At 45.6% G+C, this 230,686-nt stretch carries 184 protein-coding genes, 1 tRNA gene, 1 other RNA gene, 2 pseudogenes and 1 other annotated feature (2 of these 189 running past the window's edge); of the genes and pseudogenes, 67 read left to right on the forward strand and 121 right to left on the reverse strand.

Annotation, left to right across the window (positions count from 1 at the left end; all coding sequences use genetic code 11):
- On the forward strand, positions 1-182 hold the end of the coding sequence (gene apaH, locus BMZ28_RS01070; RefSeq protein WP_047780090.1) for a bis(5'-nucleosyl)-tetraphosphatase (symmetrical) ApaH. Its footprint begins 652 nt before the window's first position; only the last 182 of its 834 coding nucleotides appear in the window; its start codon lies beyond the left edge, outside the window; the stop codon is at positions 180-182.
- 52 nt (positions 183-234) lie between these two features.
- Here the strand turns inward: apaH and folA are convergent, their stop codons facing one another.
- The 10 genes from folA to ribF all read right to left on the reverse strand — a co-directional run bounded on the left by folA (position 235) and on the right by ribF (position 13,479).
- Positions 235-717, reverse strand: a complete 483-nt coding sequence (gene folA, locus BMZ28_RS01075; protein WP_074820147.1) for a type 3 dihydrofolate reductase — start codon at positions 715-717, stop codon at positions 235-237.
- 25 nt (positions 718-742) lie between these two features.
- A complete protein-coding gene (locus BMZ28_RS01080; RefSeq protein WP_047780088.1) occupies positions 743-1,207 on the reverse strand; it encodes a threonine/serine exporter family protein in 465 nt (154 codons plus the stop codon).
- Positions 1,204-1,983: a threonine/serine exporter family protein gene (locus BMZ28_RS01085; RefSeq protein WP_114986259.1), complete on the reverse strand. Its 780-nt coding sequence runs from the start codon at positions 1,981-1,983 to the stop codon at positions 1,204-1,206. The genes BMZ28_RS01080 and BMZ28_RS01085 overlap by 4 nt, the downstream gene beginning before the upstream one ends.
- A gap of 219 nt (positions 1,984-2,202) precedes the next feature.
- Positions 2,203-5,424, reverse strand: coding sequence for a carbamoyl-phosphate synthase large subunit (gene carB, locus BMZ28_RS01090; RefSeq protein WP_074820149.1), 3,222 nt, complete (start codon positions 5,422-5,424; stop codon positions 2,203-2,205).
- Between the two features lie 18 nt (positions 5,425-5,442).
- On the reverse strand, positions 5,443-6,591 hold the full coding sequence (gene carA / locus BMZ28_RS01095) for a glutamine-hydrolyzing carbamoyl-phosphate synthase small subunit (protein WP_047780085.1): 1,149 nt from the start codon (positions 6,589-6,591) through the stop codon (positions 5,443-5,445).
- A gap of 485 nt (positions 6,592-7,076) precedes the next feature.
- A complete protein-coding gene (dapB, locus tag BMZ28_RS01100; RefSeq protein ID WP_074820151.1) occupies positions 7,077-7,895 on the reverse strand; it encodes a 4-hydroxy-tetrahydrodipicolinate reductase in 819 nt (272 codons plus the stop codon).
- Between the two features lie 288 nt (positions 7,896-8,183).
- A complete protein-coding gene (gene ispH, locus BMZ28_RS01105; RefSeq protein ID WP_047780083.1) occupies positions 8,184-9,128 on the reverse strand; it encodes a 4-hydroxy-3-methylbut-2-enyl diphosphate reductase in 945 nt (314 codons plus the stop codon).
- Positions 9,129-9,201: 73 nt separating this feature from the next.
- Positions 9,202-9,693, reverse strand: a complete 492-nt coding sequence (gene lspA / locus BMZ28_RS01110) for a signal peptidase II (RefSeq protein WP_074820600.1) — start codon at positions 9,691-9,693, stop codon at positions 9,202-9,204.
- Positions 9,693-12,509 (reverse strand): isoleucine--tRNA ligase, encoded by a 2,817-nt coding sequence (gene ileS, locus BMZ28_RS01115; protein WP_074820153.1) that lies wholly within the window; start codon positions 12,507-12,509, stop codon positions 9,693-9,695. Before ileS ends, lspA begins: the two co-directional genes overlap by 1 nt.
- 31 nt (positions 12,510-12,540) lie before the next feature.
- Entirely contained in the window at positions 12,541-13,479 is a 939-nt protein-coding gene (gene ribF / locus BMZ28_RS01120; protein ID WP_047780081.1) for a bifunctional riboflavin kinase/FAD synthetase, read from the reverse strand.
- A 386-nt stretch (positions 13,480-13,865) separates the two neighbouring features.
- Here ribF and rpsT point away from each other — a divergent pair, with 386 nt between their 5' ends.
- Complete coding sequence (rpsT, locus tag BMZ28_RS01125; protein WP_047780080.1) at positions 13,866-14,129, forward strand: 30S ribosomal protein S20; 264 nt, start codon at positions 13,866-13,868, stop codon at positions 14,127-14,129.
- Positions 14,130-14,290: 161 nt separating this feature from the next.
- On the opposite strand, the gene nhaA is transcribed toward rpsT, so the two are convergent.
- The 3 genes from nhaA to dnaK form a co-directional block, all read right to left on the reverse strand.
- Entirely contained in the window at positions 14,291-15,475 is a 1,185-nt protein-coding gene (gene nhaA, locus BMZ28_RS01130) for a Na+/H+ antiporter NhaA (RefSeq protein ID WP_074820154.1), read from the reverse strand.
- A gap of 355 nt (positions 15,476-15,830) precedes the next feature.
- Positions 15,831-16,961 (reverse strand): molecular chaperone DnaJ, encoded by a 1,131-nt coding sequence (dnaJ, locus tag BMZ28_RS01135; protein WP_047780078.1) that lies wholly within the window; start codon positions 16,959-16,961, stop codon positions 15,831-15,833.
- Between the two features lie 116 nt (positions 16,962-17,077).
- A complete protein-coding gene (dnaK, locus tag BMZ28_RS01140; RefSeq protein WP_047780077.1) occupies positions 17,078-18,988 on the reverse strand; it encodes a molecular chaperone DnaK in 1,911 nt (636 codons plus the stop codon).
- A 336-nt stretch (positions 18,989-19,324) separates the two neighbouring features.
- On the opposite strand from dnaK, the gene satP reads away from it, so the two are divergent.
- Positions 19,325-19,897 (forward strand): acetate uptake transporter, encoded by a 573-nt coding sequence (gene satP, locus BMZ28_RS01145; RefSeq protein WP_047780076.1) that lies wholly within the window; start codon positions 19,325-19,327, stop codon positions 19,895-19,897.
- Positions 19,898-20,212: 315 nt separating this feature from the next.
- Here the strand turns inward: satP and BMZ28_RS01150 are convergent, their stop codons facing one another.
- The 3 genes from BMZ28_RS01150 to tal all read right to left on the reverse strand — a co-directional run bounded on the left by BMZ28_RS01150 (position 20,213) and on the right by tal (position 23,617).
- Positions 20,213-21,535, reverse strand: coding sequence for an MFS transporter (locus BMZ28_RS01150; protein ID WP_074820155.1), 1,323 nt, complete (start codon positions 21,533-21,535; stop codon positions 20,213-20,215).
- Positions 21,536-21,894: 359 nt separating this feature from the next.
- On the reverse strand, positions 21,895-22,482 hold the full coding sequence (gene mog, locus BMZ28_RS01155) for a molybdopterin adenylyltransferase (RefSeq protein WP_047780074.1): 588 nt from the start codon (positions 22,480-22,482) through the stop codon (positions 21,895-21,897).
- A gap of 181 nt (positions 22,483-22,663) precedes the next feature.
- The gene (tal, locus tag BMZ28_RS01160; RefSeq protein ID WP_074820157.1) at positions 22,664-23,617 is read right to left on the reverse strand and encodes a transaldolase; all 954 of its coding nucleotides are present in this window, start codon (positions 23,615-23,617) and stop codon (positions 22,664-22,666) included.
- Positions 23,618-23,885: 268 nt separating this feature from the next.
- On the opposite strand from tal, the gene yaaA reads away from it, so the two are divergent.
- Entirely contained in the window at positions 23,886-24,662 is a 777-nt protein-coding gene (yaaA, locus tag BMZ28_RS01165; RefSeq protein WP_074820160.1) for a peroxide stress protein YaaA, read from the forward strand.
- 316 nt (positions 24,663-24,978) lie between these two features.
- On the opposite strand, the gene thrC is transcribed toward yaaA, so the two are convergent.
- Genes thrC through thrA form a run of 3 tightly spaced genes read right to left on the reverse strand, consistent with a single transcriptional unit; the run spans position 24,979 to position 29,676 of the window.
- Positions 24,979-26,268, reverse strand: coding sequence for a threonine synthase (gene thrC, locus BMZ28_RS01170; RefSeq protein WP_047780069.1), 1,290 nt, complete (start codon positions 26,266-26,268; stop codon positions 24,979-24,981).
- A 17-nt stretch (positions 26,269-26,285) separates the two neighbouring features.
- Positions 26,286-27,215: a homoserine kinase gene (gene thrB, locus BMZ28_RS01175; protein WP_047780068.1), complete on the reverse strand. Its 930-nt coding sequence runs from the start codon at positions 27,213-27,215 to the stop codon at positions 26,286-26,288.
- 1 nt (position 27,216) lies between these two features.
- Positions 27,217-29,676, reverse strand: a complete 2,460-nt coding sequence (gene thrA / locus BMZ28_RS01180; RefSeq protein ID WP_074820162.1) for a bifunctional aspartate kinase/homoserine dehydrogenase I — start codon at positions 29,674-29,676, stop codon at positions 27,217-27,219.
- 47 nt (positions 29,677-29,723) lie between these two features.
- Positions 29,724-29,844: a sequence feature (Thr leader region), on the reverse strand.
- Between the two features lie 874 nt (positions 29,845-30,718).
- On the opposite strand from thrA, the gene arcA reads away from it, so the two are divergent.
- On the forward strand, positions 30,719-31,438 hold the full coding sequence (gene arcA / locus BMZ28_RS01185) for a two-component system response regulator ArcA (RefSeq protein ID WP_074820163.1): 720 nt from the start codon (positions 30,719-30,721) through the stop codon (positions 31,436-31,438).
- Positions 31,439-31,509: 71 nt separating this feature from the next.
- Here the strand turns inward: arcA and creA are convergent, their stop codons facing one another.
- On the reverse strand, positions 31,510-31,998 hold the full coding sequence (gene creA / locus BMZ28_RS01190) for a protein CreA (RefSeq protein ID WP_074820165.1): 489 nt from the start codon (positions 31,996-31,998) through the stop codon (positions 31,510-31,512).
- Between the two features lie 322 nt (positions 31,999-32,320).
- On the opposite strand from creA, the gene robA reads away from it, so the two are divergent.
- Positions 32,321-33,190 carry an MDR efflux pump AcrAB transcriptional activator RobA gene (gene robA, locus BMZ28_RS01200; protein WP_074820169.1) on the forward strand — a complete coding sequence of 290 codons (870 nt, stop codon included), beginning with the start codon at positions 32,321-32,323 and terminating at the stop codon, positions 33,188-33,190.
- Here robA and gpmB read toward each other — a convergent pair.
- Entirely contained in the window at positions 33,187-33,834 is a 648-nt protein-coding gene (gene gpmB, locus BMZ28_RS01205; RefSeq protein ID WP_074820173.1) for a 2,3-diphosphoglycerate-dependent phosphoglycerate mutase GpmB, read from the reverse strand. The two genes, robA and gpmB, sit on opposite strands and share 4 nt — an antisense overlap.
- 53 nt (positions 33,835-33,887) lie before the next feature.
- Here gpmB and yjjX point away from each other — a divergent pair, with 53 nt between their 5' ends.
- Entirely contained in the window at positions 33,888-34,415 is a 528-nt protein-coding gene (gene yjjX, locus BMZ28_RS01210) for an inosine/xanthosine triphosphatase (protein ID WP_047780061.1), read from the forward strand.
- A gap of 53 nt (positions 34,416-34,468) precedes the next feature.
- On the opposite strand, the gene trpR is transcribed toward yjjX, so the two are convergent.
- Together trpR and sltY are read right to left on the reverse strand one after the other, a co-directional pair.
- Complete coding sequence (trpR, locus tag BMZ28_RS01215; RefSeq protein ID WP_047780060.1) at positions 34,469-34,771, reverse strand: trp operon repressor; 303 nt, start codon at positions 34,769-34,771, stop codon at positions 34,469-34,471.
- A gap of 79 nt (positions 34,772-34,850) precedes the next feature.
- Positions 34,851-36,749 (reverse strand): murein transglycosylase, encoded by a 1,899-nt coding sequence (gene sltY / locus BMZ28_RS01220; protein WP_074820601.1) that lies wholly within the window; start codon positions 36,747-36,749, stop codon positions 34,851-34,853.
- Positions 36,750-37,060: 311 nt separating this feature from the next.
- Between sltY and ettA the strand changes: the two genes are divergently transcribed.
- Both ettA and BMZ28_RS01230 read left to right on the forward strand, forming a co-directional pair.
- Positions 37,061-38,728, forward strand: a complete 1,668-nt coding sequence (gene ettA / locus BMZ28_RS01225) for an energy-dependent translational throttle protein EttA (RefSeq protein WP_074820175.1) — start codon at positions 37,061-37,063, stop codon at positions 38,726-38,728.
- A gap of 220 nt (positions 38,729-38,948) precedes the next feature.
- Positions 38,949-39,596 carry an NAD(P)H-binding protein gene (locus tag BMZ28_RS01230; RefSeq protein WP_074820178.1) on the forward strand — a complete coding sequence of 216 codons (648 nt, stop codon included), beginning with the start codon at positions 38,949-38,951 and terminating at the stop codon, positions 39,594-39,596.
- Between the two features lie 356 nt (positions 39,597-39,952).
- On the opposite strand, the gene BMZ28_RS01235 is transcribed toward BMZ28_RS01230, so the two are convergent.
- Positions 39,953-40,864, reverse strand: coding sequence for a LysR family transcriptional regulator (locus BMZ28_RS01235; protein WP_074820180.1), 912 nt, complete (start codon positions 40,862-40,864; stop codon positions 39,953-39,955).
- A 105-nt stretch (positions 40,865-40,969) separates the two neighbouring features.
- Between BMZ28_RS01235 and BMZ28_RS01240 the strand changes: the two genes are divergently transcribed.
- Positions 40,970-41,971, forward strand: coding sequence for a zinc-binding alcohol dehydrogenase family protein (locus BMZ28_RS01240; protein ID WP_074820182.1), 1,002 nt, complete (start codon positions 40,970-40,972; stop codon positions 41,969-41,971).
- A 39-nt stretch (positions 41,972-42,010) separates the two neighbouring features.
- Here the strand turns inward: BMZ28_RS01240 and radA are convergent, their stop codons facing one another.
- Together radA and serB are read right to left on the reverse strand one after the other, a co-directional pair.
- The gene (gene radA / locus BMZ28_RS01245; RefSeq protein ID WP_047780055.1) at positions 42,011-43,390 is read right to left on the reverse strand and encodes a DNA repair protein RadA; all 1,380 of its coding nucleotides are present in this window, start codon (positions 43,388-43,390) and stop codon (positions 42,011-42,013) included.
- A 111-nt stretch (positions 43,391-43,501) separates the two neighbouring features.
- Complete coding sequence (gene serB, locus BMZ28_RS01250) at positions 43,502-44,479, reverse strand: phosphoserine phosphatase (RefSeq protein WP_047780054.1); 978 nt, start codon at positions 44,477-44,479, stop codon at positions 43,502-43,504.
- 127 nt (positions 44,480-44,606) lie between these two features.
- On the opposite strand from serB, the gene BMZ28_RS01255 reads away from it, so the two are divergent.
- A complete protein-coding gene (locus BMZ28_RS01255; protein WP_074820184.1) occupies positions 44,607-45,308 on the forward strand; it encodes a YtjB family periplasmic protein in 702 nt (233 codons plus the stop codon).
- Here the strand turns inward: BMZ28_RS01255 and BMZ28_RS01260 are convergent, their stop codons facing one another.
- The 12 genes and pseudogenes from BMZ28_RS01260 to BMZ28_RS01315 all read right to left on the reverse strand — a co-directional run bounded on the left by BMZ28_RS01260 (position 45,309) and on the right by BMZ28_RS01315 (position 57,218).
- The gene (locus tag BMZ28_RS01260; protein ID WP_074820186.1) at positions 45,309-46,085 is read right to left on the reverse strand and encodes a TatD family hydrolase; all 777 of its coding nucleotides are present in this window, start codon (positions 46,083-46,085) and stop codon (positions 45,309-45,311) included.
- Between the two features lie 111 nt (positions 46,086-46,196).
- Positions 46,197-47,114: pseudogene (locus BMZ28_RS01265) on the reverse strand (patatin-like phospholipase family protein); the annotation flags it as partial.
- Positions 47,115-47,124: 10 nt separating this feature from the next.
- Positions 47,125-47,313, reverse strand: a complete 189-nt coding sequence (locus BMZ28_RS01270; protein WP_047780051.1) for a CsbD family protein — start codon at positions 47,311-47,313, stop codon at positions 47,125-47,127.
- Positions 47,314-47,351: 38 nt separating this feature from the next.
- Positions 47,352-47,999: a molecular chaperone OsmY gene (gene osmY, locus BMZ28_RS01275; protein ID WP_074820187.1), complete on the reverse strand. Its 648-nt coding sequence runs from the start codon at positions 47,997-47,999 to the stop codon at positions 47,352-47,354.
- 548 nt (positions 48,000-48,547) lie between these two features.
- Positions 48,548-49,513 carry an MrpH family fimbial adhesin gene (locus tag BMZ28_RS01280; RefSeq protein WP_136655859.1) on the reverse strand — a complete coding sequence of 322 codons (966 nt, stop codon included), beginning with the start codon at positions 49,511-49,513 and terminating at the stop codon, positions 48,548-48,550.
- 1,165 nt (positions 49,514-50,678) lie between these two features.
- Positions 50,679-50,963 (reverse strand): IS1/IS1595 family N-terminal zinc-binding domain-containing protein, encoded by a 285-nt coding sequence (locus BMZ28_RS01285; RefSeq protein WP_136655858.1) that lies wholly within the window; start codon positions 50,961-50,963, stop codon positions 50,679-50,681.
- Positions 50,964-51,068: 105 nt separating this feature from the next.
- On the reverse strand, positions 51,069-52,052 hold the full coding sequence (locus BMZ28_RS01290) for an MrpH family fimbial adhesin (RefSeq protein WP_074820193.1): 984 nt from the start codon (positions 52,050-52,052) through the stop codon (positions 51,069-51,071).
- A 47-nt stretch (positions 52,053-52,099) separates the two neighbouring features.
- Positions 52,100-52,606 (reverse strand): fimbrial protein, encoded by a 507-nt coding sequence (locus BMZ28_RS01295; RefSeq protein WP_074820194.1) that lies wholly within the window; start codon positions 52,604-52,606, stop codon positions 52,100-52,102.
- A 9-nt stretch (positions 52,607-52,615) separates the two neighbouring features.
- Complete coding sequence (locus BMZ28_RS01300; protein WP_074820196.1) at positions 52,616-53,146, reverse strand: fimbrial protein; 531 nt, start codon at positions 53,144-53,146, stop codon at positions 52,616-52,618.
- A 17-nt stretch (positions 53,147-53,163) separates the two neighbouring features.
- Positions 53,164-53,886 carry a fimbrial biogenesis chaperone gene (locus BMZ28_RS01305; RefSeq protein WP_074820198.1) on the reverse strand — a complete coding sequence of 241 codons (723 nt, stop codon included), beginning with the start codon at positions 53,884-53,886 and terminating at the stop codon, positions 53,164-53,166.
- A gap of 25 nt (positions 53,887-53,911) precedes the next feature.
- The gene (locus BMZ28_RS01310) at positions 53,912-56,419 is read right to left on the reverse strand and encodes a fimbria/pilus outer membrane usher protein (RefSeq protein ID WP_074820200.1); all 2,508 of its coding nucleotides are present in this window, start codon (positions 56,417-56,419) and stop codon (positions 53,912-53,914) included.
- A 286-nt stretch (positions 56,420-56,705) separates the two neighbouring features.
- A complete protein-coding gene (locus BMZ28_RS01315) occupies positions 56,706-57,218 on the reverse strand; it encodes a fimbrial protein (protein ID WP_074820202.1) in 513 nt (170 codons plus the stop codon).
- 1,547 nt (positions 57,219-58,765) lie between these two features.
- On the opposite strand from BMZ28_RS01315, the gene BMZ28_RS17415 reads away from it, so the two are divergent.
- Positions 58,766-58,936, forward strand: coding sequence for a hypothetical protein (locus BMZ28_RS17415; protein ID WP_169052202.1), 171 nt, complete (start codon positions 58,766-58,768; stop codon positions 58,934-58,936).
- A gap of 284 nt (positions 58,937-59,220) precedes the next feature.
- On the opposite strand, the gene BMZ28_RS01320 is transcribed toward BMZ28_RS17415, so the two are convergent.
- The 25 genes and pseudogenes from BMZ28_RS01320 to BMZ28_RS01435 all read right to left on the reverse strand — a co-directional run bounded on the left by BMZ28_RS01320 (position 59,221) and on the right by BMZ28_RS01435 (position 85,848).
- Positions 59,221-60,186, reverse strand: a complete 966-nt coding sequence (locus BMZ28_RS01320) for an MrpH family fimbial adhesin (protein WP_126467035.1) — start codon at positions 60,184-60,186, stop codon at positions 59,221-59,223.
- Between the two features lie 1,061 nt (positions 60,187-61,247).
- Positions 61,248-61,532: an IS1/IS1595 family N-terminal zinc-binding domain-containing protein gene (locus BMZ28_RS01325; RefSeq protein WP_158487416.1), complete on the reverse strand. Its 285-nt coding sequence runs from the start codon at positions 61,530-61,532 to the stop codon at positions 61,248-61,250.
- A gap of 110 nt (positions 61,533-61,642) precedes the next feature.
- Complete coding sequence (locus tag BMZ28_RS01330; RefSeq protein ID WP_047780042.1) at positions 61,643-62,632, reverse strand: MrpH family fimbial adhesin; 990 nt, start codon at positions 62,630-62,632, stop codon at positions 61,643-61,645.
- A 49-nt stretch (positions 62,633-62,681) separates the two neighbouring features.
- The gene (locus tag BMZ28_RS01335; RefSeq protein ID WP_074820206.1) at positions 62,682-63,179 is read right to left on the reverse strand and encodes a fimbrial protein; all 498 of its coding nucleotides are present in this window, start codon (positions 63,177-63,179) and stop codon (positions 62,682-62,684) included.
- Positions 63,180-63,188: 9 nt separating this feature from the next.
- Positions 63,189-63,719, reverse strand: coding sequence for a fimbrial protein (locus BMZ28_RS01340; protein ID WP_047780041.1), 531 nt, complete (start codon positions 63,717-63,719; stop codon positions 63,189-63,191).
- 16 nt (positions 63,720-63,735) lie between these two features.
- Positions 63,736-64,452, reverse strand: a complete 717-nt coding sequence (locus BMZ28_RS01345; RefSeq protein ID WP_047780040.1) for a fimbrial biogenesis chaperone — start codon at positions 64,450-64,452, stop codon at positions 63,736-63,738.
- Between the two features lie 24 nt (positions 64,453-64,476).
- Positions 64,477-66,918 (reverse strand): fimbria/pilus outer membrane usher protein, encoded by a 2,442-nt coding sequence (locus tag BMZ28_RS01350; RefSeq protein ID WP_282569590.1) that lies wholly within the window; start codon positions 66,916-66,918, stop codon positions 64,477-64,479.
- 347 nt (positions 66,919-67,265) lie between these two features.
- Positions 67,266-67,772, reverse strand: a complete 507-nt coding sequence (locus BMZ28_RS01355) for a fimbrial protein (RefSeq protein WP_047780038.1) — start codon at positions 67,770-67,772, stop codon at positions 67,266-67,268.
- 1,091 nt (positions 67,773-68,863) lie between these two features.
- Entirely contained in the window at positions 68,864-69,085 is a 222-nt protein-coding gene (locus BMZ28_RS01360; protein ID WP_074820210.1) for a hypothetical protein, read from the reverse strand.
- A 370-nt stretch (positions 69,086-69,455) separates the two neighbouring features.
- A complete protein-coding gene (locus tag BMZ28_RS01365) occupies positions 69,456-69,899 on the reverse strand; it encodes an MrpH family fimbial adhesin (protein WP_074820212.1) in 444 nt (147 codons plus the stop codon).
- 802 nt (positions 69,900-70,701) lie between these two features.
- A complete protein-coding gene (locus tag BMZ28_RS01370) occupies positions 70,702-70,986 on the reverse strand; it encodes an IS1/IS1595 family N-terminal zinc-binding domain-containing protein (protein WP_053007506.1) in 285 nt (94 codons plus the stop codon).
- A gap of 122 nt (positions 70,987-71,108) precedes the next feature.
- On the reverse strand, positions 71,109-72,074 hold the full coding sequence (locus BMZ28_RS01375; RefSeq protein WP_175474927.1) for an MrpH family fimbial adhesin: 966 nt from the start codon (positions 72,072-72,074) through the stop codon (positions 71,109-71,111).
- Positions 72,075-72,121: 47 nt separating this feature from the next.
- Complete coding sequence (locus tag BMZ28_RS01380) at positions 72,122-72,625, reverse strand: fimbrial protein (RefSeq protein ID WP_074820218.1); 504 nt, start codon at positions 72,623-72,625, stop codon at positions 72,122-72,124.
- Positions 72,626-72,634: 9 nt separating this feature from the next.
- On the reverse strand, positions 72,635-73,162 hold the full coding sequence (locus tag BMZ28_RS01385) for a fimbrial protein (protein ID WP_248296081.1): 528 nt from the start codon (positions 73,160-73,162) through the stop codon (positions 72,635-72,637).
- Between the two features lie 17 nt (positions 73,163-73,179).
- The gene (locus BMZ28_RS01390) at positions 73,180-73,902 is read right to left on the reverse strand and encodes a fimbrial biogenesis chaperone (protein WP_047782494.1); all 723 of its coding nucleotides are present in this window, start codon (positions 73,900-73,902) and stop codon (positions 73,180-73,182) included.
- 25 nt (positions 73,903-73,927) lie between these two features.
- The gene (locus BMZ28_RS01395) at positions 73,928-76,435 is read right to left on the reverse strand and encodes a fimbria/pilus outer membrane usher protein (protein WP_074820222.1); all 2,508 of its coding nucleotides are present in this window, start codon (positions 76,433-76,435) and stop codon (positions 73,928-73,930) included.
- Between the two features lie 287 nt (positions 76,436-76,722).
- Entirely contained in the window at positions 76,723-77,229 is a 507-nt protein-coding gene (locus BMZ28_RS01400) for a fimbrial protein (protein ID WP_074820224.1), read from the reverse strand.
- A 1,576-nt stretch (positions 77,230-78,805) separates the two neighbouring features.
- Positions 78,806-78,913, reverse strand: a pseudogene (locus BMZ28_RS17705) (peptide chain release factor 3); the annotation flags it as partial.
- Between the two features lie 400 nt (positions 78,914-79,313).
- Positions 79,314-79,598: an IS1/IS1595 family N-terminal zinc-binding domain-containing protein gene (locus BMZ28_RS01405; RefSeq protein ID WP_126467031.1), complete on the reverse strand. Its 285-nt coding sequence runs from the start codon at positions 79,596-79,598 to the stop codon at positions 79,314-79,316.
- Between the two features lie 108 nt (positions 79,599-79,706).
- Positions 79,707-80,693 carry an MrpH family fimbial adhesin gene (locus BMZ28_RS01410; RefSeq protein WP_074820226.1) on the reverse strand — a complete coding sequence of 329 codons (987 nt, stop codon included), beginning with the start codon at positions 80,691-80,693 and terminating at the stop codon, positions 79,707-79,709.
- 26 nt (positions 80,694-80,719) lie between these two features.
- Positions 80,720-81,232 (reverse strand): fimbrial protein, encoded by a 513-nt coding sequence (locus tag BMZ28_RS01415; RefSeq protein ID WP_053007502.1) that lies wholly within the window; start codon positions 81,230-81,232, stop codon positions 80,720-80,722.
- A 9-nt stretch (positions 81,233-81,241) separates the two neighbouring features.
- Positions 81,242-81,769, reverse strand: a complete 528-nt coding sequence (locus tag BMZ28_RS01420) for a fimbrial protein (protein ID WP_047780032.1) — start codon at positions 81,767-81,769, stop codon at positions 81,242-81,244.
- A 17-nt stretch (positions 81,770-81,786) separates the two neighbouring features.
- Complete coding sequence (locus BMZ28_RS01425) at positions 81,787-82,506, reverse strand: fimbrial biogenesis chaperone (RefSeq protein WP_047782491.1); 720 nt, start codon at positions 82,504-82,506, stop codon at positions 81,787-81,789.
- A 36-nt stretch (positions 82,507-82,542) separates the two neighbouring features.
- Entirely contained in the window at positions 82,543-85,056 is a 2,514-nt protein-coding gene (locus BMZ28_RS01430) for a fimbria/pilus outer membrane usher protein (protein WP_074820228.1), read from the reverse strand.
- Between the two features lie 285 nt (positions 85,057-85,341).
- The gene (locus BMZ28_RS01435) at positions 85,342-85,848 is read right to left on the reverse strand and encodes a fimbrial protein (RefSeq protein WP_047780030.1); all 507 of its coding nucleotides are present in this window, start codon (positions 85,846-85,848) and stop codon (positions 85,342-85,344) included.
- A gap of 668 nt (positions 85,849-86,516) precedes the next feature.
- On the opposite strand from BMZ28_RS01435, the gene BMZ28_RS01440 reads away from it, so the two are divergent.
- Positions 86,517-86,771, forward strand: coding sequence for a hypothetical protein (locus BMZ28_RS01440; protein WP_074820230.1), 255 nt, complete (start codon positions 86,517-86,519; stop codon positions 86,769-86,771).
- 602 nt (positions 86,772-87,373) lie between these two features.
- Here BMZ28_RS01440 and prfC read toward each other — a convergent pair.
- Positions 87,374-88,963, reverse strand: coding sequence for a peptide chain release factor 3 (prfC, locus tag BMZ28_RS01445; RefSeq protein ID WP_047780028.1), 1,590 nt, complete (start codon positions 88,961-88,963; stop codon positions 87,374-87,376).
- Between the two features lie 156 nt (positions 88,964-89,119).
- On the reverse strand, positions 89,120-89,620 hold the full coding sequence (locus BMZ28_RS01450) for a DUF2938 domain-containing protein (RefSeq protein WP_074820602.1): 501 nt from the start codon (positions 89,618-89,620) through the stop codon (positions 89,120-89,122).
- A gap of 113 nt (positions 89,621-89,733) precedes the next feature.
- Between BMZ28_RS01450 and BMZ28_RS01455 the strand changes: the two genes are divergently transcribed.
- Complete coding sequence (locus BMZ28_RS01455; RefSeq protein ID WP_074820233.1) at positions 89,734-90,135, forward strand: helix-turn-helix domain-containing protein; 402 nt, start codon at positions 89,734-89,736, stop codon at positions 90,133-90,135.
- Between the two features lie 455 nt (positions 90,136-90,590).
- A complete protein-coding gene (locus tag BMZ28_RS01460) occupies positions 90,591-90,905 on the forward strand; it encodes a BON domain-containing protein (RefSeq protein WP_047780026.1) in 315 nt (104 codons plus the stop codon).
- A gap of 352 nt (positions 90,906-91,257) precedes the next feature.
- On the opposite strand, the gene rimI is transcribed toward BMZ28_RS01460, so the two are convergent.
- The gene (gene rimI / locus BMZ28_RS01465; protein ID WP_047780024.1) at positions 91,258-91,698 is read right to left on the reverse strand and encodes a ribosomal protein S18-alanine N-acetyltransferase; all 441 of its coding nucleotides are present in this window, start codon (positions 91,696-91,698) and stop codon (positions 91,258-91,260) included.
- Positions 91,667-92,098 carry a DNA polymerase III subunit psi gene (locus tag BMZ28_RS01470; RefSeq protein WP_074820235.1) on the reverse strand — a complete coding sequence of 144 codons (432 nt, stop codon included), beginning with the start codon at positions 92,096-92,098 and terminating at the stop codon, positions 91,667-91,669. The genes rimI and BMZ28_RS01470 overlap by 32 nt, the downstream gene beginning before the upstream one ends.
- A gap of 158 nt (positions 92,099-92,256) precedes the next feature.
- On the opposite strand from BMZ28_RS01470, the gene rsmC reads away from it, so the two are divergent.
- Together rsmC and BMZ28_RS01480 are read left to right on the forward strand one after the other, a co-directional pair.
- Positions 92,257-93,312, forward strand: coding sequence for a 16S rRNA (guanine(1207)-N(2))-methyltransferase RsmC (rsmC, locus tag BMZ28_RS01475; RefSeq protein WP_074820237.1), 1,056 nt, complete (start codon positions 92,257-92,259; stop codon positions 93,310-93,312).
- Positions 93,313-93,451: 139 nt separating this feature from the next.
- Positions 93,452-94,447 (forward strand): Gfo/Idh/MocA family protein, encoded by a 996-nt coding sequence (locus tag BMZ28_RS01480; RefSeq protein WP_074820239.1) that lies wholly within the window; start codon positions 93,452-93,454, stop codon positions 94,445-94,447.
- A gap of 78 nt (positions 94,448-94,525) precedes the next feature.
- On the opposite strand, the gene ridA is transcribed toward BMZ28_RS01480, so the two are convergent.
- The gene (gene ridA / locus BMZ28_RS01485; RefSeq protein WP_047780020.1) at positions 94,526-94,912 is read right to left on the reverse strand and encodes a 2-iminobutanoate/2-iminopropanoate deaminase; all 387 of its coding nucleotides are present in this window, start codon (positions 94,910-94,912) and stop codon (positions 94,526-94,528) included.
- A 255-nt stretch (positions 94,913-95,167) separates the two neighbouring features.
- Between ridA and BMZ28_RS01490 the strand changes: the two genes are divergently transcribed.
- A complete protein-coding gene (locus BMZ28_RS01490; RefSeq protein ID WP_047780019.1) occupies positions 95,168-95,638 on the forward strand; it encodes a NanQ anomerase/TabA/YiaL family protein in 471 nt (156 codons plus the stop codon).
- Between the two features lie 68 nt (positions 95,639-95,706).
- On the opposite strand, the gene argF is transcribed toward BMZ28_RS01490, so the two are convergent.
- Positions 95,707-96,714 (reverse strand): ornithine carbamoyltransferase, encoded by a 1,008-nt coding sequence (argF, locus tag BMZ28_RS01495; protein WP_074820242.1) that lies wholly within the window; start codon positions 96,712-96,714, stop codon positions 95,707-95,709.
- 179 nt (positions 96,715-96,893) lie between these two features.
- On the opposite strand from argF, the gene rraB reads away from it, so the two are divergent.
- From rraB to BMZ28_RS01510, 3 genes are all read left to right on the forward strand, one after another.
- A complete protein-coding gene (rraB, locus tag BMZ28_RS01500; RefSeq protein WP_047780017.1) occupies positions 96,894-97,328 on the forward strand; it encodes a ribonuclease E inhibitor RraB in 435 nt (144 codons plus the stop codon).
- Positions 97,329-97,353: 25 nt separating this feature from the next.
- Positions 97,354-98,202 carry an aldo/keto reductase gene (locus BMZ28_RS01505; protein ID WP_074820245.1) on the forward strand — a complete coding sequence of 283 codons (849 nt, stop codon included), beginning with the start codon at positions 97,354-97,356 and terminating at the stop codon, positions 98,200-98,202.
- An 82-nt stretch (positions 98,203-98,284) separates the two neighbouring features.
- On the forward strand, positions 98,285-98,764 hold the full coding sequence (locus BMZ28_RS01510; RefSeq protein ID WP_074820604.1) for a phosphatidylglycerophosphatase A family protein: 480 nt from the start codon (positions 98,285-98,287) through the stop codon (positions 98,762-98,764).
- An 81-nt stretch (positions 98,765-98,845) separates the two neighbouring features.
- Here the strand turns inward: BMZ28_RS01510 and BMZ28_RS01515 are convergent, their stop codons facing one another.
- The 3 genes from BMZ28_RS01515 to pepA all read right to left on the reverse strand — a co-directional run bounded on the left by BMZ28_RS01515 (position 98,846) and on the right by pepA (position 103,818).
- Entirely contained in the window at positions 98,846-101,701 is a 2,856-nt protein-coding gene (locus BMZ28_RS01515; protein WP_074820247.1) for a valine--tRNA ligase, read from the reverse strand.
- A 16-nt stretch (positions 101,702-101,717) separates the two neighbouring features.
- Positions 101,718-102,167: a DNA polymerase III subunit chi gene (locus BMZ28_RS01520; RefSeq protein ID WP_074820607.1), complete on the reverse strand. Its 450-nt coding sequence runs from the start codon at positions 102,165-102,167 to the stop codon at positions 101,718-101,720.
- A 139-nt stretch (positions 102,168-102,306) separates the two neighbouring features.
- A complete protein-coding gene (pepA, locus tag BMZ28_RS01525; RefSeq protein WP_047780014.1) occupies positions 102,307-103,818 on the reverse strand; it encodes a leucyl aminopeptidase in 1,512 nt (503 codons plus the stop codon).
- A gap of 238 nt (positions 103,819-104,056) precedes the next feature.
- Between pepA and lptF the strand changes: the two genes are divergently transcribed.
- The 16 genes from lptF (at position 104,057) to BMZ28_RS01605 (ending at position 121,144) form a co-directional block, all read left to right on the forward strand.
- Positions 104,057-105,151, forward strand: coding sequence for an LPS export ABC transporter permease LptF (lptF, locus tag BMZ28_RS01530; RefSeq protein ID WP_074820248.1), 1,095 nt, complete (start codon positions 104,057-104,059; stop codon positions 105,149-105,151).
- A gap of 2 nt (positions 105,152-105,153) precedes the next feature.
- Positions 105,154-106,230, forward strand: a complete 1,077-nt coding sequence (lptG, locus tag BMZ28_RS01535) for an LPS export ABC transporter permease LptG (RefSeq protein ID WP_047780012.1) — start codon at positions 105,154-105,156, stop codon at positions 106,228-106,230.
- A 227-nt stretch (positions 106,231-106,457) separates the two neighbouring features.
- Positions 106,458-106,733: a hypothetical protein gene (locus BMZ28_RS01540; RefSeq protein WP_136655857.1), complete on the forward strand. Its 276-nt coding sequence runs from the start codon at positions 106,458-106,460 to the stop codon at positions 106,731-106,733.
- A gap of 154 nt (positions 106,734-106,887) precedes the next feature.
- Positions 106,888-108,405, forward strand: coding sequence for a multicopper oxidase family protein (locus BMZ28_RS01545; RefSeq protein ID WP_074820252.1), 1,518 nt, complete (start codon positions 106,888-106,890; stop codon positions 108,403-108,405).
- Between the two features lie 321 nt (positions 108,406-108,726).
- On the forward strand, positions 108,727-109,764 hold the full coding sequence (locus tag BMZ28_RS01550; RefSeq protein ID WP_074820253.1) for a TRAP transporter substrate-binding protein: 1,038 nt from the start codon (positions 108,727-108,729) through the stop codon (positions 109,762-109,764).
- Between the two features lie 106 nt (positions 109,765-109,870).
- Positions 109,871-111,793, forward strand: a complete 1,923-nt coding sequence (locus BMZ28_RS01555; protein WP_232036586.1) for a TRAP transporter large permease — start codon at positions 109,871-109,873, stop codon at positions 111,791-111,793.
- Between the two features lie 71 nt (positions 111,794-111,864).
- Complete coding sequence (locus BMZ28_RS01560; RefSeq protein WP_074820254.1) at positions 111,865-112,638, forward strand: SDR family NAD(P)-dependent oxidoreductase; 774 nt, start codon at positions 111,865-111,867, stop codon at positions 112,636-112,638.
- A gap of 116 nt (positions 112,639-112,754) precedes the next feature.
- Positions 112,755-113,804, forward strand: coding sequence for a LacI family DNA-binding transcriptional regulator (locus tag BMZ28_RS01565; protein WP_074820610.1), 1,050 nt, complete (start codon positions 112,755-112,757; stop codon positions 113,802-113,804).
- A gap of 138 nt (positions 113,805-113,942) precedes the next feature.
- Positions 113,943-114,359, forward strand: a complete 417-nt coding sequence (locus BMZ28_RS01570) for an HIT family protein (RefSeq protein ID WP_047780008.1) — start codon at positions 113,943-113,945, stop codon at positions 114,357-114,359.
- A 328-nt stretch (positions 114,360-114,687) separates the two neighbouring features.
- Positions 114,688-114,772 (forward strand) — tRNA-Leu (locus BMZ28_RS01575).
- Between the two features lie 158 nt (positions 114,773-114,930).
- Entirely contained in the window at positions 114,931-115,332 is a 402-nt protein-coding gene (locus BMZ28_RS01580) for a tyrosine-type recombinase/integrase (RefSeq protein WP_074820256.1), read from the forward strand.
- A gap of 151 nt (positions 115,333-115,483) precedes the next feature.
- Positions 115,484-116,884, forward strand: a complete 1,401-nt coding sequence (locus BMZ28_RS01585) for a LysM peptidoglycan-binding domain-containing protein (protein ID WP_074820258.1) — start codon at positions 115,484-115,486, stop codon at positions 116,882-116,884.
- 84 nt (positions 116,885-116,968) lie between these two features.
- Positions 116,969-117,844: a DNA adenine methylase gene (locus tag BMZ28_RS01590; RefSeq protein WP_074820261.1), complete on the forward strand. Its 876-nt coding sequence runs from the start codon at positions 116,969-116,971 to the stop codon at positions 117,842-117,844.
- A gap of 147 nt (positions 117,845-117,991) precedes the next feature.
- Complete coding sequence (locus BMZ28_RS01595; protein ID WP_169052201.1) at positions 117,992-119,071, forward strand: HD domain-containing protein; 1,080 nt, start codon at positions 117,992-117,994, stop codon at positions 119,069-119,071.
- Positions 119,072-119,075: 4 nt separating this feature from the next.
- Positions 119,076-120,095 carry a nucleotidyltransferase domain-containing protein gene (locus BMZ28_RS01600; RefSeq protein ID WP_074820266.1) on the forward strand — a complete coding sequence of 340 codons (1,020 nt, stop codon included), beginning with the start codon at positions 119,076-119,078 and terminating at the stop codon, positions 120,093-120,095.
- 329 nt (positions 120,096-120,424) lie between these two features.
- Positions 120,425-121,144: a hypothetical protein gene (locus BMZ28_RS01605; RefSeq protein WP_074820268.1), complete on the forward strand. Its 720-nt coding sequence runs from the start codon at positions 120,425-120,427 to the stop codon at positions 121,142-121,144.
- A 362-nt stretch (positions 121,145-121,506) separates the two neighbouring features.
- Here BMZ28_RS01605 and BMZ28_RS01610 read toward each other — a convergent pair whose 3' ends face one another.
- The 8 genes from BMZ28_RS01610 to hutC form a co-directional block, all read right to left on the reverse strand.
- Entirely contained in the window at positions 121,507-131,268 is a 9,762-nt protein-coding gene (locus BMZ28_RS01610) for an autotransporter outer membrane beta-barrel domain-containing protein (protein ID WP_074820270.1), read from the reverse strand.
- 671 nt (positions 131,269-131,939) lie between these two features.
- Positions 131,940-133,637 carry an electron transfer flavoprotein-ubiquinone oxidoreductase gene (locus tag BMZ28_RS01615; protein WP_074820272.1) on the reverse strand — a complete coding sequence of 566 codons (1,698 nt, stop codon included), beginning with the start codon at positions 133,635-133,637 and terminating at the stop codon, positions 131,940-131,942.
- A 49-nt stretch (positions 133,638-133,686) separates the two neighbouring features.
- Complete coding sequence (locus tag BMZ28_RS01620; protein WP_074820274.1) at positions 133,687-134,640, reverse strand: electron transfer flavoprotein subunit alpha/FixB family protein; 954 nt, start codon at positions 134,638-134,640, stop codon at positions 133,687-133,689.
- Between the two features lie 18 nt (positions 134,641-134,658).
- Positions 134,659-135,417: an electron transfer flavoprotein subunit beta/FixA family protein gene (locus tag BMZ28_RS01625; protein ID WP_047779997.1), complete on the reverse strand. Its 759-nt coding sequence runs from the start codon at positions 135,415-135,417 to the stop codon at positions 134,659-134,661.
- Positions 135,418-135,485: 68 nt separating this feature from the next.
- The gene (locus BMZ28_RS01630; RefSeq protein ID WP_074820278.1) at positions 135,486-136,925 is read right to left on the reverse strand and encodes a purine-cytosine permease family protein; all 1,440 of its coding nucleotides are present in this window, start codon (positions 136,923-136,925) and stop codon (positions 135,486-135,488) included.
- Between the two features lie 131 nt (positions 136,926-137,056).
- Positions 137,057-138,196 (reverse strand): acyl-CoA dehydrogenase family protein, encoded by a 1,140-nt coding sequence (locus tag BMZ28_RS01635; RefSeq protein ID WP_074820280.1) that lies wholly within the window; start codon positions 138,194-138,196, stop codon positions 137,057-137,059.
- A complete protein-coding gene (locus BMZ28_RS01640; protein WP_047779994.1) occupies positions 138,186-139,376 on the reverse strand; it encodes a CaiB/BaiF CoA transferase family protein in 1,191 nt (396 codons plus the stop codon). Before BMZ28_RS01640 ends, BMZ28_RS01635 begins: the two co-directional genes overlap by 11 nt.
- Positions 139,377-140,175: 799 nt before the next feature.
- Positions 140,176-140,916 carry a histidine utilization transcriptional repressor HutC gene (gene hutC / locus BMZ28_RS01645; RefSeq protein ID WP_047782483.1) on the reverse strand — a complete coding sequence of 247 codons (741 nt, stop codon included), beginning with the start codon at positions 140,914-140,916 and terminating at the stop codon, positions 140,176-140,178.
- Positions 140,917-141,384: 468 nt separating this feature from the next.
- Here hutC and BMZ28_RS01650 point away from each other — a divergent pair, with 468 nt between their 5' ends.
- From BMZ28_RS01650 to BMZ28_RS01685, 8 genes are all read left to right on the forward strand, one after another.
- Positions 141,385-141,867, forward strand: a complete 483-nt coding sequence (locus BMZ28_RS01650) for an ureidoglycolate lyase (protein ID WP_047779993.1) — start codon at positions 141,385-141,387, stop codon at positions 141,865-141,867.
- A gap of 121 nt (positions 141,868-141,988) precedes the next feature.
- Positions 141,989-142,801: an IclR family transcriptional regulator domain-containing protein gene (locus tag BMZ28_RS01655; RefSeq protein ID WP_074820282.1), complete on the forward strand. Its 813-nt coding sequence runs from the start codon at positions 141,989-141,991 to the stop codon at positions 142,799-142,801.
- Between the two features lie 166 nt (positions 142,802-142,967).
- On the forward strand, positions 142,968-144,749 hold the full coding sequence (gcl, locus tag BMZ28_RS01660; protein WP_047779991.1) for a glyoxylate carboligase: 1,782 nt from the start codon (positions 142,968-142,970) through the stop codon (positions 144,747-144,749).
- Between the two features lie 13 nt (positions 144,750-144,762).
- On the forward strand, positions 144,763-145,542 hold the full coding sequence (gene hyi, locus BMZ28_RS01665) for a hydroxypyruvate isomerase (protein WP_047779990.1): 780 nt from the start codon (positions 144,763-144,765) through the stop codon (positions 145,540-145,542).
- A gap of 129 nt (positions 145,543-145,671) precedes the next feature.
- Positions 145,672-146,559 (forward strand): 2-hydroxy-3-oxopropionate reductase, encoded by an 888-nt coding sequence (glxR, locus tag BMZ28_RS01670; RefSeq protein ID WP_047779989.1) that lies wholly within the window; start codon positions 145,672-145,674, stop codon positions 146,557-146,559.
- A 99-nt stretch (positions 146,560-146,658) separates the two neighbouring features.
- Positions 146,659-148,011 (forward strand): MFS transporter, encoded by a 1,353-nt coding sequence (locus BMZ28_RS01675; protein ID WP_047779988.1) that lies wholly within the window; start codon positions 146,659-146,661, stop codon positions 148,009-148,011.
- 187 nt (positions 148,012-148,198) lie between these two features.
- Complete coding sequence (locus BMZ28_RS01680; RefSeq protein ID WP_074820284.1) at positions 148,199-149,368, forward strand: glycerate kinase; 1,170 nt, start codon at positions 148,199-148,201, stop codon at positions 149,366-149,368.
- Between the two features lie 611 nt (positions 149,369-149,979).
- Positions 149,980-152,427: an autotransporter outer membrane beta-barrel domain-containing protein gene (locus BMZ28_RS01685; RefSeq protein ID WP_074820286.1), complete on the forward strand. Its 2,448-nt coding sequence runs from the start codon at positions 149,980-149,982 to the stop codon at positions 152,425-152,427.
- A 57-nt stretch (positions 152,428-152,484) separates the two neighbouring features.
- On the opposite strand, the gene BMZ28_RS01690 is transcribed toward BMZ28_RS01685, so the two are convergent.
- Positions 152,485-152,958, reverse strand: coding sequence for a FidL-like protein (locus tag BMZ28_RS01690; protein WP_047779985.1), 474 nt, complete (start codon positions 152,956-152,958; stop codon positions 152,485-152,487).
- On the reverse strand, positions 152,951-153,733 hold the full coding sequence (locus tag BMZ28_RS01695; RefSeq protein ID WP_074820287.1) for a winged helix-turn-helix domain-containing protein: 783 nt from the start codon (positions 153,731-153,733) through the stop codon (positions 152,951-152,953). The genes BMZ28_RS01690 and BMZ28_RS01695 overlap by 8 nt, the downstream gene beginning before the upstream one ends.
- 817 nt (positions 153,734-154,550) lie before the next feature.
- Between BMZ28_RS01695 and BMZ28_RS17290 the strand changes: the two genes are divergently transcribed.
- On the forward strand, positions 154,551-154,742 hold the full coding sequence (locus BMZ28_RS17290) for a hypothetical protein (protein ID WP_126466981.1): 192 nt from the start codon (positions 154,551-154,553) through the stop codon (positions 154,740-154,742).
- 633 nt (positions 154,743-155,375) lie between these two features.
- On the opposite strand, the gene BMZ28_RS01700 is transcribed toward BMZ28_RS17290, so the two are convergent.
- The 11 genes from BMZ28_RS01700 to BMZ28_RS01750 form a co-directional block, all read right to left on the reverse strand.
- Positions 155,376-156,566: a fimbrial protein gene (locus tag BMZ28_RS01700; protein WP_047779983.1), complete on the reverse strand. Its 1,191-nt coding sequence runs from the start codon at positions 156,564-156,566 to the stop codon at positions 155,376-155,378.
- A 98-nt stretch (positions 156,567-156,664) separates the two neighbouring features.
- Positions 156,665-159,217 carry a fimbria/pilus outer membrane usher protein gene (locus tag BMZ28_RS01705; protein ID WP_136655856.1) on the reverse strand — a complete coding sequence of 851 codons (2,553 nt, stop codon included), beginning with the start codon at positions 159,215-159,217 and terminating at the stop codon, positions 156,665-156,667.
- Between the two features lie 86 nt (positions 159,218-159,303).
- Entirely contained in the window at positions 159,304-160,008 is a 705-nt protein-coding gene (locus tag BMZ28_RS01710; protein WP_074820289.1) for a fimbrial biogenesis chaperone, read from the reverse strand.
- A gap of 80 nt (positions 160,009-160,088) precedes the next feature.
- Complete coding sequence (locus BMZ28_RS01715) at positions 160,089-160,646, reverse strand: fimbrial protein (protein ID WP_083399611.1); 558 nt, start codon at positions 160,644-160,646, stop codon at positions 160,089-160,091.
- An 847-nt stretch (positions 160,647-161,493) separates the two neighbouring features.
- Positions 161,494-161,763 carry a transposase-like zinc-binding domain-containing protein gene (locus BMZ28_RS01720; protein ID WP_047779981.1) on the reverse strand — a complete coding sequence of 90 codons (270 nt, stop codon included), beginning with the start codon at positions 161,761-161,763 and terminating at the stop codon, positions 161,494-161,496.
- 878 nt (positions 161,764-162,641) lie between these two features.
- Complete coding sequence (locus BMZ28_RS01725) at positions 162,642-163,475, reverse strand: AraC family transcriptional regulator (protein ID WP_074820290.1); 834 nt, start codon at positions 163,473-163,475, stop codon at positions 162,642-162,644.
- Between the two features lie 9 nt (positions 163,476-163,484).
- Positions 163,485-163,826: a DUF6506 family protein gene (locus BMZ28_RS01730; protein WP_047779979.1), complete on the reverse strand. Its 342-nt coding sequence runs from the start codon at positions 163,824-163,826 to the stop codon at positions 163,485-163,487.
- Between the two features lie 157 nt (positions 163,827-163,983).
- The gene (locus BMZ28_RS01735) at positions 163,984-166,296 is read right to left on the reverse strand and encodes an autotransporter domain-containing protein (RefSeq protein ID WP_074820292.1); all 2,313 of its coding nucleotides are present in this window, start codon (positions 166,294-166,296) and stop codon (positions 163,984-163,986) included.
- Positions 166,297-166,647: 351 nt separating this feature from the next.
- A complete protein-coding gene (locus BMZ28_RS01740; protein ID WP_074820294.1) occupies positions 166,648-168,981 on the reverse strand; it encodes an autotransporter domain-containing protein in 2,334 nt (777 codons plus the stop codon).
- A gap of 587 nt (positions 168,982-169,568) precedes the next feature.
- A complete protein-coding gene (locus tag BMZ28_RS01745; RefSeq protein ID WP_232036584.1) occupies positions 169,569-170,339 on the reverse strand; it encodes a C40 family peptidase in 771 nt (256 codons plus the stop codon).
- Between the two features lie 295 nt (positions 170,340-170,634).
- Positions 170,635-171,990, reverse strand: a complete 1,356-nt coding sequence (locus BMZ28_RS01750; RefSeq protein ID WP_047779978.1) for an MFS transporter — start codon at positions 171,988-171,990, stop codon at positions 170,635-170,637.
- A gap of 700 nt (positions 171,991-172,690) precedes the next feature.
- Here BMZ28_RS01750 and BMZ28_RS01755 point away from each other — a divergent pair.
- Complete coding sequence (locus BMZ28_RS01755; protein ID WP_053007485.1) at positions 172,691-173,020, forward strand: hypothetical protein; 330 nt, start codon at positions 172,691-172,693, stop codon at positions 173,018-173,020.
- A 248-nt stretch (positions 173,021-173,268) separates the two neighbouring features.
- Here BMZ28_RS01755 and bafA read toward each other — a convergent pair whose 3' ends face one another.
- The 3 genes from bafA to BMZ28_RS01770 all read right to left on the reverse strand — a co-directional run bounded on the left by bafA (position 173,269) and on the right by BMZ28_RS01770 (position 178,229).
- A complete protein-coding gene (bafA, locus tag BMZ28_RS01760; RefSeq protein ID WP_074820297.1) occupies positions 173,269-175,929 on the reverse strand; it encodes a BafA family autotransporter in 2,661 nt (886 codons plus the stop codon).
- Positions 175,930-176,556: 627 nt separating this feature from the next.
- Positions 176,557-177,195 (reverse strand): TetR/AcrR family transcriptional regulator, encoded by a 639-nt coding sequence (locus BMZ28_RS01765; protein ID WP_074820299.1) that lies wholly within the window; start codon positions 177,193-177,195, stop codon positions 176,557-176,559.
- Between the two features lie 236 nt (positions 177,196-177,431).
- A complete protein-coding gene (locus tag BMZ28_RS01770; RefSeq protein WP_047779975.1) occupies positions 177,432-178,229 on the reverse strand; it encodes a protein bax in 798 nt (265 codons plus the stop codon).
- 437 nt (positions 178,230-178,666) lie between these two features.
- On the opposite strand from BMZ28_RS01770, the gene BMZ28_RS01775 reads away from it, so the two are divergent.
- The 3 genes from BMZ28_RS01775 to BMZ28_RS01785 all read left to right on the forward strand — a co-directional run bounded on the left by BMZ28_RS01775 (position 178,667) and on the right by BMZ28_RS01785 (position 181,999).
- Positions 178,667-179,938, forward strand: a complete 1,272-nt coding sequence (locus tag BMZ28_RS01775) for a nucleoside permease (RefSeq protein WP_114986214.1) — start codon at positions 178,667-178,669, stop codon at positions 179,936-179,938.
- A 74-nt stretch (positions 179,939-180,012) separates the two neighbouring features.
- Positions 180,013-181,032 carry an ADP-ribosylglycohydrolase family protein gene (locus BMZ28_RS01780; RefSeq protein ID WP_047779974.1) on the forward strand — a complete coding sequence of 340 codons (1,020 nt, stop codon included), beginning with the start codon at positions 180,013-180,015 and terminating at the stop codon, positions 181,030-181,032.
- Positions 181,019-181,999 (forward strand): PfkB family carbohydrate kinase, encoded by a 981-nt coding sequence (locus BMZ28_RS01785; RefSeq protein WP_074820301.1) that lies wholly within the window; start codon positions 181,019-181,021, stop codon positions 181,997-181,999. Before BMZ28_RS01780 ends, BMZ28_RS01785 begins: the two co-directional genes overlap by 14 nt.
- Before the next feature lie 425 nt (positions 182,000-182,424).
- On the opposite strand, the gene creD is transcribed toward BMZ28_RS01785, so the two are convergent.
- From creD to sdhE, 5 genes are all read right to left on the reverse strand, one after another.
- Complete coding sequence (gene creD / locus BMZ28_RS01790) at positions 182,425-183,960, reverse strand: cell envelope integrity protein CreD (RefSeq protein WP_074820303.1); 1,536 nt, start codon at positions 183,958-183,960, stop codon at positions 182,425-182,427.
- 117 nt (positions 183,961-184,077) lie between these two features.
- Positions 184,078-185,508 carry a two-component system sensor histidine kinase CreC gene (creC, locus tag BMZ28_RS01795; RefSeq protein WP_074820305.1) on the reverse strand — a complete coding sequence of 477 codons (1,431 nt, stop codon included), beginning with the start codon at positions 185,506-185,508 and terminating at the stop codon, positions 184,078-184,080.
- A complete protein-coding gene (creB, locus tag BMZ28_RS01800) occupies positions 185,505-186,185 on the reverse strand; it encodes a two-component system response regulator CreB (RefSeq protein WP_047779970.1) in 681 nt (226 codons plus the stop codon). Before creB ends, creC begins: the two co-directional genes overlap by 4 nt.
- A gap of 44 nt (positions 186,186-186,229) precedes the next feature.
- Positions 186,230-186,658: a protein YgfX gene (locus tag BMZ28_RS01805; RefSeq protein ID WP_047779969.1), complete on the reverse strand. Its 429-nt coding sequence runs from the start codon at positions 186,656-186,658 to the stop codon at positions 186,230-186,232.
- Complete coding sequence (sdhE, locus tag BMZ28_RS01810; protein WP_047779968.1) at positions 186,633-186,896, reverse strand: FAD assembly factor SdhE; 264 nt, start codon at positions 186,894-186,896, stop codon at positions 186,633-186,635. The genes BMZ28_RS01805 and sdhE overlap by 26 nt, the downstream gene beginning before the upstream one ends.
- A 336-nt stretch (positions 186,897-187,232) precedes the next feature.
- Here sdhE and ygfZ point away from each other — a divergent pair, with 336 nt between their 5' ends.
- Positions 187,233-188,231, forward strand: a complete 999-nt coding sequence (gene ygfZ, locus BMZ28_RS01815; RefSeq protein WP_074820306.1) for a tRNA-modifying protein YgfZ — start codon at positions 187,233-187,235, stop codon at positions 188,229-188,231.
- A 57-nt stretch (positions 188,232-188,288) separates the two neighbouring features.
- Here the strand turns inward: ygfZ and trhA are convergent, their stop codons facing one another.
- From trhA to BMZ28_RS01860, 9 genes are all read right to left on the reverse strand, one after another.
- A complete protein-coding gene (trhA, locus tag BMZ28_RS01820; protein WP_047779966.1) occupies positions 188,289-188,936 on the reverse strand; it encodes a PAQR family membrane homeostasis protein TrhA in 648 nt (215 codons plus the stop codon).
- A gap of 473 nt (positions 188,937-189,409) precedes the next feature.
- Positions 189,410-190,828 carry an alanine/glycine:cation symporter family protein gene (locus BMZ28_RS01825; protein WP_047779965.1) on the reverse strand — a complete coding sequence of 473 codons (1,419 nt, stop codon included), beginning with the start codon at positions 190,826-190,828 and terminating at the stop codon, positions 189,410-189,412.
- A gap of 450 nt (positions 190,829-191,278) precedes the next feature.
- Positions 191,279-194,158 (reverse strand): aminomethyl-transferring glycine dehydrogenase, encoded by a 2,880-nt coding sequence (gene gcvP / locus BMZ28_RS01830; RefSeq protein ID WP_047779964.1) that lies wholly within the window; start codon positions 194,156-194,158, stop codon positions 191,279-191,281.
- 142 nt (positions 194,159-194,300) lie between these two features.
- Positions 194,301-194,687, reverse strand: coding sequence for a glycine cleavage system protein GcvH (gcvH, locus tag BMZ28_RS01835; RefSeq protein WP_047779963.1), 387 nt, complete (start codon positions 194,685-194,687; stop codon positions 194,301-194,303).
- 89 nt (positions 194,688-194,776) lie between these two features.
- Complete coding sequence (gene gcvT, locus BMZ28_RS01840) at positions 194,777-195,871, reverse strand: glycine cleavage system aminomethyltransferase GcvT (RefSeq protein WP_074820308.1); 1,095 nt, start codon at positions 195,869-195,871, stop codon at positions 194,777-194,779.
- A gap of 656 nt (positions 195,872-196,527) precedes the next feature.
- Positions 196,528-197,736, reverse strand: a complete 1,209-nt coding sequence (ubiI, locus tag BMZ28_RS01845; RefSeq protein WP_047779961.1) for an FAD-dependent 2-octaprenylphenol hydroxylase — start codon at positions 197,734-197,736, stop codon at positions 196,528-196,530.
- Positions 197,737-197,747: 11 nt separating this feature from the next.
- A complete protein-coding gene (gene ubiH, locus BMZ28_RS01850) occupies positions 197,748-198,929 on the reverse strand; it encodes a 2-octaprenyl-6-methoxyphenyl hydroxylase (RefSeq protein ID WP_074820310.1) in 1,182 nt (393 codons plus the stop codon).
- Positions 198,917-200,245, reverse strand: coding sequence for a Xaa-Pro aminopeptidase (pepP, locus tag BMZ28_RS01855; RefSeq protein ID WP_074820312.1), 1,329 nt, complete (start codon positions 200,243-200,245; stop codon positions 198,917-198,919). Before pepP ends, ubiH begins: the two co-directional genes overlap by 13 nt.
- 104 nt (positions 200,246-200,349) lie before the next feature.
- A complete protein-coding gene (locus BMZ28_RS01860) occupies positions 200,350-200,925 on the reverse strand; it encodes a YecA/YgfB family protein (RefSeq protein WP_047779958.1) in 576 nt (191 codons plus the stop codon).
- A gap of 221 nt (positions 200,926-201,146) precedes the next feature.
- Here BMZ28_RS01860 and zapA point away from each other — a divergent pair, with 221 nt between their 5' ends.
- The 3 genes from zapA to BMZ28_RS01875 all read left to right on the forward strand — a co-directional run bounded on the left by zapA (position 201,147) and on the right by BMZ28_RS01875 (position 202,390).
- Positions 201,147-201,476 (forward strand): cell division protein ZapA, encoded by a 330-nt coding sequence (gene zapA, locus BMZ28_RS01865; RefSeq protein ID WP_047779957.1) that lies wholly within the window; start codon positions 201,147-201,149, stop codon positions 201,474-201,476.
- 104 nt (positions 201,477-201,580) lie between these two features.
- A non-coding RNA gene (ssrS, locus tag BMZ28_RS01870) (6S RNA) lies at positions 201,581-201,764 on the forward strand.
- Positions 201,765-201,802: 38 nt separating this feature from the next.
- A complete protein-coding gene (locus BMZ28_RS01875) occupies positions 201,803-202,390 on the forward strand; it encodes a 5-formyltetrahydrofolate cyclo-ligase (protein ID WP_074820315.1) in 588 nt (195 codons plus the stop codon).
- A gap of 3 nt (positions 202,391-202,393) precedes the next feature.
- Here BMZ28_RS01875 and BMZ28_RS01880 read toward each other — a convergent pair whose 3' ends face one another.
- A complete protein-coding gene (locus tag BMZ28_RS01880) occupies positions 202,394-203,986 on the reverse strand; it encodes a phosphoethanolamine transferase family protein (RefSeq protein ID WP_074820318.1) in 1,593 nt (530 codons plus the stop codon).
- 281 nt (positions 203,987-204,267) lie between these two features.
- On the opposite strand from BMZ28_RS01880, the gene BMZ28_RS01885 reads away from it, so the two are divergent.
- A complete protein-coding gene (locus BMZ28_RS01885; protein ID WP_074820320.1) occupies positions 204,268-204,954 on the forward strand; it encodes a hypothetical protein in 687 nt (228 codons plus the stop codon).
- A gap of 213 nt (positions 204,955-205,167) precedes the next feature.
- Here the strand turns inward: BMZ28_RS01885 and serA are convergent, their stop codons facing one another.
- Together serA and rpiA are read right to left on the reverse strand one after the other, a co-directional pair.
- A complete protein-coding gene (gene serA, locus BMZ28_RS01890) occupies positions 205,168-206,400 on the reverse strand; it encodes a phosphoglycerate dehydrogenase (protein ID WP_074820322.1) in 1,233 nt (410 codons plus the stop codon).
- Positions 206,401-206,696: 296 nt separating this feature from the next.
- Positions 206,697-207,353 (reverse strand): ribose-5-phosphate isomerase RpiA, encoded by a 657-nt coding sequence (gene rpiA, locus BMZ28_RS01895; protein WP_074820325.1) that lies wholly within the window; start codon positions 207,351-207,353, stop codon positions 206,697-206,699.
- A gap of 146 nt (positions 207,354-207,499) precedes the next feature.
- Here rpiA and BMZ28_RS01900 point away from each other — a divergent pair, with 146 nt between their 5' ends.
- Positions 207,500-208,393, forward strand: coding sequence for a LysR family transcriptional regulator ArgP (locus BMZ28_RS01900; RefSeq protein WP_047779951.1), 894 nt, complete (start codon positions 207,500-207,502; stop codon positions 208,391-208,393).
- A gap of 6 nt (positions 208,394-208,399) precedes the next feature.
- On the opposite strand, the gene BMZ28_RS01905 is transcribed toward BMZ28_RS01900, so the two are convergent.
- From BMZ28_RS01905 to mscS, 3 genes are all read right to left on the reverse strand, one after another.
- Entirely contained in the window at positions 208,400-209,122 is a 723-nt protein-coding gene (locus tag BMZ28_RS01905) for an oxidative stress defense protein (protein ID WP_047779950.1), read from the reverse strand.
- A 139-nt stretch (positions 209,123-209,261) separates the two neighbouring features.
- Positions 209,262-209,888 carry an arginine exporter ArgO gene (gene argO / locus BMZ28_RS01910; RefSeq protein WP_074820327.1) on the reverse strand — a complete coding sequence of 209 codons (627 nt, stop codon included), beginning with the start codon at positions 209,886-209,888 and terminating at the stop codon, positions 209,262-209,264.
- Positions 209,889-210,066: 178 nt separating this feature from the next.
- Positions 210,067-210,933, reverse strand: coding sequence for a small-conductance mechanosensitive channel MscS (gene mscS / locus BMZ28_RS01915; RefSeq protein WP_074820328.1), 867 nt, complete (start codon positions 210,931-210,933; stop codon positions 210,067-210,069).
- Positions 210,934-211,353: 420 nt separating this feature from the next.
- On the opposite strand from mscS, the gene BMZ28_RS01920 reads away from it, so the two are divergent.
- From BMZ28_RS01920 to BMZ28_RS01930, 3 genes are read left to right on the forward strand one after another with little or no spacing between them, the layout of a single operon-like run.
- Positions 211,354-212,580, forward strand: a complete 1,227-nt coding sequence (locus BMZ28_RS01920) for a hypothetical protein (RefSeq protein WP_047779948.1) — start codon at positions 211,354-211,356, stop codon at positions 212,578-212,580.
- A gap of 3 nt (positions 212,581-212,583) precedes the next feature.
- The gene (locus BMZ28_RS01925) at positions 212,584-213,831 is read left to right on the forward strand and encodes a Zn-dependent hydrolase (RefSeq protein WP_047779947.1); all 1,248 of its coding nucleotides are present in this window, start codon (positions 212,584-212,586) and stop codon (positions 213,829-213,831) included.
- Positions 213,824-215,008, forward strand: coding sequence for a M20 family metallopeptidase (locus BMZ28_RS01930; RefSeq protein WP_047779946.1), 1,185 nt, complete (start codon positions 213,824-213,826; stop codon positions 215,006-215,008). The genes BMZ28_RS01925 and BMZ28_RS01930 overlap by 8 nt, the downstream gene beginning before the upstream one ends.
- Positions 215,009-215,096: 88 nt before the next feature.
- Here the strand turns inward: BMZ28_RS01930 and fbaA are convergent, their stop codons facing one another.
- The 3 genes from fbaA to tkt all read right to left on the reverse strand — a co-directional run bounded on the left by fbaA (position 215,097) and on the right by tkt (position 220,163).
- Positions 215,097-216,173, reverse strand: coding sequence for a class II fructose-bisphosphate aldolase (fbaA, locus tag BMZ28_RS01935; RefSeq protein ID WP_047779945.1), 1,077 nt, complete (start codon positions 216,171-216,173; stop codon positions 215,097-215,099).
- A 100-nt stretch (positions 216,174-216,273) separates the two neighbouring features.
- Entirely contained in the window at positions 216,274-217,437 is a 1,164-nt protein-coding gene (gene pgk, locus BMZ28_RS01940) for a phosphoglycerate kinase (protein WP_047779944.1), read from the reverse strand.
- Between the two features lie 731 nt (positions 217,438-218,168).
- Positions 218,169-220,163, reverse strand: a complete 1,995-nt coding sequence (gene tkt / locus BMZ28_RS01945; RefSeq protein ID WP_047779943.1) for a transketolase — start codon at positions 220,161-220,163, stop codon at positions 218,169-218,171.
- 268 nt (positions 220,164-220,431) lie between these two features.
- Between tkt and BMZ28_RS01950 the strand changes: the two genes are divergently transcribed.
- Together BMZ28_RS01950 and BMZ28_RS01955 are read left to right on the forward strand one after the other, a co-directional pair.
- On the forward strand, positions 220,432-221,181 hold the full coding sequence (locus BMZ28_RS01950; RefSeq protein WP_074820330.1) for a M48 family metalloprotease: 750 nt from the start codon (positions 220,432-220,434) through the stop codon (positions 221,179-221,181).
- Positions 221,182-221,548: 367 nt separating this feature from the next.
- The gene (locus tag BMZ28_RS01955; protein WP_047779941.1) at positions 221,549-222,115 is read left to right on the forward strand and encodes an NADPH-dependent FMN reductase; all 567 of its coding nucleotides are present in this window, start codon (positions 221,549-221,551) and stop codon (positions 222,113-222,115) included.
- A gap of 63 nt (positions 222,116-222,178) precedes the next feature.
- Here BMZ28_RS01955 and speB read toward each other — a convergent pair whose 3' ends face one another.
- A complete protein-coding gene (gene speB, locus BMZ28_RS01960; RefSeq protein ID WP_074820332.1) occupies positions 222,179-223,096 on the reverse strand; it encodes an agmatinase in 918 nt (305 codons plus the stop codon).
- A gap of 356 nt (positions 223,097-223,452) precedes the next feature.
- Here speB and BMZ28_RS01965 point away from each other — a divergent pair, with 356 nt between their 5' ends.
- Positions 223,453-224,049, forward strand: a complete 597-nt coding sequence (locus BMZ28_RS01965) for a YhgN family NAAT transporter (RefSeq protein ID WP_047779939.1) — start codon at positions 223,453-223,455, stop codon at positions 224,047-224,049.
- Between the two features lie 63 nt (positions 224,050-224,112).
- On the opposite strand, the gene speA is transcribed toward BMZ28_RS01965, so the two are convergent.
- Complete coding sequence (gene speA / locus BMZ28_RS01970; protein ID WP_047779938.1) at positions 224,113-226,011, reverse strand: biosynthetic arginine decarboxylase; 1,899 nt, start codon at positions 226,009-226,011, stop codon at positions 224,113-224,115.
- A gap of 765 nt (positions 226,012-226,776) precedes the next feature.
- Here speA and metK point away from each other — a divergent pair.
- From metK to gshB, 5 genes are all read left to right on the forward strand, one after another.
- Positions 226,777-227,931 (forward strand): methionine adenosyltransferase, encoded by a 1,155-nt coding sequence (gene metK / locus BMZ28_RS01975; protein ID WP_047779937.1) that lies wholly within the window; start codon positions 226,777-226,779, stop codon positions 227,929-227,931.
- A gap of 89 nt (positions 227,932-228,020) precedes the next feature.
- Positions 228,021-228,527 (forward strand): SprT family zinc-dependent metalloprotease, encoded by a 507-nt coding sequence (locus BMZ28_RS01980; RefSeq protein ID WP_074820333.1) that lies wholly within the window; start codon positions 228,021-228,023, stop codon positions 228,525-228,527.
- 296 nt (positions 228,528-228,823) lie between these two features.
- A complete protein-coding gene (locus BMZ28_RS01985) occupies positions 228,824-229,297 on the forward strand; it encodes a WbuC family cupin fold metalloprotein (protein ID WP_074820335.1) in 474 nt (157 codons plus the stop codon).
- A 214-nt stretch (positions 229,298-229,511) separates the two neighbouring features.
- Positions 229,512-230,243: a 16S rRNA (uracil(1498)-N(3))-methyltransferase gene (rsmE, locus tag BMZ28_RS01990; RefSeq protein WP_047779934.1), complete on the forward strand. Its 732-nt coding sequence runs from the start codon at positions 229,512-229,514 to the stop codon at positions 230,241-230,243.
- An 11-nt stretch (positions 230,244-230,254) separates the two neighbouring features.
- A protein-coding gene (gshB, locus tag BMZ28_RS01995; RefSeq protein ID WP_074820337.1) for a glutathione synthase crosses the window boundary here: on the forward strand, positions 230,255-230,686 show its 5' portion. The gene runs 519 nt beyond the window's last position; 432 of the gene's 951 nt are visible here — the first part of the coding sequence; its start codon is at positions 230,255-230,257; its stop codon lies beyond the right edge, outside the window.

The following is a 230,686-nucleotide window of genomic DNA, read 5'->3' on the forward strand; positions in this document are numbered from 1 at the left end:
CAGAGCACTATTCCATTGCCTTCGGTCACTGGGCGTCACTGGAAGGCCAAGGAACTCCAGAAGGTATTTATGCATTGGATACCGGATGCTGCTGGGGAGGTAAACTGACTATGCTGAGATGGGAAGATAAGCGCTACTTTCAGCAAGATTCATTAGCTCAAATAGCCGAACTGGATAACTAACTGCCGATGCGACCCGGTATCTATCCATGATAAATACCGGATTTATTGGCTCTTACGAACGCTGCAAAATCTCAAACCGATAATCATACTGATTACGTTCATCGGCAGGATGTTGCTGAGAAAATGTTTGACGCCATGCGTATTGCTGATAGTCAGGAAAATGGGTATCCCCCTGCAATTCGGCATCAATGTGGGTTAGATACAGTCGGTCAGCACAAGATAAAGCCTGCTGATAAACCCGTCCACCGCCAATAATCATCACTTCATCAACCTGACCAGCGGCTTCAATCGCCTGTTCTAACGAAGTCACCCAAGTAACCCGCTCATCGGTTTGCGGCTGACGGCTAATCACAATATTCAATCTGCCGGGTAACGGCCGCCCTATCGATTCATAGGTATTGCGTCCCATAATAATCGGCTTATTTAAAGTATTTTGCTTAAACCAAGCCAGATCGGCGGGAAGATGCCATGGCATAGCGTTATCAGCACCAATCACCCGGTTGGCCGCCATGGCGGCAATTAAACTAATTATCATCAAATTATCCTGCTAAACGTTGCCATTACACGCTGGGTCTGCGGCGATAGAGCCAAAGTGCGGGCAAAGACAGCCCAATCGATAAAGCACCAACAATAAACGATGCCCGAAGAAAATAGGTAATCAGGGTTTCCAACAGTTCCGGAGAGTAACCCTTATGCGAAATCTCAACCAGCGCGATCATTGCCTTATAGGCAAAAACGCCGGGAAACATCGGAATAACGGCGGCAACGGTAAACACTTTAGGGTGTGCCAAAAAACGACGCGACCAGCTAATACCAATGCTGCCAATCAAAATAGTGGTGAGTAATGTACTCCATTCCAGAGGAAACTGGTAATACATCAGAATGGTTCTTGTGCCGTAACCAATTGCCCCCAGCAAAGCACAATACTTTAAGGCCTTAACCGGTACATTAAATACCAACGCAAAGCCAACTGCCGGTATTGCAGCCAGACACATCTTGCCGACTAGCATCATGATAAAACTCATAGCCAGCTCCTGAAACCCCAAATGGCCATCGCCACCACTACACCAATACAGGTCGATAGCGTTAACAGGCTGGCCATCACCCAGCGGGCAATCCCCATATTTATATGGCCTTTAAACATATCCGAGACGGAATTAATTAGCGGGAAACCGGGAACTAACAGTAGTACGCTGGAGGCCATTGCAACGGAGGCGCTCGGAATATTCATCCAGTTCACCAGCCAGCCGGCGACCGTGGTCGCCACAAACGCGGTGGCAAAAAAGTTAATTAATGGATTCATCTGTAGTGAGGTTAGAATCTGGCGGACGTACATTGCCAGACCGCTGGCCAATAAGGTTACCAGCACCGCATCCCAGTCACCACCAGCCAGTTTACAGAAACTGGCACAGGATAACCCGACCATCAGTACCATTAACCAACGCGGATAGCGCAACGGCTTAATATTATTGAGTCGTTTCTGAACGTCATCGATGTCTAATAAACGGTGCTCGGTCAGAATAACAATACGCTGAACTTCCGTCACAACATGCATATTTATGCCGCGATCGATATTTTTACGGGTAGAGGTAACGCAGTGGCCTTTATAGATAGTGCTCAACACAATTGCATTAGCCGACAGCGAACTTTCCACCTCATCCACCCCGAGCGCTTTACCGAGCCGTTGAGCGAGTTGCTCCACCAACATGCTCTCTGCTCCGTGCTGTAACAGTAGCAAAGCACATTGGATACACAAGCGAGTAATTTCTCGCTGGCGCTGATGAATTTTATCAGATTCCACGTTATTTTTACCTGAGCGAATCAGAGAAAGGGGACAACGGTCAGAACCCTACCGTCAACCACGATATTACAAAACGCCGACTAGAATAACACTTAATTTTAACCCGCTTCAAATGCCCGCTATTGAGGATTAGGGTTTTATTGATGCTGGTCAGGAAAAGGAAAAACCCACAAATAAAAAACCATTTGTGGGTTTAAGCAGTGACAACACCAATCCTTATCACTTCAACATTTGATGCATTTCCTGTACTGAAATCACCTTCTCTGTGGCATCCGCGTTCATTGCCATGGTGGTGGCAAAGCCGCCGTTCAAGGTGGTGTCATAGTGCACTTTGTACTGTAGCGCACTGCGGCGAATCAGTTTGGAGTCTTCAATCGCTTGACGGCCTTCAGTGGTATTAACGATATAGTTATACTCACCGTTTTTAATGCGATCCTGAATATGCGGACGACCTTCATGCACCTTGTTAACCAAGCGTGGATTAATACCCGCCTCCCCCAGCACAATCGCTGTACCGTGGGTAGCATCCAGTTCGAAACCCTGCTTCAGCAGTTTAGCCGCCAGATCCACCACTCTGGATTTATCGCCTTCACGCACCGACAGTAATGCGCGTCCACGGGGAATACGATTCGGGCTGCTGCCTAACATCGCTTTGGCAAAGGCTTCAGCGAAACTACGACCCACTCCCATCACTTCACCGGTGGAGCGCATTTCTGGCCCCAGAATCGGGTCTACTCCCTGAAATTTATTAAACGGTAGCACCACTTCTTTTACCGAGTAGTAAGGCGGGATCACTTCTTTAGTTATTCCCTGCTCCGCCAGAGATTTACCGGCCATCACCCGTGCGGCGACTTTCGCCAACTGCACTCCGGTGGCTTTAGAGACGAAAGGCACGGTACGCGCTGCTCTCGGGTTAACCTCAATCAGATAAACGTCATTCTGTTTTACTGCAAACTGGACGTTCATTAATCCTCTAACGCACAGCTCAAAAGCCAGCTTCTCAACCTGGCGGCGCATTTCATCCTGAATCTCTTGACTCAGAGTATAAGCAGGCAGAGAACAAGCGGAGTCACCGGAATGCACGCCAGCTTGTTCGATATGCTCCATAATGCCGCCAATCAGAACTCTTTCACCATCACAGATGGCGTCAACGTCCACTTCAATGGCATCATCCAGAAAATGGTCCAACAATACCGGTGCATCGTTAGACACGCTTACCGCGTTTTGGAAGTAACGGCGCAAATCCATCTCATCATAGACAATTTCCATCGCCCTGCCCCCTAACACGTAGGAAGGGCGTACCACCAGCGGATAACCGATACCAACCGCTTTATCCACCGCCATTTCAATGGTTGATACCGTGGCGTTAGCCGGTTGTTTTAGTCCTAGTCGGTGCACCGCCTGCTGGAAACGTTCACGGTCTTCAGCCCGGTCAATCGCGTCCGGAGAGGTGCCAATAATCGGTACACCAGCCGCTTCCAATGCGCGAGCCAGCTTCAGTGGCGTCTGCCCGCCGTATTGCACGATAACGCCGGTAGGCTGTTCTAATCGCACAATCTCCAGCACATCTTCCAGAGTCACCGGTTCAAAGTAGAGACGGTCGGAGGTGTCATAGTCGGTGGAAACCGTTTCAGGGTTACAGTTCACCATAATGGTTTGGTAGCCATCTTCACGCAGCGCCAGCGAAGCATGTACGCAGCAGTAGTCAAACTCAATCCCTTGACCAATACGGTTCGGGCCTCCGCCCAGCACCATAATTTTTGGCCGATCGTTGGTCGGGTTAGCCTCACACTCATCTTCATACGTTGAGTACATGTAGGCGGTATCCGTAGCAAATTCAGCCGCACAGGTATCCACTCGCTTATACACCGGATGCAGATTGTACTTATGACGCAGTTTACGCACTTCCGCTTCAGAGAAGCCAACCAGCTCAGCCAGCCGGGCATCGGCAAACCCTTTACGTTTTAGCAAGCGCATAAAATCAGCATCCAGACCGGTAATGCCGCGTTCGGCCACCTTTTCTTCCAGGCGTACCAGTTCCTCAATCTGTACCAGAAACCAGCGATCAACGTTAGTCAGATTAAACACACCGTCAACGGACATGCCAGCCCGAAAAGCATCGGCAATGTACCAAATACGCTCAGCGCCGGCTTCTTTCAGTTCACGGCGAATGCGGGTCAGTGCATCCGGATCGTCCAGATTCACTTTAGGATCGAAGCCATTCGCGCCAACCTCCAGACCGCGTAACGCTTTTTGCAACGATTCCTGCTGAGTGCGACCAATGGCCATCACTTCCCCCACCGACTTCATTTGCGTGGTTAAGCGGTCGTTGGCTCCGGCAAACTTCTCAAAATTAAAGCGCGGAATTTTAGTCACAACATAGTCAATGGAAGGTTCAAACGAGGCCGGCGTTCTACCACCGGTAATATCATTCATCAGTTCATCGAGGGTGTAGCCTACCGCTAGTTTGGCGGCTATTTTGGCTATCGGGAAACCTGTCGCCTTCGATGCCAGCGCCGAAGATCGGGACACCCGAGGGTTCATCTCGATAACAATCAGGCGGCCATTTTTCGGATTGACAGAAAACTGCACGTTAGAACCACCGGTTTCCACCCCAATTTCACGCAGTACCGCCATCGAGGCATTACGCATGATTTGATACTCTTTATCGGTCAGGGTTTGTGCCGGAGCGACCGTAATCGAGTCGCCGGTATGAATTCCCATGGCATCGAAGTTTTCAATCGAACAAACGATAATGCAGTTATCATTTTTGTCCCGCACCACTTCCATTTCATACTCTTTCCAACCGATGAGCGACTCATCAATCAGCAATTCTTTGGTGGGTGACAGATCCAAGCCGCGCTCACAGATTTCTTCAAACTCTTCGCGGTTATAGGCGATCCCGCCGCCGGTTCCGCCCATGGTGAATGAAGGTCGGATAATACAGGGGAAGCCAACGTCCGCCGCAACGGCGTAAGCTTCCTCCATATTATGGGCGATACCGGAACGTGCAGTATCCAGCCCAATCTTTTTCATTGCCTTGTCAAAACGCTGGCGGTCTTCTGCTTTATCAATCGCATCCGCGGTGGCTCCAATCATGGTCACGCCAAATTCAGCCAGCACGCCCTGACGTTCCAGTTCAAGGGCACAGTTAAGGGCAGTTTGTCCGCCCATGGTTGGCAGCACCGCATCCGGACGCTCTTTTTCGATAATCTTGCGCACCACTTCCCAGTGAATGGGCTCAATATAGGTGGCATCGGCCATTTCAGGGTCAGTCATGATGGTGGCCGGATTGGAGTTAACCAGAATCACTCGGTACCCTTCTTCCCGCAGCGCTTTACACGCCTGAGCACCGGAATAGTCAAACTCACAGGCCTGGCCGATCACAATAGGGCCAGCACCAAGAATCAGGATGCTTTTAATATCAGTACGTTTTGGCATGGTTTATGGGCTCCTGATTTATTTAGCGGTAGAACGATAAGATTCAATCAGTTCGATAAAATGATCGAACAGCGGTGCCGCATCATGCGGGCCAGGGCTAGCTTCCGGGTGCCCTTGAAAACTGAATGCTGCTTTATCGGTGCGATGAATACCCTGTAAAGAGCCGTCAAACAATGATTTATGCGTAGGACGTAGATTCGCTGGCAGCGTGGTTTCATCCACGGCGAAACCATGATTTTGTGCGGTGATCATCACACAGTTACCATCCAGGTCTTTCACCGGATGGTTACCGCCGTGGTGGCCAAACTTCATCTTGATGGTTTGTGCACCAGAGGCCAGCGCCAATAGTTGGTGCCCCAGACAGATACCGAACACCGGAATATTCGTGTCTAAAAGCTGTTTAATGGCCTGAATAGCATAGTCGCAAGGTGCCGGATCTCCCGGGCCGTTTGACAGAAAAACACCGTCAGGATTGAGCTTCAATACGTCTTCAGCCGGCGTCTGCGCCGGAACAACCGTTAAGCGACAGCCGCGATCCACCAGCATTCTTAAAATATTACGCTTCACTCCATAGTCATAGGCCACCACATGATAAGGTAGCTCGCTATTATCGGTTACTGCGGGTAGATCACCCTCTAGTGTCCAGCTTCCCTGAGCCCAGTGATATGCTTCTTTTGTTGTGACTTCTTTTGCCAGATCCATTCCCTTTAAACCCGGGAAAGCGCGGGCTTTCTCCAGCGCCAGTTGGGCATCAACCACATCACCAACGATGATGCAGCCATTCTGAGCCCCCTTTTCGCGTAATAAACGGGTCAGCTTACGCGTATCGATATCAGCGATAGCGACAATATTATGACGTTTAAGGTATTCGGACAGTCCTTCCTGATTGCGGAAGTTGCTGGCAATTAACGGAAGATCGCGGATAACCAACCCCTGAGCGTGAACCATGGTGGATTCTTCGTCTGAAGTATTGGTGCCGACATTGCCGATATGAGGGTAGGTAAGCGTTACGATTTGGCGGGAATAAGATGGGTCAGTGAGGATTTCTTGATAACCGGTCATTGAGGTATTAAAAACAACTTCCCCAATTGCCGTTCCGTTGGCCCCAATGGCCCGACCGTGAAATTGGGTTCCGTCTTCAAGAACCAGTAGCGCTGTCTTACTCAAAACGCCCTCCTAGAATAAAAAGTCACATTACATGCATATTAATTCACAACTATACCTTGATAAAAAGCACAAAAAAAGTCTTATTGACATATTTTGGGCAAATTGGGCGCATTTTAATGATCGAATAGTCCGTTGTCTATAAAAATACACATTTTTATTACAATTTTAACCATCCAGCATGAAAATTGAGACTTAACACCCAAAAAGACAAGTAAAACTCAATTAGAAAACGATTACTAAGAGACATAATAGAAATTTATGCTATATAGGGCAAAAAGGAGAGAGGTGGAGATGAAAATGAGACTAAAAGACAAAAAAAACGATTAAAAACCAAAAAAACACCAATAAAATTCAAAAAATAAACCGAAGTAATTAAAACAAATAAATCCAACAACAAATTCATTTAAAATCAAATGAATAATTAAATAAAAATAAAGGCTAACTCAATTAGAAAATCAAGTTAACCTTAAGATAACTAAAATTAATTAATCATTCAGCGATAAAACATCTCGCATACTATATAAACCTGAGTTATGTTGAACTATCCATCCGGACGCCCTTACTGCACCATTGGCAAAGGTCATTCTACTGGAGGCCTTATGGGTAATTTCCACACGCTCACCAATATCGGCAAACATGGCGGTATGTTCACCCACAATATCTCCCGCTCTTAGGGTAGCAAACCCAATAGTTTCACGAGCACGCTCACCTGTATGTCCCTCTCGGCCATATACTGCGCAGGTTTTTAAATCCCTGCCGAGGGTGTCGGCAATAACTTCGCCCATGGCCAGTGCGGTACCTGATGGAGCATCAACTTTATGCCGATGATGAGCTTCGATAATCTCAATATCAGTATAGTCGCCCATCACTTTAGCCGCCTGTTCCAGTAGCTTAAGCACCAGATTTACCCCTACGCTAAAGTTGGCAGCAAAGACGATAGCAATCTCTTTAGAAGCCTGCTGGATAACGGCTTTACCCGCCTCATCAAAACCGGTGGTGCCAATCACCATCGCTTTATGATGCTGACGACAGAATGCAATATGTTCCAGCGTGCCTTCCGGACGGGTGAAATCAATAAATACATCAAAGTCATTAGCGATCGCCTGCAAATTATCGCTTACAAGAATCCCTACCTGACCAATAGCCGCCAGTTCTCCGGCATCAACACCAACCAGCGAAGACCCCGGACGTTCCAAAGCGACCCCCAGCGTTACGCCATCCGCTTGATGAACGGCCTGAATCAACTGACGCCCCATACGCCCACCAGCGCCAGCAATGGCAATCCTAACCTGCTTATTGGTCATAATTTTCCTCTGAATTTTTATTCTATTGTGCAAAGCTACCTTTTACGTATCAGGGTAGCGTTCACCTTCAATTCTGACAAATTTATTTACTTATAATCATTCATGATAAAACAGCAAAGCTAATCAAAATCCGCCAATGTATTTGCTACTGCAATATCTGTAACAATGCTCTGAACCAGACAGGAACAGATAAAAAGAGCAGTCGCTAAGATAGAGTTTTATCACCAAAATATAATGGGCCGAATAAATCGGCCCATTAAAAAGAATTGGATATAAGGTCGCTGAATATCAGTCAATCTGCTTAACGCGTAATTCCTTGGGAACTTCGAACACAATGCTCTCTTCACGGCCATGCATTTCTACCGCAGGCAAGCCACCCAATGAAATTAAACGAGCGATCACCGCCTGAACCAGCACATCGGGAGCAGAAGCACCGGCTGTGACACCAACAGAGTTAAGACCTTTAACCCACTCTTCCTGAATATCTTCAGCAGTATCGATTAGATAAGCCGGCTTACCGATTCGCTGCGCTAATTCAGCTAGCCGATTAGAGTTGGAGGAGTTTTTGGAACCAACCACTAATACTAAATCCGCTTCTAAAGCCAGATTACGTACGGCTTCCTGACGATTGGTAGTGGCATAGCAGATATCATCTTTGCGAGGGCCGATAATATCCGGGAAACGCTTACGCAGCGCATCAATAACATCGGAGGTATCATCAACGGATAAGGTTGTCTGAGTCATAAAGCACAGGTTTTTTTCATTCTTAACCTGTAGATCCCAGACGTCTTCCGGTGACTCGACCAGATACATACCGCCTTCCTGATTACTGTACTGCCCCATTGTCCCTTCAACTTCAGGATGTCCGGCATGACCGATCAGAATAGCCTCACGGCCTTTACGGCTGGCGCGAGCCACTTCCATATGCACTTTAGTCACTAGCGGGCAGGTTGCATCAAATACCGTTAGATCGCGGGCTTTAGCCTCGGCTCGAACCGCTTGTGAAACACCGTGAGCGGAGAAAATCAGTATCGCGCCATCCGGCACTTCCGTTAGCTGCTCAATAAATACTGCCCCACGCTCACGTAGGCTATCCACCACATAGCGGTTATGAACCACTTCATGACGCACATAAATTGGCGCACCATAAATTTCCAGCGCTCGCTCAACAATGCTGATGGCCCGGTCTACCCCGGCGCAAAAACCGCGTGGATTGGCCAACAATATCTGCATGTTTACTCTCCAAATGGTACTCATGTCTGTTCGGGCTCATGCCGAACAGACTGATAAAGCGTTTACGTGACGATTAGGATTCAGGCTTCTCTTTCTTTTTCGAGAAGATAAAGCCTTCCAATACCACCATCACCGCACCGATACAAATAGCGCAATCAGCAACGTTGAAGGTTGGGTAGTGCCAGTCACCAATGAAAAAATCAAAAAAGTCGACGACAAATCCATGATAAAGGCGATCGAACAGGTTACCCAATGCGCCACCAATAATTAACGCAAAAGCAATATTACTCCATCTGTCCTTAGCCACAGTTCGATACATCATTACCATTAGCACAATGCTAATGGTAATTGCCACCGCGGCCAACGCCCAGCGCTGTCCCATAAAAGAGCTAAATGCCGCACCGTAATTTCGCGCATAGTAAAAATTAAAGAAAGGCAGTAAATCTACCGATTCACCCAATCTGAAATTCTTAATGACCCAAAACTTACTCAGCAAATCAATAACCAGAACAACAACCGCTAGCCAAAGCCAGCGGAGTCCTGTCGAACCAATAGATTTACTCATCATGCAAACTTACGCTCTTCGCCATGACCGGCAACGTTAGTCACACAACGACCACAGAGTTCAGGGTGTTCGGCGTTCTGACCAACGTCCTGAGTATAATGCCAGCAGCGTGGACACTTAGTCCCCTGAGCCTTCGCCAGACCAATTTTCAGGCCTTTAATCATTTCGCTCTGCTGTGCTTCTGCACTAGCCTGAGCAATTGGCTCAACCTTGGCACCAGACGTCAACAACACGAAACGCAACTCGTTTTGCAGCGCATTCAACTTATCGGAAAGTCCCTGATCGGCATACAGCGTAACAGCCGCTTCTAATGCACCGCCCAGTAGTTTGTCATTACGCGCCTGCTCCAACACCTTATTAACTTCACCGCGCACTTTCAGCAGTTCATCCCAATAGGCATCATTCATGCTTTCGCCTTCGGCCAGACCAAACAGCCCCTGATACCATTCTCCGGTAAACACGAACTGATCACGCTCTCCCGGTAAATAGTTCCAGATTTCATCGGCGGTAAACGACATCACCGGTGCCATCCAACGAACCAAAGCCTCGGCAATATGATAAAGCGCTGTCTGACAGCTGCGACGCGCCAGGCTATCGCCTTTAGCGGTGTATTGACGGTCTTTGATGATATCCAGATAGAAGGAACCCATCTCAACGGAGCAGAACTGCATCAGACGCTGGGTGACCAAATGGAAGTCATAGTTATCATAGCTGGCAGCAATTTCGTTTTGCGCCGCTAAAGCACGACCTACCGCCCAACGATCCAGCAGCACCATCTCTTCCGGCTTCACCATATCCTTAAGCGGATCGAAACCGTTTAAGTTAGCCAGTAAGAAGCGAGCGGTGTTACGAATACGACGATAAGCATCGGCGGAACGCTTCAGAATTTCGTCAGATACCGCGATTTCACCGGTATAATCCGTTGAAGCCACCCACAAACGCAGGATGTCACCCCCCAGTTTGTTCATCACATCCTGAGGGCTGATGGTATTACCGATCGACTTAGACATCTTACGTCCTTGACCATCAACGGTGAAACCGTGGGTCAGAACTTGACGATAAGGCGCTTTACCTTTCATCGCCGTTGAAATCATCAACGATGACATAAACCAGCCGCGATGCTGATCGGAACCTTCCAAATACATATCCGCGCTGTGACCGTGGAATTCAGGGCGTACATCAACCACTGAGGCATGAGTTGAACCCGAGTCAAACCACACATCCAGCGTATCAGGCACTTTAACGTAGTCGGCAGCTTCTTCACCCAACACATCTTTAGGATCCAAATCCCACCATGCCTGAATACCGTGTTGCTCAACACGTTGCGCCACCTGCTCCATAATCTCTAATGCGCGAGGATGCAGCTCATCGGTATCTTTATGCACAAACAGAGACATTGGCATACCCCAGGTACGCTGACGGGAAATACACCAGTCAGGGCGATTCGCTACCATGGTCTCAATACGTGCCTGACCCCAGTCAGGGATCCAGCGAACATCTTTAATTTCTTCCAGCGATTTTTTACGCAGGCCATTTTGATCCATGCTGATAAACCACTGCGGTGTCGCACGGAAAATAATCGGTGACTTGTGACGCCAGCAGCACGGATAGCTATGCTGCATTTTTTCCACATGCAATAAAGCACCGTGGTCACGTAAAATCTCGACAATCACGTCATTGGCTTTAAATACGTTTAAGCCATCAAGACCGGCACCGGTTCCCGGCAGATAGCAGCCGTCTGGGCCAACCGGGTTAGCCACTTCTAACTGATACTTCTGACCGATCACATAGTCATCAGGACCATGACCTGGCGCGGTGTGTACTGCACCAGTACCGGCATCCAGAGTCACGTGCTCACCCAGAATAATCGGCACATCAAAATTCAGGAACGGATGTTTAAAACGCATCAGTTCAAGATCGCTACCTTTGGCACTGCCCAATACGCTCCAGCTTTCAACGCCGGCACGCTTCATCACGCTATCAACCAAATCGGCAGCCAGAATCAGCGACTCATTGCCAACCTGAACTAATTGGTATTCAAATTCAGGATGCAAAGAAATCGCGCGGTTTGCTGGTAAAGTCCACGGAGTGGTGGTCCAGATAACTGAATAAACCGGCCCCTTGATATCACTCACGCCAAATTTGGCCGCTACCGCAGCCGGATCAACGGCCGCAAAGCGCACATCAATCGATGGTGACGTTTTATCGTAATATTCCACCTCGGCCTCAGCCAGAGAAGAACGACAGTCAATACACCAGTGAACCGGCTTAGCGCCTTTATGCAAATGACCGTTACCGATAATTTTTGCCAGAGAACGAATGATATTGGCTTCAGTTTTAAACTCCATCGTCAGATAAGGATGATCCCAGTCACCCAATACCCCTAAACGGATAAAATCTTTTTTCTGACCTTCAACTTGCTCTGCCGCATAATCACGGCAAGCTTTGCGGAATTCCGCCGCACTGATTTTTTCGCCAGGTTTACCCACCAACTGCTCAACTTTCAGCTCAATCGGTAAACCATGACAGTCCCAACCAGGAATATAAGGCGCATCGTAGCCAGCCAAGGTTTTTGACTTAATGATAATGTCTTTGAGAATTTTATTAACCGCATGACCAATGTGAAGGCTGCCGTTGGCATATGGAGGGCCATCGTGAAGAATAAAGGTTTTCTTCCCGGTTTTAGCCTGACGAATCGCACCGTAAAGATCGGATTCGTACCAATGTTTCAACATATCCGGTTCGCGCTTGGCTAAATCGCCACGCATCGGAAACCCGGTTTCCGGCAAGTTCAACGTATTCTTATAGTCAGTCATTCGATTCTCTGTTCCATATCTCGGCTAGAAATTAAGTTCGTACCGTTTGTCCAAAATATTGGCGGGCGGACACGACATCATTTTCAATCTGCTGTTTTAAAGCGTCCAGCGATGTAAAACGCTGCTCACTACGTATTTTTTTTCTAATTACTACATCAATATGGCGACCATACAGGTCCATATCAACGTCTAATAAATGCACTTCAAGCTGTTGGCGAACCCCTGAAACCGTTGGGCGAGTTCCAATATTGGCTACGCCGGGCAATGGTTTATCGTTCAGTCCCAACACTTCAACGGCGTAAACCCCTTTAACCGGAGTCACTAAACGTTTCATCGGTATATTCGCCGTTGGAAAACCAATGGTTCGTCCCAACGCATCGCCATGAACGACGCGTCCACAAATACTGTATGGACGCCCCAATAAAGACTCGACCAATGTGAGTTCATCGTCGTGCAGAGCACGGCGAATCATAGTGCTGCTGATGCGTTTACCTGATTCACAGAAACTCTCGCTATCAGCAACGGAAAAACCATATTTTTCGCCGGCTTTTTGCAGCAGTGAAAAATCCCCCTGCCGCTTAGCGCCAAAGCGAAAGTCATCGCCGACCATCAAAAACTTAACACCCAACAAATCAACCAGCAACTGAGAAATAAAATCTTCTGCGCTGTTGGCCGCAAAATCAGCGTCAAAATTAACGCACAGCAGATAATCAATACCCGCCTGCGCCAGATATCTACATTTATCACGCAACCGGGTCAACCGCGCCGGCGCCTGCTCTGGTGCAAATAGCTCTAAAGGCTGAGGTTCAAAAATCATCACCATGGTAGGAAGCCCCAATCGCTTTCCTTCCCGTTTCAACTGACGTAGCAGCGCCTGATGACCAAGATGAACTCCATCAAAGTTACCGATTGTCAAAACGCATCCGTGATGACGAGGTCGGATATTGTGTATGCCGCGAATCAGCTCCATAACTCAGCTCTGGGATCTGTACTAGTGGAAGTCGCCGATTATAGCAACTGCGGCGGCTAAGGTTAACCAGCGATTACAAGATAAGCGAAAATCTTCCACTATTTTCTGATTCTCAGGCAAATTTGTTATGAATATTGCCGCTCAATAAGTGGTAACATAGCCCTCTTCAACGGATGCATTAAAGAAAACGCGTTAATTACTGTATTCCGTCAGGCAAAGCTGTTAGAATTCTGCGCCATCGATAACCGCGGTGTCGTCGCTTCTTTTTTGTAAAAAAATGGGAAATGGCGGCGCTAATTTGCACAAATCCGTTGACAAAAGAAGGTCGAAAGGGCATATTCCTTCGCCTTTAGAATGTCCTCAAGAAACTATTTGGGAGTTGGACCTTGGCTAATATCAAATCAGCTAAGAAACGCGCCATCCAGTCAGAAAAGCGCCGTAAGCATAATGCAAGCCGTCGCTCTATGATGCGTACCTTCATCAAGAAAGTACAAATGGCGATTGCAGCAGGTGACAAACCAGCCGCGCAAGCAGCATTTAATGACATGCAACCTATTGTTGACCGTCAGGCAGCAAAAGGCTTAATTCATAAGAATAAAGCTGCGCGTCATAAGTCAAACCTGGTTGCACAAATCAACGCTATGCAGTAATCGTTGAGCGTTTCTAAAAAAAACCGGCTATGCCGGTTTTTTTTATGCCTGCGATTTAGAACCTGTTTAGATATCAATTCCCTGCCACAATAAAAAACGCCTGACTAACCTTCACGTTAACCAGACGTATTGATGATACTTTTCGTTAAAACTTCGTGCTGTTACGCATCTTCTTCAACGATTCGGCGATTGCCTAACGATAGCTTTAACAAGAAGTAGCCCAAAATAGCCGCTACTGTTGAACCGATCAAAATACCTAAGCGCGAGTAGGTAATATATTCATCCGACAACCCTTCAAACGCCAATGACGAAATAAATATCGACATGGTAAAACCAATACCACACAACACCGACACAGAAAAAATATGTTTCAGGTTGATAGATTCAGGCATACGAACCAAACCTGCTTTTAGCGCTAACCAGCAAAAACCGAAAATACCAATAGGTTTACCCACCACCAGACCCAGCATGATACCCAGCGGCAATATACCGCCCAGAGAGCTCAGCGTAACGCCGGTCAGAGCAACCCCTGCATTAGCAAAAGCAAACACCGGTAAAATAAAGTAGGTCACCCAGGGATGCAGTTGATGGATCAAACTATCCAGCGGTTTACTCTTTTCTGCTCCGTTTAATGGAATAAAGAACCCGGTAATCACTCCAGCCAGCGTTGCATGTATGCCAGACTTGAGCATAAATACCCATAGCACGGCACCAACGATGATATAAGCCAGTTTATTACCCACCCCACGCCAGTTCATCACTGCCATAACCACAATGGTCAGAGCGGCTCCTGCCAGCGCTACCATAGACAGCTCTTTGGTGTAAAACAGAGCGATAATAATAATGGCGCCTAAATCATCAATAATAGCTAACGCCATCAAGAAAGCTTTCAGGCTGGTCGGTACTCTGCTACCCAGCAATGCCATCACACCAAGGGCAAAAGCAATATCGGTCGCGGCCGGAATCGCCCATCCGGTACGAGTCACCTGATCATTGAAATTAAACATCAGGTAAACCGCAGCGGGTAAAATCATCCCACCGACGGCGGCAACTACAGGAAATAACGCCTTATCCTTTCCGGCCAGAGAGCCTTCTATTAGCTCTTTTTTAACCTCAAGCCCAATCACCAAGAAAAAAATCGCCATTAGGCCATCATTAATCCAATGGGCCAGCGAATTACTTAAATCCAGAGAAGCAAATTGAATCACCACCGGAAGATGCAAAAATCCTTCATAGGCGGTCTGTAAAGGCGAGTTAGCCATTCCCATGGCAATAAGTGCGGCAATGATTAATAAAATACCGCCCGAGGCTTCTAATTTAAGAAATTGGCGTAGATAGTGAGTCATAGTGATTACGGCTCCTTCAATACCTGAGATCAGGTACATGACTGTTATTGTTTGATATAGAATCACGCAATAATACTATAAAATCTCAGTTAATTTATTAAAGTAAAGTAAAAAACTAAAAACCAAGTAAAACTCAGCAGTAAATCGCCAATAGACAGCGTGAATTCATGAACGAAATTTAAATTTTTTCTTAATAATCAATTAGTCATTTCAATAACATCAAAAAACACCCAACCAAATAAAAAACGCCCTACAACTATAGAATAGCATTTGTTATCTATTGCGATCGCCAAGACAAAAAAATACCCAATCATTGATTGGGTATTTTTCAGTATATTGCGATTGCGTCTGGTCGTTAGCCTTTCAGGTCATCAAAGAATTTCTTCACGCCGTCCAGAAAGGATTTAGAACGCGGGCTATTCTTCGCGCCTTTATCTCCACCGAGAGATTCCTCAAGCTCACGCAGCAACTGTTTTTGCTTGTCGTTTAGCTTAACTGGGGTCTCAACCACTACACGGCATAGCAGATCGCCTTGGCTTCCACCACGCACCGACTTCACACCTTTACCGCGCATACGGAATAGTTTGCCAGTTTGGGTCTCCGCAGGGACTTTCAGGTTAACCCGACCATCTAAGGTTGGGACTTCAATTTCGCCACCTAACGCCGCCATAGCAAAGTTAATCGGTACTTCACAGTAAAGATTATTGCCATCGCGTTCAAAAATTGGGTGCTGTTTAACCTGAACCTGAACGTATAAATCGCCCGCTGGTGCGCCGTTCTCACCCGCTTCACCTTCGCCGGATAAACGTACACGATCGCCCGTATCAACTCCGGCAGGAATTTTAACCGATAGCGTTTTGGTCTTCTCTACCCGACCCTGACCATGACATTTGGTGCATGGATCTTTAATGATTTTGCCGCGTCCATGACAGGTAGGACAGGTTTGTTGAACCGCAAAGAACCCTTGGCGCATCTGCACTTGACCAGCACCATGACAGGTCGAACAGGTGGTTGAGGACGTTCCTGCCTTGGCACCGCTGCCATGACATACATCACACTCAGCCAGTGTCGGAATACGGATCTCTTTGGTTACGCCTCGGACAGCCTCTTCTAGCGTTAGCGCCATATTATATTGCAGGTCAGACCCTCTGCTTGCGCGCTGACGTCGACCGCCGAAAATGTCACCAAACACATCACCAAAGATATCGTTGAAATCACCGCCGCCGCCGCCGAAACCTCCGCCGCCACCCATGCCGCCTTGTTCAAAGGCTGCGTGACCATATTGGTCATAGGCTGCTTTTTTATTCGCATCGGTCAGAATTTCATAGGCTTCTTTGATTTCCTTGAATTTCTCTTCAGACTCTTTATCACCCTGATTTCTATCCGGGTGATGTTTCATCGCTAAACGCTTATACGCTTTTTTAATTTCACGCTCATCCGCGTCACGGCTTACGCCTAAAATTTCGTAATAGTCTTTCTTCGCCATCTGTGGACTTTACCCTATATATGCGTACACGGGCGTAGAGTTTCCTCAACGCCCGTGCCAAGTTCCGTTAACAATACCATATTTTCAGTATCATTACCGTGCCCGCTCAAGGGCGATTACTTTTTGTCTTTAACTTCTTCGAACTCTGCATCAACAACATCGTCGTCTTTGCTCTGGCCAGCGTCGGCGCCTGCGGAAGCACTTTCAGCGTGCTGCTGTTGTGCCATTTCCATCAGCTTACCGGATACTTCAACCAGTGCCTGAATCTTCGCTTCGATATCGGCTTTATCTTCACCTTTCAGCGAAGTTTCCAGCGCGCTTAATGCAGACTCAATAGCCGTTTTATCATCAGCTGGTAATTGGTCACCTGCTTCGGTCACTTGTTTACGCGTGCTGTGTAACAGGTGGTCACCTTGGTTACGAGTTTGTACTAACTCTTCAAACTTACGGTCAGCATCGGCGTTGGCTTCTGCTTCACGCACCATTTTTTGGATTTCTTCTTCATTCAGACCAGAAGATGCCTTAATGGTGATGTTTTGCTCACGACCACTGTTCTTATCTTTCGCTGACACATGCAGAATACCATCCGCATCGATATCGAAAGTTACTTCGATTTGCGGCATACCGCGTGGTGCAGATTGGATACCGTCCAGATTGAACTGACCCAGTGACTTGTTATCCGCCGCACGTTTACGCTCACCCTGCAGAACATGAATTGTTACCGCAGACTGGTTATCTTCCGCCGTTGAGAACACTTGGCTATGTTTAGTTGGGATAGTGGTGTTCTTAGAAATTAATGAAGTCATTACGCCACCCATGGTCTCGATACCCAGAGACAGTGGAGTTACGTCTAACAACAATACATCAGTCACATCACCAGCCAACACGCCGCCCTGAACCGCAGCACCGATAGCTACTGCTTCATCCGGGTTAACGTCTTTACGCGGTTCTTTACCGAAGAAGTCTGATACTTTCTTCTGCACTAGTGGCATACGGATCTGACCACCAACCAAGATAACATCGTCAATATCAGTGACTGACAGACCTGCATCTTTCAGCGCAACTTTTAACGGCTCTAAAGAACGATTAACTAAATCTTCTACCAGTGACTCCAGTTTTGCACGCGTCACTTTGATGTTCATATGCTTAGGACCGGTTGCATCTGCAGTAATATACGGCAGGTTAACGTCGGTCTGCTGAGCAGAGGACAGCTCAATCTTCGCTTTTTCAGCCGCTTCTTTCAGGCGTTGCATTGCCAGCGGGTCATTGCGCAGATCAAAACCTTGCTCTTTCTTGAACTCATCAACCAGATAGTTGATTAAACGGTTATCGAAGTCTTCACCACCCAAATGTGTATCACCATTGGTTGCTAACACTTCGAAGGTTTTTTCACCGTCAACTTCATCAATTTCAATAATTGAGATATCGAATGTACCACCACCTAAGTCATAAACGGCGATAGTGCGGTTACCCATCTCTTTATCCAGACCGTAAGCCAGAGCGGCTGCGGTTGGTTCGTTGATAATACGTTTAACGTCTAAACCAGCGATACGACCAGCATCTTTCGTTGCCTGACGCTGTGAGTCGTTAAAGTAAGCTGGAACGGTAATAACCGCTTCAGTCACTGGCTCACCTAAGAAATCTTCCGCTGTTTTCTTCATTTTTTTCAAAACTTCAGCAGAAATTTGTGGTGGCGCAATTTTTTGACCTTTAACTTCAACCCATGCATCACCGTTATCAGCACCAACAATGCTGAAAGGCATGATGTCGCGGTCGCGCTGTACTTCTTCGTCGCCAAAACGACGACCAATCAGACGCTTAATTGCAAAAAGCGTATTCTGTGGGTTAGTCACTGCCTGACGTTTTGCAGGTTGACCAACCAGAATTTCGCCGTCCTGGGTATAGGCGATAATTGACGGAGTAGTACGATCCCCTTCCGCGTTCTCAATTACGCGAACCTGCGTGCCGTCCATAACAGCAACACATGAGTTCGTTGTACCCAAGTCAATACCAATAATTTTACCCATCAGATGTTCTCCCCTTAAAAACTATATTCGTTCACATACTCACCTATATGGGGATGTAAAATAACTTTTCAACTGCTGTTTTAAGTTATACATCCATAGGCCTGTTTTACCGTTGTACATAAGATGGGGGCGGCAAGTCTGGCATCAAGGGGGGAAATAAAAAAAATTTTACATTAATCCTGATCTAAACCATTGTCTCGGTGCCTCACCCTCATTATCATGCGCGGTCACTTGTAATACCAATAGACTATTTACAAGTGGTCATTGTCCGTGAAGATCGTTATTGGCGGATAAAATTTACTTATTAATCAAGCATCCCATGAGTACAGAGGATTTATGCACGCGAATAAATTAGCCAACCCAGGTCCGTTAGGATTAATGGGATTTGGAATGACCACTATCTTATTAAATATACATAACGCCGGTTTCTTCCCGGTCACTACCGCTATTGTCGCTATGGGTATTTTTTACGGCGGCCTGGCTCAGGTTATTGCAGGTATCTTAGAGTTCAAAAAAGGCAATACTTTTGGCGTCACCGCCTTTACTTCATACGGTTTCTTCTGGATGACGCTCGTTGGCATCTGGTTAATTCCATCAATTGGCCACGTTGAAGCCACGGATAGCACCTTCCTGGGCATCTATTTAGCCCTCTGGGGTATCTTCACCCTGTTTATGTTCTTCGGAACCCTACGTGCCAACCGCGGACTGCAGTTTGTCTTTGCCAGCCTGACCGTGCTGTTCTTTATGCTGTCGGTTGGTAATATCACCGGCAATAAAGCACTACTGAACGTTGCCGGTTTTGAAGGCATCGTTTGTGGCGCCAGCGCTATCTACTTGGCCATGGCCGAAGTACTGAACGAACAATTTGGCCGAACCGTTCTGCCAATTGGTGCGCCTAAAGCGAAGTAATTCGCCCGCCCGAAATAAAAAAGCCTGCATAATGCAGGCTTTTTTAATTGCTACAAAGTTCTTATCTTCTGCACTCAATCGGAGGGAAACCTTTCCGTTTGGGTCGTAGTAGCTTTAGCTACCGAAGTGCCCATAGGAAAGGTAGGCCCGACACACGTCATAGTCGAAAACCTACCTGTCCGGTCGCACTCGATGGTTATATTTTCTCTACATTAATGACGACCGGAATATCCACTGCACCTCATTTAAAAAAGGTTTATGAGCAGTCTATCTTTGTTATTAATACCTACTCCGAGCATTCACTTAATTCCCCATCTATACCGTCTGCTTCTGCAAATCGACAGGCTCCAATTCAGCCACATCTTCCGTTGCATCAATATCATTACGCAAATACAGACCCAAACATAAGCCAATGATCGACAGTATTAACACATAATACGCCGGAGCCATGGGAGTAAATTTCATCATATAGGTGACACAAATCGGCGTTAAACCGCCAAATATGGCGTAAGACACGTTATAAGAGAAAGAGAGCCCGGAAAATCGCACTTCAGCAGGGAAAGCTCTAACCATGACAAACGGCACCGCCCCCACCACGCCAACACTCAACCCAGCTAAACCATAAGTCACAAACAACAAATCGACGTTAGTGGCTGAATGATAAAAAGTCCAACTGGCTATTCCCAGCAAGATGCTACCGAAAATCAACGTCTTGCTGGCACCAAATCGGTCAGCAGATACCCCAGCGATAATGCAACCGGCGCAGAGGGCAATAATCGCAATACTGTTAGCCTTCAGCGCAATCACTCGCTCAATACCAAACTGAGTTTGCAGGTAATTTGGCGTCATCAGTATCACCACCACGATACCAGCGGACAACAACCAAGTCAGCAGCATAGAAACGCTGACTGCTTTAGTATGATTAAATACCACTGACTTTAACGGTAATTCACTTGCCAGCGCTTTACGCGCCTGCATTTCAATAAAGATTGGCGTTTCCTTTAACCAGCGGCGTAAATACATAGCGAATAGGCCAAAAATACCGCCCAGAAAGAAAGGTATTCTCCAGCCACCATTATGAATGGCCTCCAAACTCATCATCGAATTAATGACGGTAGCCACCAACGATCCCAACAGAATACCGATGGTTAAACCGGCGGTTAACACGCCACAGGCAAGACCAATGCGCTTTTTAGGTACGTGTTCTGCCACAAATACCCAGGCGCCAGGAACTTCACCACCAATTGCCGCGCCCTGAAAAATACGCATCAACAGCAGTAACAATGGAGCGGCAATCCCAATAGATTCATAGGTCGGCAACATTCCCATCGCTAATGTCGGTACCGCCATAAGTAATATGCTCAATGAGAACATCCGTTTACGCCCCACCAAGTCACCAAAGTGAGCCATAATAATGCCCCCCAGCGGACGAGCCAGATAACCTGCGGCAAAAATACCGTAGGTCTGCATCAATACCAGCCACTGAGGCATCCCCGGCGGGAAGAACAACTGACCGATAACCACGGCAAAGAACACAAAAATAATGAAATCATAAAACTCCAGCGCACCGCCTAATGCCGCCAGCGTTAACGTTTTATAGTCTTGTTTATTTAATTGGCGATTTTCTTGCTGAATCATAAAATTCCATCAATATCTAGAGGTGGATATAAAAAATTAAATCAGTCCTTGTAAACTAATTTTTACTATATCGTAATCCAGACAATACACAAATAGATGGGGATCTTAATTTGGTAAAAAGTTGGTATTTAACTTAGCCATAACGCCATCGGCTAAATTTAAAATGAGAGGTGAACCCTGCATGAATGAAAAAGTACATGCCATGCACCCGGCATCACACCGGGTTCAGCAATGTATTATTTTGATTAAACTAACGGAGTGGCCTGTGAACCATAAACGCCATCAACCATTCAGTTACTAGTCAATAACTTACGCACATCCTGTGCGGTTCACCGCGATATCTTGCTGACAGTAGTAAACTAAATATCGATATGACGAATGGCACTCTTGGGACGAAACGCAGCGACAACGTCCGAATGGGTTTCAACATACGGGCCATCCAGCAGTTGAATACAGTAAGGAACGCTGGCGAAAATACCGGCTACAACGGTTTTTCCATCCTGATCCTTTACCCCTTCCAGCGTTTCTTTAATAGATTTAGGCTGTCCCGGAAGATTAATAATCAGCGCCTGCTTGCGAATAACACCAACCTGACGAGACAGAATGGCGGTCGGCACATAATACAGGCTGATCTGGCGCATCTGCTCACCGAAACCGGGCATAATGCGGTCGGCAATGGCTAAGGTCGCATCGGGTGTCACATCGCGCCGCGCCGGGCCAGTACCACCGGTGGTCAATACTAAATGACATCCTCGTTCGTCCACCAGTTCACACAATGCTTCCTCTATCATCGCTTGCTCATCGGGAATCAGGCGAGCCTGGGTGACAAATTCAGTTTTTAGTGCGGTTTTTAACCATGATTCCAGCGCCGGAATACCTTGGTCCTGATAAACGCCGTTAGATGCACGATCGGATACCGATACCAAACCAATGCGTAATTTATTCATATCTTGTCCTCGCCTAAGCGCTGTTTTTTACTTTTATATTTAATCAGATAGCTTCCCAAACTGCGTTTAGCATAGGTTCAGGTCATGGTACGGTATTATACCAACTAATCTTTAGTCGAAGATAAAAAAATACCGGCCATTAGCCGGTATTTAAAACACATCAGTAAACTACAGCAGCAAATTACAGCAGGTCTGCAATCATTTTTTCCAGTTTTTCCTGATCGACAGCAAACTTACGGATACCGTCAGCCAGTTTATCTACCGCCATTGGATCCTGATTGTGCTGCCAGTAGAACTGAGCTTCAGTCAACGGCGCCGGACGAGCTTTCACTTCACCGCTGTAAGACAGTTTGCGCTCAACTTCACCCGAAGCTTCAGAAAGCTCTTTCAGCAATGCCGGAGCAATAGTCAGGCGATCGCAACCGGCCAATTCAATAATCTCACCAACGTTACGGAAGCTGGCACCCATGACAACCGTTTTAAAACCGTGCTGTTTATAGTATTCGTAAATACCGGTAACAGAAACCACGCCCGGATCTTCCTGCGGAGCAAACTCTTTTTTATCGCCGTTGGCTTTATACCAGTCAAGAATACGCCCTACGAACGGGGAAATCAGATAAACACCCGCTTCAGCACAGGCACGAGCCTGAGCGAAAGAGAACAGTAACGTCAGGTTACAGTTGATGCCTTCTTTTTCCAACTCAGCAGCGGCACGAATACCCTGCCAGGTTGAAGCTAACTTGATCAGAATACGATCGTTGCTGATACCTGCATCGTTATACAGTTTGATTAAACGCTTAGCTTTAACAATGCTAGCTTGAGTATCGTATGACAGGCGAGCATCAACCTCGGTAGAGATACGTCCTGGAATCAGTTTTAGAATTTCCAGACCAATATTCACCGCCAGCTTATCGGATGCATCCACGATTTGCTGAGCACGATCGGAACTCTGGCTTTTTGCCCAAGCTATCGCATCATCAATCAGCTTGCGGTATTCCGGTAGCTGTGCGGCGTTTAGAATCAGTGAAGGGTTAGTGGTTGCGTCCTGAGGTTGGTACAGCTTCATTGCTGCAATATCGCCGGTATCAGCCACAACGGTAGTTATTTTACGTAGAGAGGTCAGTTTATCTGTCATGGATAGGTCTCATTGTTAAGCGAGTTGGCATCATTATATTAAAGGGCTCAACTGATGATAACATGACTTAACAAGGGCGCAACGGTGTAACGTGGATTCAGAGTAAAAGCCGTGGTTTTTTATCACACCATTCATCAGTTATATATTGATAAATAAAAGAAAAAAACAGCAAACAATCCCTTGTGCTCTACCCCTATTAAATCCATCGCTTTTTCCTCTGTCACTTTCTGCTAAAGTAGCAAAAACATATTTATCACAGGATCTGATTATGCTGATTACTATCTCTCCGGCAAAAACTTTAGATTACACCAGCCCGTTGATCACCGAGCGCTACACCCAACCGGAGCTGCTGGATCAGTCAAAAATTTTAATAAAAACCTGCCGTAAATTAACGCCAGCTCAAATCGCTAGCCTGATGAGCATCAGTGATAAATTATCCGGTTTGAATGCAGCCCGCTTTGCCGAATGGCAGCCGGATTTCACCCCGGAAAATGCTCGCCAGGCCATTCTGGCCTTTAAAGGTGATGTTTATACCGGCCTGCATGTTGAAGATTTCAATGAGCAAGACTTTGATTTTGCTCAACAGCATCTGCGTATGCTATCAGGCTTATACGGCGTGTTACGCCCGCTCGATCTGATGCAGGCTTACCGCCTTGAAATGGGGACCAGACTGGAAAACGCCCGTGGAAAAGATCTGTATCAGTTTTGGGGGAAACGCATCACCGATAAGCTGAATCAAGCGTTGAAAGATCAGGGCGATGATATTTTGGTTAATCTGGCTTCCGATGAATATTTTAAATCGGTGCAGACTAAAAATTTAAACGCAACCATCATTAAACCGGTATTTTTAGATGAGAAAAACGGTAAGTATAAAATTATCAGTTTCTACGCCAAAAAAGCCCGAGGTTTAATGAGCCGCTTTATTATCAAAAACAGATTAACTCGCGCTGAACAGCTGGTTGATTTTGATTTGGAAGGTTATCAGTTCGAACAGTCCGCCTCTCAGGGCAATGAACTGGTATTTAAACGCGCCGAACAAGCCTAGTGATGGATTCTTTGCTCGAAAAAAATGGCTCCCGTGGGAGCCATTTTAGATTGGATGATAAAATTCTCATACACTCAATCGGAGGGAGAGACGGGCATGGAGGTCGTAGCAGCTTTAGCTGCCGGAGCGCCCGTAGTCCGGCTAAGCCCGACGCACGTTGAACTCCAAAACATCCCCTCTCGTCCGTAAGACGAAGTGAATATTTCAACGTTCTTTTTACGGACGAAATATTCACTGAGATCAAATTAAACGATCTTGTCAACAATCCCATATGGCCCTTTCTCGAGCCATATGATATGTCCTCTCCCCTAATCAACTACTTAGGTAATGCCATCAGGAATGCACGTAACGGGGCAAATCCATCAGGTAAATTGTGGGATAACAGCGGCAGATCCGCACGCTCAGCTAACGCTTGAGGCAATGCCAAGGTTGTGCCTAAGATTTCTTCCACGCTCTCTTTAAACTTCGCTGGATGCGCAGTACCAAGGAACAGACCATATTCCCCTTCTTGCAATTCATCACGCAACAGACGATAAGCAATGGCACCGTGTGGTTCTGAGGTATAGCCTAACTTAGCCATTTCACGCATGGTTTCACGGGTGGTTTCATCACTAACGGCACCATGGCCAAGCGACTTCAGTGACCACTCTTTACGACGATACAGTTCTTCAATGCGCGGCCAGTTATTTGGCTGACTCACGTCCATCGCATTAGATAAGGTTGCCACGGTTTTATTCGGCAGCCATTTCCCCTCATCCAAATAGCGCGGTACGGTATCATTCGCATTGGTCGCGGCGATAAAGCGTTTAATCGGTAAGCCCATGGATTTAGCCAGTAAACCAGCGGTTAAATCCCCGAAGTTACCGCTTGGAACTGAAATCACCAGTTGCTCACGCTGTGCTGGCGTTAGTTGCGCCACCGCCTCAAAGTAATAACAGATTTGCGCCAACAACCGACTGATATTGATTGAGTTGGCGGAGTTAAGACCCAACGCTACCTTCAGCTCTTCATCATCAAATGCCTGCTTAACCAGCGCCTGACAGGCATCAAAATCCCCATCAATCGCAACGGTATGAATATTACCGCCCAGCGTACAAAACAGTTTTTCCTGTAATGGACTGATTTTACCGTTCGGATAAAGAATAACGACTCGTACATTCTTCAGGCCATAGAATGCGTGGGCAACCGCCGCACCAGTATCGCCGGAAGTAGCGGTTAGAATGGTCACCGGCGTATCGCCAGCCACTTGCGTCAACATCTGCGCCATAATGCGCCCGCCGAAGTCTTTAAATGCCAACGTTGGGCCATGGAATAGCTCTAACGTGCCGATATCTTTTTCTACCGGCACCACGGGTGCCGGGAACTGAAATGCATTCGCAACGCGCTTAGCAACATCAGCAGCAGCAATCTCTTCACCAATATAAGCCGACAGAATACGAGCACTGCGGCTGACAAAATCCATAGCCAGCAGTTCATCAATTTCCGAGCTATCAAACGCCGGCAGATCCGCTGGGAAGAATAGCCCCTGCTGTTTACCTAATCCCTGACGTACCGCTTGGGCAAAATTAACCTGTTCATTATGATCTTTTAAGTTATACAGTTTCATTGTGTCGCTATTTTCCATTAATCCAATTTACGGGCACCGGCGGTATCCAGACGGCAAACGTGAACAAAGCCTTCATCATTTTGTACATAGTGTTTGGATAGCCAGTCAGCCAGACGGTGAGCGGTTTCCAAACAATCGCTGACGGCAAACAGCGTTGGGCCAGAACCAGAAATTCCACAGGCCAGTGCACCGATATCCTGAGCGGCTTTACGAGCTTCAGCAAAACCGGGTAATAAACGGGTACGATAGGGTTCAGCAATCACGTCCTGCATCAGCTTAGCGGCCAGTTCAGGCTGCTGCGTATGGCAGGCGTGAATAAAGCCAGCCAGATAACGACCGTGGCGAACACAATCCTGACGCAAATACTGTGCTGGTAGAATCGCCCGCGCTTCCGCGGTCGAGACTTTAATGCCCGGATAAGCCATCACCCAGTACCAGTCGTCAAAACCTGGCACTGACTGACTAATAATACCATTCTCTTCCAACATCAGTTGCATGCCACCCAAATAGCAGGGAGCAACATTATCATAATGGACGCTACCGGAAATTCGACCTTCCAGTTCTCCCATCATGGCAAGCAATTCTGTTTCATTAAATGGATTGTCACAATATTCATTCAACGCCATTAAACCGGCAACCACAGAACAAGCGCTGGATCCGAGTCCGGATCCAATCGGCATATTCTTTTCCAACACCATTGCAACGGGCAATTCACGCCCCAGACGCTGACAAAACAGCTCCCAGCATTGATAAACAATATTTTCTTTAGGCTCAGTCGGTAATTTACTGACAAAACGCCCTTTATTGCTCAGGCTAAACCGATCGGCAGACTGAATACTGACGCAGTCCCCTAGCAGGGTGCCATCCACCGGCGATACCGCCGCGCCCAGCACATCAAAACCCACGCTGACGTTACCAATTGAGGCAGGCGCATATATTCTTATCATTTTAAACTCCCAGCTTTCCTGACAGCGTACGTAACATATCGGCAAACACGCCAGCAGCAGTCACATCATTCCCTGCACCGTAACCGCGTAAGACTAACGGCAACGGCTGATAATAACGGGTATAAAACGCCAGCGCATTTTCCCCATTTTTTACTTTAAACAGCGGATCGTTACCATCCACCGCTTCAATTTTCACTCGGCATTGGCCATCTTCAATCAAACCAACGTAACGTAACACGTTACCCTGCTTAGCCGCCAGTTCAACCCGATGAGCAAACTCACTATCCAGTTGAGGCAAGCGCTGCATAAAGGTATCAACATCACCACTGGCATCAAACGAAGCAGGCAGGACGGACTCCACATTAATCTGGTCGAGCTCTAACGCATAACCCGCTTCACGCGCCAGAATTAACAGCTTACGAGCAACGTCCATACCGGATAAATCATCGCGAGGATCCGGCTCGGTATAGCCCTTCTCTTTCGCCAGTTTAGTCGCTTCAGATAAGCTTAAACCTTCATCCAGCATACCGAAAATAAACGATAATGAGCCGGAAAGAATACCGGAAAAACGCATTAATTCATCACCGGCATTCAATAAATTTTGCAAATTTTCGATAACCGGTAATCCAGCACCAACGTTAGTATCATAAAGAAACTTACGGTTACCCACGCTGGCAGCCTGACGTAGCTGATGATAATAGTTCATCGAACCGGTATTGGCTTTCTTGTTAGGCGTGATGACATGGAAACCATCGGCCAGAAAATCAGCATATTGTGATGCCACTTCCTGGCTGGAAGTACAATCCACAATAACCGGATTCAACAGATGATACTCTTTCACCAAACGAATCAAACGGCCCAGATTAAACGGCTCTTCTGCCGCGGCTAACGCTTCACGCCAGTTGGTTAAATCGATACCCAAAGTGTTGGTCACCATACCGCGAGAGTTAGCAATCCCACATACTCGCAGTTCAATATTTTTATGCTTTAACCACGGCTGCTGACGATAGATCTGATCCAACAACGCCCCACCGACACCACCAACGCCAATTAAGAATACGTCCAGCACCTGACTGGTACCAAAAAGTACCTGATGGCTGGCACGCACCGCCGTTGTTGCAGAATCATTGTTAACTACCGCAGAAATAGAGCGCTCTGACGAACCTTGAGCAATGGCGACAATATTAATGTTTGCCCGGGCTAGTGCACTAAAGAAACGCGCAGACATGCCGCGTAACGTACGCATGTTGTCACCAATCACCGAAATGATCGCCAGCTTCTCAACCACATCAAGTGGATCTAACAAACCATCTTTCAGTTCCAGATAGAATTCATCTTCCAGCGCTTTTCTGGCGCGGGACAATTCACTTTGTGGCACACAGAAACTGATGCTGTATTCTGAAGACGATTGGGTAATCAATACCACAGAAATCCCCGCCCGAGACATCACCGAGAACACCCGAGCCGCCATCCCCACCATCCCTTTCATGCCTGGGCCCGATACATTGATCATCGCCATATTATTCAGGTTGGTGATGCCTTTCACCGGATAACGATCGTCACCACTTTCACGGCTAATCAAGGTTCCGGGGGCTTGTGGGTTAGAGGTGTTTTTAATCAGGCAAGGAATCTGGAACTGGGCGATAGGAGCGATGGTGCGAGGATGGAGAACTTTAGCGCCAAAATAGGACAGCTCCATGGCCTCTTGATAAGACATCGACTTTAATAGCTTCGCGTCAGGCACCGAGCGCGGGTCACAAGTATAGACGCCATCAACATCCGTCCAGATTTCACAACTATCAGCACGTAAACAGGCGGCTAACACCGCTGCGGAGTAATCCGAGCCGTTACGCCCTAACACCACCAATTCACCTTTTTCGTTACCGGCAGTAAAGCCCGCCATCAGGATCACGTGATCTTTAGGAATACCCATTTCCACCAGTCGGCGAGTGGATTCAGTAATATCGACAGTCGATTCAAGGTAATGACCGTGAGCCAACAGCATAGCGACCGGATTAATCACGGTCACACCGTATCCTCTGGCCTGGAATACTGACTCCATAATCGCGATAGAGAGCTTTTCACCGCGACTGATAATCGACGCATTCACACTGTCAGGGCATTGGCCTAACAGCGAAATACCGTGGAGAACATGCTTAAGCTGGGCAAACTCCTGCTCAACTACACTTTTTAACCGGCTATATTCAAACCCTGGTTGGTCTTCTGCCAATCCCTTTAGCAGTTGGGCAAAAATCTGTTCTGCATCCATGATATTGGTCACCACGTCCTGACCCGCAACGGTTTTCTCAATCATGGCAACCAAATGGTTAGTAATTTTTGCCGGCGCAGACAGTATCGTAGCGACCTGACTCTGACGTGCATTATTTTCGATGATATCTGCTACGCGTAAAAAGCGTTCAGAATTCGCTACTGATGTACCGCCAAATTTCAGAACTCGCATTTCTTGGCCTCTCCTGCCTTAAGATTTAAATCATTATTAAAAATCAGCAAAAAAAAACCCGCACTCGATTTACGGTGCGGGCTTTTTTATTTTGTTTAAGCGTCAGCCCGCCCCGCTACCAATTGTACCGGTGATGGTGGTTGTAATAATCAGGCTGCCGATGCTTTTCATAATCTGTCTGTCTCAGAAATAAATAAAAATATTCAGTTAACGCTATATACGGTTAAAGCAATTATGATTAAGAGTCAATTTTTTTTTGTTTTTTATTGAAATTAATTAAGCACCGACCTCTGTACTCAACGTAAAAAATCAAAAAAATATTATTAATAATCAATTGGATAATAAATCATTCATTTAAAAAAGAATGAAGTACCTTCTCCCCAACCGCTTGCTGTACGTTTTTTCTACAAAATTAAAGCGTTATATAACAAAAGATATCGTGCAATGAATGATTACCCTAAATATCTTAGCATCTCCAGAGATGAATTTAGCCAGCATATCCCTCCATTATCCCCTATATTAATAGGGTTTAATAAAGGTTATAATTGAAAAATATTTGTTAAAAATTATTTTCTTTTCCAACAAAACAGGAGAAAATCCAGCCTTCATTGCTTATGTTTTAATAACATTAGAAAAAAACGTCATTTAGGCACCCAACTGAATGCGTGTTTATTGAGCTAAGATGTAAAAAAAACGTCAATAAATGGTAGCGGGAATGAGCTAATTTTGTAGATTTTTCTCACAAACCGGCTAATGTGCTATAACTATTATTGATATATATCAACAAGCAACAATTTTGTTGATCGGCAAAAGCGAGACTCCTGTTATATTACTGCTACAATAAACAGTAATAAACGATTGATTTTAACAAATCAGCGGTATGTTAAGTCGTTACCTTAGCCGAACCTACGATTATGTTGAAATTTGAAAAATTAATTGGGGATTCGTCCCTTATACTGCAGTCGCTTATTTTAACACTATAAAGTTAAATGCAGCCGCTGTAATATTAAATTTGATTTTGTTGGCAAATTAGGTAACAGACATGCAAACCCCGCATATCCTGATCGTTGAAGACGAACTAGTAACTCGTAACACATTAAAAAGCATTTTCGAGGCGGAAGGATACGTTGTCTTTGAAGCCAATGATGGTGCTGAGATGCATCGGATTTTATCCGACCATAATATTAATCTGGTCATCATGGATATCAATCTACCCGGTAAAAATGGCCTATTGCTGGCTCGTGAGCTTCGTGAGCAGGCAGCCGTTGCCTTAATGTTCTTAACCGGTAGAGATAACGAAGTTGATAAAATTCTTGGGCTGGAAATTGGTGCTGATGATTATATCACCAAGCCATTTAATCCTCGCGAACTGACTATCCGTGCGCGTAATCTGCTATCCCGTACCATGAATTTAAGTGCCGTCAGCGGCGAAGAACGCAAGCTGGTTGAAAACTATAAATTTAACGGTTGGACGTTGGATATCAACAGCCGCTCTTTGATCGATCCTGCTGGTGAAATGTTCAAGCTACCGCGCAGTGAATTCCGGGCGATGCTGCATTTTTGTGAGAATCCAGGCAAGATCCAGTCCCGCGAAGAGCTACTGAAAAAAATGACCGGCCGTGAATTAAAACCTCATGACCGTACGGTTGACGTCACTATCCGCCGTATCCGTAAGCACTTTGAATCTACGCCAGACACGCCGGAAATCATTGCCACCATTCATGGTGAAGGCTATCGTTTCTGTGGCGATCTTGAAGAGTAATTCAAACCATCCCGAATAAAAAAACCAGCTTTAAAGCTGGTTTTTTATTGTCTGATTTAATCCAACAATTCTTATTTGGCTAAAGCTTCCGTTCCCCATGGAATAATCGGCACGGTACTTAACGCATTTTTCGGTGAACCATCAATCACTTTATCGGAATAGACTAAGTACACCAGCGTATTACGCTTATCATCATAAAAACGCACCACCTGCATGGTTTTAAAAATGATGGATGTTCGCTTACGAAATACCGTCTCGCCATCTGCTTTACGGCTTTTCACCTTGTCACTAAGCGTAACAGGCCCAACCTGAATACAAGAAATAGCGCCATCAGCGGTATCTTCAGCTAACCCCAAGCCGCCTTTGATTCCACCGGTTTTCGCTCTACTCAAATAACAGGTCACATTGTCGACCTCAGGATCGTCAAACGCTTCAATGACAATTTTATGATCCGGCCCCAATAGCTTAAATACGGTATCGACCGACCCAATCTGTTCTGACCTCAATGTGGCAGAAAAGAACAGCGCCAAAGAGCAAACCACCAGCATAACCTTACTCATTAATTTTCTCCGGTAAACGGTATAACAATCAAAATATTAGCCTAATTATCGTTAAGTTATACGTTAAATCATCTCTTATCCAGACCATGTTGCTCACTTTGTTTATCAATAACAATAAACGTGAAACCACGTAAACAAAAATTAACCTTATGAAAAAATTGTCGTCATATCGGACAGTAATACCTTGTTTCAAGCTCAATATTACGCCAATATCATTAAATTGCTTAAAAGCATTTTCCATGATGTACTGGCAACCCGTGTTACAAGCCAACATAGCGGTACTCATTGTAGATAATGCGCCCCAATGATGAGGAAGTTTTTTATGGATCAAGCCAGTATTATCCACGATCTCCTTCACTGGCTAGAAAGTCATTTAGATCAACCATTATCGCTGGATAATGTTGCCGCCAAATCAGGCTATTCTAAGTGGCATCTGCAAAGGATGTTTAAAGACATTACCGGACAAGCGATTGGTTCTTATATTAGAGCTCGCCGATTATCAAAAGCCGCTGTTGCTCTGAGATTAACAGCCCGCCCTATATTGGATGTTGCATTACAATATCGTTTTGACTCCCAACAGACATTCACCCGAGCTTTTAAGAAACAGTTTGCCCAAACCCCCGCATTTTATCGTCGCGCCGATTCATGGAGTGCCATCGGCATGTGTCCACCCATTAAGTTGTCCGACAATAACTTAATCCCGGTTGAATACGTTATGCAGGAAGAGAAACAGCTTATCGGCGTAACCCAAAGCTACACCTGTCGACTGGAAGATATCTTTCAATCCAAAACGCAGATCCGCACTCAGTTTTGGAAACAATATCTGGGCACACTGCCGGTAGATATTCCGCCGATTCTGTATGGTCTGAATCACTCTCGTCCAAGTCAGGAAAAAGACGATGAGCAGGAAGTGTTCTATACCACCGCGCTAGAACCACAGCATGTTCCTCAAGGCGTAGAAGGTCACCCGATTACGCTACAGTCGGGAGAATATGCCCTGTTTCGCTATAATGGGCCGCCAGAAGACTTACAACACTTTGTCATGACCCTTTACGGAACCTGTCTGCCGTTACTGAAGCTGACGCGCCGTAAGGGTTATGATATTGAGATATTTCACCCCAAACAGGGGAAGGTCGGTGACGCGACCCCTGCGGTGATTAGCGGTGAATATATGATACCAATCCAGCGTTAACGCTGGATTTCATCAAGGGCATTTGCCGTCAGATGCTGTGTATCGCCGGCAAATTCCACCACCCAACCCGGAGCGAGCCAGGGACTATTCTGGCCCTCTACCAAAGAGAGTGAGCAGTTACGCAAACGTAAACGACGCTCTGCATAAGGCGGAAGCCCTAACACATTACCCAGCAAGCTTCCCAAAGCGATGCCGTGGCTAACCAGCACCGGGCGACTCCCCTGTGGAAGTTTCTTACAATCGTCCAATACCGCACGCATACGCGCGGTTAATTCGCTTAATGACTCCCCTTCAGGAATACGTCCATCAGGATTGCCGTTCAGAATCTGCAGGCGTAAGTGTTCTTCTTCTTCCGTCAGCGAATCAATACAGCGCTGTTCCAAAATACCCATATTAAGCTCACGCAAGCGGGCATCAAAGGTGGGTTCAATCTGGCAGTATTCAGCCAGAAGCTCAGCGGTACGACGCGTTCGACCTAAGTCGCTAGCGATAATATGAGTTATCCCCATATTTTGTAATCGCATCCCGGCTTGTCGAGCCTGACTCTCACCCATTTGGGTTAAATTACTGTCCGTTTGCCCTTGAATTTTGCGGGCTACGTTCCATTCTGTTTCACCATGTCGAATTAAGTATACCTGTGTCATGCCTGTTATCCGTTATACTGTGGGAATTGTCTTCTTACTATCTTGATTTAACTATGTATCACGTAATTGCTGCAACCACTAACCCTGCCAAAATAAACGCCATCCGTCTAGCCTTTGATGAGCTATTCGGTCCTGACAGCTGTCGTATCGAAAGCGTTGAAGTTAATAGCGGCGTTCCTAATCAACCTATGGGTGATAAAGAAACCAGAACCGGTGCCCGTCATCGTGTGATGTCTGCACGTCAGGTAAGACCGGAAGCTGATTTCTGGATCGGCATAGAAGCAGGTATTGATGATGATATGACTTTTGCCTGGATTGTCATTGAAAATAATCGCTGTCGTGGCGAAGCGCGTTCCGCCAGCCTGACGCTGCCCCCAGTTATTTTAAAAAATCTATACGAAGGAAAAGAGCTGGGTGACGAAATGGCTGAGCTGACCGGCGTCAGTAATATTAAACAGCAGGGTGGAGCCATCGGTTTGTTTACCGGCGGTAAACTTTCACGCACTAGCGTTTATCAACAGGCCCTACTGCTGGCATTTGTACCTTTCCATAACGAAATCTATCAGGTACATACCAAATAAAAACCAGCTTGAATAATGCGAGTTAACTCAAAACATTATTCAAGCTGAGCTGACTATTTTTTCTCATTAATCAACGCGTCTTCCAACCAGGCTCTAAATGCTGGCTCAGCGATTTTCAGACTGTTGGAACCGCGGGTGATAGTGGCAATACCTGCCCCTAATTCACTTTTCAATTCCCTCTGGCTCATATTGCCGCGCATTAGCTCTTCAACAATTCTTACCCGAGTACCAAATGATTCACGTTCATCCGGCGTCATTAAAAGCTGTAATAGCGCCTGCTGGTGACCATCGGTAAATGCTTGTTGTAATAGCATGACAAAGCTTTGCCAATCCTGCTGCTTATGTTGTTCTGACATTCTATAAACCCCGGCTAACGAACTATCTCACTAGTACAATATCATAAGCCGGGGAAAAAATGCAGAACTAAGCACATTATCAGTAACTGCGTTTCCATTCCGCATCGGTCATGACTACCGTTGGCTGACTCATAAAGCTGCGGTAAAACAAATCATATGCCAACACATTCTTCACATAACCCCGGGTTTCATTAAACGGAATGCTTTCCACAAAAGCCACCGCATCCAAGCGCCCGGCGCTATTATTTAACCAACTATTTACCCTACCCGGCCCCGCATTATAAGCCGCAGCGGCCAAGATACGGTTACGGTTAAACGTTTGATAAGTATGTTCCAAATAGCTGGTACCTAACCGAATATTGGTTTGTGGATCAAATAGCTGGCTAACGTTACTGTAATGGTTGATGTCATTTCTTTTTGCCGTTTGCTTAGCCGTTGCCGGCATCAATTGCATTAACCCTCGTGCGCCAACCGGTGATTGAGCCTGAGGATTCCAGGCGCTTTCCTGACGAGCGATGGCCATCGCAAACGAAACTGTAATTTCTTTATCATTGGTTGAGGTTTTAAACAACGTTGGATAAGCCAAAGGAAAACGCTCTTCAATATGATCCCACAGCTTCGCAACGATGGTGGCCTGTACGCTAAGGTCGGCCCAGTCTTGATCGTAAGCATAACGTGCCAGCGCTTCCTGATCCGGTTTGGATAAACTCTGGATCAGGTTACGCCACTCGGTTCGTGCCAGATTATCCTGACGCCAGTACATCAGTTCGCGCACGCGATTCACTTCAGAGCGCTGAGTCAATGCTTTAGTTGGTTTAACCGCAGTTTCCACTCTGACCGGATAATGAATCCCTAAACGTTGAGCGGCCACCATCGGATAAAAACCACGAGTGTTAATCAACTCACGCAAAATGGCTTGCCCTTCAGCACGCTGACCTCTTTCCAGTAACGCATCGGCCTTCCAATAACGCCACTCTTCTTTTGCCGCAGCGTCAGCGGGTAAGCGGCTAATCCATTGAGACACGCCCGATTTATCGGCATTACTTAGCGCCAAGCGAATCCGCCGCTCGATTAAATCGCCATTGCTACTGCGAGCAAGGGTGGCATCGCGCCATCTCGCCTGTTCATCAGTGGTATTATTGTTAATCAGTCGACCAGCAATCATATCTTCCAACGCCTGCCGTTCGGATTGACTCATTTTTTGCTGACGTACAATTTGCGGCAAAATAGAGCGCGCCTTCTCTACGTCTTTACGGACAACTTTTGCAAAAGCCAGGCGGGTTTCTTCACGGGTAAAATCGGTTGGTGACAGGTTCGCCGCAAAAGATTCAACCGTCATCGGATCCTTCTGCAGTTTGCCAACGCTTTCACCAATCGTTTGATAATTGGCTGGCAGTTGATTCACCAGCGATGTCACCAGAGACGTATTGTCGGCCTGACTGGCCATACGAATACGCTCCAGGGTAACCAGCGGAGTCTGATGACCGGCATTACGCCATTCACTAAATAATTTGTCACAGGAGGCTGGGAGAGACTGGCCGCTTAACCAAATAGTTTTCGCTTCATCATAGGCCTGCTGTTTATGGCCAGTAGCCCATTTGGCATAATAAAAGTTACAGCGAGATGCTACAGAAGACGGGGCTTCGGCAGAAAAATCAACAATACCTTGCCAATCCTGACGGTTAGCCAGCTCATTGATAAAATTATTTCTCAGATTACGCGTCAACGGTAAAGTCGGATAGTGCGCGGTAAATTTTTCCGCCTGTTCCACCGTCAATGCACTCAAATCCTGAGTCAATTGGCGATACTCCAAATAAGGATAGAGCGGGTAATCGGTTAACGTTGGCATCAAGCGAGCAACGTCATCCATCTGCTTATTATCCCACGCTTGCTTAACCTGCTGATAGCGATCGCGCTGGGCGTTGAGTGAGTCAGCCCATACACTCTGGGCTGTTACCGCCATGATTAGTCCAACCATTAGGGCACACTTATTAATTAAGTTACTTTTTCCCAAATTACGCTGATTATCCGTCACAAGCTTCCTCACTTTTCCTGTTGTTTTACGCTCTGCGCCTCAGGCTAAACCTGTTTAGCGTTACACACACATACTGACAATAGTATATCTCTATACCTAACGTTATGCTGGTTAAAACCTGAAAATCTACAATACCAATAAGACAACAAACTCTTCATTTTTATTCATAAAGGAGAAATTAGACTTCCCTCGGATAAACGATACAATAGGCGACTATTCTGTACTCTACCAATGTAATGGATACCTGTAAGACTATGGCACAATACGTCTATACTATGCATCGTGTCGGGAAAGTAGTTCCTCCGAAACGACATATTCTAAAAAATATCTCTCTCAGCTTCTTTCCCGGTGCCAAAATCGGCGTACTGGGGTTAAACGGCGCAGGTAAATCAACCTTACTACGCATTATGGCGGGTATTGATACCGATATTGAAGGGGAAGCACGCCCTCAGCCGGGTATCAAGATCGGCTATTTACCGCAAGAACCGAAACTCAACCCAGAACAAACCGTTAAAGAAGCGGTTGAAGAAGCAGTCAGCGAAGTGCAAAACGCGCTGACGCGTCTGGATGAAATTTATGCCGCCTATGCAGAACCGGATGCCGATTTTGATAAGCTGGCTAAGCAACAAGGCGAGATGGAAGCCATTATCCAGTCCCACGACGGGCATAACCTGGATAACCAGTTAGAGCGTGCCGCTGATGCCCTGCGCCTTCCACCTTGGGATGCCAAAATTGAGCACCTGTCCGGTGGTGAACGCCGCCGTGTCGCCCTGTGCCGCCTATTGCTGGAAAAACCAGACATGCTGCTGCTGGACGAACCAACCAACCACTTGGATGCCGAATCCGTCGCTTGGTTAGAACGCTTCCTGCACGACTACGAAGGCACCGTGGTGGCGATTACCCACGACCGTTACTTCCTGGATAACGTGGCCGGCTGGATTCTGGAACTTGACCGCGGCGAAGGTATTCCGTGGGAAGGCAACTACTCTTCATGGCTGGAACAGAAAGATAAGCGTCTGGAACAGGAAGCCTCTTCCGAAGCTGCCCGTCGTAAATCGATTGAGAAAGAGCTGGAATGGGTTCGTCAGAATCCTAAAGGCCGTCAGGCTAAGAGCAAGGCTCGTCTTGCCCGCTTTGATGAGCTTAACAGCGTTGAGTACCAAAAACGTAATGAAACCAGCGAGCTGTTTATTCCACCGGGTCCACGCCTTGGCGACAAAGTACTGGAAATCAGCAACCTGCAAAAATCCTACGGCGACCGCCTGCTGATTGAAGACTTGTCCTTCGCGATTCCTAAAGGTGCTATCGTCGGTATTATCGGCCCTAACGGCGCGGGTAAATCAACCCTATTCCGGATGATCTCCCAGCAAGAACAGCCGGATAGCGGCAGCATTGTGTTAGGTGACACGGTGAAAATCGCCTCCGTTGATCAGTTCCGTGACAGCATGGATAACAGTAAAACGGTATGGGAAGAAGTCTCCGGCGGTCAGGACATGATGAAGATCGGTAGCTTTGAACTGCCAAGCCGAGCTTACGTTGGTCGTTTTAACTTCAAAGGCACCGATCAGGGTAAACGCGTTGGAGAGCTTTCCGGTGGTGAGCGCGGTCGTCTGCATCTGGCGAAACTATTGCAGGTTGGCGGCAATATGTTACTGCTCGATGAACCAACCAACGACCTGGATATTGAAACCCTGCGCGCACTGGAAAACGCCCTCTTGGAATTCCCCGGCTGCGCCATGGTTATTTCCCATGACCGCTGGTTCCTTGACCGTATTGCCACCCATATTCTCGACTACGGCGATGAAGGCAAAGTGGAGTTCTTCGAAGGTAACTTTACCGAATACGAAGAGTGGAAAAAACGCACGCTAGGTGCCGAAGCCCTTGAACCACACCGCATCAAATATAAGAAGATTGCCAAATAATACTGGTCTATTCTTATAAACAGCAGTATCAGCGCCTCCTTAAATAAGGGGGCGCTGGTCAGTTAAGCGTTTACACTTTGTATGTGATGACTCATCAACTCCATCATCCCGGTGAAAACCGGAATGACGGGTTAAATGGAATGAAACGCTTAAGTAAACGGCACTCCCCCTAATATTCAGGGCACTTTATTCATTACCACCACAAACATGGGAGAAGATGATGCCAACCACAGCACTATTACTGGGCGCCAGCGGACTCATCGGCAGCCAGCTCTTAAACATGCTGCAATCCGATCCCCGTATTACCCATATTTATGCCCCTAGCCGCCACCCACTGGCCAACATCGGCGATAAAGTGATTAATCCGGTCGGCAGCGATGTACAAATTCTGCTTGATACTCTGACAGAGCCGGTTGATGTCGTCTTCTGTTGCTTGGGCACCACTCAAAAAACAGCCGGTAGCCGGGAAGCCTTCCGCTTTGCCGATATTACCTTGCCGGTACACGGTGGCAAAACCGCCCGACGCCTTGGCGCAAGCCACTATCTGGTGGTCAGTGCACTGGGAGCCAATGCCAAATCATGGGTGTTTTACAATAAAACCAAAGGCCAAATGGAACAGGCGCTTATCGCGCAAAACTGGCCGCACCTGACCATAGCCCGCCCTTCCATGCTAATCGGTAAGCGAGATACACCGCGTACCCCGGAGCTATTAGCCGCCCCGCTGTTTCACTTACTACCGGGAAAATGGAAAGCAATTCCCGCCAGAGATGTTGCCTATGTCCTGTGGCAAGAAGCGTTCTCCCCTAGCGCATCCAGCGTCGACATTATTGAGTCCGACCAACTGCGGAAAAAAGCCTCTTCCCTGTAGTAATACCTGTCAATTAAGCTTAATGACAGCGAAAGTTTCGTCCACTATCAGTGCAGAGTATCAATTAACGTTGGTACACGTGGCCGAGCAAAGGGCGTTAGGCGAACGCCCTCTGCACTCCCGCGCCTTCGCCCCCGAATCCAGGCCGCCTACGGCGGCTCCCCTCCGCCTTCGCTCGGGTTAACGCACCGGCGCTGATTCGTTCCCAACGAAGCAGCGCCTCGCCCATCATCCCTGATGGGCGTGCTCCCTCTCTCTGTTGTCGGCTGAATTCCAGCGCTCAATAGAGAGGTCAAAAGATAAAACTCACCGATCGCATTTTCTTAACTGACAAGCATTACTCTTCCCTGTAGCGTTTAACCAAACAGGGAAGGTTTAACCGAATAATCGGCAACCAGCGGATGGTTCATTACCGTTTCAATAAATCTTTCCTGCGCTGGCATATTTAACTGACGGCTGGGGTAGACCAAATACAGTTCATTGCCTTCCGCCTGCCAGTCAGGCAGCACCTGTTGTAGCTCACCCCGCTGAATCACCTCGGCGGTCAGAAAAGCCGGCAGAAACGTAATGCCACCACCGGCGATCGCACACTGGCGGGCATACAATAAATTATCTGTCACATGCTGCCCCGGCTGTAACCAGCGGAAAGTTTCATCACCTTTACGCAGCAGACATTCTGACCAAGCCCGATGAGTAATACAGCGATGTTGAAGCAGATGGCTTGGCTGAGTAATCAGTTCAAACTGAGCAAGATAGTCTGGTGCAGCCAATAAATAACGCGGATAGTGAGCAAGAAAACGACCAATCAGGCTTGAGTCCTGCGGTTTCCCAGTACGAATACCGAGATCGAATCCACTGGCAACCAAGTCTTTTACCGTATCGGAAACATAAACCTCAACGGATACTTCCGGATACCGCTGCTGAAAATCAGTCACTATCGGCGCCAATAACGCAATAGCCAATCCCCCCGGAGCCGTAATACGAATTCTTCCGCTCGGTGACGCTTTCAACATCTGTAATGATTGCCCGGCCTGTTCTGAAGCCTGAACCATTGCCTGACAATGCACCAGATAACGCTCCCCGGCAAAGGTTAAACTCAATTGACGAGTGGTTCGCATTAATAAACGCAATCCCAGTTGCTGTTCTAACTGACTAATACGCTGACTAACGCTCGACTTCGGTAATCCGGCACGCTTAGCGGCAGCGGTAAAACTTCCCGTCTCAACCACCAGCGCAAATAGCGCCATATCCTGTAATTGTCTAAACATGATTGTTCATCTTATATAAACAGTGTGTTTGTTAAAGGTTATCTTATCACTTTCTACCTCAACCACTAGACTGTCCGTATTCACTCTCCAGAAAGGAACGCCTTTATGTCTAAATATGCCATTGCTGTTGACCCTAAAAACCCGCAAAACTTTATCCAAATTGATGTACCCGAACAGGCCCCACAAGGTTTTGATCTGTTGGTTCAGGTTAAAGCGATTGCCATGAATCCGGTAGATACCAAAGTTCATGCCGGATTAAAGCAAAATGGCCTACAGGAGCCTCGGATATTGGGTTGGGATGCCGCAGGTATTGTCACCGCCGTTGGCCCAAAAGCCTCGGGATTCGCCATTGGTGATGAAGTTTGGTACGCAGGTGATATTACTCGCCAGGGCAGTAACACCACACATCAGTTGATAGACTCCAGAATCACTGCCCATAAACCTAAATCTTTAGCTTGGGCCGAAGCAGCGGCAATCCCACTAACGGCACTCACCGCTTGGGAAGGCCTGTTTGAACACCTGAAAATTCAGGACGCCGGCAGTGATAAAACGCTATTAATTATTGGTGGCGCTGGTGGCGTTGGTTCGCTGGCCATTTCTCTGGCAGCACTGCGCAGCAAAGTACGGGTGATTGCCACCGCATCTCGACCTGAATCAGCTAAATGGTGTTTGGATCGCGGTGCCGATCTCACCGTAGACTATCGAGATCTGAAGCAAAATCTGCTGAAGCACGATATCAAACAGGTGGACTATATCTTCTGTCTGAACGATACCGACGGTCACTGGCAAGCGATGGCTGAAGTGATCGCGCCATTTGGCCATATTTGTTCGATTGTTGAAAACAAGCAGCCGCTGGAACAGGCATTAATCCGTTCTAAAGGCGTCGCTTTACATTGGGAACTGATGTTTACCCGCAGCATGTACCAAACGCCAGACATTGCCGAACAAGGCGCGATTCTTCAGCGCGTTGCCGATATGATTGATAAGGGTGAACTGAAAGGAACCCTGAATGAAACGCTGCACGGTTTAAGTGTGGAAAACATCTCTCAAGCGCATAAAAAACAGCTCGAAGGCCATATGACCGGCAAGATAGCTATCGTTTACTGATTCTGATGCCAATCGCGTGCTGTAAAAATTCAGCACGCGTTAAAGATCTTCCAACACACTCAACGCATCAGACAGCTTTTTCACACCAAACACCTGCATATTTGGTAAGCTTTTTTTCGGTACATTAGCATGCGGCACGATAGCGCGTTTAAAGCCGTGCTTGGCTGCTTCAGAAATACGCTCCTGACCGCTGGGTACCGGGCGAATCTCACCGGCCAGCCCCACTTCGCCGAACACCACTAAATCTTCTGGCAGTGGCCTGTCACGTAAACTGGAGACCAGAGAAAGCAACAACGCCAAGTCAGCGCTGGTTTCCGTCACTTTAACGCCACCCACCACGTTAACAAACACGTCCTGATCGGCCATTTGTAAACCGCCATGACGGTGCAGCACCGCCAGCAGCAGCGCCAAACGATTCTGTTCCAGCCCTACCGCCACCCGGCGTGGGTTAGACAACATGGAGTGATCGACCAAAGCCTGAATTTCCACCAGCAACGGACGAGAACCTTCCCATACCACCATAACTGAACTACCGGAGGTAATTTCATCCCCTCGACTGAGGAAAATGGCGGAAGGATTACTGATCTCTTTTAGCCCTTGCTCCGTCATGGCAAAGACCCCCAGCTCATTCACGGCACCAAAGCGGTTTTTATGACTGCGCAATGTGCGAAAACGGGAGTCGGCATCCCCATCCAACAATACCGAGCAGTCGATACAGTGTTCCAATACCTTGGGGCCAGCCAAAGAACCATCTTTCGTTACGTGACCGACCATAATAATCGCTACGCCTTTGGTTTTGGCAAAACGGGTCAGATAGGCCGCCGTTTCCCGCACCTGTGCCACGCTACCGGGAGATGACTGAATATCGGCCATATGCATCACCTGAATAGAGTCAATCACCATCAGACGCGGCTGTTCTTGCTCAGCGATCAGGCAAATTTGCTCAATGCTGGTTTCAGACAGCATCTGTAAATGCTCGGTGGGTAAACCCAGACGGTGAGCGCGCATGGCAACTTGCTGTAAAGACTCCTCGCCGGTAACGTACAGCGTCTTCATTTGCCCGGCTAATTTACACATGGTTTGCAGCAATAAGGTACTTTTACCCGCACCCGGATTACCGCCAATCAGAATGGCGCTGCCCGGTACCACCCCGCCGCCCAAAACACGGTCAAACTCTTTAAAACCGGTAGAGAAGCGCGGTAGCTCATCCAGACTAATATCCGATAGCTTTTGTACTCGGCTGATGCCAGCATCTCCGGCATAGCCGGAGAAACGATCGACTCGGGAAGAGGAGGCCGCCGCCAGACGAATTTCAGTAATGCTATTCCACGCGTTGCAAGCGCTACACTGCCCCTGCCAACGCGGATAATCCGCACCACATTCATTACATACAAAAGCACGCTTTGCCGGCTTAGCCATGGTAACCTCAACCTATATCAACATCGTTAAAACGGTAACTATTAACAGCGAAACAGCAACAGGCTCGGCAAGGCTTCTGGCTTACACATCAGCCGAAAACCTGCCTCGTTGCTATTTACCTTCATGATTCAGACTTGCGGAAAGAATGCACAAGACACCCAGCAAATTAGCAAAACGGATCGCCACTTTCGATTTTGAATACACCTTCGGCTTAGCATGATAAGCGATTCCCAGATGAGCTACTTTAATCATTTTTAAATCGTTAGCACCGTCACCGATAGCCACCGTTTGCTCCATAGGAATCGACAGTTCTTCCGCCAACTGTTGTAACTTCACCGCTTTAAATTTGGCATCAACAATTTGGCCGGTCACTCTGCCGGTCAACTTACCCTGTTTAATCCCTAACTGGTTAGCAGAAATCGACACCAGATTCAGTTTTTCTTTCAGATAGTCAGCAAAATAGGTAAACCCACCGGACACGATGGCGACATGCCAGCCAGCCTGATGTAGTTTTTCTACCAGCGTAACTAACCCTGGCATCAGCGGTAAGTTTTCTCTGACTTGTTCAAGAATCGCCGCATCGGCATCTTTTAGCGTCGCGACCCGCTGACGCAAGCTAGCGGCAAAATCCAACTCACCACGCATGGCCCGCTCGGTCACTTCAGCAACCTGCTCGCCTACGCCGGCCAACTTGGCTATTTCATCAATACACTCAATTTCAATGGCGGTAGAATCCATATCCATTACCAGCAATCCCGGCGAACGCAAAGAAGGAAGGTTGCCCATCTGGGCGACGTCCAACTGATACTCTTCGGCAATTTTCTTGGCTTTGGTGGCAAGCACCCCGGCCAGGCGGATCACTTGATACTTATCCACCGTCCAGGCTGACACCACCACTAAAGGCTCATTCAATCGGCGCTGAAACGAAGACAAACGTTGCTTATCCAGCCCCTTGCCATAAAGTAACCAGCCCGTATGTCCAGCCCAATAGTCTAATGGCATGACCTCATCACCACTCAATGACAGTGGCAATCCTGGCCAGCCGTCTATTTCTGCGGGCAAATCGCTATAGGTCAGGCTAATCGGCATACTACAACTCCTTAAATACGAGGCTTATCGGCCAAAAAAGAGATTCAATGGCAAAACAGCGTTTCAAGCTATCCTAATGGATAGAGTTCTGGCAACATAAAACATCTTCAGCACATAAGGTAGTTGCATGACCAAACGGCTTAAATTCAAATTTAATCTGCACCGGATTGTTATCATCCTGTTTTGTCTGGCTTTATTAGTCGCTCTGATGCAGGGTGTCTCTTATTTCAGCTTAAACAATCAGGCAGTACAAGCAAAACAATCGCAGGATTTGGCTCGCACCTTGGCCAAGCAGGTGACGTTTACTTTATCTCCGTTGCTGGAAAGCGCGATTAATGGTACTGATGACCAACAAATTGAAGCCATTCTACAACATCTGACGCAACATAGCCGGATACTTGATGCCTCGGTTTATCGCGTAGATGGCTCACTGGTCGCTCAGGTTGGTGATAAAACCAGCGTTAGAGATCGGCTGGCGATCGACGGTCAACGACCGGGAAGCGATTTCAATCAGCAAGTCGTGGAAATGATAGCGGGGAAAGATGGGCCGCTTGGGTTTATTCGCCTCACGCTCGACACACATGTACTGGCTACTGAAACTGAGCAAGTGGATAATACCACCAATATGTTGCGGCTGATGTTACTGCTGGCAATGGTGATCGGCATTATTCTGGCCCGAACGCTGCTGACTCGGCAAAACACTGACGGGAAAAAGTCTCCTTATCCATTAACCGCAAGTGATAGCAAACATGCGACGGCAGACTCTGTTGAATCAACAAAAGCAGTACAGAAAAAGAAACGCCCGCACAAAAAGAAGCCTTATCGATAACTACAGCGAGAACAGCGCCACACTGTTGGCATAAAGCTGTCGGGCAATCTGTTCCGCTGGTTCAGATCTCAAGCGGCAGAGCTGTTCAAAAATCAGCGTCAATCGTTCCGGTCGATTAGGTTGCCCTTGAAATCCTGCCAACGGCATATCCGGCGCGTCAGTTTCTAACACCAACGCCTCCAAAGGTAGCGCCGCCATAACCTGTCGCGTTTTCTGTGCTCGCTCATAGGTAATCACTCCACCCACACCAATCGCATAACCCAAGCGCACAAAAGCCATCGCCTGCGCCAAGCTACCGGAAAAGCCATGAACCACCCCGGTACGCACTTGTTTGGTCTGGCGCAAAATTTTGGCTAACTTATCATGGGTTTGGCGGGAATGAAGAATCACCGGTAATTCAAATCGGTTAGCCAGTTTAAGCTGCTCCAACAGCAGCCAAACCTGCCGGTCGGATTGCGGTGTGTCCATATATTCATCCAGACCCACTTCCCCTACCGCCACCAGCTTGCCGTTATTTTGGCTTAACAACTGTTGTAGCCTATCCAGCCCTTCATCCTGATGAGAAGCAATATAAAGTGGATGCAGTCCGAGCGCGCCATAAATCATCGGGAAGCGCTGCGTCAGTTGCACAATCCCCTCAAACCTGTCACACGTGACCGCCGGCACAATAATACGATCAACCGCAGATTGCGCCGCCAGACTCAGGCTCTCTTCCTCATGCTCAACAAAAGGAGGGAAATCAAAATGGCAATGGGTATCGATAAACACCGGCTTCACACCACCTCCGCTATGCAAGGATAATCAAGGTTACGGCTGCTCAATCATATCAGGCTGAAAAACCTTAGACTGAACGTTAACCTTATTTCGCTGTTGCCGTTCATTATGATGCAGTAGAGAACGACCAATAGTTGCCATAAAGTAACGCCCACAGCGTTTACCTAAATGATAATCCTTATTTAGCGCCGCAACACGACTACCCAGCGCGTTACTGGTCAGGGGATTGGGTGGGAAAATTTCCAAAATCTGCACGCCATCCGGAGGATTCTCAATAAACTGCTGAGTACGCGTATAGGTCGCTTCATGTTGTTGCAGAATACGCAGCATCTGCGGGGTCGAGCTTTCCGAAAACCAGCGCTCCATCCGTTTCACCCATGCCGGGGTATAGTAAAACTGAGACGGAACGGTTCGGATCACCACAATGGTATCAGCCCCGCGCCGGTAGGCTTCCTCAACGGGAATCGCATCGCTGATGCCGCCATCCATATAGGTTACGCCATCGATATCAACGCCGGTGCGGTAAAACCCAGGAATCGCGCTGGATGCCTTAAGCGCCTGTAGCCAGTTCTCTTTTCGGGCAGGAAAATAGGTCGGCGTAAAATCATCGCTACGGCAAGCGCACATATAAAACTCTCGCTCACCTGCCATTTTCTGAATAGCATAGTCCATATCCAGCGGCATCTGGTCGGAAGCGGTATCAACCAACCAATCAATATCAATCAGATGGCCGCCTTTGGCAAAGCGCAAGGGATTAAAGAACTGAGGCGAAGTGCTATAACGCACAATAATGCGGCGCGCATAGCCCAGTTGACCACAAACATAAGCGGATAAGTTCTGGGCACCGGCAGAGGTGCCAAGCATGATATCAAATGGGTCAAATCCTACCCGCTGAAATTCATCTAAAACCCCCGCGGTAAAAATCCCTCGCTGACCACCGCCCTCGCACACCAGCGCAATTTTGCCCGGTGGCTCTGGCCGGTTGGTTAACGGTTCCAGACATCCCAACGTGACAGGTATTCTATTACCCAATTTTTTATCCTTAATGATGAACTCTGGATTCAGAGGATACTCTTTCCTGCTCTTTTCCGTAATCTTCTTGTAAGATTCCCGACAGCCAATCGCTGTTCCCAGCAAAGAACTCATCTTCGATACCAGCCAGTTCTGCCCACCACAATCTGACAGAACCCTTCCACTGTTTTAACCTGCCTAGAATAATATCACTATTCATAGTCACAGCCTCCGAGTCAGACCCGTTTATCTTACCGGTTATTGTTTGATGACCAGATCGTTTTTCACACTTTTCACCCCCTTAACCTGCTGGGCAATGCTTTCCGCTTGTGCTATCTGGGTCACTTTATCTACGGTTCCCGTTAACAGAACCACGCCTTGACTGGTGTCCACTTTAATTTTTCGCGCAGGGACTATTTTATCGGCTAAAAATTTAGTCTTAATTTCACTGGTAATCACCGAATCATTTACATAGTTTTCAACCGAGTGACGTTTGTCGGTTTGTACCTGAAGTTTATTACTCACCGATTTTACTCCCGCAACCTGCTTGGCAATCTCGCCTGCCTGAGTTGATTGCGCATCGCTACTGACAAAACCACTGAGGGTCACGGCACCCGCCGTTGTTTTCACAGAAATATCGGTACTCTGAATACTTTTCTGATCCAATAAGGCACTTTTTACTTTAGCGGTGATGGTGCTGTCATCCATGAAACCATCGATCTTTTTCATCGAGTGATCGATTGACTCACCGACTTTATCAACGGATTTATCAATAGATGTACCGACTTTTTCTGCAACATTCTCAGCTTTAGTGGCGATGGTCTCTTGAGCAAATGCGCTGCTACCCATCACCGCGGTGGAAAAAATGGCGGCAATACAACAACGTGTGAAGGATATATTTTTCATTCATAACCACCTTGAATCATTGTTAAGGATTAAGCAGAATTATTGCCTGCAAACCGCGATCGCTCCGCAACTTAGCGGGTGAAATACCGATAGAATCAGCGATTAAACTTCAATCATGCAATTGCCAGACCAATATTTTCATTAATATGAAAACCAATAAGTTACGCCCAAACCCTATGCAGTATTGACCTAAAACGTCGCCTTAAGACGACAAAACCTCATATATCAGTAACAATCTAATAACGTCGCGCAATAACTTATTGAGTTAGTTGAATACTTAATGTCATCTATTGGCAACACGGCAGAAAAAACATCGGGAAAAATAACAAAAAAAACGATTCACGCTTGGCTTAACTATAAAACAGCCAAAGTAAACTGCCGTCTAGCGCACAAAAACTTTGTAAGCATGTTTATATTTAGCAAAGGAAACTCAAGCGTATAAAAAAGATATGTGACCGGAGGGTCAGGTTTTCAAACGAGACTGGGGCAAAACGTGGAAAAAGAGAAACCACGTTTTGCCTGACGGTAGATCAATAGGAATAGCTAAATTAATCGTGTGTTGCGATTAGCCAAGCGCTACCGCTTATAGCACCATTGCCAGTAATCTGGGAAAGTTCGCTGCTGACCGTAAAGGTTTTCGATGTCTGAATCTCCGCATGAATACTTCTGGCTGAGGCTCCGGTTTGCGGATCGGTAATGGTTAGCTTAGACACCGCGCCGACTTTTCCTGATGTGTCTTTCAATGGCAGAGCCCCATTCCCATCGGCCTCATAGCTCAGCGTGAATGTCGCCTTGACTGGCGTCAAGCAGTCATAAGTAATAGGGGCAGACATGCGATGATAGGCCAGACCTCGAGACACCACTCCATGATTAATCGTCAGGGCTATGGGACTGACAGTACAGGTGGTGGATAACTCTATGTTTCCCCCCTTCAACACTATCGGAATAGCATAAGTCTTCCCTGTCTCCCCGATGTCTCCACCAAAACTGCGAATATAGCCGCCCAATGGCATAGAGGGAAAAGTAATTAAATTATCAATCGGCCGATGTTTGACATAAAAGAACAGGGTAATCGGAAAGGCATTCGCCAAATGCTGGGCCGGTGGATTTGCCGCTACCCCCCGATTAGAACAAACATCTGACTCTTTATGTGACCATGTGTGAATGGCACCGTTAGCCGCCGATGCAGCCATGGATAAGTTGTCGTTAATCCGAAAACGCCCATCAGAACCTCGCGGTAAATCAATCTGCACAAAATGCCCTACTGCACCAGGCGGCAGATTTTGGGGGCCACAATTGACCATACCGCTTACCGTACTAGCACTGACAGTGAATGTCGTTATCAGGCCGCTATCCTTATCAGTCTTACCGCTAATGGTTACCTCAGACTTCGCTGGGTATTTAGAATCTACCGTAACATTATAAGCAGCCACCGCTGGCCTGATAGCCAGCAAGCCGATCAATAACCCCAGCCCCCATGCAGCGCAGTATTTTATGTTGTTTGTTCTATTCATCTGTTTATGCCCCATATCCCTATTATCCAAAAGTCTTTCAGCACATTTATTGACATATCACTGTCATACGCTTTCCGCCAATGCTGGGACCTCTGTGACTCAACATTGGTATTCTCCCCTGATAATTTCCGGTTCATCCCCCCTTCGCTAGAGTGGTAACAATCAGACATCGCTGGTCAGCCTCAGCCCGATGTCACGCCAAAAATCAAACAGAAAGGGATTAATATCATTGTCCCCCGAGTCAGCATTGACTGCTGACTCAGCAAGAAGTAATACAAACAGTTCAGGTTAAATCTGCGCCTCCATATATAAAGATACCTCCTAAGATCTTTACGTTAAAAAACGACAAAACCACTTCAAATAAATCAAAAAACAACCCTTTAACCAATAAAAATGACAAATTAAACCGGTATTAAACCAGAAAAAAAATAATAAAATACAAATCTACACAGTATTTAAATATCATTCAATCGAAAGAAATCAGATAACAACCCGCTATTTTATCTACATTTATCATTATACATAAATAGCCAGAATAAAAAATCAATAAAAAACAACTACACGATCAAATGAACCAATAAAAATAATTTAAATGATAATTAAACCAAAAAATAGAATATTAGATATAAATGAATGAATAAAACAACAAAATATACCAATGGACTCAAAAATATTAATTAATGAAATCACTCAAAAAAATAAAAATGCATTAAATATCAATTAGATAAATAAATTTCAACAAGATTTATAACATAAAACAATTCGATATAAAAATAAATATCAAAAAATACCAACCATATGAAAAAATAAGTATTCAGTGTAATAACGAAGTAATAAGAATATACCTATCTCTACAAATAATTTCATTAAACCAACACATTCTCATACAAGACTCATTAAAAAAACCCCAAATAGCACCCAGCAGATATCGGCATTATGAAGAAAATCATCGAGAGATTAATGAAAAATAGCCCAGTGAAACATCACTGGGCTATCTTAATTTCAGGCAAAGTAAAAAATTAATATTATTGAACGTTACGATACGTAATATCCCGATAAAATTACTGAGTTAAATTGAGATTGATCTCGTTGGCATGACATAGTTTTGGTTATCATACCGCCCCTACCATCAGATCGTTATTAGCAATAGAACACAATATGCCAATTAACCTTTATCTAACTCAAGACTTAAAATAATTTTATTCACTCGGCGTATCGGCCAACCGGATTTTTTACTGATTTCATCGGTCGACAGTCCCTGACTTAAAAAACCAGCCATCATGGTTTTAACCTGATGCTCCCAACTAGTGTAAATATAATCATTCTGAAAGGTCTTGCTACAGGACGAACACCAAAAACGCTGCATACCTGATTTTGACTTACCGTGCTTCCGCACCGCGGTTCCTGAACCGCAATATTGACAAATAATATTTCTTCTTAAATTTAACATGTTAGCCATCACCCAATAAAAAATAAGTTTTAACCTGATAACATCCCATCGTCTTACTTCATTACGCAGGTCGCTAGCTAGCGCCCGCACAGCGCTCTCGTTTAATTAATCATGCGTCGCGATTAGCCAGGCGCTGCCGCTGACTAAACCGCTGCCGGTAATCTGGGAAAGTTCACTGCTGACCGTAAAGGTTTTTGCTGTCTGAATCTCCGCATGAATACTTCTGCCTGAAGCTCCGGTTTGCGGATCGGTAATGGTCAGCTTAGACACCGCACCGACTCCTCCTAAGGAGTCTTTCAACGGCAGCGCACCATTTCTATCAGCCTCATAGCTCAGCGTAAACGTCGCCTTAACAGGCGTCTTGCAGGCATAAGTAATCGGGGCTGCCATACGATGAGAGACCAGACCTCGAGGCACCGTTCCATGATTGATCGTCAGGGATTGGGGACTAACAGTACAAGCAGTATCTAGCGATATGGTTCCCCCAGTTAGCACAATGGGAATGGCATAAACCTTCTCACGCGAGCCAATTTGTGCCCCAAAAGCGCGAATATAGCCGCCCAATGGCATAGAAGGAAAAGTAATTAAATTATCAATCGGCCGATGTTTGACATAAAAATACAGAGTAATAGGATATGCATTCGCCAAAGCCTGAGCAGATTCATATTGATATAAACCCTTATTAGAACAAACCGCTGAATATATATCATCTGACCATGTATTCACTGCTGTACCATCCTTTGCCGACGCTGACATGGATAAGTTGTCGTTAATCCGAAAACGTCCGTTGCTCTCTCGCGGCAAATCAATCATAGTAAAGTGATATGCTGCGCCAGGCGGCAGGTTTCTGGGGCCACAATCTACCTGGCCACTTACCGTACCCGCCCTGACAATGAATGTCGTTATCAGCCCGGTATCCTCTTTCGTATCAGCGCTAATGATCACTTTGGAAATAGCTCGATTATATTTATATGGTATTACATTATAAGGAGGCTCATTAGCAGCCACCACCGACCTGATAGCCAGCAAGCCGATCAATAACCCGAGACCCCACACGGTGAAAAATTTTATTTTGCCTGTTTCGCTCATCTGTTTATTCTTCCCCATCTAATCAAGGATATATTTAGCGCATCTCACTACATATAACTGGCAAACAACGACGCACCGGCGCTAAACTCCCCGCCCTCCACCACTGTGATACCATCCGGAATAACCACTTGCCCGGTCAGCGTAAAAAAACCGGCCTGTATCGGTAGCCACTGGCCAATATTTAATGGGTTTTTGTTGTAGGTTAACGCGATGCCCACCTCAGTCATCGAAGTGCTCAACACATTTGACCCCATATTTCTCATCACCCCATAGGCCGTGGGCGTCAGATACATTTTTAAGCTCTTACCCGCCGGTGCTCCGGCAGTACAGTTAACCTTGATCCCGACCGACCGCTCGGCTTTCGCCGTACCGGCATGCTGTACCAGCACATCATCAAACCGCATTTCCAACTGCGACTGACCGTTTACACCGGTGACTTGACACACCGGTGCGACTATCACTGCGCTGACCGTCACTGGCACGTCCGCCTGTACAGCCGCACTCGCCAACATCAGGCTTAACAGACCTAAGCCATATCGCCATCCATTTCGCATCGTCTTCTCCTACTGATAGTCAACTTCGACCGTGACCGTCGCGCTATAGCGGTCTGCTTTCACCGCCCCCGGCGCCAGCGCATACGCACCAAACTGATAGCGGTTAACCCCTCCGGTGCCGATTTGAGTGAGGGTTCCGGCGCTCATCTCTCGCCCCAGAACAATGGCCTGACCGGCACCGTCTTCCAGGCCGATCACCAGACCGGTATTGCCGCTGGTAGCTAACATGGCTACCCCGTTAACCAGTTGGGTCTGCGTACTGCTAAAGGTCAGTTTTACCGTTTTCCCCAGCATGGTCGGCGTACACCCTTTCAAACCAAAGAAAAAGGGCGCGGTTTCCGTACGCTTATTACGATCGAAGAAATGTAACGTCTTAGTGGGTAAAATCACTTCCTGATGGCCGCCTTCCTGCTCAAGTTCACAGCTTTCCAACAGCAACGTCCCGTTAAACGTCACATCCAGATGATTAGCCGCCCTGCTCTCAAGAGATAACAACGCTAATAGCAGACAGACACTTCCCCCTATCCATCCTCTGTTCATCGTCTCTTCCACCTCGTTTAACGTGCCACGCACCGACTGCCGCTACAGCGAAACGCCAGCGTAGGACGGCCACCGTAATCATTGATATAGGTTAAGTAAGGCTTGCCATACGCCGCGCTTTTCACCCGAGCACTGCTGTTTGGCGACAGCATCACCGTCTCAAAATCCCCTTCCAGTGACTGTTTTTCACTGCCGCCCAAACCAATCACCGTGATGTAATACGGAGTGGGGTTCTCTATCCGATAGCCACCACCTTCAGCATGTAACACCAACTGATCCTGCCACACAGAATCGGGAGCACGCTTCAGCGCCTTCGGCCGATAAAACAGTTTGATTTTGGTTTGCAGGGCAATCTGTAACACATTCGGCTTGTCACTCACCGGTGGAATTTCCCGCAGGTTCAAATAAAACAGTGACTCTTTATCCTGTGGCAGTTGACTGGACGCCGCCGCAGTAATGCGGATCATACTTTTCGCCCCCGGCTCCAACCGCTGTACCGGCGGCGTGATCACCAGTGGACCGGTCATCAACTTATTCTGCTGCTCATCTTCCAGCCAGGCCTGCGCCAGATAGGGCTGTTGCTGATTATCATTGTTGATATTCAGGCTGACGGACTTGCCGCCGCCATCAAACACCACTCGGGTACGATCCAGCGTCACCGCTGCTTGACCGGATAAAGGTAACAACAGCAAGGTGATAAAAATCCCAATAATGCGGGCGGTAATTTGTTTGTTTTTCATATTGATTGACTCACTTATCATTCATTTAATTGGACACAGTCGTCTGGCAAGGTAATAACAGATTCGATTCACCTATCTCCGCCGGCAGGCTAACCTGACACTGGACTTTTCCAGCCCATTCCACCTTCAGCGTACTTTCTGGTGAAATACCGCTAAGCCAAGCCAGTCCTTGTTCTCCGACCAGACCCACTTCACGCCCTCGGCTGTCTCTGACGCTGGCACCAAACGGCGGGTAGCTGCTGTCCGCCAGTCTTAAGACCGCAAACACTTTGGCGCCCTGCAATACCGAAAACTTACGATAGCCAATCGCCCCTTCCGTCAGCGCAGCTTCTACTACCCCTTGAGTCGCTTCAACATCGTCCGGTAAGGTATCCAAATCAATTCTGGCGGTGGTGCGGTAATAACTGTTCACATCCCCCAGCACCCCGATCCCCCAAGCGTTACTCTTAACACCGCGACCGTCTAACGGTACGCCAGCGACCCCGTCGGTACTCAGCATCAGACGGGTGCTACCGTTATATCCCGCAGGATGCAGTGCCGCCCCTTGTCCGGTGACGGTAAAACCACCGCTGGCGCTCAGCCCCACGGAAGAACTGCCCCGCTCTTCAACAGCCACATTGCCGCTGACGCGGGACCAGTCACCGTTATGGGTGTACATGCCATTAAATTGACCATTGCTTCCCTCGTCCCCACCGCTATCAATACCGGCATTCAGGCTGTAACTGTCCTGCCCTACCGTGTCGTAATACCCCACCTGCTGGCTATAGCGTCCGCTGCGACGACTGCCGTTATAGCTCATCGTGCCACTGCCCAGCGGCACCGACACCATCACACTGAACATATTTTCCTGACGTCCCTGATATTGGCTACGGGTCACCGTGCCATTCACCGACAGGTTTCTTAAATCCAGCGACGGCAGGTTAAAATAGGTACCCACGCTGCCACCAAACTGTTCGGTATCACCCTGATCCCAGTAGGTCTGACGCTCATAGTTCAGCCCCAGTGAAAAATCATCAAAACGCTTATTAACGTTTACCTGATAGCGCTCTTTCTGCTGACCCCGGTCGCCGCCCCGATAACGTTTATCCAAATATTCCTGCATACTGAGGAAGTTTTTCTCCGAGAAGCGATAACCTGCAAACGTCACGTCCGCATCCATCTGGTCAAAAAACTTGGAGTAACTGAGCCGCCAGGATTTGCCTTTCTGATCCGCTTTATCCGGGAATCGCGCGGAGGTCTGAGTGACGTCCAGTGCCATGGTGCCCAGCAGGAACAGATCGCGCCCCACCCCCAACGCCGCTGCCTGATAGTCTTGCGAGACGGTGCCCCCCCCGTAGACTGACCAGGCATTACTGACCCCCCAACTGATTTCACCGGAGACGAACGTCTGCCCTTGCAGATCGTGCTCCCAGGTACTGGGCCGCCCGGTAATGAACTGATAACGTACCTGTCCCGGTCGGGTTAGGTAGGGCACCGATGCCGTGGATACGCTAAATGTGCGCTCTTCGCCATTTTGTTCGGTAATGGTGACGTCTAAGGTGCCACGAATGGCGCTGTCCAGACTCTGAATACGAAACGGACCCGCTGGCACAACACTGTCATACACTTTTCGCCCCTGTTGGGTGACCGTCACCCGGGCATTGGTATTGGCCACGCCGATAATTTCCGGCGCATAATCCCTTAAACGGGGTGCTAACATCTGATCATCGCTGGCCAGTTTCAGGCCGGTATAACGCCAGGAATCAAACAAAGAGGAGTTCACATAGTCTTCCCCCAACGTTAGCGTGGACTGCAAACTGGGCAAAGGGCGATACAAATAAGCCCGGGTCAGGTCAAAATTTCGTTGAGAATACTTCCGTTGCCCGGAGACCTGACTGTCGCTACCCTGATAGTCGGCCCGTAAACGCCAGGCACCGGCATTCAGCCCGGCGGTGCCGTTAAAGCTGATATCCCGCTGGCGCTGGCCGTCCTTATAACGGCTAAACGAAGTATTCACGTTATAATCCAGCAGTGCGCCAGCAATACCGTGATCCCAACGGGAAGGCGGTAGCCAGGTATCATCGCTGTACTCCAGCCAGGCCTGAGGTAAATTGATTTCCAGCGCGCCGGTACCCAGATTAGGCATCAGCGTCACCCCCGGCAGGGCACTAAAATCGATACATTGATTATCATGCCAGGTGGTCAGTTTCTTCAGGGCCTCTTCGGTTAAGCCCAGCTTTTCTGCCATCTCCGGTGCCAGACAGGCCTGCGGAAGTTCACCCTTTTCCGCTGCGGGATCCGTAGCAGACGGCAAAGGATAGAACGGTATCGTCATTTCATTACCCAGACTTTCTCCGTTCAATTTAACCTGTAATTGGTACTCACCGGGCATCACATAGCCGGTCTGAGAAAAATTCGAAAAATCAATATTCGCTTTATCTTCGGCATCGAGCATATCGATATTAAATTGGACGGCCTGTGCACTCCCAGTCATTAACATCAACAATATCGATAACGTAATACGATTTTTTATAAACCGAGGCTGAGTTGTCATCTTTTATTCAAAGTCCTTTTCACCAGCAGTACATCACGTTTTTTACATCTCGCGATAAATCCGATTACCTACGTGTTCCTTTTATTCTGTGAAGACTCAAAATCACTGAAGAGTCATAGCAAAAACCTACCCCGGCACCGCTAACAGGACGGGACAATCTTTTGCTATAGTTCTGCTGCAAGAAGCGTTTACACGTGGTGCTGATAAAATGGCAGGACAGTGTGATGCCCTGCCATACAGACGAGTTCTTCTGACCGAGAATATTTTCCTCGGTTAAAGGCGTCGCTTATTTATAGGCAATCACGAAGGTGGTGCTGGCTTTAAAGGTACCCGGAGTAACCGCTGATTGTTCTCCTTCATTGGCTTTCAGAACGTTCGCCGTGTAGGTCAGGGTGTTCTCATCATCAATCAGGCCATTCAGGTCTAACGCCGTACCAAAGGTAATCCCCTTCAGGGTGATACCTACACCATTCGCAGTACCGACGGTTGTCAGCATGTTTTTACCGGCCATCTGGTCAGTACTGGTGAAAGTAATAGCTGCTTTCTTACCATCCATGACACAGTTTTTTAACTTGATATCAAAGTTTTTGGTTGCCACTCGGCCACCGTTTAGTCCTGCCAGAGACAGCTGACCAAAGTCTACTTTAATGTCCGTACCGTCCTGACCCGCCGCCAGATCGCATGGTGAATCCACCACTTCACCGGTGAACGTTACAGTGCCCTTGTTACCGGCAGCCTGAGCGCCGAATGCAATACCGCTCGCCAGTAAAGTTGCCATGGCAATTTGAGACAGTTTCATAGTTTTTTCCTTTTCCTCTAGCTAACAACGGCACAGGTTCAATCTGCGCCTCCATATATAAAGATCCTTTTCAGAACCTTTACGTTAAAAAATAACTTAATCAGGCCAAACGCCTTATTCAAACCACCCTTTTTAAATCAGGGTGAGGAATGAATTTGGTCTCAATCTCGTCATAAAAACCAAGACGAAATTAAACCTCCATAAATCAAGACAGTATTTGAACATCATTTTTGGAAAGAAAATGAATAGTATCCTGCCGTTTTCTCCATGTTCGGCATTATACATAAAACATAAGAATAAAAAACCATCAATAGCCATTTTAACGATCGAATGATCTATTTGAGCTAAATTTAAGAGGCCATAAAACTATTAAAAACCAAAAATCAATGAGATAGCAGAGTTTTAGATCGAAATAAATTGAAAACACCAACTTAATATACTAAATATTTTAAATAAAATTAATTAATTTATTTATTTAAAAGATTAAAACCACATTAAAACAAATAAAAAAACATAATTAATTTATTTTTTAAAAAAAATAAATAATTATTAAAATAAATTTAACCTAAAGCAGAAAAACAAAATAATCATTAAATATCAATAAAATAAAAATGTAATAAATATGTAAAATAAAATGAAAAAGATAAATCTTGTTAAACTAAAACTGTTAACAACATTAACTCAGTAAAAAAACAACCCTTATGTAATAAAAAACAACAAATCAAAAAGGAAAATAAAAAAACAAAAACGAAAATAAAAACCATTAAAAACCACCCTTTTTCATAAAAACATAAGTAAAAAAACACATATAATCACGATTATAAAAATCAAAAAAAACCCAAAAAAAATTTCAAAAAGAGATAAAAAACAACTTTTATATAACCAATATAAAGTGGTATCAAAAAAATAACATATACTGTTTATCCCCCAAAAAAACCCGCCTAAACCCACGCATTTTCATATAAAAACCAATAAAAACAGGCTAAAAGAGCCCGGTAAAATCAGTGTAAATAACGATGGATATAACATCCGTCTATGGCATAGCCTCTTTCTATCGATTCAGCAAATCGCCTCAAGAATGAGTAGCTCATATAACGGTTTTGGTAACGGATTAAGGTATTCACGATGTCGGTTAACTCACCTTACCGATACGAAAATTAACTCAACCAATTGAATAAAAAGAGAAAGTTAAATTGAAAGGGTAACCATAGTGGCGCAACATAGATGATCACCACCATCCAATACCGCCCCAATGGGTGCTTGCCGTATAGGCTGGAGGCTGAGATAACAGCTATTCAGGGGTAAATCGGTAATGCTGTTTAACTCGTCATCACCAGTGCTTTTAACTTTTATTATTCCATTATCGGCATCTCACTATTCTGTACTCAGCTGAGTAATATGCCGTGGAATACGGCAATATCAGGTAACGTTGATGGCTGGAGACGAATTTATAACGGCTAAGCGGTCTCACAACGCGTGATCAAACCCGTTGTGAAACATCAGCCACAATAGAATATGATAAAAGGCAGGGGCTGAAGAAGGTTCAAATGAATGGATACTTCTGTCTTTATCGCCAGAAATGCCCGCTTGGCGATGTATTCTGGGGATATTCGGTCGTGGTAAAAGAAACTATGGATGAAGCAGATGAATATGAAAGAGATATCTATTTTACTCGCCAGCGCATCGCCAAAATTGGCTTACCCAGGCCACTGGATTAATAATCATGTGTAACCCACATATCCAAACATCGGTTACCTGCGCCGACAATACATACGCTTGTGCTTAATCACGTCTTTCTTTTCCCATCATGGCATTCAATCCAACGAGCGATAGGAACGTTAACGGGAGCACAAACGACTTAACGTTATATTTAACCAATTCAATGTACGGGTATTAAAAGAAGAACCTAACCTGATAAGGGACTTTCAAACGAGACTGGGGCAAAACGTGGAAAAAGAGAAACCACGTTTTGCCTGACGGTAGATCAATAGGAATAGCTAAATTAATCGTGTGTTGCGATTAGCCAAGCGCTACCGCTTATAGCACCATTGCCAGTAATCTGGGAAAGTTCGCTGCTGACCGTAAAGGTTTTGAATCTCTGAATTTCCGCATGAATACTTCTGCCTGAAGCTAGAGTATCCGGATCGGTAATGGTTAGCTTAGACACCGCGCCAACTGTTCCTGATGTGTCTTTCAATGGCAGAGCACCATTTCGGTCAGCCTCATAACTCAGCGTAAACCTCGCCTTGACTGGCGTATCGCAGGCATACGTAATAGGGGTAGACATACGATGAGCGGACAGACCTCGGGGCACCGTACCATGATCGATAGTTAGAGAGTTAGGAAAGGCACGACAGCTAGTCGGTAACGATATGGTCCCCCCCGCCAGTAATATAGGAATAGCATAGGCCTTCCCAGTGACTCCGATTTTTGCACCAAAAGCGCGAATATAGCCACCCAATGGCATAGCAGGAAAGGTAATCAAGTTATCAATCGGGCGATGTTTAACATAAAAACTCAGGGTAATCGGATAAGCATTCATCATATCACTGGCAGGTGGTTTATCCGTTCCCCCCCTATTAGAACAAACCACTGACGACTCGTATGACCAAGCATTCACTGGACTATTCTTACTCGTCGTCGTGGCAGACATGGATAAATTTTCATTAATCCGAAAACGATTGAGGTTATAATCCATTGGCAAATCAATATGCGTATAGTGATTTACTGTGTTAGGGGGCAGATTTTGGGCACCGCACTTTACATCACCACTTACCGTATTACTATTAATAACAAACGTCGTTATCAGTCCGGTATCCACCTTCGCGTTACCACTGATGGTCACCACAGACTTCGCCGTACCCGCGAGAACATTATAGGCAGCCGCTGCTGGCCTGCTTCCCATCAAGCCGATCAATAGCCCGAGCCCCCACACGATACAGTATTTTATGCTGTTTGTTCCATTCATCTGTTTATTCTCCATCTCCCTGTTATCAAGGATCCTTTCTGCATATATCACTGCCATACACTTTCCATTTCTGCCAAATCACCGTGCTCCAGACATTGGCATTCGTTATCCTGATAAATCAGGATAAATCTACGCATCGATATAAAGACGCACCCTAAAACCTTTGCATTAAAAATGGCAATGTCAGTTTAAATACCTTATTCAAACAACCCTTCATCAATAAATAAAAGAAATGAAATCAGTATTATCCCTGTAATAAAAAACCAATCAAGCACAAACCAAAGAGTATTTGAATATCATTTATTTCGAAAAGAAGCAGAGAGTATCCTGCCGTTTATTTACAATTAGCATTATACATAAAATGATAGGACAAAAAACCATTTTTATTTAGCTTGTCGATCTAATAGTCTGGAAAATGACGAAAAAATGACAGCAAAAGCCAAAAAAACCAACATGAAATAAAAAAACAGAATATTAGATCGAAATAAATAAGAAAAACCAACTTAATGTATCAATTCATTCAAAAATATTAATTAATCAAACTATTTAAATATATAATTCCATTATAAATCACAAAAAATAAAAAACATAAAAATCAATGAGATGAAATTAAATCACTAATCTAGATAATATATAGAACCGTGAAAAAAACCTCAGAATATACAAAAATATAGTTTTAATTAGCCCATAACAAAGCAGTATTATGAAAATAATGTAAACATTTTCATAACCACAAAACCTTTATTAAACTTATATAAATTTTAGTAAAAATCCAAATGACGATAAATAAACATCGGTATCAAAAAGAAAGCCACCGAAGGGAATTAATGAGAAGGATTAATGAAAAGAATTAATTAAGATAGCCCAGCCATACATCACTGAGCTATCTTAATTATAGGAGAAATAAAAAAATTAATATTGCTGAGCATTACGATAGGTAATATCCCGATAAAATTACTGAGTTAAATTCAGATTGACCCTAATTGGCATAATATATGCTTTAGTTATCATATCTGACCCTACTATCAGATCATTATTAGCAATAGGAAAAAATATGCCGATTAACCTTTATCTAACTCAAGACTTAAAATAATTTTATTTACCCGCCGTATCGGCCAACCGGATTTTTTACTGATTTCATCGGTCGACAGTCCCTGACTTAAAAAATCCACCATCATGGTTTTAACCTGATGCTCCCAACTAGTATAAATATAATCATTCTGAAAGGTCTTGCTACAGGATGAACACCAAAACCGCTGCATGCCTGATTTTGACTTACCATGCTTTCTAACTGATTCGCCTGAAGCGCAATACTGACAAATAATATTTCTTCTTAACTTTAACATTTTAACCATCATCCAATAAAAAATAAGTTTTAACCTGATAACATCTCATCGCCTTACGTCATCACGCCTGTCACTAGTTGGCGCCCGTACGGCGCTATCGTTTAATTAAATTAATCATGTGTCGCGATTAGCCAGGCATTGCCGCTGACTAAACCGCTGCCGGTAATCTGGGAAAGTTCACTGCTGACCGTAAAGGTTTTTGATGTCTGAATCTCCGCATGAATACTTCGGGCTGAAGCTCCGGTTTGCGGATCGGTAATGGTCAGCTTAGACACCGCACCAACCCTTCCTGAGGAGTCTTTCAACGGCAGTGCACCATTCCCGTCAGCCTCATAGCTCAGCGTAAACGTCGCCTTAACTGGCGTATCGCAGGTATAAGTAATAGGGGCAGACATACGATGAGAGGTCAGACCTCGAGGCACCCCTCCATGATCGATCGTCAGGGATTGGGGACTGACAGTACAGGCAGTATCTAGCGATATGGTTCCCCCCGTTAGCACAATGGGAATGGCATATACCTTACCAGTCTCGCCTATTTGTGCACCAAAAGCGCGAATATAACCGCCCAATGGCATGGAAGGAAAGGTAACCAAATTATCAATCGGGCGATGTTTAACATAAAAGAACAGCTTAATAGGATAAGCATTCGTCAATTTCTCAGCGGGTTCATTTGCCTTTGAATTCTGATTAGAACAAACCGTTGAAGATATTGTATCTGTCCATGTATTCACTGCACCAAATTTCGACGACGCGGACATGGATAAATTTTCATTGATACGAAAACGCCCATTACTTTCTCGCGGCAAATCAATCATTGTATAGTGATATGCTGCGCCAGGCGGCTGATTGCGGGGGCCACAATTTACCAAACCACTTACCGTACTCGCAAGGATAGTAAAAGTCGCTATAAGATCCTTATCCGCCGTCGCCTGACCGCTAATGCGCACATTGGAAATAGCGGGAGATCCCTCAATCCCATAATATGGTCTAACATTATAAGGAGGCACATAATCAGCCACCGCCGACCTGATAGCCAGCAAGCCGATCAATAACCCCAGCCCCCACACGGTGCAGTATTTAATTTTGTCTGTTCTGCTCATCTGCTTATTCTCCACATCCCTTTATCAAGGATCCTTTTAGCGCATATCGCTACATATAGGTGGCAAACAACGACACGCTGGCGCTAAATTCCCCGCCCTCTAACTGAATCCCATCCTGAATAACCAACTGACCAGTAAGCACAAACAGCCCGGTCTGTATCGGCAGCCATTGGCCAACATTTAACGGTGTTTGATTGTCAGTTAACGCAATACCCACACCGATCATCGAGGTGCCTAACACATTCTGTCCCATACTGCGTATCACTCCATGGGCGGTAGGCGTCAGATACATTTTTAAGCTCTTACCCACCGGAGCCCCTGCAGTACAGAAAACCCTGATAACCGCTGATGCTTTGGCGGTATTTGCTTTCTCCACCAGCACATCACCAAACGACGCCTCCAACTCCGATTGACCGTTCATACCAGTGACCTGACACGCCGGCTCCACTATCACCGCTCTAACCGTAACGGGCACATCCGCCTGTACCGTGCCACTCGTTAGTATCAGGCTTAACAGCCCTAACACATATCGCCATCCATTTCGCATCGTCTTCTCCTACTGGTAATCCATCTCAACCGTGACCGTTGCACTATAGGAACCCGCCTTCACCGCCCCCGGTGCCAGCGCATAAACACCAAACCGGTATCGGTTAAGGCCGGTAGGACCGACCTGACTGATGGTTCCCGCCCTCACCGCTTGACCCAGCGTTATTGCTTGATCGAAACGATCTTCCAGCCCCATCACCAGACCAGTCTTGCCGCTGGTAGCTAACATCCTCACCCCATCCACCAGTTTGGTCTTCGTACTGGTAAAGGTCAGCTTCACCATCTTTCCTATCATGGTCGGCGTACACCCTTTCACACCAAAGTAAAAGTGCGTGCTTTCTGTACGCTTGTTGTTCTCAAAAAAATGTAACCTACTATTGGGTAAAGGGACTTCCTGAATGCTGCCCTCATGCTCAAGCTTGCAGCTTTCCATAATCAGCACCCCTTTAAACGTCACATCCAGATGCTTGGCCGCCCTGCTCTCAAGAGAGAGCAGCGCTAATAGCAGACAGACACTTCCCCCTATCCATCCTCTGTTCATAAGCCCCTCACTCTGTTTAGCGCGCCACGCACCGACTGCCGCTGCAACGAAACGTCAGCGTAGGACGACCACCGTAATCATTGATATAAGTTAAATAGGGCTTGCCATACGCTGCGCTTTTCACCCGAGCACTGCTGTTTGGCGCCAGCATCACCGTCTCAAAATCCCCTTCCAGTGACTGTTTTTCACTGCCAGCCAGCCCGATCACCGTGATGTAATACGGTGTTGGATTTTCTATCCGATAACCGCCACCTTCAGCATGCAATACCAGTTGATCCTGCCACACCGAGTCGGGATCACGCTTCAGCGCCTTCGGCCGGTAAAACAGCTTGATTTTGGTTTGCAGGGCTATCTGCAGCACATTCGGCTTGTCGCTGACCGGCGGAATTTCCCGCAGGTTAAGATAGAATAGTGACTCTTTATCCTGTGGCAGTTGACCAGACGCGGCGGTAATGCGGATCATACTTTTCGCCCCCGGCTCCAACCGTTGTACCGGCGGCGTGATCACTAATGGACCGCTGAGCAATTTATTCTGCTGCTCATCTTCCAGCCAGGCCTGCGCCAGATAGGGTTGTTGCTGATTCTCATTGCTGATATTCAGGCTGACGGACTTACTCCCCCCATCAAATACCACCCGAGTACGATCCAGCGTTACCGCCGCGTGTCCAATCAGCGGCGCTGACAACAACATTATTGACAGCCATAACCCACCGGCCTTAATAGATTTATTCATTATTTTCACTCACTTATCATTAAATTAATTGGCCGTCTGGCAAGGTAATAACAGATTCGATTCCCCTATCTCCGCCGGCAAGCTAACCTGACACTGGACTTTTCCAGCCCACTCCACCTTCAGCATACTTTCTGGTGAAATACCGCTAAGCCATGCCAGTCCCTGCTCTCCCACCAGACCGACTTCACGTCCCCGGTGATCTCTGACGCTGGCACCAAACGGCGGGTAGCTGCTGTCCGCCAACCTCAGTACCGCAAACACCTTGGCCCCTTGCAATACTGAAAACTTACGATAGCCAATCGCCCCTTCCGTCAGCGAGGTTTCCACCACTCCCTGCATCGCTTCAATATCATCCGGTAAAGTATTCAGATCGATTCTGGCGGTGGTGCGGTAATAACTGTTCACATCCCCCAACACCCCGATCCCCCAGGCGTTGCTCTTAACGCCCCGACCATCTAACGGCACGCCCGCAACCCCGTCGGTACTCAACATCAGTCGGGTGCCACCGTTATATCCCGCTGGATGCAGCGCCGCCCCTTGTCCGGTCACGGTCAAGCCACCGCTGGCACTCAGTCCCACGGATGAACTGCCCTGCCCGGCCACCGCCACATTAGCGCTGACTCGGGACAAGTCACCGTTATGGGTGTACATGCCGTTAAATTGACCATTACTCGACCCTTCCCCACCGCTGTCAATACCGGCATTCAGGCTGTAGCTGTCTTGACCCACTGTGTTGTAATACCCCACCTGCTGGCTATAGCGCCCGCTATAACGACTGCCGTTATAGCTCACCGTTCCACTGCCCAGCGGCACTGACACCATCAGACTGAACATAGTGTCCTGACGCCCCTGATACTGGCTGCGGGTCACCGTGCCATTCACCGACAGGTTTCTTAAATCTAGCGACGGCAGGCTAAAATAGGTACCGATGCTGCCACCAAACTGTTCGGTCTCGCCCTGATCCCAGTAAGTCTGTTTTTCATAGTTCAACCCTACTGAGAAGTCATCAAAACGCTTATTCACGTTGACCTGATAGCGCTCTTTCTGCTGACCCCGATCGCCGCCCTGATAACGTTTATCCAAATATTCCTGCATACTGAGGAAATCTTTCTCCGAGAAGCGATAACCGGCAAACGTGACATCGGTATCCAACTTGTCAAAAAACTTAGAGTAACTAAGCCGCCAGGATTTGCCTTTCTGATCTGACTTATCGGGGAACCGAGCAGAGGTCTGGGTGACATCCAGTGCCATGGTACCCAACAGGAATAAATCGCGTCCTATCCCCAGCGCCGCCGCCTGATAGTCTTGTGATACGGTGCCACCACCGTATACCGACCAGGCATTGCTGACCCCCCAACTGATTTCACCGGCGACGAACGTCTGCCCTTGCAGATCATGCTCCCAGGTACTGGGCCTACCGCCGATCAGCTGATAGCGCACCTGTCCCGGTCGGGTCAAGTAAGGCACCGATGCGGTAGACACGCTAAACGTACGCTCTTCACCGTTCTGTTCAGTAATCTTGACGTCTAAGGTGCCGCGAATGGCGCTGTCCAGACTCTGAATACGGAACGGGCCTGCTGGTACGATACTGTCATACACTTTTCGTCCCTGCTGGGTCACTACCACCCGAGCATTGCTATTGGCCACGCCAATAATTTCCGGCGCATAATCCCTTAAACGCGGAGCTAACATTCGCTCATCGCTGGCCAGTTTCATCCCGGTATAACGCCAGGAATCAAACAAGGAGGAGTTCACATAGTCTTCCCCCAACGTCAGCGTGGACTGCAGACTGGGCAAAGGGCGATACAGATAGGCTCGAGTCAGGTCAAAGTTTCGTTGAGAAGTATTCTGTCGTCCGGAAGCCTGACTATCATTCCCCTGATAGTCGGCCCGTAACCGCCAGGCTCCGGCATTCAAACCAGCGGTGCCGTTAAAGCTGATATCCCGCTGTCGCTGACCGTCCTCGCTGCGCCTGATCGAGGTATTCAGGTTATAATCCAGCAATGCACCAGCAATACCGTTCTCCCAGCGGGAAGGCGGCAGCCAGGTCGCATCGCTGTACTCCAGCCAGGCCTGAGGTAAATTGATTTCCAGCGCGCCAGTACCCAGATTAGGCACCAGCATCACCCCCGGCAGGGCGCTAAAATCTATACATTGCTTATCATGCCAGGTGGTCAGTTTCTTGAGAGCATCTTCGGTCAGCCCCAGCTTTTCCGCCATCTCTGGCGCCAGACAAGCCTGCGGAAGCTCATTCGTTTCCGCAGCTGAATCAGAGGTGGATGGGAAAGGATAGAACGGTATCGTCATTTCATTACCCAGACTTTCTCCGTTCAATTTGATCTGCAATTGGTACTCACCGGGCATTACGTAGCCGGTCTGGGAAAAATTTGAAAAATCAATATTCGCTTTATCTTCGGCATTGAGCATATCGAGATTAAATTTGACAGCCTGTGCACTCCCTGTCATTAGCATCAATAATATCGATAACGTAATACGATTTTTTATAAACCGGGGCTGAGTTGTCATCTTTTATTCAAAGTCCTTTTCACCAGCAGTACATCACGTCTTTTACATCTCGCGATAAATTTGATTACAAACGCATTCCTTTTTTATTCTGTGAAGATTCAAAATCACCGAAAAGTCATAGCAAAAGCCAGTCCCGACATCGGTAACAGCTATGAACTATCTTTTGCTATAGTTTTGCGGTAAGACGTATTCACTCAGGGCGCTGATAAATGGCAGGACAATGTGATGCCCTGCCATACAAACGCGTACTTCTGACCGAGAATATTCCCCTCGGTCAAAGACATCGCTTATTTATAAGCAATCACGAAGTTGGCGCTGGCGCTAAAGGTACCAGGAGTAACCACAGTTGCTTCATCAGCTTTCTGAACGCCTGCAGTGTAAGTCAGGGTGTTGTCGCCGTCGGCCAGACCAGTCAGGTCTAACGCGGTACCAAATTTAATACCCTTCAGGTTAATACCTAAACCATTCGCAGTACCGTTGGTTTTCAGCAGCTCTTTACCGGCGATCTGATCGGTACTATTGAAAGTAATTTGTGCCGTTTTTTTACTCAACAGGCAGTTTTTTAACTTGATTTCAAAGTTTTCGGCAGCCACTCGGCCAGCGTTGATACCAACCACAGACAGCTGATCAAAAGTTACTTTAATATCCGTACCGTCCTGACCCGACGCCAGATCGCATGGTGAATCCACCACCTCACCGGAGAACGTTACAGTGCCCTTGTTACCAGCAGCCTGCGCGCCAAATGCGATACCGCTCGCCAGTAAAGTTGCCATGGCAATTTGAGACAGTTTCATAGTTTTTTCCTTTTCCTCTAGCTAACAACGGCACAGGTTCAATCTGCGCCTCCATATATAAAGATCCTTTGCAGAATCTTTACGTTAAAAAATAATCCAAGCAGACTAAATACCTTATTCCAACCACCCTTTTTTTAAATCAAAAGTTGGCAAGAATTCGATCTTAATTTCGTCATAAACCAATGACGAAATTAAGATTCAATAAATCACGACAGTATTTGAATATCATTTTTGGAAAGAAAATGGATAGTATCCTGCCGTTTTCTCCATATTCGGCATTATACATAAAAACTAAGGATAAAAAACCACTTTTAACATTTTTAACGATCGAAAGATCTATTTATGGTGCATTGAAAAGACATTAAAACCAACAAACACCAAAAAACAACAGAAACACAGAGTTTTAGATCGAAAAAAATCAAATAATGCAAAGTAATATACTAAATTATTTTAAAATCTTAATTAAGCAATATATTTAAAATCAATGACAATATTAAATCCCATAAAAAAACAAGCATAAGAATACAATCAATTTATTTTTTTAAAAAAAATAACAATCATTAATCTCAGTTTAACAAAAAGAAACAAAACACAAATAATCATTATTTATCAATATGATAATAGAAATTCGATTATTAAAAATAAGACGGTAGTAGCAAAAGACATCGATAAAAAATCATTCAAAATAATAAAAAAACAAAAAAATCAACCCTTGATAAACAAAAAACAATAAAAACAAATAGAAAATAAAATAAAAAATTAAACTTTATAAAAACCATGAAATCCTGTATTAACGAATAATTTATATAACTTTACAATCAGGGATTGATTCTTTCAGCCCACGCATTTTCATATGATAACTAACAAAGACAGGCTAAAGCCCCTGATAAACTCAGCGTGAATAAATATGGGTATAATATCAATCCATGACATCGCCTTTTCCTATTCCAATCTATTAACCAGAGAGTCTCACTAACAATATAATGTAGGTTAACTAACTATCCTGACCCTGAGGAAATGTCTAATAATGTCAGTTCACTCACCGCACGAATAAAACAACAAAACACGACCCACTTGTCACTATCGTTTGGCTAATCATGTGTTGCAATGAGCCCAGCACTGCTGGTTAATACCCTGCTACAGGTAATGTCAGCAGGTTCATTGCAGACCGTAAAAGTTTTTACGGTCTGGATAGCAACTTGAATAATTCGGCTCGAAACGCCCGTGAAGTTGCCATGACAATTTGAGACGATGACATCGTTTTCTCCTTTTCCTCTAGCTCGCAACAACACTGACTCAATCTGCGCTTCCATATATAAAGATCCTTTGTAGAATCTTTACATTAAAAATAACCTTATTAAATTTATTGGTATTAAAAGAAAGGCCTAACCTGAAAAGTGGGCTTTCAAACGAAGCTGGGACAAAACGTGGAGGAAGAGAAACCACGTTTTGCCAGAAGAGAGGTCAACAGGGACAAACAAAGAAGGGATGACGCCAAGACAGGCAACATATGCATATTAATGCCGGAAAGCGATTAAGACAGCTTAAATGCTATACCGATAAGACTTATATCTAATCAATCACAACAGCGAAAAAACGTTGCTTAATGGAGACTATCAGCAACGATTCACCGTATTCCAGCAAACCGCTGACTATATGGTAACGGCATTGCTCCATCTCTTATTAATCGTGTGTTGCAATTAGCCAAGCACTGCCAGTGACGACACCGCTGCCGGTAATCTGGGAAAGTTCACTGCTGCCCGTAAGGGTTTTTGATGTCTGAATCTCTGCATGAATACTTCGGCCGGAAGCACCGGTTTGCGGATCGGTAATGGTCAACTTAGACACCGCCCCCGTTTTTCCTGCTGCATCTTTCAAGGGTAATGCACCATTACTGTTAGCCTCATAGCTCAACGTAAACGTCGCCTTAACCGGCGCATTGCAAGTATAAGTAATCGGCGCTGTCGTTCGATGGGATGATAAACCAACCGGCACTGTACCATGATTTAAGGTCAGGACTGTCGGATTCACAGTACACGAGGTGGATAACGCTATCGTTCCCCCCATCAGCATATACGGAATGGCATAAGCCTTCTGGCGGGCACCATTTCGGTGCGCCAAAACCATAAACATATCCCCAATGGCATGGAAGGAAAAGTAATTAAATTATCAATAGGACGATGTTTGAGATAAAAAGACAGGGTAACGGGAAAAGCCCACCACAGTAAATTGGCTTCTCGATAACGCTCCTGTACTACACTGCTGGAACAAATTGTTGAATATTTCTCTTCATAATTACCCAGTGAATTACTATTCGTCAGAACCACCGACATGGATAAATTCTCATTAATCCGATAACTCCGCTTTCAAGATCTATCGGCAAATCAATCTACATATAGTGATATGCATCACCAGCAGGCAAATTTCCAGGTCCGCAATCCATGGTTCCAGAGACCGTATCCCTTTTGATTACGTGCTGAAATATCAGCCCAGTATCCGTCTCTGCCACCCCACTAATAGTCACCTTAGCAATAGCCGTCTTAGCGATAACGTTATAATTGGCAAAAGCTGACCTAAAACTCAGTAAGCCGAGCAATAAACCCTAGCCCCCACACGGTGAGGTATTTTATTTTGCCTGTTTCATTCATCTGTTTATTCTCCATATCCCTTTTATCGGGAATATTTTCACTACATCTCACTACATACAACAGGCAAATAACGATACACCGGCGCTAAATTCTCAGCCCGCCACGACAGTGTGCCATCCTGAATAACCGCTTACCCGAAAAACCATCAATACAGCTTAAATGCTATACCGATAAGCCTGGCATTGAGTGAATCACCACAGCGAGAAAACGTTGCTTAGTTGAAATTATCAGCAACTATTAACTAACGCGAAAATAGAGAACTGTCCGGCTGTTTATGCCGGTTAAGCTTTATCCAATTCCAGACTTAAAATAATTTTATTCACTCGACGTACCGGCCAACCTGATTTTCTACTGATTTCATCGGTCGACAGTCCCTGACTTAAAAAATCCATCATCATGGTTTTAACCTGATGTTCCCAACTGGTGTAAATATAGTCATTCTGAAACGTCTTGCTACAGGATGAGCACCAAAAGCGCTGCATACCTGATTTTGACTTACCATGCTTTCTGACCGATGCGCCCGAACCACAGAATTGACAAATAATATTTTTATTTAACCGTAACATCTCATCAATCACCTATTAAAAAATTATGTTTAACCTGACAACCTGGCACCTTCAGGCATCCCTCATCACCGTATTCAGGAAAACCGATGACTATATGGCACCAGCATTGCTCCATCTCTTTATTAATCATGTGTCGCAATTAACCAGGCACTGCCGCTTACTGCACCGCTGCCGGTAATCTGGGAAAGTTCGCTACTGACCGTAAAGGTTTTTTCTTTCTGGATAGCCGCTTTAATCGTTCGTCCTGAGGTGCCAGTTTGCGGATCGGTAATGGTCAGCTTAGATACAGCACCGGTTCTTCCTGCCGAGTCTTTTAACGGCAGCGCGCCATTTCCGTCAGCGTCATAGCTCAGTTTAAAAGTCGCCCTTACCGACGAATCACAGGTATAAGTAATAGGGACGGACACGCGATGAGAGGCCAGACCAACTGGCACTGTCCCATGGTTTAAGACCAAAGCCGTTGGATTCACGGTACAAGTGCTGGGTAATTGTATGGTTCCCCCCATCAACACAATGGGAATAGCATAAACCTTATCCGTTACCCCTCTTGCGCCACCAAAACTACGAATATATCCCCCCAACGGCATGGCAGGAAAAGTAATCAAATTATCAATGGGACGATGTTTGACATAAAAAGACAGGGTAATAGGATAAGCATTCGCCAATTTCGAGGCAGGCTCAAATTTCGCTGAGTTATTGTTAGAACAAACCGCTGAATATTGATTATTTATCCATGTTCCTAGTGAACCATTCGCCGCCGTCGCCGACAGGGATAAATTGTCATTGATCCGATAACGACTATAATTGTCGGTATCCCTTGGCAAATCAATCAACGTATACTGATACGCCATATTAGGCGGCTCATTACGGTCACCACAATTTACCTCGCCCGATACCGTAGCGCTGCTGATAACAAACGTCGTTATCAGCCCGGTATCCACTGTCGCCTTGCCACTAATAGTTACCTGGGAGATAGCTGTAGTGGCTGTAACATTATAAATAGCAGCAGCTGGCCGGATACACATCAAACCGATGAATAACCCGAGCCCCCACATGATGAAACTTTTTATTGTGCCTGTTCTATCCATCTAATTATTCTTCCGCATTTGATCAAGGATATGTTTAGCGCATCTCACTACATATAACTGGCAAATAATGACATGTCGGCACTAAACTCCCCGCCTTCTAAGCTGATCCCATCCTGAATGACCAACCGCCCGGTTAGCGTCAATACCCCGGCTTTCATCGGAACCCATTGACCTATATTTAACGGTGTTTGATTACCCGTTAACGCAATACCGACTCCGCTCATTGAGGTGCCTAACACATTCTGTCCCATGCTACGCATCACCCCATGGGAGGTGGGTGTTAGATACATTTTTAAGCTCTTACCCACCGGTGCTCCGGCAGTACATTTAACCCTGATCCCGACCGATTTCTCGGCTTTCGCCGTACCGGCATGCTGTACCAGTACATCACCAAACGGCACTTCCAGCTTTGTTTCGCCGTTTACACCGCTCACCTGACACGCTGGCGCGACGATCACTGCACTAACGGTAATAGGCACATCCGCCTGGACTACCGCACTCGTCAGCATCAGGCTTAACAGACCTAACCCATATCGCCATCCATTTCGCATCATCATCTCCTACTGATAGTCAACTTCGACTGTGACCATCGCGCTATAGCTGTCCGCTTTCACCGCCCCCGGTGCCAAGGCATAAGCACCAAACTGGTATCGGTTAACCCCTTCCGGACCGACCTGACTGATGGGTCCGGCCTTCACTGCTTGACCCAGAGTAATTACCTGACCGGCACCATCTTCCAGACCAATCACCAAACCGGTATTGCCGCTAGTGGCTAACATCGCTACCCCGTTTACCTGTTGAGTCTGTGCACTGCTAAAGGTCAGTTTCACCGTCTTGCCCATCATGGTTGGCGTGCACCCTTTCAAGCCAAAGTAAAAGGGCGAGGTTTCCGTACGACTGTTACGGTCAAAAAAATGTAACGTTTTGGTGGGCAAAATAACTTCCTGATGGCCGCCTTCCTGCTCTAATTGACAGCTTTCCATCAACAGCACCCCGTTAAACCTCACATCCAAGTGCTTAGCCGCCCTGCTTGTTACAGAGAGCATTAAAAGCAAACAGAAACTTCCTGCTAACCATCCTCTGTTCATCAATTCGCCCACCTTGTTTAACGTGCTACGCATCGACTACCGCTGCAACGAAATGCCAGCGTAGGGCGACCACCGTAATCGTTGATATAGGTTAAATAGGGCTTGGTATAAACCGCGCTTTTCACTCGAGCACTGCCGTTCGGCCCCAGCATCACCGTCTCAAAATCCCCTTCCAGTGACTGTTTTTCACTGCCACCCAAACCAATCACCGTCACGTAATACGGGGTTGGGTTCTCTATCCGATAACCGCCACCTTCAGCATGCAACACCAATTGATCCTGCCAAACCGAACCAGGATCACGCTTCAGCGCCTTCGGTCGGTAAAACAATTTGATTTTGGTTTGCAGGGCTATCTGCAGCACATTTGGCTTGTCACTCACCGGCGGAATTTCCCGCAGGTTAAGATAAAACAGTGACTCTTTATCCTGTGGCAATTGACTCGACGCCGCCGCGGTAATACGGATCATACTTTTCGCTCCCGGCTCCAAACGTTGTACCGGCGGCGTGATCACCAATGGACCGGTCAGCAACTTATTCTGCTGCTCATCCTCCAGCCAAGCCTGTGCCAGATAGGGCTGCTGCTGATTATCATTGCTGATATTCAGGCTGACGGACTTGCCGCCGCCATCAAACACCACCCGAGTGCGATCCAGCGTCACCGCTGCTTGACCCGATAAAGGTAAAATCAGCAAGGTGATAAAAATCCCAACGATGCGGGCGGTAATTTGTTTGTTTTTCATATCCATTCACTCACTTATTAATCACTTAATTAGATTCCAACGCCTGACAGGGTAATAGCAGATTCGATTCCCCTATCTGCGCCGGCAGGCTAACCTGACATTGCACTTTTCCAGCCCATTCCACCTTCAGCGTACTTTCTGGTGAAATACCGCTAAGCCAAGCCAGTCCTTGTTCTCCGACCAGACCCACTTCACGTCCTCGGCTGTCTCTGACGCTGGCACCAAATGGCGGATAACTGCTGTCCACCAGCCTTAACACCGCAAACACCTTAGCGCCCTGTAATACTGAAAACTTGCGATAACCAATCGCCCCTTCCGTCAGCGAGGCTTCAACCACCCCTTGAGTCGCTTCAACATTGTCCGGTAAGGTATCCAGATCGATCCGGGCGGTGGTACGGTAGTAACTGTTCACATCTCCCAGCACCCCGATCCCCCAAGCGTTACTCTTAACTCCCCGACCATCTAACGGTACGCCTGCCACCCCGTCGGTACTCAGCATCAACCTGGTACCGCCGTTATACCCGGCCGGGTGCAATGCCGCGCCCTGACCAGTCACCGTCAAACCACCACTAGCACTCAGCCCCACTGAGGAACTGCTCCGCCCGGCTACCGCCACATTAGCGCTGACTTTGGACAAGTCGCCGTTATGGGTGTACATACCATTAAATTGACCGTCGCTCGACTCTCCGCCACCACTATCAATGCCGGCATTCATACTGTAACTGTCTTTCCCCACCAGACCGTAGTACCCCACCAGCTGGCTATAGCGCCCGCTGCGACGGCTACCGTTATAGCTCACCGTGCCACTACCCAGCGGCACCGACACCATCACACTGACCATGTCGTCCTTACGTCCCTGATACTGGCTGCGGGTCACTGTGCCATTCACCGACAGGTTTCTTAAATCCAGCGATGGCAAATTAAAATAGGTGCCCACACTGCCACCAAACTGTTCGGTCTCACCCTGATCCCAGTAGGTCTGTTTTTCATAGTTCAAACTCAGTGAAAAAGCATCGAAACGCTTATTCACGTTGACCTGATAGCGTTCTTTCTGCTGACCCCGATCGCCGCCCTGATAACGCTTATCCAAATATTCCTGCATACTGAGGAATTCTTTCTCCGAGAAGCGATAACCGGCAAACGTGACATCGGTATCCAACTTGTCAAAAAATTTGGAGTAACTGAGCCGCCAGGATTTGCCTTTTTGATCCTCTTTATCAGGGAACCGCGCGGTAGTCTGGGTAACGTCCAGCGCGATGGTGCCCAACAGGAACAGATCGCGACCCACCCCTAGTGCTGCCGCCTGATAGTCTTGCGATACGGTGCCACCACCGTATACCGACCAAGCATTGCTGACCCCCCAGCTAATTTCACCGGCGACGAACGTCTGCCCTTGCAGATCGTGATCCCAAGTACTGGGGCGCCCGCCAATCAGCTGATAACGTACCTGTCCCGGTCGGGTCAGGTACGGCACCGATGCGGTAGATACGCTGAACTTTCGTTCTTCCCCATTCTGTTCAGTAATGGTGACGTCTAACGTCCCTCGAATGGCGCTGTCCAAGCTCTGAATACGAAACGGGCCTGCTGGCACAGTACTGTCATACACTTTTCTCCCCTGCTGGGTCACCGTCACCCGAGCATTGGTATTGGCCACGCCGATGATTTCCGGCGCATACTCCCTTAAACGCGGCGGTAACATCCGCTCATCACTGGCCAGCTTCATCCCGGTATAACGCCAGGAATCAAATAAGGAGGAGTTCACATAGTCTTCCCCCAGCGTTAGCGTGGACTGCAAGCTGGGTAAAGGTCGGTATAAATAAGCCCGGGTCAGGTCAAAGTTTCGTTGAGAAGTATTCTGTCGCCCGGAAACCTGGCTGTCGCTGCCCTGATAGTCGGCCCGTAATCGCCAGGCACCGGCATTCAACCCAGCGGTACCATTAAAGCTGATATCCCGCTGGCGCCGACCATCCTCAGAACGGCTGAACGAGGTATTCAAGTTATAGTCCAACAGCCCACCGGCAATACCGTGATCCCAGCGGGAAGGTGGTAGCCAGGTCGCATCGCTATACTCCAGCCAGGCCTGAGGCAGATTGACGTCCAGCGCACCGGCCCCTAAATCAGGCACCAGCGTCACCCCCGGCAGGGTGCTAAAGTCTATGCATTGATTATCATGCCAGGTGGTCAGTTTCTTAAGAGCGTCTTCAGTTAGCCCCAGCTTTTCCGCCATCTTCGGTGCCAAACAGGCCTGCGGAAGAGGATCTGAAGCTGAAACCGCATCCGTAGTAGATTGAAAGGGATAGAACGGTATCGTCATTTCATTACCCAGACTTTCCCCGTTCAATTTGATCTGTAATTGGTACTCGCCGGGCATCACATAGCCGGTCTGGGAGAAATTTGAAAAATCAATATTCGCTTTATCTTCGGCATCGAGCATATTGAGATTGAATTGGACAGCCTGTGCACTCCCTGTCATTAGCACCAACAATATCGATAACGTAATACGATTTTTTATAAACCGGGGCTGAATCTTCATCTTTTATGCAAAGTCCTTTTCATCAGCAGTGCATCACGTCTTTTACATCTCGTGGTAAAACAAATTACCAACGCATCCTTTTATTCTGCGAAAACTCAAAATAATCGAAGAGTTATAGCAAAAGACTGTCCCGGCAGCGGTAAACGTTATGGACAACTTTTTGCTATCGTTCTACTGATAAGAAGCATTCATGTTATATGTTGATAAAAATGGCAGGACCGTGTGATGCCCTGCCATACAGACGAGTTCTTCTGACCGAGAATGTTCCCCTTGGTCAAACACGTCGCTTATTTATAGGCAATCACGAAGTTGGTGCTGGCGGTAAAAGTACCGGCAGTAACTGAGGTTTCACCATCCGCTTTCTGAACGCTTGCGGTATAGGTCAGGGTGTTGTCGCCGTCGGCTAAACCAGTCAGGTCTAACGCAGTACCAAAGGTAATCCCTTTCAGGCTGATACCTAAACCAGTAGCAGTACCGTTGGTTTTCAGCAGGTTTTTATCGGCCATCAGGTCAGTACTGGTGAAAGTAATAGCCGCGGTTTTTTTACCCATAACGCAGTTTTTTAACTTGATCTCAAAGTTTTCGGTTGCCACTCGGCCACCGTTTAGTCCCGCCATAGACAGCTGGCCAAAGTCTACTTTAATATCCGTACCGTCTTGACCCGCCGACAGATCGCATGGTGAATCCACCACTTCACCGGAGAACGTCACAGTACCCTTGTTACCGGCAGCCTGAGCGCCGAATGCAATACCGCTCGCCAGTAAAGTTGCCATGGCAATTTGAGACAGTTTCATAGTTTTTTCCTTTTCCTCTAGCTCACAACGGCACAGGTTCAATCTGCGCCTCCATATATAAAGATCCTTTGTAGAACCTTTACGTCAAAATGACATCATCAGGCTAAATGCCTTATTACAACCACCCTTTAATAATTAAGGATGAGAAATAAAATCGGTATAAATCTCGCACAAAAAACAAATGAGAAATTAAACACCCATAAGGAATGACAGTATTTAAACATCATTTTTGGAAAGAAAATGGATAGTATCCTGCCGTTTCCCCTACGTTCGGCATTATACACACAAACAGGAATAAAAAACCACTAAACACACTTTTGACGATCGAATGATCTATTTAAGTCAAAAAACAAAGACGGTAAAGCCAATAATCACTAAAAATCAACAACAAAGCAGAGCTTTAGATCGAAATAAATAAGAATAACAGCGATAATATACTAAATTTTTTTTAAAATTATTCGATCAACTTATTTAAAGTTATTAAATAGCTATAAAAAACAAACAATAAAAATAATCAATATTTATCTAAAAAAAACACCATTATTATTAAAATTTATTTAACTATAATGAATAAAATAAATAAATACATTAAATTTCAAATAGATAAATAAGAATAACTCATGAAGCATTAAATTAAAAAGACACTAAAAACTCAATGAAAATCACTTCAATCATTAAAAATATAAAAAAACAACCCTTATGAAATAAAAAAACAAATCAAAGCCAACACATAAAAAAACAAAAAACACACAAAAAGAACCAAACCACCAACTCATTAGCACCCTGATAATAACGAACTCACCAATCCTATTATGATTAGTGAAATAAAAAACAGATAAAAAGTAACTTTTATAAAACCTAAAATAGAAAAATCATGACAAGCAACCCGTACAGGAAAAGCAATTTTTTAATTATTTTATATCTATGTTTTACCGAACAAACCAACACATTGTCATACAAATATCACTCAAAACAGGTTAAGTAACATTATTACAGGCCAGATGATCAAAACCGCCTTCTCTTCTAACCAATTCTTGGTTAACGCTACTGTCTGCCTCAAATCGACCTGAATACCAGATAACAATAGGCTTGCAGCCTTAGTGTATTGAGAAAGGCTCTGCCGATATCGGTTATCCCTCCTCACGAAGGAAATACCGGTGTTACGGCAAAACTGATGGAAGACAATCGATGAAAAACGCTCAGTCACACACCGCTGAGCCATTTTATTTTGCCCATAGCGTAAAAAAACGCCTGATGTAAAACATCAGGCGTTTCAGATTGTTGATAAAGTACTCATATACGCAATCGTCGGGAGAGACGGGTGTGGGGGGCGTAGCGGGCTTGCCCGCCGGAGTGCCCGTAACCCGGCTAGGCACGACGCACGCTAAAGTTGAATACTGATGTCCTTCCGGCTGAGCACTTAGGTGATATTCACTCAAGATTTTTACAGCCGAAACAACCATTGATGCTGATTAAAAAGTTTGCCAGCAGCCTCAAACGCCTGATGTAAAACATCAGGCGTTTAATGATTGAATTGCGCAGGTCAGTCCAGAACTAACTCAGAAAATAAAACCCATTAATGTTCCCGGGTTTTACGGAACATAATATCCAGATATCGCTCTTGCGTTAGGTTTAGATTAACCATAGTTGGTGCGATATAGCTCAGGTTATCACCACCGTCTAATGGTTACGTTTAGTTAGTGCTTACGCTTAAACTCTTCCAGCGTTTCCTATTGCCACTCTCCATCCAACAAGCAATAGATACGTTAAGTAAGCTCACTTATGGGGATTAAAAGGAATGCTTAACCTGACTAGCAGGCTTTCAAACGAGACTAGAGCAAAACGTGGAATAAGATAAATCACGTTTTGCCTGACGGTAGATCGAGAGGAATGAACAGCTACAGGAATAATAGCAAGGCTGACAACAAATGCATGTTAATGCCGGAAAGCTATCAATACACCTTAAAGGCGATACCGATAAGCCTTGCGTCTAACCAATCACAACGGCGAGAAAACGCTGCTTAGCTGAGATAATCAGCAACGATTAACGTGAAAATAGAGAAGAGACGGGCTATTTACGCCAGTTAATCTTTATTTAACTTAAGACTTGAAATCATTTTCTTCACCCGTCGTGCAGGCCAACCCGATTTTTTACTGATTTCATCGGTTGACAGCCCCTGACTTAAAAAATCAACCATCATGGTTTTAGCCTGCTGCTCCCAACCGGTATAAATATAATCATTCTGAAATGTCCGGCTACAGAATGAACACCAAAAACGTTGTATACCCGCTCTTGACTTACCGTGCTTTCTGACTAGTGCGCCTGAACCACAGAATTGGCAAATAGTATTTTTTTTTGACTGTAGCATCTTACCCATCATCCAATAAAAATTAGGTTTAGCCTGACAATATCCCATCACCTTATGCCATCATGCCTATAGATATCAGCCAGAGGCATATCGCTATATATTGATTGATTAATTATGCACCGCAGTTAACCAGGCGCTGCCCGTGAATGCACCATTGCCGATAGTTTGAGAAAGTTCGCTGCTAACTGTAAAAGTCTTCTCAGTCTGAATCTTTGTTTTAATGGTGGTGCCTGATGCATTGGTTTGCGGATCGGTAATGGTCAACTTGGACACTGCGCCAGTTAGCCCTTTCGCATCTTTCAACGGCAAATAACCATCCCCGTTAGCCTCATATTCTATTGATAATGTCGCATCCACAGGTGAATCACAGGTATAAGTAATAGGTGTCGAGGTGCGATGGGATGGTGTGCCACTCGGCAATATTCCATGGTCTATTACCAACGCAGTCGGATTCGCGGTACAGCTATTTTTTAACTGCAGTGTGCCCCCCTCCAACCGAATTGGAATGGCATACTTCTTCGACTCGAGTCCTTGTGGCCCACCGAAACTGCGAAGATACCCCCCTAAAATCATTGTTGGAAAGGTAATCACATTATCAATAGGGCGACTTTCGAGATAAAAGTTTAATTCAATAGGAAAAGCAACCGACATGTAATCGGCCTCGACACTTGCTACGATCCCCGGCCCCATATCGCTAGAACACCCCCTTGCATATGCATTTATCCATTGACCTAATGAATTATTAGCCGCCGTCGCAGAAAAGGATAAGTTTTTATTAATCATATAGCGGCCTGCGCTATTTTTCGGTAAATCAATCAAGGTATAGTGCCATGCCTTATACGCATCCCCATTTGCTGGTCCACAATTTACTATGCCACTCACCGTATATGCATCGATAATAAACTTCGATATATAGCCAACACCCGCCGAAACATTGCCTTTAATAGTTACTCTGGAAATAGCGCTGTCAGCGACAGCATTGTAGGCAGCAACAGCCGGTCTCATCGCCATCAAACCGATGGATACCCAGAGCCCCAACACTGTGAAGTATCTTATTTTGCTTGTTCTGCCCATTTGTTCATTCTCCAGATACATTTAACCTCTCCCTTTCCACCGGCTCACTACATATAGGTGGCAAACAATGACGCACTGGCACTAAATTCCCCACCGACTTCCACATTAGTGCCATCTTGCATAACCAACTGCCCGGTGAGCCTAAATAGTCCGGCTTGTATCGGCAGTCCTTGACCAATATTGAACGGTCTTTGAGCATTCGTTAATGCAATACCCACTCCAGTCATTGACGTACCCAGCACATTCTGTCCAAGAGCTGGCACAATTCCATAGGACGTTGGCGTAAAATACATTTTCAAGCTCTTACCCGCTGGTGGGCCGCCACTACACGTGACCCTGATATTCACCGACTGTTCCGCTTTGGCAGTACCCACATACTGAAATGCGACATCGCCAAATGGCATCTCCAGCTGGGTTTCTCCGTTTTCACCCGATACTTGACACGCCGGTTCCAGTAGCGTCACTTTTACTGTAACAGGCACATCCGCCTGTACTGCGCCACTCGCTAACATCAAACTCAGCAGGCCATATAATCCATATCGCTGGCTATTTAGTCGCATGATTCTCTCCTACTGATAATCCACTTCAAATGTAACCGTCGCACTATAGCTACCCGCCTTCACCGCCCCCGGAGCCAGAGCATATGCAGCAAACTGGAATCGGTTAACCCCCACCGGACCAACCTGACTAATGCTTCCAACGTTTACCGCTTGACCCAGCGTTATTGCCTGACCGGCACCGTCTTCCAAACCAATCACCAGACCGGTATTGCCGCTGGTGGCTAACATAGCCACCCCATTCACCAGTTGAGTCTGCGCACTGCTAAAGGTCAATTTCACCACTTTTCCCATTGTGCTTGAGGTACAGCCGATCAAACCAAGGGTAAACGGCGTGCTTTCGGTACGTGTCTGGCGATCAAAAAAATGTAGCGTTTTAGTGGGTAAGGGGATCTCCTGATAACCACCCACCGAATCAAATTCGCAACTTTGCGCCAGCAACCTCCCGTTAAAGACCACATTCAGATTGTCGTCCGCTCGGCTCGCTAAAGAGAGCAGCAAAAGTAGGCAGACACTTAATCCCATCCATCTCCTGTTCATCAGCCCTCTCCCCCTGTTTAGCGAGCCACGCACCGACTACCGTTGCAACGAAATGCCAGCGTAGGACGCCCACCGTAATCATTGATATAAGTTAAATAGGGTTTGCCATAAGCCGCACTTTTCACTTTGACACTGCTATTTGGTGACAGCATCACCGTCTCAAAGTCCCCTTCCAGTGACTGCTTCTCACTGCCACCCAGTCCGATCACCGTGATGTAATACGGCGTTGGATTCTCTATCCGATAACCGCCACCCTCAGTATGCAAGACCAGTTGATCTTGCCAAACTGAACCGGGATCGCGCTTCAGCGCCTTTGGCCGATAAAACAGTTTAATTTTGGTTTGCAGCGCTATCTGCAGCACATTTGGCTTGTCGCTCACCGGCGGAATTTCCCGCAGGTTCAGATAGAATAGAGACTCTTTATCCTGTGGTAATTGACCGGATGCCGCGGTAATGCGGATCATACTCTTCGCCCCGGGCTCCAGCCGTTGGACCGGCGGTGTGATCACCAAAGGGCCGGTCAACAACTTATTTTGCTGTGCATCTTCCAGCCAAGCCTGAGCCAGATAAGGCTGCTGCTGATTATCATTGCTGATATTCAAACTGACGGACTTGCTGCCACCATCAAAAACTACCCGAGTGCGATCCAGCGTCACTGCAGCCTGACCGGATAAAGGTAAGATCAGCAAGGTGATAAAAAATCCAACAAGTCGGGCTGTAATCTGTTTATTTCTCATATTAATTAACTCACTTATCATTTACTTATCATTCACTTAATTAGATGCCGTCACCGGACAAGGTAATAACAGATTCGATTCCCCTATCTGTGCCGGTAGGCTAACCTGACATTGCACTTTTCCAGCCCATTCCACCGTCAGCATACCCTCTGGTGAAATACCACTGAGCCATGCCAGTCCCTGCTCTCCCACCAGACCGACTTCACGTCCCCGGTGGTCTCTGACGCTGGCGCCAAACGGCGGATAACTGCTGTCCGCCAGCCTTAACACTGCAAAAACCTTGGCGCCCTGCAACACCGAAAAACGGCGAAAGCCAATCGCCCCTTCCGTCAGCGCCGCTTCCACCACGCCCTGCATCGCTTCAACATCATCCGGCAAGGTATCCAAATCTATTCGGGCGGTGGTGCGGTAATAACTGTTCACATCCCCCAGCACCCCGATCCCCCAGGCGTTACTCTTAACACCCAGTCCGTCTAACGGCACGCCCGCAACCCCATCGGTACTCAACATCAGCCGGGTACCACCGTTATACCCGGCCGGGTGCAATGCCGCGCCCTGACCAGTCACCGTCAAACCACCGCTGGCGCTCAGACCTAATGATGAGTTTCCCCGGCTGGCAAAAGCCACATTACCGCTGACTCTGGCCAAATCGCCATTGTGGGTGTACATGCCATTAAATTGCCCCGTGGTTGAGTCATTCCCGCCGCTGTCAATGCCGGCATTCATGCTGTAGCTGTCCTGACCAACTAATCCGTAATACCCCATCTGTTGGCTATAACGCCCACGGCTACGGCTACCGTTATAGCTCACTGTTCCACTACCCAACGGCACCGATATCATCACACTAACCATGTCATCTTGACGCCCCTGATACTGGCTGCGGGTCACCGAACCACTCACCGATAAATTTCTTAAATCCAGCGATGGCAGGTTAAAGTATGTGCCTACGCTGCCACCAAACTGTTCGGTATCTCCCCGATCCCAGTAGGTCTGGCGCTCATAGTTCAGCCCCAGCGAAAAGGCATCGAAACGCTTATTCACGTTCACCTGATAGCGCTCTTTCTGCCGGCCACGATCGCCACCCTGATAACGCTTATTCAGATACTCCTGCATACTGAGGAAGTTTTTCTCCGAGAAGCGATAGCCAGCAAACGTCACGTCCGCATCCATCTGGTCAAAAAACTTGGAGTAACTGAGCCGCCAGGATTTACCTTTCAGTTCTTCTTTATCAGGGAACCTCGCGGTGGTCTGAGTAACGTCCAGTGCAACAGTGCCCAACATGAACAAATCGCGTCCCACCCCCAATGCAGCCGCTTGATAGTCTTGCGAGACCGTGCCGCCACCGTAGACTGACCAGGCATTGCTGACTCCCCAACTGATTTCGCCGGCGACGAACGTCTGCCCTTGCAGGTCGTGATCCCAGGTACTCGGTCGCCCGCCAATCAACTGATAACGCACCTGCCCAGGTCGAGTCAGGTAGGGAACCGATGCAGTGGACACACTAAACTTACGCTCTTCGCCATTCTGTTCAGTAATAGTGACGTCCAGCGTGCCGCGAATGGCACTGTCCAGGCTCTGAATACGAAACGGGCCTGCTGGTACGACACTGTCATATACTTTTCGGCCCTGCTGGGTGACCGTTACTCGAGCATTGGTATTAGCCACGCCGATAATTTCCGGCGCATAATCCCTCAAGCGCGGCGGTAACATCCGCTCATCGCTGGCCAGCTTCATCCCGGTGTAGCGCCAGGAATCAAACAGGGAGGAGTTAACATAGTCTTCCCCCAGCGTCAGCGTGGACTGCAGGCTCGGCAAGGGGCGATACAAATAGGCTCGGGTCAGATCAAAGTTTCGTTGAGAATAACTCTGTCGCCCGGAAACCTGACTATCTCGGCCCTGATAGTCTGCTCGTAAACGCCAAGCACCGGCATTCAATCCGGCGGTACCGTTAAAGCTGATGTCCCGTTGGCGCTGACCGTCCTTAGAACGGCTAAATGAGGTATTCAGGTTATAGTCCAGCAGCCCGCCGGCAATACCGTTATCCCAGCGGGAATGTGGCACCCAGGTTGCATCGCTGTACTCCAGCCAGGCCTGAGGCAAATTGATTTCCAACGCAGCGGCCCCCAGATTTGGGGTCAGCATTACTCCTGGCAGGGCACTAAAGTCTATGCATTGATTATCATGCCAGGTGGTCAATTTCTGGCGGGCAGCATTGGTCAACCCCAGTTTTTCCGCCATCTCAGGTGCTAAACAGGCCTGAGGCAGTTCATCCGAGTCTGAAGCTGAAGTCAGATCCGTTGCGGATTGAAAGGGATAAAACGGTATCACCATCTCATTGCCCAGACTTTCCCCGTTCAATTTGACCTGTAATTGGTACTCACCGGGCATCACATAGCCGGTCTGGGAAAAATTTGAAAAATCAATATTCGCTTTATCTTCGGCATTGAGCATATCGAGATTGAATTTGACAGCCTGTGCATTTCCCGTCACTAGCATCAATAATATCGATAACGTAATACGATTTTTTATAAACTGGGGCTGAGTTGTCATCTTTTATTCAAAGTCCTTTTTACCAGCAATACATCATGTCTTTTACATCTCGTGGTAAACCGAATTACAAATACATCCTTTTATTCTGTGAGTACTCAAAATCACTGAAGAGTCATAGCAAAAACCTGAGCCAACATGGGTAACCGTCATGGACAACTTTTTGCTATAGCTCTGCGGTAAGTAACGTTCACGCGTGGTGCTGATAAAATGGCAGGACAGTGTGATGTCCTGCCATACAAACGAGTTCTTCTGACCGAGCGTTTCCGCTACGGTTAAAGATGTCGCTTATTTATAAGCAATTTCGAAGTTAGCGCTGGCGGTAAATGCCCCCGCAGTAACATCGGTGGCTTCATCGGCTTTCTGAACACCGGCAATGTAAGTCAAAGTCTGATCGCCGTTGGCCAAGCCATTCAGTTCCAGCGCGGTACCAAAAGTAATATTATTCAGTTTGATACCTAAACCAGTTGCATCACCATTGGTTTTCAGCAGGTTTTTACCCGCGATCTGGTCAGTACTGGTGAAAGTAATCGCCGCAGTTTTTTTATCAATAACGCAGTTTTTTAACTTGATTTCAAAGTTTTTAGTTGCCACTCGGCCACCATTTAGCCCAGCAACAGACAGCTGACCAAAGTCCACTTTAATATCCGCACCGTCTTGACCCGCCGCCAGATCGCATGGTGAATCCACCACCTCACCGGAGAACGTTACAGTGCCGGTGTTACCAGCAGCCTGCGCGCCAAATGCGATACCGCTCGCCAGTAAAGTTGCCATGGCAATTTGAGACAGTTTCATAGTTTTTTCCTTTTCCTCTAGCTAACAACGGCACAGGTTCAATCTGCGCCTCCATATATAAAGATCCTTTATAGAACCTTTACGTTAAAAAATGCCGAAACCAGGCTAAAACCCTTTATTAAACACCCTTTACAAATAAGAACTTGGAAATAAAATCGGTGTGAAATACGCACTAAAAATAAACCAGGCATTAAACACACACAGTTTAAGGTGGTATTTAAATATCATCATTGGAAAGAAAATGAATTTTATCACAACACCTTCTCCATACCCGGCATTATACATAAAGAATAAGAATAAAAAACCACTATAAACACTTATAACGATCGAATGATCTATATATGTGACAATTACAAGACATAACACCAATTAAAAACCAGAAAACAACATAAGAGCAGAGTTTTAAATCGAAATAAGCAGAATTGGAGGGCATAATATACTGAACATTTTTAAAATATTATAATTTCAACTCATTTTGATTTGTTAAAATATATGATCAAAACAAAACAAGAATTTATCCACATAAATAAAGAGGCTATGTAATAAAATCAAAATAACCAATAAAATCATTAATAATCAATTGCATATAAACAGAAAAACCATGAAAAACAACATTTGAAATAATAAAAAACCTTAATTAAAGATTCTCTCGCTCTTAAAAACACAAGATGAAAAATCAAAAAAACACACATCCAGCAAAACAATACACGCAAAAAATAAAAAACAAAAAACAAAAAACCAACCGATTAAAAATAAAACAAAAATATTATTTCACCTATAAACCGATGATTAAATCAACATATTACTATGCAAAACCAGCTGGAACGGGCCAAATAGCGTTATTACCGAATCCCCGTCAGAACGTTTATACCCTTAATCAATTTAATGTTTATCTAACAACGCCAGTTCAAAGCTATGGATAATGAACTACCGCCTTAAACCAACCTAAAGGCCAGATAAAAATAGGCTCTACCAAGTAACTTATGCCTCTCTATCCACCAAGAGTCCTCACCAGCCAAGCTGATTAAGTCATATGACGGATTAGGGTGCTAATGATGTTGGTTACCCCAAGGAACACGAGAAATTGCAGTGTTGCAGTGTTGCAGTGTTGCAGCAAAAATTATGGAAGAGAATCGATGAAAAACCGCTCGGTCACACACCAGGAAGCTATTTTATTTTGCCCATAGCGTAAAAAAACGCCTGATGTAAAACATCAGGCGTTTCAGATTGTTGATAAAGTACTAATATACGCAATCGTCGGGAGAGACGGGTGTGGGGGGCGTAGCGGGCTTGCCCGCCGGAGTGCCCGTAACCCGGCTAGGCACGACGCACGCTAAAGCTGAATACTGATGTCCTTCCGGCTGAGCACTTAGGTGATATTCACTCAAGATTTTTACAGCCGGAACAACCATTGATGCTGATTAAAAAGTTTGTCAGCAGCCTTAAACGCCTGATGTAAAACATCAGGCGTTTAATGATTAAATTGCGCTGGTCAGTCAGGAACTAACTCAGAAGATAAAACCCATTAATGTTCCCGGGTTTTACGGAACATAATATCCGGATAGCGCTCTTGCGTTAGATTTAGGTTAACCATGGTTGGTGCGATATAGCTCAGGTTATCACCACCGTCTAATGCTACGTTTAGTTCGTTTTTACGTTTAAACTCTTCCAGCTTTTTCGCATCATCACACTCAATCCAACGAGCGGTAGATACGTTCACGGATTCATAAATCGCTTCAACGTTATATTCAGACTTCAGACGGGCAACCACCACGTCAAACTGCAGCACGCCCACCGCTCCAACAATCAGATCGTTATTGGCAATAGGACGGAAAACCTGAACCGCACCTTCTTCCGATAGCTGTACTAAGCCTTTTAATAGCTGCTTCTGCTTTAATGGATCTTTCAGGCGAATACGACGGAATAGCTCTGGGGCAAAGTTAGGAATACCGGTGAACTTCATATCTTCACCCTGAGTGAAGGTATCGCCGATTTGGATAGTACCGTGATTATGTAATCCGATAATATCGCCCGGATAAGCCTCTTCAACATGAGAGCGATCGCCAGCCATAAAGGTTAGCGCATCAGAAATCACCACATCTTTACCAATCCGTACCTGACGCAGTTTCATGCCTTTTTCATAGGTACCCGAAACGACACGCAGAAACGCCACACGGTCTCGGTGTTTAGGATCCATATTGGCCTGAATTTTAAACACAAAACCGCTGAACTTCTCTTCTGAAGCGATAACTTCACGCACATTGGTTTTACGCGGCATAGGTGCCGGAGCCCAGTCAACCAACCCATCCAGCATATGATCGACGCCAAAGTTACCCAAAGCGGTGCCAAAGAATACCGGCGTCAATTCACCAGCAAGGAATGACTCCAGCTCAAACTCCGGCGATGCACCTCTTACCAGCTCCAGTTCTTCACGTAGCTGAGCGGCCAGTTCTTCACCAACGGCCGTATCCAGTTCAGGATTATCCAATCCTTTAACTATACGGACTTCCTGAATCGTATGCCCTTTACCGCTCTGATACAGATAGGTTTCATCTTTATATAAATGATAAACCCCTTTAAACAGCTTACCGCAGCCAATTGGCCAGGTGACCGGTGAACACATGATCTTCAGTTCGTTTTCCACTTCATCCAGCAACTCCATAGGGTCGCGGATATCACGGTCCAGCTTGTTCATAAAGGTTAAAATCGGCGTATCGCGCAAGCGGGTTACTTCCATCAGCTTACGGGTACGATCTTCTACACCTTTGGCCGCATCAATCACCATTAAACAGCAGTCAACCGCGGTTAAAGTCCGGTAGGTATCTTCCGAGAAATCTTCGTGTCCGGGAGTATCCAGCAGGTTAACCAGCGATGATTTATAAGGGAACTGCATCACCGAGGTGGTAATAGAAATACCGCGCTGCTTTTCCATCTCCATCCAGTCAGATTTAGCATGCTGGTTGGAACCACGGCCTTTAACCGTTCCCGCCGTTTGGATTGCCTGTCCAAATAACAATACTTTTTCAGTAATGGTCGTTTTACCCGCATCGGGGTGGGAAATAATAGCAAACGTGCGTCGGCACGCTATTTCCGCGGCTCTTGAAGTTTCTTTCATTTATGTAATCTCAGATATGTACAAACCTGTGTACATAAAACCATGTTCGAATGGGTGCAATGGGGGTGGATTTTACACAGATGAGAATCGAAAGGATACTAAAAACCCGCTAACGGGAATCGTTGCGGGCTTTAAAGCGCCTATTGCATCAAAATATTATCCTAATAGCCATAGCGATACTTTCGCCGCTAGGTAAATGCCTAAACCAAACACCAAATGCGTTATCATGCTACGAATTCGAGCGATATTTGGTGCTGGCGTTTTTGCAGCAGCAATCCCAAAACCAAAGGCCGGCTGCATAACAAAAAAAGGCGCTACTACGCTGACTATGCCAGTAATGAGCGCTGGAATCAGCGTTGGCTGATAGAGCCATTTCGAGCCGACCACAATAGTTAGTAGAGCGGCTAACATGACGCCAATCAAATAGTGAGCGACCCAACCAATAATATGCTCACCTGTAATTCTGCCACTGGTCAGAATCGTCGTATGATAAAATCGACCGCGTGCTATCCAACCAAGCCAACGACCGACCAGCGCATAATCTAATGACGTAATACCCCATAAAACCCGCTGTATTCGCGCCCAAAGATCCATACACAAAGTGGCTCCAACGCCAATAAAAACGATGCGTATTAAGATATCAATAAAGTCATTCATAATATTCAGCATCCAGCAGTACACAGAATAGTCAATCCTGCTGGTTTAATCTGCCCCTCGGCTAATGTAAGGTATCAAACATCCTACTACTTAAAGTTCACTTGAGGTCAAGTATGAAACAGCTGGATATTGCACAAGTGACGAAACAGTGTGGTTTGCCCCCTTCAACTCTGCGTTTTTATGAAGAGAAGGGGCTAATTCAATCCATTGGCCGCAAAGGTTTACGTCGGCAATACCATGAGAATGTACTACAACGACTGGCGCTGATCGCTTTAGGTCAGTCCGCCGGTTTTTCTCTGACGGAGATCGCTGGCATGTTTAATCAACAAGGGGAACCGGCCCTCGATCGAGAAATGCTGGCGGCAAAAGCTAACGAGATAGGTAAAACCATACAGCGCCTTAGTGCAATACGTGATGGATTAAACCATGCGGCAAACTGTCCGGCTCCCAATCATATGCAATGCCCGGCATTTCAAAAGATGCTCAAAGCGGCTGGAACAAAAAGCACACTATAAAAGAAGAGCATTCACCGTCGCCCTCTTTCTTTATCCAAACAGAATTTGTTTATCGCCCATGCTAAAACAGAAAACAGGCAAAATAACGCCATCGGATAAATGCCGATTATGATGAATTAAAGCCCGCTATAACTATAGCGCTTGTCAGTTAAGCTTAATGACAGCGCTCAATAGAAAGGTCAAAAGATAAAACTCACCGATTGCATTTTCTTAACTGACAAGCATGATGAATAAGACCGTCTATATTTTCTTCATCTCTTCCTCAATTAACCTATATCCCCATTGACGATACCCGTCAGCACTAAAAAATTAGCCGTCTAGCTATTTAATCTCTATATTAAGAGAGTGTTTTTAGCGCGATATCACCAATAGATTGGAGATTGGATGAACCAGCGCGACGGTTTTCATTAACCGTTTTCACCAGAGATATTCATCAATCATTAAGGAGTATGGGAATGAAGATTGCGAAGTTAATAACAACCCTATTTGGCGCTATTGTGATGACTATAGCCGTCGCAGGTTGTTCACCAACGGCTAAAACCGAAGGTACCGGCGGTTATATTGATGACTCAGTGTTAACCACCAAAGTTAAAACTGCGCTGTTAGGTGAAAAAAATATTCGTTCAACTCAAATCAGCGTCACTACCTTTAAAGGTAAAGTTCAGCTAAGTGGTTTTGTTCGCTCCGCTGAAGAAGCTCAGGCCGCTGTTAATGCAGCAAAAACCGTGGTTGGCGTCCATTCCGTTGAAAACTCACTGCTCGTTAAGTAGTGACTTTGTCATATTTCTCCATAAAAAACGCCGATAGATTTAATATCATCGGCGTTTCAGATTGATAACAAAATTCTAAAATATGAATGGGCTCGTTAACCAAAACGGAAGGAGAGGGTTCTGTTGGGGTCGTAGCTGGCTTGCCAGCCGGAGCGCCCCTAAGAAGCCTAGGCCTGACGCCCGTTGAACTCAAAAACATTCCTCCTCGTCCGTGAAGAAAAGCTAATATTCTGACGTTCTTTTTACGGACGAAATGTTCACTGAATCCGATTCGAAAATATTTGTCTGTGGTATCAAACACCGATGGATTTAATGTCATCGGCGTTTTTTATTATCTATTTACAACTAATCACTACAACGTTAAAGCCATCACAATGGCATCTTCCCTGCCGTTCACCGCTGGATAATACCCTTTCCGCACGGTGACTTCGTTAAAATCAAACGAACGATACAGTTCAATAGCGGCGTGATTTGAAGCCCTGACTTCCAGCCACAGCGTCATCACATTCCGCTCCAGCAATTGATCAATTAAAGCCTGCAATAATTCTCGCCCTATCCCTCTACGCTGATAATCAGGGTGTACCGCAATATTAAACAGGGTGGCTTCATCCAATACCACCTGAGTAATAGCAAAAGCGGCAATAGCCTGATCAACACACAATTTGAGGTTAAGGTAACGTTCCCCTTGATTACTCAACAGCGTTTTTTCCGTCCAGGGGAAAGCATGACTAGCCAGTTCAATTTGATAAACCGAGGTTAAATCACTCGGAGTGAGGGAAGAAATAGTATTCATCACGACATATCTGTTGCCATAGGATGCGCTTCGCATCAGGATCATTGGCCAATTCAGCCAAGGAAGGACTGGTCAATAAAGGTAATTCAGCTAACGCGGTTGGTAATGACGGCGGTTCATTCAACCCGATCAGCCACAAAACACAGCGTATATTTTCTGGAATCATCATCGCCTGCTCAGGCATCAGAGCATAAACCTGCTCCGACGTTAGCTGCATGGCGCGTAAAATATCCAACATCAACGGCGATGATAACGCGGGAAGTTGTTCGGACAATAAAACCAGCTTGATGGTGTCAGGTATCACAATAGCCACTTCACCATGAAGCGCCGTTGGACGCCGCAGTTGATACTGCTTGATGCCCATTTGTTCCAGTTGCCAGTCACGTCGTGATGTTGCCATGGTTCTCCGCTGTTACTCTTTACCTTTGCCGCCAGGATGAAATTACACGGTTAAGCCGCGCTATGCTAGCAAACCCATCGAACTTCCGCCAATAAAGCTCTATAATTCTGGCCGAATACTATCTGAGGCAGCGGCTTGTTGCTTCACAGGAGAATAATATGTCCGTTTTATGCCCCGCTAGTGAAGTAATACTACGGCACACTGATGAATTTACTCAACGCCGGGTGCTGTTTGCCGGTGATTTACAAGACGACCTCGCCTGTCAGCTTGAGGCGCAGGATATCCGGGTTCACTGTACCCAATATCACCATTGGCGCCAGCTTAGCCGAACTTTAGGTGACAAAGCGCAGTTTAATCTACTGCCACAACCAGAACTCACCGCTGGCTGTGATACCTTGATTTTTTACTGGCCCAAAAGCAAGCAGGAAGCTCAATTCCAGCTTCAGTCACTGCTCAGCCTCCTCCCCGTCGGCACCGAGCTGTTTATTGTTGGTGAAAACCGCAGTGGAGTTCGTAGCGCAGAAACCTTACTGGCGGAGTTCGGCGCGATTGCTAAAATTGACAGCGCACGCCGTTGTAGCCTCTACCATTTCCGCTCTGAACGTCAGGCTCAGTTCGATCTGACCAAGTGGTGGGATGAATATACGCTGGATGATTTACCGATTAAAACCCTGCCCGGCGTATTCAGCCGTGATGGCCTGGATGTCGGCAGCCAACTGCTGCTTTCAGTCCTGGATAATGTCAAAGGCAAAGTTCTGGATGTTGGCTGTGGTGCCGGTGTGCTATCGATGATACTGGCTAAAAGCGTTGATGGACTGGAACTGACATTAAGTGACGTCAGCGCTGCTGCTCTTGAATCAAGTAAAGCCACGCTGGCTGCCAATGATTTATCAGGAAAAGTCATCGCCAGCGATGTGTTCTCTGATATTAAAGGCCGCTTTGATTTCATTATTTCCAACCCACCGTTTCACGATGGATTGCAAACCAACTTGAGTGCCGCTGAATCGCTGATCCGTGGGGCAACCAAACATCTGCAATTGGGCGGTCGCCTGTGCATTGTTGCCAACGCATTCCTGCCTTATCCGGATATTCTGGATGCCACTTTCGGCAGCCATGAAGTGTTGGCTCAAACCGGACGTTTCAAGGTTTACCAATCAGTAATGGCGCGTCCATCCAGCCCAGCGAAAGATAAAAAAGCCAAAGGTAGACGCTAAAAGTCAGCGAGTAAACTAGGTGTTCCCAGACCTGCACTACCATGCAGGTCTGTTACCAATAATGCTATCCAACTGAATCTGCAACAATAGCTGTGCTAGTCTATAAGATATCCTTCTTTTCCTTTCGAGGAACTGTCCTATGATTCGATTCGCCGTTATTGGTACCAACTGGATTACTCAACAGTTTATTGATGCTGCCCATGCCACAGGAAAGCTAAAACTCACCGCCGTATACTCCCGATCATTAAACACCGCTCATGACTTTGGCAAACCCAATCAGGCCGAGCTGTTTTTTGACGATCTACAGGCACTGGCCGACTGTGACCAAATCGATGCGGTGTACATTGCTAGTCCAAACTCCCTGCACTATTCACAAGCCCTGTTGATGCTACAGCACAACAAGCACGTTATTTGTGAAAAACCGATGACCTCACATATTCAGGAAATGGAAAGTCTAATTGCCTGCGCCCTGAAACATCAGGTGGTTTTATTTGAGGCATTTAAGACCGCCTATCTGCCCAATTTTTCAATACTAAAACAAACGCTCCCGCAGCTCGGTAAAGTACGTAAGGTCTTTATTGATTATTGCCAGTATTCATCACGCTACCAGCGCTACTTGGACGGAGAAAATCCGAATACCTTCAATCCGGCCTTCTCTAATGGCTCAATTATGGATATTGGTTATTACTGTCTGGCCAGCGCTATTGCGCTATTTGGTGAACCGATGAGTCTGGACGCCAGCGCCACGCTGTTAAAATCCGGCGTAGATGGGCATGGTAGCGTTTGGATGAGCTACAACGGTTTTGATGCGGTATTGTTCCACTCAAAAATCAGTGATTCTTATATTCCCAGCGAAATTCAGGGAGAAGAAGGAACCTTGGTGATAGATAAGATTTCGCAGTGTCGAAACATCATCTTCACCCCACGCGGCGGACAACCGCAGGAGATATCACAGCCACAGCATGAAAATACCATGTACTATGAAGCGGATGTGTTTGCTGAATTAGTGCGTAACCAAGAAATCTATCATGCCGGTCTGACCCTTTCTCGCAGTACATCCCGTTTGTTAACTAACATACGAGCCCTGACTGGGGTAAAATTTCCAGCAGATACATCGGTCGCGAATAAATACTAAAGGCGATAAGTGCGGGGAACTGACAGTAAGATTCCAAATCTGAACCTTGGAATCTTACTTATAGTAGAAAGAAAACGATTAGCGACGAACCGCAATCGCTTCGATTTCTATTTTGACATCTTTAGGTAAGCGTGCAACTTCAACGCATGAACGAGCCGGGAATGGCGCTTTATGTTCAGTAAAGAAAGCTTCGTAAGTCGCATTAACCGTGCCAAAGTCATTCAAATCTTTAACGAATACCGTGGTTTTCACAATATCTGACACTTTCAGGCCAGCAGCTTCAACAATGGCTTTTACGTTTTCTAAAGATTGGCGCGCCTGAGCGGCAACATCATCAGCAACATCACCTGTTTTAGGATCAACCGGAATCTGACCGGAAGTAATAACCATACTGCCCAGATCAACGCCCTGTACGTATGGGCCAATGGCTGCCGGTGCATTATCTGTATGAATAATATGGGACATGGATTCTCCTGATTTTTACCTGTTATTTTTCAATGTTGTTTTTAAGTATTTCGAATCAATCACGCCGCTTATTATAAGGCGCTTACGCTAAGATGCACCATAAAATGACAAACAACGTCAATCCAATGAGATCCATGCAGCTGTATATCAAGCTAACGTGACCAATGTCGCGATGTACATGATAAAACTCGATGTATTTATTGAACCGCCATTATAGAATATGAAACAGCTTTTCATTTTCATAAAGGAGTCCCTATGATTACCGGAAACATTCACCACCTGGAGTTGGTTCCTTACCTGCCCGCCAAACTAAAAGACGCCATCGAATATATTAAGAAAAATATTCATCCTGACACGCCGTTAGGCAAACATGATATTGATGGCAATAACGTTTTCGTTCTGATTTTCAATGACAGCACTGAAGCGGCTGAAAACCGCCGAGCGGAATATCATCAACGCTATCTGGATATTCAAATCGTTCTGCAAGGCGAAGAAAGCATGGGATTTAGCAACCTACCGGCTGGCAAACCCACCGATAACTGGCTGGCGGATAAAGACATTGCTTTCTTACCCGCTGGAGAAAGTGAACAAGAAAAACAGATCATTTTAAAAGAGGGTGACTTTGTGGTGTTCTATCCCAATGAAGTTCATAAGCCATTATGTGCCGTGGGCAAACCAGCGCTGGTACGCAAAGCCGTCATCAAAATGCTGGTGAGTGCGCTGTAAAACACCCACCTTAACGTCGCCCCACGCTCTTTGCCCATCGTAACGGATAAAGCAATGGGGCCTACTTGTTAAGACTTAGCCAGCGAAGCAACCATCACAGCCTTAATGGTATGCATGCGATTTTCTGCCTGATCGAATACGATGCTGTGCTCTGATTCAAACACCTCATCAGTCACTTCCATGCCACCGTGCAATCCATACTGCTCAGCCATTTGTTTACCCATGGTGGTTTTATCGTCATGAAACGCCGGTAAACAGTGTAAAAACTTCACTTGCGGATTATGGGTCAGTTCAATCATCTGTTGATTCACCTGATAGGCTTTCAGCAACGCAATACGCTCTTGCCACACCTCTTTAGGCTCCCCCATCGACACCCAAACATCGGTATATAAATAGTCAACCTGATCAACACCCTGCCCGATATCTTCCGTCAAGGTCAGTTTCGCACCGGTGGTATCAGCGATCTTTTGGCACTCAGCCACCAAAGAAGCTTCCGGCCAGCAGGCTTTAGGGGCCACTAAACGTAAATCTATACCCATCAGGGCCGCACCTTCCAATAACGAGTTGCCCATATTGTTACGGGCATCCCCCAAATAGGCCAGCTTCATATCCGACAGCGCCTTATTCGGTAAATGTTCCTGCATGGTTAATAAATCAGCCAAAATCTGCGTTGGGTGAAACTCATTGGTCAGCCCATTCCACACCGGTACCCCTGAATATTGCGCCAGCGTCTCGACTATTTGCTGTCCAAAACCACGGTATTGAATACCATCGTACATGCGCCCCAATACTCTGGCGCTATCTTTAATAGACTCTTTATGTCCGATCTGACTGCCGCTCGGGCCAAGATAAGTCACTCTGGCCCCCTGATCGAAAGCTGCTACCTCAAACGCACAACGTGTGCGGGTTGAGTCTTTTTCAAAAATCAGTGCAATATTCTTACCCATCAGCTTTTGCTTCTCACGACCATTTTTCTTATCTTTTTTTAATTTGGATGATAGTGAAAGTAATGCACAGATCTCATTTGGACTAAAATCAAGTAACCGCAGCAAATGACGCTGATAAAATTGGGACATAACGCAGTCTCCCTAAACCCGAGTGGTGTTTGATAAACAAATTTGAATTAAAAATCAATTTATATGAATTAATATTCACAATCAACCCAACAGTGAAGAAAACTTTGCCTTTCCTGTGGAGCTACCGGTTGCACTGTGTGAGAATAACGCTAACTAACTATCATAGGTGAGAAAATATTATGTCTAATGACGAACTGAATGCCTTGTTGGAAGAGCAACGCGAAGAAACTCGACTGATTATTGAAGAGCTGCTGGAAGACGGGAGCGATCCAGATGCGTTGTATGCGATTGAGCATCACTTTTCAGCAGAAGATTTCTCAGCGCTGGAAAAAGCAGCAATAGAAGCGTTCAGAATGGGTTATGAAGTCACCGACCCGGAAGAGCTGGAAGTCGAAGACAGTTTAATCGTTCTGTGTTGTGATGTAATCAGTGAGGTTTCACTGAATGCGGAGATCATCGATAAGCAGGTCGAGCAGCTGATTAAGCTGGCAGACCGCTTCGACATTAACTACGACGGTTGGGGTACCTACTATGAAGACCCTAACGGCAGCGATGATGATGAAGACGATGATGAACATCCGATTGATGAAGAAGATAACGGAACTCGCCATTAGTTTTTATTAACGGGAGGTTGATTGCATGGCCAGACAACATATGCGTTATATCGCTTTACCCAGCGGGGATGACACCCCAGTTTTCGGGCAAGGCACCTGGTTTATGGGGGAGCGCAGCTCCGATATCCAACGCGAAATACACACTCTACAGCACGGTATCGAACGCGGTCTGACGCTAATTGATACCGCCGAAATGTATGCTGACGGAGGAGCGGAAAAAGTGGTTGGTGCGGCCATTAAAGGTCGCCGCGATGACGTGTTTCTGGTCAGTAAAGTGCTTCCCGGTAATGCCAGTTCCACCGGTACTATCGCCGCCTGTGAAGCCAGTTTAAAACGTCTCGGCACCGACTATATCGACCTCTATCTACTGCACTGGCGAGGTCATATTCCTTTGGAAGAAACCGCCAATGCCATGGAAGACTTGGTGGAGCAGGGGAAAATTGGTCAATGGGGCGTTAGCAACTTTGATGTTGATGACCTGAATGAGTTAATGACCGTGGCAGAAAATGAGCAGGTTGCCGTTAATCAGGTTCTGTACAACCTGTCGCGCCGCGGCATTGAATATGACCTGCTACCGTGGTGCCGCAGCAACAGTATGCCAATCATGGCCTACTCCCCCATAGAACAGGCCCGTTTGCTGGAACATCCGGCATTAACGGAAGTGGCAAAGCGTCATCAAGCTACCGCTGCCCAAATTGCACTGGCTTGGGTACTGCGCGACCATAACATCATTACCATTCCCAAAGCCTCAACCATTGAACATATGGTTGAGAACATTGGTAGCTTAAGCATTGAGCTGCAACATGAAGACTATGTGACGCTCGATACCGCTTTTCCACCACCAAGCCGAAAAAAACCGCTGGAAATGCTCTGAGTTATTCCCCGGTTAACTAAAACAGATGCGGCCCAAATCAAACGGGCCGCCACCAATCAATAAAACTGCTGAATTGCCTATAATGATTAAACCCGAACTACATCGTCTGTCACTCACTAACCCGCTGCATTGGATTGCCACGGGCTTCGGCTCAGGCCTTTCACCCAAGGCTCCGGGTACTGTCGGTTCACTGGCGGCAATCCCGTTGTTTTACCTGCTACAGCTACTCTCGATGCCAGCCTATCTGGCGTTTCTGGTTTTCGCTTTCGTGATTGGCGTTTGGGCCTGTCAGGTCGCCGGTAATGCTATCGGCGTTGAAGATCATGGCGCTCTGGTCTGGGACGAGTTTGTCGGTATGTGGATCGCCTGTATCGCCCTGCCTCAAGGTTTATGGTGGATGGTCGCCGCTTTTGTTGCCTTCCGCTTCTTCGATATCCTTAAGCCCGGCCCTATCGGTTGGCTGGATAAACACTGCTCCGGCGGTTTTGGCGTGATGATGGATGATGTGGCTGCGGGACTAGCCGCACTGGGCGTAGTTCAATTGGCTTATTGGGTTATTTAGTTTTATTAACCCAAGCACTTAATCGATTAGAAATAAGAAGGCCGCCTAACGGCGGCCTTCTCAACTTAAGTAAAACCAAAACTACAATGCAGCAATCGTCGCTTTCTGCTCTAACAGCTTCGCTTTATCTTCGGCATAGCTAGTTAGTCTTTCACGCTCTTTTGCCACTACCGCTTCCGGTGCTCGAGAAACAAAGCCTTCGTTCGCCAGTTTGCTCTCGATACGCGCAATTTCATCTTCAATACGCGCCACTTCTTTCGATAAGCGTTCCAGCTCGGCGGCTTTATCCACCAGACCGGCCATCGGGATTAATAGCTCAGAACCTTCAACCAGTTTGGTTACTGAAACCGGACCTTTATCACCAGCAGGTAAAATAGTGATTGAAGATAAACGCGCCAACGTTTTAATGAAGGTTTCGTTTTCCTCTACACGACGCAGTGCTGCCGGAGTAGCATCGCGCAGCAAGACTTCCAACTGCTTGCTCGGTGCGATATTCATTTCAGCACGAATATTACGTACCGCAACAATCGCCTGCTTAATCCATTCCAGATCTGCTAGTGCAGCTTCATCCGCCAACGCAGCCTCATATTCCGGCATCGGTTGCAGCATAATGGTATCGGCAGTAATGTTCTTCAGCAGTTTAATCCGCTGCCAAATGGTTTCGGTAATAAATGGAATAATCGGATGAGCCAAACGCAACAGTGATTCCAGAACGTGCACCAGCGTATGACGGGTACCACGCAGTTCCGTTTCTGAACCTGAATTCATCACAGGCTTAGCCAGCTCCAGATACCAGTCACAGAACTGGTTCCAGGTGAATTCATACAGAATGTTCGCCGCCATATCGAAACGATAACCGTCCAGCGCTTCGCGATAGGCTTTTACTGTCTGGTTAAACTCCGCCAGAATCCAACGATCCGCCAGAGAAAGAACTATTTCACCGCCGTTCTGACCACAATCCTGATCTTCTGTATTCATCAGTACAAAGCGGCTGGCGTTCCACAGCTTGTTACAGAAGTTACGATAACCTTCAAGACGCTTCATATCCCAGTTGATATCGCGACCGGTGGAAGCCAGCGCCGTCAGGGTGAAACGCAATGCATCGGTACCGTGAGCTTCAATACCCCCCGGGAATTGCTTCTCGGTGCGCTTACGAATCTTCTCAGCCAGCTGCGGCTGCATCATATTACCGGTACGTTTTTCCAGCAGGCCATCCAAAGAAATACCATCGATCATATCCAGCGGATCGATAACGTTACCCTTAGATTTAGACATCTTCTGGCCTTCGTCATCGCGAATCAGACCGGTAACATACACATTCTTAAATGGCACTTGCGGTTTGCCATCTTCATCTTTAATAAAGTGCATGGTCAACATGATCATGCGGGCAATCCAGAAGAAGATAATATCGAAGCCACTCACCAATACGTTGGTTGGATGGAAAGTACGCAGTTCTTCGGTATTTTCCGGCCAGCCTAAAGTGGAGAACGTCCACAGGCCAGAGGAGAACCAAGTATCCAATACGTCTTCATCCTGAGTCAGCACCACATCTGCCGGGATATTGTTTTCTTTACGCACTTCTTCTTCATTACGGGCAACGTAAACATTACCTTCAGCGTCATACCAAGCTGGAATACGGTGTCCCCACCATAGCTGACGGGAAATACACCAATCCTGAATATCACGCATCCAGGAGAAGTACATATTCTCATACTGTTTAGGAACGAACTGAATATCGCCGTTCTCAACCGCTTCAATAGCCACTTTAGCCAGCGGTGCAGTACGCACATACCACTGATCGGTCAACATCGGCTCAATCACCACACCACCGCGATCGCCGTAAGGCACCGTTAAATCGTGAGGTTTAATTTCTTCCAGCAAACCCTGAGCATCGAAAGCAGCAACCACTGCCTTACGAGCAGCAAAACGCTCCAGACTGCGCAGATCAGCGGGTAATTCATCCGCGTAGTCTTCACTTGGCTTACCGTTGGTATCAAAAATTTCTGCGCTCTGGCGGATATCACCGTCAAAGGTCAGAATATTGATCATTGGTAAGCTATGGCGGCGACCAACTTCATAGTCATTAAAGTCATGAGCTGGAGTGATTTTTACGCAACCAGTGCCTTTTTCCATATCGGCATGTTCATCGCCAACAATCGGAATACGGCGATTCACCAGCGGTAACACCACATATTTGCCAATCAGATCTTTATAGCGTGGATCTTCCGGGTTAACCGCAACACCGGTATCGCCCAGCACCGTTTCCGGACGCGTGGTGGCGACTACCAAATAGTCTTTACCTTCGGCCGTCTTAACGCCGTCCGCTAACGGATAACGCAGATGCCACATCGAACCTTTGGTTTCACGGTTTTCCACTTCCAGATCGGAAATAGCGGTACGTAATTTTGGATCCCAGTTAACCAAACGCTTACCACGGTAAATCAGGTTTTCTTTATGCAGACGAACGAAAACCTCTTTTACCGCGTTGGACAAACTTTCATCCATGGTAAAGCGCTCGCGATCCCAATCTACAGAAGCGCCAAGGCGACGCATCTGACGGGTAATGGTGCCGCCGGACTCCGCTTTCCACTGCCAAATTTTGTCAATAAAGGCTTCGCGACCATAGTCATGGCGAGTTTTATTCTCTTCCGCCGCAATTTTTCGCTCAACCACCATTTGAGTGGCGATTCCCGCATGGTCGGTACCTGCTTGCCACAGGGTATTTTTACCCTGCATACGCTGATAACGAATCATCGCATCCATAATAGTTTGTTGGAATGCGTGGCCCATATGCAGGCTACCGGTCACATTGGGAGGAGGAATAACGATACAATAGCTCTCTTTGCTGGTATCGCCATGCGGCTTAAAGTAGCCGCTCTCTTCCCAATGCTGATAAAGGGACTGTTCAATCTCTTGCGGGTTGTATGTTTTTTCCATGGTCTTTTTATATCATTCAAATGGTTGGCGGCGTTGCCGTAGACAGATTAAAACCGACGCTGCGGTAAATTTTATAGCGTTCACGCGCCAGCTGCTTCAGCGTATCTTCGTGTGGCACAAAGTCTATCACTTCATAGAAAGCAGTGGCAAAATCCGGAAACTGAACCTGTAGATTAATCAACAGATCCCTCGGTGCATTACTGCGCTTACCGGGCCAGCAGAGTTCAACCGGAGCGCCATACTTCGGCCCTTCTCCGGCCAAATTATGGGGAACAAACTGTTCGGTATCCCGTTGCCATAAAGCTTCATCCAACTGCTCCGCCTGCTGCTGAGTATCGCAGGCAATCAACACCCGTTTACCCGCACGCCAACGTTCAGCGGCAACGGTACAGGCCAGAGCCTCACAGAAAGACAGCCCGTCGGACGTGTTATTGTGGTCAAGCAGATAAAATGTCGCGTTCTTCATCATAACCGTCGGATAGCGTTTCGATTTAATGGCTAGGGGCACGCAATGCGTGCCCCTGACTCATCACATAAAGTGACGTTATCATAGCATGTTGCCCGAGCGGCAGAAATAAGGATGATACCTTATCAAGCTCAGGCGATTACTCTTCGTAGCTTTGACCCGCACGATTAAGCAGGAACTGAGTCAATAGCGCCACTGGACGACCGGTCGCGCCTTTAGCTTTACCTGAACGCCATGCGGTACCGGCGATATCCAGGTGCGCCCAGCTGTATTTACGGGTAAACCGTGACAGGAAGCAGCCAGCAGTAATGGCACCAGCTGGACGACCACCAATGTTAGCCATATCGGCAAAATTCGATTCTAGCTGTTCTTGGTACTCGTCACCCAGCGGTAAACGCCATGCCCGATCGCCCGCCTGCTCAGATGCCCCCACCAGCTCAGTCGCCAGAGGATTATGATTCGACATCAAGCCGGTGATTTGATGACCCAAGGCAATAATACAGGCTCCGGTCAGGGTGGCTACATCGATAACCACGTCGGGCTCAAAACGTTCGACATAGGTTAATACGTCACACAGCACCAGACGCCCTTCCGCATCGGTATTCAGCACTTCTACCGTTTGACCTGACATGGTGGTTAATACATCTCCCGGGCGATAAGCCCGACCACCCGGCATATTTTCACAGCCGGCCATCACACCAATAATGTTTAACGGCAGTTTCAGTTCCGCTGCGGCGCGCATCACACCATAAACCGAAGCGGCGCCACACATATCGTATTTCATCTCATCCATGCCTTCAGCTGGCTTGATAGAGATACCACCAGAATCAAAGGTTAACCCTTTGCCCACTAAGACAATCGGTTTGGCATCCGCAACCGGATTACCTTTATACTCGATCACCGACATCAGCGATTCATTCTGAGAACCTTGCCCTACGGCAAGATAAGCATTCATTCCCAGCTCTTTCATCTGCTGTTCACCGATCACTCGGGTAACAATATTTTCACTGAAAGCATCCGCCAGTTGACGTGCCTGAGAAGACAAATACGCGGCATTACAGATATTTGGCGGCATGTTACCCAAGTCTTTCGCCGCTTTAATACCGGCAGAAATGGCCAAACCGTGCTGAATGGCACGCTCACCGCAGGTTAACTCACGGCGGGTTGGCACGCTCAGCACCATTTTGCGCAATGGGCGACGGGGCTCAACTTTATTGCTCTTTAACTGATCAAACGTATAAAGCGCTTCTTTAGTGGTTTCAACTGCCTGACGCACATTCCAATAGGTATTACGCCCTTTAACGTGCAGCTCCGTCAGAAAACAGACCGCTTCCATGGAACCGGTATCGTTCAACGTATTGATGGTTTTCTGCACCACTTGCTTATATTGGCGCTCATCAAGCTCACGCTCTTTACCACAGCCAATAAGTAAAATTCTTTCTGACAATATGTTTGGTACATGGTGTAACAACAAAGTTTGACCAACTTTACCCTCTAGTTCGCCGCGACGCAGAAGCGCACTAATATAGCCATCGCTGATCTTATCCAGCTGTTCAGCAATGGGTGACAGACGACGAGGTTCAAAAACACCGACGACGATACAGGCGCTACGTTGTTTTTCCGGGCTACCACTTTTTACACTGAACTCCATGCACTCTCCTGAATCTTAAAGAGACAAGGTAGGCAAATTATGGATAAAATAGAGCATTCCATAACGCCCCTTGCGATTTTTATTAGCGCAACACAAATAGTGTTAATATTTCTACTCATTAATACTATTATTAGCAAATATTGGCTGCCATTATGGTAGATGTTAGTAAAAATGGCGAATTAACGATGAAAGTATCGGCTTTCCTGTAAAAAAACAAGTTTTCACAGGCGTAATTAACTTGATAATCATTAGATATCTGATCCGCGAGACCTTCAAAAGTCAAATCGCAATCCTGTTTATCCTGCTACTGATCTTTTTCTGTCAGAAGCTGGTTCGCATTTTGTCGATGGCCGTTGAGGGAGACATCCCGACAAATTTAGTGTTCTCTTTGCTTGGTCTCGGTATTCCCGAGATGGCCCAGTTAATACTACCCCTTAGCCTGTTTTTAGCCATTTTGATGACCTTTAGCAAGCTGTATGCAGAAAGTGAAATCACCGTCATGTATGCCTGTGGGTTGAGTAAAAATGTGCTGCTGATTTCAGCGCTAATGCTCTCCCTGTTTACCGGTATTGTGGCTGGCGTGAACTCAATCTGGTTGGGGCCAATATCTGCCGCTAACCAAGAGAAAATTCTGGCTGAAGCCAAAGCTAACCCAAGTCTTGGAGCGCTGGTTGAAGGCCAGTTCCAGCCATCTAAAGACGGCAATGCCGTGCTATTTGTGGGTAACGTCGAAGGCAATAAGTTTACCAACGTATTTTTGGCTCAGTTGCGTACCTCCGGCAATCAACGCCCTTCCGTGGTCGTCGCGGATAAAGGGCATATCGTTGAAGATCCTAACGGTGCCCAGCGTATCTTTTTAGATACCGGTACCCGCTACGAAGGTACCGCCATGCTACGGGATTTCCGCGTTACTGATTTTAACCAGTATCAGGCGGTTATCGGCCATCAGGAAGCGGCTCTCGACGATACCGATGTCGATCAGGCCAGTTTCGCCTCTTTAATGACAACCGACAGCCATCAGGCTAAAGCCGAGCTGAACTGGCGCCTGACGCTGATTATCTCGGTACCGTTAATGGCTTTCTTGGTGGTGCCGCTAAGCGAAGTGAATCCGCGTCAAGGACGCGTAGTCAGTATGCTGCCAGCGATGCTGCTATACCTGATCTATTTCTTACTGCAAAGTTCGATTAGATCAAACGCCAGTAGAGGAAAAATTGATCCTATGATGTGGGTATGGGTAGTGAATCTCTCCTATCTGGCGATTGGCATTCTATTAAACCTGTGGGATAGCATTCCGTCACGCCGTATACGCGCGCGGCTGAGAGGAGCGGCTTAATTATGTTTAGCGTATTAGACCGTTATATTGGCCGTACTATTTTCAATACCATTATGAGCACCCTGTTCTTACTGGTTAGCCTGTCCGGGATTATTAAATTTGTCGAACAGCTGAGAAAAACCGGTCGCGGGGATTACGACGCTCTGGGAGCCGGTTTATATACCTTACTCAGCGTGCCCAAAGACATTGAAACCTTCTTTCCCATGGCCGCCTTGCTGGGTGCCCTGCTTGGTTTAGGTGCACTGGCGACTCGCAGCGAGTTAGTGGTCATGGAAGCTTCCGGCTTTACTCGTATGCAGGTGGCTTCCGCGGTGATGAAAACCGCCATTCCACTGGTGCTGCTGACTATGGCCATTGGTGAATGGGTCGCACCAGCCGGTGAACAGGCCGCTCGTAATATGCGGGCGCAAATGATGTATGGCAGTTCTCTGTTATCCACTCGCGATGGCATATGGGCGAAAGACAATAACGAATTCATTTATATTCAGAGCGTGGTTAAAGAAGACGAGCTGTCCGGCGTCAGCATTTATCAATTTGATAAACAACGTAGGTTACTGACCGTGCGCTATGCGGGTTCCGCTATCTACGATAAAGACAATAAGACCTGGATACTCTCTCAGGTCGATCAGTCCGACCTGACCCAGCCCAACAAAATTGTTGGTAGCCAAACCCTGAATGAAGAGTGGAAAACCAGCCTCAGCCCGGACAAACTCGGCGTTGTTGCCATGAACCCGGAATCCCTTTCTGCCTCGGGTCTGTATGAATATAGTCGTTACCTGAAGCAGAGTGGTCAGGAAGCCAACCGCTATTGGCTGATTTTCTGGAATAAGATTTTCTCCCCTATCTCTGTTGCCGTGATGATGCTAATGGCCCTGTCGTTTATTTTTGGCCCGTTACGCAGCGTTCCGATGGGAATCCGAGTGGTTACTGGCATCAGTTTTGGCTTTATCTTTTATGTACTCGACCAAATATTCGGGCCACTCAGTCTGGTTTATAGCGTACCGCCAATGATTGGTGCACTCTTGCCAAGCCTGCTGTTCCTGATGATTAGTCTGTTCCTGCTTAAGCAGAAGCGTTAAACATTGGCATTCGGTATATGGCAGCCTTCAGGGCTGCCATAATTTTAATAATCTGCAGATTATTAAAGAATGTTAAACTCGATTGAAACTTAATTATTCCACAGTTAACATGCCTGAATAACTGACTCACGAAGTAAGGACAGTTTCATACAATCATCATGAATTTACGTTTGCTGCAAAGACTATTTCTAATACTGGCGGTGCTGATTAGCGCGCCCGGTTTCGCGATGTCAGCAAATCATGATGCATGTTCAGCGCCGGTTTCAGTTTCCGCAGCATCAGAAGAACATCATTCGGTAACCCAACAACAGCCAGACACCGCCGCTGAGCACTGTATGAGTACTTCTCACTGCGTATGTATGCTGTGTTTTTCCGTTATTCCCTCAATCACCCTATCGGTGGCCAAGTCCGTTGGTCATGAATCCTATAACACCCTGTTTAACCGTTGGCTGTCACTATCACCTCAGCCCGAACCCCATCCTCCCAGAAATCATCTGGTCTAAACTCAATTTAGCAGCAGTGAAAAATGACTGAGCTGGAGCACAACCAAAATTTGGCTGTGCCAATAATAGCTCGATGATTTCAGCACCGTAATGCTCAGCAGAGAGCGTTATGCATATCCGCTTTATAACGCGGATATGATGAGAGGATTAAATAATGAACCGTAGAATTTTCTTAACAAAACTGGCCGCCGCCGTTGGTACCCTTGCCGCTACCCGAGTCATCGCCCAAACCCACAATATGGGGGGCAATATGGCTGGTCACGACATGGGTAATATGAATATGTCAGGCCATAATATGGGTAATATGAAGATGGGCGAAATGCACGGTGGTGGCCTGCTTCCTGAGTCGGCTCTACCTCAAAACCTGCCGCTGCCCGATCTGAAGAAACTGATTAACACCAGCAGTCAGTCTAATTATTTTAGCGCTACCCTGACGGCAAAACCGGTCAAATTACAGCTTACGCCGGAACTCAATACTGAATTCTGGGCCTATAACGATCAAATTCCCGGCCCGGCGATTGAAGTATTTGAAGGGGACACCGTTGAAATTACCCTCAAGAATGAGCTCCCTCAGGCAACAACCATACACTGGCATGGTTTGCCAGTTCCTCCCGATCAGGACGGTAATCCTCAGGATGAAATCGCACCTGGCGCATCCCACACTTATAAGTTCACCTTACCTGAAGGCTGTGCCGGAACATATTGGTACCATCCTCACGGTCATAACACCGTGGCAGAACAGGCATTTCGTGGGCTGGCCGGCGTATTTATCGTCAAACCTAAACAGGATCCGCTGGCGCACATTCCGGTGCAAAACTGGTTGATGTCCGATCTAAAACTATCAAGCGATGGCCAAATTGCAGATAACTCAATGATGGACTGGATGAACGGCCGCGAAGGCCAATTTGTGCTGATTAACGGCGCATCCAAGCCACAAATTACCCTGAACCAAGCCACTCGGGCACGTATCTGGAATGCCTGCTCCGGCCGTTATCTGGATTTAGCCCTGAATGATGCCGATATCTACGTCATCGGTACCGACGGCGGCCTGCTGCTGAAGCCACATCAGGTGAAGTCACTGCTACTGAGCCCGGGAGAGCGTGCAGAAATTCTTATCGTTCCACGTAAATCGACCCAACAAAACCTGAAGGCTCTGGCCTACAATCGAGGCAAAATGGGCAACGTACCGGAAGAAGTCACCCGTGATCTGGCCTCTATTGTGATGACTCAGGATAGCCTACCTACCCTGCCAGAACAGTTGAGAGCATTACCGCTCCTCGGTCAACCAACCGCAGTGAAGAAGTTGGAATATACCGAGACCATGGAAATGGGTAAAGGTATGAATTTCCTGATTAATGGTAAAAAGCATGATATGAATCGGATCGATCTCACCAGTAAATTAGGTGAAGTAGAAGAATGGGAAATCTTTAATAACTCCCATATGGATCACAACTTCCACATCCATGGAACGCAATTTACCATCATCAACCATCAGCTCAATGGACAAGTTCACCAACCGGAATACATCGGCCATAAAGATACCATTAACCTCAAACCTTATGAGAGGGTGCGTATCAAAATAGCTCAACACCATAAAGGACTGCGCATGTACCATTGCCATATTCTGGAACATGAAACGCTAGGCATGATGGGACAGTTAAATGTGATTTAACCGACATCAGTTTGGTTAAATTAAAGAGCCCCCGAAGGATAATCCTCGGGGGTTTTCTTTCAGCTGTTATTGAAATATTCCTCCGGCCGTTTTCTCGATTCACCTCACAGTTCAGTCAAAAAACAATCAATTTCCCGAATAACAGTTGAATTATTGACTGTCTCCTTATATGTTTCTGTAACGGTTCACTAAAACGTTACAGAAGAATTTTTATCATCACAAAAATATTAAAGAATCAGCACCACTCTCTCTGACCCTACAAACCTTTAGAGAGAAATAAAACTTATAAATCAATAAAATAAAGACTAAAGGTAAATTATCATGAACCATAAAATTCATCGCTCTTTACCCCAAATCATAACCTGTACCTGCTTGGGGTTAACCCTGTCTGCTGGCGTCGCTGTTACCCATATTGCCCATGCTGCGCCGACCCTTTCTTTACGCGTCTATTCCTCATTACCGGCGGATGAAAACTCAGCCCACTATGTCTGGTACCAGCGTTTTCAAAACAATATTGATGCTAACGACAAACTCAAGGGCAAAATCAAACTCAACTATTTTCCTAATGGAATGCTCGGTAAAGAGGCGGATGCCACTCAACAAGTACGCATTGGTGCCATTAATATGATGATTTCTGGCACCTCAATTTGGGCCACACTGGTACCGGAAGTCGGTGTGTTGGATTTAGGCTATCTGTTTAAAGACTATGACCATGTTGGCCGAGCGTTGGACGGAAAACCAGGGAAAACCCTGTCCGATATGATGATGGATAAAGCCAACGTTATGGTTCTCGGCTATGGCTACAGCTTGGGTGCTCGCAACGTTTATACCAAAAAAGAAGTCAATACTCCGAACGACCTGAAAAATCTAAAAATTAGAGTGTTACCGGTACCAAATTTCATCGCTACCCTAAATCATATGGGAGCCGTAGCGATTCCTATGCCCGGTGGTGAGGTTTACTCCGGCCTGCAAATGGGCGTCATTGACGGTGTAGAACACGATGCCGCCACGGTATTTGCCAGCAAATATTATGAAATAGCCAAAAATGCCACTCTGACCCAGCACATCTACAACCCGGTGATGATTGCCATGAATAAATCCTCTTTTGAAAGGATCCCGACCGAGCTACGCGCCGATGTTCTGGCTGCCGCGGCAGAAGCCACGGATTACGAGAGAAAGCAGTCACAGTCTATGGAGCAGAAAGCCATTAAGGAACTCGAGTCCAAGGGCGTGGTGTTTAAGGCTACCGACCGAGATTACTTCCGCCAACAGGTTCAATCGGTCTGGAAGGGCTATATGGCTAAATATCCGAATACTAAGGCCATCGTTGATGATATTACCGCTGCCGAAAATAAGTAATTAACCAAACACCGTCATGTAAGAAACAACGGTCAGGCATAGATGTACCGTATATCTATCGCTTCGAGCATGCCTGCGCCGTTATTTCGCCAACAAGAGGTACATTATGTCCGAATCCTCGATTATCGAAAAAGACATCGGTCAGCACGGGACACATGATGCGATGGAGAGCAAACCTCAAATGCCATCCAAAGATATTATCGTGTTAAGCAAACTCAGTCGATGTCTGACAAAAATCACCGCCGGCGCTGGTGCTCTGGTGCTGTTTATCAACGTCGTCGTGGTATTTACTTCGGTTATCTGGCGCTATGCGCTGCACTCACCGCTGCATTGGGCGGAAGAAGTGGCTCGCGCCCTGATGATTGCTCTGGTGTTCTTTGGCGTGGCCACCTCCACCGGACGCGGTGGCCATATTGGCGTCGATCTGTTTTTACGCTTCCTGCCCGACTATGCGCGCCCTTACGTGGTGCATGCCAGTCGCTGGATACTGGTTCTGGTCTCCGTTGGCTTAGTCGTATCGAGCTTTAGTCTGGTGGAAGCATCACTGCTACAAACCACTGAAACCGGTCTGCCACAGGTGATCTATGTTGCACCAGTATTTATAGGTTCCGCAGTGATGCTGGTTGCGGCATTGGAACACGCTTTCCGTGAAAGAGCACGAGTGGTACTGATCAGCGCACTGGTTATCGCCGGTTTGGCCGTGGCAGGCTACATCAAGTTATCGCTAATGAACGATCCGTCTTCCGCTGCCGCTATTCTAATGCTGTTCTGCTTTGTGGTCGGTATTTTGGCCGGGGTGCCTATTGCCTTCACTCTGGGTATGTCAGCCATGGTGTTCTTTATTTGCGATCCCTCTTTACCATTTGTGTTCTTTTCCCAGCAGGTTGCCGCTGGCGTTGACCACTTTGTTTTACTGGCTATCCCCTTTTTCTTGTTGGCTGGAGCAGCGATGGAAGTCAATGGGATGTCGACCCGTCTGGTAGAGTTGATTGTACGCGGCATGGGCAAATTCCGCGGTGGTCTGAATATGACGACCGTGCTGGCCATGGCCTTCTTCTCCGGGATCTCTGGGTCGAAACTGGCCGATGTTGCCGCCGTCGGCGGTGTACTCATGCCGGCAGTGCGACGCGCTAAGCAGGATGGAGAGGAAGCCGCTGGCGTATTTGCCGCTTCCGCCGTCATGGCTGAAACCATTCCTCCCTGCGTCAACCTGATTGTGCTGGGCTTTGTCGCCAATATTTCTATCGGTGCCCTGTTTATCGCCGGTCTGGTTCCTGCCGCCTGTCTACTGGTGCTGTTACTGATCGCTGCCAATATCTTTGGCCATCGGATTGATATCTCAGCAGCCTACCCCATCCTGCGACCACGTAAACAGCTGCTGTTAGGCGCAGCCGTTGGCCTGATTATGATCCTGATGATCGGTCGCGGTGTGGTAGCAGGTATTGCCACTTCAACCGAAATCTCCGCCTTTGCCGTGGTCTATGCGCTGGTCGTTGGTCGATTAGCCTTTGGTGAGTTGACGCTAAAGGCTACGGTTAAGCTGTTTGTGGATATTGCCGCCATGTCTGGCGTGCTGCTGTTTATCGTGGCCTGTGCCACCAGCCTCTCCTATGTGCTAACGATTCAGATGATCCCACAAATGATCGCTGAACTGCTGGTCTCGATTGGTTTCAGCTACGGCGCATGGCTGTTCCTGATACTGACTATCGTGATTCTGATTATCTTTGGTGCCGTGCTGGAAGGTGCGCCAGCGTTGATTATTTTCGCCCCGATTTTAGTGCCCATCGCTATCCAATTGGGCTTTGATCCGCTGCACTTCGGCATCGTGATGATTCTGGCCATGGGCTTTGGCTTGTTCTCACCACCAATTGGCCTCGGGCTTTATACCACCTGCGCCATCTGCGGTGTAGAGATGAAGAACGTGATTAAGCCAATGGCAAAATATCTGGCGGTGGTATTGGTCGGCATTATCGTGGTGGCGCTACTGCCAATCATAACCGTTTGGTTACCAAGAATAATGGGCTACTAGTTCTGGAATATACCGCGTTATCAACAAATAGAAATGTTTTCAATACGTTAATAAAAAATAGAGGTTTACCCATGTTAAATGAATTAAACGGCAAACGCGTTCTGATCACTGGCTCTACCGCCGGTATCGGATTGGCCACCGCAAAACTGTTTTTACAATATGGCGCTCAAGTTGGTATCAACGGGCTGTCCACCGTTCTAAGCCAAACAACATTAACCGAGCTGGATAAACTACCGGGTGAGTATGCCATTTTCCCTGCCGATCTCACTCAATCCGCCAACTGTGAAAAACTGGTCAATGATTTCGTTCATCGCTTTGGTGGTATGGATGTATTGATTAACAACGCTGGTGGCCTCGGTGGTCGCAGCAATCTGGAAAATATCGACGATGAGTTTTATGACAAAGTGATGGATCTCAATGTGCGCTCGCTACTGATGACCACCAAATTCGCCATTCCACACCTGCGGGAAGCCGCTAAAACCAGCGGTATCACTAGCACGGTACTCAGTACCGGTTCTATTGCCGGGCGCGACGGTGCCGGAATTGGCGCAGGCATCTACGGCAGCGCTAAAGCCTGGGTTCATAACATTCACCGTAACTGGGTTAAAGAGTTTACTAAAGACAATATTCGTTTCAATATCGTTTCTCCCGGCAGCATTGATACCGCCTTCCATCACGGTAAGAGTGAAGAAGTACTTGCTACTATGCGTAATTCAATCCCGATGGGGCGTTTTGGAACCAGTGAAGAAGTGGCACCAACCTATCTGTTTTTAGCAACGCACGCCTTCAGCGGCTATATCACCGGCCAAATTGTCGACGTAAACGGCGGCCAGATGGCACCATAGCCATCACATTGTCCCGACCGTTGAGTTATAAAACGGAACGGTCGGAAATATAAGATACTTACAAATAAAAAACCTTTAGAATCATTGATCAAAATGGATCGGTAGTGGGAAATATCATGGCAAATATTCGGGATGTAGCACGTAGCGCAGGCGTATCGGTCAGTTCAGTCTCCAACGTTCTTAATGGGCGAACCGATCAGATGCGTAAAGAGACCCTGCTGCGTATCGAAGCCGCCATGGTTGAACTGAACTATCACCCCAATCGTGCTGCCCAGCAATTGAAAACCGGGCAGGCTAAAATGATTGGTCTGCTGGTTCCCTCCATTGTTAACCCTAGTTTTGCTGCGCTGGCGCGAGAAGTCGATCTGGCCGCCAAAAACAATCATGGCTACCGTGTTCTACTGGGAAATACTTATCGTCAGGAAGATGAAGAACAGGCTTTTCTGAACGATTTGATGTCCCACGGCGTACGCGGGGTGATTGTGGTATCCAGCTCGATTGAAAAATCCCACTTTGCCGAAGCGGCTCAACGCGGTCTGACCATGGTCAATTATGATGGTAGCTCGGTTAGCGGATCGGCAACCAACGACATGCTGTATGACAGCGTATCCATGGATAACCGACAGGCGGGGCGTATTGCAGCCCAGTATCTGATCGATCAGGGCTGCCGGGAAATTGCCTTCGTCACTGAGGCCAGTCGCACCGTCAGTCGCTCCCATAAGATTGAAGGCTTTCTGGCAACAGCCGCCGAAAATGGCCTGAAAGATCATAGTCAGGTTATTGAGGGCAAAGCGCTGACCGCCTATGGCGATACGGAGATGGCCGAGCTAGGCCACCATCTGGCGCAAACCATCAGTCGGTTGGAGAAACGACCTAACGGCATCGTTGCCATCAATGATGTGTTGGCGATTGGTTTGATTGCTGGTTTGCGTAGCTTAGGCGTGCGGGTTCCTGAAGATATCTCGGTCGTAGGTATCGATAATATTTCACTGTCGGGGCTCATTCATCCGGCGCTAACATCCGTTGCCCCACCGCTGGCCGATATGGCCAATACCATGGTGGAACGGCTAATTACCCGTTTAAATGCGCCGCAGACAAATGCTGAAGAGTTTTTATTTACCCCAACGTTAGTCATTAGAGATTCAGTGATTAAACGAAACGAATAAACTATCGCTCAACGCCCACCAATACGGGCAATGTGAACTTTTCACGGCGATTAAACAGCAGTAAACCGGATATCCAGGCCGATATTTTCCTCTTATCAGCCGGGGTTTGTATGACCTAAATTTAGCGTGGAGCTAATTATGACAACCTCTTCTTGCAGTTATTGTCATCCTGAAAATGAGTTTGTACTGTGGCGCGACGAACAGTGTCGGGTACTGTTGGTAGAGCAAACCGACTTTACCGGCTGGTGCCGCGTAGTGTGGAATCAGCATCTGGCTGAATTAAGCGATCTAGATGAGCAGCAACGTCACCGTATCATGCAAGTCGTTGCTGAAGTAGAACACAATATCCGTAAACTGATGGCACCGAAAAAGATCAATCTCGCCAGTCTGGGTACCGGCCTCCCTCATCTACACTGGCATATCATTCCTCGAAATGAAGACGACAGCCACTTTCCAGAACCGGTTTGGTGTCAACCGCTACGCCCGGGAGTGGTTCGCCCATTGGCGAAAAACTTTGTCGATGAAATGAAAAAACGCCTAAGTGCAGCACTATAATTTTTTAAATACCAATAACGCCTTCTTATATCGATGTTGTACTGGCCCAGTACCGATGCTGAGCCAGAGTAGTAAACAGACCGGCGTACCAGCAATACACCGTGTTTGTTGATGTTGTCGTAAGCTGTACCGTAGTAACTGAAGCTACTTTGTTTGTTACCAGCAATGCATGTGCCGATGTTACCAAAGTCGTACCGTAGTCAGCGGTGGCCGCAAGGCCACCCTTTTAGTGATTATTTTCCCACCAATCAGGTGATTTTTAAGGGATAACGCTTGCGCGGTGTTCTTGGGCAGGTATAATGCCAACGTTTTCCGCATTCTACTCTGTGCCTGAGTGGCGAAATCGGTAGACGCAGTTGATTCAAAATCAACCGCCTTCGGGTGTGCCGGTTCGAGTCCGGCCTCAGGCACCATTTAATGTCTATAGATGTCTCAATAAGTCTATAACATAATGAAAAGTAGAGTAAAAATCATAGGTACATTCCATTAGCGTCCGACTACGTCTATTGACAACCATTCTTTTTGGGGGTCATATTAGGGGTCAGGATAATATGATCATGGAGTGTTCTACATGCCGCTAAACGATACTCAACTTCGCAATTTCAAGCCTAAAGAAAAATTATATAAGAGAGCTGATGGTCATGGCCTCTACATCCTAGTAAATCCTAACGGTTCAAAACATTGGTATCGTAAGTATTCTTTTCAAGGAAAAGAAACTCGAGCCTCCTATGGTCGATATCCCCAAATCTCTTTAGCTGATGCAAGAAAAATGCGTGATGCTGATATAGCCCTCTTGGCAAGAGATATTAATCCTAATGCCGTTCGTCAAGATAAAAAAGAAGCACAAAATATAGATAATTCTTTCGAAGTTATCGCAAGAAGATGGCACTCAACTCAAAAAAAATGGTCTGCAAACCATGCGGCAAGAGTTTTAAAAAGGATGGTATTTACTATCAAAAACTGTCATATGTGACAGTTTAAAAAAATATCAAATAGTATAGAATCATTGAGTTTTCTAAAAAATATAACCAAATATAAATTTATAATTGCAATAAAATTAAAAGAATATTTTTATATTCTGGATTTAGCCTTAAAGATACTATATTAATTATTAAGGAAAATAGATGAGCCGTGTAGATTATTTTTCTTGGCCAAAAATGTCCCTATCTGTATCTAATTTAAAATTAGATAGAAACAATCCTCGTATTCCGCCTAATATCCCTACCCGAACCACGAAAGAAATTCTTGAATATCTAATTAAAAATCAGGAAGTTAAAGACATAGCGGACAAGATAGTACATAAAGGATTCATTCCTCACGAACCAATTTATGTAACTAAAGAGAAGGATAGCTATGTGGTTTTGGAGGGAAACCGTAGAGTATCAGCACTTAAATGCTTATTGGATCCATTACTTTCCCCGTCTTCTCAACATAGGTATTTCCAACGATTACATAATTTAATGAGCGGAAATCCTATAGAAAAAATAGATGTTATTGTTGCCCCGTCGCGAGAAGAAGCTGAAGATGTTCTATTTGAATTACATACAGAAAGAAAAAAAGAATGGAGTAGGCTACAAAAAAATGCATTTATAGCGAGGGCAGCAGTTCAAGAAGGTGAGACCATAGAGCAGATCGCTGAAAGATTCAATGTTAATGTGACAGATATACAAGCTGCTGTAACTGAACATTATTTAAGCAGTTATTTAATTGAATTGGACTTACCATCTGATATAGAGGAAAAAGCCCTCTCAGAAAAATTTCATATATCAACTTTAGGAAGAATCGTTGGAAACTCTACATTTCTTGAATTTGTAGGCATGCGCATTGAAGGGACAACACTAAAAACAGATATTCCTACATTTAAGTTTAATAGCCTCTTGAAGAAAATTGTCACAGATATCATTGAAAAGAAAATTAACTCACGAGTATTGAACGATAAAGAAGCAATTTCATCATATATAGAAAAGATATCTACTTTATTACCGGAAACAGGTGAAAATATCACACCAGTAAGCTTTTCTTTATATAAAGGAAATTCTCCTCCAGTACCTACACCTCAGCCTAAAAAAACTCGTTCAAAAACAGAGATGTTAATACCTAAGGGTAAAATCTATGAAACGGGTAATATAAAACTTGATATCCTTATTAATGAAGGACAAAAGATTCAAGCAGGTAAATATATGTATTCATCTGCATTTTTGTTGCGTACTATTCTGGAAATGACAATATTAAGAATTTTCGAATCTCAAGGTAAACTTGAAATTTGTCTTAATGATAGGCAAAGAACGCACAATTTATCTCAAAACATAAAATCCTTAACTAACCGGCCACAATGGTTCCAAAATCAAGCTCATCTTAATGATTTATTATCATTTATAGCCAAGGATAGTCCCCGCTGGGTTTCTTTAGAAACATTAAATCGTTACGTACATGGGGAATTTACAATCCCAGATAAAGAAATGCTAACTGCTATATGGTTGATCATTGAGCCATTAGTGCTAATGTGTAATAAAGAATGCAATTAAAAAGTACAGCTATTATGGTTATCTACATGATTTAACTGTAATATACAATATAATCTATCAATTTTTATAAGCTACACTATATCTATGTCAAGAATAGCGTCACCTTTACGTTACCCTGGAGGAAAATCCTCGATATTCAAGATGGTATCGAGGATTATAGAGCATAATAATCTAAATAATGGCTATTATGCAGAACCTTACGCAGGTGGGGCGGGGCTGGCCTTGTCATTGCTATTCAGTGGAAATGTTAACAAAATATACTTAAATGACATTGACCGCTCTATATGGTCCTTTTGGTACTCCATCTTAAATCATACGGAAGAGTTTATTGATAGAATCAGGGAAGTAGAAATCACTCTTGATGAATGGTACTGCCAGAAACATATTCAAGAAAATAAAATGACGGAGAATGAACTTGACTTAGGCTTTTCTTCATTCTTTTTAAACAGAACAAATAGATCTGGAATAATTTTAAAAGCTGGTCCAATAGGTGGATTTAAACAGAATGGAAATTATGATATAGATTGTCGATTTAACAAAGAAAACCTCATAAAAAGAATATTAAAAGTTGTTGCTCATAAAAACCAAATTGAGTTGCATAACTTAGATGCAACTCAATTCATAACGTTATTAGATAAAAAACTGACTCAAAATAATGGGTTATTCTGTATCGATCCTCCATACTATGAAAAGGGCGAATCATTATATACAAATTTTTATAAACCTAATGACCATAGTTTATTAGCTAATTCTATTCGAAAACTAAGTCGCCCATGGATATTAACATATGATAATTCAAAAAAAATCAAAGCACTATATAATGAATTTGAGAAATATAATTTTAATTTAAGTTACTCCGCAGCAGATAAGAAAAAAGGTACTGAACTTCTGATTATTAATAGAAATATAAAAGTACCAGTGGAAATGAAAATGGAAATCTTATTTGATATAGAAGAATAAATATTAATTTTAAATTCATATAGATATATCATATAAATAGATATTTTAATAAAGTATCCGTAGAAAACACTTACATTTATCTTTTACGCCCGTAACCAGAAATGCTAAACTATAAAAGTGAGTTTGATAAATATGAGACAATATATCATGAAACATAATAAAAACATGCAGTTATGGCAGTCAGAGTTAGACGATTCTGATGAAATCGGCATGGCTTATTGGGTTGAAAAAACGAGAAATGACTTCATATTTAAACAAATAATTGATACCCCTGCATTTGAACGTCTCTATGACATTTCATTTTTAGGTGCCATTGACTATACATTTAAAAATAAATTGTCCAAAGAAAATAGAAATAGGGCTACACATTCAATCTACGTTGCATCATTAGCAAATTATATTGCAACAAATAGAAATTATGATGACGACCTACGTATAAACATAGTTGTAGCTGCTTTATTACATGATATAGGACACCTTCCCTTATCTCACAGTGCTGAGCCATATGTAAAAAAAATGTTTGGTTATGGCCATCATGAGTGTGGAGAAAAAATAATAAATGGCGAAGTAAAAATTGCGAATGAATTAAAATTAATACTGAATAAGTACTGTTGTTCAAGTTTCATTAAGAGCCTGTTAAATAATAATATCTCTTATATCGATGGCGGAGATCTTTTTAGCAATAAGATTAATATTGATACTATTGATGGCATCTTGAGATGCTTAGAATACAAAAGTAATAATAACTTAAATATTAATAGAATGAAAATAGCTAAAGCTGCATTTTTAGATCTGACGAATGAAAATTCATCATTTAATGAGCTTGATACCTTTTGGAAGGGAAAAGACTGGATATATTCCAGCTTCATTAACACTGACATTGGAATTATATCAGATAAGTTTAGCCAATTATTTTTCGAAGATGAAAATAATGTAGAAATAACTATTGATGATATGTTTTCTAATGAGTCAATATGGAAAAGAAAATATAGTCGGATGTTTAATATATTCAAAAAAATAAAAAATAATGAAATACCCGAATGTATTTTGAGTCAAAAATTTGACATAACATCAAGAAAATACACCGTACATCCTGATGAATATAAATTTTCAGATAGATATTCTTATACCAAGTTATCAAAGTCTATTGAGATAAATATTGCCCCCACTGACAATAACAATGTACAACTCAATTTAGAACTTATGCTAAATTATGAAGGGAGATAGATAAATGAACATAAGTTACAATAATTTTATAAAAGAATATAAGTCAATTAACAATGCAAATATTTACAGCCTAAATAAAATAGACATCCTAAGAAAAGAATTAGAAGATTATGTTAATAAAAACATATCAAATAAAGAATTCGCTATAATTACCACAGGATCATTTGGCAGAAATGAAGCTTCCGAAGAGTCAGACCTTGATTATTTTATAATTTGTAAAACAGAACCTATTTCTACCGAATTAGAAAAATCACATTCCAAGAATATAGAAAATATAATAAAAAAACACATTAAAAAATCTGAAGGTGATACAGGCACCTTTGGTTGTGAAGCTATTGTTACAATTAACCAGCTACGTAGAAATATAGGTGGTACATCCGATTCCAATCAAAGCCTGACAAGAAGAATGCTATTTTTATTAGAAGGAAAATCATTATATGGTGATAGCTACTTCAATGAGTTTAGACATTCTATCGCCAAAACATATATAAAAATCAAAAGCAAAAGACAAGCCTTACCTAAATTTTTACTTAATGATATTATTAGGTATTATCGAACTATAGCTACCGATTTTCAACATAAAGTATCTGAAGCCAATAAGCCTTGGGGCCTAAGAAACATTAAACTTCGTTTTTCAAGAAAAATACTTTATTTTGCAGGAATAATTACCGTTGCTGAGAGTACGAAAGCTAAAAATGAAAATGAGAGAATTGACCACATATTAACATCATTGGAGAAACCAGCATTATTCAGATTATTTTTTGAATTAAGTAACCATGAAGAAGAAAAAATAAAAGAAAAATTACGCGAATTATTTCATATCTACAATTTTTTTCTCGAAAAGATAGAAAACCCTGAAAATAGAAAACAGCTTGAATCAATTACTGATAAATCAGAAAGATATAATTCCAGCATATATAAAGAGTTAAGTTCACAGAGTAACCAATTCTCAAAAGTATTATTTGATATTATTAAATTGAAATATGATCAAGAACACCAAATCCATCACTCATTGGTACTTTAGAAAATTAATTTTACGATAAAGTTTGTGTTACTTATGTGATACAAGCTTTATTATTTTTACACCTATAAATATAGGCCCCTCAATGATAGCTTATTTTTCACACGCTATCTTTATGATAAATAAATCATATTTAATAAATTAGAACGATTTATTACGCAAAGTTGACTCTAATAAAGTATTATCCTTGGGTCTTTCTAACGGTATACTAGTCTATGAAAGACTAAAAATATCAATTTAAATCAATTGATTATGAAATCAACGCCCATCAATAGACAAATGTTACAGGGTTTAAGCTTTGCTATTCATATTAAGCTATTAAGTACCTGCTCATGATAAAAATTAGAGAGAACATTCTATCCCAACTACAAAACTTAGGGCTAAGCAATCTTGAAGGTCGCCCCTATGACTGTTCGTTTGAATTACTTGCAGCTCCAAAAGAAAGAAAACGTCTTATCATGGTTGGTTTTAATGGCTCATTAGCAGACAAGGAACAAACAAATGCTAAGGCAATACAAGATTCCTTTCATGAACCTCAATTATCAAATATTCAAAATGGATTAAATGGCGCTTGGGGGCCTAAAACTCTTGCTAATAGATTAAAATCCTTAACAGAATGTTTAGGCTTTGATGTCGAAAACACTATCTATACAAATGCTCTGCTACTCTGTTCCCAAAATGCTTATGAAATAAAAAGAGCGGCCGAAGGGAAAATTTTAGGTGACTTAAACGGCCTCATTGACGGCTCAATGAAATTTTTCTCTGAAGTAACAATTCCACTATCCCAGCCAGAGCTCATAGTTGCTTACAGCAATGGCCTTAGCTCACTTTCTGCCACTAAAATACTTCTTGATACCTTTGGGTTAAAAGACACTTTTCATGAAGAGCAATCATCCTCCTACTATACAACCTATAGCTTTCTCGCAAGATTTGGAGATTTACATGTACCAGTTGTCGGCATTAGGCATATGTCACGATTTAAACCTAAGAGCGACTTAATAAGATCAGCATGGAAAGTTCAGCAGGGCAAGTTACAACAACTCCGTGGATAAATTTTAAAAATCACGAAAAGCAGCGATTCACATGGTAAATTGATTTTTAATGCAAATTTACTAAAATCCATTAAATTCAGTAAGTAACCTTCAGATACAATTAGCAAAAACAGGGGCAAATAAGGGGTCTTAAATATTTTTATAAATTTAATTTTATTATATATCAATATCTTATTTAAAATATCGAGTCCGGCCTCAGTACCATTAAACGTCTTTTTTATGTCTAAACTCCCAATTCCATCCCCCTAATCCCCCTTAACTCACTCACATTAATCTTCCCCCTCTTCCCCCACCCCATTAAAACCTAAAAAAAAGGGGCGTAGCCATTCAGGCCACACCCCTTATTCTTATTATAACCCTAATTAAAAATGAACTTTTACCCCCAGCGTCACGGAGGTATCGCTATAACCGTTATCACCCAACTGCTGCGCGACGTTACTCCACAGGCTAAGATTCTGGTTCACTTGACCTTCAGCACCCAGTTTCAACTCACCCACATGGCGGCTGCCGGACTGTTTCACTTCAACACCGTCTAATACCGCCCCTGCTTGTTGGCTATTGTGCAGCCAGTTCGCTTCCGCATAGACCGTAAACAGTTTGTCAGTGCCTTTGTCCCCGTCACTCACACCGTCACGGGAGACTTTCAGGCCCAGGCGAGTTTGCACATTATCATGACCCGACGACGCCACTTTGGTGCCGCCCGCTTCAATATGGTCATCGGCTTTAATCCCGTTCCAGCTAATCTGACCTTGTGGCGTAATAAACACCTCGCTGTTCAGACCCTGATATACCGATAAACGATAACCCGCTTCCAACGAAGCACTGAAGCCATCCATCTTGTAGGACTCTTTTGCCATACTCTGACCGTTCACTTCTGCATCCAACCAGCTGTACTGCAGCCAACTGTCAACATAAGCCCCGTTCAGGGTCTTCGCATCCTGATACCAAGTGCCGTAGAGGCCGGTGCTGTAACCGTCAAGAGTACTGTTAGCTTTGTAACCGGTTTTCTTGCTGTGCGTCTTGCCGTCCGCTTTACCGTACGCCATCATCACACCTAAACCGAATTGGTCTGCGTCAGTAAACTGCGTACTCCACACTTCACCCCCGCCCTGCACCACATAGCTGTTTGTCGCAGTCTGTAACTGGCCGGTGCTGTCGCGATGTTTATTGCGTGAACCCACCTGACGTAACCACAGGCTGGAGTTTTCTGCCCGACCTTCACGATCCGCTAACCGCAGGCTAAACAGATGACTCGCCGCGGCCATATTCGCCATATAACCCCCGGCTTCCGGGCGATAGATAGAAGGGTCTGGATTAAGCGAACTTAATGATGAGCGCAGATACCAGTTTCCATCGTCCGGTGTGCTAATCGCACCCTGATACAAGAAGTAGTCATAGGCTCCGGCCACCGCACGCCCACTTAAGGTAAACTGCGCGTTAGAAGTCCCCGCGACATCAATCAGCTTAATTCCATCGGACGTTTGAGCCCCTTCACCGCGGGCACTTCTCACCATGATATGACTCGTTCCTGCCGTGTTGCCGGTAATGCGCAACATATCGGTGGCGGATGCATCATCATCCAGTGTGGTATTAAAGATAATTGTGCTGTTATCGGTACCGATATAGTCACCGTTAATCGTAAACTCACCATGCCCCCCGCCCGTTAAGGCGTGACCCATAATCAGATTACCGCGGTTAGTCACATTCCCGGTCACGCTACCGTAGCCACCCAACGCACCCTCTTTTTCAATCGTGACATGACTGTTTAGATTTGCAGTTGTGGCCGCGCTTTGTTCACCGCCAATTAACAGCAGGCCGTTCTCAATACGGGTCAAACCGGCGGTAACGTTATTCGCCTCCAGTTGCAGCGTACCGCTGCCTTTTTTCACCACGGTACCGCTGCCGTTCACGGTACTGTCCAGCGTCCACAAACCAGCGGTATCGATAGCAAAGGTGCCGCTGTTATGAATGGTGGCGGTGCCTAACTGGTTTTTCTCTGTCGCGGTTAAGGTGGTGCCAGCTTGGGTCATAAAGGTACCGCTGTAGTTGGTGTTATTGCCACCCAAATACATATCTGCGGCATTAGTGAGTAACGTTTCACCATCACCGTTCAGGCTATTCAACAACGTACCTTTAGCGCTATCTAAGTTCAGCGTGCCTTGAAGATGAATGGTGCCCTGACCTAAGCCCTGCGGTTGAGTCAATCGCGCCGTCGCCCCACTGTCAATGGTGGTCATTCCGGTAAACTGGCTACTGTTCTGGTTCAAGCTTAAGGTACTGCCCGTCAGGATAAGGTCTCCCTGTCCGGTGAAGGTGCCGTCACTCTGTCCGCCATCGGTGATCGTTAATTCACCACCGTCCAGGTTTATCACACTGTCGACCATCGCCGCCAGTGAGCCCAGAGTTTGGCGATTACCATTCAAGTCCAGTCCAGTTCCGCTTTGCATATTCAGTAAACGAGTTTGACCCAGACCGTTGTTCGTGATCAGTTCAACGTTACCGCTGTTCAGATGAGTCGTCCCGGTATAATCACTGCTGGCATTACCGATTCTGGCGGTGCCGTTGGCATTGATGGTAAAGCCGCCATCGCCGGTCAACTTGGCCCCTAAGCTATTATCCAGCGCATAGGCATTGGTCAATATCACCGACTGATCCGCAAACGCGTCTATCTGTGTTAAACCGTAGCCCAGATACAGGCCGTCCTCTTTCACCGAGCCAAAGTAGTTATAGTGGGCATTGCCAACCGTTGTCCCATTATTCACCAGACCAATAGTGGTATCCGGCGCCACCAGAGCCCCATTAATGTCGGTCAGTTCAATCTGCGTGCCAACGCCGTTAACGCGGTCAGTGGCATTCACCACCACATCAATCACCTCATCATCCTGATCAAACAACGAATCCCCGGTAACCGGAATAGGGTTCGGTAAGTTAGCGGGGGTGAGGATGGCAAGGTTACCGCCGCCGGTCACATCCAGTGTCTTCACCGTCAGCACCCCTTCCGGGCGGTGATTCAGGCTGCTGAACGCCACTTCTAACTGACCGCCGTTCATGGTCAGTCCGCCAAGGATTTGCTCACCCACCAGTCGGGCACTGCCCAGCTTACCCGCCCCGCCGTTCAGCTGTAAGGTGGACTGCGCCAGAGTCTGACTCGCCTCGGTATTCAGCGTAAAGTGCCCGTTATCCAGAGTCAGTTGACCGGTAAAATCACCACCGGCAGAAGAGGCATTCAAGGTCAATGCCTGCGCCTTGTCAGCCAGACTCACCCACAGTTCACCGCTACCGCTCAGCTGACGGCTGAAGTCCACATCCGCCGCCGTATCCACGGATTGCAGGATAGACAGCCTCCCGTTCGCCCCCAGATGCACCTCACCGTTAGCGCTGGCCAGGTTATCTATACTCGCCACCTGTAACGTCCCACCAGTCACGCTAACGTTGGCCGTATTGGCGCTGTTGTCACCGGTCCAGATCAGGGTGCCGTCACCGGCTTTGCTGAGGGTAGAAAGACCACTACTTTGGTCATCCCAGCCGCCCATACTCGCCGTCACGCCGCTGTCCACGATCACGCGGCCATCTTGAACCAGCGTCACATCACGCGTGGAGGTTAAGTCGGCGGTGATCTGTAAATCGCCGCCGTTCAATCGGGTCAGGTTGTCGGTGCTACCCAGATTGGCATCGGACGATATCGCCACTGTCCCGCCCTGAATATCCGTCTGGCCGGTATAACGATTGCTGCCACTGAGCGTTAAGGTGCCACTGTTTTGTTTAATCAGCTCCCCCGTTCCACTGACGATAGCCGCCAGTGTCATGGCGGCACTATTATTAACGATAACCTGATTGGCGTTCTTCACCTCCGTGGTCGCCCCCAGATTTTGAGTCTCATTCACGGTTAAGGTCGAGGTGGCATCAATGTCCATCACACCGGCAAAGTCACGGTTATTCCCGCTCAGCGTCACTTCACTGCCGTTATGGCTGTTCAGTTGTCCGCTACCGGAAAGCTCATTGGCAAAGGTGCCGTTCACCGCGTTCAGCGTGACCTTTCCGTCGGCCAGCACCTGACCAGTACCCAGTGCCAGCACATCATCGAGTAGCGCCTGCGCTCCGGCCTTCACCGTGGTAGTCGCACTCAGGTTGGCGTTGGCCACCGTGACTGTCAGCGTCCCCCCGGATACGGTTAAGTCACCCTCGCCGGTTAAGGTACCGGACGCCATGCCGCCGTCGGTCAGTGTTAAATCACCGCCGTTCAGGTTCAGGGTTGAGCCCGCTTGCCCGTCCAGTGCCCCGATGGTCTGCGTCTTGCCGTTGATATCCGCAGTCGTTGTATTCGCTAAAGACAGTTTAGAGGTCGCCCCGAAGCCGTTATCCGTCCCCAGTTTGACCGTACCGCTTTTCAGGTCAGTCACACCGGTGTAACTATTGTCTAAGTTACTCAACGTCAACGCATCTGCGCCGTTACCGGCCTGAATACCCAAGTCGCCGCTACCGGTCACTTTAGCGGACAGCTGTTTCTCGGTACTGTGATCGGTATTAATCACCAGTTTATCAGCACCGCTACTCAATAAATCCAACTGGGTCAGACCGTAACCAACGTACAGACCATTGGCCTGCCCCTCATTATCCGTGGTGGTTAAGCGGTAGTTGTAATGCCCCTTCGCCGCCTGAATGCCGTCCTGATATATCGTGGTGCCGGTGGCATGACTAATCACCTCACCATTTTCATCGATGAGCACCAAATTGCCGGCCCCACCCACTACGCTAGCTGCGGTCACTAACTGCACCAAAGTCTCGGTTTGCTGGTCTAATAGTCCCCGCGTCTGCCCCTCGGCAGGCGGTACCACTGGCGGTATGCCATTGTCGATAAGCGGGTGCTTCACCTGCACCTTACCCTTGCCGCGGGCATTTAACGTCTCGACCTGAATACGGTTAGCCGACACCGTATCGCTGGGAATACTGACGCCAAAATCAACCGTACCACCATTAAAGGACAGGCCGCCAATCACCTGATTGCCGGTTCCCACGATCGTGGTGTTCTTGTCCATCACCGACAGCATGGCCTGAGTCAGTGCGGTGGTGTTAAACCTGGACAACGCAAAGTCCGTACTGTTCATATGAACGCGGCCGGTGAACTGATGGCCCACATCGCTGCCAAAATCAAACCTCGTCCCCGAGGTCACCTCCACCAGACCACTGCCGCTCAGCGCATGATTCAGGGTATAGGCACCTGCCGGCGTCAAGACCAGTGACGAACGACCATCAATGGCAATATGCCCCACGCTGGTTGCGGTCTCCCCCATCTGGATCGCGTGTCCTGTAATAAATCTCGCACCACGTATCAGGTTCAGCTGGTCAAAATGTTGGATATCCGCGGTATTGTCCAGCGCATACTTAGCACCGTCAAAAGTCAGCTGGTCATCCTCGCCCCCCTTCCCCGCATCCAGTTTGTCAAACGTGGCGACGTCTTTAATCACCACAAAATTATTACCACCCGCACTCGCCGTCATATTGTCAATGTGAGCCTTGTCGGACAGTATGAGATGATTATTACCGGTACCCAACGCAATGTTCCCTGCCACCGCTTCACCACGGAAGGTCAGCTCGCTGTGACCGTCGCCGGTGGTGATATGACCAGTGGTTGAGTCGTCAACCGTCAGCACATTATTGCCGTCACCTAAGGTCACGTGGCCCACCGTGGACGCCCCTTTCACCGTCACCGTCTGAGCCTTATCTCCGGTCAGACTAATCTCACCGCGCTGTACTGTGCCCGCCGATGCCGTCAGGATATTCGCCCCACCGTGCGCCTTGATATTGCCGGTCAGTTGACCGCCGGTCAGATTTATCTGGTTATCACCGAGGGCAAAATCCAACAGACCCCGTATCTTGCCGGTGTTAGTTAAGGTTTTATTGCCGCTATGGGACATGGCAATGGCGGTCATCTCGGCCGAGGAAGCCTGAATGGTGCCGCTATTGCTAATAGTGTCCGCATTATGCACATTCAGGACATTGCCGTTGGCTACCGTGGAATCAGAGATTAACTGCCCTGAGTTCTCCACGCTTTTCGCTCCGCTGACGTCTATCGCAGAACCACCCGTCGCACTGGTCACATTCACGCCGATAGCCGTGTTCACGGAACGTTGCTGACCATCCAACGTCGCCTTCATCCCCACGCCCTGGCCCGCGACATTCATCACTAAGTTAGCCGAATCAGATAAGTCGATATCCGAGGCCACCGCGCTGCCGTTTTCATTTAAATACAGAATACCGATGCCGTCGGTCACATCAATCGCGCCTGAATTGGTTTTCGCCAACGACGCGCCGGTTTTGATACCAATACCGGTTCCACCCAACTTAATCCGGGTGTTATCCAGTGTAATGCCCTGAATGCCCGCCACGTTATGAATACCAATACCGCTGGCGTTAATCCCGCTCATATCAATCAGGCTATTGGCTACGTTCAGGCTTAACGCGCCTTCGCTCAGCAAAATACCGTCTGCCGTACGGTCAGCCTTAATGGTGCCCGTGCCGCCGGAAACCGCACTGAGGTTCAACCCCGCCCCCGCATCGATATGAATCGCCGCTTTACCGTCAACCGCTTCAATGGTGCCGGCATTGACTATCGTACTGTCACGACCTTGAATATGAATGGCCGTCCCGTTGGCCTGAATATTGCCGCGATTCACCACGTGACCGTTATTTAAGTCTATTGCCGTATGCTCGCTGCCGACGGATAAATTAATATTTCCGTTATTGTCTATTACCCCGCCGTTTTCCGCTAAGAACGCAGTTGAACCGCGGCTGTCCGTCACCGACGTCACGGTGGCGTTATTTTCCACCCGGCTACCCTGGCCGGTCGCTTTACCCACAATCGCCTGATCACCGCTGAGATGAAAAGCCGCCCCGGCAGCAATGACCGCTTTACCGGCATTTTCAGCCAGCACACCGGTGGCGTTGGTGCCGATAGTCAACTGACTGCCCGACGCCAGTTTGGCCTCTGACCCTGCGCCCTTAACCCGAATACCTGAAGTGATTTTATGACTGCCTGCTTTGCCCGACAGGTTTAGATTCAGCACCCCATCCATGGTCGCCCCGTTCGTCACATAGAACATGGTCGCGCCATCGCCATTGACCTGCGTCTCCGTGCCGCCAGCCTGAGTGATAATTTGAGAGCCGCTGCCGTCGACCCAGAAAGCCACCTGATCGGTGTTATTGCTGTCAAAATTCACCGCCACCTTATCATCCAGCGTCACGGTGCTGCCCCCGGTCGCCTGAACCCCTACGCTACCGGCTCCCTTTAGATTCATCGCCGCCGTATTGATGCCATCACCGATGGTGACAGACACCTGATGACCATCGGCCAATACGCCAGTGGTTCGAGTAGCATCATTTACTCCATCCCAACTGCCGTTTAAGGTCAGGTTACCGGTTGAACTCAGTTTGGTCTCCAGAGTACGCGCCGAGGCCTTCAGACCGACCCCGCCTTGACCCGCTAACGTGATATTCCCGCTATTGGCGCCCACGGCCCCTTCTTCAACCTGAATACCCGTGGTGTTGTCGCCGCTAAAGGTAATATTGCCCGAGTTAGTTAAAGTGGCTAAATTACGCGCAATGTAGCCGACAACGCCGTCTAACGCAGAATGGAGATTGGCACCAGCCGTCAGCGAAGTGGCCTTTTTCTCCGCCTCCGTTATGCTCTTCTTGGCACCAGTCAGGTCATACCCTTGTCCATCCGCAATACCGGCTATCGCCCCTTCGCCGGACAGGTTAATGTTGGCCGTGTTGCTGATAGTGCCGGTCGCCCCCCCTTCGATTAAAAATCCGGTGGCATTTTTACCGTTAACCTTGACGGTCATGCCCCCGGAATCGACGGTAGTCCCGCTGCCGGTCGCCACAATAACTTGGGCATTATCGCCAGAAGCGGACATGGTCGAGGTGGCCCCCGAGGCACCGGTAAAGGCCGCACCACCGTCAAGGCGCATCAGGGTGGAGTTGTTGGTGGTGACGTCCTGAGTACCGGTACTGGTGTTATTGATTTTCGAGCCAGTACCGTAAATGTAGAAACCAATCTGATTCTCACCGTCAGAGAAGTTGACTTTACCCTGACCCGATAAACTGATGGCGCCCTTATCTCTGGCATGCACACCAATGGCGCCATTCCCTTTGAGATTAACGCTGCCGGAAATATCAATCAGGGAATTTAATCCCTGCGACCAGACGCCATAGTTGCGCAAGCCGGTTGAGGGGTCGGCACCGCCGGTCACGTTAATCTGACCGCTGGACGATACCTGCCCCCCAGAGAGGGTTTTAATCCCAATGCCATTGATGCCCTGAATATCAATCAGGCCGGTGTTGTTGATGCCCCGGGCATTATTCTGAGCATAGATACCGATGTTCTCTCGCGGGGTAAAAGCGCCGTTATCACCGTTGCTCAACAGGGTAATGGTCCCACTGTTGGTCACGTCATGCGTACCGGCTACCAAGGCATGGATGCCCGCAGAGCCTTCAACCTTGGTGCCTAAGACAATGTGCCCCTGATTCTCCACCTTGCCGCTGATACCGGTATTAATCCGAATGGCAGAAGATCCAGGTTTGACATACACCTCACTGCCGTCCACCGCCCGACCGATATTGATGACACCGCTGGCACTGTTGGTAAAATTACCCTTAGGCTCAATCCTTACCCCATACACGCTGCCAACGGTCTCTCGCCCCTTATTACCTTCAGTTATCCCGATATTCATGGTGCCATGATTAATAGCACTGGCATAGTGAATGACTGTTACCCCCCAGGCTGTACTATTACCAGAGGAGGTACTTGACCAGAATTGAGGTCGTATATTTAATGTTCCGTTATTAGTAAAGACACTATTCAGACCTAATATTCGTACACCATATCCTGGTACGCCGTTAGCTAAACCTGTCGTTAACGAACCATTATTAATAAAATGAGAACCTGAAAGCACCGTTGCTGTGTATGTAGAGGTATCTATTTCACCGTCGTTAATTCCCGTCGCGCCGTTGGTGAGTCGAAAGACCCCCGCATTTTCAGAACCTGCACCACGAATATCGCCGCTGATCCGCCCGGTTGCCGCCAAACGTACCGTGGCCTTATCACCATTAGCCATAAATACCGTGGTCACCCCGACCGGCTGAGTTAAAATAGGGTCAACCCCGACGGGGACTCGATTAATCTGGTAGTAGCTGGATGCGGTGGTATAAGCTTTCGCCAACTCGCTATCATAGCGGGACGGGGCCAACTCACCGGACTGCATTTTACCAATCAACCATTGGTTATAACGCTGTAGTTCGCTTAACGACGTAACGGTGGTAGCCCCTCCGTTAAAAGCAGTAAAACTACCGGCATAAGTGGTTTTTTTCGCTGTCGCGGTTTGAGTTGACGCACTGGCATAGTCAGGCTCGGAAGGTAAATTTATCGTATTTTTTGAGTGCCAATTGGCGGTCGCCGCCTGATTAGTCACTGTACTGTCTGCATACACCAACTGACTATCCCGATGGGCGCTACTGATAGTCAGCCCATCGGCATAAATATCCGCCGTGCCAGAGTTCACAGTCACCAGTCGGGTCTGATAATAGATACTTAACGGCCCGGTGCGAGCGACGCCATAACCACCAATAGAATGACCACTCTCAAACTCCTGAAGGTTACCGGAGTTATAGACGGAAACCACGTTACTGGCGTTAGTGATGGGGTCAATCACGGTGACGCTTTGGCTCTTTACTCCCAGTTCAACATAGGTGTCATCGTCAGGCAACAGGGCAGCATTAATGTAGCCTGCATTAATCAATTCGTTGACAGTCCTAAAAGTGATATAGCTCCCAGGCGCAGAACGATAAGACTTAGGTCCATTAACGCGATAAGTCTGACCATCCGAAATCGTCACCGAACCAGCGCCACGATTATTGGTAGCAAATGACCACGCTGAATCTAAATCACAGAGCAATGAGGCGGAATTACACTGGCTGGCGGTAGCCGATGTAGCTAACAGGGTGGTAAGTGCTAATGCCGTTAATGTTTTCGAGGTCGCACTTTTTATTTTTCCGCGCCCTAATTCAGAGGTCACCACCCACGCTCCCAACGTGCTATTCCAAATAATACGATAAATTTTATTCATGCCAATTTAATTCCTTTTCATATTGGTTATTTATATTGGTTAGCCAACTAATCTGTTGGATTAATATTTTCAAGATAAGTAATGATTCAGCGCGGTACTATTCACCTAATAAAACAGGCGGCTCACACTTACGAGTATTTGGAATATAATATCACCAAAACCAAAGCGCCCAATATAATAGATCGAGATAATACAAATAACAGAATCATTAATCTTAAAACAGCAATAAATCAAATTAATCGATCGACAAAAAGATAAAAATCAAAATTAAAGATCTAAAATAAAGAAATATATGTATTTACTTATGGTCCATTAATAACCATCAATTCACCAATTAGTTAGCTCCATTATTAGTTAACGCCATTAAACATTAATTATTAAATAATATTTATTTTCTGATATTTTTTAAATTCAAAGGCGTGTTGATAGGTTAAATATTAAAAAATGAATTATCACACCTAAAAATAATAAATAATAAATATCATTTTTTGATGAATTGTTTTTTTAATATCTATTCCGAATACTGCCGCATGTTTATTTGGCTATGCTTGCCGCAGGAAAATCGGCCGACCGTTCTCGGTACCATAGAATGTAAAAAAGACGTCAATTGACGTCTTTTTTATGTCTAAAATCTCAGTTCTCCGCCCCTACACACGAGGGTACAACAATACTCACATTCCCTGATAAATAGGCCCTTCTCCCCCCTGTGGCGCGGTCCAGGTAATATTCTGGGTCGGATCTTTAATATCACAGGCTTTACAGTGCAGGCAGTTTTGCGCATTAATCTGTAAATAGGGCTGTTGTTGATCTTCAACAATCTCATATACCCCCGCAGGACAATAGCGGGTTTCCGGCGCGGCATAATCGGCTAAATTAACGGCGATGGGAATTCTGTTATCCGTTAGCTTTAGGTGACAAGGCTGGTCTTCCTGATGATGGGTATTTGACAAAAAGACCGATGACAAACGATCAAAAGTCAGCACACCATCGGGTTTAGGATAATGTATCCGTTTAGCATTCACCGCCAACTGTAAGGCTTGGTGATCGCGTTCAGTCAGTTTCAGCGTCCAGGGAACACGGCCTTTAAACAGCAATTGTTCGGTGCCAAACAACATAGAACCCCAATAGAGCCCTTTTTTCATATAAGGTTTGAAATTTCGCGTTTGGTACAGTTCTTTATACAACCAGCTTTCCTGAAAGCCCTGCTGGTAAAGCGTCGATAGCGTCGTTTCATCGACTGAATCTTGGTTTTGCTGATGAGCTTCCAATAACGCCTGAAAGGTCGCTTGCGCGGCTAACATGCCACTTTTTATAGCGCAATGGCTGCCTTTAATTCGTGCCGCATTAAGAAACCCGGCATTGTCCCCTAACAAAGCACCGCCTTTAAAACTCAGCAATGGCAATGAGGAGAGTCCACCGGCAACCATTGTTCTGGCACCGTAACTCAACCTTTGTCCATGCTGTAAAAAGGCGCTAATCGCTGGGTGAGTTTTCAAGCGTTGAAACTCTTCAAACGGCGACAGATAAGGATTGGCATAATTCAGTCCGACGACTAAGCCAACAGAAACCAGATTATCGCCATAGTGATAAAGGAAACCGCCACCGTAGGTATCATGGCCCAAAGGCCAGCCGGCACAGTGGATCACTAATCCTGGCTGATGTTGTTCAGCGGGAATTTGCCAAACTTCTTTTAGCCCCAAACCATAGGTCTGAGGGGCACTTTGGCTATCTAAGGCAAACTTCTCAATCAGCATTTTGCCTAATTGGCCACGGCACCCTTCAGCAAACAAGGTGGTTTTAGCCAGTAAATTGATTCCCGGCTGATACTGGGCGGTTGGCTGACCGGATTTATCGACCCCTTGATCACCGGTGACTACGCCAATCACTGCCCCTTCATCATTATATAAAACATCACTACCGGTAAAACCGGGGTAAATCTCCACTCCCAACTGTTCGGCCTGTTCAGCCAAACCAGCACAAATCAGCCCTAAACTGCCGATAAGATTGCCGTGATTGGTAAAGCAGTCAGGCAATAGTTTTTGCGGAATGCGGGTTGCTCGTCGGTCGTTTAAAAAGAGAAACCGATCTTCCGTCACTGGCGTTAGAGGAACGGCCAGCATCTGCTGCCAGTCAGGTAATAGTTCATTCAGAGCAATAGGATCGATAACGGCACCCGATAAAATATGTGCGCCAATACTGGCACCTTTATCAATCAGACAGACTGAAAGGGAATGTTGATGTTGTGCAGCCAGTTGTTTTAAATGAATGGCTGCAGCTAATCCAGACGGCCCTCCACCAACGATTAACACATCAAACTCCATTGATTCTCGTTCAGGCTCATTAGCAAGGGGCTGTTGACTCAAGTTCATATTTCCTCCTGACAAAAAATGATCTGCTGCCGTTAAAGCCACCCCGGTGCTAAACCAGTGCTTTTTCTAATTCGGGTAAAATCTGGAATAGATCGCCGACAATACCGTAATCTGCAATCTGGAAAATCGGTGCATCTTTGTCTTTATTTATCGCCACAATCAGTTTGCTTTCTTTCATTCCGGCGATGTGCTGAATCGCCCCTGAAATCCCCACGGCAATATACAAATCAGGCGCAATGATTTTTCCAGTTTGTCCAACCTGATAATCATTCGGTACATAACCCGCATCGACGGCGGCTCTTGAGGCACCAATCGCCGCCCCTAATTGATCGGCAATTTTCTCAATCAATTGGAAATTCTCTTTGGAGCTCAAGCCGCGTCCACCGGAGATAACGATTTTTGAGGTGGTCAACTCAGGACGGGAAAACGGCGTTAATGATTGACTAATGTGCTGTGATACCCCAAAAACGGCAGCGCCATTGACGCTTTTTATTGGCGCATTCTGTTCGCTATATTTCGCCGGAGAGAAAGCGGAGCAACGAACGCTAATCACTAACTGATGCCCATTGTTCTGTACCGTTTCCAATGCATTGCCGGCATAAATTGGGCGTACAAAGGTTTGTGCATCGCAAACTTGGGTAATATCAGATATCTGCGCCACATCCAGCGTCGCCGCCAGCCGTGGCGCAATATTTTTGCCATAGCTGGTGGCCGGGAAAATAATATGACTAAAGCCAGTAGCCAATGGCACAATGGCTTCGGTGACCTCTTCCGCCAATTGACTGGCGTAGTGTGCTGCATCACAAACTAATACCTGACTCACACCGGCAATGCTACGGCCCATTTCTGCCGCAGCCTGACACTGATAACCCACCACTAACAGCTGTATATTGGCGCTTTCCGCTGCTGCTATTTGTTGCGCAGCGATAACTGCATTCAATGTGCTGCTTTTTAATGTTTTATGGTCATGTTCAGCGATCACTAAAATCATGGAATTGCTCATTTTCAGTGCCCTCTTGAGTTAAATCGCTTTATGTTCTTTTAAAACAGAAACCAACTGTCCCGCATTTTCTAACCACTCACATTGCGCATGACGTTTCACTGGTTCTGATACTTTCAAGGTTGTTAGCTGATTAATTGGCGCAAAATTCAGCGAATCCAGAGGGAGGACATCCAATGGCTTATTCTTGGCTTTCATAATATTCGGCAAGCTGGGATAACGAGGCTGATTTAAGCGTAAGTCAGCAGTGACTACGGCAGGTAATGTCAGAGCCAGCGTCTCCAGTCCGCCGTCAATTTCTCGAGTTACTTCAATATGTTGGCTATCCGTTATATTGAGTTTCGAGGCAAAGGTTGCCTGACCACATTTTAATAGTGCCGCCAGCATTTGACCGGTCTGATTAGCGTCATTATCAATCGCTTGTTTACCTAATAAAATCAGTTGAGGTTGAACTTGCTCACTGACGATTTTCAGCAGTTTAGCGATATCTAACGGCTCAAGGGGTATCCCATTCACATTGTCGATCAAGATAGCGCGATCCGCCCCAAGCGCAAGTGCACTGCGCAATGTTTCCTGAGTGAGTTTATCGCCGATCGATACAGCGATAACTTCAGTCGCTACCCCAGCTTCTTTCAGGCGTACCGCCTCTTCCAGTGCGATTTCATCAAATGGATTAATGGACATTTTGACATTGGCGAGTTCAACGCCTGAACCATCCGCTTTAATACGTATTTTAACGTTATGGTCAATAACCCGTTTTACGCCGACTAATATTTTCATTTAATACCCCTTCATTTTTACTGTCGTCAAAGAACGATGAAAAATAGAGCTCGATAACATCAATACGGCTAACGGTTGTCAGGCAATATCAGTGCCGGTGCTACCGATGGAGGCCAGATCTTGGTGACGAAGTAATAAATCACACCGGTGACCACTAAACCGACAATCCAGGAAATATCCGTACCACCAAGGTCATCCACCAGCGCACCGGTATAAAAACTGGTGGCAATAAACGGTAATTGAATGAGCAGCCCCAACAGGTAGGTAATAATGCCGGGCATATTCCAGCGACCATAACGACCGTTTGGATCTGACAGAGCCGGTAAGTCATAGCGACCTTTGGTCACCAGATAGTAATCCACCAGGTTAATGGCGCTCCATGGCGTGAAAAATGCCAGCAGGAACAGGAGGAAAGCGGTAAAAATCTTGAGAAATGAATGCTGTCCTAGCAACGCTAACAGGGTAGAAAATCCCACCATCATGATAATAAAAAACAGGCGTAGCTTAGGTGATACGCTTGGTTTACCGCGAAATCCGCTAACAATCGTGGCCAGAGACATAAAGCTACCGTAAGCATTCAGTGCAGTAATCGTTACTTTGCCAAAGAAAATGCCAAAATAGAGCAATCCCGCAATTAATCCGGTACTACCAAGACTCACGATGTACGTCACCTCATGACCAGAAAACCGATCGCCGGCCAATGCCGCAGCAAATACGCCCAGCACCATTGAAGCCTGGGTGCCTATCACCGTACCTAACCCTACCGCCAGAAAAGCTTTAACGGTGGAAGTCTTACTCGGCAGGTAACGTGAGTAGTCCGCAACATAAGGGCCAAAAGCAATTTGCCAAGAGGCCGATAAAGACATCGCTAATAAGAAGTTAGCCAGTGTAAAGTGACGATTGCTGAGTAGCGCTTGTATGTCATATCCATACAGGATTTTAAAAAACAGATAAAAGAAAACCACTATCCCGACTACGCTGGCGACTTTACCTAAAATATGAATCACCCGATAACCGCAAATGGTGATGCCAATAATTACCGCACCAAAAATCAGCACGCCAAACCAATTACTGACGTTGACCAGTTGAGCAATGGCCTGTCCCGCCAGCACGGTACCACCGGCGGAGAAACCAACATACATAATACAGACTAAAATAATCGGCAGTACTGCGCCGTAAACACCAAACTGCACGCGACTTGAGATCATTTGCGGTAAGCCGAGCTTCGGTCCCTGTACCGCATGCAAGGCCATCACACATCCGCCTAAAATCTGGCCGATCAATAACCCAATCAAAGACCAGAACACATCACCGCCGAGTACCACCGCCAATGCACCGGTAACAATCGCGGTAATCTGCAAGTTAGCGCCAAACCATAGGGTAAACTGACTGAATAGACTGCCGTGTCGCTCAGCTTCAGGAATATAGTCAATGGAACGTGACTCAATCAATGGGGCTCCCTGAGATGGGAGTATTGTCTCTTGTTGTGAATTCTCAACAATGGCCATGATATATGCTTCCTCTCGTTATCTAACAGACTCGGGTGATGTTGCCTTTTCTTATTGTATTACCCAGCTCAGGAAAGCGTTGAGCACACTCACCGTCCGTCATCTAATGATGACGTAGTGAATGACGCCGCTCATCGGCTGTTCAATAAGCTACGGGAAATAATGATTTTTTGTACTTCAGACGTTCCCTCGAAGATACGTAGAATGCGTGCATCGCGTACATAACGCTCTAAAGGTAGATCACGAATGTAGCCATAACCACCGTGTAGCTGTAATGCTGCATCGGTAACAAACCCGGCACACTCTGCGGCAAACAGTTTTGCCGTCGCTGAATCAAGGCTAAAGCGTTGGCCACTATCGCGTTTTTCAGCGGCTTGCCAGGTCAACATGCGCGCGGCCTGTAAACGAGTATGCATATCCGCCAGGCACCACTGGGTTCCTTGATAGGCCATTAACAGCTTTGAACCAATTTGCCGATCTTGTACCCATTGCAAACTGCTTTCCATGGCGGCACGAGCAATGCCAAGAGACATGGCGGCGACCTCAACGCGACCTCGATCCAAAACTTCCATGGCCGTTGCAAATCCATGCCCCTCTTTACCCAATAACGCTGAGTCTGGTAACCAGCAATCTAATGCCAGTTCATAGATGGTACTTCCCCGTAGCCCCATGGTTTTTTCCGGACTGGAAAACGTAATACCGGACGTCCCCTTAGGGATAATAAAAGCGCTGATGCCGTTATGGCCTTCTGAAGGCGCTGTTTTGGCATACAGCACAATAAAATCGGCTTCGCGGGCGTTGGTAATGTAGTGTTTGTTGCCCTGAATATGCCAACCGTCGGTTTCACGTTTCGCCACCGTGCGCATATCCGCGGGGTTAGAGCCCGCCGCCGGTTCAGTTAAGGCAAAAGCCCCTAATAGCTCACCGCTGGCGGCGCGAGGCAACCAACTGTTTTTTTGCTCTTCGGTTCCACCAATCAAGATGGAATCAGTAGCTAAAAAATGGGCGGTCAACGCAGATGCGGTGGAGGCACAAGACGCGGCAATCGCTTCAACCGCCTGACTCATCGCCACGCTACTGACGCCAAACCCGCCATAGGCTTCCGGTAAATTAATGCCCATACAGCCCATTTCACCCAGCGCCGTTAAACTCTCCTGACAGAAGATTTCATTCTCATCATAATGTTGCGCCTGAGCCTTCAAAATATCCTGCGATACGCTCTCAACCGCATCAACAATGGCGCGTTCTGTTTCATTAATTTCAAAGCTCATGAGTTGCTCCTGTTAGTAAAGAGTGAGCCGGAACACCGTATAGGCTATTTGCTTCCCCTAATTGCGGTGCTCGGGTCGTAACGTGGGGTTTATGGCCGTTAAAGAATACCGGCTGTACAACCAGAGGTTTACCTTGATCCGCCGGCTGCACCAGTAACTGACGAGCTTGAGCATGCTCACTCTCCGTTACCTGCGCCAGATTATTGATTGGCGAGGCAGGAACCCCGGCTTCTAATAACAGATCGCATAACTCGGCGACGTTGAATGCTGCCGTCCAGTGTTCTATTTTCTGCTTTAACAACTGCTCATGTTGAGTTCGGCTGGCGTCATCAATAAAGCGGACGTCATTCGCCAATTCAGGCTGCCCCATACATTCACACAAACGCAGGAACAGGCGCTGACTGGCTACGGCAATCACCACCAAACCATCGGCAGCACGGTAAGTATCAAAGGGGGTTGAAACAGGATGGCGATTACCAATCTGGCCCGGTGCACTACCGTGGGCAAACAGATTAGATAACCCCGTGACCTGCATACTGACCAGCACATCTAACATTGCCACATCAATATATTGGGCATCAGGATGATGACGTTCCCGGGCAAATAATGCGCTACTAATGGCCCAGGCAGCATAGATCCCGGCACAAACATCGCCTAATGACTCACCGCTACGGGTGGGGCCAGTTGCCGGAAAACCGGTAACGCTCATTAATCCAGACATCGCCTGAGCAATAATGTCGTAGGCTGGATGCTTCGCCAGAGGGCTATGCTGACCAAAGCCGGAAATGCTGGCATAAATCAATCGAGGGTTATATTGCTTCAAGGTATCGAAATCGATCCCCAACCGCTGTGTCACGCTGGGACGGAAATTTTCTACCACCACGTCGACATCGGCGACCAGCTGATAAAAATGCTGTTGGTGTTGCGGAGATTTGAAATCCAGTTCAATGCTGCGCTTACCACGATTAATCAGTCCGTAGTAAACGCTTTCACCGGAGAGAAAAGGCCCTAAATGTCGGCTGTCATCACCGTGCTTTGGCGCCTCAACTTTAATCACTTCCGCACCAAGGTCGGCCAACATCGCTGTACAATAAGGCCCGGCCAAGACCCGACTCAAGTCCAGTACCCGCACGCCACTCAGTGGCTGGTAACGTTCTGTTTGCTGTGTTTCTTTCGCCATATCGTTCTCAATGCTCCGCTGATACAAGTAAGACTATGTACTCGTTTGAACTCAGACGGCTTTTCAATGAGTTTGCTAAAAGGCCGCTATTCCATAAATGAGTACGGTTCTATTACGCCATTGACAGTCGTAACGATGTCCCTTAGTTACGGATAAAAACCAGCAGTAAAACCCGATATAACAAGCAAGGTGTCAAGCAATGCAACCATTGATTAACATATAGTTGTATATACATGCATATTCAATAAACGCTTATCTGGCCATTTACCGGCAAAGCATGACGCACCCTGATGAAAAAAATTAAATAGCTATTGATTTACATGATATTAAGTGAAATCACACAGCAAGCGCGGTGACTTATTACCACGATTTCTATTAAAAACAGCCTAAAAAATTAATTGAATTTGCGGCACAAATCACAAATAAAATAAACATAAATTTAACATTTCAAGTCAAAGGAAAAAGTAAGCGCTAGACATGGTGGTTTTGTCATTCATTGATCACTTAGCCATTAGCCTGACTAGCGAGAAGAACAGAGGAAAGAATCGCTCATGTTGTGTATCAGAACACAACCATAAGGCAGTATGAGCTCGGCAATAGAACCAATGAGCAGATGCTCATCGGCTAATTTTTCAGGAGAAATAAATAAAGTATTGGCTTGGACATTCTTAATTTACTGCTTAATACCAAAAAGCCTCGTGGGTAATCCCAATAGATTGAGCCTGAGACAGACTAGCCATCGTCCTTGAAAATCACCCTAGCACCTGTCAGCCATTCATGGCATCACCAACGGCATCACTTATGACATAAAGTGCCCTTTTAGGCGATGACGTGAACCGGGATATAAGAGCCTGGCATAACTAACATGATGCTGCTTTGACCAAGTACGACGACAAATCAGCAGACAGGGCTCATGGGGAGCCAACTGTAACCATTTACTTTGTTGAGCAGTTGCGGATACCGCCTCAACGATATGCTCCCCTTCGGTCAATGGCGCCACCAAATTGAGATAAATATTCGGCGTCAACTGAGTGAAATCCTGTTTTAGATAATCCGGTGCGATTGCTGGATTCACATAGCGATCCTCGATCTGAATGGGCACCTCATTTTCATAATGGATAATCGTCGAGTGGAAAATTTCACTACCGGGCAAGATATTTAATGCCATAGCCTGCTCTCTGTCGGCTACCGTAGCCTGATGCAACATCACATCACTACGATGTTGATGATGTCTGGCAAGAATTTCATCCGCAATATTCTGGATTTCAAACAGAGAAGATTGCCTTTTAGGTTCGGCCACAAAGGTGCCGACTCCCTGCATTCTGATGAGTAATCCTTCGGCAGTCAGCTCACGCAGAGCCCGATTAATCGTCATGCGACTAAAACCCAATAATTGAACTAGCTCTGTTTCAGAAGGTACACGATCGTTGGGACGCCACTCACCGCAGAGAATTTTATCCGCCACCATCTCTTTGACTTTGGCATACAGCGGGAGTGGTCCAGACTGCTTTAAAGCGAGTTTTCCTACCTGAAGTGTCATCATCTGAACTCCTGTGATATTGCAATCATCGAGTATATTGTGATTTTAATTCTAGTGGCTGTTACGCAACCTGTATGTATCGCTGGGCAAAAATCGTGATCTCCCCCGATGATATGCCTAACGATAAAGAAGCAGAGTGACAATGCATGGTGAATTAAGGTGCTAAAAACATCAATTAATGGCACCGCTACGCGACAAATAACAACATGATAAATTGAATAAATGCTCCTTCAGCACCCAATCCCCCTGCGATTCAAAAACACAATACATTGATAAATAAAGAATTAAATACATCACATGATTGAATTGTGTGCTGCACATCTTATTTTGGAAAATATTTCCAATTTATATCTGGTTTAAAAAAAAAAGCTTGGTACAGTAATTAAGCAACAGAAATGAAATATAAGGCTTCGACCATCCAGTTAAACCGGATAACAGCACATTTTCATATAATTAATGAGGTATATCATGAAGTTAGAAGTAGAGGTTCTTACGCGTGAAGCGTTTAAACCTTATGGTGACGTGATACAAATAGAGGGAGCCAGTTCATTTTTTATTAATGAAGGTATGACTGAACGGTTTCATGACTTAGCCAAAGTTGAGTTCTTCGAGCAAGACCGGGTGTTAATGAGCATTAATAAGGCTAAACCTAGCCCAATGCCCATTAAAGTTTCATTACTGGAAAAACACCCATTGGGGACTCAGGCATTTATGCCGCTTAGGGGAGAGAAGTTTGTCATTATCGTGGCACAGCCAGGAGAAGATATTGACACCAATACACTACGCGCCTTTATTACCGATGGTACTCAGGGAGTTAACTACCATTGTGGCGTGTGGCACCACCCTCTTTTTGCCTATCAAAAAGAGACCGAGTTTTTTACCGTTGACCGCGCAGGGGAAAATAACTGCGTAGTCAAAAAGTTGCCAAATGTGTACGAACTCGAACTTTAATATCAGTTTATTCCGGGAACTAACGACAGTCAGGTGAAAATTGAATACTATTGTCGTATCAATGAATCATCCAGCATGAAAAGGCTATTCCATGAATAGTCGGTTACCGGAGAGTTAAGTCATGAACGCAACAGGACGAAGAGGACGCCCCGCTCAGGCTGACGCAGCCCCACAAAAAGGGACTCAAGCATTAGAACGAGGCATTGCCATACTGCAATACTTGGCTGAATCGGGAGGGAGTGCATCTGTGACCGTATTATCAGAAAAGTTAGATCTTCCTCTATCGACCTCTTTCCGACTGCTCAAGACCCTTGAGAATGCGGGATTTATTTATCAGGATGCTCAGCTTGGATGGTGGCATATTGGGTTAGGATTATTTACTGTCGGCTCATCCTATTCGCGCAATAGTGATGTAGTTTCAGTGGCCAGACCCTTTATGAGGAGGCTGATGGCGCTATCTGGTGAAACGGCTAATCTGGCTATCTGTAATTCTAATGAGGCGGTTCTTATTAGCCAATGTGAATGTCAGTCGATGATTAGAATGTGTGCACCAATAGGCAGCCGCTTACCGCTACATGCTTCCGGCGCAGGGAAAGCGCTAATTTATTCGCTTCCTGAAGAAGAAATTCTGGAAGTCATTGTGAGTAATGGATTAAAAGTCTTTACTGACAATACGTTAAATAGTTTTAACCAACTGATACAGGATTTAGCACAGTCCAAACAACGTGGATTTAGCATTGATAACGAAGAACATGCAATAGGGTTAAACTGCATTGCTTCCGCAATTTTTAATCAGAATCATGATGTTGTCGCATCAGTATCCATATCAGGACCGAGTACCAGAGTAGTACAGGAAAGGTTTGAAGAGTTAGGTAAGTTAGTACATACCACGGCACAAAATATTAGTACCGCATTAGGTTATCAACCGGTTTGACGCAGTCACCGCCGTAGGTAGCTTAGTAGTATGTCACTGAATTAAATGTAATTTTATACTGTCCGCCAGTCATAGCGGTTTTTTTTAAGATTTTTACAAGTTGGAAAATAATTCCAACAAAGTAATTAGTAAAGTTTAAAACACTCAGTGAATAAGGTGGTTAAAAATGGCAAAGATGAGCGCAGTAGAAGCAGCAATGCACGTACTGGAAAAAGAAGGAATTACCGTCGCTTTTGGCGTTCCAGGAGCCGCGATTAACCCGTTTTACTCGGCAATGAATAAACACGGGAAAATTCAGCATTATTTGGCCCGGCACGTAGAAGGTGCGTCCCATATGGCCGAAGGCTATACTCGCGCTAATCCAGGTAATATCGGCATGTGTTTGGGTACATCTGGCCCGGCTGGCACCGATATGATTACCGGACTCTACTCGGCCATTGCCGACTCGATTCCAATTCTGTGCATCACCGGACAGGCTCCTCGTGCCCGCTTACATAAAGAAGACTTCCAGGCGGTTGATATCGAGTCCATTGCTAAACCGGTAACCAAAATGGCCGTTACCGTATTGGAACCGGCACTGGTTCCCCGCGTACTACAGCAAGCATTTCACACCATGCGTTCAGGACGCCCGGGCCCGGTACTGATCGATTTACCTTATGATGTTCAGGTCGCTGAAATTGAGTTTGATCCGGACAGCTATGAGCCGATTTCCGTTTATAAACCAACGGCAAGCCAACAGCAAATCGTTAAAGCCATTGATATGCTGATGTCAGCAGAAAAGCCGCTTATCGTCTCGGGCGGTGGGGTTATCAATGCGGATGCTTCAGCATTATTACAAGAATTTGCTGAAATCTGTCAGGTTCCGGTTATTCCTACCCTGATGGGTTGGGGCACAATCCCTGACGATCATCCGTTAATGGCAGGTATGGTTGGGCTACAAACATCACATCGTTATGGTAATGCGACCTTACTGGCATCAGATTTAGTCTTTGGTATTGGTAACCGCTGGGCAAACAGACATACCGGCTCGGTTGATAAGTATGTTGCTAACCGCAAAATTATCCATATCGATATCGAACCAACCCAAATTGGTCGAGTACTCTGCCCCGATCTGGGCATCGTTTCCGATGCTAAAGCCGCACTTGAGCTACTGGTTAGCGTAGCCAAAAAAATGAAAGCAGAAAACCGCATCCCTGACCGCTCCGCATGGGTTGAAGAGTGTAATCAGCGTAAACGCACGATGTTACGCAAAACTCACTTTGATGATGTGCCGGTGAAACCGCAGCGGGTTTATGAAGAGATGAATAAAGCTTTTGGTCGCGATGTCTGCTACGTCACCACCATTGGTTTATCACAAATTGCCGCGGCGCAAATGCTACACGTCTTTAAACCTCGCCATTGGATTAACTGTGGTCAGGCCGGTCCTTTAGGTTGGACAATCCCATCGGCCTTGGGTGTGTGTGTCGCTGACCCAGCACGTAAAGTCGTTGCTATCTCGGGTGACTATGACTTCCAGTTTATGATTGAAGAGCTGGCCGTCGGTGCGCAATTCAAACTGCCTTATATCCATATTTTAGTGAACAACGCCTATTTAGGACTGATCCGTCAGGCTCAGCGCGCGTTCGATATGGATTACTGCGTACAGCTGTCATTCGACAATATTAACAGCAGTGAAGTAAACGGGTATGGCGTCGATCACGTTAAAGTCGTCGAAGGATTGGGCTGTAAGGCCATCAGAGTATTTAACCCGGACGATATCCAGCCTGCATTAGTCAAAGCTCAGGCGTTAATGAAGCAGTTCAGTGTTCCGGTAGTGGTTGAAATTATTCTTGAGCGAGTCACCAATATTTCGATGGGTGGCGAGATCGACAATGTTAATGAGTTTGAGCCAGTTACTGACCGGATGGAAGATGCACCAACCGAAACCTGTTTTATGAAATATCAATAAAAGGGATCTTATCATGCTTAAATTTTCAGCTAACTTATCAATGCTGTTTACCGAATATGAATTTATGGATCGCTTTGCCCACGCTGCCAAAAATGGATTTAAAGCGGTGGAATATATGTTTCCATACGCCTATTCCAAACAGCAGCTGCGGGATCAGTTAGATGATCATAACCTGACCCATATTTTGCATAATTTACCTGCGGGAAATTGGGAACAGGGAGAACGAGGAATTGCCTGCTTACCTAACCGAGTCTCAGAATTTCAGGATGGTGTTGGCGCCGCTATTGAGTACGCCAAACTACTTGGTAACGATAAAATCAACTGCCTTATTGGTAAAACGCCGCAGGACGCCAATAAGCAATTGGTCGATCAAACGGTGATTGATAACCTGAGTTTTGCCGCTAATGAGTTAAAAAAAGAGAATATCCAGCTATTAATTGAACCGATTAATAACTATGACATTCCCGGCTTTTATTTGCAGGGAACCGAGCAAGCGCTGGATTTAATCAAATCAGTTAACTCTAATAACCTTTATGTTCAATACGATATTTATCATATGCAAAGAACTGAAGGTGAATTAGCTGAAACCGTCGCAAAACATTTAAATAAAATAGGCCATATCCAAATTGCCGATAACCCAGGAAGAAATGAACCTGGCAGCGGTGAGATTAACTATGAGTATTTATTCTCACGCATTGCTGAGCTCGGTTATAAAGGATGGATAGGCTGCGAATATAAACCCAAGCAGTCAACGGAAACTGGGCTGAAATGGCTTAAAAAATATCAGCTCTAAATAGCATTAAAAACTAGCCACATATTAATCATTAATTATCTCTCTGGGATAAGGATACTTATTAATTCATTTTTATGTGGCTAGAAAAATTATTTAACTTAAAAATTAACGTTCGCACGAGGTAATAACATGAAAATCGGATTTATCGGGCTAGGGATTATGGGTACGCCAATGGCTGGTCATATTCTTGCGGGTGGCCATCAGCTACACGTCAATACCATCGGTGATGTTCCATCTACGCTGTTAAGCGCGGGTGCCAAGGTCTGTGCTACTGCCCGCGAGGTTGCCGCAGCCAGTGATATCATTTTTATTATGGTGCCGGATACGCCGCACGTTGAAGAAGTTTTGTTCGCCGAGAATGGCTGTAGCGAAACTGACCTACACAATAAAATCATTGTCGATATGAGTTCCATCTCACCTATCGAAACCAAAAAATTTGCAGAAAAGGTTCGTCAGCTTGGTGGTGAATATCTGGATGCTCCGGTATCCGGCGGTGAAATCGGTGCTCAACAGGCATCCCTGACCATCATGGTCGGCGGTAAACCAGAAGTATTTAATCAAGTTAAACCGCTGCTTGAACTAATGGGTAAAAATATCACCCTGGTTGGTGATAATGGTGACGGACAAACCTGTAAAGTAGCTAATCAGATCATTGTGGCACTCACCATTGAAGCGGTATCCGAAGCCCTGTTATTCGCCGCCAAAGCCGGCGCTAACCCGGAAAAAGTGAAAAATGCCCTTATGGGTGGTTTCGCCTCTTCCAGAATATTAGAAGTGCATGGTGAAAGGATCATTAAACGCAACTTTGAACCAGGATTCAAAATAGCACTGCATCAGAAAGATCTAAAACTAGCCTTACAGGGTGCCAGTATATTAGGCATCAGCCTGCCGAATACTGCCACATGTCAGGAATTATTTAATTCGTGCGTGGCTAATGGTCGCGGACATCTGGACCATTCAGCAATGGTTAATTCATTAGAACTCATGGCCAATTATAAAATCAATCATCCCGCATGATTTTTATAATTAATATTAAAGTCGTATCACATTACGACTTTAATATTTAATCTCATTAAAATTAGCTACAGCTAATTACTTGTAGTAAGGAGTTGTCAAATGGAAATAAATAAGCCCCTGGAGGCTGAATCAATCCCATCAACCCTTCATGTTGAAAAAGATGCAATTTATTCAAAAATAGCCTGGCGGATCATGCCAATCCTACTGATTAGCTATATTGTCGGATATCTCGACCGCGTAGGAATCTCATTTGCCAAGTTCCAGATGATGCCTGATTTATTAGGTAGCAATGTCGGCATGGCTGAAACGGTATATGGCTTAGGTGCCGGTGTGTTTTTTATCGGCTATATCATCGCCGGAGTGCCCAGTAATATTTTACTCAGCCGCTATGGCGCCAGACGGATCATCGCCTTTCTGATGATTGTTTGGGGCACTATTTCAATGTTAACCATGTTTATTACCACGCCGACGCAATTCTATATCGCCAGATTTCTACTGGGGATTGCGGAAGCCGGATTCTATCCTGGTGTTATTCTCTATCTAACCTATTGGTTCCCATCCAGCCGCAGAGCCAAAATGACGGCACTGTTCGTTTGTGGCATTCCTATCAGTAATATTATCGGCGGTCCACTGTGCGGATGGATTATTGAAAGTATGGACGGGTTAATGAATCTGTCCGGCTGGAAATGGTTATTCTTTATCAGTGGGCCTCGGGCATTGATTACCGCTCTGGTGATCTTCCTGTTCCTTGATAATACCTATAGCAAAGCCAAATGGTTGACCAAAAGAGAAAAAGACTTAATTGACGAGGATATGAAAGAAGCCAAGCGTCAACAAAGTACCTCATGTAACAGCGGTAAAGAGTGGACAACCAAAGAGATGCTGAAGTCCTGGAACTTTAGCAAAATGTCTCTAATTTGTTTTTGTACCGTTATGGGGCAAGGCGGGCTGGCATTCTGGGTACCAACCATCATTAAAGACACCGGCGTTGAGTCAGTATTCGATGTTGGGGTGATGACCATGTTCCCTTATATGCTGGCGGTGGTCGCCATGCTATGGGCGGCTCGTAGTTCAGATAAATACCGAGAAAGACGATGGCATATGATAGTTCCCTTCCTGATTGCTGCCGTTGCGCTTATCTGTATTGGTCTGTTCCAGGACGATAAAACCGCCGTCATGATCGCTTTATGTGTCGCCGTTGCAGCGAGTCTGGTACCTTCACCGCTATTTTGGAGTTTACCTAACGCGATATTTACCGGTGGATGTGCAGCAACCTGTATTGCCCTGATTAACTCTTTTGCTAATATTGGCGGGTTTATCTCTCCCTATATTATTGGCTACTTTAAAAGTATCAGCGGCGACAATCTATTAGCTATGTGTATCTTAGCTTTAATGATGATTTGTGGCGCAATATTAACTTACACCGTTCCAGCTAAATTAGTTAACAAATAGAAAACTCAGTAAAGAAAGTCGAATAGTTATATATTTTTAATCATAGATAATGAATGTATCTATCGGCTACTGCTGGAAATTTTATACAAATTTAAGAATTGATAGGCAACATCTGAATTAATATTCGTATTAATTCAGATGTCCGAACTATTGCGTTTATTTATTCCTGATAAGGAATCCAGAAAATATGAAAATAGTTATTGCCCCTGATTCATTTAAAGAAAGCCTGACATCTCAAGAGGTCGCCACGGCTATTGAGTCAGGATTTAAAACGGTATTTCCTCATGCTGAATTTATTAAACTGCCCATTGCCGATGGCGGCGAAGGAACGGTTGATTCATTAGTTGCTGCAACGCAGGGACATATTGAACATTTAATCGTTACCGGACCTATTGGTGAACAAATAGACAGTTTTTATGGCATCACCGGAGACGGTCAATGTGCCATTATTGAGATGGCTGCCGCCAGTGGATTAATGCTGGTTCCCACTGCTCAACGTAACCCAATGGAAGCCACCAGCTATGGCACCGGAGAGTTAATTACCTCAGCATTGGATAAAGGCATCAGACATCTGATTTTGGGGATTGGCGGAAGTGCTACCGTTGATGGCGGCATCGGTATGCTACAGGCGCTGGGCGTCAGATTTATGGATAGCCATTTGAAAGATGTTCCTTTTGGCGGCCATGGACTAGAGCGTTTAGCACATATTGATATCAGTGAATTAGATCCCCGAATCCACGAGTGCAAAATTGATATTGCCTGTGATGTCAATAATCCGCTTATTGGTGAATTTGGCGCTGCTCAGGTATTCGGTCCACAAAAAGGCGCAACGCCGGAAATGGTCGAACGGTTAGATCGCGCTTTAACCAACTATGCTGATGTGATTAAGCACGAGCTCAATATCGAATCCCACTATATTCACGGCGGTGGGGCAGCCGGAGGAATGGGCGTAGCCGCCAAGGTGTTCCTTAAAGGTCGTTTACGTTCCGGTATTGATATTGTGATTGAAGCTATCGGTCTGGAAAAAGAACTGAACAATTGTCAGTTGGTGATTACCGGTGAAGGCTGTATCGATGGGCAAACCACTGGCGGTAAAGCGCCAATTGGCATCGCTAAGTTAGCCCAGCGTTATAACATACCAGTGATTGGTTTTGCCGGTATATTATCTGAAGGGGCAGAAGTTGTTCACCAACACGGCCTGGATGCCATATTCAGCATCCTGCCACGGTTAAGCAAGCTGGATGATGCCCTCTATAGTGCAGGTGACAATCTCTATAACTGCGCCAGGAACGTAGCTGAAGCATTGCAAATCGGCCAAAAATTAACGCCTGCATACATGTCAAGCAAGGAACAATAATCGTTAATCAAACAAGAGGCTACATCATTTAATTGGGTTCAGTATCATGCTGAACCCAACAATACTTATTAGCCATTTATCAATCACTGATTGCCATCAGAAACCCAAACGCAAACGCAACCGGATAAGGTAAACAAACACAATAATAGCGCTATTCCCAGTCGTTTTATGCTCATCAGCAATCCCATCCCATTTTAGCTGGTTTACCGTACCCAGAATTTCTTAACCTATCTTTACGGCCTGTAATAGTAACTGGTCATTTCGACCAAAAACTAACGCATTAATATATTTTTTCATCGAGAGTAGCAAGGTGTAATTAAATAATATTATCTACATTCAGTTCAGCATCAGTCTGAAACCAATAAGCGTTACCCACTACTTACAACATATTAAGTTATAAAATATAATTAATATCAATTCAAAAAAGACACACCTTTATTAAGGTCAAATTGCCAGCAAATTTCTTACCGAATCAGTGATAAGACTTGCATGTATTCGATGCGTTGTAATAATATGCAGACCAATGAGTCAATTGGATTTGATTTAAATCACTACCAAGCAACAAATTGAATTAATCAGAAAACTTAAAGTTACTGAAACAGGGACGTATCATGAAGTATAATAAAACTCATCTTAGCCTTATTCTTGGCATGGGTATTTTAACCCCTTTACATAGCATGGCCATAACAATACTGGGCGACAAAGATTTTCCTTCATCGGGCGTCAGCTCAGAGCTAGATGAAATCAATATATTGACTACAATTACTGTTCCAACAATAACTACCTCTTCAGCAACCGCCCTTCTGGCCTCCAAAAATAATTTATCGATTAATAGCCCAAATAAACTCATCATTACTTCATATGCGGCTAAAAATCACGATTCCTCATACGGAATTAGAGTTGTTAATAGCCATTTAACATCGAATAGCGATCTGGACATTAATATTAAAGATGGCCTTGATAACCAAGGACGTGTCATATTTAACGATAAATATGGCGCAGCTATTCACCTTGATAACCAAGGACATGCCATATTTAACAATAAGGTTACGATTAATAATACCAGCAGTTCACTGGACACCTTTGTTGGCATTATGGCATACAGCAGTAATGCTGGTAGTTCTTCTGCCAAGTTTGAAGATGATGTCACCATTAATGCATTGGGATCCCGTAACTTTGGGATAGTCGTTCTAAATGACAATGATACGACTGGAAAAGGGGGAGAGTTAACCTTTAACGGTAAGGTCGCGATTCATATAAAGGAAACTGGCGGCGTAGGTATACTTGCAGAGCAAATGGAAAATGCCACCCCGAATTCAGGCGCTTCTATTTTATTTAATCAAGGACTGGACGTTGTGACGGAGAATGGACCAACCATTCGCGCATCAATGCATGGCTTAAATCTTACCATTAATGGCGACAGCCGTATTGTCTCAAAAAATACCGATGGTGGTACATATAATGCAATTCACGCTACCGCCGGCACCATTAATATTAATGGCAAAAGCACCATCGTTGGCAATATCTCAGGGTATAATACAGGCGTCATTAACTTAAATTTATTATCCGGTTCGACCGTGACCAGTACCATAGATAACCACAGCATCATCCCTAGACCGTCAGATCATCCTGTGGCTAAAATCAAGGTTAATATGGCATCTGGTGCTAGTTGGAATATGACAGGGAACTCCTATATTGATACCTTAAGCGGCAGCGGTACCGTCGCTTATCAAACCAGTAACACCCCCTATGGCCTACTGATGGTTGAAGATTTAAGTGGCTCAGGATCGTTTGTGATGCGTACCAACCTTGTTGGTGATGGCACCGGTAGCAATCAAGGGGATTTACTCAAAATTATCGGTACAACCTCAGGCAGTCATACGTTAACCGTGTTAAATAATGGCTCTGCTGCAACCAACGGTACCGAAACGTTAACGCTGGTTGAAACCTCTGATGGTAATGGCCAATTTGCCATGAATAGTAAGGTTGAATTAGGTGGATACCAATACGATCTGAGAAAAACCGGTAATAACTGGGAGCTCTTCGGTGCAGTCATTGAAACCGATCCGGGCACCGATCCGGAAATAGGTCCAGAGACAGGTCCAGAAACAGATCCGGGCACTGGCACTACTCATCCAGAACCAGAAATCACGACCACCGCAGACGCTAGCGCTAATTTTCTCAACGTTGGCTATCTGATGAGTTATGCGGAGAACCAAACCTTACTGCAACGCATGGGAGATCTGCGTCAGAATAGCGAGCACGGGAATATGTGGCTACGCGGTTTTGCCGGTAAGTTCGATTCATTTGCTGGCGGCAAGCTCAGTCAGTTTGACATGACTTATCAGGGCATGCAGATCGGCGTTGATAAACGACTCGCTATTGAATCACCGATCTTTGTTGGCCTATTTATGGGGCAAACTCAAGGTAGCCCGAATTATCGTTCTGGTGACGGCAGTACCAAATCCAGCAACGCCGGTCTTTACGCGAGTTATATTCGTCATAATGGCGCCTATCTGAATGCTACCGCCAAATATGCTCGCTTGAAAAACAGTTTTAACGTTAAAGACAGTCAGAATGAGCGAGTCAGCGGTAACGGCAGTTCAGACGGTTTAAGCCTTTCATTAGAGGGCGGCCATAAGTTTAATCTGAGTGAGACAAATAACGGTCTTTATATTGAACCTCAAGTTCAGTTTACCTATGGCCATCAGGCCGCAACAAACATTACTGCGTCTAACGGATTGCGCGTTGACCTAGGCAGCTATGAGTCAATGCTGGGCCGAGTCAGTACCTTATTTGGCTATGAGCTCAACGCTGGAGATAATCAAGTTAACGTTTATCTGAAGACCGGCTTGGTTCGCGAGTTTGATGGCAATGTGGATTATCGATTAAACGGTTCTCAGGAACAGCATACCTTCAAAGGTAACTGGTGGAATAACGGCGTTGGCGTCAGTGCACAGCTAAGTAAAGCACACACTTTCTATCTGGACGTTGATAGCGCTACCGGCAATAAGTTTAACCAGCATCAGGTGAATGGCGGCTATCGTTTTAGCTTCTAATTCTGCACTCAATATCATCATAGCCTCTGTTATCAGAGGTTATGATTAAGATAATAACTAATAAGTTCTGCTACATACAAAAACCGGCGATACGTCATCATAGATAATATAATCAACGACATTCAGTTGTTCGATACGAAAAACAGCCGTTCGATTACTTAAAAACTCCGGAAGAAGATCGTCTGAAGCCGTATCGTTGTTATATTTATCAATACGCCCCTGCTCTATTTGAATGCGGTTACCGGTACTCACATAGTTAAAATTAACTATTCTGGCAACTTTTGTGGGCTTTTTCGATGGGCTATCAACATAGCCATAAATATTAAATATTCCATGCTGGCTATCTTTAAATAATAAAGATATTTTTAAATTTTTATAAATAATCTCGTCGCTTACCTCATCAATATTTATTTCTGCTTTACACTCAAATTCGTTTAAATCAAGAGAGGTTGGTCTAAAAAAATAGAACATAGCGATACATACAAATAAAATCGCAATAATAGAAATAAAAAATAATTTAATCTTACCCATAATTTGTCTCATTAAAAAGATAGCTTTTGCATACTACATTATTATCTAAAACCTCAGGGCACTGAGCTATCATCATTCTTTTTTCGATCACTCTGGGCGTTTTGGCCGGATTCGCTTTATAGTAATAAAGGGTCGATTTTCTTTTACAATCGATAAAATGACTAGCCGCTAATTTATTTAAGCTGTTCTGCACCGTGTCTAAACCATAGTCATTAGACTGACCGTTCCATACCACCATAATATTACAGTTTTCAATTTTTCCTAAACGAACGGTTTTGCTAAATTCATGCTCTTTCTTCTGCTGCCAGTAGACAGCAAGAGAAATCACGGCAATAACAATCAGAAGAACGATGGCAATTTTCTTTTTGTTGGCAGGCACTTTAGGATTAAGCGGGATGGGTGCCTCTTCAACCTTAATTTCTTCGTCAACGCTACGATGTTCCTCATCAAAGCGCTGAATATGCTTAGCTTCAAAGCTAAAGCCGTGTTTTGGTATCGTCTTAATAATATCATCAATGCCCAATGTGCTAAGCGTTCGCCTTATGATAGAAATGTAGTTATTAAGATTATTTCCTGATGCTACTAAGCCTTTACTCTCCCAAAGCTCGTTCATAAAAAAATCACGTGATAAAGATTTTTGATTATTGATGATTAATAGTTCTAGCAGCATAGATGCCAGTCTTGGTATCGTCACTAACTCCCCAGGCTCCAAGAGTGACCACAAGGTTCCATCTTCCGGATTAAATCCCACTATGTCATCTATTTGATAATACATCTAAAAATACCTTTACCACACGTTTATTGACTCATACTAATCCATTTTAGCATAACTGAGAAATCTGCTTTATAAATGCCATGATTTGCTTACTATTAACAAATGATAATCATACCCTCATCATTATGCCTGCTTATGGGATGTCTCCTAAATTGTTATCGTTATCAGCTACCATAATATGTTGTAAACACAGCCATTATTTTTATTGTTGGATGGATGTGTAACATTATGAAATATCTGGGTTAAAAAACAATACAATAGAATTTAAATCCAAAAAGTAAAATTTAACAAACTTTTAAACCAACCAACCAATTAATAACAACGACTATAATACAAAAAAATCCTTATATCACCACCACTTATGTATGCTGATAGACAGGAAGTGCCAAACACATTCTTTTAAACTTTAACAAACAGCATAAAAGCATCATATTTGGCGTTTACCCCCCAATTATTAAGAGTTTAAATCTATTTATAATGAAAAAATATGCTAATTATCTATATTGATTTAATTTTGAAAACAAAAAACTATTGTTGCGTTTTTAATAATTGAACATAAACAACGATAAAATTATTCGGTATGATTTGTTGCATACGGTAAGAGATAAAAGGTAATTATCTCCCGCTATATGATGACCACATAATCAAATATTCTTATGCAATAAGAAATACGTGATAACGATAGTCATATTAATTAGCAAACCCCGATTATAAGGATATAAGAAACTACATAAGAAGAAGCAATAAATTAACTCAATATAAAATCATGTTAATCGTTATTCTTTTAGCCAAAAATAAATTCAAGAAGGTAAATAGTATGTGGAAACAATTAAAACCAACCGAATTACCAAAATGTAAGTATTGTGAAAAAAACACACACATCCGTAACCATGGAACAGGAAAAACAGGTGCCAGACGCTATCGCTGCATGCACTGTAATAAAACATTCCAAACCAAGTATATCTATACCACTTTCCCTTACAACGAAAGTAATCGGGTTGCCATGTAATAAATAAGTACTCTGTATTGCATTAAATTAAAATCGAACGAGGATTACTGGAAATATTCCAGCGACTGAGCTTGTCAATAATATAGATTTTATCAAGTGCTATGATAAAACTGACCCTATATTTATCTGACAAACTCAATATACGGATGTTTCAGCAGAAATCTGCTGATTACCGTTTTCCAATTTAATACTGGTCGGTTTTAATATTGCTTTAATCATATCAGATGGAAATACTCACACTTTTAACTGTAGCTACCATCTGAACATTGATGCTGAGGAGAGTCAGATTGAATTCTGCTCTATATATCAAACGTTGATATAACAGATTAAGTTAAGCACGATGCGGCCGATTAACGCATTCTGGTTGGCATTAAGCCTGTCTATATCAACGTTGAACTGATTCTATTGCCATCCCGCACTTTTGCTAGCCGCTCACCTTGATGTCATGCTAGCTCATTATACAAAGTAGAAAGTCAACTTCAGGTAGCCAATTCGTCTTAATGTTCCAGATACAGTAGCTATGACTACTGTGGAATAAACGGTTCAATGATCTAACGGGGTAGCCCCTGAGGCTATAGCCTCAGGGAATTAAGCAATAGCATTGGTGATAAAGAGTAACTGTCTTATATGGGGCTAATGATAACTAATGGTATAGACGACTGAAGTATTGGCTTTACCTGCCTGAATAGTTTCCTGATACTGGTAATAGCGCGCTTTTAACAGCACATCATAACTGGCACCATCAACCTGACTAAGCTGTATTGGAACCGGCCAACTTGTTCCCGTAAGAGGGTAAGCGGCTGAAATATCTTGCCGCGTTATTTGAACACCAATCCCAACCGCGGAACCCTCTTCACCGTCCAGATAAGCAACTTTTCTCCGCTCGTCAGAGCCATACACTGCCGTCAAAGCAAGCTTTATCTGATTCGGAATAGGTGCTTTATTACTGATAATGCCATCAACCGCTGAATACCCTAAATCCGAAGGATTAGGATAAGAGCCATAAAAAGGCGAGCAGTCTTTCAAGGTTATCTTAAAGTCTTGCCATTTAGTTGCAGAGCCAACTTTGGTAAAGTTGCTAAAATCATGCGTACCTAAACTAACGCTAACATCAGGTTGTTCAACCAGACAGGTACCGTTAACCACATTTAGCGTGCCCGAAAAACCTATCGTCAGAAAAATATGCTCATACTTAGTGGGTAAGATACCACCTTCTGAAAACTGAATGGTGGGGAAAGAAGACGCTAAAACCTGTGCAGATGAAGGAATAGGACCAGTCTTAACCAATCGTATCACTATATTTGATACATCAACACTATACCCTCCAGAACCCGACGATAGATTATTATTAATTTCGTCTAGATACGGATATATCCCATTTCCTATTGTGTTACTACCAGGGCTCAAGATATAACCAATACCAGGAACATTAGTTGGAAAAACTGAATGAGTCCCATCACCACTGATTTGCACATTGGTTGGTGGCCCAAATGGCATCGTAATGGCTTCAGCTTTAATATACCCCGTATACTGCATAGCATTAGGCACGCCATCTTCGGGCTTACAAAGCCAACCGCGTCGGATAAGTTTTGGCTTATAGTATAGCCTATACAGTGTCGCACCGATGGGTAAGTCATTGCCCGCCGTGATGGTGCCAGAACCAATAAGTGGTACAATGACACTATCACTATCGTCAGGAGCCCACGGCCCGCACAAAGTTGCCTGTGCCTGAAAAGAAAGAACCACCAGTAAACTCACTATCAGTTGACAGAATAAGCTGGCGCCGCGTTGATATTGCTGTAAAAAATTTAATCTCTGTTCCATTGAAATAGCTAATCCATTCGTTAACTGAAATAGCAACTTAGAAATAGGGGCAAGTAAACGTCATTGGCCCATTCGTTGGCTACAAGACAAACTGCGGCTTACTCATGACACACCGAGTTAAACTTGATTACATTATCCTTTTCCAGATCGGCATTCTTCGGCAGCAGATAGCTTAGAGTGCACTGTTGATCCACCGCAGCGCCCCATACCACTTTCAGCTTACCTTCAATGGTTGGCACTCGGGCAAACAGGCGTCCGCCCTGACCGACCACACCAATACGTTGCTCATTGCTGTCATACACATCGGCACCAAACGGCAACGGTTTGCCGTTAGCCTGAGGCGCGTTGATTAATGCCGGATAACCCACCGTTGTGTCATAAATGACTTTCACCACCGCACCGCTGTAAGGAGCAACTTTCTGACTGGTCAGATTCAATTCAACATTGTTAGACAATCCCTTAGGACTGATTTCTACCTCATTCATCTGGTAAGCAGTTAAATAAGGCACCACAGCGTAACCAAAGCTGTCTACCTTGATACCCGGATAGCTCACCATACTGGCACCTTTCGCCCCTTTGGCCTCTACCAACGCATAAGTATCCCCGCTGTAGGGAGTTAAAGTCAGTCCGCCACTGTGGGCAACCATCCCGCCGCTTAAACCGGCTGAATAGGTGTCATATTCTTTACTGGTTCCCGCCAATCCACTAACGGTGGTATAGGGCGTGCGAGCCGAACCGTTAACCACCAGACTGTTGCTGCTCGCTTTTCCTTGCCCACCTTGACGGTTATGAGCGGCAGTGAAGTTATAGCTGTATTGACGATCTTTACCAGCCGTCCCCCCGGCAAAGATCTGCTCATTCATGGAATTACCCGGACCACGGTTAACGGTGATCCCCATTTGGTTAAACCCAAACAGATTATTCAACGGCACCATAATGTTTAGCATGTAGGTATTCTGGAAGTGACCAAAAGCATCCTGATTGCGAGTCAAGCTCAGGCCATAGCTCAGGCTTTTATAGCGATGATTATAACCAAACTGATATTGACGATCGCTCTTATCATCATTCCAGTAAGCCTGTTGCCAGGCGCTGGCATAAAACTGGCCATAACCTTCCGGTAAGCTCTGGGCAGCAGTAAGGGTAAAACGATTTTTTGCCCGACGAATAGCGCGTCGATCGTAACCATCCTGAACTATCTCGCGAGTAGACATGCCGGTGATAAAATCCATATAACCGTCGGTCGAGAAACGGTAAGCCGCCACCGAGAGATTACTGCCAGTAGTCTCAATATTCTGGCTGTATTTAACCTGATAGCTCTCGCCCGATGACGAGCCCTGATCGACACCCTGAACCTCACCTAGCTCGGTTTTGGCATGAGTCACATCCAAAGAAAATGCACCAATAGGCGTACCAATGGATGCGCCCCCCTGAAGCGCTTGATAGTCTTTATTACCCTGAACACCGCTGTACAACGTCAGTCCATTTCTAATACCACGGCTGTAAGTCCCCTCAACCAGCAGCGGTTCACTTCTTAGAGTATTATTACGTAACTTGCCATAGGTCAGGCTGTAATGTTGACTCCCTGGACGCAGCAAATTACTGGTTGAAGCGTAGGGCATCTGAAAATTTTGTGATGTTCCATCGGCTTCTTCAATGGTGACATCCAGATTGCCGCCGTAACCGGTTGGATACAGGTCGTTTATCTCAAATGGTCCCGGAGCTACGCTTTTCTCATAAATCACATTGCCGCTCTGGCGAATCACGACCTTCGCTGCTGTTCTGGCGCTACCGCGCACCACAGGTGCATAACCGCGTAACGCATTGGGCAACATCTGATCTTCATTGGCAATTTGCGCCCCGCGAAACGACAGCGTGTCGAACAATTCCCCTTTGGTATTGGCATCCCCCACCAGCAAACGCCCTTGTATTGTCGGAATATCGCGCTGCACATAGGTGTTAAGATTATTGTACTGGCTGTTACTATTACCGGCCTTGGTATATACGCCGTTATGGCGCAAATACCAGCCCTTCAGGTTAAAGCCAGCATTCAAATTACTGTATAAATTATCGTAGTTTTGATTATTATGACTAGTACGGCTGGCATTCAGGTTATAGCCCAGCGTTGCCGCAGTGATCCCCTGATCCCACTGTTCCGGATTAACGTAACCTCGCGGGCGAGTAATCAGATAAATTTGTGGTAAATCCAGATTTAGCGTTAAATCATTAGAGTCAAACGCCACGCTATTTTCTGGCAACAAATGATTTAACGCCAAACAGTCATCCTGCTTACTATCAGCAATCTGCTTCCGTGCCGCATCACTCAACTTTTCAATATTGATATCTAACGCCGTCAACGTACTGCGCTTAATACAGATATCGATTTTTGAAACCGTTTTACCGTCAACCATCCGGTCTTTAATGATAACTTCATCACGCCCAATACGCCGACCGTTAACAATCAGTTCCGCACGGTAACTACCGGTTGGTACCAAGTCTTGGTTATAGCGCTTTAAATCGATGCGCTGCTGGCTGCCAAGACTCATAAAATGGGGGTTAAATTCAATATCATCATCATCTGCCATTGCCCAAGCGGGCAATGAAAACAGAAGAGCTGCGGTCAATGGAGAAAGTGAGCGGTTAAAAACTGACATGTGAATTCCTTTCACTCAAGATAATATACCAATAGGGCATTTTTATCGGGAAGAGAACCTTCCCTGATATTTCGTCTTATTTCCAGTTATGGCGCTACCTGCTGTAGTGTGGGTGAAATACCGCCATAATCATTGATATAAGAGGGGTAAATAGTGCTCAGACTTTTTTTCATTGGAAAAAACTGCGTCTCGCCCGGTGAGATCATGCCGCCTTCAGCCACAATGTTTTTGCCTTCTTTATCAGAAGCGATATTAACTAAAGATACATGATAAGGCGTTGGGTTTTTGGCTTCTAGCCCGCCTTTTGTCTTGCGCCAAGTGACAAATTTGCCAGCCACATTGGCATCTCCCGGCAGAGTCTGTGGGCGATAAAAAATCTTAATGCGCGAACGAAACGCCATCTGTAATTGATTTTGTCCGTCTTTACTGCGTGGTGGTACTTCCAACACGCTAAGCCAAAATACCGACTCTTTATCTTTGGGTAGATCGGCTCCGGTAAACATCAGGCGCAAAGTCTGGCCTTTTCCAGCATTCACTCGGTTAACTGGCGGGGTAACAGTAAACGGCGCCTTGGTATTTTCCGGTGTTGTATTCTCATCACCATCATCAACCCAGCTTTGCACCAATACCGGGGTATTTCCTTTATTCTCAATTTTCACCATCACTTCGCGCTCACTTGCCGGATAAATGACCCGCGTACCGGTGATAACGATACCTGCCATGGCCGGCGCAGTTAGCGTCAAGGCTAAAGCCAACGCCACAAGTTGACGATATATTCTATTACTTTTCATTAGGTCTGTTTTCCTGATGCAGAGGGTAGCTAATGCCACCCTCTGATAACATTCACCGTATGATGTTAACAATTCACCAATTAGATATAGTTAATGGTGAAGTTAACTGAACTAGTAACCGGGCCTGGTGTTGCAGCACCTGTAGCATAATATTCAACTGCATAAGACAATGTGGCAGAGCCAGAAGTCAGATCATAAGTGGTTGAACTGTCCTTTTGGTTTGGACTACCTATTTGAATTGGGTCACCCGACACGGCATCAACCAGCTGCAGTTGGACATTAGTGGCTGGCTTTGGATCCGCTGAAGTATTTAACAAACGGTAAGTAACTGGATCAACCGTTGGACCGTTTTCAAAGAAGGCAGCAGCTTTAGTCACAGAAGCAGAGCCAGAACAGTTAGACAATTCAATGTTAAAACCCGTACGTTTAGCCTTTGCTCCTGCAGTTGACAGCTCAGTTTTATCTACAGCGTCAATATTTACGGCGCCCGGACTCGCCTTACCATCGATTTTGACATCACAGGTTTTATCAATAATGTGACCGGTGAAATTAATGGTGCCGTTAGAAGCGGCTTGCACCGACGTAGCACCTAATGCGGCAACAATAGCGGCAGATAAAAACACGCTCTTCAGTTTCATAAAAACTCCATTTTTTGATAGATACATTGCATTTTCTCTTCCTATTTTTACCCCATAAAATAAGGGGGGGAAGAAAAACCCCTTATTCTAGTTTCAAAAAAATATTTCAACGAAAACGTTGCTAACTATAATTATTTAAAAAAACATTTTTAAAATAACACGTCTAATATGTGAAAAATGATAATAATCACATACGTTTTTATTACTTAAGAATTAAATTTAATATGCGCTAAGTCACTAATTATGACTTTAATTTATCATATCTGAGTCACTTATGTAAACGCTCTAAAAAATCAAAAATTATAATTAATATAGATTTTTTAACTAACCAATCTATTTTTTTTACATCAAAACTCCATTTTTTAACATTGCAGTATCAATATTTCCCCATATTTTATATATAAATATAAATACAAATCGATATTTATAGTCAATATAAAGGCATAAGGTTATATTTTACGATCGATATCTATAAAATGAGTTGCTTTCATTTTTAATGTGCATCTATAACCTCAATACCTGTTTATCGTTATCCGAGCAATAATAAACAAACACCACTTATAAATAGTTTGCTAATAATAAAAATTAACTATAATTACAAAGAATAAAAACATTGAAATTATTTGCAGTTAAATAATTCAGGTGATATTTTAACAAAGAACAATAATGATTGGATAATAAACAGATATGAGCTGTAAATGTGAACTATAAATATAAATGACTTTCCTATATTGATAAGGGAGGAAAATAAGGTAAAACCAAGCTCTCAGCTTGTGACTATCGCATTATCTTATTATTCATCATAATTGAAACATCGCGCCAAGCTTTACCCATTAACCCGTCCATATCAGCAGCACAATTTTTTAGCTCGTCGATTCACGGTCGCAGCACTAATTCTCAAGTGTTCACTGATTTCTTTCAAACTCTTGCCAGATTGCACTAACTGGTGAATTTGACCATCAATACTTTGATAGCTGGCACGATAGTAATAACGGGTCTGAAACGTTTTACTGCAGCCTTTACACAGATAACGCTGTAAGCCTGCATTACCTGCTCCGTGCTTAATTACTTCACCATTTTTATTACAAAATGGACATTCCGGCTTTAAAAATCTCATCACAAATCCTCTACTGACATACTGAATTCAATCTGAGTCATTGATAAGTGGCTACGCTTCCCGCCTTTCTCGTTGAACAACGTTGGTGCTCACCAGATATACTGCTCAGTTTGATAAAAAAACATTTTTGCTAACTATGCTTACTTGTTATATGAATTTAATTTAACTTACATTTTCTTACTTCCATTTGCTTCGATAATAATCAAGAGCGAAAACCCTCTTTATTTAATTCGAAACAACAGAAAACCAGACGTAATATGACAAATTCATAACGTTTATAAATTTTCATTTAAATTAGATAATCACGAAAAACACAGTTCAGCACTTATATTGTAAATTTATCATAGCCAAAATAAGCTGTAAACGCCTGACGAAATCTTAACTCATTAAAAAACAAGCAATAAAGCCTTATTTAAAATATATTCATAAGATTGGGTTATTTTTTAAAATTATTCACACAGGCAATAAAGTGGAATTTTAAACTTCAAAAAAGACAAATATCAGAAAATAATATCAATAAATACCTTAAATTATTAATTTTATTTTTGATTGTTTTAATGAAAAGCCCCATACGGCTTATGCGTAATTCTCTGTTATTAATTATTAAAAATTAATATTCCACATCTTTAGCATGGGCTTTATCTCATTGCAATCAACTTGACTGCAATCTAAATTTAACAAAATAAAATCATTTATATCATCATTTTTATATAGTAAAAATAGGTTGGTTAACTTTATCATAAGTGATACAAACCATGATTTCATCTACTTAACTCACTCAATTTCGATTAAAAGCTAAATACTTAAATCAAAAATTCAACCTATAAATCAAAGTATTTACACACTTATTAACAATGATGTAGACAGCCTATTCAGTCCTATTTACTCTCAGAATAACAATCCGTCAGTTGATAATAGTTCAATCGTCGGTATTGCTTAGTCAATAATTCCCCAGGCGCTAACCCAGTGAAAAACCGACACGTTTTAATAAAATGGGACTGATCGGTATAACCATGATTGAGTGCGCCATCCAGCATAGTTTGTCCGGCTAATATCTGCCGTAGCGTGTGCTGAAATTTTGCCGTACGACAAAAATAGCGAGCATCGACGCCAATAAAGTGTTTAATATGCCGTTCCATGGTTCGCTCACTCAGGGCAAGCTCCTGACGAACCGTTGATAAACTATCTCCGTAATAAAGCCGGTTAGCAGCCAATGCCATATCTGGAACATCGGTAATATGTTTGTCCAACATCTTAATCAGCCACTGTTCCAGATGGTTTACTTGGGCAATAAAAGGTAAGTGCCACAAATCAGGAATAGGATGTTTTAATATCAGGTCATTCAAAGATAGCGGCATTTCTCTTAATTCAGCCAGAGATATGCCCAGCAAGGGGAAACTCGTCCCACAGCGTAAGCGAGCAGAAATAAATTTTACTGTTGATTGGGTTAGTTGTGGTGATATGCGCAGTCTTGCCCGACGCGGACTAAGTAAAAATAGATGCCCAGTCCCTATCAGATAAGTATTGCTAATGATATCGCTATCCAGAGGAAGAATATCCAGACGTAATGATACGCCTAAATTAAACAACAATTCCCCACCCGTACCGGGAAAGAGTTCAGGTAATAAAGTATTGGAAGGTAAATGCCAGTGCCAATAGTGTGCTATCCAAGGCGATAGCACACGGCATGGTAATCTTATCTGTTGTAACATGTCTTCAGTTTATAACCGATTTTTCTCAGTTATCGTAGATTGATTGAACAGGCGATCGCCGCTGACAAATCCTAATCCTGGATGAGGATCGAAACGTACAACACCAATCTCCACTCGGCCTTTCGCAGCCTCGACCATATGTGCAACACCTAAATGACCAAATCCAGCACAGAGCTCTATCGCTTTAATGCCCTCCTGACATAGATCATCAATCAGCTCACACGCTTGCTGATAATTTTTTACCGCAATGGTTTTCACATGGACATCATCAGTTTTTACCCAAGCCCAATCAATTTGGCAATTAGCAGTCGGGGAAACAAAAATAAAAGCAGCTTTTAAAACATCAGACATTGATTTATCTCCGGTTAGTAAGAACCGACAAATCCTATCGTTTATCTGATTAAAATAATTGTACCAAACCGACAGCGACATGATTCCCACTCAAGAAGGCAAAAACCCGATATCTTTAACAAAGAGAAAGATACCGGGTTTAATCTGAAACTATCAATTAAAAACTTACGGAGAGCCCCGCTCTGACGCTGGTATCCGGTTGGTAACTGCGCCCTATGGTTGAGGTGGTCGAAGCGGATACATTCATATCTGGCGTTAACTTATAACTGGCCCCCAGCGAGACTTCACTCCAGTCGGTTGGCAGTTTGGCTGCAGAAACGCTGGTTTCTGACCAACCTACCACCGTGCCGGATACTCTATCTAGCTCCCCCGATAAGCGATGTACCCATGCGACGCCACCGTTAACGTTTACTGCATCCGTCAGGTTATAGCGCAGCTCACTACCCAAACGCATATCCGTTTCATTGGCTTTACGACCATCAAAATCAATGGGGAAGGTGCCGCCCTGTTCGCGATAACCTTTCATCGTGGCCTTAGCCCAGCTCAGTTCGGCAAAAGGGATCACCGAGACGCTTTCCTGCGGGTTGAATGCCCAGCCAAGACGTACCATACCACCAACAGCGTGCCCCGAACTCTCACCGGAAGAACGGCTAATATTGTAAGAACCATTGCGATAGTGACGACGCAAATCGTAATCCAGGTGGCTGGCGGTCACTGCACCAAAAGCACGCAGGCCTTGTTTACCTTCAGAATAATTCAGGAACAGCGCCCCACCGTAGCTGTCCATCTTATTCTTGCCGTCCAAACGCAGATCATAATGTTGATTACCCAAATAAGCGCTCACGCCCAGACTTAGAGAAGGTGATAATGCAACCGCCACACCAACGGAACCACGACCTTGGGTACCATCTCCACGCCAAAACTCCCCGGCACCGGTAATAAAGGTACAATAGCGTTTGTCCCTTACGCCTTCGGATGCACAATGCTCTGTCGAAATAAAGCGCTGATCCTGCAAAGCGCCTTGGGCAACGGATAAACCCGACATCGGCACATAGGCCATATCTGACATCGAGCGATTAAGTTCGCTAACCGAGATAAAACCTACCGGTGGCGTCACGGGTGGCTCTGGCTTATCCTCCGGATCGGATTTCTCAGGATCTGTCGGAGGATCAGGTGTAACGGAAGGTTTAGGAAGCCGGATTAGCCAACCTTCGATTGCCATATCTGGATTATATCCAGCACCAGAAATGATCTCGCCATTACCCGATACACCAGAGGCATCGGCCATCAGCCAATCTCTCAGGTCTATACCTTGGGCAAACATAAAATCCACCAGGCTGAATATTCCGGTATCACTACGCCATACAAATAGGTCAATTTTATCCTGTGCGGTGGTACTGGCTCCAATAATAGTAGAACCATCGGCACTAATACCTCGCGCCATACTGATCGGCCCAATGTTGCCGATGCCCAGATAGCCAAGTCCAACCATACCGGTTTCTTCTGTCCAGCGAAAAGCCTGTTGATAATATATGCCATCCGTACTGATTATCGGCGTCGTACTCGCCCCCACTATCACTGAGCCATCACTACTCATACCGGCGACAGAGCTGCCAGGTGTAGTGCCACCATTCCCAATAAAACCCAACCCCTGCATACCATGCTCTTTGGTCCAACGGAACGCCTCTGTGTGATCGTTGGCATTAGAGCTCTCTCCCGCTACCACAAGACCATCATCACTCAAATATCTGGCTGCACTTTGTGGAGCAGTACCACCATCACCAATAAAACCAAGGCCTTGCATGCCCTCAGACTCAGTCCAAATAAAAGCTTCTCTAAAAATATTAGGTCTGGTTGCATTGGTTGAATGCCCGGCCACCGTATTCCCACTGTAGTTAGTCACCAGCCCAGCAGATAAACGACTTCCCGAGTGATTAGCCCCCAGAAAGCCCAACCCCTGCATACCACCGTCTTCCGTCCAGCGAAAGGCTTCCATTTCATTACTAACATTCCTGCTGGAACCAACAACCACCTGACCATCCTGACTAACGGCGGCTGCACCGCTATAGTTGTTATCACCAACTGGCGTCAGAAACCCGAGAGACTGTGCCCCTTTTTCAGCGGTCCAACGAAATGCTTCATAGCTGGCGTTGTGGCTCCCACTACCGACAACCACTGCGCCATTGGCACTAACCCCGGATAAGTAGACATTTGTAAATACCGACCCTGGTACATCAATCATTGAATTACCGGTAGACCAGACAAATCCACCGTTTACCGCAGCCCCAATAACCGTACTGCCATCACGACTGAGATGCGATATCATACTCGAGGTATTTTCTTCACCGGGTAAAAAACCAATACGGTCAAAAGAATAATCCAGCGCACTTAGCGTTGGGGATAAAAATAAAGACAGGTAAATTAAGCTGTTTAATGGAGTAATGCGGAAAATAGCCAAGGATGAAGACATAATTTAATCCCTTAAATAAAAAATTTATTTAAAATAAAAAATACCCATTCATCATATCAATTAACGAAAACAAAATCATATAAAAAAACCTTGAAAAACACAAAGATAAAAAAACCGAAAGCGTTATCAAAATAACAAAAAAAAAATAACTTAATAATATTGATTATATTAACCAGTTATTCTGAATATAAAAATTATTTATACCTTTAATTTATAAATAGAATAATTAAATTAGCAGGTTCAAGCAGAAAGACGGGCGTCTTATATACCCAGCGAAACCATAAAAAATGGTTAAAAAAACCGGAATGGCTACTCACGTAAACATTCCGGTTTTAGACTTCTTATCTCGGATTAAAAATTCACGGAAAAACCTGCTCTGACGCTGGTATCCGGTTGGTAGCTACGTCCTATAGTTGAGGTCGTCGAGGCTGACAAATTCATATCCGGCGTTAACTTATAGCTAGCGCCCAGTGAGACTTCGCTCCAGTCTGTAGGCAGCTTCGCCGCAGAAACACTGGTTTCTGACCAGCCAATTACCGTGCCGGATACTCGATCAACCTTTCCCGACAGCCGATGAACCCATGCGACACCACCGTTAACGTTTATTGCATCCGTCAGGTCATAGCGCAGCTCACTGCCCAAACGCATATCCGTTTCATTGGCTTTGCGGTCATCAAAATCAATGGGGAAGGTGCCGCTATGTTCACGATAGCCCTTCATCGTCGCCTTAGCCCAGCTCAATTCCGCAAAAGGGATGGCCGATATTCTGTCTTGTGGGCTAAACGCCCAGCCAAGCCTTACCATGCCGCCAATAGCGTGTCCCGAACTTTCACCAGAAGAACGGCTAATATTGTAAGAGCCATTGCGATAGTGACGACGTAAATCGTAATCCAGATGACTGGCGGTCACCGCACCAAAAGCACGCAGGCCTTGTTTCCCCTCAGAATAATTCAGGAACATCGCCCCACCGTAGCTGTCCATCTTATTCTTGCCGTCTAAACGCAGATCATAATGTTGATTACCCAGATAAGCGCTCACGCCCAAGCTTAGCGAGGGCGATAATGCAACCGCTACACCCACAGAACCACGCCCCTGAGTGCCATCACCACGCCAGAACTCCCCGGCACCGGTAATAAACGTACAATAGCGTTTGTCACTTATACCTTCTGATGCACACTGCTCTGTCGAGATAAATCGCTGATCCTGCAAAGCGCCCTGCGCAACGGATAAACCGGACATCGGTACATAGGCCATATCTGACATTGAGCGATTAAGTTCATTGAGAGATAGGAAACCAACCGGAGGCGTAATCGGTGGAATCGGTGGTTGTGGCTTATCTTCGGGCTCGGGATCTTCAGGGCCTGGCGGTTCTGGCGTCACTTCCGGTTTAGGTAGACGAATTAACCACCCCTCCATCATACCTTCTGGATTAGATCCGGTACCAGAAATCACTTCCCCATTACCGGAGACGCCTGATATATCAGCCATCTGCCAGTCACTAAGATCAATACCATCATCTGCCAGAGCATCGAGCAAATTAAACATACCTGTTTCATTGCGCCATACAAATAACGCCATACCATCATCAGCGGTAGTACTGGCACCAATGATTGTGGAACCATCAGCGCTGATACCCCGAGTTATACTTGCTGGTTCGATGGTGCCAATCCCCAGATAGCCAAGACCCACCAGGCCTGTCTCTGCCGTCCAGCGGAAAGCCTGTTGGTAAGAACTATCATTAATACTGTTAGCCGTGGTACTGATACCAGTAATCACTGAACCATCAGCACTCATACCACTAACCAGACTTTTCGGCACTAAGCCCCCACCATCAATAAAGCCCAGGCCCTGCATTCCTTTCTCTTTAGTCCAGTAAAAAACCTCCATATTACTGCTGGCATTGGTACTGTTACCCGCTATCACTGACCCATTATCACTTAGATAAACAGCCATACTTTGAGGTTCTTTACCACCGCCATCAATAAAACCAAGGCCTTGCATACCCTCCGAGGCCGTCCAGATAAACGCTTCCTGAAGAATATCAGGACTACTGGCGCTGGTTGAATAGCCAACCACAACATCACCGTTATAGCTAACACCCAACGCATTAGAATTGCTGAATCCATGTTGACTAGCGCCAAGAATACCCAGCCCTTGCATGCCTCCGCTTTCCGTCCAACGGAAGGCCTCCCGTTCGTAATTATTGGCATTAGTATTAGCATTGGAGCTGTCACCAATAATAACCAGACCATCCTTACTCACAGTGGTTACACTACTATAGCTATCAGCTGTCGGTGCAGCCAAAAAGCCCAAAGAGTGTAACCCTTGTTCCGCAGTCCAACGAAATGCCTCACGTCGACCATGAGTATTCGTACCCGCACCAACAACGACAGCACCATCAGCACTTAACCCTGTCAGACCAATATTTGAAAATCCGGCACCCTGCACAATAATTTTCTGTTTGCCTGGAGACCAAATAAATCGATTACTATTGGTCGCACCAAGAACCACATTCCCATCGAGGCTAACATGAGTTGCATAACTACCAGGATCATTCTCACCTGACAAAAAACCTATAGAATCAAAGATATAATCTTGAGCGCCTAGGGTGGGAGAAAAAAGCAAAGAGAGAAAGAACACTCTGTGGAATGAATTAAAACGAAAAACAGAAGAACGCGAAAACATAAATTAATCCTTTAACATTAAAACATTACATCCCATTAAAAACATCTTCATTAGACCAAAAAAAATTTAAAAAAGAATAAAAACATCAATAAATACAGTCAATAATCGTTAGTTAACTTTAAATGCAAGCCAATCCAAATTAATCAAGATGAAATATATAAACACAGTTTTACATTAAATGTAATCATCTCAAAATCATAAGGCAAAAATCAAGAAAAATAATAAAACAAAATATTTCAAACAGTGTTGAAAATAAATAAATAGATTAAAAACATAATGTTATAAACAATTAATCAATTCTAAAAAAATAGCTTAATACTTAACGTTTTAATTAATCTAGATTAATCACGTATTAAAAAATTTTATCTCTGCATAATTAACTCAACATTCACTGATAAATTGATATGGAAATCAATACATAACCAAGAATAAAGCACTGGAAAAAATTCTTATTAATCAGTTATCATTATGATGGTTGAAGACACCAACTCATTGAAATTTACTGATCATAGATATAATAACCACAGAAGTAATACCCTGCATTATCTATTTAATGAGTACCTTGATTGAATATATTTCAGATCTTCTTATCTTACCGCATGAGGCAACAATACCCGACGGGCACCGATATAATGATTCTGCCAATAATCATCATCCAGCCGACTGATTTGAATATCTTTTCCGGTACGCGGAGCCTGAATAAACTCACCGTCACCAAGATAAACACCAACGTGGTCAGCATGGCTATGCCCGCGGCTATGGGTGCTAAAAAAAACTAAATCTCCCGTATTCAGTTCTTCTTTATCGATCTCTCTACTCTGAGACGATGACATATGGAACATATTGTCGGCAGTGCGTGGTAACGTTGACTTTAACTGATCGCGATAAGCGTAATTAACCAACCCGCTACAGTCAAAACCGGTACGTGGGGAAGTCCCACCATAGCGATAAGGTTTGCCCAACTGCTTCATCAAGTTAGACACAACTTTGGTTTTCGCTATCTTTAGTTTAGTTTTCTGGATCGGAGTAATACGAGGATGCATCCCATCAGTAATCTGTAAATCTGGCAAATCTGACTGTCGGAACGGATTACGACCAATCGGCACTTTTTTAACGCTGCGACTCTGATGGTGATGGGTCTGGCTGGAGGCCGACTGATGAGCGTTTTTTTTCACCGGTGCCCGTTTGCGTTTGCTACTGCTTTTCGCGACAGAATGAACCGCAACAGGCGCTTTTTTACTGGTTTGATGTGGGCGCGCAGCATGGGCATATGAGGATAAGAGCAGCATGAAAATACACATCATCATTGCCCAAAGAAAACGAGACGGATTAACAAACTTAATTTGCAGGTTATTCATTATGATCATTGGATTTTAAATAGTATTTCAATATATGGGCTCAGGGAAAACAGGTTTGAACTTAGTTTATTCAACTAAGTGAAATTGAAAACTATTATTTTGTAACTTGGCGCTATATAAAAATGACAAGATATTTCAACAGGAAACAAACTTGACAGAAATGAGATATGAAGAGGCTCTTATTGCTAAGATTGTTAAGTTACTGTAAAGCTATATTTTTAGTTCATCTCTTCGTGCAGCCATAAAAAAACCACCTTAAATAAGGTGGTTTCGAGACTATTTCGACGACTTTACTTTATTCAGCGCTAACCGATGCCGTCTCAGGAATTTCTTCCTTCTTTTTCTCCGTCCAGCCTTTATAAGCCAACGGCAAGAATGACACAACAATAGCCAGCAGCGAAACGCCTGCAACATAGTAAGCCGGAGCCATAGAACTCTGTTGTAACCAGGCACCGGTAATCATTGGCGTCAGACCACCAAACACCGCATAAGCCAGATTATAGGCAAATGATAGACCAGAGAAACGAATAGCCGGAGGGAAAGCTCGGGTAGCAACAATCGGGGTTGTGGCAATCGCCCCAACAAAGAATCCCATCAGACCATAGTTGAACATCAGCTCACCACCGCTAATTTCTGGGTGCAGTGCACTATAGAAATAGTAGGCGGTGATGGCTAATCCTCCCCATGATGCCGTCATACAGGCACGGGTACCCAATTTATCGCTGATCCATCCCCAGAAAATACACCCTAACGTTAGCATTAACGTCGCAACGCAGTTAGCTTCCAGAGAAATCGTACGATCAACCTGATACATTTTCTCCACAACCACAGAAGGCGTCATCAGGATAGTCACCACAATAGCCGTCGATAGCGACCAGGTTAAAATAGCGGTAATCACACAGGCTAGTTTATGACTGCGAATAACTGTTTTAACCGGCAATTCTTTGGCCAGCGTATGTTTTGCTGCCATCTCTTTAAAAATAGGCGTCTCTTGCAAAAATTTACGCAGATAAACAGAGATAAAACCAAATACCCCGCCCAAAACAAATGGAATACGCCATGCAAAATCGTTAATCTCTGCGGTGCTATAACTACGCTGTACCACAATAGCGATAATCGATCCCAACAAAATTCCACCGGTAATACCAGAGGTTAAGGTTCCAACACCGAGGCCATAGCGCTGCTCAGGCGTATGCTCAGCAATAAACACCCATGCACCCGGCATTTCACCACCAATCGCGGCACCCTGTAAAATACGCATCAATAACAATAAAACTGGCGCCATCACACCAATCGTTTCGTAGGTGGGTAACAAACCAATCACCAACGTTGGCAAAGCCATCAGAAAGATGCTCAGGGTAAACATGCGTTTACGGCCAATTTTATCGCCATAGTGCGCCATAATTATCCCACCGAGAGGTCTTGCCAAATAGCCTGCGGCAAAAATACCTAACGTTTTCATCTGGGCAATAAACTCATTGTCACCAGGGAAAAATAAATGGGTTAATGTTCCAGTGAAGAATACGAAAATAACAAAATCATAAAACTCTAATGTACCGCCAAGAGACGATAACCCCAGCGTTTTATAGTCATTTTTGTTTAACGGGCGCGCTTTAGGTTGGCCCGTACTTGTTGGGGAGGATACTGTCATTTACTCTGAACTCGCTATTAAATTATTGTTTTCTAAAAATCTTGCCTAAAAAATAAATCATAGGTTATGAAAGTAACTAATAGGTAGACTGCCCAAAAGCCAGCAATATTGGGTCTAAAATGCATACAACGTTCAGAATTAATCTGTCGGTGGAATCATTCAATCCATTGAATTGTGGTTAGTACTACTGAGCCTACTGTGACCAATGGTTACTTAGCTATGTTATAGCAGTTAACTCGACATACTGTAACCCTAACAACAAAAAACAGATTAATACACTGCATAATAAAGCATCCAATGAAACAATTAACCATATAATGTAAGTTTAAGCATGATTCATAATACCCGAGTATCAACCTATAACTTTTGTCAGTACGTTAGACGATAACCTTATCCCTCCAATCCCCCGACTCAACCGCTGATCAACAGGGCAAACAGGTAACAGTTATCGTCAAAATAAGGCACTTTTATTACCTAAATCAGAAAAATTGGGTAAGAACGCTATTATCAACCTTCTATTTTTCAGTCAGTTATTTTAAAACTGGTATATATATCAGCTAGTTATTATGAAAATAATATGCGATATACATTGTTATATAGATATCATGAATAAAGTGCCAATATCACGCTACAATAGGACGTCTCCAAAGCGTTAAAAAGACAATAACCTACTAATAATTAAAAATATTGAGATGAACTCATGACTAAAGAAATCGTTGTGTGTGGTAGCACTGTTTTGGTTAAAAAATCAGTCAGCATCTATAATCAGATTGCTTCTCTGGATCTGGACCTTCCTCTATCCTCGTTGATTGATTCCCTTGATGAAGACCTGTTACAGATAGAATTTTCCAACGGCAATATCGTTGATGTTGGCTGGTATCCCGCATTTGATGAGCAAGGTGAATTCGTTATCTACATTATTAAAGACAATAACTGGGATACACCTCACCTTAGATTAACCGCTAATAATAAAACGGCACTCATTACTCTACTGAGCCAGTCAATACTCGAAGCTTCACGGTTAACTTAAAATCCTGTCTCTATTTTTATGATTTCCGTCAGCGTTATTTTGGCGGAAATCGGTTTAACCATCTCACCTTTAACCCAAAAACTCAGGTAAGAAGAAATCTTCATCTTGGGGAAAACAGAAAATCCACCTCAATAAACAATCAATCATTCCCCATTTTGAGAGTGTCACCCATAAAAAACCGACATTCATGTTGATGATGTCGGTCAATTAAGTTTAATGGCAGCGAAAGTTTCGTCCACTATCAATAATTAAAAATTAAAACGCAGCCCTAAATTACCCTGAATAGGGGCTTCAATCTTATTACCTTTGGCATAATCCACTTCGGCAAACAGATTAACTTGTTTAGAGACTTTGGCATCAATACCTACGCCAACTTTGCCCATATCTCCAGACAAATTCGTGGTGAACTTATTGCGATCGTTGATAACCGTGCTGTTGTTATCAATATATTCATGAACCCATGCCGCTTTAATATATGGCGTGACGGCGCTCGTTTCTCCTACAAGGAAAGTCTTACCCAGATTCAAGCCCAGTTCAGTCATCAGAGAGTTCTGATCGCCAATATTGGCTTTCATACCATTGCTCAAGGAAATATCTTTACCTTCTACCTGTACATAAGACAGTTTGGCGTACGGCTCAACCCACATATCGTAAATAACGGAAGTGTTATAGCCAACTTCCACTGATGCACCCAAAGCATTCTGACCATAGTCACTCTTGATACTTGAACCATTGGTAGAAATCGCCTTTAGCTCGTTACTAAAGTGGTTGTATTTTAACACCCCGTCAACGTAAAGACCGCGGGTATCAAAATAGGTGGCATAAGCGCCTACGCTATAGCTATCGACCTTACTGGTACCGCCACGAGCATGTTTAATATCCGCGTTACCATAGCTGGTAAATCCACCAATGAAAGCTTTACCATTTTCAAGGTTCACAGCTTTATCTGCACCAATTTCTATACCGGACTGTTCCAGCTTGAAATGAGTATGGTCAGTCGCAATATTATTCTTACTACCCGTCATACGCACCCAACTACCAGCATTGCTTTCATCTTGTTGCAAAACACCTTTTCTTGAACGTAGGTTCTGCATCTCATTATTAAAAATCAATTGAGAAGCGACCGACATTGAAAGAACCGCGTCAGTACTTGGTGTTGTTGTTGGCTGAGTGATTACCGGGGGCGTTATATCTTCCGGATCGGGAACCGGTAATGGTTTGGGATTTGGATCGGGCTTAGAAGTACTGCTATCAATAGCACTCAAATACCATATTTCACCGGTATCTTCGCTACGCTGGTTCAGCGTGTACATATAAGTACCACCATCAAGCGCCTTGATATTGGCTCCGCTCATACTGGCCAGACTAAAACCTGCACCACGACTTTCATCGGTGATCAGATCTAATCTTTTCTGATTCGGATCGGTAATTTCAGCGCCGGAATCTGCCACGCTAACCAAATGCTGGCCGCTTCCCTGACGAATAAATAAGTAATCGCCTCGTCCATCTTCAATGGAAGTATTAAACAAAAAATGCAGACTTCCGGACAGGTTCCCCAGTTTTAGATGGGAATATATTTTGTCACCATTAGCATCATTAATCGTTTTAAAACCAACGATACCGTTACCGCTTAGCGTTTCAATATGCGCAAAATCTGTATCGGCAACATTAGCAATAACAGCTACCGACGTATTTTTACCTCTCAGAATAACATTCTCAGCATAAGTTGCACCGGTTCCCCCCGCCACGACCATTTGTAGCTGACCTTGATCGTTAAGCTGAGTGGTGCCAAGCATAGCTCCGCCAACGCTTAACCAAGACTTAGCATTATTATTGATGGTAACGTCAGTTGCAGAAGAGTCAGCATAGATTCTCTGTACCGCATTGTCGTACAGCTCAACCCCTATCGCTTTTCCACCCTGCTGAATATTCTGGGCTCCGGTACCATAAACTTTAGTATTATTTGCTACACCAGCCGTTGATACGGAACTATTAAGATACAGATATTGAATTCCACCGCTATTAATAACCGTATTGTTAACGGTCCCCTTATCAAAAACATACTGGATTCCACCTTGATTGATAATGGTATCTTTAGCTACAGCATCATTGTAGACAAACTGATTACCCTGATTAATGATGCTACCCGTGGCGATACCACCCAATAATAAATGCTGAACTCCCCCGCGATTAATCACGGTATTATTGGCTATCCCTTGATTATAAACATGCTGAGATCCACCCTGATTAATGGTGCTCCCCGTAGCAGAACCACTATTTCTGACATATTGATATCCGCCATCATTAACGATGGAATTCTTTGCCGTCCCATTATCCTGAATGTATTCCTTACCGCCGTTGTTAACGGTTGTCCCTTCAGATTTACCACCTGAATAGGCATACAGATTACCGCCAGAATTCACCGTATTATTAATCGCAATACCCGGGTCGTTGACATCACCAGCATTAGAAACATAAACAGTGCCACCATTCAGCAGAGAATCCTTTAATGTTCCACCGTCAAACACATAAATTTTCCCACCGGATTTAATATCAATATTGGTACCAATGCTCGGGAAACCAGGGTCATAGTCATGTGAATAAACTCTAGGTTTTTTGGTTATCCAAACGGTTGCGCCACTATTTACTGTTGAGTCTTTAAAGTAACCTAACACACTCAATAAACTGCCATTTAGCAGATTCATATTGATGCCGGCCCCCACATACTCACTTGGATCACCTATATTTCCAGCACCAATCTCCAGACATTCGTTACCGGTTAAATCACCTTCAAAAGTTTTGTTGCTGATATAGTTTCTGTTCCGATCACCACAAAAACTGTCAGCAAATACGGATTGACTAAAGACCAAAGCTGTAAATATGGCTAGAGCTGATAGCGTTGTTTTCATGGCGGGATACAATTCCTTTTAAAAACTTATCCATTTTTTAAAAGGCTAACATACCGAAAACACAAAAACCACACATTTGCACTGTATAAAACCCCAAGTAACAGTATAAAAACATAAATCAGTGATATTTTTAAGATTTTAGATCGTTAAAATTCAATATAAAATAAATTTAGATCGCTAACACCTTCAGAAGTAAGGCGGGGAAGAAAAAAAGGGGGAAAGTGCCATGCTTTTAAAATTATCAAATAAAATCAATTGGTTAATGAAATCACTTAGAAATCAAATGCGTTGGTTAATACATTGAAATTATTGATAATTTAATCATATAAATAGTTGGAAAACTGACAACTCTAACAAAAATCAAAAATCAAAAATCAAAAATCAATAATGTTAGCTCAATAAAATCATTGCTGAGATTTAATAATAACCTTATAAGAATGACTAAAACTCAATCATAATATAACACCATGACTTTATATTATTCCTGCCTAATGTATAGGGTTAAATTTATAGAATGAACAGTCCAAAAATCCATTCTGTAAATCGCATAAATGATATCAAATAGAATTTAAATGCAAAAGTATTGCGTTCTTATATAGAAGAACGCAGTTATCATCAGATAATGTACTAATTTCGATGTTGTAAAACAGAAGATAATGCTTCAGTCAGCGCTCCAGATCGGGCACCAACGGCGCGTTCAATTAACAGCAACATTGCCTGTATACGTGTCGCTTCTTCCTCGGATGTCCAGTTAAAGATGCCATGCCCAAAAAGAAACAACGAGCCAGCCAAAATAAACTGCACCGTTCCCAAAGGCTCATCTACTTGAAAAACCCCTTCCTGACATCCCTGCTCAATCACCTGTGCCATTAACGGACCAAGCACGCGTATAATTTCAATGTTATTACGATCGTGCAATGCCCTGTTTTCAACATGATGCAAATCATCAACCAACATCTGATCTTGTGCCTGAACTCGGTTCATATCGCTAATTACAGCACAAAACTTTTCGATTGCCCCTAATGCCGAGTTATCAACAATCTTCTGAGCAGATTCCGCCATCACACTCACAAGCTGACAGGCTAATGCATCCAAAATGTCCTGTTTGGATTTAAAATAGTAATAGAATGTCCCCTTAGCGATGCCAGCGGTACGAACAATTTCATCTACCGAAGTCACTTCATACCCCTGGGACTGAAATAATATACCGGCGGTTTTGAGTATCTCTGCCCGACGCACATCCGGTTTTTTTACAATTCTAACCACTACTTGCTCCTCCTGACCGTCTATTTTCAGCTAAGCTAACAATAGACTGACTGATGGTCAATAAAAAGAGAGAGATAATAAAAAACCGTTACCGATAAAATCAGGTAACGGTTTTTTTAGTCAGTGAGTTAACTTAACTGCGTACTCTGAGCCAGCTTCCAAACCACAGCAATATTGCGTGTCATCACACTTAAATTGCAGGCAACGGCACTATTCGGGTTAGGATAGAAGGTCAATTAAGATGACTCGCCCTGTGCATTCAGCGAAGCGGTCTGTACTTGATGAATCAGATCTTCATTATGATCCAACATCTTTTGCAGATACTTATTATATGAAGTACCGCGCTCAGAATAGCGATCCAGCTTATTAACCAGATGATCGGCGGTAACCGTATCACCTTGGTTTCTTATCGAGGCACGGGAATCCCGTAACGTCCGATACGCCGAGTGAGTATTCATATTCAGCAGGTAAGCGCTGACAGAATCATTCACTGAGCGATAGGCTGAATAGCCTTTAACTACACCGCCTTTACTATTACAGGCTTTGCTTCCGCAGCGCATACCAAACAGATTGTTATTGGTCTGCGCTAATTTCGATGTTCCCCATCCAGACTCAGTTGCTGCCTGAGCAACGACTAAGTGGGTTGGCAGGGTATCTACGCGTTTCAGCAGCTCATTCCACTTTATTTGTTGTGGATTAGCGGCACATTTTACCCGATAGCGGTTACAAATTTGCTGTACTCGTACCACATCCTGCGCGCTCCAATTCTTCGAAGCACGTTTTTTTAATAGCCACTCACGCTCTTGGCGAATTTGGCTGTTTTGTTGATCAATAATAGGTACAACGGCATTGAGAAACGCTTTTTTCCGTTGAGTGCCAGAAGGGTATTTTCGCAAATCAGGTAGGCTGTTTAGCTTATCATTGAGAGAATACTCTTGATGGTTCTTTGACCCAGTTGACGCCCAACTGGTAGAAGAACACACACTCAAAAAGAGAATCGCCGAACCTATTATTTTTAAAACAAGTGAAGACATATAACTCCAGACTAGTTCATAAAATAATCAGATTTCGATGTAGATCCTCAATGATGCGCGATAAAATTGGAAGGAGCAAGTTGTAACAAAAAACGATTATCTCAATAAATCAGCCGATAACGGATATAAAATAAAACAAATCGCACATAAACAGCATTAGATACCATAAACAACCTTTTTTTAACGATATCAAGGGCTACAAGCGTGTTACGTTTTACTCGGTGAATATCTTCCTTTGATCCTATTCGGGATCGATTTTTGGTTAAATTACGCCCAATATTGATGTAATCCCAATACTGAATATAAAACCCTATCTGAATCCATTCAGCCAAGGCACAATGTTAACTGGCTCAAATAATTCACACAAAGGTATTTAAAAGGTATTGATAGTCGGTATGGTTAGCCCGGTTGTATCTGCTGTCATGAAAGGACTAAACATGAATAAAACAATAGCAAAACTCTCATTCATGATGTTTATCGAATGGTTTATCTGGGGCGCCTGGTTTGTTCCTTTATGGCTTTTCCTCAGTGCAAGTGGGTTTACTCCCTCTGAAATCGGCTGGTCTTATGCCTGTACCGCCATAGCAGCTATTCTTTCACCGATTTTAGTCGGTTCTCTCACCGATCGTTTCTTTGCGGCGCAAAAAGTCTTAGCCCTGCTGATGTTGGTCGGCGCTCTGTTAATGTGGCTAGCCGCACAGCAAACCCAGTTCAGCACATTCTTCCCATTATTATTGGCCTATTCGTTAACCTATATGCCAACCATCGCACTAACCAATAGTATTGCCTTCTCTAATGTGCCGGATGTTGAGCGGCTGTTTCCACGTATTCGCGTCATGGGAACCATCGGTTGGATCGCCTCAGGCTTAGTGTGTGGATTCCTCCCCAGTATGCTAGGGGTCGGTGATATCTCTTCCAGCAATATTCCACTGCTGATCACCGCAGGCAGTTCAGTCCTGCTGGGGATATTTGCGCTGACATTGCCGAACACTCCACCAAAAAGCACCGGTAAAATGAGCCTTAAAGTGATGCTGGGTCTGGATGCAATTATCTTGCTGAAAGATCGTAATTTTCAGGTATTTTTCTTCTGTTCATTTTTGTTTGCTATGCCATTGGCATTTTACTATACCTTTGCCAACGGTTTCCTCACGGAAGTCGGCATGAAAAATGCCACCGGCTGGATGACGTTAGGTCAATTCTCAGAAATTTTCTTTATGCTGGCTCTGCCTTTCTTTACTAAGCGTTTCGGCATCAAAAAAGTATTAATACTGGGCTTAATTACTGCTGCAATCCGATACGCTTTCTTTGTCTATGGTGGTGCCGATCATATCTTCACTTACGGTTTGCTGTTCCTCGGTATTCTGCTGCACGGCGTCAGCTATGATTTCTACTATGTCACCGCCTATATCTATGTTGATAAGAAGGCGCCCGTACATATGCGCACTGCCGCACAAGGCCTGATTACCCTGTGTTGCCAAGGCTTTGGTAGCCTCTTGGGCTATAGCCTTGGCGGTCAAATGATGGAAAAAATGTTTGCCTACGCTGAACCCGTCAACGGTCAGACCTTCAACTGGGCTGGGATGTGGGGATTTGGCGCCATCATGATCGCTATCATTACCGTGCTGTTTATCCTGTTTTTCAAGGAATCCCCAGGTGAAATTAAGGCGATAGACATACCACAAAACGATAAAGAAACCGCCGCCGCATAATGGTGTAGCTACACCCTGAGTGCGAATTGAATGATAAGACTAAGCAGCCATTGAGCAATAAGTAAGGATCGGTGATGAAAAAAGAGAATCGTATATTAGGTGCCTTCTATGGTCAGGCTTTAGGTGATGCAATGGGAATGCCATCTGAGCTGTGGCCGCGTTCTCGGGTCAAATCGCACTTTGGCTGGATCGATGGTTTTTTGCCGGGGCCGGCAGAAAACAACGCAGCCTGTTACTTCAATGCTGCCGAGTTTACTGATGACACCTCAATGGCACTGGCGCTTGCCGATGCCATCATTGAATGTCAGGGTCATGTTGACCCCATCATCATCGGGCGCAATATTATGCAATGGGCTGAAAACTTTGATGCCTTTAATAAAAACGTCTTGGGCCCAACCTCAAAAATTGCCCTTAATGCCATCAAACAAGGTAAGTCGATTGCCGAACTGGAAAACAATGGCGTGACCAATGGTGCCGCAATGCGTGTTTCCCCACTGGGATGCCTATTGCCGACCGATTCACTGGATGACTTTATCGACCAGATTGCCCTCGCTTCCAGCCCGACCCATAAGTCCGATGTCGCCATCGCGGGTGCCGTAGCTATCGCCTGGGCGATTTCTAAAGCCATTGACGGTGCCAGTTGGCAGCAAATTTGCGATATGCTGCCGGCCATCGCTAAAGCGGCACAAGAAAAGCGGATCACCACCTTTAGCGCATCCATGGCAGCCAGAATTGAGCTGGCTTTGGAGACGGCCAAAAATGCACAAGATATTGAGCAAGGTATGGAGCTGGTTTATCAACTGATTGGAGCCGGTACCAGCACCATAGAATCCGTTCCTGCCGCTATTGCCATGGTTGAACTGGCTCAAACTGACCCTAACCGCTGCGCTATTCTGTGCGCTAATCTGGGAGGAGACACCGATACCATCGGTGCTATGGCGACCGCTATTTGTGGCGCACTACATGGAATCGACAACATTGACCCAGCTTTAAAACAACAGTTGGATCACGTCAACCAGCTTGATTTTACTCGCTATAGTCAGGCATTTACTCAATTCCGCAGCCAAAGAGAAGCCGCTTATGCAAGCCGCTGAACTGAACAACCGACTCATCTCTCTGACTAACCAACGCCCTATTTGCTTGATTGGCGCAGCAGTGATTGATGTGATTGCTGATACTGACACTCTACCCTATCGCGGTAGTGATATTGAACTCCGCCAACAAAGCATCAATATTGGCGGTTGTGCGCTCAATATTGCCATTACCCTTAACCGATTAGGTATTAATACCCTTAATGCGTTACCTGTAGGTCAGGGGATGTGGGCGGATATCATTCGTAGCCGACTGAAAGAAAAAGGGATTACCTCCGCCATTGAAACCGATCGCGGCGATAACGGTTGGTGTCTGGCTTTGGTAGAACCGGACGGTGAACGTACTTTCCTATCCGTTAGCGGCGTAGAAAACCTGTGGGATCGACACGTGTTGGATAATCTTAATCTGCCGCCTGATACGTTAGTTTATCTTTCCGGCTATCAGCTATCCGCACCCTGTGGCGAAGTACTGATTTCGTGGCTGGAATCGCTGCCCAAAACTATTGGATTATTTATCGATTTTGGCCCACGTCTTGCCGATATATCAGAACAGCACCTCATTCGTCTACTCGCACTAAAACCCACTATTTCACTCAATCGGCAAGAAGCAGAGCTGATCGATATCCATTTATCAGGCACCACTCGAACACTGAATGTTGAAGTACTGGCTCAAGACTGGATGAAGCGTTATCAATGTCCGCTAATCATACGGGTGGACAAAGACGGCGCGTATTATCACGATATGGGCAACCACGGCTGGATTACGCCGTTTAAAACAACGGTGGTAGACAGCATCGGTGCCGGTGATAGTCATGCCGGAGGCGTTATCGCCGGTCTGGCTTCAGGCTGGTCGCTAGATCAAGCCGTTACTCTGGGTAATGCAATCGCATCCTACGTTGTTAGCCAGCGCGGAGGTGATTGTTCTCCTTACCCACAGGAACTGGAAAAATACCTGAAACAATATGGTTAGAAAAATCAAAGTGCCTGGTAAGAATATTGTGGTGTTGGTTAATTAAACTTAATGACAGCGTAAATTTCGTCCACTATCAATACAGAGAATAAATTAACGCTGGTGCTCGTGGCCGAGCAGAAGGCGTTAGGGCGAACGCCCTCTGCACTCCCGCGCCTTCGCCCCCGAATCCAGATCGCCTACGGCGACTTCCCTCCGCCTTCGTTCGGGTTAACGCACCGGCGCTGATTCTCTCCCGGAGAAGCAGCGCCTCGCCCATCATCCTTGATGGGCGTGCTCCCTCACTTAGTTGTCGGCTGAATTCCAGCGCTCAATAGAAAGAGCATAAAATAAAACTCACTGCCTCATATTTTCTTAACAGAATGGCATCAGGCAAAAATACCAGGGTATTTTATCGGAAGAAACAAACCATTAAGTTAAATCGATTATTTCCATAATCGGTATTTGCGTCGCTCCTGACTATCTTCATCGCTATTCCTGATGGCCTCAGAAATATTTTGCTCCACACTATTCTCTGGCATGGCTTCCACTTCACTCAATGCCGCACTATCAGAATTTTTACCGTTATTCGATGATGGCGATGATGGCGATGATGGCGATGATGGCGATGATGGCGATGATGGCGCAGCCACCTTGTACCAGTCCAAACGACGAGTCAATGTCATCACAACGGTTAACACGATAAACAGTAAGATTGCTCCTAATAACAGCGCATTATCCTCGGACTGTAACAAGACATAGAGCACGCCGTACAGCACCAATAGCCCCACGGCAAAGCTAATACCACGTATTGCCCCTTTCAATACCGCACTCAAATAGAAACCAATCAGACTACTGCAGCTCAATGCGGCAATACAGTATGCCCAAGCAAAGCCAATACGCTCAGATAACGCCAGTAAAATGACATAAAACACCATCAACGCAGCCGCAACTAACAAATATTGCATTGGGTGAATCGATAATGACTTAAGCATTTCAAACAAGAAGAAAGCTACAAATGTCAGGCTAATAAACAAAATGGCATACTTAACGGTGCGAGTATTCAGTTGGTAATGATTGACCGGTTCAATAAAGCTGGTACTAAAGGTTGGAATCGATGAAATCCGGTCATAAGTATAAGCTTCTGTTGAATAACCTTTTGTTCTCAGATCACGCATATCATAACGACTAAAGTTGTTATTAATATTATTGGCAATCCAACTGCTCTGCCAGCTCGCAGTAAAACCGTCCTCAGTAACGACGCGTTTTTTCGGCAAGAATTGTCCCAAGAAATTAGGATGAGGCCAATTACCACTCAGGTTAAGTTCAGAAGAAGCACCGACCGGCATCACCGCTAAATGCCCCATTCCCTGAAGTGACAGCTTAAAATCAAAAGAGAGGGACTTATCTGCATTGAGCATCGCATCCGACAGCTCAACGTGCATTCCCTGAGGCAGGTCTGGATAGTTGGTTCCCGGTTTAAAAACTTCCGCATGCTGATTCAGCATGATTTCCGGCACCTTAGTAATGCCTCGAGAATCAGCCAGTGATAAAACCAAGTAAGGTTTACCGTAGGTGATTGAAGCCGTATCGTTATCAACGACCTTAGGAAAAGAGCCAGTGAAGTGCAAATCGCTTTGATAAACCTGCGCCTGATAGATACCGACCTTGCGTGGCTCCACATTAACCTGACCGTTAATTTTCAGGTTATCGGGAAGGATATAACTTTTCCCTTCATGATACTGGATTCTGCTTTTCCCATCGCTGTCCGTTTCCATTGATGAACGAACAAAGGGCACCACAATAATGGGGCCAACAATGATCTGCTCACCGCTGGTACCATCTTCAATACGTTCAATCACACTCTGCTGGTATTGATTACGCCCATCAATTAAGCCCAATACCATACCGATAGGAATCAACATCATCAGGGTCAGTCCCAACAATATTAATACCTTCCAAAATAGCGTAGATCTAAACATCTCCAGTCACTCCTATTCCATATTATGGCAACAGCATAAATGGGCTGAGTGAGCAGATGATGTTGTTATGTGAAGGCTGTGTGAAGAGAACGAGGATTCATCACCAAAGTGATATGGCTATTTATCTTTCATTGGCAGGATAAAAATGGCTTTAGCTCCGCCCTCCTCACCGTTCACCAAATGAATGGTTCCCTGATGAATAATCGCCACTTCCCGAACAAAGCTCAGCCCCAGACCGGTGCTTTTCTCTTTATCCGGTCGCGGTAGAGAATAGAAACGATCAAACACCTTATCCAGAGCATAGACCGGCATTCCCGGGCCATTATCAATGACAATCACTCGATAATGATTTTCAACAAACTCACCGGTGACAATAATTTTGCCCTGTTCCGGGGTAAAATCTAACGCATTCTCCAGTAAATTACTGAATGCCTGTTCCAACAATAATTTATCGCCACGTACCGTAACCGGAGCATCAATATTACGGCTAACGGTAATTTGACGGTGGGCAAACTGTGCCTCTTTGGCGTCTATCACGCCGTTGAGTAACTCCGCCAAATCGACCGATGCCTTTTCCTGACGAATACGGCTTTCCACTTGCGCCTGTTGCAGCATTCTATCTACCAGAAGCTGCAAACGTTCATTTTGCTGTTTAATGTTATTGATAAAACGCTGTGCTACCGGCTGCGGTGGCATTTCTTGCAAAATTTCTGCTGCTCCGCGGATCGCGGCTAAGGGGCTCTTTAATTCATGCGTCAGGGTATGAACATATTTTTCGATATAGTCTTTTCCCTCCAGCTTGATACGCATGCTCTCCAGCGCATGTGCCAGACTACTCAGCTCCGGGCCATCCATTTTCGGCAGCGTTGGGGCATTACCCTCCGCGACTTCACTGGCATAGCGCACCAACCGGGAAATCGACCGGTTAATCCACCAGACGAACACCGCACCAATCAGCAGCGCAATACCCAGCAGAATAATACCGGCAATCTCCATACGTCGTTCGCTACGGCGGATAACCGGCTGCATTGTCTGGTTGGGTTTTGAAACGGTCAGCGAGCCAATGATTTGACCATCGGTCGTTTTGATCGGCGCTGCCACATACATAACAGAGCTGCTTTCATCCTCGGGATCAAGGCGGGTACTACGGGCGCCGTATTTACCACGTAGCGTCAAATAAACATCGTTCCAGCGAGAGTAATCCTGCCCCAGCCCCTCTCCGGTGGAGTCAAAAATCACCTTACCTTTACTGTCAGTGATATAGACTCGGTATTCCATACGGTTCTTAACGATGTGATCAATCTTTGCACCGATAGGTGCACGATTAATATCCGAAAACGCCTGAGCAATATGTCCCTGATTCAGATTACGATTGCGAATATCCTGTTCGGCGATCTGAGCCAGAAGATTGGCAGTATCTACCATCATTCCTTCAGTAGCACGCCGAACCCCAGGTTTAACTTCCTGAACAAAAATATTCATCACGAAGTAACCCGCAACGGCCACAATCATAAAGAAGCCTAGCAGTAAGCGAAGACCAATCCTCATTCGCCGGGGCTCAGGCTATATCCTAATCCGCGATGTGTCTGGATCGGGTTGATTTCATCAGATATGGTGCGCAATTTGGCTCGCAGAGTTTTAATGTGGGTATCAACGGTACGATCCAGACTCTCTTCTGCATCCTGCCAAACCAAATCCATCAGTTGTTGACGAGAAAACACCCTACGCGGGGATTTAAGCAGCGTTCTTAACAATAAAAACTCATAGCGAGTTAATAGCAGAACCTGACCATAAAAGGTGATCGTCGCCCCCTCTTCGTCCAGACCAAAAGCACCGTAGCTTGGCATTAAACGTTGCTGCTTTTCCAGACGACGTAAAATAGTGCGTACCCGAGCGCTCACTTCTCGCGGTGAGAACGGTTTGGCGATGTAGTCATCCGCCCCTATTTCCAGTCCAACGATGCGATCCAGCTCTTCACTGCGGGCTGTGAGAAACATTAATGGTAAGTCAGCCGCCTGCGCTAACATACGACGGCATAGTTCAAATCCATTGATATCGGGTAACCCCACATCGAGAATAGCCAACGCCGGACGACTCTGATTTAGCGCCGCTAAAACCGGCTCGCCGCGTTCGAACCATCTAACTTCAAACCCATCGGTCTCCAGCGTGTAGATCAGCGTATCGGCAATACTCGCTTCATCTTCGACTAACCAGATTAATGACATGACATTACCCTATATCCACCCTATCAGACACTCAACACTCTCGTTTATTTATCTTCATACTTGTCAAACTGCAATAGCTGAAAACGCAGGCTACGCCAAGACTCCGTATCCATACTATCTATCGCCAGCCAAACTCGACGACGGCGATGCTTACCGGTAATGGAAACCAGCTTTAACGATATGCCCCAGCTAAACATGATGGGCTTACCTTTGATTTTCCATTCATTTCGCTGCCATTGGATCACACCATTATTCAACAACAGCATCTCTCCCTGCATGCGTTGAATATGTCGCTGGCTGCGTAAACAATCAAAAATCACCAACGTCACTAAAGAGAGCCAAAGTGGCCAATATCCGTCATTCCACGGAGATAGCAGCACCAGCAACACTAAAGCCCCGTGTATCAAGAGTGAGACACACTGTGTTTTCCAGGAAACCCGGATATCACTATGCCAGAGAACGACGTTCTGCATTTTTCTTTTGAATCATTTTGATCATACGTTCCAGTTCAGCATCTTCTGGCGTAGCCTGATTCATCAGCCAACGAAACAGCTGGGGATCTTCAAACGCTAGCAAACGAACAAACGTCTGTTTATCGCCATCAGATAGCCCATCATAATCATTTTCAAAAAACGGCATGATGGCAATATCCAGTTCACGCATTCCACGACGACATGACCAGTGGATTCGGGTTTTATTATTGATATCCATACAAACTTACTCATATCAGGTTACATGGTTGTGTAGAGTAGCAATTTGCTCCGACTTTGGGAAAGGCTACAGATAAAACTTAGCGTAAATTTGCCATCAGGATCGATATTACTGGTTAAAATCAGATTTTAATCGAACTGAAATTGGGAGATATCGCTGAAAATATGCAATCAAACCAATGCGGGAAGGAAAACTTTCTGGATGAAACACATAATTCGTATACTGTACCCGGCGATTGTTCAGTAAACTGTGTAATATAAGCGGTCTCGGTAGATCCATTAATCGTCTTTTACCGTCGCTCATCCGTGTATTTGTCCTATTCGTATTGGAGTACTTATGGCTTATAAATCACCACTACCCTCTCAGTTAGCAAGCCCATCATCAGATTTGTCGCTGACGTTAATCTCGTTAGAAGACTGGGCGCTGGTTACCCTGAGTGGAGAAGATAATCGTAAGTATTTACAGGGGCAGGTCAGCTGCGATGTGTACGCCTTAACACCGGAACAACATCAGTTAACCGCGCACTGCGATGCCAAAGGCAAAATGTGGAGTGATATCCGCCTATTTCAGTATGGTGATGATTTAGCCTACCTACAACGCACCAGCCTATGTGATACACAGTTAACCGAACTCAAAAAATACGCCGTATTCTCTAAGGTCACCATTGAAAGAAAAAATGAAGCCGTTCTGTTAGGCCTTGCGGGTAGCGATGCCAGAACCACACTGTCTTCGTTTTATCCAACCTTACCGGATGCAACAACCTCCGTGGTTCAGCATCAAGAAACCAGTATTTTACATTTTGCTTCTCCGACAGAGCGGTTTCTGATTGTCACCAGCCAAGAACAGGCCAATACTCTTTATACCCATCTGCTGGGTAAAGCCGCCCTGAATGACAGCCGTCAGTGGCTGGCTTTAGATATTGAAGCAGGTATTCCCATCATTGACAGCGTTAACAGCGATCAGTTTATCCCTCAGGCTACTAACCTACAGGCGCTCAATGCCATCAGCTTTACTAAAGGCTGCTATACCGGACAGGAAATGATCGCCAGAGCTAAATATCGCGGAGCGAATAAGCGTGCGATGTATTGGCTGGCAGGTAATGCGCTGGATTTACCAGAGACTGGCGGTGAGTTGGAATTACAATTGGGTGAAAACTGGCGTCGAACCGGCACTGTATTGGCATCGGTTAAACTAGCGGATAGCTCTATCTGGGTTCAAGCTGTATTGAATAACGATCTGGAGGCAGATACCGTGCTGCGGGTTAAAGATGATGTTACCAGTAAGCTAGCGATTCAACCTTTACCTTATTCGCTGGAAGAAGAAGGCAAAGCTTAATTCTCGATATCGGTCACCGCTTCCCGCAGCCTATGCGGGAAGCAAATGGATATTCAATCAGGCAATATAAAGATAAATCGCCAGAAAATGACAAACGCTGCCGCCCAGCACAAAACCATGCCAAATCGCATGATTGTATGGAATGCGTTTATTAACGTAGAAAATCACCCCTAAACTGTAAATCACCCCACCGGCAGCCAAAAGCCCAACGGCACCAACCGACAGCTTTACTGCCATCTGGTAAATCACCACTAGCGATAGCCAGCCCATTCCCAGATAGGTCACCAGCGAAACAACTTTAAAACGATGAGTAAATGCCAGTTTAAATACCACGCCGATTAGCGCCAAGCTCCAGATAACCACCATCAAACCTTGCGCCAGAGGAGACCCCAAACCCACCAATAAGAAAGGCGTATAGGTACCGGCAATCAGCAGATAAATAGCGCAGTGGTCAAAGACCTTAAGCCTCCGTTTGGCATGCGGATTAGGGATCGCATGGTACAGCGTAGAAGCCAGGAACAGCACAATAATACTGCCGCCGTACAGGCTGTAGCTGGTGATTTCCAGCGAACCGGCATCCTTATCGATAGCCTGAGTGAGCAATAAGACCAGCCCGACAATCCCCAGAATAAATCCAATGCCGTGGCTGATACTGTTAGCAATTTCTTCCGCTACTGAGTAGCCCTGTTTTAATGATGCTGACATGCACTTGACCTTTTATTTGCGCTATAAACATAGCCCATAGTTTCGGTATCCATAACCCACTTTCAGATTATATGAGAATCATTTCAGTGTACACATGTAAGCTGAATTTTTTATGTAAATGTAGAAACATTTAGCTATTCAGAAAAGTGAATGCTAATAAAAAGAGAGTCAGTAGAAACAATAAATCCCAAATAAACCAAGATTCAAATTGATAAAAATCCTAATATTCCCAATCAGAAATCCCTTCACTACACCCAAACGACAGGAGAGTTTTCCGTTTGGGTCGTAGCTGGCTTGCCAGCCGGAGGTCGCATAGGAAAAGTAGGCCTGTCGCCCACGATAGTTAAGTACCCATGGTTCTCAAGCTGCACACTTAAATAATATTCACTACATCTGATTAAAAGAACTTACCAACAAAAACAATAAACCCCGGATTAACCGGGGTTTAAGTATCGAAATTTCAACCAAGATAATCAGCGCTTAGCGTCTAACTCCGCATCGGGAATACCGCTACCGTAACCGGCCATTTTCCCCAGCTTAATCACTATCGGAGAAAGTAACAGCAGCGCTGCCAGGTTCGGTAACACCATCAAACCATTGAACATATCGGCCATCTTCCACACCAGCTCAACTTTAAATAGTGAAGCAGCAAAGATAAAACAGATAACAATAAACTGATAAATACGTACCGCTGACGTGGAGTTAAACAGATAACGCACGTTCGTCTCGGCATAATAGTACCAGCCAATAATGGTGGTGAACGCAAAGAAGAACAGTGAAGCCGAAATAAACAGGCTACCAAAATGACCGAATACATAGGTATAGGCCTGTTGAGTCACGGTAATTCCCTGTCCGTGGAAAATCCCTAAAAATGACTCAGTCACACGACCCGTTGCATCCCACTCTTTCATGCCTGAAGTGATAATCACCAGTGCAGTAACGGTAACAATCACACACACCACAAACACACCCATCATGGCAATAAAGCCCTGCTGCTCAGGTCTGGCGACGCGGGCAACCGCATGAGCATGAGGCGTTGACCCCATTCCGGCTTCGTTAGCAAACAACCCTCTGGCAATACCAAAGCGCATCGCCTGCTGAATACCTATTCCCACACCACCACCGACCACGGCCTGCGGATTAAATGCGGCAATAAAAATAGCCTTAAAGGCAGGTAACACATATTCGAAGTTAAAGACCAGAATGGTAAATGCGCCAATTAAATAACAAATGGCCATGACCGGAACAACTTTTTCACTGAATGAAGCAATACTGCGAATACCACCGATAATCACAATACCGGCAACCACAGCCATTACCGCACCAACGATCCAATTAGGCACGCCTAAAGAACTGTTAAACGCGGAAGCGATCGCATTGGACTGCACCATGTTGCCAATAAAGCCTAAAGCAAAAATAATCAGCACCGCAAAAACGCAGGCTAACCACTTACACTTTAAACCCTGTTCAATATAGTACGCTGGGCCACCCACAACCTGACCGTTACGGTCTTTAGTTTTGAATTTCTGCGCCAAAATGGCTTCAGCATAAATGGTCGACATCCCCAGAAAAGAGGAAACCCACATCCAAAAGATAGCGCCCGGGCCACCAGCAAGAATCGCCGTAGCGGGTCCTGCCAGATTACCGGTGCCGACTTGCCCGGCAATTGCGGTAGCGACCGCCTGAAAAGAGCTCATGCCGCTTTTATCAGCTTTATCACCACGTAGCGACATACCGCCAAACAGTGCTTTTAAGCCTGAGCCAAAATGTCTGATTTGAATAAAGCCCAAACGGATAGTGAAGTAAATTCCAGTTCCGCATAGCAGGAAGATTAATACGTGGTCCCAGAGCAGGCTGTTCACCTGATCGACCAATTTTTCCAGTATCTCCATTTTTTCGATCTCTTGGTTATGTTATGTGTTTGCTTGCAATATTGTTGGTGCGTGCGTTATTGCACGTCATTTTTATATACGGGTACGTACCACAGCTTTTCGTTTTTACGGTAACTCATATCGATGAAATACAGGGGGAACGAACCTCTGCATAACAGGAAAATATGACATCAAAGACCGTAGAATAAACAAGAAGAGAAGTTAACGTCCTATATCGCGGGAAATATAACATTAACTCTCAACGGTTGGATATGGTTATTCCGCTGAATGATTAAAAACAAGCGTCTTTCGCTGGATTTACGCACAGGAATAGTGATTATGATGGAATGCACACCATAGAAAAGCCACAAATCAGCAGACACTCTCAACTCAGTTAAAGAACCTGTTGATAGACGTGAAGAACCATCGCTCTTCACGCCTATTCAATATCCCGGCTCTCACTGGGATAAGCTACTCATACTCAGCCATTGGCACACAAGAACAGAACAGATTTCTATCTCCATACACATCATCCAGACGTTTTACCGTCGGCCAGTATTTATTCTGAAACACCGCTTGTGACGGGAATACCGCCAAATCGCGACTATAAGGGTGCTCCCATTGATGTACCAGTTCGCCTTGAATATGTGGCGCATTAACCAGCGGATTATCATCCAATGGCCATTCCCCCGCCTGAACCCGACGAATCTCATGACGGATAGCCAACATCGCCTCAATAAAGCGATCCAGTTCAGCCTTACTTTCCGATTCGGTCGGCTCCACCATGAGCGTACCGGCAACTGGGAAAGACATGGTTGGCGCATGGAAGCCATAATCAATCAAGCGCTTGGCGATATCCATCTCCGTAATACCGCATTCCTCTTTCAATGGGCGAATATCCAGAATGCATTCATGTGCCACCAGCCCATCTTGTCCAGAATAAAGTATTGGGTAGGCATCTTTTAAACGACGGGCAATATAGTTGGCGTTTAAAATCGCCACCTGACTGGCCATTTTCAGACCTTCCGCCCCCATCATATGAATGTACATCCAACTGATAGGCAGAATCGATGCGCTGCCAAACGGAGCAGCGGATACTGCACCCAATGATGTGGTCACGCCTTCGAGATGAACAACGCTATGCCCCGGAACAAACGGCGCCAGATGTTTTTTCACCCCAATCGGCCCCATACCCGGGCCACCACCGCCGTGAGGAATACTGAAAGTTTTATGTAAGTTAAGGTGGGATACATCAGCACCAATATAGCCTGGAGTGGTAATGCCCACCTGAGCATTCATATTGGCACCATCGAGATATACCTGACCGCCAAACTGATGCACAATCTTGCACACCTCGCGAATGGTTTCCTCATATACCCCGTGGGTTGATGGGTAGGTCACCATAATGCACGACAGTTCATCGCTGTGTTGTTCAGCTTTGGTGCGTAAATCGCTTAAATCAATATTGCCCTGCTTATCGCAGGCAACCACCACCACTGTCATGCCCGCCATCTGGGCTGAAGCAGGGTTAGTACCATGGGCGGAACTCGGAATTAAACAAATATGCCGACTCCCCTGTCCACGGCTTTCATGATAGCGACGGATGGTCAGCAACCCGGCATATTCCCCCTGAGCGCCAGAGTTGGGCTGCATACAGACCGCATCGTAACCAGTAATCTGCGCCAACCACTGGGACAGTTGGGCTATCAGAATCTGATAGCCTGCGGCCTGCTCCGGTGGACAGAACGGGTGAAGTTCAGCAAATTCCGGCCAGGTAATCGGAATCATTTCCGCTGCCGCATTCAATTTCATGGTGCAAGAACCCAGCGGAATCATCGCCTGATTTAGCGCTAAGTCTTTACGCTCCAAACGATGCATATAACGCATCATTTCAGTTTCGCTGTGATAACGGTTAAACACCGGATGAGTCAAAATAGGCGTTTTACGCAATAACGATGGCGGGATACTGTTGCTGTGCGCGATACACTGACTATCCAGCTTATCAATATCGATGGCCTTTGAATCACCAATCAGAATATCAAACAGCGTTTGTATATCTTCCACGGTGGTGGTTTCATCAAGACTGATACCTACCGCGCCCTCTAAATCACTGCGCAGGTTAACGCCAAAGCTTAAGGCTCGGGTTAGTACCAAAGCTTTATCCGCCACTTCAATACATAAAGTATCAAACCAACTATCATGACGCAGTTTCAGCCCCGCCTGCTGTAAGCCAGCGGCCAAAATATCGGTTAAACGATGGATCCGCTGAGCAATGCGCTTTAGACCAACCGGACCGTGATAAACCGCATAGAAACCAGCAATGTTGGCCAGCAGCACTTGTGAGGTACAAATATTGGAGTTCGCTTTCTCACGACGAATATGCTGTTCGCGAGTTTGCATTGCCATGCGCAGTGCGGTATTGCCCGCAGCGTCCTTGGATACACCAATAATCCGTCCGGGCATTGAGCGTTTAAACTCATCTTTACAGGCGAAGAAAGCCGCATGCGGCCCACCATAGCCCATTGGTACCCCAAAGCGCTGGGAAGAACCAAACACCACATCTGCACCCATGCTGGCCGGTGACTCCAGTAATACCAGCGACATAATATCCGCCGCCATACAGGTAATCACACCGCGCTGTTTAAGCTGATTAAGCAATTGGCTGTGGTCGTGTAATTGCCCTGTGGTGCCAGTTAATTGTACTAAGATACCAAACAGATCGGCATGGTTAGCTGCCTGATCTGTCCGGCCAATAATAACGTTAAAGCCAAATGTTTCTGCCCGGGTTTTTACTACATCAATGGTTTGCGGGTGCACATCATCGGCAACAAAAAAGCTATTCGCCTGTTTTAGCTTGCTGGCGCGTTTGGCCATCGCCATCGCTTCTGCCGCCGCCGTTGCTTCATCCAACAAAGATGCCGAAGCCAGATCGAGACCGGTCAAATCCTGGGTCATTTGCTGGAAATTAAGCAATGCTTCCAGACGGCCTTGAGAAACTTCAGGTTGATAAGGCGTGTAAGCCGTGTACCAACCCGGATTTTCCAACAGATTACGTTGAATAACCGGTGGCATCAGCACCGCACTGTAGCCCATACCGATATAGGATTTATAACGCTGATTCTGCCCAGCTATGGCTTTTAATTCAGCCAACGCCTGATGTTCGGTCTGCGCATCCCCCGTCGCTGGTGGATGGGGTAGTTGAATATCAGCAGGAACAATCAGCCGGGTCAATTCATCCAGGCTTTTCGCGCCAACCACCTCTAACATCTTCTGGCGTTCTTCAATAGAAGGACCAATATGGCGATCGATAAAAGATTCACCATATTCGAGTTGTTTGATTGTTTGATTCATCAGATCACATTCCTGAATTTATAATATTTTAGGGTTGTTCAGCCTGATTCGCCTCATGCGGCACCTGAAAGTGAGTGAAATACCGATGCAAAGGATAAAAAGCAAAACGCCCTGCTTATCGGGTGCAGGGCGTTCTTATGTTTTAATCTTCTAGTGTTGCTTGGTATCCCTCAGCATCCAGCAAACTTTTTAATTCGCTGACATCGCTGGCCTTAATACGGAATAACCATCCTTCATCATAAGGAGAACCGTTAACCAGTTCAGGAGAATCACTGAGTTCATCGTTAACCGCAATAATTTCGCCGCTGATCGGGGAGTAAATATCGGAGGCGGCTTTTACCGATTCCGCCACGGCACACTCTTGCCCGACGGCCACCACACTCCCAACCTCAGGCAGCTCAACGAATACCATATCGCCCAATAAGTGCTGGGCATGGTTGGTAATCCCTACGCTATAGATGCCATCTTGTTCTTCACGAACCCATTCATGCGAAGTCGCATATTTCAAATCAGCAGGTACATTACTCATATTATTCTCCATTCTTATCGCTTATCTATTGTTCCAACGTTACAGACTTAACGCTGACGCTAATTCATTACATGCTCTGACTACCGGGTTTACAGCACCGACTTACCATGGCGCACAAAGCCTGGCTTCACTACCCGTACCGGCATTTCACGATTACGAATAGGAACCACCGCGACGTCACCAACTTCAGCAGGGACTCTTGCCAACGCAATACTGTAGCCTAAGGTCGGTGAAAATGAGCCGCTGGTGATCACACCTTGATATTCATTTCCTGCTGCATCGCTAAACATAACCGGTAGTTCATGACGCAATACACCTTTTTCCATCATCACCAGACCAACCAGTTTATCCGTCCCCTGCTTGCGCTGTACTTCCAGCTTGTCACGACCAATAAAATCACGGTCGACAGGTTCCCAGGCAATCGTCCATCCCATATTGGCGGCCAGTGGTGAGACCCCCTCATCCATCTCCTGCCCATACAGATTCATACCGGCTTCAAGACGTAGCGTATCCCTCGCCCCCAAACCGCAAGGTTTCACGCCAACGGCCATCAGTTTCTGCCAGTAATCATCCAACTGTTCTGCCGGCATCATCAGCTCATACCCCTCTTCTCCGGTATAACCGGTGGTGGCAATAAACAGGTTTTCGGCCTGCACACCAAAGAAAGGTTTCATACCGCTGACGGCCTGACGCTGAGCATCGGATAGTAACGTTGCCACTTTCTGTTTGGCCTCCGGCCCCTGAACGGCAATCAGCCCTAAATCATCACGAACGTGCAACTCAACGGCAAAAGGACGCGCATGTTCAGAGATCCACGCCAGATCTTTCTCTCGCGTAGCGGAGTTAACAATTAAGCGGAAATAGTCTTCCTGTAGGAAATAGACGATCAAGTCATCAATCACACCGGCCGAAGCATTTAGCATAGCCGAATATAACGCCTTGCCTGGTTCGGTTAGTCGAGCAACATCGTTTGCTAACAAATAGCGTAGAAATGCACGCGTACGTGCGCCATGCAGATCGACAATTGTCATATGGGAAACATCAAACATACCGGCATGGTGACGTACCGCATTATGTTCATCAATTTGTGAACCGTAATTAAGCGGCATCATCCAACCGTGGAAATCGACCATGCGAGCACCGCAGGCAATATGTCTATCGTACAGAGGGGTTTGTTTGGCCATTATGTCCTCTTTAAATACTTCAGGGTAATCCCGTAATAGTTAAATCGGGTGCCAGATTAGGCATCTGACTCCATGTAATCATAAGTTAACGAAATTGTTAATTATTATCGCGACATGTAAACAGTTTCTATCATGCAGTAGTTTTGATGGTTAAACTGCGTTTTTCTGCACAGAAATCAGTATTGGCTAAGTTAACGAATAATGGAGAAAAGTTTGGCGTGCAATTTAATTTGTTGATTTACAAAATATTATCATGCATTTCGGATTAGAATAACTAATGGGTTACCGGGTTATAGATTAGAATTTTTCATAGGAAACCTGGATTATTCACTACGTTCACCCCTGTATCTTGAAGTTGAGGTATGCAAATGTTTGCTGCGGCTACGCGTTCTGGTTTTCACCAGCATGACGATGATGTTTTCGATGGGCTTATGCCGTCATCCCTGCGAAAGCGGGAACGCGTAGCCGTAGGCGAAGCAAACATTCACATAGTGAATGGCCCGAAGGGTGAGCGAAGCGAATCATCTCGTCCTTAAGCCAAGCGCCATCATTAAGCTAAAACCCAGATTCCGGTTTTCACCGGAATGACGAAGGTATTTTTCACCAGAATGACAAAAAATCCATTTTGTCAAAACAGAAACTCACCACCGACTAATCTACTCAGATTCTTTCAACCACTCAGGTAAATCGCGTAATCCCATGGCTTCATGAACCAAGTGGGGTTTAACCCCCGGTAAACTATCCGCCAGCTTCAATCCGATATCCCGCAGTAATTTCTTCGCTGGGTTTTCTCCCGCAAATATCTCCCTGAATCCTTGCATTGCAGCCAGCATTATTGCCGCACTCTGCTTCCGACTACGCTCATAGCGACGTAAATAGAGATAATTACCGATATCCTTACCCTGTTTCTGTAGGCGCTTAATTTCAGCAATCAGGCAAGCAGCATCCATAAAGCCTAAATTCACGCCCTGACCGGCCAGAGGATGAATCGTGTGTGCCGCATCACCAACCAACGCCAAGCGATGGGCGGCAAAACTGCGGGCATAGCGGGCAGTTAATGGGAACACGTCCCGCTCGCTCACTACCTGACAACGACCCAGTCGATTATCAAAGGCAATCGCCAATTGGTGGTTAAACTGCGCCTCATCCAACAGCTTCATCTGCTCTGCTTTTTCCGGCGGTAATGACCAGACGATAGAACAAAGATTGTCTTGCCAAAGTGGTAAAAAGGCTAATATTCCATCACCGTGGAAAACTTGTCGGGCACAGTGCTGATGAGGCTCATCCGTTTGGATAGTGGCAACCAGTGCATGATGACCATAATCACGAAACGTCAGAGGAATATCCGCATGATGACGTAACCATGAGTGAGCGCCATCGGCCCCCACCACCAAACGACCACTTAACATACGGCCATCTTCCAAAGTGATAAAAGCGTCATTTTCGCCTCTGACAACCTGCTTTAATCGGGCCGGTGCCAACAGGGAAATATCCGCACAACTACTTGCCTTATCCCATAACGCTTTCTGAATCACAGCATTCTCAACAATATGTCCCAGACGATCATAACCATAATCATCGGCACGAAAAGCAATCTGCCCGAAGCTATCGCGATCCCAGACATCCATCGCAGAATAAGGGCTGGTTCGCAGAGAGGTAACCCCTTTCCAAACGCCGAGATAATCCAGAAAGCGTTCACTGGCCGCATTAATCGCCGAGACCCGCAAAGCGGGTTCTGGTGGTAGGGTTTCATCCGGTTGATGATTCTCAACAACCGCAATGCGCAAACCTGTCCCCTGCAAACCGCAGGCCAGTGACAGTCCGACCATACCGCCACCAGCGATAACAACATCATAAGCATGCATGAGCGCTTGTCCTATCGTTTAACCCAGCCCAGGGTTCTATGCGCCAGCGGTAACCGGAGTAACTCACAGTTGTCCATGGCAATTAATCCAAGATTTCTGGCCACAATCAGCGGACCATAACCGTTAGCAAACAGGTGGATTAACCCATCTGTCAGGCCAATGGTTGCCTGACGATCTGGCTCCCGGCGCTGGCTATAGCGGTGTAATACGCCATAGCTGCCTAAATCTTCATTCTGTTGTGCCGCCTGAGATAGTGTCTCAGCCAGCGAAATAACATCTCGTAATCCCAAATTAAACCCTTGCCCGGCAATAGGATGTACGGTTTGAGCAGCGTTTCCCACCAAGGCTAAACGGTGGCTAATCGACTGGCGAGCAGTACGTAAACGTAGCGGATAACTGGAACGTTTTCCTGCCGTCAGAATAGCCCCCAGACGCCAACCGAAAACCTGCTGCAGTTGCTGAATAAATGTCTGTTCATCCCACGCCATTGCTTCTGCTTGACGATCCTGTGACATACACCAAACCAGCGACATCCGACCTTTAGACATAGGCAGCAATGCCAGCGGGCCCTGAGGGGTAAAGCGTTCAAAGGCTCGGCCTTCATGGGGTAGTTCGGTTGTCACATTCGCGATGACGGCAACTTGCTGGTAATCATCCTCATGCCAGGACATGCCTAATGAGGTCGCAACTGACGAAAAAGAGCCGTCGGCAGCCACCAGCAACGAGGCCGACAGGGATTCACCGTTATCCAGCGTCACTTGTGCCTTCTCGATATCACGCGAAACCTGTACCACCTTAGCAGGGCAATGCAGTGTGATATTTGGCGCTTTTCTCAGTAAAGAGAACAGTCGGCTACCTACATCATGCAGTTCAACCACCTGCCCTACCGCAGGTAATCCGTAATCCGCTGCTTTCAGCGTAACCATGCCACTATGCCCGCGCTCACTGACCAGAACGGTTTTAATCGCCGTGGCACAGTCCGCTAATGCAGGCCAAATACTCATACGCGTTAGTTGTTGGCAAGTTCCTTGAGCCAAAGCAATAGCCCTGGCATCAAAACCGGGATGTTCAGTGGCTTCAGGCACCACCGCTTCCACCAAATCAACTTTAACTCGGCCGCCGCTTAAGGCGGAAAGGGCTAAGGCCAGCGTGGCTCCGGTCATTCCGCCACCGACGATAATTACGGATTGCATTTGCCAGCTCCCGCCATCAGCGCCTCAATATCATCCGCCTCTTTCACTACGCCAGCGGTCAAAATTTCACTGCCTTGCTCAGTAATCAGAATGTCGTCTTCAATTCGAATACCAATACCGCGGAACTCTGGTGGTACATCAGCATCTGGAGCGATATACAGGCCAGGCTCTACGGTCAGCACCATTCCCGGCGCCAATAAGCGATCGCGCGTTGATGAACCATAGCTGCCGACATCATGTACATCCAGCCCCAACCAGTGGCTTAAACCATGCATATAGAAAGATTGATGAGCCTTATCCACAATCAATTTTTCCACTTCGCCGTCTAATACACCAATATTCACCAAGCCCTGCAACATAACTCGAATCACTTGCTCGTTAGCGCTACGGATACTGTTGCCAGCGGTTAACAACGATATCGCTTTATACTGAGATGCCAAAACAATGTCATACACTGCCCGTTGAGCCGGACTGAACTTCCCGTTAACCGGGAAAGTCCGGGTAATATCACCGGCATAGCCGAAATATTCACATCCCGCATCGATCAAGACCAGATCGCCATCTTTTAGTTGAGATTCATTTTCTGTGTAGTGCAGAATGCAGCCATTCTCACCGCCGCCCACAATGGTGTTATAGGCCGGATAGCGTGCGCCGTGGCGGGTAAATTCATGTTGGATTTCAGCCTCGAGATGATACTCAAACATGCCTGGCTGACAACGCTCCATCGCACGGGTGTGGGCTTTAGCCGAAATCTCCCCGGCTTTGCGCATTACCGCGACCTCTTCCGGCGATTTAAACAAGCGCATCTCGTGCAGCCATGGTCGCCAATCGGTGAGGGTAGCCGGAGCACGTAAATTCTGACGACTGCCTTTACGTAAAGTGTCCAGAGCAGAATAAACGATATCATCAGCGTAACCGTATTCTCCCTGAGCATGATACACCACATCAAGGCCGTTAAATAACAAGTGAAGCTGTTCCTGAATATCGTCATATGGCAAAGCCCGATCAACACCCAGCTTCTGCGGTGCCGCTTCCTGTCCCAAACGACGACCAAACCAAACTTCAGCGGTTAAATCACGCACTCGATTAAACAGCACGCTATGACTATGAGTTTTATCGCTTTTAATCAGAATCAGCGCGGCTTCTGGCTCATTAAAACCAGTCAGATACCAAAAATCACTGTTTTGACGGAACGGATACTCTGAATCAGCACTGCGCGTTTTTTCCGGCGCCGCAAAAATAATGGCTGCACTCCCCGGTACCATCTTGGCCAGTAATGCCCGACGGCGCCGCTGAAACTCCGCTAAAGCGATCATAATCTTTATCCTTCCACATTCAGATTAGTTCAGTGAGAAGTACTTGCTCGTTGTATAACGTTTCCATCTGCATGTACCTATCGCTGCAAGAATATCGGCCCAAATTAATGCAGTGTTGGCTTCACATTTTCCGGTACAGTGGTATTCAATCGTGCAAATTCGCTATGACAAAGTATTGCCGCCATTCGCACGTATTCACTGATCTCTTCTAAAGAATGCTCCAACTCTTCCTGATCTTCATCTTCTTCATAACCAAGCTGAGCAATATTTCGCAGATCGTCAATGGCTTCGCCAACTTCCCCGGTTACCTGAGCTAACTTAGGCTGCATCATGCCCAGTCCTAGCAGGAAATGGTTTACCCAGCCAGACAAAGCATCAATACGTTCAAACACCAGAGTTTCATCATCCGGTAATAGCAAAGCAAAACCAAATCCATCATCTTCCAGCTCTTCTTTGGCGGCCTGATAAATTTGTTTCACCATATCGCCCAGCGGATAGCCGAAGGCAATACCTTCATTGGTTAAATCATGGACCAGCACTGTCCAACTATTATCATTACTGCCACCACACACCAAACCGCTAATCAAGCCGTGCATTTCCGATGCTGTCATGCCAATATTTTGTTGCGTCAAAGCGGTATTGAGTGATTGATAAGAAGGGAGCGTATTCTCGGTCGTCATGAATGATTCACCATCGTTGATAAGATAAGTTCATGCTATGCTACCATCAAGAACGGATCTGATGCCATAAAAGGCATAAATCTTAAACGGTTTCAACGCTCCTGGTCTCCTGTAAACTACGTACAAATTCAGTACTGATGCACAATCCGGCAGATAGTTTGGTATACTAGGCGCTATTGGTTAGATTTGAAAATGCCGTCAAAACTCGGCAGGAAGGTGACATGTCAGCACAACCGGTAGATATACAAATTTTCGGCAGATCTCTGCGGGTAAACTGTCCGCCAGAACAACAGGAAGCCCTGAATAAAGCGGCGGCAGAACTGAGTGAACGGTTGCAGGATTTGAAAGTTCGGACTAGAGTCACTAATACAGAGCAATTAGTGTTTATCGCTGCCCTTAACATTTGTTATGAACTGGCGCAGGAAAAAAATAAAACCGACGAATACGCCAAAAATATGGAACAGCGCATTCGTATGCTGCAAGACACGATTGAACAAGCTTTAGTCGAACAGAGTAAAATCTCGCAGCGTCAAGGTGCAACGTTCGAATAAATTTCATATAATCTTTGAAAATTGATGTATAGTTGTAGCAACATTAGTTGATAAGTTCAGCTAAGTAAGAATAACAGAAAACGTAACAATACGGTTTCTAAAAAAATTCTCTGAGGTGCGCGTTATCGGGCCAGTCCCCTGAGCCGATATTTCAAACCAACAGAATGTGGATTCTTACAATCTGTGTGCATGCCCGGTTCGTCCGGGAAGCCTGATGATAGTAAATCTGCGTTCACCTTGAACCAAGGGTTCAAGGGTTACAGCCCGCGACGGCATCTCGGAGATCTCCCTTCTGTTTTACCATTACTGACATAAGCATATCCGGCATGACATTTGAGACCTCTCAGCGTCACATCCTCAGAAAACGAATTCGCCTGTTACGTAATAACCTGACACCTCAGGAACAAAGCCTTGCTGCAACGCAGATTCATCAACGTTTATGCGCCCATCCAAAAATTCAGGCTGCACAAAACATTTCGCTGTTTCTCTCATTTGATGGTGAAATTAACACGCGCCCATTAATTGAAACATTCTGGCAGCAAGGAAAATCGGTTTATCTACCGGTATTGCATCCGTTCAGTCGTGGACATTTATTATTTCTGCGTTATACGCCAGATACACCGATGATCACCCATCCCTTTGGTATTCAGGAGCCCCGTCTGAATGTGCGCTCGGTTTTACCGGTTAGCGAATTGGACGTGCTTATCACACCACTGGTTGCTTTTGATGTTAACGGAAATCGTCTGGGAATGGGGGGCGGTTACTATGACCGAACGTTGAAAAACTGGCAACAAAGCCGCAGCTACCCGATTGGCATTGCCCATGATTGCCAGTTGGTTGATAGTTTACCCGCTGAAGACTGGGATATCCCATTACCGGAAATAGTCACGCCTTCTCACTGCTGGCAATGGTAGCCACTATAAAGTAAACGGCAGATCTGCCAACGAATCATAATCGACTAATTTATCCTCGAAATTGATCACCTGAATTTTCTTATGGCAGTTCATATCAGACAGCAAATCACACTTATCCGACAAAAGAGGCTCCTCAGAACCGGTCCATTGGGCATAAAGGGACAAGAAATCTAACCCACTTCGATAGTCATGGATCTCTTTTCGCTGTTTAGCATCATACGCAGTAATAAAGAACGGTACCTGAAAATTCTGTTTTGAACGGCCGCCATGCTGGAAATTCACCACCTTTCCCTGTTCCTGATGCATCGCCGATAGCCCATGATCGGAGAAATAGATCATGGTCCATTTTTTATGATTACTGCTTGCCGTCTGCGCTAATTCTGCCAGGAGATTATCGGTATTCTTTATGCTTTGGACGTAGCAAGAAAGCTTCTTGCTGATAAAAAACTCATCGTACTGATGATCAACTCTGCTACAAAAATCTGAATGAGAGCCCATCAAATGTAAAATAATCAGTTTTTTAGCCGATGGTTTCTCTACTATAGCCTGTTGAAAATGAGGTAATAAATCCCGATCAGAAAAAGATTGAGCATCGTATTCCCCCTTTTTAAGGAAGGTCACGCTGTCCGCCTGTTTTCCTATTTGTGATACACCAAAGTCATCATTACCCAAACTACCTTGATTTGATATCCAGTAAACAGATAATCCCTGTTTTTTCGCCAGATTAATAATATTGTTGTTATGCTGCAATTCACCATTATGTCGCCTAACCAACGACCCAGATACCGACGCCTGAGTTGAGCCAGCGGCTGAAATATAATTTTGAAAAAACAAACCATTCGCCGTACTGCTAAAAGGCGTATTGGCAATACTAAAACCATAAGCGTGCATGAAATCTCGGCGAACGCTCTCACCAATCACAATAATGTAGGTGTCATAATCATTCGCAGGTAAAGAAGGTGCCCAAGTGGATGGTTGTGCCATCAACTGCTTCATTTTTAATTCGGACGCCACAACGATTTTATAGGACTGATACAGTTCATTAGCAAAGCGGAACAGAGTAAAGCGGACACTTTCAGACGTAATACTATTAGTCGTTGAATACACCTTCAAAGGATTAAATAACACAATCAATAAAAAAGGTGCGATTAGCGCTACTGATTTTATATTGGGTAGATACTTTCGGGTCTTCAGAGCTAAAGCAGCAATAACAATTAATACTATGCTCGGAATAATATAGAGAATCGGTATATTGTTAAGAAAGTCAGCACTCTCATTTATATTGGTATTAAATACCGATATAAATATATTGATATTTGGCGAGCCGTACATAATCGCAATCGGATAGTACATTGCAGATATAGCAGCGAAAACCACTACCAATAGCTGAAACACTATCGGATAACGAGCACCCCACAATAAGCAAAAAAATAGGGCGAGCACATAGCCTGGTTTAACTGAATAACCAAAAGCAGAATCAAACAGAACTGAAAAAATCAATACCATCAAGATGGAAATAATTGTTTTACTTTTATTATTTTTTATTAGTCCATCAGGCTTATTTATCGTTCCAGATAAATGTGAATCAATTGACATATCAGTAGCTTAATTAAAATATAGGTGGGTATTAATTGTAAGCTGGCAAGACTAGCACTAAGAATTAACTAAGACAAGCGTTGTTTTTATTGAAAAAACTAGTGATTTCCGCCTCCTATAAAAAGATTCAATCTGCTATTTCTCCCAAGAAAAGCTTAAACATCACGTTGACACCAGATACATTTATCGTCATTTCGGCTCCCCCCTTACTGGCAAGATTTTCATCCACACCTATACTCACCACGGTTTTTGGCAATAATTAAATCGAGTAGGATGAAATCATGACTAAACTTTCCACGCTCATAGAACAAAACAAACAGAAATTTGCCCGTCATGAATTTCTTACATTCTTAACAGACAAGACCATACCGCTATCCCAAAGGCTGTCATTTCTTCCTAATATCGCCCACTTTGTTATGAGCTTCAGCGATATAAACAAGTTTATTTTACCCTTTCAAAATCCATCTAACGATCTGGAGCATGCTGTTAATCAACACGCACAGGAAGATGCTAATCATTGGCCATGGTTTTTAAACGATCTACAAAGCACTGGATTGAATAAACAGGGCTCATTGACAGATAACCTTGAATTCCTGTGGTCAGAAAATATTAAAAACAGCCGATTATTAACTTATCAGCTCATCAGGTTACTCACGGATAAACCCGCTAAAATAAGGTTAGTGGTGATTGAAATAATGGAAGCAACGGGAAACGTCACCTTTGACACATTATCTCAAATCACCAAAGACTCAGCGTTCCCTCTTGAGTTCTGTGGAAATATTCATTTCAGCCACGAGACAGGTCACTCCATTGGAAGTGAAGAAGAGCTCATTGATACAATAGAATACTCAAATCAAGAAATGAACGATGCCACTAACGCCATCAGCGATGGCTTTCAAGCCTTCGAACGTTTTTTTGACGAGTTAATGATGAATATGAAGGCTCGTAGTAGTGAAGGTCAGGTTTAGTACCAGCCATGGGTAAGTTTTATCTGTCGCCCTTTCTAATGAGCGCTGGAATTCAGCCGACAACTGAGTGAGGGAGCACGTCCATCAAGGATGATCGGCGTGCTCCCTCATTGATTTATTCTCTGTACTGATAGTGGGCGAAACTTTCGCTGTCATTAAACTTAACTGACAAACATTAAGCTCTTGGGCCACCTAAATTACAAAAAACCAGCATCAGAATAAAAGTCTGGCGCGGATCGTACCCTGAATCGATTTCATATGATCTAACGCTTCATCAGCACGATCGGTCTCGATATCAATAACCACATAGCCAATATCATTGTTGGTTTGCAGGAATTGAGCGGCGATGTTAATGCCCTCTTCCGCAAAGATATGGTTGATCTGGTTCAGTACGCCCGGACGGTTTTCATGAATATGCAGTAACCGACTTACGTTCTCACTCGGCGCTGGTAAAGAAACTTCCGGGAAGTTAACCGCAGACAGCGTAGAACCATTATCAGAATACTTCGCCAACTTACCGGCCACTTCAGTACCGATATTTGCCTGAGCTTCCTGAGTTGAGCCACCAATATGCGGGGTGATTAGCACATTATCGAATGCGCATAATGGTGATACAAACGGATCTTGGTTAGTGGCTGGTTCAGTAGGGAACACATCAATCGCAGCACCAGACAAATGCTTGCTTTCCAGTACTTCACACAATGCTGGAATATCAACCACCGTGCCACGAGAAGCGTTAATCAACACAGAACCCGGTTTCATCAATGATAGCTCTTTATGACCCATCATATTTTTAGTGCTGGCCGTTTCCGGCACGTGTAGCGTAACCACGTCACTCATATTCAACAGATCGGATAAATGATGAACCTGCTGAGCATTACCTAATGGCAGTTTGTTCTCAATATCGTAGAACATCACTCTCATACCAATAGATTCGGCTAAAATTCCCAATTGAGTACCGATATGTCCATAACCGATAATCCCCAGAATTTTACCACGCGCTTCATAACAGCCAACCGCCAGCTTACTCCACTCACCGCGATGCGCTTTAGCATTCGACTCAGGAATACGACGCAGTAACAGTAAAGTCTCACCTAAAACCATTTCTGCAACGGAACGCGTGTTGGAGAACGGTGCGTTAAACACGGGAATACCGCGTTTCGCTGCCGCATGCAGGTCAACCTGATTAGTACCGATACAAAAACAACCAATTGCCACCAGCTTTTCCGCTGCTGCCAGCACATCGGCCGACAGGTGAGTACGGGAACGAATACCCACAAAATGCGCATCACGAATAGCCACTTTCAGCTCATCATCACTTAATGCACCTTTATGGTATTCAATATTGGTATATCCCGCCGCGCGCAGGTTATCAACCGTACTCTGGTGAACGCCTTCAACCAGAAGAAACTTAATCTTCTCTTTTTCTAACGATACTTTTACCATCTGTTGAACCTTGCCTTATGATTATTTTCTAAGCCCTGTTTAACCAACATATCAAAAATAGAAGTTACAGCAATACAATCAATTTTCCCTCTATTAGCAGAAGGCATATAAGAATGATTTAATTTAGGTGGTTTATTCTGACTCAGACCGGAGTTAACAGCGACTTTACATCACATAATCTTCAAATGTGATATATATCACTAAATTAGGCTTTTTTAATTATATGTAATTAATTTTGTCATCTCCCGGACTTTATAAGACATTAAAAATCCGGGAGCCATCATTAAGCGCTACTGCTATTCGATCACTTTCACGCCTTCTGGGGTGCCAATCAATGCAATATCAGCACCACGATTAGCAAACAGCCCAACGGTAACCACACCAGCAATATTATTAATTTTATTTTCCAGCGCTACCGCATCCATAATCTTAAGATTATGCACGTCTAAAATCACGTTACCGTTATCGGTAACCACACCCTGACGATATTCCGGCTGCCCACCCAATTTCACCAATTCTCTGGCGACATAAGAACGCGCCATCGGAATCACCTCAACCGGTAACGGAAAAGCGCCCAGAATATCAACCTGTTTCGAGCTATCAGCAATACAAATAAACTTGCGAGAGATGGCAGCAATAATCTTCTCACGGGTTAGCGCCGCACCACCACCTTTGATCATCTGCATATGACCATTGATTTCATCGGCACCATCAACGTAAATATCGAGAGAATCTACATCATTACAGTCAAAAACCGGAATACCCAGTTTTTTTAACCTCTCGGTTGAGTCATTAGAGCTGGACACCGCTCCTTCGATTTGATCTTTTATCGAACCTAAAGCATCGATAAAATGTGCAGCCGTTGACCCCGTACCTACACCAACAATTGTTCCGGGACGGACATATTTTAATGCCGCCCAACCTACTGCCTTTTTCAGTTCATCTTGCGTCATGGTGATCTCTACCTAGCCAGTAAAAAGTGTGATGATTATAGAGTAACCCAGGTAGCAATACAGTGAAACCTGTCAGAAGCAGACGACAAGTAGAAAAATATGGCATAGTGTAAGTGTCGGTCTGATTGAATGGAGAATACTTAGGAATGAAACGCCCAGATTATCGCGTGCTTCAAGCGCTGGATGCAGTGATTCGCGAACGCGGCTTTGAACGCGCGGCGCAAAAACTCTGCATTACGCAATCAGCCGTATCTCAACGGATTAAACAGTTGGAATATCTTTACGGGCAGCCATTACTGATTCGTACCGTTCCTCCCCGACCGACGGAACAAGGACAGAAACTATTAGCCCTGTTGCATCAAGTTGAATTGCTGGAAGACGAGTGGCTTAACGATGAAGGAAGCTCCGAGTCACCATTGCAACTCTCCCTTGCTGTTAACGCCGATAGCTTGGCGACTTGGCTATTGCCGGCACTGAAACCGGTGCTGTCAGACTCACCGATTCGTTTAAACCTACAGGTTGAAGATGAAACTCGAACTCAGGAACGCTTGCGTCTGGGTGAAGTGGTGGGTGCCGTGAGTATCCAGCCACAGGCTCTACCCCGCTGTCTCGTCGATCAGCTTGGTGCACTGGATTATATCTTTGTGGCCTCGCCAGACTTTGCTGAACGCTATTTCCCTAACGGCGTGACGCGTTCAGCCTTACTGAAAGCCCCTGCGGTAGCATTCGACCATCTGGATGATATGCATCAGGCTTTTTTACAGCAAAACTTCGACCTACCGCCGGGCAGCGTTCCTTGCCATATTGTGAGTTCCTCTGAAGCCTTTGTACAACTGGCAAAACAGGGAACCACCTGCTGTATGATTCCTCATTTACAGATAGAAAGAGAACTGGCTAACGGAGAATTAATGGATTTAACCCCAGGCTTATGTCAACGAAGAATGCTTTACTGGCATCGTTTCTCACCGGAAAGCAAAATTATGAGAGGGGTTACTGACGCCCTGCTTAGCTATGGGCGTCAGGTATTAAGACAGATTTAATCAGCATTAGCGCTGAATATCGAACACCACATCAACCTGATCGTCAAAGCTGATGGTTTGCTGTTGATAAGTTTGATCTGCGCTGGATGCTGATGCAGAGTCAGCAGCTTTATAAGCACGCATCATCATCGGTACCGGAGCATTATTCGGTGCGCGGTAGCGGATGCTAAATACCGGCCCCAGCTTAACGCCGAAGTCTTTAGCCAAGCTGTTGGCCTGAGCAATGGCATTATCAACCGCTTTTTTACGTACTTCGGCACGGTAGCTTTCGTCTTTAGCCACGCCTAGGCTCACATCACGGATTTCATTTAGCTCAGCGGCTAAAGCGCCGTCTAACAGGGTATTCAATTTATCCAAATCGCGTACCGTCACTTTGACCTGACGCACTGCAGCATAATCTTTAACGACTTTGCTACTGGCACTACTGTTAGGATAATTGTATTCCAACCGAGTTTGCAGATTAGCCGCATCAATATCCGCTTTAGCAATACCATTTTTTTCTAAAAAATCCATATATTTAGCGACGCGTTCATCATTCTGTTTCTTAGCCGTAGCCGCATCTTTCGCAGACACTTTCACTTCAATTAATAGCGTAGCCATATCAGGTTTAACTTCTATGGTTCCGGTACCTGAAGTGACAATATGCGGGCCATCAGGTAATTCTGCCGCCTGCATCGTCATCGGTAACATCGCAACCATGGCCGCCATCGCTAACGTTTTTAACTTCATACAATCTCCTCGGAAAATAACCTCATGGCACACATGAATCATTCATGCTTTGATTGCCCCAATCATAGAATTATAGGTCAGGATGGCAACTACATTTACAACATTCTAACGTTTAGCTGACTAAACCTGAATTTTACCACTATCCGAATAGGCTTGATAAAGCATGTCTGGCTAACTGAAAAGCAATCACCCACATCACAATGCCAACCACCAGATTAATCGCCCGCTGGGCGTTACTTTTCTGCAACCACGGCGCCAGCCAAGCTGACAATAACGCCAGTGAAAAAAACCAGACAATAGAGGCGGTAACGCAGCCAATAACAAACCACAATCGTAAATCGCCAAATTGTTCGCCAAGACTACCTAACACCACGACCGTATCCAGATAAACATGTGGATTGAGCCAAGTCACCGCTAAAACCGTGAGCATAATTCGATAGCGAGTATTGGATGTTTGAGCATCCAGGCTAAAGACATTCTCCCCAGTCTTAAATGCCTCACGAAATGCGCCCCAACCATACCAAGCCAGAAACAGTACACCGCCCCACGTTACCACTTGTAATAAAATCGGCGACTGAGATAGCAATGCACCACCACCAAATACGCCAAAAGAAATCAAAATGGCATCACTTATCGCACAAAGTGATGCCACCATCACCGGAAACTGACGGCGCATTCCCTGAGATAAAACTAACGCATTTTGTGGCCCAATAGGCAGGATCATCGCCATACCCAACATGACGCCTTGAAAGTAGGTTAGCAGCACATTATTCCTCACGTCTGTTAATCAATAAGCTCAATAGAGCGATAGACTAACTTGTGATGTTAATGGAGAGAAATGGATAATTCTTATTGCCCATTAGGCGTAGCTAATAGTGGAGTGAAATTCAGTCAGGAAGAAACTTATAGCTCTCCCCTGACTGATATTAGTGATTAGATATCCCTTAATTAACGTCTTTAACTGCCTCAGCAGTTTTATATAAATGAACGTCCATCTGTGGATAAGGAATATTAATCTTATTGGCATCCAGCACACGTTTAAAATCTTCCATTAAATCAAAATAAACATTAGCAAAATCCGCATTTTTAACCCATGCGCGAACCACAAAATTCAGGGAAGATGCTGCCATTTCATTTAAGCGAATAGTAATGCCAAGATCTTTCAGAATACGAGGATCTCGTTCAATAACTTCCCCCAACACCTTCTTCACTAAATCAATATCAGCCTCGTACCCCACGCCAACGATAATCTCAACCCGGCGATTAGGCTCGCGAGAAAAATTGATAATCTCATTAGCAATAACTTTGCTGTTTGGTACCACCACCATTTTGCCATCAACCGTATTTAGCGTGGTGGAGAAAATATGGATACTTTGAATCGTACCGCTGGTAGCGCCGAAAGTAATAAACTCACCAACCCGAAACGGGCGGAAGGTGACCAAAATAACGCCAGCGGCAAAGTTGGACAACGATCCCTGTAAGGCCAGACCTACGGCCAAACCCGCAGCACCTAACACCGCTATGATTGAAGCGGTTTGAACACCGACATGCCCCAAGGCAGCAATAATGGTAAATGTGATGATGCCATAGCGAATCAAAGCTGAAATAAACTGACTAACGGTTGAATCAATACCGCGCGAATTCATCAACTTCATAATAACTTTGGCTATCACACGGGCAATGATTAACCCAATAATAAGAATGACAAATGCAATAGCGATATTAATGGCAGAATCGATCAATAAATTCCTATTTGCCGATAGCCAGTTATCAAAGTGACTAAGTTGGCCGCCAATGTCGATATCATTCATAAAAATGTTCCCCTATTTAACACGCGTTAATAAAACAAAAAACCAAATGACTAATGATAGATGACGCATTATCTTAACAAAGATGGATATTATAGATAATCATGTTGGATTTAAAAATATATTCTCAACACGCTTTGGTAACTGAATAAATTATAAACAATCAAACCGAACACCGCTGAATTTAACAAATGTGGTTAAGCCGATAATAATTCATCAAGTTTTGCTTATTTATCCAACGGTTAGCTTAACCATTAATACAATCGTCATTGACAACGGCAAACAATTCAAAGTAGTTTAACCTTCTATTTAATAATCACTCTTTAGCTTAAAGATAGAGCCATTCACCGAATTCATGGCGGAAATCAGAGTTAAATACCAAAATAATCGATAATCTTAAAAAGATAACAATGGAAGTTCCCCATGTCACAGATGTTAGCTCTTTTATTAATTGTATTAATCTTATATATCGGCGATGCCGTCTCGGTCAGAACTAAAGCATGGATTCCATCAGTTTTCGTTTGTGCCGTATTATTTCTGGTCGGCTATTGGACCTTCTTCCCTAAAGATATTGTCAGTCTGGCGGGTATCACTACCCCCGTCGCCGTGATGATGATGTATTTGCTCATTACCAATATGGGCACCCTACTTTCCTTGCGTGAACTTGCCAGACAATGGAAAACCATCCTGATTTCTCTGGCGGGTATTGCCGGTATTGCCAGCGCAGTATTCGCTACCTGTATCATATTGTTTGACCTTAACACGGCCATTGTCACCATTCCCCCACTGGTTGGCGGTATTGTTTCAGCCATTATTATGTCAAAGGGTGCGGCAGACGCCGGGTTAGTCGATCTATCGGTATTTGCCATTCTGATCTACGTTATGCAAGGATTTGCTGGCTATCCATTAACAGCAATAATGCTGCAACGAGAAGGAAAGCGAGTACTCACAAAATACCGTTCTGGTGAATGGCATGATACGGCTCAGAACACTGCTGCTAGTGATAAACACGAACCAACCACCGTGGTCTCGGATGAGAAAATGCCAAGCATGTTCAGTAAGATTCCGTCTCACTACAACACCAGTTACTTTAAGTTTGTACGACTCGCTTTTATCTCCTATCTGGCTTATCTGGCTTCATCAATAACCGCACCTTACGTCAGCATCAGTCCATTTGTATTGTGTCTGCTATTTGGGGTTATCGCAGCATCCTTCGGTTTTCTGGAAAGACACTCACTGCAAAAAGCCAACGGCTTTGGCTTCGCGGTTATGGTATTGATGCTGTTTATTTTCGATACCTTAAACAGAGCCACACCAGAGATGCTATTACGACTGCTATTCCCCATGGTGGTATTAATTGGCGTAGCCATTGTTGGTATGTTCCTGGTGTCTTGGGTGGTCGGCAAAATTCTGGGGGTTAGCATGGAAATGGCCTTTGCCATTTCGTTAACCGCCTTGTACGGTTTCCCTGCTGATTACATCATTACCAATGAAGCGATTAATGCATTAACCAAAGACGAGAAAGAACGTCAGCTTCTCACTAACCATATGTTAGGGCCGATGCTGGTTGGTGGCTTTATTTCCGTCACCATGGTTTCCGTGGTACTGGCAGGCATCATGGTCGGATACATTGCGCCAATCGCAGGATAAGATATGACATACGCGAATACAGACAGAATTCAGCGCCACCTTGAGCAAATAGCGACATTTACCGCCACGCCAGGTCAGGGAACAACCCGAATGAGCTATAGCGAACAGGGACAACAAGCGCGCGAGTATATTAAAGCGCAAATGCTGGCCGTCGGTTTAACCGTCAGAGAAGATGCCATTGGTAATATTTTTGGCAAACTGGTTGGCCAAGACGCAACGCTTCCTTCGGTTATGATTGGCTCCCATTTTGATTCAGTTCCCAATGGTGGCGCCTTTGATGGCCCTGCGGGGGTGGTTATGGGTCTGGAAATTGCCACCTTATTCCATGAGCATAAATTGACTCCGCATTACCCGTTAGAAGTTGTCGCATTAGTGGAAGAAGAAGGCGCCAGCTTTGGCCGAGGGTTGCTGGCCTCCTGTGCTATTGCAGGTAAAGTCAGTGCGGATGAACTCCATACTTTACGCGACGCTCAAGGCATTTCTGCCGCAGCTCGTATGGCTGACGTTGGATTTAATGCCGATGACGTTAGCAGCGTTATTCGCTCACCCGACTCTCTAAAAGCCTTTATTGAGCTGCATATCGAACAGGGGCCAGTGTTAGAACAGCATGGTACAGATATCGGATTAGTCGATGTCATTGTCGGCATAACCCAGTTAGTAGTTACTATCAGTGGTAAAGCTGGACATGCCGGCACCACACCAATGGATAACCGTCAGGATGCACTGGTCGTTGCCAGCCGAGTTGTCAGCCAAGTCGGTGATTTTGCTCGTCAGGCTGGCGAAGCAACCGTCGCAACCGTCGGTAAACTTCAGGTCTTCCCTAACGGTGCAAACGTAATCCCTAACAAGGTCGTTTTCACCGTGGATATCCGTTCCAAAAGCGAAGAAAAACTGAATCAGGTCATTGCGTTGACCAAAGGCTGTATTCAGCAAAATAGTGGTGAAGGTATTACTGTTCAGGTCGAGCAACCGCTCTATGTATCGCCGACACCACTTAATCCTGGACTGCATCAACGTTTACAAAAACACAGCGACCAATTGGGACTAAGTAGCCGTACAATGGTGAGCGGTGCCGGACATGATGCCATGATTTTTGCTGGCATCACCGACGTCGGTTTAGTTTTTGTTCCCAGCCGCAATGGGTTAAGCCATCATCCGGATGAGTGGACAGATTATGAACAAATCCAAAAGGGCGTAGACGTCATTTTTCATACGGTAAAAGAGATAACAGAGGCAACTCAGCATGACTAATTCAAATATCGCGGCATCCATTAAACAACATTTGGATCAAATGATCGCGTTCCGCCGTGATTTACACGCTCACCCAGAGCTACCGTGGGAAGAAGTTCGTACAACCCAAAAAATCGCCGAAGCGCTGGAAGCCATTGGTATTCCTTTCCGCCTGACTAAGCCAACCGGCATTATTGCCGATATCAAAGGTGGCAAGCCGGGTAAAACCGTGGCTTTGCGCGCTGATATCGACGCCCTGCCGGTATTAGAACTCAATGATAGCCTGAGCTATAAATCTCAGACAGCGGGTAAAATGCATGCTTGTGGTCACGATGCGCATACAGCAATGTTACTTACCGCAGCCAAAGCACTATATGAAAACAGAGAACAGTTGCGCGGTAATGTTCGTCTGATTTTTCAACCCGCAGAAGAAATTGCTCAGGGCGCCATCGAAATGATTAAGCAAGGCGCGCTTGAGGGGGTAGATAATGTGTTTGGTATGCATATTTGGTCTACCTCTCCTTCTGGAAAAATTTCCTGTAATGTTGGCTCTACCTTTGCTTCTGCCGATCTATTAAAAGTGACCTTTAAAGGCCGCGGCGGGCATGGCTCCATGCCGGAAGCCTGCGTTGATGCTGCGGTTGTCGCTTCCTCTTTCGTCATGAACCTACAGGCTATCGTTTCCCGTGAAACCTCTCCGCTGGAGCCTGCGGTAGTAACCATTGGAAAAATGGAAGTTGGTACCCGTTTCAACGTTATTGCCGAAAATGCCGTATTAGACGGTACCGTTCGCTGCTTTAATCTCGCGACTCGTGAACGCCTTAAAGCGGCACTGGAACGTTATGCTGAACACACTGCCGCCATATATGGCGCAACCGCCAAAGTAGAATATATTTACGGTACATTACCGGTGATCAACGAAGAACGCAGTGCTCTATTGGCGCAATCCGTCGTACGTAGCGCATTTGGCGATGACACGTTGTTTACCGAAAAGCCAACCACGGGCGGTGAAGACTTCAGCTTCTATATTGAAAATATTCCCGGCTGTTTTGCTCTGGTCGGTTCCGGCAATGCTGATAAAGGCACTGACTGGGCACATCACCATGGTTGCTTTAACATTGATGAAGATGCGATGGCTAAAGGGGCGGAGTTCTATGCACAATATGCCTGGAGCTACCTGCAACAGGACAGTTTCTGATTATTGTTAGTCCCTTTAAGTACTAAAACAAAACCCCGGCAGTTTCCTGCCGGGGTTTTAAGTACTATCGGTTAGTAATCGAATACGATTACAGTACGTTGATGCAGTTCAGTTCTTTAAATGCTTTCTCTAAACGAGCAATCATGGTGACCTGACCAGCACGTAACCATGCGCGTGGATCATAGTATTTCTTGTTTGGTTTATCTGCACCTTCAGGGTTACCCAATTGGCCTTGCAGATAGCCTTCATTTTTCTTGTAGTATTCCAGAACACCTTCCCATGTTGCCCATTGGGTGTCGGTATCGATATTCATTTTAACTACGCCATAGCTAACAGCTTCTTTAATTTCTTCGGCACTAGAACCTGAACCACCGTGGAAGACGAAATCCAGACTGTTGTGCGGCAGGTTATGTTTCTTGGAAACGTATTCTTGTGAGTTGTGCAGAATTTTTGGCGTCAGTTGCACGTTACCCGGCTTATAAACGCCGTGAACGTTACCGAAAGAAGCGGCAATGGTGAAACGTGGACTAATCGCGCTTAATTTTTCATAAGCGTAATCAACGTCTTCTGGCTGAGTATATAGCGCAGAGTTATCCAGATGGCTGTTATCTACGCCATCTTCTTCACCACCGGTGCAGCCCAGTTCGATTTCTAGCGTCATGCCAATTTTAGCCATACGCTTCAGGTATTTGCTACAGATCTCGATATTTTCTTCCAGCGACTCTTCTGACAGATCAATCATATGAGAAGAGAACAGCGGTTTACCGGTTTCAGCAAAGTGTTTTTCACCGGCATCTAACAAGCCATCTAACCATGGTAAAAGTTTTTTCGCACAGTGGTCAGTATGCAGAATAACCGGCACACCATAATGCTCGGCCACCAGGTGCACATGTTTAGCACCAGAAATGGAACCCACAATAGCATTACCCTGACCTTCCAGTTTCATGCCCTTACCGGCGATAAACTGAGCACCACCATTGGAAAACTGAATGATAACCGGAGCGCGAACTTTCGCCGCTGCTTCAATAACCGCGTTGATAGAATCAGTACCTACGCAGTTTACTGCAGGTAATGCGAAATTATTCTCTTTAGCAATTTTGAAGACTTTCTGAACATCATCACCAGTGATCACACCCGGTTTTACGAAATCAAAAATTTTAGACATGCTACTCGTCCTATTTTTCATTGGTTATTGATGGATAAAAAACACCTTATCCGATAAATAATAGAAGAAACGGGAGGCATTTGCCTCCCGTCATATTGGATTAACCTTTTGCACGTTCTTCTAGCATCACAACAGCCGGAAGTTTTTTGCCTTCAACAAACTCAAGGAAAGCACCTCCGCCCGTTGAGATATAAGAAATTTTATCTGCGATACCGAACAGGTCGATTGCTGCCAGCGTATCACCACCACCGGCGATAGAGAAAGCGTCACTCTCAGCGATAGCCTGAGCAATGATTTCAGTACCTTTACGGAAGTTAGGGAATTCAAATACACCTACCGGGCCATTCCATAGAATAGTTTTGGCATTTCTCAAAATAGCCGCCAACTCTTCGGCAGAAGCATCACCCAGATCAAGAACCTGCTCATTATCTTTAATATCAGCAACAGACTTCATGGTAGCCGCTGCAGTTTCAGAAAACTCCGTTGCAACACGAACATCGGTAGGAACAGGAATATGGCAGTTTTCCATCAGCTTTTTCGCTTCAGGAATCAGATCCGCTTCATACAGGGACTTACCTACATTGTGGCCTTGAGCTGCAATAAAGGTATTGGCGATACCACCACCAACCACTAACTGGTCAGCAATATTAGATAGAGAACCTAAAACCGTCAGTTTAGTTGATACTTTAGAACCACCAACGATAGCCACCATCGGACGAGCCGGGTTACCTAATGCTTTACCCAACGCTTCCAGTTCACCAGAAAGCAGTGGACCTGCACAGGCAACCGGCGCATATTTACCAACGCCATGGGTTGAAGCCTGAGCACGGTGAGCAGTACCAAACGCATCCATCACGAAAACATCACACAGGGCGGCATATTTTTTGGATAACGTTTCTTCGTCTTTTTTCTCGCCTTTATTGAAGCGAACGTTTTCCAAAACAACTAACTCACCTTCTGCGACATCAACACCGTCTAAATAATCTTTCGCTAAACGCACTGGCGCTTTGATGGCTGCTTTTAAGTAGTTAACCACTGGTAATAAAGAAAACTCTTCATTATATTCACCTTCAGTCGGACGACCCAGGTGAGAAGTCACCATAACGCGAGCACCCTGCTTCAGCGCTAATTCGATAGTCGGCAGTGATGCACGAATACGGGCATCAGACGTTACTTTGCCATCTTTCACCGGCACGTTAAGGTCAGCGCGAATCAGTACACGTTTACCCGCCAAATCCAAATCAGTCATCTTAATTACAGTCATTGTGAATCCTCTTGTTAATTCTCTTAAAGTTACCAGCGTCCAGTCGCCCCATCAGCACTCACCCGGCCCCGGCTAAACTCGATCAAATAGCGCTGTTATTTAATAAAAATTACTTACCGCACATGATATCAGCAGATGGCTAAACTCTAAACTAACATCATGGCTAAAAATATTTAACATACCGGACAAACGATGTTGCGAATGATAACACGAAAAGTATAACTAAGATTAACTGACCTATTCTATTCGTGATATCGCCGCTTGTCTGTGATATCCCTAGCGAATTGTCCGTATCAACGGCTATCGCAAGGTTCTACTCGCAAATCCTTGTTGTTTCGCGCCCAAACTGAAACGCTTCAGCAAGTAGCTACAGATTACGAAAATCTCGCCGCGATTACCACAGAATAATGTTTCAGTAGCCCAAAAAATCTATCAAGGTGAAAACAGAAAGAGGAAAGAAAAATTGCCATTAATATTAGAGAGGAGTTTAAAGCTTGCAACGACCAATGAAACAAAAAGCCCCGATATTGATATCAGGGCTTTTGATTGATAACAAAGTCCGAATACACGCAATCGGAGGGAGAGGGTTCTGTTGGGGTCGTAGCTGGCTTGCCAGCCGAAGCGCCCCTAAGAAGCCTAGGCCCGACGCTCGTTGAATTCAAATTAAATGACTTTGTCAGCAGTTTCAGCCCCGATATAACTATCGGGGCTAGCTACACGTTAAAACAATCTTACTTCAACAACGCACGCGCATGCGTCAGCACGTTATCCACCGTAAAGCCAAACTCAGCAAACAGCTGGTCTGCCGGTGCAGATTCACCAAAGCTGTGCATGCCTACGATACGGCCATTTAAGCCCACATACTTGAACCAGAAATCGGCAATACCCGCTTCCACGGCCACGCGAGCGCTTACCGCTGATGGCAGCACCGACTCACGGTAGTTCTCATCCTGACGGTCAAACACTTCGGTTGATGGCATGGAAACCACGCGCACCTGACGACCTTCTGCCGTCAGTTTCGCCGCCGCATCAACCGCCAGACTCACTTCAGAGCCAGTGGCAATCAGAATCAGCTCAGGCACTCCAGCGCAATCCTTCAGGATATAGCCGCCCCGCGCCACGTTCGCCAATTGCTCCGCGGTGCGCGGCTGTTGAACCAGATTCTGACGAGAGAAGATAAGCGCACTTGGGCCAGTTAAATGCTCAATGGCATATTTCCACGCCACTGCCGATTCAACCTGGTCACACGGACGCCATGTGCTCATATTTGGCGTCAGACGCAAACTGGCCATTTGCTCTACCGGCTGGTGCGTTGGACCATCTTCACCCAGACCAATGGAGTCGTGGGTATAGACAAACACGCTGCGAATTTTCATCAGCGCCGCCATGCGTACCGCGTTACGGGCATATTCCATAAACATCAGGAAGGTGGCGCCGTAAGGAATAAATCCGCCGTGTAGCGCAATCCCGTTCATGATGGCCGACATACCAAACTCACGTACGCCGTAATGGATATAGTTACCCGCCAGGTCGTCAACAATTGACTTCGAGCCCGACCACATGGTCAGGTTGCTGGGTGCCAGGTCGGCAGAGCCACCAAGGAATTCCGGTAACACTTTACCAAAGGCTTCCAGGGCATTCTGTGAGGCTTTACGGCTGGCAATGTTGGCTGGGTTAGCCTGAAGCTGTTCAATAAACGTCTGCGCTTCGCTGGCCCAGTTCGCCGGTAGTTCATGATTCACACGACGTTTAAACTCAGCGGCTAAAGCTGGATGGGCGGCCTGATAGGCGGCAAACTGCTTATCCCACTGCTGTTCTTTGGCCTGACCGGCGGCTTTCGCATCCCAGTCGGCATAGATATCTTGAGGAATAACAAACGGCTCATATTTCCAGCCCAATGCTTCACGGGTAGCGGCTACTTCAGCGGCTCCTAACGGTGCACCATGGCTATCGTGAGTACCGGCCTTATTCGGTGAACCGAAACCAATCACGGTTTTACACATTAAAAGAGAAGGCTTGCCGGTTTCTTTTTGTGCTTGCTCAACCGCCTGACGGATAGCGTCTGCATCATGGCCATCAATACCGCGAATAACGTGCCAGCCATAGGCTTCAAAACGCATCGCCGTATCATCGGTAAACCAGCCCTCAACGTGTCCGTCGATAGAGATACCGTTGTCATCATAAAACGCAATCAGTTTGCCCAGCTTCAGGGTCGCTGCCAGTGAGCAAGCTTCATGGGAAACCCCTTCCATCATGCAGCCATCACCCATAAAGGTATAAGTGTAATGGTCGACAATCTCATGGTTTGGACGGTTAAACTGCGCCGCTAAGGTACGTTCAGCAATCGCCATACCCACCGCATTACAGATACCCTGACCTAGCGGGCCGGTAGTGGTTTCTACGCCCGGTGCATAGCCGTATTCCGGATGGCCCGGGGTGCGCGAATGGAGCTGACGGAACTGCTTCAGGTCATCAATAGACAGGTCATAACCGGTCAGGTGCAGCAGGCTATAAATCAGCATCGAGCCATGGCCGTTGGAAAGTACAAAGCGGTCGCGATTCACCCAGTTAGGGTTGGTTGGATTATGGTTCAGGAAACCGCGCCACAGCACTTCGGCGATATCCGCCATGCCCATCGGGGCACCGGGATGGCCGGAATTGGCCTTTTGCACCGCATCCATACTCAGGGCGCGGATAGCGTTAGCGAGTTCTTTATGAGAAGGCATTATTAACTCCATTTTAGGATTGGAATACGAGGGTCTGGCTCAAAATAGGGAAAAACTGGCTTATCTTCTCAAGCCAGCACGAAAACGGCAACCCCGATCTAGTCGTGTGAAATAAATCATAATTAACAATAAAAAGATATTTATGATTTATTACATATTCTCGTCTCATTTACTCATGACATGCCCACTCTTTATTGGTATTATCCGCTAGCTGGATAGGACCAGTCTCGAAGGCTTAAAAATCATATAATCATAGGAAGATAGTTTTATGAAATTACGTTCTACTTTAATGGCATTGACTTTAGCATCAGCAACCATGTTAGCTGGTTGTCAAAACGGTAGTCTTGGCGATGCTTTAGTTTCCTCTGTTACAATTAGTGATGGTGAAGTAAAGGCCCTTTCTGACCAATCTTGTGCACAAATGGACTCAGAATCCAAAATTGCTGGCAAAAACAGCAAATACACCAAGCGCCTGAACAAAATTGCCAAGAAATTAGGCAATAATGTTAATGGTCAACCATTAAACTATAAGGTATACCTAACTGAAGACGTAAACGCATGGGCAATGGCTAACGGCTGTATCCGTGTTTATAGCGGTCTGATGGATTTAATGACTGATGACGAAGTAACTGGTGTAATCGGTCACGAAATTGGTCACGTTGAATTAGGCCATACCAAGAAAAGATTCCAGGTTGCGATCGCATCAAACAAAGCTGCTGGATTTGCAACTGATTTACTGAACAAGCATGCCGGTAAAGTAACTGAACTTATCAGTGCTGACCAGATCTCTGGTTTTGCCCACCAAATCGTTAATGCTCAATTCTCTCAATCACAAGAATCTGAAGCTGATGGTTATTCTTACGACTACCTGAAAGCTAGAAAACTGAACACTAAAGCTCTGGCAACAGCGTTTGATAAACTAGGCGGTGGTGACGCTAGCTTAATGAGTTCTCACCCAGGTTCTAAAGAGCGTGCTGATGCAATCAGAGCACGTATCTCTGCTGACGGCGGTAAATAAGACCTGAAAGATTAATGCATTGAACGCCAAGGCGATCGGTGCATTATCTGACAAGCCTTAAATCCGGAGCAATTATATTCCTCCGGATTTTTTGTTTCTGCTTTCCTGACCAAATCTCATAACCTCGATATCAGCCACAAAATCGCCAACATATATATGCTAGCCTGCCACAACTGAGTAACATCATTACGGTAACTGCTAATCAATAAAAGCATTCGACGTTGCGTTATATTTTGCCAACATCATGATTATCAACTATCTTTTATCTATATCCTGCCATGATACAGGCTCACTGTATTGCCTATAACGTTATTCAGGCTGACATAATATCGAATAAACCATCAATGATATGTAAAGGAGTAGTCTTATGAGTCAAGTGAAACATGTAGCTGTTTTAGTCGGCAGCTTGCGCAAAGAATCTATCAACAAGAAGATCGCTCTGGCTTTGGCTAAACTGGCTCCCTCTTCTATCAAACTTGAAATTGTCGAGATCGGCGATTTACCACTCTATAGCGAAGATATTGACGTCACCCCTGCTCCGGCTCAATACACGGCATTCAGAAATAAAATCAAAGCGGCGGATGCTGTGCTGTTTGTTACCCCGGAATATAATCGTTCAGTACCGGCGGCCTTAAAAAATGCCCTTGATGTCGGCTCCCGCCCGTATGGTCAAAGTGCCTGGTCGGGTAAGCCTGGTGCGGTAGTTAGTGCTTCCCCTGGCGCTATTGGCGGCTTTGGTGCCAATCACCACCTACGTCAGTCACTGGTGTTTTTGAATATCCCTTGTATGCAGCAGCCAGAAGCTTATATCAGCAATGCTGGAACAATTTTTGAAGAAAGCGGAGCACTCACCGAGAGAACCAAAGGTTTCCTGCAAAGCTTTATCGATGCCTATGCAGACTGGGTTATGCTGCAAACCCGCACACCAAAATAACAGCTCAATAAAAAAGCCGGTTGAGAATGCTCTCAGCCGGCTTTTTCAATTACAGTTTTGGCACTACTTTTTTGCTGCCTGTATATACAGCATATCCAACGCAACCGTTGCAGCCGCCAACGCGGTAATCTCAGCATGATCGTAAGATGGCGCAACTTCCACCACATCCATACCAACAATATTCAGCGATTGTAGTCCACGCAGAATTTTCAAAGCGCGATCGGAAGTCAGTCCACCGCATACTGGCGTGCCGGTACCCGGAGCAAAAGCCGGATCAAGGCAGTCAATATCAAACGTCAGATAAACCGGTAAATCCCCTACGATCTGTTTAATCTGGGCAACCACTTCATCCACACCACGCTCGTTAACCTGAGCCGCATCCAAAACGGTAAATCCATTATCTGCATCATGCTCAGTACGAATACCTATTTGCACCGAGTGGTTTGGATCAATTAAGCCTTCATTTGGCGCATGATAGAACATGGTACCGTGGTCAAACTTACTGCCATTGGAGTAGGTATCCGTATGGGCATCAAAATGCACCAGCGCCATTTTGCCGAACTGTTTGGCATGAGCTCGTAGCAAAGGCAGAGTAACAAAGTGATCGCCACCAAAAGTAAGCATACGCTTACCGGCTGACAGAAGGCGTTCGGCATGCGCCTGAAGCTGCTCGCTCATATCCTGAGCGTCACCAAAGTTGAAAACCACATCGCCGCAGTCAACCACTTTCAGCTTATTTTTCAGCTTAAACGACCACGGCCAGCGGCTGGATTCCCAAGCCAGATTGGTGGAGACCTGACGAATCGCTGCCGGCCCATGGCGCGCACCGGAACGGCCTGAAGTCGCCATATCAAAAGGAACACCGGTGATAACCCACTCAGCATCACTTTCATACGGCTGGAAGTTCAGCGGAAAACGTAAAAAACCAAAAGCATTGGAGACCAGTGAATTATCAGCCTTATTACCCAGCGTGCTATTCATCGTATTCCTCAGAATGTCAGTGCTTACTTCATGCCGTGATGTAACATAACAACAGAAAGCAAACGAATTACCGATAAAAAAATCCCTCCGCGTCAGAATCATGCACCCGACGAGAAAGGGATTTTTTAGAAAATGGATTAATGATACCAAGCTGAATTATGGTCTGGATTCTATTCATCTTCAAGAAAAATCCTTGAGAAACGACCCTCGCCCTTTTACTTAAAATAAATATATTTATCAGTTAATTAGACTCACCCGGCTATATTAACTAATAATATTCGGTACGTAATATTAAGATATAACAACCTATTTGCTAGTAGTATATAACTAAGATCACACCTGAATTGGGCTTTCACATGGTAGAAATGACATCGGTAATTGTACTGTTTTTCTTAATTCTGGATCCATTAGGGAATCTGCCGATTTTTATGTCGATTCTGAAGCATCTTGATGCTAAACGCCGTCGCATTATCGTTATCAGAGAAATGATCATTGCGCTGGTCATCATGATGATCTTCTTATTTACCGGCGAACAGATACTCGGCTTTCTTAATCTACGCACCGAAACCGTCTCCATTTCAGGGGGGATCATACTTTTCCTGATCGCCATTAAAATGATTTTTCCCTCTGCCGAAAGCAGTTCTGTATCCGGGTTACCTGTAGGTGAAGAACCTTTTCTGGTACCGATGGCAATCCCGTTGGTTGCTGGCCCTTCAATACTGGCATCGCTCATGCTGATGTCCCATCAATACCCTAATCGACTGGGTTACCTGGCCATTGCTTTGCTTATTGCCTGGGCACTGTCGGCCATTATCCTGATGATGTCAGATTTATTCTTGCGAATTCTGGGTGAAAAAGGTGTTAATGCACTGGAGAGGTTGATGGGATTAATACTGGTGATGATATCAACTCAGATGTTTCTGGATGGGATACGTACCTATTTGCAGGGCTAGACCCTCTGCTGATAAAAACTAACTGGGTGGATACCTGTTAGCATCCACCCATTAACGACTGAGTTACTCATCTTCCAGATAAGTATAGCCATATAGGCCAGCTTCAAACTCCTGCAGGAACTGCGCTTCAAGATCCGGACTCAGATTAGCGTTCTTAATCTGCTCTTGATAACGAGTCATCAGGGTTTTTGGATCGAGCTGAACATATTCCAGCATCTCAGCAACGGTGTTGCCTTCCTCTGATTGTTCAACTTCAACGGTCCCATCAGCGAAAACAAATACGTCTACTGATGCTGTATCACCAAACAGGTTGTGCATATTGCCCAAAATTTCCTGATAGGCACCTACCATAAAGAAGCCCAATAACGGTGGATTATCGGCATCATACGGTGGCATTGGCATGGTGGTCGCCATACCGTCACCATCAATATAATGATCAATAGCCCCATCAGAGTCGCAAGTGATATCCAGAAGTACCGCACGACGCTCAGGATCTTTATCCAAACCACTCAATGGTAAAACCGGGAACAGCTGATCGATACCCCATGCATCAGGCATTGACTGAAATAGTGAGAAGTTAACGTACAGCTTATCCGCCATACGTTCATCCAGCTCATCAATAATTGGACGGTGAGCCCGATTACTAGGATCAAGCTGTAACTGAATCTGATGGCAAATCGCCAGATACAGTTGTTCAGCATAAGCGCGATAAGTGAGATCCAACATGCCATGAGCATACTGAGTATGAACATCGTTCAGATCCAGTTGGCTATCATGCAGCCATTCACGCAAAGAACGGCGGTTATCCGGCTCATGCATTTCCAACCAGGTATCCCATAAACTGCACAAAGCACGCGGCGCATTTTCATCCGGCGGCTGCGGCGCATCAAACTCGTTACGCTCAATCCCAATAACGTTAGACACTAATACCGTATGATGAGCAGTTACCGCCCGGCCTGACTCGGTAATCACCGTTGGATGCGGTAAGCCATGTTCATTACAGGCTTCACCAATTCCCCAAATCACATTATTGGCATACTCATTCAAACCGTAATTAACTGAACAGTCCGATTGGGAACGGGTACCTTCATAGTCCACCCCAAGTCCACCACCCACGTCAAAGCATTGAATATTCACACCTAATTTATGCAGTTCAACGTAGAAGCGCGCCGACTCACGCACGCCGGTTGCGATATCACGAATATTCGAAAGCTGAGATCCTAAATGGAAATGCAGTAGTTGCAGGCTGCTTAGGCAATCTTCTTTACGCAGCATATCCACCAGCGTCAAAACCTGTGATGCTGACAGACCAAATTTAGACTTATCACCACCGCTGGCCTGCCATTTACCAGAGCCTTGAGATGCCAAACGAGCACGTACACCGAGACGTGGAACCACATCCAGACGTTTTGCTTCTTCCAGCACCATATTAATCTCAGACATTTTTTCAATGACCAGATAAACCTTATGGCCTAGCTTTTCACCCATCAACGCCAGACGGATATATTCCCGGTCTTTATAACCGTTACAAACAATCACCGAACGGGTAAAACCGGCATGGCCCAACACCGCCATTAACTCGGCCTTTGAACCAGCTTCCAGACCTAGAGGCTCACCAGAATTCACCAGCGACTCGATAACTCTGCGCTGCTGATTCACTTTAATCGGGTAAACCAGAAAGTAGTTGCCTTCATAACCAAACGATTCACGAGCGCGCTTAAACGCGGCATTAATAGAACGCAAACGGTGCTGAAGTATTTGTGGGAAACAGAACAAAGACGGCAAACGCTGTCCCTTTTCCTTCATTTCCTGCACCAAATTAGCCAGATCCACCCGTGCTTCGGGCATATCAGGATCTGGACAAACAGTAATATGGCCTGAATGATTCACACCATAGTAGCCACCCCCCCAGTGAGCGACGTTATAAGTACGCATCATTTTGCTTGCGGAACCGTTTGTCATAACAACATAAGCCTCTTAGAACCTGGAGCGCAGGACAAAACGCTCTGAGTAACTGAACGGTGAAAATCACCCGATTATTTCATATTTCTCAGGACAGCACTGGTGGGTAACTCCCCTGACGATACGACCGCCTAAGGATAGACGATAATATTGCCATTTCATATTGTTAATAGCCCGATCCGCCTCAGGACGGCAAAATTTTTGTTTACAGATATGTCAGTCAGATAGCTGTCAATAAGCGAGATAAAAAATCATTAAAAATCAATTAATAAAAAAGATAATATGAATTTAGCGTCAACTGAGTATCTGCCCTATCAGACAGCCTGACAAAACCCCAGTTATCGGTGAAAAAAATGTCGTTATTACAAAGCTAATGATAATTAAACGGTTAGCCGTTGCTACTTGATGCTATCAAGGCGTTAGAGATCACCCGGTTTAGTGAGATAAATGCATCGATATTTTTATCTTAACGGTGTGAGCAGGCAGTGGCAGATTTAACAAAGTTTAGCGAAATAATATAAATTCATTTCATAACAAAAAGTTAATTCACTACAGCCAAAAAACAACTGGTAATCGCGATAGCAAATCCTTAGAATAGCCATCCAGATGTTAATCCGTCTATACTGATTAACCAACATATTTGTAAATCCTTTATCTGCATACGCGTTCTCCTTTTATCGAGTAATTTAGACGCTCTGATTCAGCGCCACCGACAAAGAGAAAACATCGCATCGCATTTAAACAGTCTTAGAGGTAAAAGAATAAATGGCTCAACACCTGTTTACTTCCGAATCCGTATCTGAAGGGCATCCTGATAAAATTGCCGATCAGATATCTGATGCCGTGCTTGATGCAATCCTCGAGCAGGATCCTAAAGCGCGCGTTGCTTGTGAAACCTACATCAAAACCGGCATGGTTTTAGTTGGCGGTGAAATTACCACCTCAGCTTGGGTTGATATCGAAGAGTTAACTCGTCGTACCGTATGTAATATTGGCTATACCCATTCAGATATGGGTTTTGATGCTAACTCTTGCGCCGTGTTAAGCGCGATTGGTAAACAATCTCTGGATATTAATCAGGGCGTCGACCGTACCGATCCACTGGAACAAGGCGCAGGCGACCAAGGCATTATGTTTGGCTATGCCACCAATGAAACTGAAGTGCTAATGCCGGCACCGATTACCTATGCGCACCGTCTGATGGAACGTCAGGCTCAGGTACGTAAAGATGGTACCTTGCCTTGGCTACGTCCAGATGCCAAAAGCCAGGTCACATTCATGTATGACAATGGCAAAATTAGCGGCATCGACGCAGTAGTTCTGTCCACCCAACACGCTGAAAACATTGGTCAGAAAGAGCTGCAAGAAGCCGTGATGGAAAACATCATTAAGCCCGTTTTACCGGCAGAATGGTTATCATCCAACACCAAATATTTTATCAATCCAACTGGCCGCTTTGTTATCGGTGGACCAATGGGTGACTGTGGTTTAACTGGCCGTAAGATTATCGTAGATACCTACGGTGGTGCAGCGCGCCACGGCGGCGGTGCTTTCTCCGGTAAAGATCCCTCTAAAGTTGACCGCTCAGCGGCCTATGCGGCACGTTATGTGGCGAAAAATATCGTTGCCGCGGGTCTGGCCGATCGCTGTGAACTTCAGGTTTCCTACGCTATCGGCGTAGCAGAACCCACCTCTATCATGCTGGAAACCTTTGGTACCGAGAAAGTCTCCCAAGAGCGTTTAATCCAGTTAGTGCGTGAGTTCTTCGATCTGCGTCCTTATGGATTAATTAAAATGCTGGATCTGATTAAACCAATCTATCAGCAAACGGCAGCTTACGGTCACTTTGGTCGCGAGCAGTTCCCATGGGAAGCAACAGATAAAGCCGCGCTGCTGCGCGATGCCGCTGGCATAAAGTAATATAGTAGCCGGTATGATGGCGTGAAGGTAACCTTACCCTCACGCCATTTTTTATTGCCCAATGCGTAGCGCATCGCTATGCTATCGCCATGACCACACTTCGCATTCCTATTGCCAGCCAACAAGCCGTTATGCGCTGCCTACGCCACTATCTGGCACAGGCCAACGCCCACTTAGATAGCCAATATCCTGAGCCTAAAATCACTTACCGCCAACGCGGAACCAGTGCCGGTACGGCTCATCTGACACTTTGGGAAATTAGGCTAAACACTATTCTACTGGTGGAAAACGGCCAGCAATTTATTGATGAAGTCATTCCTCATGAACTGGCACACTTACTGGTCTATCGCCAATTTGGTCGCGTTTCTCCTCACGGTAGTGAATGGCAGTGGATGATGGAAAAAGTGCTTGGCGTACCCGCCAACCGAACCCACAATTTCAACGTACGCTCGGTTCAGGGCAATACCTTTCCCTACTCCTGTCTCTGTCAGACCCACTTATTGACCGTTCGCCGGCACAATAAAATATTGCGTAAAGAGAGCGAATACCGTTGTAAAAAATGCGGACAAATACTCAAGGCTAATAACAATATTTAGCCTAAGGACGAGATCCTGACTTTCGTCAGGATGACGAGGTGAGTATGGCTGCCAGACCTTAATGGAGCGTTGCCTGTTATTCTCTATCGTCATTCTGGTGAAAACCGATACGCGTAGCCGTAGTAAACATTCACATGATGAATGGCCCGAAGAAAGTGCGTAGCGAATCATCTCGATTTAACCTACTAACAACGTTTGGCTTTAGAGCAAAATGACGAGAATAAAGCCGGGATCTGGCCTTCTAACCTAAATATGGTGTAAATTGAACCATCTATTTTTCTGGTGCCGCTGAAACAATGAAACAAATAACCACTGATAATTTATTGCAGTTAAGTGATACCGCCGCCCATGCTGCTCGCTTACGGGCCAACGTCAATTTTCACCCGGAGTTAAACGATCCCGTTCAACGTCTGGCTATTGCAATGGAACCCGGTACCTATATTCGCCCGCATCGTCATCCCCATACTTTTGAGCTATTGCTGCCGTTACGCGGAAGATTTATTGTGCTGAACTATGACGATGAAGGAACCGTTATTCGTAGAGTGGTTTTGGGTGAAGAGTGTGCGGTATTGGAAATGCCAGCCAATACCTGGCATTCAGTGCTTTCATTAGATCATCAGGGCGTGATTTTTGAAGTTAAACAGGGAGGCTATCAGCCAATTGCTGAACAAGACTTTATGTCATGGGCTCCCGCAGAAGGTCAACCCGGTACTCAACAACTGATCGCATGGTATAGCAAAGCCAACGTCGGCGATCGTTATCCCGGCTAATAAGCACCTAAAGACAGGGAGACACTCTGATGGTTCCCTGTTTTCTTTCCTCTAACCATAACCATTTATTAATATTGAAAGCCAAGCAAGGTTGAACTGTCTGGGTTACAATATTAAGCTTATTCAATTCAGTTAATAATTTTATGATTCCTTTGATAAATTGGTTGGATTAGTTTTATTTATCATAGGGATATACCGGAAATAGATTAAAACTATGCGAATTCCCCGCATCTATCACCCCGAACCGCTAACAATAACCAGCGACCTTGCCCTAAGCGACGACGCGGCGAATCACGTCGGTCGAGTACTCCGCATGCAAACCGGCCAACAAATCTGTTTATTTGACGGCAGCAACTTTGTCTTCGATGCTGAAATTACTCAAACCGATAAAAAGCAGGTACGCGTTAAAGTCACCGAGCAACGGTTAGAAGATCTGGAATCACCACTCAACTTTCACCTTGGGCAGGTTATTTCCCGCGGCGAAAAGATGGAGTTTACTATCCAGAAATCGATTGAACTGGGGGTTAATACGATCACTCCTCTCATTTCAGAACGTTGTGGCGTTAAGCTGGACAAAGAAAGACTGGAGAAAAAGGTTCAACAGTGGCAAAAAATAGCCATTGCTGCCTGTGAGCAATGCGGGCGCAACCGCATTCCGCAAATTCGCCCGGTGATGAATCTTGAAGCCTGGTGTGCGGAACCAGAACAGGGTATTAAATTAAACCTGCATCCTCGCGCCAGCCAAAGTATTAATACCTTATCGCTTCCGGTGAAGGATATCCGCCTGCTTATTGGCCCTGAAGGCGGGCTATCACAAGAAGAGATTGATATGACTGCACGCCACCATTTTACAGATATTCTACTCGGCCCTCGGGTTCTGCGGACAGAAACTGCTGCATTAACCGCGATTGCCGCACTACAGATTCGTTTCGGCGATCTGGGATAAAGGAGATATACATGATCAAGCTCGGCATTGTGATGGACCCTATTTCATCCATCAACATCAAAAAAGACTCCAGCTTCGCCATGCTACAAGAAGCGCAAAAGCGTGGCTGGGAGCTTCATTATATGGAAATGAACGACCTTTATCTGCATACCGGTGAAGCTCGAGCCCGTACGCGTAAGCTGTCGGTTCAATATGATAAAGAGCATTGGTTTGATTTTCAGTGTGAACAAGATATTGCCCTACACGATCTTGATGTCATTCTGATGCGTAAAGACCCGCCGTTCGACACCGAATATATTTACGCCACCTATATTCTGGAGCGAGCCGAAGTAAAAGGTTCGCTGATCGTTAATAAACCTCAAAGCCTGCGCGACTGTAATGAAAAACTGTTTACCGCTTGGTTCCCAGAACTTACGCCATCGACGCTGGTTTCCCGCAGTGCG

The organism is Pragia fontium DSM 5563 = ATCC 49100 (assembly GCF_900112475.1).
Classification (GTDB): domain Bacteria; phylum Pseudomonadota; class Gammaproteobacteria; order Enterobacterales; family Enterobacteriaceae; genus Pragia; species Pragia fontium.

Bases quoted from the DNA above. Each gene is read 5' to 3' on its own strand.
- folA (WP_074820147.1), bottom strand. From the start codon at position 717: ATGATAATTAGTTTAATTGCCGCCATGGCGGCCAACCGGGTGATTGGT.
- BMZ28_RS01080 (WP_047780088.1), bottom strand. From the start codon at position 1,207: ATGAGTTTTATCATGATGCTAGTCGGCAAGATGTGTCTGGCTGCAATA.
- carB (WP_074820149.1), bottom strand. From the start codon at position 5,424: ATGCCAAAACGTACTGATATTAAAAGCATCCTGATTCTTGGTGCTGGC.
- dapB (WP_074820151.1), bottom strand. From the start codon at position 7,895: ATGACCAATAAGCAGGTTAGGATTGCCATTGCTGGCGCTGGTGGGCGT.
- ispH (WP_047780083.1), bottom strand. From the start codon at position 9,128: ATGCAGATATTGTTGGCCAATCCACGCGGTTTTTGCGCCGGGGTAGAC.
- lspA (WP_074820600.1), bottom strand. From the start codon at position 9,693: ATGAGTAAATCTATTGGTTCGACAGGACTCCGCTGGCTTTGGCTAGCG.
- ileS (WP_074820153.1), bottom strand. From the start codon at position 12,509: ATGACTGACTATAAGAATACGTTGAACTTGCCGGAAACCGGGTTTCCG.
- ribF (WP_047780081.1), bottom strand. From the start codon at position 13,479: ATGGAGCTGATTCGCGGCATACACAATATCCGACCTCGTCATCACGGA.
- nhaA (WP_074820154.1), bottom strand. From the start codon at position 15,475: ATGACTCACTATCTACGCCAATTTCTTAAATTAGAAGCCTCGGGCGGT.
- dnaJ (WP_047780078.1), bottom strand. From the start codon at position 16,961: ATGGCGAAGAAAGACTATTACGAAATTTTAGGCGTAAGCCGTGACGCG.
- dnaK (WP_047780077.1), bottom strand. From the start codon at position 18,988: ATGGGTAAAATTATTGGTATTGACTTGGGTACAACGAACTCATGTGTT.
- satP (WP_047780076.1), top strand. From the start codon at position 19,325: ATGCACGCGAATAAATTAGCCAACCCAGGTCCGTTAGGATTAATGGGA.
- BMZ28_RS01150 (WP_074820155.1), bottom strand. From the start codon at position 21,535: ATGATTCAGCAAGAAAATCGCCAATTAAATAAACAAGACTATAAAACG.
- mog (WP_047780074.1), bottom strand. From the start codon at position 22,482: ATGAATAAATTACGCATTGGTTTGGTATCGGTATCCGATCGTGCATCT.
- tal (WP_074820157.1), bottom strand. From the start codon at position 23,617: ATGACAGATAAACTGACCTCTCTACGTAAAATAACTACCGTTGTGGCT.
- yaaA (WP_074820160.1), top strand. From the start codon at position 23,886: ATGCTGATTACTATCTCTCCGGCAAAAACTTTAGATTACACCAGCCCG.
- thrC (WP_047780069.1), bottom strand. From the start codon at position 26,268: ATGAAACTGTATAACTTAAAAGATCATAATGAACAGGTTAATTTTGCC.
- thrB (WP_047780068.1), bottom strand. From the start codon at position 27,215: ATGATAAGAATATATGCGCCTGCCTCAATTGGTAACGTCAGCGTGGGT.
- thrA (WP_074820162.1), bottom strand. From the start codon at position 29,676: ATGCGAGTTCTGAAATTTGGCGGTACATCAGTAGCGAATTCTGAACGC.
- arcA (WP_074820163.1), top strand. From the start codon at position 30,719: ATGCAAACCCCGCATATCCTGATCGTTGAAGACGAACTAGTAACTCGT.
- creA (WP_074820165.1), bottom strand. From the start codon at position 31,998: ATGAGTAAGGTTATGCTGGTGGTTTGCTCTTTGGCGCTGTTCTTTTCT.
- robA (WP_074820169.1), top strand. From the start codon at position 32,321: ATGGATCAAGCCAGTATTATCCACGATCTCCTTCACTGGCTAGAAAGT.
- gpmB (WP_074820173.1), bottom strand. From the start codon at position 33,834: ATGACACAGGTATACTTAATTCGACATGGTGAAACAGAATGGAACGTA.
- yjjX (WP_047780061.1), top strand. From the start codon at position 33,888: ATGTATCACGTAATTGCTGCAACCACTAACCCTGCCAAAATAAACGCC.
- trpR (WP_047780060.1), bottom strand. From the start codon at position 34,771: ATGTCAGAACAACATAAGCAGCAGGATTGGCAAAGCTTTGTCATGCTA.
- sltY (WP_074820601.1), bottom strand. From the start codon at position 36,749: ATGGTTGGACTAATCATGGCGGTAACAGCCCAGAGTGTATGGGCTGAC.
- ettA (WP_074820175.1), top strand. From the start codon at position 37,061: ATGGCACAATACGTCTATACTATGCATCGTGTCGGGAAAGTAGTTCCT.
- BMZ28_RS01230 (WP_074820178.1), top strand. From the start codon at position 38,949: ATGCCAACCACAGCACTATTACTGGGCGCCAGCGGACTCATCGGCAGC.
- BMZ28_RS01235 (WP_074820180.1), bottom strand. From the start codon at position 40,864: ATGTTTAGACAATTACAGGATATGGCGCTATTTGCGCTGGTGGTTGAG.
- BMZ28_RS01240 (WP_074820182.1), top strand. From the start codon at position 40,970: ATGTCTAAATATGCCATTGCTGTTGACCCTAAAAACCCGCAAAACTTT.
- radA (WP_047780055.1), bottom strand. From the start codon at position 43,390: ATGGCTAAGCCGGCAAAGCGTGCTTTTGTATGTAATGAATGTGGTGCG.
- serB (WP_047780054.1), bottom strand. From the start codon at position 44,479: ATGCCGATTAGCCTGACCTATAGCGATTTGCCCGCAGAAATAGACGGC.
- BMZ28_RS01255 (WP_074820184.1), top strand. From the start codon at position 44,607: ATGACCAAACGGCTTAAATTCAAATTTAATCTGCACCGGATTGTTATC.
- BMZ28_RS01270 (WP_047780051.1), bottom strand. From the start codon at position 47,313: ATGAATAGTGATATTATTCTAGGCAGGTTAAAACAGTGGAAGGGTTCT.
- osmY (WP_074820187.1), bottom strand. From the start codon at position 47,999: ATGAAAAATATATCCTTCACACGTTGTTGTATTGCCGCCATTTTTTCC.
- BMZ28_RS01280 (WP_136655859.1), bottom strand. From the start codon at position 49,513: ATGAATAGAACAAACAACATAAAATACTGCGCTGCATGGGGGCTGGGG.
- BMZ28_RS01285 (WP_136655858.1), bottom strand. From the start codon at position 50,963: ATGTTAAATTTAAGAAGAAATATTATTTGTCAATATTGCGGTTCAGGA.
- BMZ28_RS01290 (WP_074820193.1), bottom strand. From the start codon at position 52,052: ATGAGCGAAACAGGCAAAATAAAATTTTTCACCGTGTGGGGTCTCGGG.
- BMZ28_RS01295 (WP_074820194.1), bottom strand. From the start codon at position 52,606: ATGCGAAATGGATGGCGATATGGCTTAGGTCTGTTAAGCCTGATGTTG.
- BMZ28_RS01300 (WP_074820196.1), bottom strand. From the start codon at position 53,146: ATGAACAGAGGATGGATAGGGGGAAGTGTCTGTCTGCTATTAGCGTTG.
- BMZ28_RS01305 (WP_074820198.1), bottom strand. From the start codon at position 53,886: ATGAAAAACAAACAAATTACCGCCCGCATTATTGGGATTTTTATCACC.
- BMZ28_RS01310 (WP_074820200.1), bottom strand. From the start codon at position 56,419: ATGACAACTCAGCCTCGGTTTATAAAAAATCGTATTACGTTATCGATA.
- BMZ28_RS01315 (WP_074820202.1), bottom strand. From the start codon at position 57,218: ATGAAACTGTCTCAAATTGCCATGGCAACTTTACTGGCGAGCGGTATT.
- BMZ28_RS17415 (WP_169052202.1), top strand. From the start codon at position 58,766: ATGAATGGATACTTCTGTCTTTATCGCCAGAAATGCCCGCTTGGCGAT.
- BMZ28_RS01320 (WP_126467035.1), bottom strand. From the start codon at position 60,186: ATGAATGGAACAAACAGCATAAAATACTGTATCGTGTGGGGGCTCGGG.
- BMZ28_RS01325 (WP_158487416.1), bottom strand. From the start codon at position 61,532: ATGTTAAAGTTAAGAAGAAATATTATTTGTCAGTATTGCGCTTCAGGC.
- BMZ28_RS01330 (WP_047780042.1), bottom strand. From the start codon at position 62,632: ATGAGCAGAACAGACAAAATTAAATACTGCACCGTGTGGGGGCTGGGG.
- BMZ28_RS01335 (WP_074820206.1), bottom strand. From the start codon at position 63,179: ATGCGAAATGGATGGCGATATGTGTTAGGGCTGTTAAGCCTGATACTA.
- BMZ28_RS01340 (WP_047780041.1), bottom strand. From the start codon at position 63,719: ATGAACAGAGGATGGATAGGGGGAAGTGTCTGTCTGCTATTAGCGCTG.
- BMZ28_RS01345 (WP_047780040.1), bottom strand. From the start codon at position 64,452: ATGAATAAATCTATTAAGGCCGGTGGGTTATGGCTGTCAATAATGTTG.
- BMZ28_RS01350 (WP_282569590.1), bottom strand. From the start codon at position 66,918: ATGACAGGGAGTGCACAGGCTGTCAAATTTAATCTCGATATGCTCAAT.
- BMZ28_RS01355 (WP_047780038.1), bottom strand. From the start codon at position 67,772: ATGAAACTGTCTCAAATTGCCATGGCAACTTTACTGGCGAGCGGTATC.
- BMZ28_RS01360 (WP_074820210.1), bottom strand. From the start codon at position 69,085: ATGGAAGCGCAGATTGAGTCAGTGTTGTTGCGAGCTAGAGGAAAAGGA.
- BMZ28_RS01365 (WP_074820212.1), bottom strand. From the start codon at position 69,899: ATGGTTTTGGCGCACCGAAATGGTGCCCGCCAGAAGGCTTATGCCATT.
- BMZ28_RS01370 (WP_053007506.1), bottom strand. From the start codon at position 70,986: ATGTTACGGTTAAATAAAAATATTATTTGTCAATTCTGTGGTTCGGGC.
- BMZ28_RS01375 (WP_175474927.1), bottom strand. From the start codon at position 72,074: ATGGATAGAACAGGCACAATAAAAAGTTTCATCATGTGGGGGCTCGGG.
- BMZ28_RS01380 (WP_074820218.1), bottom strand. From the start codon at position 72,625: ATGCGAAATGGATGGCGATATGGGTTAGGTCTGTTAAGCCTGATGCTG.
- BMZ28_RS01385 (WP_248296081.1), bottom strand. From the start codon at position 73,162: ATGAACAGAGGATGGTTAGCAGGAAGTTTCTGTTTGCTTTTAATGCTC.
- BMZ28_RS01390 (WP_047782494.1), bottom strand. From the start codon at position 73,902: ATGAAAAACAAACAAATTACCGCCCGCATCGTTGGGATTTTTATCACC.
- BMZ28_RS01395 (WP_074820222.1), bottom strand. From the start codon at position 76,435: ATGAAGATTCAGCCCCGGTTTATAAAAAATCGTATTACGTTATCGATA.
- BMZ28_RS01400 (WP_074820224.1), bottom strand. From the start codon at position 77,229: ATGAAACTGTCTCAAATTGCCATGGCAACTTTACTGGCGAGCGGTATT.
- BMZ28_RS01405 (WP_126467031.1), bottom strand. From the start codon at position 79,598: ATGCTACAGTCAAAAAAAAATACTATTTGCCAATTCTGTGGTTCAGGC.
- BMZ28_RS01410 (WP_074820226.1), bottom strand. From the start codon at position 80,693: ATGTATCTGGAGAATGAACAAATGGGCAGAACAAGCAAAATAAGATAC.
- BMZ28_RS01415 (WP_053007502.1), bottom strand. From the start codon at position 81,232: ATGCGACTAAATAGCCAGCGATATGGATTATATGGCCTGCTGAGTTTG.
- BMZ28_RS01420 (WP_047780032.1), bottom strand. From the start codon at position 81,769: ATGAACAGGAGATGGATGGGATTAAGTGTCTGCCTACTTTTGCTGCTC.
- BMZ28_RS01425 (WP_047782491.1), bottom strand. From the start codon at position 82,506: ATGAGAAATAAACAGATTACAGCCCGACTTGTTGGATTTTTTATCACC.
- BMZ28_RS01430 (WP_074820228.1), bottom strand. From the start codon at position 85,056: ATGACAACTCAGCCCCAGTTTATAAAAAATCGTATTACGTTATCGATA.
- BMZ28_RS01435 (WP_047780030.1), bottom strand. From the start codon at position 85,848: ATGAAACTGTCTCAAATTGCCATGGCAACTTTACTGGCGAGCGGTATC.
- BMZ28_RS01440 (WP_074820230.1), top strand. From the start codon at position 86,517: ATGAAAAATCAAAAAAACACACATCCAGCAAAACAATACACGCAAAAA.
- prfC (WP_047780028.1), bottom strand. From the start codon at position 88,963: ATGAAAGAAACTTCAAGAGCCGCGGAAATAGCGTGCCGACGCACGTTT.
- BMZ28_RS01450 (WP_074820602.1), bottom strand. From the start codon at position 89,620: ATGAATGACTTTATTGATATCTTAATACGCATCGTTTTTATTGGCGTT.
- BMZ28_RS01455 (WP_074820233.1), top strand. From the start codon at position 89,734: ATGAAACAGCTGGATATTGCACAAGTGACGAAACAGTGTGGTTTGCCC.
- BMZ28_RS01460 (WP_047780026.1), top strand. From the start codon at position 90,591: ATGAAGATTGCGAAGTTAATAACAACCCTATTTGGCGCTATTGTGATG.
- rimI (WP_047780024.1), bottom strand. From the start codon at position 91,698: ATGAATACTATTTCTTCCCTCACTCCGAGTGATTTAACCTCGGTTTAT.
- BMZ28_RS01470 (WP_074820235.1), bottom strand. From the start codon at position 92,098: ATGGCAACATCACGACGTGACTGGCAACTGGAACAAATGGGCATCAAG.
- rsmC (WP_074820237.1), top strand. From the start codon at position 92,257: ATGTCCGTTTTATGCCCCGCTAGTGAAGTAATACTACGGCACACTGAT.
- BMZ28_RS01480 (WP_074820239.1), top strand. From the start codon at position 93,452: ATGATTCGATTCGCCGTTATTGGTACCAACTGGATTACTCAACAGTTT.
- ridA (WP_047780020.1), bottom strand. From the start codon at position 94,912: ATGTCCCATATTATTCATACAGATAATGCACCGGCAGCCATTGGCCCA.
- BMZ28_RS01490 (WP_047780019.1), top strand. From the start codon at position 95,168: ATGATTACCGGAAACATTCACCACCTGGAGTTGGTTCCTTACCTGCCC.
- argF (WP_074820242.1), bottom strand. From the start codon at position 96,714: ATGTCCCAATTTTATCAGCGTCATTTGCTGCGGTTACTTGATTTTAGT.
- rraB (WP_047780017.1), top strand. From the start codon at position 96,894: ATGTCTAATGACGAACTGAATGCCTTGTTGGAAGAGCAACGCGAAGAA.
- BMZ28_RS01505 (WP_074820245.1), top strand. From the start codon at position 97,354: ATGGCCAGACAACATATGCGTTATATCGCTTTACCCAGCGGGGATGAC.
- BMZ28_RS01510 (WP_074820604.1), top strand. From the start codon at position 98,285: ATGATTAAACCCGAACTACATCGTCTGTCACTCACTAACCCGCTGCAT.
- BMZ28_RS01515 (WP_074820247.1), bottom strand. From the start codon at position 101,701: ATGGAAAAAACATACAACCCGCAAGAGATTGAACAGTCCCTTTATCAG.
- BMZ28_RS01520 (WP_074820607.1), bottom strand. From the start codon at position 102,167: ATGAAGAACGCGACATTTTATCTGCTTGACCACAATAACACGTCCGAC.
- pepA (WP_047780014.1), bottom strand. From the start codon at position 103,818: ATGGAGTTCAGTGTAAAAAGTGGTAGCCCGGAAAAACAACGTAGCGCC.
- lptG (WP_047780012.1), top strand. From the start codon at position 105,154: ATGTTTAGCGTATTAGACCGTTATATTGGCCGTACTATTTTCAATACC.
- BMZ28_RS01540 (WP_136655857.1), top strand. From the start codon at position 106,458: ATGTCAGCAAATCATGATGCATGTTCAGCGCCGGTTTCAGTTTCCGCA.
- BMZ28_RS01545 (WP_074820252.1), top strand. From the start codon at position 106,888: ATGAACCGTAGAATTTTCTTAACAAAACTGGCCGCCGCCGTTGGTACC.
- BMZ28_RS01550 (WP_074820253.1), top strand. From the start codon at position 108,727: ATGAACCATAAAATTCATCGCTCTTTACCCCAAATCATAACCTGTACC.
- BMZ28_RS01555 (WP_232036586.1), top strand. From the start codon at position 109,871: ATGTCCGAATCCTCGATTATCGAAAAAGACATCGGTCAGCACGGGACA.
- BMZ28_RS01560 (WP_074820254.1), top strand. From the start codon at position 111,865: ATGTTAAATGAATTAAACGGCAAACGCGTTCTGATCACTGGCTCTACC.
- BMZ28_RS01565 (WP_074820610.1), top strand. From the start codon at position 112,755: ATGGCAAATATTCGGGATGTAGCACGTAGCGCAGGCGTATCGGTCAGT.
- BMZ28_RS01570 (WP_047780008.1), top strand. From the start codon at position 113,943: ATGACAACCTCTTCTTGCAGTTATTGTCATCCTGAAAATGAGTTTGTA.
- BMZ28_RS01580 (WP_074820256.1), top strand. From the start codon at position 114,931: ATGCCGCTAAACGATACTCAACTTCGCAATTTCAAGCCTAAAGAAAAA.
- BMZ28_RS01585 (WP_074820258.1), top strand. From the start codon at position 115,484: ATGAGCCGTGTAGATTATTTTTCTTGGCCAAAAATGTCCCTATCTGTA.
- BMZ28_RS01590 (WP_074820261.1), top strand. From the start codon at position 116,969: ATGTCAAGAATAGCGTCACCTTTACGTTACCCTGGAGGAAAATCCTCG.
- BMZ28_RS01595 (WP_169052201.1), top strand. From the start codon at position 117,992: ATGAAACATAATAAAAACATGCAGTTATGGCAGTCAGAGTTAGACGAT.
- BMZ28_RS01600 (WP_074820266.1), top strand. From the start codon at position 119,076: ATGAACATAAGTTACAATAATTTTATAAAAGAATATAAGTCAATTAAC.
- BMZ28_RS01605 (WP_074820268.1), top strand. From the start codon at position 120,425: ATGATAAAAATTAGAGAGAACATTCTATCCCAACTACAAAACTTAGGG.
- BMZ28_RS01610 (WP_074820270.1), bottom strand. From the start codon at position 131,268: ATGAATAAAATTTATCGTATTATTTGGAATAGCACGTTGGGAGCGTGG.
- BMZ28_RS01615 (WP_074820272.1), bottom strand. From the start codon at position 133,637: ATGAACTTGAGTCAACAGCCCCTTGCTAATGAGCCTGAACGAGAATCA.
- BMZ28_RS01620 (WP_074820274.1), bottom strand. From the start codon at position 134,640: ATGAGCAATTCCATGATTTTAGTGATCGCTGAACATGACCATAAAACA.
- BMZ28_RS01625 (WP_047779997.1), bottom strand. From the start codon at position 135,417: ATGAAAATATTAGTCGGCGTAAAACGGGTTATTGACCATAACGTTAAA.
- BMZ28_RS01630 (WP_074820278.1), bottom strand. From the start codon at position 136,925: ATGGCCATTGTTGAGAATTCACAACAAGAGACAATACTCCCATCTCAG.
- BMZ28_RS01635 (WP_074820280.1), bottom strand. From the start codon at position 138,196: ATGAGCTTTGAAATTAATGAAACAGAACGCGCCATTGTTGATGCGGTT.
- BMZ28_RS01640 (WP_047779994.1), bottom strand. From the start codon at position 139,376: ATGGCGAAAGAAACACAGCAAACAGAACGTTACCAGCCACTGAGTGGC.
- hutC (WP_047782483.1), bottom strand. From the start codon at position 140,916: ATGACACTTCAGGTAGGAAAACTCGCTTTAAAGCAGTCTGGACCACTC.
- BMZ28_RS01650 (WP_047779993.1), top strand. From the start codon at position 141,385: ATGAAGTTAGAAGTAGAGGTTCTTACGCGTGAAGCGTTTAAACCTTAT.
- BMZ28_RS01655 (WP_074820282.1), top strand. From the start codon at position 141,989: ATGAACGCAACAGGACGAAGAGGACGCCCCGCTCAGGCTGACGCAGCC.
- gcl (WP_047779991.1), top strand. From the start codon at position 142,968: ATGGCAAAGATGAGCGCAGTAGAAGCAGCAATGCACGTACTGGAAAAA.
- hyi (WP_047779990.1), top strand. From the start codon at position 144,763: ATGCTTAAATTTTCAGCTAACTTATCAATGCTGTTTACCGAATATGAA.
- glxR (WP_047779989.1), top strand. From the start codon at position 145,672: ATGAAAATCGGATTTATCGGGCTAGGGATTATGGGTACGCCAATGGCT.
- BMZ28_RS01675 (WP_047779988.1), top strand. From the start codon at position 146,659: ATGGAAATAAATAAGCCCCTGGAGGCTGAATCAATCCCATCAACCCTT.
- BMZ28_RS01680 (WP_074820284.1), top strand. From the start codon at position 148,199: ATGAAAATAGTTATTGCCCCTGATTCATTTAAAGAAAGCCTGACATCT.
- BMZ28_RS01685 (WP_074820286.1), top strand. From the start codon at position 149,980: ATGAAGTATAATAAAACTCATCTTAGCCTTATTCTTGGCATGGGTATT.
- BMZ28_RS01690 (WP_047779985.1), bottom strand. From the start codon at position 152,958: ATGGGTAAGATTAAATTATTTTTTATTTCTATTATTGCGATTTTATTT.
- BMZ28_RS01695 (WP_074820287.1), bottom strand. From the start codon at position 153,733: ATGTATTATCAAATAGATGACATAGTGGGATTTAATCCGGAAGATGGA.
- BMZ28_RS17290 (WP_126466981.1), top strand. From the start codon at position 154,551: ATGTGGAAACAATTAAAACCAACCGAATTACCAAAATGTAAGTATTGT.
- BMZ28_RS01700 (WP_047779983.1), bottom strand. From the start codon at position 156,566: ATGGAACAGAGATTAAATTTTTTACAGCAATATCAACGCGGCGCCAGC.
- BMZ28_RS01705 (WP_136655856.1), bottom strand. From the start codon at position 159,217: ATGTCAGTTTTTAACCGCTCACTTTCTCCATTGACCGCAGCTCTTCTG.
- BMZ28_RS01710 (WP_074820289.1), bottom strand. From the start codon at position 160,008: ATGAAAAGTAATAGAATATATCGTCAACTTGTGGCGTTGGCTTTAGCC.
- BMZ28_RS01715 (WP_083399611.1), bottom strand. From the start codon at position 160,646: ATGAAACTGAAGAGCGTGTTTTTATCTGCCGCTATTGTTGCCGCATTA.
- BMZ28_RS01720 (WP_047779981.1), bottom strand. From the start codon at position 161,763: ATGAGATTTTTAAAGCCGGAATGTCCATTTTGTAATAAAAATGGTGAA.
- BMZ28_RS01725 (WP_074820290.1), bottom strand. From the start codon at position 163,475: ATGTTACAACAGATAAGATTACCATGCCGTGTGCTATCGCCTTGGATA.
- BMZ28_RS01730 (WP_047779979.1), bottom strand. From the start codon at position 163,826: ATGTCTGATGTTTTAAAAGCTGCTTTTATTTTTGTTTCCCCGACTGCT.
- BMZ28_RS01735 (WP_074820292.1), bottom strand. From the start codon at position 166,296: ATGTCTTCATCCTTGGCTATTTTCCGCATTACTCCATTAAACAGCTTA.
- BMZ28_RS01740 (WP_074820294.1), bottom strand. From the start codon at position 168,981: ATGTTTTCGCGTTCTTCTGTTTTTCGTTTTAATTCATTCCACAGAGTG.
- BMZ28_RS01745 (WP_232036584.1), bottom strand. From the start codon at position 170,339: ATGAATAACCTGCAAATTAAGTTTGTTAATCCGTCTCGTTTTCTTTGG.
- BMZ28_RS01750 (WP_047779978.1), bottom strand. From the start codon at position 171,990: ATGACAGTATCCTCCCCAACAAGTACGGGCCAACCTAAAGCGCGCCCG.
- BMZ28_RS01755 (WP_053007485.1), top strand. From the start codon at position 172,691: ATGACTAAAGAAATCGTTGTGTGTGGTAGCACTGTTTTGGTTAAAAAA.
- bafA (WP_074820297.1), bottom strand. From the start codon at position 175,929: ATGAAAACAACGCTATCAGCTCTAGCCATATTTACAGCTTTGGTCTTT.
- BMZ28_RS01770 (WP_047779975.1), bottom strand. From the start codon at position 178,229: ATGTCTTCACTTGTTTTAAAAATAATAGGTTCGGCGATTCTCTTTTTG.
- BMZ28_RS01775 (WP_114986214.1), top strand. From the start codon at position 178,667: ATGAATAAAACAATAGCAAAACTCTCATTCATGATGTTTATCGAATGG.
- BMZ28_RS01780 (WP_047779974.1), top strand. From the start codon at position 180,013: ATGAAAAAAGAGAATCGTATATTAGGTGCCTTCTATGGTCAGGCTTTA.
- BMZ28_RS01785 (WP_074820301.1), top strand. From the start codon at position 181,019: ATGCAAGCCGCTGAACTGAACAACCGACTCATCTCTCTGACTAACCAA.
- creD (WP_074820303.1), bottom strand. From the start codon at position 183,960: ATGTTTAGATCTACGCTATTTTGGAAGGTATTAATATTGTTGGGACTG.
- creC (WP_074820305.1), bottom strand. From the start codon at position 185,508: ATGAGGATTGGTCTTCGCTTACTGCTAGGCTTCTTTATGATTGTGGCC.
- creB (WP_047779970.1), bottom strand. From the start codon at position 186,185: ATGTCATTAATCTGGTTAGTCGAAGATGAAGCGAGTATTGCCGATACG.
- BMZ28_RS01805 (WP_047779969.1), bottom strand. From the start codon at position 186,658: ATGCAGAACGTCGTTCTCTGGCATAGTGATATCCGGGTTTCCTGGAAA.
- sdhE (WP_047779968.1), bottom strand. From the start codon at position 186,896: ATGGATATCAATAATAAAACCCGAATCCACTGGTCATGTCGTCGTGGA.
- ygfZ (WP_074820306.1), top strand. From the start codon at position 187,233: ATGGCTTATAAATCACCACTACCCTCTCAGTTAGCAAGCCCATCATCA.
- trhA (WP_047779966.1), bottom strand. From the start codon at position 188,936: ATGTCAGCATCATTAAAACAGGGCTACTCAGTAGCGGAAGAAATTGCT.
- BMZ28_RS01825 (WP_047779965.1), bottom strand. From the start codon at position 190,828: ATGGAGATACTGGAAAAATTGGTCGATCAGGTGAACAGCCTGCTCTGG.
- gcvP (WP_047779964.1), bottom strand. From the start codon at position 194,158: ATGAATCAAACAATCAAACAACTCGAATATGGTGAATCTTTTATCGAT.
- gcvH (WP_047779963.1), bottom strand. From the start codon at position 194,687: ATGAGTAATGTACCTGCTGATTTGAAATATGCGACTTCGCATGAATGG.
- gcvT (WP_074820308.1), bottom strand. From the start codon at position 195,871: ATGGCCAAACAAACCCCTCTGTACGATAGACATATTGCCTGCGGTGCT.
- ubiI (WP_047779961.1), bottom strand. From the start codon at position 197,736: ATGCATGCTTATGATGTTGTTATCGCTGGTGGCGGTATGGTCGGACTG.
- ubiH (WP_074820310.1), bottom strand. From the start codon at position 198,929: ATGCAATCCGTAATTATCGTCGGTGGCGGAATGACCGGAGCCACGCTG.
- pepP (WP_074820312.1), bottom strand. From the start codon at position 200,245: ATGATCGCTTTAGCGGAGTTTCAGCGGCGCCGTCGGGCATTACTGGCC.
- BMZ28_RS01860 (WP_047779958.1), bottom strand. From the start codon at position 200,925: ATGACGACCGAGAATACGCTCCCTTCTTATCAATCACTCAATACCGCT.
- zapA (WP_047779957.1), top strand. From the start codon at position 201,147: ATGTCAGCACAACCGGTAGATATACAAATTTTCGGCAGATCTCTGCGG.
- BMZ28_RS01875 (WP_074820315.1), top strand. From the start codon at position 201,803: ATGACATTTGAGACCTCTCAGCGTCACATCCTCAGAAAACGAATTCGC.
- BMZ28_RS01880 (WP_074820318.1), bottom strand. From the start codon at position 203,986: ATGTCAATTGATTCACATTTATCTGGAACGATAAATAAGCCTGATGGA.
- BMZ28_RS01885 (WP_074820320.1), top strand. From the start codon at position 204,268: ATGACTAAACTTTCCACGCTCATAGAACAAAACAAACAGAAATTTGCC.
- serA (WP_074820322.1), bottom strand. From the start codon at position 206,400: ATGGTAAAAGTATCGTTAGAAAAAGAGAAGATTAAGTTTCTTCTGGTT.
- rpiA (WP_074820325.1), bottom strand. From the start codon at position 207,353: ATGACGCAAGATGAACTGAAAAAGGCAGTAGGTTGGGCGGCATTAAAA.
- BMZ28_RS01900 (WP_047779951.1), top strand. From the start codon at position 207,500: ATGAAACGCCCAGATTATCGCGTGCTTCAAGCGCTGGATGCAGTGATT.
- BMZ28_RS01905 (WP_047779950.1), bottom strand. From the start codon at position 209,122: ATGAAGTTAAAAACGTTAGCGATGGCGGCCATGGTTGCGATGTTACCG.
- mscS (WP_074820328.1), bottom strand. From the start codon at position 210,933: ATGAATGATATCGACATTGGCGGCCAACTTAGTCACTTTGATAACTGG.
- BMZ28_RS01920 (WP_047779948.1), top strand. From the start codon at position 211,354: ATGTCACAGATGTTAGCTCTTTTATTAATTGTATTAATCTTATATATC.
- BMZ28_RS01925 (WP_047779947.1), top strand. From the start codon at position 212,584: ATGACATACGCGAATACAGACAGAATTCAGCGCCACCTTGAGCAAATA.
- BMZ28_RS01930 (WP_047779946.1), top strand. From the start codon at position 213,824: ATGACTAATTCAAATATCGCGGCATCCATTAAACAACATTTGGATCAA.
- fbaA (WP_047779945.1), bottom strand. From the start codon at position 216,173: ATGTCTAAAATTTTTGATTTCGTAAAACCGGGTGTGATCACTGGTGAT.
- pgk (WP_047779944.1), bottom strand. From the start codon at position 217,437: ATGACTGTAATTAAGATGACTGATTTGGATTTGGCGGGTAAACGTGTA.
- tkt (WP_047779943.1), bottom strand. From the start codon at position 220,163: ATGCCTTCTCATAAAGAACTCGCTAACGCTATCCGCGCCCTGAGTATG.
- BMZ28_RS01950 (WP_074820330.1), top strand. From the start codon at position 220,432: ATGAAATTACGTTCTACTTTAATGGCATTGACTTTAGCATCAGCAACC.
- BMZ28_RS01955 (WP_047779941.1), top strand. From the start codon at position 221,549: ATGAGTCAAGTGAAACATGTAGCTGTTTTAGTCGGCAGCTTGCGCAAA.
- speB (WP_074820332.1), bottom strand. From the start codon at position 223,096: ATGAATAGCACGCTGGGTAATAAGGCTGATAATTCACTGGTCTCCAAT.
- BMZ28_RS01965 (WP_047779939.1), top strand. From the start codon at position 223,453: ATGGTAGAAATGACATCGGTAATTGTACTGTTTTTCTTAATTCTGGAT.
- speA (WP_047779938.1), bottom strand. From the start codon at position 226,011: ATGACAAACGGTTCCGCAAGCAAAATGATGCGTACTTATAACGTCGCT.
- metK (WP_047779937.1), top strand. From the start codon at position 226,777: ATGGCTCAACACCTGTTTACTTCCGAATCCGTATCTGAAGGGCATCCT.
- BMZ28_RS01980 (WP_074820333.1), top strand. From the start codon at position 228,021: ATGACCACACTTCGCATTCCTATTGCCAGCCAACAAGCCGTTATGCGC.
- BMZ28_RS01985 (WP_074820335.1), top strand. From the start codon at position 228,824: ATGAAACAAATAACCACTGATAATTTATTGCAGTTAAGTGATACCGCC.
- rsmE (WP_047779934.1), top strand. From the start codon at position 229,512: ATGCGAATTCCCCGCATCTATCACCCCGAACCGCTAACAATAACCAGC.